General features: G+C 41.5%; 166 protein-coding genes, 3 tRNA genes and 1 riboswitch (1 of these 170 only partly in view). Of the genes, 83 read left to right on the forward strand and 86 right to left on the reverse strand.

All coding sequences use genetic code 11. The features are described 5' to 3' along the window. On the reverse strand, window positions 1-1,928 hold the 5' portion of the coding sequence (pheT, locus tag K7A41_RS08690) for a phenylalanine--tRNA ligase subunit beta (RefSeq protein WP_265713408.1). 469 nt of this gene lie to the left of the window's left edge; only the first 1,928 of its 2,397 coding nucleotides appear in the window; it begins with the start codon at window positions 1,926-1,928; its stop codon lies off the left edge, out of view. A 311-nt stretch (window positions 1,929-2,239) separates the two neighbouring features. Between pheT and purL the strand changes: the two genes are divergently transcribed. Next, window positions 2,240-5,914: a phosphoribosylformylglycinamidine synthase gene (gene purL / locus K7A41_RS08695; protein ID WP_265713409.1), complete on the forward strand. Its 3,675-nt coding sequence runs from the start codon at window positions 2,240-2,242 to the stop codon at window positions 5,912-5,914. A 129-nt stretch (window positions 5,915-6,043) separates the two neighbouring features. Here purL and K7A41_RS08700 read toward each other — a convergent pair whose 3' ends face one another. Continuing rightward, window positions 6,044-6,490 (reverse strand): DoxX family protein, encoded by a 447-nt coding sequence (locus K7A41_RS08700; protein WP_265713411.1) that lies wholly within the window; start codon window positions 6,488-6,490, stop codon window positions 6,044-6,046. 127 nt (window positions 6,491-6,617) lie between these two features. Then, on the reverse strand, window positions 6,618-7,535 hold the full coding sequence (locus K7A41_RS08705; protein ID WP_265713412.1) for an AEC family transporter: 918 nt from the start codon (window positions 7,533-7,535) through the stop codon (window positions 6,618-6,620). Between the two features lie 104 nt (window positions 7,536-7,639). On the opposite strand from K7A41_RS08705, the gene K7A41_RS08710 reads away from it, so the two are divergent. Then, window positions 7,640-8,458, forward strand: coding sequence for an AraC family transcriptional regulator (locus tag K7A41_RS08710; RefSeq protein WP_265713413.1), 819 nt, complete (start codon window positions 7,640-7,642; stop codon window positions 8,456-8,458). A gap of 62 nt (window positions 8,459-8,520) precedes the next feature. Here the strand turns inward: K7A41_RS08710 and K7A41_RS08715 are convergent, their stop codons facing one another. From K7A41_RS08715 to K7A41_RS08770, 12 genes are all read right to left on the reverse strand, one after another. Further along, complete coding sequence (locus tag K7A41_RS08715) at window positions 8,521-10,854, reverse strand: mechanosensitive ion channel family protein (protein ID WP_265713414.1); 2,334 nt, start codon at window positions 10,852-10,854, stop codon at window positions 8,521-8,523. A gap of 99 nt (window positions 10,855-10,953) precedes the next feature. After that, window positions 10,954-12,357 carry a radical SAM protein gene (locus K7A41_RS08720; protein ID WP_028068893.1) on the reverse strand — a complete coding sequence of 468 codons (1,404 nt, stop codon included), beginning with the start codon at window positions 12,355-12,357 and terminating at the stop codon, window positions 10,954-10,956. 13 nt (window positions 12,358-12,370) lie between these two features. After that, a complete protein-coding gene (locus K7A41_RS08725) occupies window positions 12,371-12,607 on the reverse strand; it encodes a hypothetical protein (protein ID WP_028068894.1) in 237 nt (78 codons plus the stop codon). 2 nt (window positions 12,608-12,609) lie between these two features. Then, window positions 12,610-13,371 (reverse strand): prolipoprotein diacylglyceryl transferase, encoded by a 762-nt coding sequence (locus tag K7A41_RS08730; RefSeq protein WP_037532452.1) that lies wholly within the window; start codon window positions 13,369-13,371, stop codon window positions 12,610-12,612. A gap of 103 nt (window positions 13,372-13,474) precedes the next feature. Continuing rightward, the gene (gene lysA, locus K7A41_RS08735) at window positions 13,475-14,635 is read right to left on the reverse strand and encodes a diaminopimelate decarboxylase (RefSeq protein ID WP_265713415.1); all 1,161 of its coding nucleotides are present in this window, start codon (window positions 14,633-14,635) and stop codon (window positions 13,475-13,477) included. Window positions 14,636-14,649: 14 nt separating this feature from the next. Continuing rightward, window positions 14,650-15,963, reverse strand: coding sequence for an aspartate kinase (locus tag K7A41_RS08740; protein ID WP_265713417.1), 1,314 nt, complete (start codon window positions 15,961-15,963; stop codon window positions 14,650-14,652). A 123-nt stretch (window positions 15,964-16,086) separates the two neighbouring features. Further along, entirely contained in the window at window positions 16,087-17,034 is a 948-nt protein-coding gene (locus tag K7A41_RS08745; RefSeq protein ID WP_028068898.1) for a D-2-hydroxyacid dehydrogenase, read from the reverse strand. 17 nt (window positions 17,035-17,051) lie between these two features. Then, complete coding sequence (gene serC, locus K7A41_RS08750; RefSeq protein ID WP_028068899.1) at window positions 17,052-18,119, reverse strand: 3-phosphoserine/phosphohydroxythreonine transaminase; 1,068 nt, start codon at window positions 18,117-18,119, stop codon at window positions 17,052-17,054. Window positions 18,120-18,306: 187 nt separating this feature from the next. After that, window positions 18,307-18,564 (reverse strand): hypothetical protein, encoded by a 258-nt coding sequence (locus K7A41_RS08755; RefSeq protein WP_028068900.1) that lies wholly within the window; start codon window positions 18,562-18,564, stop codon window positions 18,307-18,309. A 54-nt stretch (window positions 18,565-18,618) separates the two neighbouring features. Then, window positions 18,619-19,881 (reverse strand): NADP-dependent isocitrate dehydrogenase, encoded by a 1,263-nt coding sequence (gene icd, locus K7A41_RS08760; protein WP_265713418.1) that lies wholly within the window; start codon window positions 19,879-19,881, stop codon window positions 18,619-18,621. Window positions 19,882-19,907: 26 nt separating this feature from the next. After that, window positions 19,908-22,031, reverse strand: a complete 2,124-nt coding sequence (locus K7A41_RS08765) for a cation:proton antiporter (protein ID WP_265713419.1) — start codon at window positions 22,029-22,031, stop codon at window positions 19,908-19,910. Between the two features lie 113 nt (window positions 22,032-22,144). Then, a complete protein-coding gene (locus tag K7A41_RS08770) occupies window positions 22,145-23,362 on the reverse strand; it encodes an ABC transporter permease (RefSeq protein ID WP_265713420.1) in 1,218 nt (405 codons plus the stop codon). 144 nt (window positions 23,363-23,506) lie between these two features. Here K7A41_RS08770 and fmt point away from each other — a divergent pair, with 144 nt between their 5' ends. After that, window positions 23,507-24,424, forward strand: coding sequence for a methionyl-tRNA formyltransferase (fmt, locus tag K7A41_RS08775; RefSeq protein ID WP_265713421.1), 918 nt, complete (start codon window positions 23,507-23,509; stop codon window positions 24,422-24,424). On the opposite strand, the gene K7A41_RS08780 is transcribed toward fmt, so the two are convergent. Then, the gene (locus K7A41_RS08780; protein ID WP_028068905.1) at window positions 24,421-24,639 is read right to left on the reverse strand and encodes a helix-turn-helix domain-containing protein; all 219 of its coding nucleotides are present in this window, start codon (window positions 24,637-24,639) and stop codon (window positions 24,421-24,423) included. The genes fmt and K7A41_RS08780 overlap by 4 nt on opposite strands. A gap of 388 nt (window positions 24,640-25,027) precedes the next feature. Between K7A41_RS08780 and K7A41_RS08785 the strand changes: the two genes are divergently transcribed. After that, window positions 25,028-25,888: a sigma-70 family RNA polymerase sigma factor gene (locus tag K7A41_RS08785; protein ID WP_028068906.1), complete on the forward strand. Its 861-nt coding sequence runs from the start codon at window positions 25,028-25,030 to the stop codon at window positions 25,886-25,888. A 115-nt stretch (window positions 25,889-26,003) separates the two neighbouring features. Here K7A41_RS08785 and K7A41_RS08790 read toward each other — a convergent pair whose 3' ends face one another. Beyond that, window positions 26,004-28,859, reverse strand: coding sequence for a M16 family metallopeptidase (locus tag K7A41_RS08790; protein WP_265713422.1), 2,856 nt, complete (start codon window positions 28,857-28,859; stop codon window positions 26,004-26,006). A gap of 102 nt (window positions 28,860-28,961) precedes the next feature. Here K7A41_RS08790 and xerD point away from each other — a divergent pair, with 102 nt between their 5' ends. Together xerD and K7A41_RS08800 are read left to right on the forward strand one after the other, a co-directional pair. Further along, window positions 28,962-29,864, forward strand: a complete 903-nt coding sequence (gene xerD / locus K7A41_RS08795) for a site-specific tyrosine recombinase XerD (protein ID WP_265713423.1) — start codon at window positions 28,962-28,964, stop codon at window positions 29,862-29,864. 176 nt (window positions 29,865-30,040) lie between these two features. Then, a tRNA-Arg gene (locus K7A41_RS08800) sits at window positions 30,041-30,112 on the forward strand. Between the two features lie 36 nt (window positions 30,113-30,148). Here K7A41_RS08800 and K7A41_RS08805 read toward each other — a convergent pair. From K7A41_RS08805 to K7A41_RS08815, 3 genes are all read right to left on the reverse strand, one after another. Further along, window positions 30,149-31,231 carry an acyl-CoA dehydrogenase gene (locus K7A41_RS08805; protein WP_265713424.1) on the reverse strand — a complete coding sequence of 361 codons (1,083 nt, stop codon included), beginning with the start codon at window positions 31,229-31,231 and terminating at the stop codon, window positions 30,149-30,151. Next, window positions 31,221-31,838 (reverse strand): nicotinamide riboside transporter PnuC, encoded by a 618-nt coding sequence (pnuC, locus tag K7A41_RS08810; RefSeq protein WP_265713425.1) that lies wholly within the window; start codon window positions 31,836-31,838, stop codon window positions 31,221-31,223. The genes K7A41_RS08805 and pnuC overlap by 11 nt, the downstream gene beginning before the upstream one ends. Before the next feature lie 56 nt (window positions 31,839-31,894). After that, a riboswitch (TPP riboswitch) is annotated at window positions 31,895-32,037 on the reverse strand. 16 nt (window positions 32,038-32,053) lie between these two features. Continuing rightward, window positions 32,054-33,553 carry a malate:quinone oxidoreductase gene (locus K7A41_RS08815; RefSeq protein ID WP_265713426.1) on the reverse strand — a complete coding sequence of 500 codons (1,500 nt, stop codon included), beginning with the start codon at window positions 33,551-33,553 and terminating at the stop codon, window positions 32,054-32,056. 328 nt (window positions 33,554-33,881) lie between these two features. On the opposite strand from K7A41_RS08815, the gene fabG reads away from it, so the two are divergent. Continuing rightward, window positions 33,882-34,625, forward strand: a complete 744-nt coding sequence (fabG, locus tag K7A41_RS08820; RefSeq protein WP_265713427.1) for a 3-oxoacyl-[acyl-carrier-protein] reductase — start codon at window positions 33,882-33,884, stop codon at window positions 34,623-34,625. A gap of 150 nt (window positions 34,626-34,775) precedes the next feature. Further along, on the forward strand, window positions 34,776-35,756 hold the full coding sequence (locus K7A41_RS08825) for an acyl transferase (protein WP_265713428.1): 981 nt from the start codon (window positions 34,776-34,778) through the stop codon (window positions 35,754-35,756). A gap of 112 nt (window positions 35,757-35,868) precedes the next feature. On the opposite strand, the gene K7A41_RS08830 is transcribed toward K7A41_RS08825, so the two are convergent. Next, a complete protein-coding gene (locus K7A41_RS08830; protein ID WP_265713429.1) occupies window positions 35,869-36,738 on the reverse strand; it encodes a neutral zinc metallopeptidase in 870 nt (289 codons plus the stop codon). Between the two features lie 164 nt (window positions 36,739-36,902). Here K7A41_RS08830 and K7A41_RS08835 point away from each other — a divergent pair, with 164 nt between their 5' ends. After that, the gene (locus K7A41_RS08835; RefSeq protein ID WP_265713430.1) at window positions 36,903-37,484 is read left to right on the forward strand and encodes a PhnA domain-containing protein; all 582 of its coding nucleotides are present in this window, start codon (window positions 36,903-36,905) and stop codon (window positions 37,482-37,484) included. Window positions 37,485-37,556: 72 nt separating this feature from the next. Here K7A41_RS08835 and K7A41_RS08840 read toward each other — a convergent pair whose 3' ends face one another. Further along, window positions 37,557-38,483, reverse strand: coding sequence for a polysaccharide deacetylase family protein (locus K7A41_RS08840; protein ID WP_265713431.1), 927 nt, complete (start codon window positions 38,481-38,483; stop codon window positions 37,557-37,559). A gap of 337 nt (window positions 38,484-38,820) precedes the next feature. Continuing rightward, on the reverse strand, window positions 38,821-39,327 hold the full coding sequence (locus K7A41_RS08845; RefSeq protein ID WP_081817801.1) for a hypothetical protein: 507 nt from the start codon (window positions 39,325-39,327) through the stop codon (window positions 38,821-38,823). 205 nt (window positions 39,328-39,532) lie between these two features. On the opposite strand from K7A41_RS08845, the gene K7A41_RS08850 reads away from it, so the two are divergent. Beyond that, the gene (locus tag K7A41_RS08850) at window positions 39,533-40,102 is read left to right on the forward strand and encodes an NADPH-dependent FMN reductase (protein ID WP_265713432.1); all 570 of its coding nucleotides are present in this window, start codon (window positions 39,533-39,535) and stop codon (window positions 40,100-40,102) included. Between the two features lie 48 nt (window positions 40,103-40,150). On the opposite strand, the gene K7A41_RS08855 is transcribed toward K7A41_RS08850, so the two are convergent. Further along, window positions 40,151-41,011 (reverse strand): aminotransferase class IV, encoded by an 861-nt coding sequence (locus tag K7A41_RS08855; RefSeq protein WP_265713433.1) that lies wholly within the window; start codon window positions 41,009-41,011, stop codon window positions 40,151-40,153. 19 nt (window positions 41,012-41,030) lie between these two features. Next, window positions 41,031-42,077 carry an RluA family pseudouridine synthase gene (locus tag K7A41_RS08860; RefSeq protein ID WP_028068920.1) on the reverse strand — a complete coding sequence of 349 codons (1,047 nt, stop codon included), beginning with the start codon at window positions 42,075-42,077 and terminating at the stop codon, window positions 41,031-41,033. Between the two features lie 56 nt (window positions 42,078-42,133). Between K7A41_RS08860 and K7A41_RS08865 the strand changes: the two genes are divergently transcribed. From K7A41_RS08865 to K7A41_RS08895, 7 genes are all read left to right on the forward strand, one after another. Then, window positions 42,134-43,027, forward strand: coding sequence for a 1-aminocyclopropane-1-carboxylate deaminase/D-cysteine desulfhydrase (locus tag K7A41_RS08865; RefSeq protein WP_265713434.1), 894 nt, complete (start codon window positions 42,134-42,136; stop codon window positions 43,025-43,027). Window positions 43,028-43,137: 110 nt separating this feature from the next. Beyond that, window positions 43,138-43,701 (forward strand): NADPH-dependent FMN reductase, encoded by a 564-nt coding sequence (locus tag K7A41_RS08870; protein WP_265713435.1) that lies wholly within the window; start codon window positions 43,138-43,140, stop codon window positions 43,699-43,701. A gap of 78 nt (window positions 43,702-43,779) precedes the next feature. Continuing rightward, on the forward strand, window positions 43,780-44,358 hold the full coding sequence (locus K7A41_RS08875) for a DJ-1/PfpI family protein (RefSeq protein WP_028068923.1): 579 nt from the start codon (window positions 43,780-43,782) through the stop codon (window positions 44,356-44,358). A gap of 10 nt (window positions 44,359-44,368) precedes the next feature. Then, window positions 44,369-44,746, forward strand: coding sequence for a hypothetical protein (locus K7A41_RS08880; protein ID WP_265713436.1), 378 nt, complete (start codon window positions 44,369-44,371; stop codon window positions 44,744-44,746). Window positions 44,747-44,905: 159 nt separating this feature from the next. Then, entirely contained in the window at window positions 44,906-46,975 is a 2,070-nt protein-coding gene (gene ppk1 / locus K7A41_RS08885) for a polyphosphate kinase 1 (RefSeq protein WP_265713437.1), read from the forward strand. Window positions 46,976-47,061: 86 nt separating this feature from the next. Next, window positions 47,062-47,742, forward strand: coding sequence for a M15 family metallopeptidase (locus tag K7A41_RS08890; protein ID WP_265713438.1), 681 nt, complete (start codon window positions 47,062-47,064; stop codon window positions 47,740-47,742). A 2-nt stretch (window positions 47,743-47,744) separates the two neighbouring features. After that, a complete protein-coding gene (locus K7A41_RS08895) occupies window positions 47,745-48,614 on the forward strand; it encodes a helix-turn-helix domain-containing protein (RefSeq protein ID WP_265713439.1) in 870 nt (289 codons plus the stop codon). Here K7A41_RS08895 and K7A41_RS08900 read toward each other — a convergent pair. The 6 genes from K7A41_RS08900 to K7A41_RS08925 all read right to left on the reverse strand — a co-directional run bounded on the left by K7A41_RS08900 (window position 48,611) and on the right by K7A41_RS08925 (window position 54,461). Further along, a complete protein-coding gene (locus K7A41_RS08900; RefSeq protein WP_265713440.1) occupies window positions 48,611-49,318 on the reverse strand; it encodes an HAD family hydrolase in 708 nt (235 codons plus the stop codon). The genes K7A41_RS08895 and K7A41_RS08900 overlap by 4 nt on opposite strands. A gap of 2 nt (window positions 49,319-49,320) precedes the next feature. Beyond that, window positions 49,321-50,310: a lysylphosphatidylglycerol synthase transmembrane domain-containing protein gene (locus K7A41_RS08905; protein ID WP_028068928.1), complete on the reverse strand. Its 990-nt coding sequence runs from the start codon at window positions 50,308-50,310 to the stop codon at window positions 49,321-49,323. Next, window positions 50,300-51,253 carry a CDP-alcohol phosphatidyltransferase family protein gene (locus K7A41_RS08910; RefSeq protein WP_037532456.1) on the reverse strand — a complete coding sequence of 318 codons (954 nt, stop codon included), beginning with the start codon at window positions 51,251-51,253 and terminating at the stop codon, window positions 50,300-50,302. Before K7A41_RS08910 ends, K7A41_RS08905 begins: the two co-directional genes overlap by 11 nt. Beyond that, window positions 51,234-52,118, reverse strand: coding sequence for a hypothetical protein (locus tag K7A41_RS08915; protein ID WP_232048719.1), 885 nt, complete (start codon window positions 52,116-52,118; stop codon window positions 51,234-51,236). Before K7A41_RS08915 ends, K7A41_RS08910 begins: the two co-directional genes overlap by 20 nt. A gap of 13 nt (window positions 52,119-52,131) precedes the next feature. After that, entirely contained in the window at window positions 52,132-52,872 is a 741-nt protein-coding gene (locus tag K7A41_RS08920) for a nucleotidyltransferase family protein (protein ID WP_265713442.1), read from the reverse strand. A gap of 260 nt (window positions 52,873-53,132) precedes the next feature. After that, window positions 53,133-54,461 carry an inositol-3-phosphate synthase gene (locus K7A41_RS08925; protein ID WP_265713443.1) on the reverse strand — a complete coding sequence of 443 codons (1,329 nt, stop codon included), beginning with the start codon at window positions 54,459-54,461 and terminating at the stop codon, window positions 53,133-53,135. A gap of 545 nt (window positions 54,462-55,006) precedes the next feature. Here K7A41_RS08925 and K7A41_RS08930 point away from each other — a divergent pair. Then, window positions 55,007-56,866, forward strand: a complete 1,860-nt coding sequence (locus K7A41_RS08930; RefSeq protein ID WP_265713444.1) for a CocE/NonD family hydrolase — start codon at window positions 55,007-55,009, stop codon at window positions 56,864-56,866. Window positions 56,867-56,946: 80 nt separating this feature from the next. On the opposite strand, the gene K7A41_RS08935 is transcribed toward K7A41_RS08930, so the two are convergent. After that, a complete protein-coding gene (locus K7A41_RS08935) occupies window positions 56,947-58,149 on the reverse strand; it encodes a CynX/NimT family MFS transporter (protein ID WP_265713445.1) in 1,203 nt (400 codons plus the stop codon). Window positions 58,150-58,268: 119 nt separating this feature from the next. Here K7A41_RS08935 and K7A41_RS08940 point away from each other — a divergent pair, with 119 nt between their 5' ends. From K7A41_RS08940 to K7A41_RS08950, 3 genes are all read left to right on the forward strand, one after another. Next, complete coding sequence (locus K7A41_RS08940) at window positions 58,269-59,048, forward strand: helix-turn-helix domain-containing protein (protein WP_028068935.1); 780 nt, start codon at window positions 58,269-58,271, stop codon at window positions 59,046-59,048. Window positions 59,049-59,434: 386 nt separating this feature from the next. Next, the gene (locus K7A41_RS08945; RefSeq protein ID WP_265713446.1) at window positions 59,435-60,742 is read left to right on the forward strand and encodes an NYN domain-containing protein; all 1,308 of its coding nucleotides are present in this window, start codon (window positions 59,435-59,437) and stop codon (window positions 60,740-60,742) included. Window positions 60,743-61,741: 999 nt separating this feature from the next. Beyond that, window positions 61,742-62,272 (forward strand): YfiT family bacillithiol transferase, encoded by a 531-nt coding sequence (locus K7A41_RS08950; RefSeq protein WP_265713447.1) that lies wholly within the window; start codon window positions 61,742-61,744, stop codon window positions 62,270-62,272. Window positions 62,273-62,579: 307 nt separating this feature from the next. Here the strand turns inward: K7A41_RS08950 and K7A41_RS08955 are convergent, their stop codons facing one another. The 4 genes from K7A41_RS08955 to K7A41_RS08970 form a co-directional block, all read right to left on the reverse strand. Further along, entirely contained in the window at window positions 62,580-65,060 is a 2,481-nt protein-coding gene (locus K7A41_RS08955; protein WP_265713448.1) for an SEL1-like repeat protein, read from the reverse strand. Window positions 65,061-65,342: 282 nt separating this feature from the next. Further along, window positions 65,343-66,257: a hypothetical protein gene (locus K7A41_RS08960; RefSeq protein WP_265713449.1), complete on the reverse strand. Its 915-nt coding sequence runs from the start codon at window positions 66,255-66,257 to the stop codon at window positions 65,343-65,345. Window positions 66,258-66,400: 143 nt separating this feature from the next. Beyond that, window positions 66,401-67,183: an NAD(+) synthase gene (nadE, locus tag K7A41_RS08965; protein WP_037532467.1), complete on the reverse strand. Its 783-nt coding sequence runs from the start codon at window positions 67,181-67,183 to the stop codon at window positions 66,401-66,403. A 496-nt stretch (window positions 67,184-67,679) separates the two neighbouring features. Next, entirely contained in the window at window positions 67,680-68,888 is a 1,209-nt protein-coding gene (locus tag K7A41_RS08970) for a M20 metallopeptidase family protein (protein WP_265713450.1), read from the reverse strand. Window positions 68,889-69,120: 232 nt separating this feature from the next. Between K7A41_RS08970 and K7A41_RS08975 the strand changes: the two genes are divergently transcribed. The 6 genes from K7A41_RS08975 to bglX all read left to right on the forward strand — a co-directional run bounded on the left by K7A41_RS08975 (window position 69,121) and on the right by bglX (window position 82,445). Then, window positions 69,121-70,320, forward strand: a complete 1,200-nt coding sequence (locus tag K7A41_RS08975; RefSeq protein WP_265713451.1) for an MFS transporter — start codon at window positions 69,121-69,123, stop codon at window positions 70,318-70,320. Window positions 70,321-70,835: 515 nt separating this feature from the next. After that, the gene (locus tag K7A41_RS08980) at window positions 70,836-73,721 is read left to right on the forward strand and encodes a triple tyrosine motif-containing protein (protein WP_265713452.1); all 2,886 of its coding nucleotides are present in this window, start codon (window positions 70,836-70,838) and stop codon (window positions 73,719-73,721) included. A gap of 265 nt (window positions 73,722-73,986) precedes the next feature. Continuing rightward, window positions 73,987-77,094: a SusC/RagA family TonB-linked outer membrane protein gene (locus K7A41_RS08985; protein WP_265713453.1), complete on the forward strand. Its 3,108-nt coding sequence runs from the start codon at window positions 73,987-73,989 to the stop codon at window positions 77,092-77,094. Window positions 77,095-77,113: 19 nt separating this feature from the next. Then, the gene (locus K7A41_RS08990; RefSeq protein ID WP_265713454.1) at window positions 77,114-78,544 is read left to right on the forward strand and encodes a RagB/SusD family nutrient uptake outer membrane protein; all 1,431 of its coding nucleotides are present in this window, start codon (window positions 77,114-77,116) and stop codon (window positions 78,542-78,544) included. Between the two features lie 77 nt (window positions 78,545-78,621). Then, window positions 78,622-80,010, forward strand: a complete 1,389-nt coding sequence (locus K7A41_RS08995) for a glucoamylase family protein (protein ID WP_265713455.1) — start codon at window positions 78,622-78,624, stop codon at window positions 80,008-80,010. Between the two features lie 158 nt (window positions 80,011-80,168). Beyond that, entirely contained in the window at window positions 80,169-82,445 is a 2,277-nt protein-coding gene (gene bglX, locus K7A41_RS09000; protein ID WP_265713456.1) for a beta-glucosidase BglX, read from the forward strand. 59 nt (window positions 82,446-82,504) lie between these two features. Here bglX and K7A41_RS09005 read toward each other — a convergent pair whose 3' ends face one another. Continuing rightward, the gene (locus K7A41_RS09005; RefSeq protein ID WP_265713457.1) at window positions 82,505-83,866 is read right to left on the reverse strand and encodes a sulfatase-like hydrolase/transferase; all 1,362 of its coding nucleotides are present in this window, start codon (window positions 83,864-83,866) and stop codon (window positions 82,505-82,507) included. Between the two features lie 439 nt (window positions 83,867-84,305). Here K7A41_RS09005 and K7A41_RS09010 point away from each other — a divergent pair, with 439 nt between their 5' ends. Then, entirely contained in the window at window positions 84,306-85,643 is a 1,338-nt protein-coding gene (locus K7A41_RS09010; protein ID WP_265713458.1) for a cytochrome ubiquinol oxidase subunit I, read from the forward strand. Between the two features lie 5 nt (window positions 85,644-85,648). After that, complete coding sequence (cydB, locus tag K7A41_RS09015) at window positions 85,649-86,725, forward strand: cytochrome d ubiquinol oxidase subunit II (protein WP_265713460.1); 1,077 nt, start codon at window positions 85,649-85,651, stop codon at window positions 86,723-86,725. Between the two features lie 13 nt (window positions 86,726-86,738). Here the strand turns inward: cydB and K7A41_RS09020 are convergent, their stop codons facing one another. The 4 genes from K7A41_RS09020 to K7A41_RS09035 all read right to left on the reverse strand — a co-directional run bounded on the left by K7A41_RS09020 (window position 86,739) and on the right by K7A41_RS09035 (window position 90,833). Then, window positions 86,739-87,362 (reverse strand): response regulator transcription factor, encoded by a 624-nt coding sequence (locus tag K7A41_RS09020; protein WP_265713461.1) that lies wholly within the window; start codon window positions 87,360-87,362, stop codon window positions 86,739-86,741. Window positions 87,363-87,374: 12 nt separating this feature from the next. Continuing rightward, window positions 87,375-89,342, reverse strand: a complete 1,968-nt coding sequence (locus K7A41_RS09025) for a sensor histidine kinase (RefSeq protein ID WP_265713462.1) — start codon at window positions 89,340-89,342, stop codon at window positions 87,375-87,377. A gap of 236 nt (window positions 89,343-89,578) precedes the next feature. Next, window positions 89,579-90,142, reverse strand: coding sequence for an NADPH-dependent FMN reductase (locus K7A41_RS09030; RefSeq protein ID WP_265713463.1), 564 nt, complete (start codon window positions 90,140-90,142; stop codon window positions 89,579-89,581). Between the two features lie 64 nt (window positions 90,143-90,206). Further along, the gene (locus K7A41_RS09035; RefSeq protein ID WP_265713464.1) at window positions 90,207-90,833 is read right to left on the reverse strand and encodes a superoxide dismutase; all 627 of its coding nucleotides are present in this window, start codon (window positions 90,831-90,833) and stop codon (window positions 90,207-90,209) included. Between the two features lie 229 nt (window positions 90,834-91,062). Between K7A41_RS09035 and K7A41_RS09040 the strand changes: the two genes are divergently transcribed. Beyond that, entirely contained in the window at window positions 91,063-91,647 is a 585-nt protein-coding gene (locus tag K7A41_RS09040; protein WP_265713465.1) for a helix-turn-helix transcriptional regulator, read from the forward strand. A 320-nt stretch (window positions 91,648-91,967) separates the two neighbouring features. Here the strand turns inward: K7A41_RS09040 and K7A41_RS09045 are convergent, their stop codons facing one another. From K7A41_RS09045 to K7A41_RS09055, 3 genes are all read right to left on the reverse strand, one after another. Continuing rightward, entirely contained in the window at window positions 91,968-93,470 is a 1,503-nt protein-coding gene (locus tag K7A41_RS09045) for a SusD/RagB family nutrient-binding outer membrane lipoprotein (RefSeq protein WP_265713466.1), read from the reverse strand. 21 nt (window positions 93,471-93,491) lie between these two features. Continuing rightward, window positions 93,492-96,830, reverse strand: coding sequence for a SusC/RagA family TonB-linked outer membrane protein (locus tag K7A41_RS09050; RefSeq protein WP_265713467.1), 3,339 nt, complete (start codon window positions 96,828-96,830; stop codon window positions 93,492-93,494). Between the two features lie 133 nt (window positions 96,831-96,963). Further along, window positions 96,964-97,848, reverse strand: coding sequence for an AraC family transcriptional regulator (locus K7A41_RS09055; RefSeq protein WP_265713468.1), 885 nt, complete (start codon window positions 97,846-97,848; stop codon window positions 96,964-96,966). A gap of 492 nt (window positions 97,849-98,340) precedes the next feature. On the opposite strand from K7A41_RS09055, the gene K7A41_RS09060 reads away from it, so the two are divergent. From K7A41_RS09060 to K7A41_RS09070, 3 genes are read left to right on the forward strand one after another with little or no spacing between them, the layout of a single operon-like run. After that, window positions 98,341-99,732 carry an aminopeptidase P family protein gene (locus K7A41_RS09060; protein ID WP_265713469.1) on the forward strand — a complete coding sequence of 464 codons (1,392 nt, stop codon included), beginning with the start codon at window positions 98,341-98,343 and terminating at the stop codon, window positions 99,730-99,732. A gap of 30 nt (window positions 99,733-99,762) precedes the next feature. Beyond that, window positions 99,763-101,937 carry a S9 family peptidase gene (locus K7A41_RS09065; RefSeq protein ID WP_265713470.1) on the forward strand — a complete coding sequence of 725 codons (2,175 nt, stop codon included), beginning with the start codon at window positions 99,763-99,765 and terminating at the stop codon, window positions 101,935-101,937. A 22-nt stretch (window positions 101,938-101,959) separates the two neighbouring features. Next, window positions 101,960-103,630: a M1 family metallopeptidase gene (locus K7A41_RS09070; protein ID WP_265713471.1), complete on the forward strand. Its 1,671-nt coding sequence runs from the start codon at window positions 101,960-101,962 to the stop codon at window positions 103,628-103,630. A 103-nt stretch (window positions 103,631-103,733) separates the two neighbouring features. Here the strand turns inward: K7A41_RS09070 and K7A41_RS09075 are convergent, their stop codons facing one another. The 7 genes from K7A41_RS09075 to K7A41_RS09105 form a co-directional block, all read right to left on the reverse strand. Beyond that, a complete protein-coding gene (locus K7A41_RS09075; protein WP_265713472.1) occupies window positions 103,734-106,829 on the reverse strand; it encodes an efflux RND transporter permease subunit in 3,096 nt (1,031 codons plus the stop codon). 1 nt (window position 106,830) lies between these two features. Next, complete coding sequence (locus tag K7A41_RS09080) at window positions 106,831-107,841, reverse strand: efflux RND transporter periplasmic adaptor subunit (protein ID WP_265713473.1); 1,011 nt, start codon at window positions 107,839-107,841, stop codon at window positions 106,831-106,833. A gap of 89 nt (window positions 107,842-107,930) precedes the next feature. Then, window positions 107,931-109,205: a TolC family protein gene (locus K7A41_RS09085; RefSeq protein WP_265713474.1), complete on the reverse strand. Its 1,275-nt coding sequence runs from the start codon at window positions 109,203-109,205 to the stop codon at window positions 107,931-107,933. 90 nt (window positions 109,206-109,295) lie between these two features. Further along, window positions 109,296-110,642 carry a sensor histidine kinase gene (locus tag K7A41_RS09090; RefSeq protein WP_265713475.1) on the reverse strand — a complete coding sequence of 449 codons (1,347 nt, stop codon included), beginning with the start codon at window positions 110,640-110,642 and terminating at the stop codon, window positions 109,296-109,298. A gap of 2 nt (window positions 110,643-110,644) precedes the next feature. Continuing rightward, on the reverse strand, window positions 110,645-111,325 hold the full coding sequence (locus K7A41_RS09095) for a response regulator transcription factor (protein WP_265713476.1): 681 nt from the start codon (window positions 111,323-111,325) through the stop codon (window positions 110,645-110,647). A gap of 825 nt (window positions 111,326-112,150) precedes the next feature. Further along, window positions 112,151-113,566, reverse strand: a complete 1,416-nt coding sequence (locus K7A41_RS09100; RefSeq protein WP_265713477.1) for a Gfo/Idh/MocA family oxidoreductase — start codon at window positions 113,564-113,566, stop codon at window positions 112,151-112,153. 5 nt (window positions 113,567-113,571) lie between these two features. Continuing rightward, window positions 113,572-114,969: a 3-keto-disaccharide hydrolase gene (locus K7A41_RS09105; protein ID WP_265713478.1), complete on the reverse strand. Its 1,398-nt coding sequence runs from the start codon at window positions 114,967-114,969 to the stop codon at window positions 113,572-113,574. A 729-nt stretch (window positions 114,970-115,698) separates the two neighbouring features. On the opposite strand from K7A41_RS09105, the gene K7A41_RS09110 reads away from it, so the two are divergent. Beyond that, window positions 115,699-116,184: a hypothetical protein gene (locus tag K7A41_RS09110; RefSeq protein WP_265713479.1), complete on the forward strand. Its 486-nt coding sequence runs from the start codon at window positions 115,699-115,701 to the stop codon at window positions 116,182-116,184. Between the two features lie 40 nt (window positions 116,185-116,224). Here the strand turns inward: K7A41_RS09110 and K7A41_RS09115 are convergent, their stop codons facing one another. The 5 genes from K7A41_RS09115 to K7A41_RS09135 all read right to left on the reverse strand — a co-directional run bounded on the left by K7A41_RS09115 (window position 116,225) and on the right by K7A41_RS09135 (window position 120,217). Further along, complete coding sequence (locus K7A41_RS09115) at window positions 116,225-116,707, reverse strand: Crp/Fnr family transcriptional regulator (RefSeq protein WP_265713480.1); 483 nt, start codon at window positions 116,705-116,707, stop codon at window positions 116,225-116,227. 408 nt (window positions 116,708-117,115) lie between these two features. Next, on the reverse strand, window positions 117,116-118,225 hold the full coding sequence (locus tag K7A41_RS09120; protein WP_265713481.1) for an AAA family ATPase: 1,110 nt from the start codon (window positions 118,223-118,225) through the stop codon (window positions 117,116-117,118). Continuing rightward, the gene (locus tag K7A41_RS09125) at window positions 118,203-118,790 is read right to left on the reverse strand and encodes an RNA ligase family protein (protein ID WP_265713482.1); all 588 of its coding nucleotides are present in this window, start codon (window positions 118,788-118,790) and stop codon (window positions 118,203-118,205) included. The genes K7A41_RS09120 and K7A41_RS09125 overlap by 23 nt, the downstream gene beginning before the upstream one ends. Further along, entirely contained in the window at window positions 118,765-118,923 is a 159-nt protein-coding gene (locus K7A41_RS09130) for a hypothetical protein (protein WP_265713483.1), read from the reverse strand. The genes K7A41_RS09125 and K7A41_RS09130 overlap by 26 nt, the downstream gene beginning before the upstream one ends. 262 nt (window positions 118,924-119,185) lie before the next feature. Further along, complete coding sequence (locus K7A41_RS09135) at window positions 119,186-120,217, reverse strand: hypothetical protein (protein ID WP_265713484.1); 1,032 nt, start codon at window positions 120,215-120,217, stop codon at window positions 119,186-119,188. 447 nt (window positions 120,218-120,664) lie between these two features. Here K7A41_RS09135 and K7A41_RS09140 point away from each other — a divergent pair, with 447 nt between their 5' ends. The 9 genes from K7A41_RS09140 (at window position 120,665) to K7A41_RS09180 (ending at window position 126,941) form a co-directional block, all read left to right on the forward strand. After that, window positions 120,665-121,063, forward strand: coding sequence for a hypothetical protein (locus K7A41_RS09140; RefSeq protein WP_028069076.1), 399 nt, complete (start codon window positions 120,665-120,667; stop codon window positions 121,061-121,063). A 137-nt stretch (window positions 121,064-121,200) separates the two neighbouring features. Then, window positions 121,201-121,809, forward strand: coding sequence for a hypothetical protein (locus tag K7A41_RS09145; RefSeq protein WP_265713485.1), 609 nt, complete (start codon window positions 121,201-121,203; stop codon window positions 121,807-121,809). Between the two features lie 299 nt (window positions 121,810-122,108). Next, window positions 122,109-122,645 carry a GNAT family N-acetyltransferase gene (locus K7A41_RS09150; RefSeq protein WP_265713486.1) on the forward strand — a complete coding sequence of 179 codons (537 nt, stop codon included), beginning with the start codon at window positions 122,109-122,111 and terminating at the stop codon, window positions 122,643-122,645. Window positions 122,646-122,695: 50 nt separating this feature from the next. Further along, window positions 122,696-123,232 (forward strand): NADPH-dependent FMN reductase, encoded by a 537-nt coding sequence (locus K7A41_RS09155; protein WP_265713487.1) that lies wholly within the window; start codon window positions 122,696-122,698, stop codon window positions 123,230-123,232. A 366-nt stretch (window positions 123,233-123,598) separates the two neighbouring features. Next, on the forward strand, window positions 123,599-124,714 hold the full coding sequence (locus K7A41_RS09160) for an SMP-30/gluconolactonase/LRE family protein (RefSeq protein ID WP_265713488.1): 1,116 nt from the start codon (window positions 123,599-123,601) through the stop codon (window positions 124,712-124,714). 10 nt (window positions 124,715-124,724) lie between these two features. Beyond that, window positions 124,725-125,732 (forward strand): alpha/beta fold hydrolase, encoded by a 1,008-nt coding sequence (locus K7A41_RS09165; RefSeq protein WP_265713490.1) that lies wholly within the window; start codon window positions 124,725-124,727, stop codon window positions 125,730-125,732. A 200-nt stretch (window positions 125,733-125,932) separates the two neighbouring features. Further along, a complete protein-coding gene (locus K7A41_RS09170; RefSeq protein ID WP_028069082.1) occupies window positions 125,933-126,247 on the forward strand; it encodes a hypothetical protein in 315 nt (104 codons plus the stop codon). Between the two features lie 6 nt (window positions 126,248-126,253). Then, the gene (locus K7A41_RS09175) at window positions 126,254-126,589 is read left to right on the forward strand and encodes a hypothetical protein (protein WP_265713491.1); all 336 of its coding nucleotides are present in this window, start codon (window positions 126,254-126,256) and stop codon (window positions 126,587-126,589) included. 10 nt (window positions 126,590-126,599) lie between these two features. Continuing rightward, complete coding sequence (locus K7A41_RS09180) at window positions 126,600-126,941, forward strand: hypothetical protein (protein ID WP_265713492.1); 342 nt, start codon at window positions 126,600-126,602, stop codon at window positions 126,939-126,941. Here K7A41_RS09180 and K7A41_RS09185 read toward each other — a convergent pair. Further along, window positions 126,923-127,672: a DUF72 domain-containing protein gene (locus K7A41_RS09185; protein ID WP_265713493.1), complete on the reverse strand. Its 750-nt coding sequence runs from the start codon at window positions 127,670-127,672 to the stop codon at window positions 126,923-126,925. The genes K7A41_RS09180 and K7A41_RS09185 overlap by 19 nt on opposite strands. 128 nt (window positions 127,673-127,800) lie before the next feature. Between K7A41_RS09185 and K7A41_RS09190 the strand changes: the two genes are divergently transcribed. Continuing rightward, window positions 127,801-128,910, forward strand: a complete 1,110-nt coding sequence (locus K7A41_RS09190) for a glutaminyl-peptide cyclotransferase (RefSeq protein WP_265713494.1) — start codon at window positions 127,801-127,803, stop codon at window positions 128,908-128,910. Between the two features lie 100 nt (window positions 128,911-129,010). After that, window positions 129,011-129,559: a GNAT family N-acetyltransferase gene (locus tag K7A41_RS09195; RefSeq protein ID WP_265713495.1), complete on the forward strand. Its 549-nt coding sequence runs from the start codon at window positions 129,011-129,013 to the stop codon at window positions 129,557-129,559. 72 nt (window positions 129,560-129,631) lie between these two features. On the opposite strand, the gene K7A41_RS09200 is transcribed toward K7A41_RS09195, so the two are convergent. From K7A41_RS09200 to K7A41_RS09210, 3 genes are all read right to left on the reverse strand, one after another. Beyond that, a complete protein-coding gene (locus tag K7A41_RS09200) occupies window positions 129,632-131,878 on the reverse strand; it encodes a GH92 family glycosyl hydrolase (protein ID WP_265713496.1) in 2,247 nt (748 codons plus the stop codon). A gap of 24 nt (window positions 131,879-131,902) precedes the next feature. Beyond that, entirely contained in the window at window positions 131,903-134,161 is a 2,259-nt protein-coding gene (locus K7A41_RS09205; protein ID WP_265713497.1) for a GH92 family glycosyl hydrolase, read from the reverse strand. A gap of 416 nt (window positions 134,162-134,577) precedes the next feature. Continuing rightward, window positions 134,578-137,706, reverse strand: coding sequence for a GH92 family glycosyl hydrolase (locus tag K7A41_RS09210; protein ID WP_265713498.1), 3,129 nt, complete (start codon window positions 137,704-137,706; stop codon window positions 134,578-134,580). A 947-nt stretch (window positions 137,707-138,653) separates the two neighbouring features. Between K7A41_RS09210 and K7A41_RS09215 the strand changes: the two genes are divergently transcribed. Continuing rightward, on the forward strand, window positions 138,654-139,415 hold the full coding sequence (locus tag K7A41_RS09215) for a response regulator transcription factor (protein ID WP_265713499.1): 762 nt from the start codon (window positions 138,654-138,656) through the stop codon (window positions 139,413-139,415). A gap of 10 nt (window positions 139,416-139,425) precedes the next feature. Here K7A41_RS09215 and K7A41_RS09220 read toward each other — a convergent pair whose 3' ends face one another. Together K7A41_RS09220 and K7A41_RS09225 are read right to left on the reverse strand one after the other, a co-directional pair. Beyond that, window positions 139,426-140,112 (reverse strand): hypothetical protein, encoded by a 687-nt coding sequence (locus tag K7A41_RS09220; protein ID WP_265713500.1) that lies wholly within the window; start codon window positions 140,110-140,112, stop codon window positions 139,426-139,428. A gap of 104 nt (window positions 140,113-140,216) precedes the next feature. Next, a complete protein-coding gene (locus K7A41_RS09225; protein WP_265713501.1) occupies window positions 140,217-140,966 on the reverse strand; it encodes a HesA/MoeB/ThiF family protein in 750 nt (249 codons plus the stop codon). A gap of 191 nt (window positions 140,967-141,157) precedes the next feature. Between K7A41_RS09225 and K7A41_RS09230 the strand changes: the two genes are divergently transcribed. From K7A41_RS09230 to K7A41_RS09240, 3 genes are all read left to right on the forward strand, one after another. Then, window positions 141,158-141,508: a DUF2200 domain-containing protein gene (locus tag K7A41_RS09230; RefSeq protein ID WP_265713502.1), complete on the forward strand. Its 351-nt coding sequence runs from the start codon at window positions 141,158-141,160 to the stop codon at window positions 141,506-141,508. 156 nt (window positions 141,509-141,664) lie between these two features. Beyond that, the gene (locus tag K7A41_RS09235; RefSeq protein WP_265713503.1) at window positions 141,665-142,531 is read left to right on the forward strand and encodes a helix-turn-helix domain-containing protein; all 867 of its coding nucleotides are present in this window, start codon (window positions 141,665-141,667) and stop codon (window positions 142,529-142,531) included. A 177-nt stretch (window positions 142,532-142,708) separates the two neighbouring features. After that, on the forward strand, window positions 142,709-144,238 hold the full coding sequence (locus K7A41_RS09240; protein WP_265713504.1) for an acyl-CoA dehydrogenase family protein: 1,530 nt from the start codon (window positions 142,709-142,711) through the stop codon (window positions 144,236-144,238). A 441-nt stretch (window positions 144,239-144,679) separates the two neighbouring features. Here the strand turns inward: K7A41_RS09240 and K7A41_RS09245 are convergent, their stop codons facing one another. After that, window positions 144,680-146,590, reverse strand: a complete 1,911-nt coding sequence (locus K7A41_RS09245; RefSeq protein WP_265713505.1) for an AAA domain-containing protein — start codon at window positions 146,588-146,590, stop codon at window positions 144,680-144,682. Between the two features lie 193 nt (window positions 146,591-146,783). Here K7A41_RS09245 and K7A41_RS09250 point away from each other — a divergent pair, with 193 nt between their 5' ends. The 3 genes from K7A41_RS09250 (at window position 146,784) to K7A41_RS09260 (ending at window position 148,089) form a co-directional block, all read left to right on the forward strand. Next, entirely contained in the window at window positions 146,784-147,146 is a 363-nt protein-coding gene (locus K7A41_RS09250) for a cupin domain-containing protein (protein ID WP_037532524.1), read from the forward strand. A gap of 48 nt (window positions 147,147-147,194) precedes the next feature. Continuing rightward, on the forward strand, window positions 147,195-147,938 hold the full coding sequence (bla, locus tag K7A41_RS09255; protein WP_265713506.1) for a BlaB/IND/MUS family subclass B1 metallo-beta-lactamase: 744 nt from the start codon (window positions 147,195-147,197) through the stop codon (window positions 147,936-147,938). A gap of 77 nt (window positions 147,939-148,015) precedes the next feature. Continuing rightward, window positions 148,016-148,089, forward strand: a tRNA-Ala gene (locus K7A41_RS09260). 82 nt (window positions 148,090-148,171) lie between these two features. Here the strand turns inward: K7A41_RS09260 and K7A41_RS09265 are convergent. After that, on the reverse strand, window positions 148,172-148,600 hold the full coding sequence (locus K7A41_RS09265) for a nuclear transport factor 2 family protein (RefSeq protein ID WP_265713507.1): 429 nt from the start codon (window positions 148,598-148,600) through the stop codon (window positions 148,172-148,174). Between the two features lie 289 nt (window positions 148,601-148,889). Between K7A41_RS09265 and K7A41_RS09270 the strand changes: the two genes are divergently transcribed. After that, window positions 148,890-150,146, forward strand: coding sequence for a BamA/TamA family outer membrane protein (locus K7A41_RS09270; protein WP_265713508.1), 1,257 nt, complete (start codon window positions 148,890-148,892; stop codon window positions 150,144-150,146). A gap of 3 nt (window positions 150,147-150,149) precedes the next feature. On the opposite strand, the gene K7A41_RS09275 is transcribed toward K7A41_RS09270, so the two are convergent. Continuing rightward, entirely contained in the window at window positions 150,150-151,274 is a 1,125-nt protein-coding gene (locus K7A41_RS09275) for a lipid II:glycine glycyltransferase FemX (protein ID WP_265713509.1), read from the reverse strand. A gap of 256 nt (window positions 151,275-151,530) precedes the next feature. Here K7A41_RS09275 and K7A41_RS09280 point away from each other — a divergent pair, with 256 nt between their 5' ends. After that, window positions 151,531-153,186 (forward strand): DNA polymerase/3'-5' exonuclease PolX, encoded by a 1,656-nt coding sequence (locus tag K7A41_RS09280; RefSeq protein WP_265713510.1) that lies wholly within the window; start codon window positions 151,531-151,533, stop codon window positions 153,184-153,186. A gap of 4 nt (window positions 153,187-153,190) precedes the next feature. Further along, on the forward strand, window positions 153,191-153,679 hold the full coding sequence (gene ybaK / locus K7A41_RS09285; protein ID WP_265713511.1) for a Cys-tRNA(Pro) deacylase: 489 nt from the start codon (window positions 153,191-153,193) through the stop codon (window positions 153,677-153,679). On the opposite strand, the gene K7A41_RS09290 is transcribed toward ybaK, so the two are convergent. From K7A41_RS09290 to K7A41_RS09325, 8 genes are all read right to left on the reverse strand, one after another. After that, window positions 153,676-154,443: a methyltransferase domain-containing protein gene (locus tag K7A41_RS09290; RefSeq protein WP_265713512.1), complete on the reverse strand. Its 768-nt coding sequence runs from the start codon at window positions 154,441-154,443 to the stop codon at window positions 153,676-153,678. The genes ybaK and K7A41_RS09290 overlap by 4 nt on opposite strands. A 34-nt stretch (window positions 154,444-154,477) precedes the next feature. After that, window positions 154,478-155,461, reverse strand: a complete 984-nt coding sequence (locus K7A41_RS09295) for a lipoate--protein ligase (protein ID WP_265713513.1) — start codon at window positions 155,459-155,461, stop codon at window positions 154,478-154,480. A 114-nt stretch (window positions 155,462-155,575) separates the two neighbouring features. Further along, window positions 155,576-156,577 carry a glutathione synthase gene (locus K7A41_RS09300; protein WP_265713514.1) on the reverse strand — a complete coding sequence of 334 codons (1,002 nt, stop codon included), beginning with the start codon at window positions 156,575-156,577 and terminating at the stop codon, window positions 155,576-155,578. A 10-nt stretch (window positions 156,578-156,587) separates the two neighbouring features. After that, window positions 156,588-158,420, reverse strand: coding sequence for a flavohemoglobin expression-modulating QEGLA motif protein (locus K7A41_RS09305; RefSeq protein ID WP_265713515.1), 1,833 nt, complete (start codon window positions 158,418-158,420; stop codon window positions 156,588-156,590). Then, on the reverse strand, window positions 158,410-159,189 hold the full coding sequence (locus K7A41_RS09310; RefSeq protein ID WP_265713516.1) for an N-formylglutamate amidohydrolase: 780 nt from the start codon (window positions 159,187-159,189) through the stop codon (window positions 158,410-158,412). Before K7A41_RS09310 ends, K7A41_RS09305 begins: the two co-directional genes overlap by 11 nt. A 744-nt stretch (window positions 159,190-159,933) precedes the next feature. Continuing rightward, window positions 159,934-161,160, reverse strand: a complete 1,227-nt coding sequence (locus K7A41_RS09315) for a Glu/Leu/Phe/Val dehydrogenase dimerization domain-containing protein (protein ID WP_265713517.1) — start codon at window positions 161,158-161,160, stop codon at window positions 159,934-159,936. A 12-nt stretch (window positions 161,161-161,172) separates the two neighbouring features. Then, a complete protein-coding gene (gene hppD, locus K7A41_RS09320) occupies window positions 161,173-162,300 on the reverse strand; it encodes a 4-hydroxyphenylpyruvate dioxygenase (RefSeq protein ID WP_028069109.1) in 1,128 nt (375 codons plus the stop codon). Between the two features lie 31 nt (window positions 162,301-162,331). Further along, complete coding sequence (locus K7A41_RS09325) at window positions 162,332-163,489, reverse strand: homogentisate 1,2-dioxygenase (protein WP_265713518.1); 1,158 nt, start codon at window positions 163,487-163,489, stop codon at window positions 162,332-162,334. Between the two features lie 309 nt (window positions 163,490-163,798). On the opposite strand from K7A41_RS09325, the gene K7A41_RS09330 reads away from it, so the two are divergent. Together K7A41_RS09330 and K7A41_RS09335 are read left to right on the forward strand one after the other, a co-directional pair. After that, window positions 163,799-164,773: a fumarylacetoacetate hydrolase family protein gene (locus tag K7A41_RS09330; RefSeq protein ID WP_265713519.1), complete on the forward strand. Its 975-nt coding sequence runs from the start codon at window positions 163,799-163,801 to the stop codon at window positions 164,771-164,773. Between the two features lie 10 nt (window positions 164,774-164,783). Beyond that, window positions 164,784-165,686, forward strand: coding sequence for a flavin reductase family protein (locus K7A41_RS09335; RefSeq protein WP_265713520.1), 903 nt, complete (start codon window positions 164,784-164,786; stop codon window positions 165,684-165,686). 24 nt (window positions 165,687-165,710) lie between these two features. Here the strand turns inward: K7A41_RS09335 and K7A41_RS09340 are convergent, their stop codons facing one another. The 5 genes from K7A41_RS09340 to K7A41_RS09360 all read right to left on the reverse strand — a co-directional run bounded on the left by K7A41_RS09340 (window position 165,711) and on the right by K7A41_RS09360 (window position 171,020). Further along, window positions 165,711-167,468 (reverse strand): aromatic amino acid hydroxylase, encoded by a 1,758-nt coding sequence (locus K7A41_RS09340; RefSeq protein WP_265713521.1) that lies wholly within the window; start codon window positions 167,466-167,468, stop codon window positions 165,711-165,713. Window positions 167,469-167,598: 130 nt separating this feature from the next. Beyond that, a complete protein-coding gene (gene tyrS, locus K7A41_RS09345; protein WP_265713522.1) occupies window positions 167,599-168,801 on the reverse strand; it encodes a tyrosine--tRNA ligase in 1,203 nt (400 codons plus the stop codon). 250 nt (window positions 168,802-169,051) lie between these two features. Next, on the reverse strand, window positions 169,052-169,900 hold the full coding sequence (locus K7A41_RS09350) for a hypothetical protein (protein ID WP_028069115.1): 849 nt from the start codon (window positions 169,898-169,900) through the stop codon (window positions 169,052-169,054). A 179-nt stretch (window positions 169,901-170,079) separates the two neighbouring features. After that, window positions 170,080-170,499 (reverse strand): SH3 domain-containing protein, encoded by a 420-nt coding sequence (locus K7A41_RS09355; RefSeq protein ID WP_028069116.1) that lies wholly within the window; start codon window positions 170,497-170,499, stop codon window positions 170,080-170,082. Window positions 170,500-170,516: 17 nt separating this feature from the next. Continuing rightward, entirely contained in the window at window positions 170,517-171,020 is a 504-nt protein-coding gene (locus tag K7A41_RS09360) for a BON domain-containing protein (RefSeq protein WP_028069117.1), read from the reverse strand. 234 nt (window positions 171,021-171,254) lie between these two features. Between K7A41_RS09360 and K7A41_RS09365 the strand changes: the two genes are divergently transcribed. After that, the gene (locus tag K7A41_RS09365; protein ID WP_265713523.1) at window positions 171,255-172,358 is read left to right on the forward strand and encodes a DUF695 domain-containing protein; all 1,104 of its coding nucleotides are present in this window, start codon (window positions 171,255-171,257) and stop codon (window positions 172,356-172,358) included. Here the strand turns inward: K7A41_RS09365 and K7A41_RS09370 are convergent, their stop codons facing one another. Further along, complete coding sequence (locus tag K7A41_RS09370) at window positions 172,359-173,858, reverse strand: hypothetical protein (RefSeq protein ID WP_265713524.1); 1,500 nt, start codon at window positions 173,856-173,858, stop codon at window positions 172,359-172,361. It abuts the gene before it with no gap. Between the two features lie 134 nt (window positions 173,859-173,992). Here K7A41_RS09370 and yiaA point away from each other — a divergent pair, with 134 nt between their 5' ends. Further along, entirely contained in the window at window positions 173,993-174,460 is a 468-nt protein-coding gene (yiaA, locus tag K7A41_RS09375) for an inner membrane protein YiaA (protein WP_028069120.1), read from the forward strand. 57 nt (window positions 174,461-174,517) lie between these two features. Here the strand turns inward: yiaA and K7A41_RS09380 are convergent, their stop codons facing one another. Then, the gene (locus K7A41_RS09380; RefSeq protein WP_028069121.1) at window positions 174,518-175,849 is read right to left on the reverse strand and encodes a sigma-54-dependent transcriptional regulator; all 1,332 of its coding nucleotides are present in this window, start codon (window positions 175,847-175,849) and stop codon (window positions 174,518-174,520) included. Window positions 175,850-176,103: 254 nt separating this feature from the next. Between K7A41_RS09380 and K7A41_RS09385 the strand changes: the two genes are divergently transcribed. The 3 genes from K7A41_RS09385 to K7A41_RS09395 all read left to right on the forward strand — a co-directional run bounded on the left by K7A41_RS09385 (window position 176,104) and on the right by K7A41_RS09395 (window position 180,363). Continuing rightward, window positions 176,104-177,690 (forward strand): ABC-F family ATP-binding cassette domain-containing protein, encoded by a 1,587-nt coding sequence (locus K7A41_RS09385; protein WP_265713525.1) that lies wholly within the window; start codon window positions 176,104-176,106, stop codon window positions 177,688-177,690. A gap of 300 nt (window positions 177,691-177,990) precedes the next feature. Further along, window positions 177,991-179,727, forward strand: coding sequence for a GMC family oxidoreductase (locus tag K7A41_RS09390; RefSeq protein WP_265713526.1), 1,737 nt, complete (start codon window positions 177,991-177,993; stop codon window positions 179,725-179,727). Between the two features lie 3 nt (window positions 179,728-179,730). Then, complete coding sequence (locus K7A41_RS09395) at window positions 179,731-180,363, forward strand: gluconate 2-dehydrogenase subunit 3 family protein (RefSeq protein ID WP_265713527.1); 633 nt, start codon at window positions 179,731-179,733, stop codon at window positions 180,361-180,363. Between the two features lie 75 nt (window positions 180,364-180,438). On the opposite strand, the gene K7A41_RS09400 is transcribed toward K7A41_RS09395, so the two are convergent. Together K7A41_RS09400 and K7A41_RS09405 are read right to left on the reverse strand one after the other, a co-directional pair. Further along, window positions 180,439-181,335 (reverse strand): OmpA/MotB family protein, encoded by an 897-nt coding sequence (locus K7A41_RS09400; protein WP_028069125.1) that lies wholly within the window; start codon window positions 181,333-181,335, stop codon window positions 180,439-180,441. A gap of 99 nt (window positions 181,336-181,434) precedes the next feature. Continuing rightward, entirely contained in the window at window positions 181,435-181,959 is a 525-nt protein-coding gene (locus tag K7A41_RS09405) for a hypothetical protein (protein WP_265713528.1), read from the reverse strand. Window positions 181,960-182,397: 438 nt separating this feature from the next. Here K7A41_RS09405 and K7A41_RS09410 point away from each other — a divergent pair, with 438 nt between their 5' ends. The 3 genes from K7A41_RS09410 (at window position 182,398) to K7A41_RS09420 (ending at window position 186,705) form a co-directional block, all read left to right on the forward strand. After that, window positions 182,398-182,772, forward strand: coding sequence for a hypothetical protein (locus K7A41_RS09410; RefSeq protein ID WP_028069126.1), 375 nt, complete (start codon window positions 182,398-182,400; stop codon window positions 182,770-182,772). Window positions 182,773-182,839: 67 nt separating this feature from the next. Beyond that, window positions 182,840-184,807 (forward strand): DUF3857 domain-containing protein, encoded by a 1,968-nt coding sequence (locus K7A41_RS09415; RefSeq protein ID WP_265713529.1) that lies wholly within the window; start codon window positions 182,840-182,842, stop codon window positions 184,805-184,807. Beyond that, window positions 184,804-186,705, forward strand: coding sequence for a DUF3857 domain-containing transglutaminase family protein (locus K7A41_RS09420; protein ID WP_265713531.1), 1,902 nt, complete (start codon window positions 184,804-184,806; stop codon window positions 186,703-186,705). The genes K7A41_RS09415 and K7A41_RS09420 overlap by 4 nt, the downstream gene beginning before the upstream one ends. Window positions 186,706-187,377: 672 nt before the next feature. On the opposite strand, the gene K7A41_RS09425 is transcribed toward K7A41_RS09420, so the two are convergent. The 3 genes from K7A41_RS09425 to K7A41_RS09435 all read right to left on the reverse strand — a co-directional run bounded on the left by K7A41_RS09425 (window position 187,378) and on the right by K7A41_RS09435 (window position 189,270). Continuing rightward, a complete protein-coding gene (locus K7A41_RS09425) occupies window positions 187,378-187,860 on the reverse strand; it encodes a hypothetical protein (protein WP_265713533.1) in 483 nt (160 codons plus the stop codon). A gap of 2 nt (window positions 187,861-187,862) precedes the next feature. Continuing rightward, window positions 187,863-188,393 carry a hypothetical protein gene (locus K7A41_RS09430; protein ID WP_265713534.1) on the reverse strand — a complete coding sequence of 177 codons (531 nt, stop codon included), beginning with the start codon at window positions 188,391-188,393 and terminating at the stop codon, window positions 187,863-187,865. A 205-nt stretch (window positions 188,394-188,598) separates the two neighbouring features. Continuing rightward, window positions 188,599-189,270, reverse strand: a complete 672-nt coding sequence (locus K7A41_RS09435) for a S24 family peptidase (RefSeq protein ID WP_265713535.1) — start codon at window positions 189,268-189,270, stop codon at window positions 188,599-188,601. A 117-nt stretch (window positions 189,271-189,387) separates the two neighbouring features. Between K7A41_RS09435 and K7A41_RS09440 the strand changes: the two genes are divergently transcribed. From K7A41_RS09440 to K7A41_RS09500, 14 genes are all read left to right on the forward strand, one after another. Then, window positions 189,388-189,660: a hypothetical protein gene (locus K7A41_RS09440; protein ID WP_265713536.1), complete on the forward strand. Its 273-nt coding sequence runs from the start codon at window positions 189,388-189,390 to the stop codon at window positions 189,658-189,660. Further along, window positions 189,660-190,436: a phage antirepressor KilAC domain-containing protein gene (locus K7A41_RS09445; RefSeq protein ID WP_265713537.1), complete on the forward strand. Its 777-nt coding sequence runs from the start codon at window positions 189,660-189,662 to the stop codon at window positions 190,434-190,436. Before K7A41_RS09440 ends, K7A41_RS09445 begins: the two co-directional genes overlap by 1 nt. Window positions 190,437-190,721: 285 nt before the next feature. Further along, entirely contained in the window at window positions 190,722-191,141 is a 420-nt protein-coding gene (locus K7A41_RS09450; RefSeq protein ID WP_265713539.1) for a hypothetical protein, read from the forward strand. 328 nt (window positions 191,142-191,469) lie between these two features. Beyond that, window positions 191,470-191,570: transfer RNA gene (locus K7A41_RS09455), tRNA-OTHER, on the forward strand. An 89-nt stretch (window positions 191,571-191,659) separates the two neighbouring features. Continuing rightward, on the forward strand, window positions 191,660-191,923 hold the full coding sequence (locus K7A41_RS09460; RefSeq protein ID WP_265713540.1) for a hypothetical protein: 264 nt from the start codon (window positions 191,660-191,662) through the stop codon (window positions 191,921-191,923). Between the two features lie 180 nt (window positions 191,924-192,103). Continuing rightward, window positions 192,104-192,724, forward strand: a complete 621-nt coding sequence (locus K7A41_RS09465; RefSeq protein WP_265713541.1) for an ERF family protein — start codon at window positions 192,104-192,106, stop codon at window positions 192,722-192,724. Window positions 192,725-192,730: 6 nt separating this feature from the next. Next, entirely contained in the window at window positions 192,731-193,198 is a 468-nt protein-coding gene (locus K7A41_RS09470) for a hypothetical protein (protein ID WP_265713542.1), read from the forward strand. Continuing rightward, window positions 193,198-193,458 (forward strand): hypothetical protein, encoded by a 261-nt coding sequence (locus K7A41_RS09475; RefSeq protein WP_265713544.1) that lies wholly within the window; start codon window positions 193,198-193,200, stop codon window positions 193,456-193,458. The genes K7A41_RS09470 and K7A41_RS09475 overlap by 1 nt, the downstream gene beginning before the upstream one ends. Window positions 193,459-193,666: 208 nt before the next feature. Then, the gene (locus K7A41_RS09480; RefSeq protein WP_265713545.1) at window positions 193,667-193,915 is read left to right on the forward strand and encodes a hypothetical protein; all 249 of its coding nucleotides are present in this window, start codon (window positions 193,667-193,669) and stop codon (window positions 193,913-193,915) included. Between the two features lie 3 nt (window positions 193,916-193,918). After that, the gene (locus K7A41_RS09485; RefSeq protein WP_265713546.1) at window positions 193,919-194,845 is read left to right on the forward strand and encodes a DUF6291 domain-containing protein; all 927 of its coding nucleotides are present in this window, start codon (window positions 193,919-193,921) and stop codon (window positions 194,843-194,845) included. Continuing rightward, window positions 194,826-195,467 carry a hypothetical protein gene (locus tag K7A41_RS09490; protein WP_265713547.1) on the forward strand — a complete coding sequence of 214 codons (642 nt, stop codon included), beginning with the start codon at window positions 194,826-194,828 and terminating at the stop codon, window positions 195,465-195,467. Before K7A41_RS09485 ends, K7A41_RS09490 begins: the two co-directional genes overlap by 20 nt. A gap of 5 nt (window positions 195,468-195,472) precedes the next feature. Then, a complete protein-coding gene (locus K7A41_RS09495) occupies window positions 195,473-195,916 on the forward strand; it encodes a hypothetical protein (RefSeq protein WP_265713548.1) in 444 nt (147 codons plus the stop codon). Continuing rightward, entirely contained in the window at window positions 195,901-196,254 is a 354-nt protein-coding gene (locus K7A41_RS23750; RefSeq protein ID WP_416221948.1) for a RusA family crossover junction endodeoxyribonuclease, read from the forward strand. The genes K7A41_RS09495 and K7A41_RS23750 overlap by 16 nt, the downstream gene beginning before the upstream one ends. After that, window positions 196,251-196,529: a DUF4884 domain-containing protein gene (locus tag K7A41_RS09500; RefSeq protein WP_265713549.1), complete on the forward strand. Its 279-nt coding sequence runs from the start codon at window positions 196,251-196,253 to the stop codon at window positions 196,527-196,529. The genes K7A41_RS23750 and K7A41_RS09500 overlap by 4 nt, the downstream gene beginning before the upstream one ends. 373 nt (window positions 196,530-196,902) lie before the next feature. Here K7A41_RS09500 and K7A41_RS09505 read toward each other — a convergent pair whose 3' ends face one another. Then, the gene (locus K7A41_RS09505) at window positions 196,903-197,094 is read right to left on the reverse strand and encodes a hypothetical protein (RefSeq protein WP_265713550.1); all 192 of its coding nucleotides are present in this window, start codon (window positions 197,092-197,094) and stop codon (window positions 196,903-196,905) included. Between K7A41_RS09505 and K7A41_RS09510 the strand changes: the two genes are divergently transcribed. From K7A41_RS09510 to K7A41_RS09525, 4 genes are read left to right on the forward strand one after another with little or no spacing between them, the layout of a single operon-like run. Further along, entirely contained in the window at window positions 197,093-197,491 is a 399-nt protein-coding gene (locus tag K7A41_RS09510; RefSeq protein ID WP_265713551.1) for an IS630 transposase-related protein, read from the forward strand. The two genes, K7A41_RS09505 and K7A41_RS09510, sit on opposite strands and share 2 nt — an antisense overlap. A gap of 19 nt (window positions 197,492-197,510) precedes the next feature. Beyond that, window positions 197,511-197,885, forward strand: coding sequence for a hypothetical protein (locus tag K7A41_RS09515; protein ID WP_265713552.1), 375 nt, complete (start codon window positions 197,511-197,513; stop codon window positions 197,883-197,885). A 2-nt stretch (window positions 197,886-197,887) separates the two neighbouring features. Next, window positions 197,888-198,274, forward strand: a complete 387-nt coding sequence (locus K7A41_RS09520; protein WP_265713553.1) for a hypothetical protein — start codon at window positions 197,888-197,890, stop codon at window positions 198,272-198,274. Window positions 198,275-198,294: 20 nt separating this feature from the next. Next, window positions 198,295-198,660 carry a hypothetical protein gene (locus K7A41_RS09525; protein ID WP_265713555.1) on the forward strand — a complete coding sequence of 122 codons (366 nt, stop codon included), beginning with the start codon at window positions 198,295-198,297 and terminating at the stop codon, window positions 198,658-198,660. Window positions 198,661-198,790 lie beyond the last annotated feature (130 nt).

Consider the following 198,790-nt stretch of genomic DNA (forward strand, 5'->3'; position numbering starts at 1 on the left):
CTCGGTGCATCCTGTATTTGAATTCCGTCAATTTTCAGGCGTTTGACAATCGTGTCAACGGCCGCCTTCAGGTTGTAGAAACTAACATGGCCTTTTTTACTGTTCCACTGCTCTGCTTCTTGGCGGCCTGTCAGCGCAAAAGCGAGGTGTTGAGTTTCTTTGTATCCCTCTCCATCCTGCACGTAAGTCTTGCCGAATTCAAAAAATTTAAGATCAAAATTTCGTCTTTTCTGGTTGTATTCAATAGCGTTTAGCATCGAAAATAACATATTTTGACGCATTGTATCTAGATCTGAACTCAGTGGGTTAAACAATTTTACAGCTGTATCGCTATCGTCGGCATAATCGAGTTTGGTCAATGAGTTGGACAATATCTCACGGAATCCATTCGCGATCAATAAATCCGCCAATTGGTTAAGAACGACTTCTTTTTCCGGCTTTTCAACAGTATTTAACGAGGCTTTGATCTGAGATTTTAGCTCGATATTGTTATAACCATAGATCCGTAACACTTCTTCTACCACGTCTACTTCCCGAGTGACGTCCACACGATACGCTGGTACCAGGACATCCAGTCCCTCGGCACTCTCTGCAGCAATTTCAATGCCCAGCGCAAGGATAATGGATTTAATCTCTTCATTTGGGATAGCCTGTCCGATTAAACGAACAACATTGGAGTAGCTCACATGGAAGGCATATGGTTTGATCTCCACAGGATATACATCTTTCAGTGTTGATGATATTGTACCGCCCGCAACCTCCTGAATCAACAATGCCGCCCGTTTCAACGCTTCGACAGTAATCGTTGGATCAGTTCCGCGTTCGAAACGGAAGGAAGCATCTGTTTTTAGGGTATGTCTTTTGGAAGTCTTCCGCACAGAAACCGCATTAAAGTAAGCGGACTCCAAGAATACGTTGGTTGTCTCATCAGAAACCCCTGAGTGTGCTCCCCCAAAAACTCCTGCAATACACATTGGCTTTTCAGCATCTGCAATCACCAGATCTTCTGCCGACAGGGTGCGCTCGACGCCATCCAAGGTAACAAACTTCTCACCTGCCACTGCCGAACGGACAAGAACCTGATTGCCAGCAATCTGATCGGCATCGAAGGCATGCAACGGCTGTCCTAAGTCGTGTAAGATATAATTCGTGATATCGACTACGTTATTGATCGGACGTACACCGATGACATTCAATTTTTCCTTTAGCCAGTCTGGCGATTCAGCGACTTTGACGCCCGAAATATTGATGCCACTATAGCGTGGGCAAGCTTCCGTATTTTCTACAACAACGGCCGTCCCGGTCGCCTCACCCGCACGGAAGGCGGATACATCAGCCTTTCGTATTTTTGTACGGAAATAGGCTGCAATGTCTCTCGCAACCCCTAAATGTGAAGCAGCATCGGCGCGGTTAGGAGTTAGCCCAATTTCATACCTATAGTCGTCCTGAATATTGAAGTGGTCCTTAACCAAGGTGCCTACCTCAACATCAGCAGGCAACTCAACGATGCCCGCATGCGATGTACCCAATCCGATCTCATCTTCACCGCATAGCATTCCTTCAGACACTTTGCCCCTGATTTTGGATTTTGTAATTTTAAAGGGTTCGCCTGCTGTCGGATGACAAGTGGTGCCCACCGTGGCCACAATAACCTTTAGTCCCGTACGGCAATTGGGTGCGCCACAAACGATATGCAATAACTCTGGCTTACCTACATCTACCGTAGTCACTTTAAGTTTATCAGCATTGGGATGCTGCTCGCAGGTTTTCACCTCCCCAACAACCAAACCATCCAATCCTCCTGGAATACTCTGCACGACATCCAGTGCCTCTACCTCCAATCCTGTATTTGTCAAGATCAAAGACAGTTCCTCTGAAGTCGAATCTATATCTACGTGTTGTTTTAGCCAATTATATGAAATATTCATCTCGAATTTGATTTGATGCACAAACTTAGATAAATTTGAGTTCATATACAATGGCAATTTAGCGATCAGCTTGCAGCATATTGAATTCCAATTACTAAGCAGCGGCCTACTATTTACCGTCGCGACGTTCCAAAAACCACCTCATTTCACCCGCGTTCGGCCCCACATCCATCACGGATCTGAAGCAGGCTCCCCGCGTTTCCCACAGGCTTGCTGCACTCGGATTTTTTCACCAAAATTCAATCATTTCCATAAAAATAATACGTAACTTTGTGCTTTAATTTGAAGAACGTTCAAAACCAACATTTATAATGATTCATTTCTTTGAGAACCCATCGAACACTGTATATGGTGTTCAAAGCGTAAACTCTTTATCACAAGAAGACATTACTAAACTCAACTGGCTGTTCGGCAATGCCAAAAAACTTGACGACCAAACCCTTAACCATTACTTTGTAGGCCCCCGTGCGGCAATGATCACTCCTTGGAGTACCAATGCGGTGGAGATCACGCAGAACATGGGTATTGAAGGCATTATCCGGATTGAAGAATTTCATCCGGTACCTGCAGATTTCAACGATTTCGATCCAATGATTTCGCAAAAGTTCAACATGTTGACGCAAGACATATATACCGTCAACATTACTCCTGAGCCTATCCTCGAAATTGAAGATATCGATGCCTACAATAAGGCTGAGGGGCTGGCATTAAATCCGGAAGAAGTGGAGTATCTCAACAAGCTGTCTGCGAAGTTGGGCCGCCATTTGACGGACTCGGAAGTCTTTGCTTTTTCTCAAGCGAACTCTGAACACTGTAGACATAAAATCTTCAACGGAACTTTCATTATTGATGGTGAGGAACAGCCTACGTCTTTATTCAAATTAATCAAAAAAACTTCCGAAACCAATCCGAACGAGATTGTTTCAGCTTATAAAGATAACGTGGCTTTTATTAAAGGTCCACGTGTGACACAATTTGCGCCTAAATCGGCTGACAGACCAGATTTTTACGAGGAAAAATTATTCGATTCAGTCCTGTCGGTCAAGGCCGAAACACACAATTTTCCAACGACAGTAGAACCATTTTCGGGTGCGGCTACTGGGTCGGGCGGTGAAATCCGCGATCGTATGGCCGGTGGTCAGGGAGCCATCCCGTTAGCCGGGACGGCGGTATATATGACGGCCTACTCACGGTTGCTACAGGACCGTCCTTGGGAAAAAGCAATGGCCGAACGACAATGGCTTTACCAGACACCGGTAGACATCTTAATCAAAGCTTCCAATGGAGCGTCGGACTTCGGCAATAAATTCGGACAGCCCCTGATTGCTGGATCCGTACTGACATTTGAACATGAGGAGGATGGTCGCAAGTTGGGGTATGACAAAGTGATTATGCAGGCTGGCGGTGTCGGTTACGGGAAATTGGACCAAGCAAAAAAACATACACCGAAAGCGGGCGATAAGATCGTCGTTCTGGGCGGCGAAAATTATCGCATCGGCATGGGTGGTGCTGCAGTTTCTTCGGCCGACACTGGTGCTTTCGGATCGGGGATCGAATTGAATGCCATCCAGCGCTCTAATCCGGAGATGCAAAAACGTGCCGCGAACGCCGTACGTGGTCTGGTAGAATCTGATCATAACCCTATTGTCTCTATTCATGACCACGGTGCCGGAGGGCATCTAAACTGTCTGTCCGAGCTTGTCGAAGAGACGGGCGGCCTGATTGATTTGGATGCGCTTCCAGTAGGCGACCCTACCCTATCCGCAAAAGAAATTATAGGCAATGAATCGCAGGAACGTATGGGATTGGTGATTGCAGAAAACGACATCGAAACGTTAAAACGTGTGGCGGACCGAGAGCGTGCCCCCATGTACACTGTGGGTGATGTTACCGGCGACCACCGATTTACATTTCAATCAAAAAGCAGTGGCCAAAAACCGATGGATTATGATTTGGCCGATTTCTTCGGGTCGTCACCAAAAACATTTATGCGTGACAGTACGATTGTCCGTCATTATGCTGCAATCGCGTATGATGTAAACAATATTCCGAATTATCTCCAACAAGTCTTGCAATTGGAGGCAGTCGCTTCCAAAGACTGGTTAACAAATAAAGTTGACCGCTGTGTTGGTGGTCGTGTTGCCAAACAGCAATGTACAGGCCCATTGCAACTACCATTAAATAACGTGGGCGTCATGGCACTGGATTATAAAGGTAAGGAAGGGATTGCGACAACCATCGGACATTCACCTGTGGCAGCGCTAATTGACCCTGCGTCGGCAAGTAAAACAGCTATTGCTGAATCGCTGTCCAATATCGTCTTTGCGCCAATCAAAAATGGCCTGGCAGGTGTTTCCCTATCTGCCAACTGGATGTGGGCTGCCAATAATGAAGGTGAAGACGCACGTCTTTACCAAGCTGTAAAAGCCTGTTCGGATTTTGCTATCGCGTTGGGAATCAATATTCCTACTGGAAAGGATTCACTGTCTATGAAACAAAAGTATCCAAATGGCGAAAATGTCATCGCTCCGGGTACTTTAATCATATCCGCTGCAGGCAATTGTACAGACATCACAAAAGTTGTCGAACCGGTCTTGAACAAGCAGGCAGGTTCCATTTACTATATCAATTTATCGAAAGATAAATTCAAGCTCGGCGGCTCGTCTTTCGCGCAGATCGTCAATAAACTTGGAACGGAAGTTCCCAATATCCAGGATGCCGATTATTTCAAAACCGCGTTTAATACCGTACAACGACTAATTCAAGAAGGACAGATTGAGGCCGGGCACGACGTGGGGTCTGGCGGTCTAATCACCACTTTGCTGGAAATGACGTTTGCAGATATTAACCTGGCGGCCAATTATGATCTTTCGGCACTAAATGAAGTGGATACAGTAAAAGCTTTCTTTAATGAAAACATCGCACTTGTGCTTCAGGCCAAAGAGGACATTGTCTTCGAAGCTATCGTAAGAGAGGCAGGTGTAGACGCCGTGAAAATCGGGCAAGCTGTAGAAGGAAATGTTGTGACCGTAAAGAATCAGCAAGATTCGTTTAGCTTCGACGTAGCTGCCACGCGAGATGTATGGTCAATGACTTCATTCCTGCTGGATTCGAAACAATCCAAAAATGGCACAGCGCAGCAGCGCTTCGACAACTACAAACATCAGCCATTGAACTTTACCTTTCCAAGCCAATTTGACGGCAAAAAGCCGGTGATTGATGGCAACAAGCCTCGTCCTAAGGCGGCGATCTTACGTGAGAAGGGTTCTAATTCTGAACGTGAAATGGCCAACGCTATGTTCTTAGCGGGTTTCGATGTGAAAGATGTGCATATGACTGATCTGATATCGGGCCGGGAGACTCTTGAAGATATACAATTTATTGGTGCCGTCGGTGGTTTTTCCAATTCAGATGTACTGGGTTCCGCCAAAGGATGGGCAGGAGCTTTCCTATACAATGAAAAAGCGAAGAAAGCACTGAACGATTTCTTTACCCGCCCGGACACCCTGTCCGTGGGTATCTGTAACGGTTGTCAGTTATTCATGGAGCTGGAATTGATCAATCCAGAACATGAAGTACATGGCAAGATGTTGCACAATACCTCCGCAAAACACGAGTCTAACTTTGTTTCTGTAAAAATTAAAGAAAACAATTCCGTCATGCTTTCCACACTGGCAGGTAGCACATTAGGCGTTTGGATTTCACATGGCGAAGGAAAATTCCAGCTTCCATATCCGGAGGAACAGTATAACATCGTTGCCAAATATGCTTACGCTGACTATCCGCACAACCCAAATGGTTCGGATTATAATACGGCAATGATCTGCGACAAAACGGGCCGACACCTGGCGACTATGCCGCATATCGAGCGCTCTGTTTTCCAATGGAACTGGGCCAACTATCCTAAAGGCCGTCAGGATGAAGTATCCCCTTGGCTTGAAGCCTTTGTAAACGCACGGAAATGGATAGAGAATCAAAACAATTAATAAAAACTTCATACATAGAGAGGGGGCATCTTTTTGGATGCTCCCTATTTTTATGCTTGTGTGTTAGCCTAATATCTCGTGTTAAATGTATGCCAAGATTGTCGGCTACATATTTACAAGCTCATTGATTTAGATATTCCTCTTATATCCAGGTTTATTCATCATCTGATCAAGTGAATACTTACCGGATCCCATCACCATGAAAAAGATCAGTAAACAGAGGACGACTATGGAAAGCCACAATTCAGAGTTCAGGTAACTAAATCCATTGGTGATATTAACAAAGAAAACCGCACCTATCAGCACGGGGAATAAGAGCAGTGATGCCAGGCGTGTCTGAAAGCCGAGGATAAGGAATAGTCCGCCGACAAGATGCGTGAAGACAACATAATGAACAGCTCCCCATATGGACAAATGGAAACTACTTTGTTCGATCATATGCTGTACCACAATCCGATCATTGACGAAAGTTATGCCTTTGGCAAAAATCACGATTCCAAGCGCAATTCTGAGGTAGTCGATCCATTGCGGATGATGGACATTACCCCAGTGTTCAATTCTGTGTATCAGGTTCATAATATACCTCCTTTATAGATGGTTATAGTCCTATAACAGATGAAAAGTAAAAAAGTTGTTTGCGGATATATTTTTAACAATCGTGGCACAAACTGGGGTTTTCTTTGTCTAAGATACGGATTATGGGTCAGGCGGCAATGAAAAGTCGGATTAGGGTATCCCAGGCAGCTGTCGTCAACAAGCCAAGAACGATACTGAAACCGATGACCAAATTGACCAGTTTGGTATTTAGATGATACTGCTCGGCAATAATGCCGGAAGTGACCAACGTGGGCATTGCAGCTTCGAAAATACTGATGCGCGCTACTGGCCCAGACACGCCAAACAACAATGCGGAAAGCAATACGAGTAAGGGTGCCAGCAGCAATTTATAGATCATGGCGGCACTTATCTGCGACAGCTGTTGTTTCCAGCCGTCAAATTTTAGCTGGAGTCCTATTGAAAAAAGCGCCAGCGGTCCCACAGTCGCGACCAGCTTATCGAAAAAAGGCTCGGCGACGGACAGATCAGTAATTCGGGTCAAGGCAAGCGCAGCGATGCATCCGATCAGTGGCGGAAAGCTAATGAGTTTCCTAAACATAAACTTTGCTTCAATACGCTGTCCGTCGCGCAGATTGGCCCGCAAAGCGTTGACAATGCCTGCTGTCGACAGTAGGATGAATGTCGTCTGGTCACAGATGATCGCAATAGGCAACTGCGTTTCACCAAAATAAGCCATGATCAACGGAAAGCCGATAAAAGAAGTATTACTATAACCTGCTGCCAATTCGAGACTGCTTCTGGATCGCTGTTTATAAGCTTTACGTCGACAATAGTATTCTATAAACAGCCAGCTTCCCGCCCAAACCAGTACGGCAGAAAACACTGGAAAGAACAACTGGGGCGACCAAATAATTTTAGGAATATATTTAAACGATACCGCTGGCAGTGCGAAATAGAGTATCCACGTATTAATTCCTTTGTGGGCTTCATTATGTATTAAGTTAGCACGCCGCAACAGCATGCCTGTAGCAATACAAAAGGCAATCATGATAAAATTAACCATCTTTTTATTCGATTTTTACAACACAAAAGTGCGATAGTTGAGAAGGTTAAAACATGTATAAATACATTATTTTTATGTATATTTAATGATATAATAAATGTTCAATGCAAAAAAAGCAATTTGCGCCATTATTGATTAACGAGTTTGTCGAAGACAGTTTTCACCTGCCTTTACATGGGCAGAATTACTATGAGTTTGTCTATATCCGGCGCGGCGAGGGTCTTCATGTGATCAATAAGTTTGAGCTAGAATATGAACAGGGCGACCTATTTCTGGTAAGCCCCTCCGATAAGCATTATTTCAAAATCGTGGAGAAGACACATTTTCTGTTTATACTTTTTACCGATACGTATTTCCTTCAAAACCGCCGCAGCCAGAAGCTATATGCCTGGATTATGGAACTCATGAACGATCGCGGCCTACGCGAACATAAACTACGAATGGACGCCCACGACCGCCTCACCTATTCTTTTGTGATGGAAGCTATCCGGCTTTATTGCGCGACGGCAGTGAACCTCAACTCGCAGTGGTTGTTTGATCAGCTCGTTGCTGCCTTTAGTCTTTATAAAGAGTTCTCTGAAGTACAGCGTCTTCCACTGCAACAGTCATCTGTTGACCGGTCTATCTCCACATATATTCATCAGCATATCTTCACGCCTCAGCATTTACAGATAAAAACCATCGCGCAAAAGTTTAACATTTCCCCCAGTTATTTCGGTGTCTACTTCAAGAAAAATTTCGGAATGAGTTTACGGTCCTACATCAATGCCTATCGGCTTGAATTGATAGAGAGCCGGTTGAAATCCCCAACCTATACACTCAAACAGATTGCTGCAGAATTAGGGTTTGTGGACGAAAGCCATCTGTCCCACTTCTATAAACGAGCGAAAGGGCTCAGCCCAAAAGCTTACCGTAAGGGATGAAATCGAAGGCATGTATACGAATATAGCCAACGGTATTCAACTGCCTGACCGAACTGGTTTCCCTAGCTACTTTTTGGGGGAAGGACACTGTAAAATTTCAGCCCAGCTTCTTCGAACTGCTTATACAAGATAATGAGTAGGTCGTTTTTGAAAGCCGACACATTTGCTGCAAAATTCACCCAGCACGACACGCTCAGATAGATCATATCTTCGCTGATATCCTGTACACTAATCCCGCTTTCGCGGTCGTTCACAAAGTGTGGGCTCGCCGCCATGGCATCTCGGATCCATTGTTTGGCTTCTTCAAGATCTGCCTTTCGGTCAATATGGAGGACGAAACTTGTCTTACTGTATTCCTGGGACAAGGTCCAGTTGACCACCCTTCCGGACAGCAGATCGCCATTGGGAATGATTACATCTGCGCCATCTCCCGTCTTTAACACACTCGCACGAATACCTATTTCTTTGACGCGTCCTTTTTTATCAGCGAGCTCGATCTGATCGCCTACCCGAAAAGGCTTATCGAAAACCAGGATAATGCCGGATACAAAATTATTGATGATGTTCTGCATTCCGAGACCTATACCGACACTTAGTGCTCCAATAACAACCGTCAATTTATCCAGGCTCATTCCCAGAGCGGAGACAGCCATGAAAAAACCGATCAGAATAATCGCCAGACGGAACAAAGGGAACAAGGTCATCTTCTGATCGTAGACCTGATTGATCTGGCCGTCTTCTCCCCCCAGGACAATGAGGCTGATATTTTTCTGAAACCAGTTTGCCACCAATAGCAGCAGTATGGCAACCACAAGATTGCCCAACGTGAAAGATATACTTCCAATGGATCGGACCTTACCGAAGAATGTTTCGCTCAGATTCCATAATTGCTCGATAAACTGCAAATTATTAGCCAATACAATAATAGCGAGCAATATACAGATGACCCGAAGTATTTTTGCGACGATTGCCAGCGTACGCTGTTCATTAAAACGTCTCCAAAAACCGGCGACTAAGCGATCTTTTCGGAATTGGTTGCGAACATCAGTTTTGATCATATCAGAAAAATACTGCAGAGTGAAGGACTGGACCAGCCCAACGGCGCAGGCAATGCTAAAGCTGCGGGAATGATCCACATGGCCGATGATATTCAATGTGATCGCTGTAATATTTAAAATTGCAAATAACACGTAGACAAAGCTACTGACATAACCCGGACTTTGCGGATTCTGTATCCGTCTTTTCGTATAGCTGACCAGTCCTAAGGCGACCAAATTAAATGCAATGCATATGATGCGCAGCAGCAGGTCATCGCTGACAATCATATTAGCAAAGACATCCAACAGATAAAAGACGATCAGAATCAGTGCGATCTTGCGCTGTTGTCCCGTCATTTTATGCCGCAGCAAAAACATAAAAATCAACATGATCAGCAGCTGTGAGGCCTGGAGTATAAAAGTTGGTGTAAAGAAATTGACGAATGGCAGCAATGTCAGAAGAAAGATGACGGTCTTTCCGACAATCGTATCAATGGCAATTTTGTTTTGAGCATCATGCTGTCTAAGGACATATGCAACACGAGCTATCCAGTAACAGTATGCCATGCCCAGCACAATGAGTAAAATACGGCTCGCCCAATCTGTTCGGTTGACATATTTATCTATGGATTTATTGTTGCTGTAATTGCTGCGGATATTGTTCAAAATTACTTCTTTTGAAATACTGGTAGAGTTGGCCTTCCAAAGCGAACTCTTGCTCCTTAGAGAGTCTCTATTGCTGCTGTTGCTCTTTGTCGTATGTAACTGATCAAGACGAGTGAGATGATGCTGGTTTGTGCTAATAAGCTGATCGATACTACGGCCAATCAATTCGAGCGAGTCCATCTTTGCCGTTAGCTTCAGTTCTGCGTTGTTCAGGTATTGATATGCTCTACCATGATTTCCGGCATTGATATCAAAACGGCTGACCACATCCCCGATCTGCTGTCTGGTTGTATGGAGGCTGTTCACATAATTACCAATACTACCTTTCATCGACCTGAGCTGTCTGATTTCTTCACTGATCATACGCTTCACTGTGGAGATAGAATCTTCGGCTGTACGACTATTTATCGCCGCATACGCGTTTGACTTTTCGTTCAGCTGGGCAACTACCTCGGCTAGGGACGAAATCCGGATATTGGAAAGAAAGGCTATATTTATCTTTCTCAGCTCACTTCGAAGCGAATCATTTCCGGCGCGCACAGAATCTACACCCAGCTTGCGGCTGACATTGGCCTGCACCCTGTCGTTGACCACGCCTCTTTTCAGCAAGACTGAGTCTTGTCCAAGCACATTCAGGTGCAATATTGCTAGCGCCATCACGGCAATCAAATATTTTATGACCGGCAGTTTCATACTTGCTCTTGTAAAATTTATAAACGATATACCGCGACAAGCTATTTCCCTCCCGTACCCAGCGAGGTATCCGCCACCGCAAAAATAAGAGATCTCTAATTAAAATCTTACTGCATCCGACAATTTCAGTTTCTCCAGATGCTGCACTTTATCATCCCGATAAAATAAATTCATAGTCTCAAAGGGAATCAATTTTAAATCTTTGTTAACAATATGCACACAAGATTTTTTCACCGCACGGACATCAAAATCATGCGCGTCCATAAAATTCATTATGATAATCCGAAAAAGGTTGTCGTAATCCAGATCCGGTGCACAGACGTCAGGAAGGCAACATAATAATTGATTTACTTTTGGTTTTACTTTATCCACAGAAATACCGGTACTAAAAATATCGAGCAATTGCATCTGAACACCTTTATCCTGTTCGTAAACGATTGTATTGCGCGACTGGTTATTTAGTAATACCGCCGGATCAATATGCCGTGTTAGCGGGATCTTCTGCCCACCGAGCTTGAGCACATAGCCCATGGCCAATGCATCTGGATTGCAAGGTACGGGTATAATATCGTTCGGATGCAGCAATGGATACTGCCTGAGGATCTGCTGCCGTACTTCAGTCAGCGTCATTTTATGATGTTGGGCATCAGCATCATTCCGACCAGCAATTTCTACAGGCTGAAATGTCACACCGCGTACACATTGCTGATTTAATGCAAACTCAAGTATTGCGCCAATTTCATCGTCATTGGTCCCTTTTTCCAGAACAACGACCAATGTCGTACTCAAGTTGAGCGCATTTAATTTTTCGATCGCCGTTTTCCGAATTGCTGTCAGATCCTTACCCCTGAACTTCTCAAGCACCGTTGGGCGGAAGGAATCAAACTGCAAATAGATTTCGAATTCTGGAGCGTAGGTAGCAAGCTGCTCAGCAAAGCCAGGATCATTGGCAATACGTATACCATTGGTATTGAGCATAAGGTGTTTAATAGGCTTTGTCTTTGCTATATCCAGAATCTTGAAAAACTCAGGATGAATTGTCGGTTCGCCACCACTGATCTGTACTACGTCAGGCTCTCCCTCACTTTCGACCACCTTGTCAAACATCTGTTCAATTTCAGCTAGAGAACGGTGTCTTCCATAATGCGGCGAAGACATGGCGTAGCAAGTGGGGCAGGTTAGATTACAGCGGTCAGTGACTTCGATAATGGACAGGCAGCTATGCTGTTCGTGGTCGATACAGAGACCACAATCATATGGACAACCATAATGCACCTCCTTCTCAAATTTTAATGGCGTTTCGGAGGCTTTATTATAATTCCGGATATTTTTGTAGTAGTCCACATCAGTGGCAATCAGGGTTTTAAAAAAGCCGTGATCCGGACAGCGTTTAGTCATAAAAACCCGATCCTCTTCAATAATAATTTTTGCTCCGATACGGCAGAGGCAGGTCGGGCAGAGACTGATGGTATAATCGTAGTAGGTATAATTTCTAACCGGCATATATAATCTTCATTTAATTCAATGCAATTCCACAGACCACGCCGCCGGCAATCATTGCCGAGATTCCGCCCAATAGCACTTTAAGCCAAGGATTAATATTAAATTTCACGCTTTTTTTACCCGATTTTATAATGGAGCCTATGATAATCACCAACAAGGCTATTCCAATGGTGATCGCTCCTACAACAAGTAAAAATAAACCCAGCATCGCCGTGTTTTCCGAACCGAATGATCCTTCCAATAGATACATCGCTACCCCCTTTTTTGTACGTTTATCGTGTTTAGTAAATAAATATAATAAATCATCACGATAAGACAGGTGATCTGTATGGTGCTACAATGAAAAAAAATAACATCACGTGGTTTGATAAAATCCAATAAAAAGCGAAAACTAAAGTAACTGACCATGAAAAGCTGAAAGAGCACACCGCTCTGATATCGGTATTTTCGCGTAAATGTCTGAAGAGCAACAAACAGCATGATCAGAAAAGCAATTTCGTACAACGCTACCGGATGTCGCTTATAATCATCCCCCAGATACATCCCCAGCGGACAGTCCGTCGGCAGGCCATAAGTCTGTTCAAAAACACCTGTATAGAAACAGCCGATCCGTCCGATGGCGATCGCAGCGATCAAGGGAAATACCATTCTGTCACCGGTACTTTCCTTCTTTCCAATGATTTTCTTCATCAATTCAACCGCGATGAGTCCGCCAGCCAGCCCACCGACAATCGTATTATTGAACCAAATATATCGCCAGATATTTGAAGCTGCCAACAATTCAGCTGGACGCTCCAGAGAGCCGACCAAATGAGAGCCGACCAGCGCGCCCAAAGCCGCTGCTATCAGGATCAGCAGCGAATGGGTATGTCCTAAGCTTTCTTTATCGTTCCATTTCAAAAACTGGTAATAGCGCATACCGACAAACATCCCCAGCCCTTCCATAAATGGGTGCAAAAGGAACGTCTTACCGAATAAATCGATGGTCGCCGGAAATTCAATCGCTGTAAACATAGACAAGTATACAAAAGACATGTCAGAATTACATACTCAAAATTTAAAGGCCGATTCATCGATGAATCGGCCTTTAAATTTTGGAATAGTATTGGAATATCACTTATAACTGATCGCTATAAACAAATCTGATTTCTTCCCTCAAATTATAACGGGAGGCCATTACCTCTCCATAAGCTCCAGCGGAACGGATGGCAATAAGATCACCACGTCCAGAATCGGGCAGCGGGACTTCTTTACCAAAGCAGTCTGAAGACTCACAGATGGGCCCGACGACATCATAATTCAGGGATTCCTCGGTCTCAACAGCACTGAGATTGTCGATCTTGTGATAAGCCTGATATAGGGCCGGTCGCATAAGCTCAGTCATCCCCGCATCCAGAACGAGGAAATTCTTTTTTACACCATTTTTAACATAAAGTACCCGGCTTATCAAGCTGCCACATTGTGCAACCAGAGCTCTGCCTAATTCAAAATGGACTTCCTGATATGGTTTTCTCTCCAGGAAACGGTCAAAGATATCGAAATAAGCTTCAAAATCCGGAATAGAATTACCGTCAGGATTTTTATAGTCGATTCCCAATCCGCCGCCTACGTTCAGTACACGGATCTGTGTTCCACGCTCCTCGAACCAGCTTTTCCATTCGTTGACTTTTACGCATAGGCTTTTAAACACAGTCATATCGGTAATCTGCGATCCTACATGGAAATGCAGCCCCACCAGTTCGATAAATTCACACTTTTTTAGTACCGAAGCACATTTTTCAAGATCGGCATTTGGCACCCCAAATTTATTTTCATCAAGACCAGTCGTAATATAATGATGCGTGTGCGCATCCACATTGGGATTGATACGCAAAGCTACATTGGCTTTCACACCTTGTTTTGATGCCAGCTCGTTAATGACTTCGAGTTCTTGGATAGATTCGACGTTGAAGGCAAAAATCTGTTGTGTAAGGGCATAGTTGATTTCCTTGTCTGACTTTCCAACCCCAGCAAAAGTGATATTCTGAGGAGTAAATCCACATTCTATTGCCTTCCTTACCTCATTTCCGCTGACGCAGTCAGCGCCAAATCCGATCTCCTGTATGCGTTTCAGCAACACATCATTGAAATTAGCCTTAAGTGCATAATGAACGTGGAATCCCCTTTTCTGCGATGCTTCATGCGCTGCCTCCAAGGTCCGTGCCAGCACATCCATATCGTAGTAGTAAAATGGTGTCTCTCTGTCAGCAAATTTTGTTGCAATATCTGTATTAATCATATAAACGTGCTTTCTTAAAATAAACGATTGTGCAATGAACGTAAAGCCTCTGTTTTATGATCGGAGTTCAGCAAAATGGAAACGTTGAAATCAGATCCACCATAGGAAATCATACGCACAGGGAGGTGTTTTACTGCATCGAGCACACGTGCAGCATAGCCGTGGCTGTTGAGTCCAAAATCACCGACCACACAGACAATTGTCTGCTCACCATCAACCGTAACCGTCCCAAAATCTTCGACCTCTTTAATAATATCTGTCAAATTAGTGGTATCATCGATGGTAAGAGACACCGCAACCTCCGAGGTTGTAATCATATCAATCGGTGTTTTATACCGTTCAAATATTTCAAACACACGACGCAGGAAACCATAAGCCAACAACATACGTGAAGAATGGATATGAATCGCGGTGATGCCATCTTTAGCGGCAATTGCCCGGATACAGCCCTTTTTAGCACCGTCTTTACTAATCAATGTACCTTTTGCATTAGGTTCCATCGTATTAAGCAGACGTACTGGAACGTTGTACTTCTGCGCAGGGAATACAGACTGCGGGTGAAGTATCTTCGCGCCGAAATAAGCTAGTTCTGCGGCTTCATCGAAGCTGAGGTGCGCTATTGGAGTCGTACCTTTCACGACACGCGGGTCATTGTTGTGCATACCGTCGATATCTGTCCAGATCTGGACCTCATCAGCACGGATGGCCGCCCCGATCAGCGAAGCTGTATAATCAGATCCACCCCGACGAAGGTTATCGATTTCGCCGAATGAGTTTCTACAAATATAACCCTGTGTGATGAACAGGCTGTTGTCGGGATATTGAGCCAGAATATGTCCCAATTTCTCACCGATATATTCTACCATTGGTTCATTGTCCTCATCAATTTTCATGAAGTCCAGCGCCGGTAACAGTACAGAGGATACTCCTATTTCGTTGAGATAGAAATGCCATAATGTGGTAGACAGGAGTTCGCCCTGTGCCAGGATGATTTTCTCCTCAACCGGTGTAAACAACTCGTTGGCTAGACTGGAGATTAAATTAAAATGGTAGTCTATTAGCTCTTTACCATTTTTATAGCCTGCTTCAGTATTAAAAAGTTCCTTAATAAGGTCTTCGTACTTATCCTTATGCTGCTTGATCAAATCCTTAGCTTCGTCCTTCTTACCTGCTGAATAAGCTTGACCAATTTCTACTAAAGCATTTGTCGTTCCAGCAACTGCGGACAACACGACAATCTGACGCTCGGAAGGGTTTACGATATCCAACAACCCTTTGATACGTGCTGCACTTCCTACTGAAGTACCACCAAATTTTAAAACTTTCATACTAAAGTTACAATTATTAAATTTCTGTGCGCCAATATAGGCAATTCATGATTTTTTATTAAAAAAAAAGCGGCACAAAATCATGAAAGTTTTGTGCCGCATATCTTTATCTATGCGGAAGAATTACTTCTTCAAATTTTCGATCAACAAACCGGCTAACTCTTCGCCGATTCTTTCCTGCGCTTCGTTAGTAGCTGCCCCAATGTGCGGTGTTAACGAGATCTTTGGATGTTTCAATATTTCCTCACGTGGTGTCGGTTCGTTATCGAAAACATCAAGGCCTGCAAACGCAACTTTGCCTGCGTCAAGCGCCTTCAGCAATTCCAATTCATCAATTACACCGCCCCGTGAAGCATTCACTAGTCCCACACCATCCTTCAACAATGGAAATTCCGCAGCACCAATCGCTGGAGCATCTAAAAACGGTACATGCAAAGAAATGAAATCAGCTACTTGCAGCAGCTCACTTTTTTCAACCTGTCTGATCGGTACGTCTACCTTTATACCTCCAGAGAGTTCGATGGTCAATGTTTTAGGACCTTCAAATAGGTCTGTGTACACAACATCCATACCTAGCCCAAGTGCAATTTTAGCAACCTCGCGGCCAATACGTCCAAATCCAACAATACCTATTGTTTTGCCACGCAATTCAGTACCAGCGCCATAAGCTTTTTTCAAAGCGCCAAACTTTGTATTGCCTTCAACAGGCATTTTGCGATTCGAATCGTATAAAAATCGTACACCATTCAATAAATGTGCAAATACTAATTCTGCAACAGACAAGGAGGAGGCTGCCGGCGTATTGACGACAGCTATCCCCTTGGAACGGGCATATTCTACGTCAATATTATCCATGCCGACTCCACCACGGCCGATTACTTTCAGATTAGGACACGCATCAATTAACGGTTGGCGTACTTTGGTTGCGCTGCGCACAGTGATAGCATCATAGGCAGGCAGCTTCACCGCTAATTCTTCTTGTGGGATGTGATTTGTATCTACACTATGACCGGCCTCTTCCAACATTTTCTTTCCTAGTGGATCAATGCCGTCATTCGCTAATATTTTCATTACGATAAATCTATTTGTTATTGATGTGTGTCTTCAAACTCCTTCATGGCATCGATCAGTGCATTTACGCTACTCAGCGGCAATGCATTGTAAATCGAAGCTCTAAAACCACCTACTGAACGGTGTCCCTTAATGCCGATAAGATTACGCTCTTTAGCCAAAGCCAGAAATTCAGCTTCCAGTTCTGGAGAATCCATGACAAAGGTTACATTCATGCGCGAGCGATCCTCGATGGCAGCCGTACCCTTGAAGAAAGGATTGCGATCAATTTCATCGTACAGTGCACGAGCTTTGATGATATTTTCCTGCTCCAATACAGCTACACCGCCTTTTGCTTTAAGCCAACGTAAGTTTAGCATAGAAACAAAAATTGAATATACAGGAGGTGTATTATACATGGAGCCACCATTGATATGCAACTGATAATCAAGCATAGAAGGTAGTACACGGCCGGACTTACCCAAAATATCGTCTTTTACAATGACCAAAGTCACGCCAGCAGGACCCATGTTTTTTTGCGCACCTGCATAGATCAGGTCGTAATCGGCCACATTGATCTCGCGCGAAAAGATATCAGAAGACATATCAACGACTACGGGTAGATCTGTCGCGGGTCTTTCGAACACTTCCGTGCCATAAATTGTATTATTCGCCGTATAGTGAAAATAGGCGGCATCCTTCGGAATAGAATAACCTTTTGGAATGTAAGCGTAGTTTTTATCAATGGAAGATGCTACAACATCTACAGTACCAAATTTTTTCGCTTCTTTTAAAGCTTTGGTAGCCCATACACCTGTATCTAGATAGGCAGCCTTGCCACCTTCAGGCAACAAGTTTAAAGGCGCCATAGCGAATTGTAGGCTCGCTCCCCCCTGCAGGAAAAGGATCGAATACCCTTGCGGTACAGCCAATAATTCACGTACTAGCTGCGTCGCTTCGTCTATCACTGCTTCAAACTCTTTGGAACGGTGAGAAATCTCTAAAATTGATAAACCAGTGTTGTTAAAATCAATTACAGCTTCTGAGGCTTGTTGAAATACTTCCTTTGGCAGAATACATGGACCTGCTCCAAAATTATGTTTCATTGATGTTATAGTTTGTTTGATTACTTATTTAAAACCCTAGTTAAGCAATCCGTTGTTTTAAAAGTCAAAGGTAAAATAAAATTATATATTTTTCAACTAATCTGTTTTTTTATTGAAAATTTACAAAATTCTAAATCATTTCAATAAAAAGATTGCACAAACAGTATTATATATGCGGTAAACATGCTTAGAGCAACAGCACTTTCCAGGCCTTATCTATCTGATTATCTTGCAAATATTCTTTCGCTTTCAACTGAAGGTGAATATTACGCGTAGAGAGGTCGCCGATAAAGGCATTTAATAATTCGTAAATTTCAGGCAGCGCGGAGAAGTCATCAACTTCCTGTGGTGAAGGCAGGCACTCAATGTGGCTTAGTTTGATTTTATCATGCTCATCAAAAACAACAGATTCTTTAACGAATGGGGGCAGCTGATCGTAGTTCATAAAAAAGCAGAAATTTTTTCAAATTTCTGCTTAATATTCCAAAAAATGAAATGCTTATATTTTTTCGATAATCCGATCCGCAAATTCGCTGGTTTTGACCAGAGTCGCGTCCTGCATGAGATTATAAAAATCAACTGTTACGGTTTTGGCCAAAATGGTTTCGCCTAATGCCTTTACAATGGTCTGTGCAACTTCTGTCCAGCCAAGGTATTCAAACATCATGACACCACTGAGAATAACGGACGAAGGATTCATAGTGTTGGTGTTGGCAAATCGGGGCGCAGTGCCATGGGTTGCTTCGAACACGGCATGTCCAGTTTTGAAATTAATATTGGCCCCCGGTGCGATGCCGATTCCGCCAACCATAGCAGCCAAGGCATCAGAAATATAGTCCCCATTGAGATTGAGCGTAGCGACCACTGAAAAATCCCGCGGATTGAGCAAGATCTGCTGCAAAAAATTATCCGCGATGATATCCTTGATCAGTATCTTACCGGAAGCTAAGGCTTCGTTTTGCTGTTGATTGGCTGCCTCGTCGCCCTTGTCTGCTTTCGTACGCTCCCATTGGCCCCAAGTGTAGGTCTGATCGGCGAACTCCGACTCCGCAACCTCATACGCCCATATTTTGAATGCACCCTCTGTATATTTCATGATATTACCTTTATGGACAATTGTCACCGATGGTAATTTATGATGTACAGCATGTTCGATTGCCGCTCGAACCAACCGTTTGGATCCCTCCTCTGATACCAATTTGACGCCTACGCCGGTGGTCGTCGAAAAGTTATAGGCAATATTCAATTCGTCATGCAAAAAGTCCTGCAGTTTATTTGACTCAGGACTCCCCGCCTGAAACTCTATCCCAGCGTAAATATCCTCTGTATTTTCACGGAAAATAACCATATCCACATATTCAGGATGTCTAACCGGCGAGGGTACCCCCTCAAACCATTTTGTGGGACGCTGGCACACATACAAATCCAGATCCTTGCGCAATGCAACATTCAGCGAGCGAATACCACCGCCGACAGGTGTTGTCAAAGGACCTTTGATCCCCACCAGATATTCTCTTAAAATATCCAATGTTGCCTGAGGCAGCCACTCCCCCGTTTCATTAAACGCCTTCTCTCCGGCCAGTACTTCTTTCCATGAGACTCTTCGTTGGCCCTGATAGGCTTTCTCTACTGCCTTATCAAAAACACGGACAGCGGCATGCCATAAGTCGGGGCCTATACCATCACCGATAATAAAAGGAATTGTTGGAAAATCCGGAACATGTAAAGTTCCCGTGGCGGACATTGTGATCTTATTTGACATAATCAGCGATTTTAGCGGACAGCAGACTATCCTTTATTAAACATATTTCCTATCTCTTTACTAATCTTCCGGAAGATCGGAGCAGCCTCCACATCCTCATATTCGTCAATATGGGCATTCTCTACCCTACTAGGAAACACCAAAACAAGGTTTTCGTTTGCATAAATACGGTCCAATTTTTTAGCAACACCATCCAGGGAATCCCGGTAAGATACATCGCCGTTCCGTGCCGAAACAAATACAAACATGGCGTCTTCTTGTTTAAAGGCCTTTAGTCCCTGCAGATTATCCCAGTCGTCATAGGGTTTGAACGTGACAGGAACTGAGTTTTTCGTTTCGGTAAGATGCGCATCGATTGCAGTAGCTGAACGTTCATTGACCACAAAAGCAATCGAAACAGATAGTTCCTGCGCCAATTTAATTATTTTTTCAAGCCAATATTCGAAGCCAAACTCGGCCTCACACATGGGCGGCGCAAATACTATAATTGATTTATTTGAAATAAAAGGCTTTTTAAAATGACAAAACATCACATTTGCCGAGGTTCGGTTTAGGATACTCTCAGTTTTCTCGCCGACAAATTTGTCCATAAAATTAGCTGCGCTGGGCCAGCCCAGCACAATACAGTTAGCAGATATTTCCTTAGCCGAACGGGCCACGCCACTGGCGATATTGAGATCGATCGTTGCACTGATATTCACATTCGTTTCGCTACCGGAAGCATAGCGCACCATACTATCCAAATTTTTCCTGGCCTTTGACATATTCAATCGTGCCTGTTCATTATCTTTTACAACAGACACAATATTTACAGGATAGGTGCATTTTTTACTTTTAATATAGGTCGAGAAATCCAGAATAGGTTCCATGTTGTCCATATTCGCTATGGATATTAAGATATTTTCATCCTTTTCCTTCACAACATCGGTATGTTCTTCATCCTGCTCTCCGTCCATCACCACTTTTTTGGATGCATTTCCCGTCACGATCGTCGCCACGATACAGGTCACCAGAATAAGCAAAATCGTCCCATTTAAGACATTTTCGTCGATAATCCCATTTTTGTGTCCGACCATAATCACGGCTAAGGTGGCTGCAGCATGTGCACTGCTGAGGCCAAAGATAAGATTTCGCTGTCCACGGCTATAACGGAACACCTTCTGTGTAAGCCAAGCAGCAACGTACTTGCCGACAATAGCGACAATGGTTAAGGTGCCCGCTATAATCAACGCCTGGGGACCTTTGAGGATCACGCTGACATCCACAATCATCCCCACTGAAATCAAGAAAAAGGGAATAAAAATCGCGTTGCCGATAAATTCGATCCGATTCATCAGTGCAGACGAATGGGGGATTAGTTTATTTAAGGCCAGCCCCGCCACAAAAGCGCCGATGATAGGTTCCAATCCAGCGATCTCGGCCAAAAAAGCAGCAAAGAAGACAACCGAAAGAACAAAAATATAATTCGATGTCTTCTCGCTCCCCAACCGTTCGAAAAACCACTTCGCAATCCGCGGGATTATACCGAACATGATAAAGAGAAAGATGGCGAAAGAGATCGCAAGGGTAATCCAGAATTCGTTACCAATGTTGCCCTGGGACACGCCTGTGATGACCGCTAATATGATCAGGACAGCTGTATCGGTCAATATAGTACCCCCAATAGTAATCGCCACAGCTTCCATTTTGGAGATCCCATAATTATTAACGATCGGATACGAGACCAGGGTGTGGGTCGCAAACATACTCGAAATCAACAAGCTAGGAAGCTCGCTATAGCCCAACAGCCAGTGACAGACGGGATAACCAATACTGATCGGGACGATAAAGGTCAAAAAACCAAACAATAAACTTTTATTTTTGGTTTTTTTAAATTCGTTCATATCCAGTTCCAAACCAGCGATAAACATAATGTAGAGCAAACCTATCGTTGAGAATAGCGTAATCGCCGAATTCTTTTCCAGCCAGTTCAATCCGTGCGGGCCGATAATGACGCCGGAAATAATCAGTCCGATAATCCCAGGCACTTTAATCGGCCTTAAGATAATCGGCGAAAGAAGAATGATAAAAAGTACCAATGAAAAGATAAGTACAGGATTTTGTAACGGCGCTTCAAAAGCGTGGGAAATATGCTCAAAAGTCTTATTCATATGTGCTCGTATGCTATCGGTAAAATTTTCTATTCGTCTTCCTTCGCAGCTGAAAAATAGTTAACAGCATTAAAAATACAATTTTTCCGGAAAAATCAGACGTAAAAGAAGGCTTACTTAAAAGAAATTGCTTTAATCGGACTAATCTTGGTGATCAACATGGACGGAATAAACAGCGATATCATCCCGATAAGTACGACAGAAAGGTTCACCAGAATGACGTCTGACCAGTACAGCTTGACTGCAACGTAAGCGATATAGTAGGTCTGCTGATCAAGTTTAAAAAAATGCGTATAGTCTTGAAAAAAATAAAAGCCCAGGCCAATTAGATTGCCAATAACCAGACCAAGTCCAATTAGGTATAACGCGCTATACATAAATACCTGCCTGATGCCGGCATTATGATACCCCAATGCCTTAAGTATGCCGATCATGGAAGTTCGTTCGAGGATGGTAATCAGCAATGCCGAGATCATATTGATAATAGCGACGACTGTCATAAGAATAAAAATGATCTTCGTGTTCATATCGAGAAGATCCAGCCACTGAAAAATATCAGGCACCTGGTCCTTGATATTGATAGCCTGCATATCAATCGGCAGCATATCCTCGATCTGAGCTGTCGTCCGTTCAAGTTGATTAAAATCGTTGATACGGATTTCATATCCGCCGACTTCGTTATCCTCTAAATTGCTCAATTTGCGGATAATATCCAGTGAACCGATAACGTACACTTTATCAAGTTCTTCAGATCCGGTGTTAAATATCCCTTTGATCACAAACTTCCGTTTGCGAATCGGTTCCTGTACGAAATACATAATAAAATCATCTCCAACTTTTAGCATGAGACGGTCAGCCAAATATTTAGACACGAGGATCTGATTACCCACATTGTCAGCTTTAAAATCCATTGTACTACCATCAACAAGCATATTTTTAATGTGTTGTTGATCGTACAGCGAATCAATTCCTTTCAAAATAACCCCTTCCACCTCATCATTAACGTTGATAATGCCGGCCTTTGTCGCAAAAGAATTGATGGAATACACTTGTGGAATACCCAAAATAGCTTTATTGAGCTGAGGGGTCAGTGATATCGGCGAATTTTCATAAGATTTATTAAGATCGTAACGTAACACCAGCACATCGGCAAAAAAATCACGTTGCTTGCTAATAATCTCTCCTTTAAAGCCACGCAAAACTGCAATGGAAATTACAATAGCCGCAATAGCTAGCGCAATTGCCCCTATGGTTACGCGGACGATTAATTTGGAAAACGTACGTTTGCCAGAAAATGCTATTCTATGTGCTAAAAAATAAGGAAAATTCAAGCTTTCAATATATTTATGTAACTTCGCAAAGTTATAAAAATTTGTTATTTACAGAACTGAAATGACAAATAATTAGCAGCCAGTAAGCTTATAGTCTGCGATGCCGCTGTTGTCATTTCGGGGAAATATAAAATCATTCATCGTATGCGTATCATTTTCATGGGAACTCCCGATTTTGCTGTAGCTTCGCTCGAAGCGCTTATTCAATCTGGTGAGCAAGTAGTTGCTGTCGTCACGGTACCTGACAAACCCGCAGGGCGCGGACAGAAAATCCATGAGTCACCGGTCAAATTGTACGCTTTACAACATCGTATCCCCGTCCTTCAGCCTGTAAAACTGCGGAACGAAGCTTTTCTAACCCAATTGCGGAGCTTTGAAGCAGACCTACAGATAGTCGTTGCCTTTCGAATGCTTCCCGAGGTGGTCTGGAATATGCCGAAATTCGGTACCGTCAACGTACACGCCTCGCTACTACCCCAATACAGAGGAGCTGCTCCGATCAACCATGCGATTATGAACGGTGAGAAAGAATCAGGTGTGACTACCTTTTTGCTACAACATGAAATTGATACCGGCAACGTGCTATTATCAAAAAAAGTGGCCATCCAACAGACCGATACAGCGGGCGACCTGCACGATAAATTGATGGTTGCGGGCGCCGAGACATTGCTCGAAACCATCCGACAACTGAAAGCAGGCACCCTACTGCCAAGGAGACAGGATGAAATGGCCTCGCCGTCACCGCTGAAACATGCTCCAAAAATCTTTAAAGAAGACTGTAAAATAAACTGGAACCAACCAACCAATGTGGTCTATAATTTTATTCGAGGGCTAAGTCCCTATCCTGCCGCTTTTACTTTGCTGAATGATAAGGTATTAAAAATCTACACAACAGAAAAAGAACACATCGTAACAGCTGATGCCCCGGGAACCATTCACACAGATAAAAAAAGTTATCTAAAGTTTGCTACACAAGACGGTTACATCCTAGTGTCGGAACTCCAGCTTGAGGGCAAAAAGAAAATGAATATAACAGATTTTTTAAAGGGGTATAGATTCTAATCCAATTTATCCTCATCATCATACTGCAATAAATCCCCCGGCTGACAATCAAGCGCTTTACAAATCGCCGCCAGTGTATCCAGACGCAATGCCTTTGCTTTTTGATTTTTGATGATGGAAAGATTAGAAAGCGTGATACCTACGCTGTCACTTAATTGGTTAAGTGATACTTTTTTCTCCTTCATGATTTTATCCAGATGAATTATGATTGGCATAGTGTTTTTTTTATTCTTTTACTTTATTCTTGTCACTAAATAAAACAAAAAGATATATGTTTTGTTTTATCATAAAATTATCATTTTAAAATAAATTAGAGGAATGCGGTTTACGTAACATATTTGATATTATGGAATAAAATATTGAGAGCATAAAAAAAATAAAACTTGGTAGCTCTTTAAATATCAAACAGTTGAATATTTACAGCGTCGGATAACGTCGAAAAACGAGATTAAATGGAATAGTTTTTGATAGTATATAAATGGGATACACAAAACCCTAACTCGTTAGATATGAGCGAGTATATAATTCATTTTCCATTAAAAATTCATTTTTTTTTCGTATTTTCGCAAACATTTCTTAGAGAGGAGATATTAATATAAATTAATGAGACAGCTCAAAATTACACAATCTATCACCAATCGTGAGTCGCAGTCTTTGGACAAATACTTACACGAAATTGGTAAAGTAGACTTAATTACAGCAGAAGAAGAAGTAGAATTAGCACAGCGCATCCGCGAAGGTGATCAAGTTGCCTTGGAAAAATTGACTAAAACCAACCTTCGTTTCGTAGTATCAGTAGCAAAACAATATCAAAATCAAGGTTTGACCTTAGGTGATTTAATCAACGAAGGTAACCTGGGCTTAATCAAAGCAGCTAAACGTTTTGACGAAACAAAAGGGTTTAAGTTCATTTCTTATGCCGTTTGGTGGATTCGCCAATCTATTCTTCAGGCAATTGCTGAACAATCACGTATCGTACGTCTGCCTTTGAACCAAGTAGGTTCTTTAAGCAAAATCAGTAAAGCTTTCTCAAAACTAGAACAAGAATACGAACGGGAACCGTCTCCGGAAGAATTGGCAGATATCTTGGAAACTACTGTAGATAAGGTTTCGGACACGTTAAGCAATTCAGGACGTCACGTATCGATGGACGCTCCATTTGTCCAGGGCGAAGAGAACACTCTCCTGGATGTTTTGGAAAACCACGACCCCGATACGGATAGCTCCCTAATTGATGAATCTCTATCAGAGGAAATAAAACGATCATTGGCAACATTGACAGAAAGGGAGCGTGAAATTATCGTTCTTTTCTTTGGCTTAGGTTCTAACCATCAATTATCGTTGGAAGAAATCGGTGAGAAGTTCAATTTGACCCGGGAGCGTGTTCGTCAAATTAAAGACAAAGCTTTACAACGCTTAAGACACACCTCGAGAAGCAAAATCTTAAAATCTTACTTAGGTTAAAAGAAATATTTATTGAAATTTTTGGCAATCCCAATCAGAAATGATTGGGATTTTTTTTTTAAGAAAGACGGCCAGCTATCGCTGGCCGCCTTTTAGCCCAGTAAATCCCAGGCTCTTACTTAGCGTCAGGCAACAAGATAAATTCGAACAGCCGGTCTTTTTTTAGGTATTTTACAGCCAAGTCCTGCACAGACTTCGGCGTCACCTTATTGAGGTTTTCTAGCCGTCTTGTATATCTGTTGAGATCCAAATCATTTTGATAGGAACTCGAAATATAGTTTAACCAGTAACTATTCTCACGTAAGTTCAACTCATTCTGCCGTTTTTGTTCGGCAACAAATTTCTCAATATCCGCTTGATCCGGCCCGTGATCCTGGATTTTCCTGACCTCATCCAAAGCGGAAGCGATCAAAGCATCATTTTTGTCGACCGCCGATCCGAAGCCTATGGAGAACGCATAGCGCGGCTTCGGTAGCTTCGCGAAGCTAGCACGCGCTCCTACCCCATACACCCCGCTTTCTTTTTCCCGAAGCCGTTCCAGCAATTTAATGGTCAATATGCTTTCTAAGGCTTCCATGTTCACATTTTCACCCTCATTATAGCTGTAATCACCATAATAAGCAAGCTGCGTACTCGCTTTTTCTTCTTTGCCTTTATGGACAACTACACGCTCCCCTTTCGTCGGCTCAAGAATGTTTAAATCTTTGTAATTTTCTGCCCGTTTTGTCGCCGGTAAAGAAGCTAGATAAGTTTCAATGAACGGCATTATTTGAGCTTCATCAAACGACCCCACAATCGTAAATACAAAATCTGAAGCATCTGCAAAACGCTCCTTATAAATTGCAAGGGCGCGATCACGGTCAATTTTAGCGATTGTTTCCACAGTAGGATTTTGTCTGCGTACATTGTTGCCGTAAAGTACCGATTTCACTTTATCTGAAAATACATTATTCGGATTGCTGAGCCTATTCTCCAATGCACCTTTCGTTCTGGTCATTGTACTTTGAAAAATATCCTGATCCAATCTCGGTTCTGTGAAATAACCATAAATCAATTCAAAGGCACTTTTCAGACCCTCCTTGTCCGTGCTTCCCGAGATGCCTTCATACCGTTCAGAAATATAGGGTGAGATAGAGATATCTTTTCCTGCCAGATATTTGCTCAGTTCCACGTTGCTCATCTGGCCGACGCCGCTAGCATCAACCAAGGAGGAGGCATTTGACGCAGAAAAATAATCTGCATCAGGATATAAAGACGTTCCCCCAGGGCTATATGCCATGATTTGTATCTCATCATTCTTAAAATCTGTCGGTTTTAAGATCACTTTCACCCCATTGCTCAAGGTCAGCTCTTTGGCATGCACTGCGTCAATCTCTTTTGCAGCCATCAGTCTTCCCCTAACAGGCTCCTTCGAAAGCAACGGAAGTTTTGAGACCTTATCTTCATAAGCTGAAACAACGCCTTCTTCAACTGATTTTACCCATGCTAATACAGTCTGTTCATTCGGCAAACTTGCTTTATCTTTTTCAGGCCCCATAATCAAGATATCCCGGTTTAGATCGGTATAATACTTCTTGAACAAGGCATTCACTTCCTCCAATTTCAATGTGGGTAACAGTTGCTTTGTCAGACGGTAGGCATCTTCGTTACTCAATGCCGGTTGATCATCAATAAAATAATTCAGATAGCGGTTTACATAACTGTCAGACTTTTGTTTGTCGCGTTCGATATAAGCCATCTCATTAGACTTTTTCATGTCCGCTAATGCTCTTTCCAACTCTGTCTGTGTAAAGCCATACTTCTGAATACGTTCGAATTCGGTCAACATAGCTTTGAAGCCTGACTCCAGTTCTCCCGGTTTGGGAACTACCAGGAGAGAGAAGGTATTCAGATTGGCCAAGAAATCGCCAATACTACCACCAGCCTGCATAAAAGGAGGGTTGGGCTGTTGCATCAGCTCCGAAAATCGGCCAGCGACGAGTTGGTTAAAAACGTTTTTAAGCAGCTCATTCCGGTAATCACTTACCGTGGTGACTTTCTCTTTTTCATTTTTGATCAGGATCTGCGCTATGGTATACGGCAGCTCGGGATCTGAAATCGCTAAAAACTGGTTTTTGTTTAAAAGGTCTACCCGATGTGCTTTGCGTGGCAACACCTTTTTGGGCATCGTCATATCCGAAAATAAGGTTTTCACCTTTTGCTCCATTTCTTGGGGATCAATATCCCCCACAACAATCAGTGCCTGTAGATCAGGACGGTACCAATCCTGATGAAACTTTCTGATTTCAGTATGCGGAAATGTTTTTAAAATCTCCTCGGTACCTATCGGCAAACGTCGAGCATACAGCGATCCATTAAGCAAGATCGGAAAATATTGATCTTGAAGGCGCTGCTGTACGCCTCTGCCGCCACGCTTCTCTTCCAGAATGACGCCACGTTCCTTATCGATCTCTTCACCGTCGAGCAAGGCATCCTGTGCCCAGTCACGCATGACCTGAAGACCGTTTTTAAGGAGCTCGGGATCATCTGAGGGAATCGGAAGCTGATAGACAGTCTGGTCAAAGCCGGTGTAGGCATTCAGGTCAGAACCAAAACGCACCCCTGCTTTCTGAAGATAATTAACGAGCTCATTTTTCGGAAAATGCTTTAGTCCGTTGAAATTCATATGTTCTAAAAAATGCGCAAGCCCCAACTGTTTTTCGTTCTCCAGAATAGAACCGGCTTTCATGGCCAGATACATCGTGACGCGGCCTTTTGGTTCAGCATTTTTGCGGATAAAGTATGTAAATCCATTTTTCAATTTACCGGTAACAACTTCGTTGTCAAAGGGCAGCTTCTGGTTTAAAGCCAAACTGTCCTGAGCCAAGATAGCCCGGGCACGGGCGGTCAACGTTGTAGGCATTTTTGCTTCTACGGTATACAACGTAGCAGGCAATAAAAATACTAATGCAAGTGGTTTAATGAATTTCATACAAATGAAGTCTCTATTTTTTGATCAGTCAATTATTTTTTCAAGCTAAAAATATACAATAATCTTCGAAAAGAAGGACAGTTAATTGTAATTTTGTTGCAAATGGAAGTCGACAATTGGAATGTTATTAAAAAAGAATTCGAGCAATTTTTGAAGTTCGAACGAGGTCTGAGCATCAACTCAATAGATGCCTACCTAAATGACGTTTCCAAATTTCAGATCTACTGTGAGGGTAACCACCTTCCTCTTCATCAAGTTGTGCGTAAGGATATTCAAGACTTTCTACATTGGTTACAGGAATTCAACATTTCGCCTTATACACAGTCACGATTGATATCAGGATTAAAAACATTTTTCAGCTTTCTCATCATTGAACACAATCTGGAAAACAATCCGACAGAGCTCGTGCAAGCCCCCCGGTTATCCAGAAAACTACCCAGCGTACTTAGCATTCATGAAATAGATCAGCTGATTGCGGCGATAGATTTATCCACAGTTGAAGGAGAGCGCAATCGGACAATCCTTGAAGTCTTGTATGGTTGCGGACTTCGGGTATCCGAATTGATCAATCTTAAAATATCGAACCTTTTTCTCGATGTCGAATTTGTTAAGGTAGAAGGGAAGGGCAGCAAAGAACGCCTCATCCCGATCGGACAGCAAGCCATCAAACATTTGAAACTTTACCTAGACACGATCAGGCCGCATATCACCATCAAAAGTGGCAACGAAGATATCGTTTTCCTCAATAGAAGAGGTTCGGCCCTGTCAAGAGTCATGATCTTTTTGATCATTAAAGATCTCGCGCAGAAAATAGGACTACAAAAAACAATTAGCCCACATACCTTTCGGCACAGCTTTGCCTCTCATTTGGTAGAAGGCGGAGCTGACCTACGCGCTGTACAGGACATGTTAGGACACGAGAGTATCACGACTACCGAAATATACACCCATATTGATCGGGACTACCTGCATTCGGTCATTACACAGTATCATCCGAGGTCTTAGTCCTGCACAAAACTCAGGAACAAGCGATTAGCTTAATTGTCGGTAACAATATAGACACATCATTTCAAAACGGCGAAATGGAACATAAAAACCCGGCTGCCGATTCCGCTAAAAAAGATAAAATTTATGCCAAAGATTATTTGTAAGATGTAGAAAATAGTATATCTTTGCGACACGTCCCCGTAGTTCAATGGATAGAATTTCAGATTCCGGTTCTGACGATATGAGTTCGAATCTCGTCGGGGACACTTGTCAAAAAAAGACGATCTAATGATCGTCTTTTTTTATGACAGATTTCTCTGCAACAATCTGTGTTGGGATGCCGTAAAAATGTTCCGAAATACAATATTAATTTCGCTGTCGGTAGCTGCTCCTGCAATTCCGCTGTGCGGATATAACTTAATGACATTGGCTAACATAGTATCCACAAAGTTTCTGCTTTCATCGGCTATGCGGTCATACCACGGGCTATTATCCTTTCCGTTGACCAGATTTTCCCAAGAATCAGCTGCTAAGTCAAGTAGGCTGATTTTTCTTTGACTGTAATCCTGTTGTATTCGGTCCAATACGCGAAAAGCCGCTTTGCTTTCAGGACTTTGCCATTTCCCTTCGTTTGATCTTAAGACAAATAATTTATCCATGAGGTCAAGAAACCTACGATACATGCCCATAAAGTTAGCCAGCAAGGTTAATTCAGCAAATGGTATAAAAGGATACTGATAGAGCAGATCGACATGTGTACTTTTTGAGCCATCTATCTGAAAAGAATGATTTTCGGGGACCAACACATCATCTAGCGAAAAAGAATGGGATGCCGTCGCCTCCAGTCCAAATGTATCCCAGTCATAATGGACGAGAACATGATCCCTCGACACAAAGAAAGATTGGGAAATCGGGTTTCCCGCGTTGTCTAGCAGGGGCTTTCCCTGATCGTAAACAAAGGCATTTAAAGTAAAATGAGTCAGGTGTGGTGCGCCAGTGGCATACTTCCAATGTCCTTTTAGCCGATATGCAGATCCTTCCCGAGAAGCAATCCCTGCGATCTGTCCACTTCCTCCCAAGCAGACCTTGTCAGATACAAAAAGATCGGTGGCTACAGCAGGATCAATATATCCGACAAATAGATTTGCGCCCGCACACAAGGTCACCGTCCAAGCCAGTCCTCCATCCCAATATGCCAATTCCTCCAATAACGAAAGCCCTTGGCTTAAGTGAAGCCCCAGCCCGCCCAAGGATGTGGGCACCCACATCTTAAACCATCTGTTACGGTAGATCAAGGCTAGTTGTTCGTCAGATAAAGTCTTTTGCAGAATAGCCTTTCGCTGACAATCCATTAAGCAAGCGATATCTTCAGGGCTAAGTTGCATATATTTTTTCGTCATTTAGTATCTTCCTCCAATTAAAATAACCACCAAAAGCCATTACAAACAAAAACAGCGTTAGCCCCGCATAAAGGAACAATCCTTTATGCAACAATAGGGGAATCGCTACAAGGTTGCTCAGATTCAATAAAAGCCAATTTTCCAGTTTACGCTTCGCCAGTAGCCACATGCCTGCCCAAGCTGTGCAGGACACAATTGAATCCCACAAGGGCACATCGGAGTCTGTCAGATGCACGAGTCCAAAGTAAAACGCCAGAAACCCGCCGATGCAGATAAATCCGACGATCCACCAGTCGCTTTTCGCACACCGGCTTATTGGTACGACTGTTGCACTGCCATATCTCCAATAAAACCACCCATAAATGCTCATGATCAGATAATAAAGATGGAGTAATATTTCAGCGTATAGCTTTGCATGAAATAAAACATAAACAGAAATTATGATTCCGATTAGGCCAAAAATATAGTGGATGGATTTATTCAATCGGGAAAACCAGACCTGTAAAATACCGAAGATCACGGCTAACCATTCTGCGGCTGTAGCCTGTTGTATTTGCTCAGTAAAGGATTCGAAAAAGGAATACTCGGTCATTAAAAAGTGTTTATCTTCTAAATTACTCTAATAAAACACTTAGGAGAGAAAACCAGCTGTTTTCTTGAAATTAGATCCCTACGCCAGCATTATCTGGATCAGGTATATAAAAGCGATTATACAGGGACTACAATCGCTTTTATTGGGTATAATCTCAGCCCAAAATGATTCATCATTTTAAGCACCCCATAAGTATATCTGTTAAAGCGAATTAATTAAGCAATATCAATTAATTTCAAGGCTTTATGTGTACGAATTCGGGTTTCCCGACAAAGTTCAGCGTCGTCGTTTAAAGATTTCCCATGTGAAGGAATCATTTCGCGCAGTTTTTTACGATACTCATCGGATTTTGCCCGGTCTGGAAAACACTTCTTCAACAGGCTGATCATGATAGCTACCGAAGTAGAGGCGCCCGGAGAAGCTCCTAATAATGCCGCGATAGAACCATCTGCACTCGATACCACTTCAGTACCAAATTCCAGAATGCCCCCTTTCTTCTTATCTTTTTTAATTACCTGAACGCGTTGTCCGGCTTTCTCAATGACCCAATCCTCCAATTTGGCGGTAGGCATAAATTGTTTGAGAGATTCCAGTTTATCTTTGGGTGATTTCATCACCTCCGTAATCAAATATTTGGTCAAAGGCAAATTATCGAGTCCTGCAGATAACATTGGCCGTATATTGGAAAGTTTAATGGATGCCGGCAAATCAAAATAAGATCCCTGTTTTAAAAATTTGGTTGAAAAACCAGCATAAGGGCCAAAGAGTAAGGCTTGTTTGCCGTCAATATAGCGGGTATCCAAATGTGGTACTGACATTGGCGGCGCGCCTACCGATGCTTTACCGTATACTTTAGCGTGGTGCGCATTAATAATCTCCTGGTTGGTGCATCGCAACCACTGACCACCAACTGGGAATCCGCCATAACCTTTCGCTTCGGGGATGCCAGATTTTTCGAGCAGCAACAAAGAATGTCCACCGGCACCGATAAACACAAACTTCGCTTTTATCTCCCTCTTCACACCTGTTTTTAGATCCTTCACCTCGACTTCCCAGCGGCCGTCGTCCTCGCGTTCGATATCCACCACCTCATGACTCAAAGAAATCGAGATATTATCTTTTTTTGCAAGGTTGGCAATCAGATCACGCGTGAGCGAACCAAAATTTACGTCCGTTCCTAAATCCATTCGGGTAGCAGCCATCTTTTCATCCGCTGATCTTCCCTCCATCATCAAAGGAATCCATGATTTCAGGGTCTCAGGATCCTCGGTATATTCCATTCCTTTAAATAAATTTTGGGTCGTCAGCGTTTCCCATCTTGTTTTCAGAAACTTGACATCTTTTTCACCAAATACAGCACTCATATGGGGAATGCTCCGGATAAAATTTTCAGGCTGGGGAATGATGCCTTTATCAACCAAGTATGACCAAAACTGTTTCGATACTTCAAATTGTTCGGCAATTTTTACTGCTTTATCAATCTTTACTGAACCATCTTTTTGCTCTGGAGTGTAATTCAATTCGCAGAGGGCGGAGTGACCCGTGCCAGCATTATTCCAAGCGTCAGAACTCTCAGCAGCCACAACATCCAAACGCTCAAGAATTTCAATATTAACGTCTGGGCTTAATTCATTGATCAAAGTACCTAAAGTGGCACTCATGATACCGGCGCCGATGAGAACAACGTCAACTTCTTTATTTGATTTTTTGCTCATGTTTTTGTGATTGATGCAAATTTAATATAGTTTTTGGTAAACGCCCAAGCCTTTTGTCAAAAAACTGTACTTTTTAGAAGCACTTATTCAAAAATACCACTGATTTATTAAAATTATCCTAAGCTAGGCTCAAAGCCTTTGCATTTAATTCTCAAAATAAAGTTCTACGCCGCATGTGCAGCGATAAGGATTGTATGTATCGACATTCCAGACATCAAAGATGAGGACCATGTGCTTGCTTTTTAAATGGTTATTTATCGAAAGATTTTGTGTTATAATATAGTTTTAACATTTTTGCAGAATCGACAAACAACACTATACTCAATATATGAAATTACTTGAAGGAAAAATTGCTTTGGTTACTGGTGCATCAAAAGGAATCGGACGGAAAATTGCTGAGGTGTTTGCGCAACATGGAGCGAATGTTGCTTTCACTTACCTTTCATCCGTAGAGAAAGGACAAGCCTTAGAGACGGAGCTTCAGGCCTATGGCACAAAAGTAGTCGGCTACCGCTCCGATGCTTCTAAATTCGAAGAAGCCGAACAGTTAATCAATGCGATTGTCACTGATTTCGGAAGTCTGGATATCGTTGTCAACAACGCCGGAATCACCAAAGACGGTCTACTCATGCGTATGACCGAAGAGAATTGGGATGACGTTTTAAATGTAAACTTAAAATCTATATTTAATGTTACGAAAGCAGCTTCAAAAATCATGATGAAGAAACGTAGCGGTTCGTTTATCAATATGTCTTCCGTCGTCGGTGTACAGGGAAATGCTGGACAAGCAAACTATGCCGCTTCGAAAGCGGGAATTATTGGGTTTACGAAATCCGTGGCAAAAGAACTGGGTTCACGTAACATTCGTGCAAACGTTGTAGCGCCTGGGTTTATCCGTACTGAAATGACCGACATCCTCGATCCCAAGGTGATCGCTAACTGGGAAGCAGGCATTCCTCTAAAACGTGCCGGCAGTCCCGAAGATGTAGCCAATGCCTGTCTATATCTCGCTTCAGATTTAGCGGCTTACGTAACCGGGCAGGTGCTTCCTGTCGATGGCGGTATGCTATAACAGACATTATATGGCGTCAGGGAGCCTGGCGCCATTTTTATCTATTGAAGAAGCCGGTCTGCAACAACTAGCTCCATAAGATTTTCCTTTTCAACCATATCATCATATCTCTAAATTTTAGCTAATTTTGTGCATCAAAAAACATATGCTATGGGAAACTGGACGAATTTTTTCGGCATTCAAACAGAAGATGACTTCAATCGACATTGTTTAGAAACTTACGAATTCCAGTTGCAGCATTGTCAGGTGTATAGGAATTATGTTGCGTTACTTCGTAAGGAAACGAATAAGCCTCAGCACTATGCAGAAATCCCATTCATGCCGATTGAGTTTTTCAAAACCCAACAGGTCCTCGCTACAGGTATGCAGCCACAGGTGGTATTTAGCAGTTCGGGCACTACAGGAATGGTGACTTCTAAGCATTTCGTTGCAGATGTAAAGCTGTATGAGCATACATTTAGAACAATTTTTGAAGATTTTTACGGGCCGCTAACGGATATAGCTGTCTTGGCGCTTCTGCCCTCCTACCTTGAAAGGAGCGGTTCGTCGCTTATTTATATGGTTGATGATTTGATGAAACAAAGCCGGCAGCCTGAAAGCAACTATTTTCTCTATAATCATCAGGAACTTTACAACACCCTCTTACAACTTAAAAATAAAGGTACCAAAACGATTCTTTTTGGAGTGACTTATGCATTGCTAGATTTTATCGAAAGGTACACCCTCCATTTTCCAGAACTTATTATCATGGAAACCGGTGGTATGAAAGGCAAACGAAAAGAGATGATCAAGCAGGAAATTCACCATCTTCTCGGCGAAGCTTTTGGAGTCAGGGGAATTCATTCGGAATACGGGATGACGGAATTGCTTTCCCAGGGCTACTCCTACGGTAATGGCATTTTCCATCTGCCGAAATGGATGAAAATCCTCATCCGGGACACGAACGACCCTCTGAGCCTACTCGCTTCGGACAAGACAGGTGGAATCAATGTAATTGATCTAGCCAATCGCTTCTCTTGTTCATTCATCGCAACACAAGATTTAGGGAAAAAGTATCCAGACGGTTCATTTGAAATATTAGGACGCTTTGACCAAAGTGATATCCGCGGCTGCAACCTACTCGTCCAATAAGCATCCTATCGATTAGATATTTCGCCGATAGATGGAAGGTTTCAAAACCTTGGATACCTTCCATCTATTGACATTACATTGAATAACTAAAGGACTTTCCTGCGGAATTCAGCTAACGTAAACTTGAGTCTTCAAATGTATTCCCCGCACGCATATCGCCTGAATCATAACCTTTTTTGAACCATTCGCGACGCTGTGCAGAGGTGCCGTGTGTGAACGATTCAGGAACGGCATACCCCTGTGCTTCAGTCTGTAACTTATCATCACCAACAGCTTCGGCTGCTTTCATGCCATCCATAATATCATTGTAGTCTATTTTAATATCCGTAACTTCGTTTAGATAGTGCGCCCATACTCCGGCATAAAAGTCAGCCTGAAGCTCGGTCATGACCGATATTTTATTATTTTCACGCTCGCTTAATTTACCCCGTGCCTGATTGGTCTTGGGTAGCAGCCCGACCAGCTGCTGTATATGATGTCCAACTTCGTGAGCAATTACATAGGCCATTGCAAATTCACCTTTCGCGCCGAACTTCTCGGATAGCTCACGGCTAAAACTGAGGTCAAGATAGATTTTTTGATCTCCAGGGCAATAAAATGGCCCATAAGAAGCTTGTCCCATACCGCAGCCATCGGTTTGGGTACCTCCATCGTAAAAAACCAAGGTCGTTGGCGTATAGTTCGTCTGCATTTGTTCTTTAAAGAGTTTGCCCCAGACGTCCTCAGTACTTTGAAGTACAGTCAGTGAAAATTCGGTGAGTCTTTTTTCTTCGGGATTCAGTTCTCGCGGCTGCCCAGATTGCTCGGTCTGAGGCCCCATATTTTGGGCCTGTTGCAACAATTGCATCGGATCGCCGCCCATCAGAAAACCAATTACAAGCACAATAATTCCACCGATTCCGCCTAGTGCAATTTTTCCACCACCGGACATCCCTCTCCGGTCTTCAAAATTGCCACTTTGTCTACCTCCTTGCCATTTCATGTGATTTGTTAATTAAAGTCAATAATTTTTTCTCTGAATCGAGTACAAATTCGATACCAATATCTTTGCTGGACAGAAATTTGTTTTTTGTCGTCGATTATAACTCAAACGGGGCCAGCTTATATGATTTATTTATTATTTTTGCGGCCTTATAAAAATAAGATATGAAACTTGATGAACAACTATGGGCGAGAGCGGGCGGAAAATGTGAACTGACAGGTGCCGCTACTGAGCTCACGAGCTATACCCTACCTCCAGAGACTCCATCTCAACTGGACAATACGCTGCTGATTTCTGAGCGGCTCGCCAACCAACTCAAAAAAACAGAACAGCTAACCCCAGAAGACTGGAAATTTTTGCCCAATGTGATGTGGTCAGAGCATCCAGCTATACAAATTGTATCCTGGCGTATGTTGAACCGCCTGAAAAACGAAGGCTGGGCATCAGAAGCACTGGATATCCTATATCTTGATGATGAGACCTTAGCTGAAGCTAAAAAAACCGGAGATCACGAAAATGAAGGTTATGTTTCTTTTCATGAGGATAGCATTGGTCAGCGCCTTTTTGAAGGTGACACGGTGGTGCTGACTAAGACCCTTGATGTAAAAGGTTCTTCTCTAAAAGCTAGCTTAGGGACAGTAGTGAAGAATATACGCCTAGTCGCCGATAATATCGAGCAGATCGAAGGAAAAATTGAAGGTCAAACTATTGTTATATTGACCAAATATCTGCGCAAACAGAATTAGTATTTTTTAGCATATATTCATGTACGGGGCTGCACGAATATATGTAAATATTGAGGGATATCGCTGACCGAGTTATTGGGGATAATTACGCATAAATTCAAAGCGGTAATTAGGGTGCTGTTTAAGACTATCGATTAAATCGCACAACAATTTTTGGCCTTTTTTTGTCTGATACATGTTATCATGTGTCAGGAGCACTACATTATTCTTCGTATAGGAAGTTCCCTTGCGGAGCAGGTTTTTCATTCGTGTATAGAGCTGGCTAACGGACAGGTCCGGTTTGCCTGTGACACCGTTAATCTTCCATTCGCAGTCCCAGCCCATAATTTTATAACCATTTTGGTGCAAAAGTTCAGCGGTGGACGCGCCGCTCTTCAAATCGATCTTTTTTCGGCTTCCCACATACCATATATTTCTTCCTGGCAGCCTAACGATTTTATGTGCTAGACCCAGCGACTGTTCTGCCAGCTCAAAATCTTCATAAGCAGCCTGTGCGTCAGAATAAAAGGAACTATACTTATTATGGGCATGCCAATAACTGTGGTTATAACAGTCTACCAATGGATTATTTTTGTAACGCTCCGTATAACCATGTAATTTTTTGCTCATCTTATCATGTTCCCCAATCAGAAATGCGTTTATTTTCACGCCTTTGGCAGTGGCTATGGAATCTAGATACTGACTCCCATTTAAAGGGCCATCGTCAAAGGTCAAGTAAATATATCGTGGAGATACAGAATCCGTCAGCAAAACGGTCGTATCCTTGGTTCCCTTATAGGAAATAGCAGCCTCCATTTTAAGAATTGAATCCTTGTGTAGGGAGTCGGTTCTACGTATTGAATCCTGCACAAGAATCAGGCTATCTCTTCGCTGCTCTACCGAATCATGTAAAAGCTTTTGTACTCTATTATCCGTGGTATTTTGATTACAGGCACATATCCCAAATCCAACGGCTCCTAAACCCATGATCACAACAATTGCTTTTCCTATCTTATTCATTATAAAAATTAACCAAAACATTACAATTCAACATCAAATGCAAATCAACCTCCTTCATGGCCAATTATTGCTGTCGACACCGCAAAATTAAGATAATTTTCATCAATCATCACTTTAAATTCTTTAATTTATCCGTTACATTTATTTTCCACATTTACTAGCACATGAAAAGTCTATGATAAATTAAGCTCTTCCTTTATTGCGCATAAGTCAACTTAAATTTAAATCCATGTTACCTTTCTTGTGCATAAAAAATGCCCCAGAAAGTGTATAACTTTCTGGGGCACCAAAGAATAGATTCCTTTATGTATACGAAAAAATCGTATAAGATCAACTACTAATCCCAATGTCTTCCATGATGATCATGGCCACGTCCATGTCCTCTTCCTTTATCGTGATGTCTTCTGCTTTCCTGCCACGAAGCGTCACGGCGTCCCCGACGATCGTTTGCAAAAGAATAGCCACTGTGGTGGTGTCTATCCCGGATTGCGACCTGTCTACCACGCACATGAGCATACCTGCTTCTGTAGCGGTCATGATGATGCCAAGGGGTACGATCATTGATCACTACTTTATGAACCCGGTAGAAATCATAATGCCGATATCTTCTCGGTAAACGTGTTCTTCTGACCCACCCCCCATTATCATAATAAACATAGCATCTTGCCGGAACATCGTAGTACATGTTGTATTCCGGAATATAATAGTAGCGAACGTAATCGTATCCAACAGGCCCCCAGCTTGGCTGACTGCCTATATTCACGCTAATACTGACCTGTGCCTCAGCTGTACCTGCCGTAAAAAGACCAGCGATGACCATAGCTGTACAAAACAATTTTTTCATAAGTAGCTCCTCCCTTAGTAATGTAATTTCTTCTTTACATTACGACATCAAACTGTATGCAAAAGATTAATGATCAAATGTTAATTTTTGTTAACATTTCCTTAATCTACTCGGCATAAACATGTTAATTCCAAGTTTACAGTAATATCGGGGAAACTTTTTGTGGGATCAAATTGTTCAGCTTCTAAACTATATCGTATATACAATGGCAAATTACAACATAGGAATACTGGTTGGAAGCTTAAGAAAAGACTCCTATAACAAAAGAATCGCACATTTTATACTCGAGCAGCAATCGAATAATTTTCGCTACAGTATCATCGAGATCGGAGATCTACCTTTGTATAATCAGGACTACGACGACCATGGAACTGTTCCTGAAAGTTATATCCGGTTTCGGCAGGAGATTACGCCTATGGATGGTATTCTTTTTATTACACCAGAGTACAATCGCGCCGTCCCCGCGGTACTCAAAAACGCTATAGATGTTGGTTCCAGACCTTACGGAAGAAACAAGTGGGACGGCAAACCCGCAGCGATCATTTCGTCTTCAATAGGAGCATATGGCGGTTTCGGTGCGAATCATCAGCTTAGGCAATCGTTGGTATTTGTCAATCTCCACCCTTTGCAGCAGCCGGAGGCTTATCTCGGGAATATAGAAGAATGTGTAGGTGTAGACGGCAAAATTGGTTTACAGAAAACAAAGGATTTTCTGCTCAGTTTTAAAAATGCCTTTGAACAATGGGTGGATCGCATACAACAAACCAAAGGCTGAGCCTAATAACAGCCTCTGATTTGCTTCTTATCTGATATTCAACAAAAATCAATCCTCACTTGAATCATAATTCCATGTCAGTAATTTGTCCTGTAAAATTCTGGATATCCTGTTGAAGTAGCGCTTTTGCTTGTACCCCATTACCCATTGTACGCCCTGTACTGCATTTGTGCAGAAAATTTCATCTGCCCTTTTCATGATCTCAGGACTTATTTGGGCTTCGATCACTTCAATTCCCTCAGCCTTTGCCATATCCATCACAACACGACGCATTACCCCCTCGATACAGCCTTCAGACAGTGCAGGAGTATAGAGAACCTTTTCGTAATACACAAAAATATTTGACGTCAGGGATTCACAGAGAAAACCTTCCTGATTTAGAATCAATACATCGTCAAAAGCCATTTTTTTCTTATAAATACCCGCTAGTACATAGATCTGCGCATTAAGAGATTTTATCTTGGAAAGATCACTATACGGTTTTTTGAATTCATTGTATAAGCCGACTATCAAGCCCACCTTTTTATCCCTAAGATTAGGTTCTAATCTTTGTACCTGCAAAACATATCCTGGCTTATTTGTGGTCGGACTATATAATCCCCCTCCCGCACGGAACACAATCAACCTGATGCGTACTTGTTGCCCCAGCATATTATTCTTCCGAATAAGCTCTTCCGCTTTCGAACGGATAAAAAATTCATCGAACAGATTGGCATCGTCCAAATGAATTAACTCCATTCCCTGCTGTAGCCGTTCGACATGAAAATTCAGAAAACGGATATCGCCATCTTTGTACAGCATGGTTTCAAACAATCCATCGCCGTAACGAAAACCTCTATTTTCTATACTAAATATTTCCTGTTCTTCCGGCACAATATTGCCGTTAAAATTGATATAGTTTGTCGGCATCTTAACTTATTTTTCTAATTTAATCCTTCTCTATAGCCATCGAATTAGCGGCATAACCGCGCCATTTTTCTAAAGCTAAACGAAAATCTTCGGGATATGGTACTTCAAAATACATATTTTCTTTTGAAGTCGGATGAACGAACCCCAGGACTTGTGCATGGAGGGCCTGACGCGGCAGTAGGGCAAAACAATTGTCGACAAATTGTTTATATTTTGAAAACACAGTCCCCTTCAGTATTTTATCACCCCCGTACATTGCATCATTAAAAAGAGGATGTCCGATGGACTGCATGTGGGTGCGAATCTGGTGTGTACGGCCGGTTTCCAATTGGCACTCAATCAATGTCACATAACCCAGCCTTTCGAGTATCCTGTAATGTGTGACCGACCATCGCCCCTTATCTTCACTATCGTACATCGCCATAATTCGTCTGTCCTTTAAATGGCGGCCAATATAACCGGTAATTGTGCCATCTTCTTTTAGATCGCCCCAGACCAGTGCGATATATTTACGAGTGATGCTATGATCAAAAAATTGCTTGGCTAAAAAAGCCATGGATTTTTCGTTCTTCGCGATTACAAGAAGCCCTGAAGTATCTTTATCTATCCGATGAACCAAACCCGGGCGGTCAGAATTTCCCGGTAACTGAGGTAGCTGCTGTATATGATAAGTCAGCGCATTGACCAATGTACCTGTATAGTTATTATACCCCGGATGTACAACCATTCCGGCCTCTTTGTTGACAATTAAAACGTCGTCATCTTCATATTTAATATCAAGTGGAATATTTTCGGGATAAACTTCATTATCGCGCGGTGGATCCGGCAACACCAAAGTAATCAGGTCACCGGGTCTGACTTTGTAACTGGCTTTGATTTCTTTGCTGTTCACCATGACAGAACCCGCCTCGATAGCATGCTGAATTTTGCTACGTGTAGCATTCTCCACCCTGTTCATCAAATACTTATCAATACGGAGCAGCGCCTGTCCCTTGTCTACCTCAATGCGTAGATGCTCAAATAACTCCTGTTCTTCTTGATCATGCGATCCTATTTGTCCTGTCATCCTGCAAAAATAAACCAAATGAAACAATTTCGTTAAATTTGTTTTCATTTAATGTTATGCTGTCATTCAACATCCATAGTCCAGAGACCGAAATCTCATTGCCCGCATGGGAAAGAAAGCACATTCGGGTAACGTTGAAACGGGATGACCTGATTCATCCATTTATTTCGGGCAACAAATGGCGGAAATTAAAATATAATCTACAGGAGGCACAACAGCTTCATAAAAGTCATATTGTCACCTTCGGTGGTGCATGGAGCAATCACCTTCTCGCAACGGCCTGTGCTGGTGCCACCTTCAAATTTAAGACGACTGCTTTTGTACGTGGCGACGAACAAGTTAGTAACCCTGTATTAACGATGTGTCAGCTATTTGGCATGAAGCTTATTTACGTAGATCGCGATGCCTATAAAGACAAAGAAAAGCTCTATCAAGACCACTTTGGCGCTGATGTAACTAGCTTTTGTATTCATGAAGGTGGGTACGGTCTTCTGGGAGCAAAAGGCTGTGCTGAACTCCTGGATGAACTCCAGCAGGACTACCAGCATATCTTTGTTGCCTGCGGTACTGGCACCACCCTGGCAGGTATCGCAAAGGCTGCCGACAAAAAGGATCTCTTTGCCAAGGTGCACGGTGTACCGGTGTTAAAAAATGGCAGTTTTATTCAGAAGGAGGTTAGCGATCTTTATGCAGATCTTCCGGATCCCACATTACATCTGGATTATCATTGTGGCGGTTATGCAAAAACCACGCCCGATCTCCTGAAGTTTATACAGCAATTTATCGCCACAACAGGTATCATGATCGAACCGACATATACGGGTAAGCTTCTTTACGCGGTCGATGACCTTATCAAACACGATTATTTTACGCCAGCGGATCATCTGCTTGTGATCCATACCGGCGGCCTCACTGGACTGCTGGGTATGCACGAGCGTTTCGTTTTTTAATTGACCTAGATCAAGAAATATCGCTGATGGCCCCCTCAAGACATTATATTGACATTTTTTTAACGATTGTATTGTAAGTTTGACCTGTTTAAAAAAAAGCCGTTTAAAATATGAAAATATTAGCATTTGCAGGAACAAGCAATAAAAATTCGATCAATAAAACATTCGTGACAAGCACCGCCAAGTATTACAAAGAAGCGGACGACAGTATAGAACTTCTGGATCTGAACCATTATGAAATGCCGATCTATTCATACGATAAGGAAGTAGAACAGGGCATTCCACAGCTCGCCCACGACTTTGCCGCAAAGATGGACGCCGCTGATTTTCTTATCATTTCGCTGGCTGAGCACAATGGCTCCTATACTACAGCGTATAAAAATATTGTGGATTGGGTGTCGCGTATTCCGAACCGCAAGTTATTCAATGGCAAACCGGTGTTTTTGCTAGCGACCTCACCAGGTCCTATGGGCGGGGCTACTGTTCTCAATGCGGCGGTAAACCGCATTTCCTGGGATGGGGCTGAGATTCTCGAATCTTTTTCTTTACCCGAGTTCCATAAAAACTTTGAGGAGGGAAAGGGAATCATCAATCCGGCCCTACGCAGTCAGCTTGAGGCTAAGGTGCGCAAAACGAAACGTATTCTGGCTGAAAAATTGACCGTTCAAGGTTAACAAAAGATTGACAAAAAGCCGTTGCGAAAACCTCTTTTAATACGTAAATTGAATGCCTATTAAAAGAGGTTTTTTGATATGGCAAAAAAAGTATTATTACTTGTTGGAGACTTTGTAGAGGACTACGAAGCAATGGTTCCCTTCCAAGCGATGGGATCGATAGGAATAACCGTTGACACGGTGGCGCCGGACCGGAAAAAGGGTGATGTGGTACCCACTGCAGTACACGATTTTACCGGTGACCAGACCTATAAAGAATTAAGAGGCCACAATTTCGCGATCAATAAAGATTTTGATCAGGTCAATCCCGAGGAATATGACGGTCTCTACATAGCAGGTGGCCGATCGGCAGAGTACATCCGCCTCAATTCACGTGTACTGGAAATCACCAGGCATTTCTTTGAGAAAAACAAACCGGTGGCAGCAATATGTCATGGCATTCAAGTGCTGACTGCAGCCAAAGTTTTAGCTGGCCGCACGTTGACAGCTTATGTTGCTGTTGGTCCTGACATTGAGCTGGCAGGGGGCACATGGAAAAATATCCCGGCAGATCAGGCCATCGTGGATGACAACCTCGTTACCTCCCCTGCCTGGCCAGGCCATCAGGCCATTTTGAAAGAATTTTATAAATTGTTAAACATAAACATTACATTTTAAGCGTATTTTAATGAAGAAAAATAAAAAAGTATGGGTGTTGATCATACCGGTTTTAGTGTTGTTAGGTTTTATTTTGAAAGATAGTTTCAGCCAGAAGAGTATAGAAGATCTTCCGGGCGGCTTTAAGGAAGTGGCTTTCGTGAGAAATGAACAAAACAAAGGCGGTATCATACGTATATACGCCGTTACTGTGGGAGATGTGCTGAATGCTGATTATACTGGCTGCCTTGATCTTATGCCAATTAATGATTATGGTAGTGTCACGACAGTCTACTTTTTTGACCGCAGTGCTCCTTACCCCACTACGCTGACGATCGATCCACCATATTTTGATACGACAAAATACAAAGCCATCCAAATTTCGAAAAAGTACGGAAAGAAAAAATAAAAAGCTTGCGCGCTGGTACCTCAGAAAGCTGTCTTTTCTGGGGTATTTTTTTGCAAAATAGGTGAAGAAAACATAACTTAATAATTCTTTAACACGAAAAAATTCATTTATCACCTGTATAGCTCTAGTTTTGCTTCTAAAATTTATTTATATTTAGCTATGGCGAAAAAATTTATTCCTAGAGATGTGAGCTGGCTGAGCTTTAACGGCAGGGTACTACAGGAAGCAGCGGATGAAACTGTACCTTTGCCATTAAGAATCAAATTTTTAGGTATATTTTCCAATAACCTGGATGAATTTTTTCGTGTCCGGGTCGCAGGGCTCAAAAGAGCTATTGACCTTAAAGACAAAATCGCGAATCAAGCATTTTACGAAGACCCACAACTGATTCTGGAAGAGCTCAATATCCGTGTCATCAAGCAGCAAAAGAAATTTGATAGTACCTGGAACCGTGTTCAGAAGGATATGGCCAAACAGAACGTCTTTATTAAAACGAGCGAGGAGCTTAGTCCCGAACAGCAACAGTTTGTCAGCGAATTTTATCAGGACGAAGTAGAATCCAATGTCATTCCACTGCTTTTAGACGATATTCGGCCAATGCCCTACATCCGCGACAAAAGTCTGTACTTAGGCATAGCTATGGGAAAAAGCGAATGGAAATATGAGACACGATTTGCGGTAATCGAAATTCCTACAAGTCAGAATGGGCGTTTTCTGCAGTTGCCTGCACCAAAAGATGAAAAACACATCATCCTTTTAGAGGATGTCATTAAGTTTAATCTGCCCTTGATTTTTTCCTATTTTGGTTTTGACGTCTTCCATGCGCATGTATTTAAGGTGACAAAAGATGCTGAATTTGACATTGATAATGACATCAACACCTCACTGGTAGAAAAAATAAGTAAGGGTGTTAAAAACAGACGTAAAGGCAAACCTACAAGATTCGTATTTGACCAAGAAATGGATCCAAAATTGGTTGAATTTCTGATCAAAAAGCTTAATCTTTCCAAAAAAGACAGCATCATACCGGGACAAAAAATCCATAATTTCAAGCATTTCATGGATTTTCCAAATGTGTTTAAATCATATCATCAACCGGAGGAACGCACATCTTTTCCACATCCTTACTTCCAAAATTACGAAAGGGTAACCGATACGGTGTTAAAGAAAGATGTACTTCTATCATTTCCATATCACGAATTTAGGCCGATCATTGATTTGTTGCGCGAAGCAGCGATGGATCCTGATGTCAAAACAATACAGATTACAGCCTATAGACTGGCTTCAAACTCCAAAGTTGCGAATGCACTGATCAATGCTGCACGAAATGGCAAGGAAGTCACCGTGATGCTCGAATTACGTGCCCGTTTTGACGAGGAAAACAATTTGGACTGGAAGGAGAAACTCGAATTAGAAGGCATTAGGGTACTTACTGGCATTCCCAATAAAAAAGTGCATGCCAAATTATGTGTTATCAAAAAACGGAGCGGAACGAAAACCATTCAGTATGGTTTTGTGAGCACCGGAAACATTAATGAGAAAACAGCTAAATTGTATGGCGATTATTGTCTGTTAACCAGTAATCGGGACGTCATTGCAGATATTAATAAAGTATTCAATTATCTGAAACGCCCCAAATCAAATCCAGCAGACATCATCAAAAATTGCAAGAGTTTGTTGATCTGCCCGATTGACATGCGACGGGAATTACTTCATTTTATCGATCAGGAAATCACCGAGGCCAAAGCAGGCCGTAAAGCTCATCTTATTGTTAAAGTAAATTCAATGAGTGACAAGGAAATGATCAAAAAACTCTATGAAGCCGCCACTGCCGGCGTAAAAATCGACCTTATTGTGCGAGGAATTTATTGCGCGACCAACCAAAAGACATTTAAATCTCCAATGAACGCCATTTCGATTGTAGATGAATATCTTGAACACGCACGGGTCATGTATTTCTACAGTGCCGGCAAAGAACACTTTTATATCTCATCCGCGGATTGGATGACACGAAATCTTGACCATCGCATAGAGGCAGCCGTCAAAATCACCAGTAAAAAGATCAAAGAAGAATTAAAAGATATGCTACATATTCAGCTTAATGATAATGTCAAAGCGCGTATATTAAATAATTCATTGAGTAACCACTACGTTGAGAATAAAAAAGTGCCATGCCGCTCGCAGATTGATATATACAATTATCTGAAAAAGAAACTAAACGATCATTGAGGCTGTCCTCGCGGTCACGTACTATTGAAGAACGAGTCTTTCATTTTTTTTATTTTATTTATGCCACAAATCGTATCTTCAACCCTATGAAATTCAATTTGTGTCTATCGGTTTGTATCGGTCTTTTTTTATCGGCAGCGAAGGCGCAGCAGCCGTCGATGCCAGCAAATTTCGTTTACGTCAGCGACATCATCCCCAAAATCAGTCTGGATTTGCGTTATTGTGGCACACATAACTTTACAGGAAACCGTATACGAGGTTACGAAAAGCCCGTTGCGATATTGACCAGAAGAGCAGCCCAGGCACTGCAGTTGGTCGAAAAGCACCTGAATAGTAAAGGAATGGGCCTAAAAATCTTTGATGCATACCGCCCCCAACGTGCTGTTGATCATTTTAAGGCTTGGTCGCTCGTGCCTGGAGATACAATCGCAAAAAAGAAGTTCTACCCTTCTTTGGACAAAAGAAATCTGTTCAAACTCGGGTATATAGCCAATAAATCGGGCCATAGTAGAGGAAGTACGGTGGATCTGACGGTAATTGACCTGAAAGACGGCGAAGAAATTGATATGGGTGGTCCTTTTGATTACTTCGGTGCGCTCTCCCACCATAATTTCCCCAATCTCACAGCAAAACAAAAAGAGAATCGAAAAATGCTTCGGGAAATCATGGCCAAATATGGTTTTAAAGCTTACGATAAAGAGTGGTGGCATTATACATTGATAGATGAACCTTACCGCAAAACATATTTTGATTTTATCGTTAAATAAACATGTTTTCTAAAGCAGCCAGCGATAAAGATTTTTTTGTGTTTCATATCAAAGGAAACAAATCCAAACCTATATTGGATCCTCAGCAGCAATGTGAACTGAGAAATAAAAACCTATATTCTTTTTGTCTGATCAAAAAGGGTGAAACATCCTTTATCATCAATGACGAACGTATACAAGTAGGACAAAATCATCTGTTGCTGACAACACCTACATCTAATGTGAATGCTTCATCGGTAGCCAAATCTTGGGACTGCGAGGTTTATCTAATTTTCTTCACTACGGATTTTGTTTTCAAACTGGATTTTCAACCGGATTTTTTTGACGTCACCAAAAGTTCACTGGCCATGAACAGGAATCATATCTTGAAATTGTCTGCACAGGACGCCGGCAGTTTATGTCATTTATTCCGGCAGCTTATGCACTATGACCTACAGGAGCGTAATTTTCTGTTTAAGGATCAGATCATTAAATCCCTTTCTCAGGTATTATTTTGCGAAATAGCTCGGTTAGCCAATCAAACAACAAACATCCCCCCTGCCATACCGTCCCGAAAGAGAGATGTTTTGGCCAGCTTCTACCTTTTGTTAAAAAAATCGTTTAAGGCGGAACATCGCGTAAGCTACTATGCTTCCGCATTAGGCATTACCCCAAAGCATTTATCGGTAATTACAAAAGAATTAACGGGCAAATCTGCCATTGAGCTGATCCATCAGCTTTTGGTCGAAGAAGCCAAACACTTACTTAACCAAGGTATGCCGATTGGAGAAATTGCCCAAAAGCTGCATTTTTCCGATCAGTCCTTCTTCGGCAAATTCTTTAAACGACATGTAGGCATCACACCTAAAGAATTCGTGAAGAGAGTTGGTTAAACAAAGTCCATTAAATCAAAAATTGAAGTAAACTGCCTGTCGGCAGCCTCCGTATCCTGCAGTTTATCCTCGCCCCAGGTCTGACCTTTTAACCACAGTGTCTGGCAGCCAACAGCTTTCGCCGGAGCCATATCTTTATTATAGGAATCTCCGACTACCAAAATATCTCCAGCGGGTAATCCTATCTCTCCGACTCCCAGCGCGTATATCGCGGAATCAGGTTTACGTACACCCACCACAGCAGATTCTACGACAGATTTGAAATAGGATAAAATTCCGAAATCAGCCAATACTGTTCTCAAATTACCATAAAAATTGGAGACCATCACCATGGGATATTTATCTGCTAGCGTTGCTAACAGGGTTTTGACTTGTTCAACAGTATTTTTCGCCAAACTGTATCCGTCAAATGCAATTTTGTAGGCCAGCTCGATATCGAGTTCGTAACCCGCAGCAATTAAATATTCAAACTGAACCTTTAGTTTAGCCTCAAGTACCTGCAAAAAATTAAATTCCGGCTTGATAATAGGATGTATGGCCATCTGCCGTTCAGCATATGCATATGCCTCTTGAAAAGCACTTAGGTTCACAGGTACTTGGTATTTTTCATATCCAGACCATAGGACCGCTCCCCAATGGCCGCCATTGGTATCCAATGTTCCACCGTAATCGAAAATAATACCTTTAATTATAAATTTTTCCATTGTTATTTCTTTTTTACTATACTCATCCAGCCCAGCCCAATCATAATCCATACGATCTCCCGGATTCTGGTGACAATCCCCATAAAAATTCCAACCGAGGCCGGCAAGCCAATACTCATGACAGCCATTGCCAGTCCACCTTCTCGAGTTCCGAGCTGCATGGGGAAGAAAAATACCAGATTAGCAAATAGCGAAGACCCAGAGCTGATAATCATGGCGTCAACAAAATCGATATCGATAGCTAGGGCAAGGCCGATAAAATAAATTTCGAAACACCCCACCACCCTAGCAAAAAATTCCCAAAAAAGAGCAACATAAAAGCGATCTCGCCGGTTTTGAAATAAATTCCTAACCTGTTGATCAACATCATTCAAGGTTTCAAATTTTGCCTGAAGAACTGTATTAATTTTTTTTCCCACCACAGGTAAACGCGATAGCGTAGTCAATAGGGAAACAGTAATCCCTTTTTTATAGAACCTGGTAAATAACCAGGTACAGACAATGGCCATGATGACGATAACCGCACAAGCCAGATTGACCAACGTGCTCGCCGGTACGAACCACAAAATGAGAAAGACTGAGGCGACCCAAAACAAAATATGCGAAAGAATATGCATGACACCATATAGCAGCACCGAGGAACCCGCTTTGGAACCGCCAACATAATTTTTCAGTTCCATAATCCGATAAGGCTCCCCTCCCAACGCGACAAATGGCGTAATATAGTTGATGGCGTAGCCCGATACGGTCAACTGCAGCACTTTCCAAAAAGGTACATCTGTCTGACGAAGCAAAGGCTCTTGGATAATGGCTTTAAAGGCCAGTGCATTCATCCAATAGAGGATAGCCCAACTGCCCAATACCGGCAAAAACCACCAACCAATTTTTTCAAGATTGGTCCAGATCTCCTGTATGCCCATGGCATGTATCATATAGGCCAAGGTACCTATACCGATCAGCATGAAGAGCACTTTATAAACTTTACTGCCCATACGATGGATCATTTGTTAATTTATCGACAAAATAGCCGCTTACTTTTTCCTGCCTGTTGCACATGTAAATTAATATAGGGTTTAACACAAACATGTCGAAGAAAAAATAAATCCACGGCTGACCGATAAACAGCCAAACGAACAAAAAGATAACCCGTGTGTTGAACTGTACAATATTTGTGTACTTCATTAATGGTTTATTTTTCATCCTAAAGTCGACCATTAACTGCGTGGGTAAATTTTCTTTATATCTTGATTTAACAATATGTAGCAATTTCTGTAGCTTAGGAGATAACTTTTCCTGATTTCTGGTGTATCCCATATAACCGTTCAGCACAAACTTGCTAAAAAAGTTTTTACGCCACGAGAGCGCATCGTAATCAGCTTTCAGATCCCGTGTATTATCCAGTTCACTACCGGCCTTACCTTTGATAAAAAATAAGTGCACATTGCGATAGTAATCAGCCATAGCAGACTGAATCATATGAGAGACGCCTGCCAGGACACAAAACACCCAGAGCCATTGCGACCAGCCTTCATTTATACTACGCAGACAAATAGCAATATGGATGGAGGCAAACCAAAAATCGCCGGCGAAACCATCCAAAATTCGGCCGAAACGACTTTTGTTGTCCGTCATCCGGGCCAACTGTCCATCTGCACTGTCCAAAGAATTAGCAAAGACCAATAGCAACATACCGATCACATTGATCCATAAATCGTTATAATAAAATAAGATACCAGCGGCAACGCCAAAAAAGATGCTTATTATAGTTACCGCATTAGGTGTTATTCCGATTTTTGCACACAGCTGTGCTATGCGAAATCCGATGGGTCTATAAAACCAGATATCTATTTTCTCTTCTGTATCGTTGGATTTTAAAGATTGTTCGAATGCACTTAAATTTTCTTCGTCTATTACCTTAACTTGTTCTCTCTGCATTGTGATTCTTTTCAGTAAATTTATGGTAAACCATTTGAGCAATGGCTTCAGCCGCTTCTGTACGGCAGGGCGCAAAACTGGGCCAGTCATTTAAATCAATAATATGGAAGTCACCATTTGAATCGATAATAACGTCGCCGCCATAGATGTGGACATCCAATAGTTCTGCTGCCGAATTAGCAGCCTGTTTCAGTTTGACTAAGTCAAATGGGAAATGGACCACCTCGTCATTGATCTGTTGATAGAGATCATACTTGTGGTGATTATGTTCATAGGGATAAAAATAAAAAAAGAAGTCTGTATCCCTTACGGCATAGAACTTCAGTAAATCACCGCTCAGGTGCTCAGAAATGACAGCTTCTTTGATTCCTCGGAGAGCGTATTCATTCAAAATATGCTGGGCCTCTCTCAAACTGCCCGCAAATGTCACGTCCTCTTTATGGATCGCATGGAAGTCACCACGTTTGATCCAGACCCCTTTTCCTTTGAGTTTTTCAAAAATTGACTGTATATCCGCCACGGTAGAGATCACGATGCTCTTCGGATAGGGAATTCCTCCTTCCAACAGCTTAAGCGTCATATTCTTTCGAAAACAGTTTTCAATTCCAAATCCCGAATTCAGCACGTGAGCACCACTACTCTGAAGTATCTGTAATTTTTTCACTAATGTTTTGGTCCTGCCCATCGTCAGGATATTTTCCTGCTTTACGGTTGTGGCAGCCAAAAACTCATCCTCGTTACAAATTTCAACTGATGCTCCTTTTTCAGTCAACTTCAAAATAACCTCATTGAATATTGCTGCATCGTTTCCGACGTGATTGGGCGAGAATCGGCTTTTACGGGTTACACCTAAAATAGAAATCATTGCGCTCATTGTACTAACTAACTTCCTCACTTAAAAATTGTTCGGCAACAATACGATCTTTTAGGTGATCAATATCTACCACTTTTTCAAAGACAAACGCTTCGACACGCAAATCTTTTTTCAACAATGCTCGCTGAAAATTACGCATTCTGGAATTGCCTGTTTCGACCGATTCTAAGGCACAGTTCATTGCGGCTTTACGAAAACAATAGATACCACCTGAAACAAACTTAGATGCGGGTGTGGACTGATCGACAAAGGCCTCCACCTTTAAATCTTGATCCGTATTTACATAAAGCGGACTCTCATCGTCCACAAATGGGGTTACCGCCATAAAAGCGTCTACGTCAGCTTTGCTCCTAAAAGCCGTTAAATATTCATGAAATTCATGAGGTTTAAAAACGGTATCTGTCGTTGTCAGACAGCAGGACTCCCAGTCCGGATTGTTCTTCACCAATAAAGCAAAACTGTGCAATGAACTAGGCGTATCTTCTTCGATAAGCAGAATGGGGAGTTCAAATGCTGTATTTTGTAGAAATAGTTTTAATTCTGGCGATTGCGTATTTATGATCACATGAACCTTCTTCGCTCCTTCCTGCGCAAACAGACGAATCAATCGTTCAATCAATGGAACCCCATGTAAAGGCAGCATGGGTTTTGGCAAATTAAAGCCCTCCTTTCGCAATCGAGATCCTTCTCCCGCTGCAATGATAGCAAATTCCATTCCTTCTAATTGCAAAATAAAATCATTCATTACAAAAATAAACCCTTTGTTACGGCCCCAGTACATTCGTACCAAGGTCTACAGAGGGAATCTTAATTCCTGGCGGCCACAATCAGGTAACGACCAGAAATCATTTTGAGTTCTACCGTTCGAGTAAGTAAATTTTACCTACTGATAGCAATTGACCGTTTAAAAAGCCGAATGCGAGATGCAAACTCAAAAATCAATTATCTGAAGAAAAAGGGGAAAAATCACATCCAGCAATTATTCCCCTTTATACTAAATGCACTTTATTGGATACTATCTACCAACTCTTGGTAATAATCCAACCCTAGGTGCGTAATCAAATCTTCGCCCATAATGTGGCGTAAGGTATTTTGTAACTTCATCAACTGTTTAAAGATGTCGTGTTCAGGAGGTAACCCAGGCGCTGTCTGAGGTGATTTTAAATAAAATGACAGCCATTCTTGGATACCAGACATACCAGCACGTTGCGCTAGGTCAATGAATAAAGCCAAATCCAAAGCGACGGGAGCGGCTAAAATAGAGTCACGGCACAAGAAGTTGATCTTGATTTGCATTTTGTATCCCAACCAGCCGAAAATATCGATATTATCCCACGATTCCTTATTATCACCGTGCGGAGGATAATAATTTATGCGCACTTTGTGGTAAAGGTCCCCGTATAATTCTGGATTCTTTTTCGCATCGAGAATTTCTTCCAAAACGGATAATTTTGAAACTTCTTTTGTTTTGAAATTTTCTGGATCGTCCAATACCAATCCATCACGGTTACCCAAAATATTCGTGGAGAACCACCCCTCAACGCCAAGCGCTCTGGCCTGAAGACCTGGTGCCACGATGGTCTTCATCAATGTCTGACCGGTTTTAAAATCCTTCCCAGCAATCGCTACACCAGTCTCTTGTGCCAATTCAACAATAGCAGGCACATCGCAGGTTAAGTTCGGCGCACCATTTACATAAGGAGCCCCTTCCTTCAAGGCCGCATAACAATAGATCATGCTAGGAGGTATGCGTTGATCGTCATTATCGATCGCCGCCTCCAGCTTCGCCAAAGTAGAAAACGCATCATTTGTTTCGATATAGCGCTCTGTAGAACCACACCAGACCAAGACAACACGATCCAAGCCATTTTTTTCTTTAAACTCGCGAATATCACGCTGTACCGCTTCGGCCAGCTCACGACGAGTTTTCTCGGATTTCACGTGTGTCCCATCGAGATTTTTCACAAAATTACGATCAAATACGGCTTTCATTGGTTGAATCGATTCCAATTCAGCTTTTACGGCATCCAATTGACTCTGTTCCAATACCTGTGCCTTCGATGCAGCTTCGTATACATTATCTTCGTACACGTCCCATCCACCGAATACGATGTCTTCCAACTTTGCTAAAGGGACAAAATCCTTAATCAATGGATTTCTGTTCTCAGTGCGTTTGCCCAGACGGATTCTGCTCAATTGCGAAACAGATCCAATTGGCTTTGAAAAACCTTTGTTTATCGATGCCACCCCAGCGATTAAAGTTGTAGCCACAGCCCCTAATCCCGGAATAAGAATGCCCAATTTACCCTTGGCATCTTTCACTTGTTGTCCCATATTAATTCTATATACTTAATTTGTTATTTAATTGATGTTTTATGATAAAATAATTCTTAAAATTAGCTTAAAAAAACATATTTCATATTCTTCACCACGGAATTTATAAATTCGTGACAAACACAGTTTCTGCTTACGTTCAAAAATGCCAAATATGCTGAATAGTCAAAGCTATCTGCCGCATCAGCATATACTTTCACGTTCCATTTGACTGAGATATAATGCTTTCAGCTCCATGAAGCAAAAATAAATATTATCATAACTAATTTTATTCAATATATTAACATTAAAAAATTAATCCAAATACAATTCAAAAAAAGTTGTTCTTTCCAAAAAATTGGTCGATTTTTCTTTTTACATACCACATAAATATGACAATAAAATTGGAAAATGTTTGCCGGAGCGCTACCTTTAGACTGAAATCTACACCGAGGCAAAACGATTATCTATGGATGTGAACCTGTTTTGATTTAAATACAATCAGGTTATCAAAGAAAATAATGGCGTTGCCCCTGTAAACGAATATGAACAAATACCATTAAACAATGAAAGCAACCATTTCTATAGTAACCTTGGCAATTTTAGGTAGCACGCAGCTATCCGCACAGTCCGCTGCGGATTCGGCCTATGTGAGGGATTATTACGAAAAGACTGAAATAGAAATCCCGATGAGAGATGGCAAGAAATTATTCACGGCCATTTACAGTCCAAAAGACAAATCAAAAAAATATCCGGTTCTATTAAACCGGACACCTTACACTGTAGGGCCTTATGGACAAAACGCATACAAGAAAAGCTTGGGAAACTTCCCTTCCATGATGCGTGACGGTTATATTTTTGTTTATCAGGACGTGCGCGGCAAATGGATGAGTGAAGGAGATTTTGAGGACGTCCGACCGACGAGTTTGAGTAAAGACAAAAAAGCAATTGATGAAAGTACAGACACCTATGACGTACTCGAATGGCTACAGAAAAACTTGAAAAACTACAATGGAAAAGCTGGGCTTTACGGCATTTCCTATCCCGGCTTTTATTCTACTGTGGGTTTAGTCAAAACGCATCCTAGCCTTAAAGCAGTTTCGCCACAAGCTCCTGTGACCGACTGGTATATTGGCGACGACTTTCATCACAACGGGGTACTATTTTTACAAGATGCCTTCACGTTTATGTCTACATTTGGCGTACCTCGACCCAAGCCCATTACACCTGACCAGTTTAAGAACAACATTCAGATTAAAGAAGCGGACAAATATAACTTTTTTCTCCAGGCGGGGACGGCCAGAGAGCTCAAAGAAAAATATTTCGGAGACTCCGTACGCTTCTGGAACAACCTTTTTAATCATCCTCATTATGATGAATTCTGGAAATCCCGTGTAATAACCAATTATATTGGCGATGTCAAACCAGCGGTCATGGTAGTCGGCGGTTTTTTCGATGCCGAAGATGCCTATGGAACCTTTAAGACCTACCAGTCCATAGAAGAAAAAAGTAAAGCCAACAACTCGATTTTAGTCGCGGGTCCCTGGTATCACGGGGGCTGGGTACGTGCCGAAGGTGATTATCTGGGCGACATCCACTTTGAAAAAAAAACAAGCATCACCTATCAGGAGAAATTTGAGCAACCTTTCTTCAGATACCACCTAAAAGGGGAAGGCGACTTTGATGCTGCTGAAGCAAACATCTTTGTTTCGGGAAGCAATGAGTGGAAACAATTTGAGCAATGGCCCCCAAAAAATATAGAGACCAAAAAGCTTTACTTTCAGCCGCAGGGCAAATTGGGTTATGAAAAGGTGCAGCGTACGGATTCGTGGGACGAATATGTGACCGATCCCGACAAGCCAGTACCGCATCAAGGTGGACTTATCGAGAACCGCACACGCGAGTATATGGTCGATGACCAACGCTTTGCCGCTAGCAGGCCTGATGTCATGGTTTATCAAACGGAACCGCTAGCGGAAGATATTACTATAGTAGGACCTATCCGGAATTTCCTGAGGGTATCTTCAACAGGTACCGATGCTGACTATGTGGTTAAATTAATCGACGTATATCCTATTGACGCGCCAAGTTATCAAGGAAAAACCATGGCTGGCTATCAGATGCTGGTTCGCGGAGAGATCATGGCCGGAAAATATAGGAATGGTTTCGAAAAAGCAGAAGCCCTGACACCGGGAATGGTCGAAAAAGTGAACTTTGTGATGCCTGATATCGCTCACACATTTAAAAAAGGGCATCGCATTATGATTCAGGTACAAAATTCCTGGTTTCCATTAGCTGAACGAAACCCGCAAGTTTTTATGGAGCCTTATACAGCTACCAAAGCTGATTTTCGTAAAGCTACACAACGGATCTTTCATGATGTCAACAATCCGACTTATATTGAGTTCGATATCCTAAAAAATTAATGGGTCTATACCTTCGGATCGCTTTCAACAATAGATCAAGCTCATTATTCTTTCTAATAATGAGCTTGATGATTCGAACATTAATGCTCTTCCACATATTTGTTATCACCTGCTTTTAAACCGGCAAACAAAAGCACAACAGTACCAGCTGCGAGGAAAAAAAATGAGTATCTCCAGGATGGATCCACTTCATGTAATTTTCCGAAAATCGGTGGCCCGAAAGCAGCAATTAAATAACCTATGGACTGTGCCATGCCTGAAATTTTGATTGCATTGCCCGCAGTTTTGGCCCGTAATGTAAAAAATAGAATAGATAAACTAAATGATAAACCGTTGGAAAACCCTAAAAGTATAGCCGCAAAATAAATTCCTTCAAGTTTATAGAAACAGAATAACAGTATACTTCCGAGCATTCCGATAGCGACAACTGCAGCCAGTAAGCGCTGTTTTCTCATACGGTAGGCCATGACAGGGCCGACAAACATACTAGGAATCATCGCAATCTGAATTAAAAACAGCAGCCAACCTGTATCTTTTGACGCCATTCCGTAGTCGATAAGGACCTGAGGAAGCCATGAAATTAAGCTGTAATACACCAGTGATTGGACCCCCATAAAAAGACTAATATACCAAGCGAGCCTTGATCTAAAAATATGTCCGACACCTTTTTGTGTCTTTTGGGATGAAACTTTGATAGCCTGCCGTGTGTGTCGCCAATCAAATAAAATGGCAATAATGGACAATAATACCAGAATCCCCCAAATACCCAGCGATCCCTGCCAACCTAAAGCTGTCCATTCGCCGAGGCGTACGCTGAAACCAGAAGCGAATGCAGCAGTCAAGTTCATCGCTACTGCGAACAGCCCAGTCATCAATCCAATATGATCTGGAAAACTCCTCTTGATATATCCAGGTGCCACTACATTCCCAACGCAAATTCCTAACCCGATCATTACTGAGCCGGCAAATAAGCCCAATAAGCTTCCCGTAACGCGGATGAACAGACCTGCGCCAAGAACGATAAGGCCCGTCAGCAGAAAATGATGCATACCTTGTGTATGTGAATATCTGCTCACGTAAACAGAACAGCTGGCGAACATAAAAAGCGGGATAGCCGTCAATAAACTGCTTTGAAAAGCACTTAGATGAAGGTCCAAACTGATCTCTTCGAGAACTGGACCCACGGCAGTAATAGGCGAACGCAGATTGGTGGAAACCAGGATAACGACGAGCACCGGCAACCAGCTCCAGGCCACAACAGCTGTTTTTTGATTTTCTTTCATTGTCATTAAGTTTTACGGCTCAGAGCCATCTGAAGATTGTAAATAGATGCATTATCATTTCTTGCAAAGATATACCGAGGTATTTAATTAAATTTGTCATTAATTTAACGCAAAACGACATGAGCTGTTCCGAACATATAGCAATTATAGAAGGCATAAAAAAATCCAGTTTTGTCTGGTTTGAGGAAAACTGGATTCACGATGACCAGCCGCATACACATCGCAAAGCCCAACTTATCTACGTAGAGCAGGGCTTTCAATACTTAACTGTAGAAGGAAAAATGTATCTATTACCACAGAATCACGTGGCTTGGGTCCCCGCGAACGCATTACATAAAACCGACACGCAGTCGGAGCGCATCAAGCTGATGATTCTTTTTTTCGACATGGAAGCAGAAGATATTTTTTTCAAAAACGTTCAGATCTTCGCTGCGCCGAGGGTATTAAAAGAGATGATTCTGTATGCTGAAAAATGGTCGAAACTCACAGAGGAGAACGAGCACGAAAATGTTTTTCTGCGTGCCCTATTGAACGAACTCCCCTATTTTGGAGCTAAAGTGGTACATTTGGGCATCACACTCCCCAAAGAAAACAGACTGCAGCCTGTCTTAAACCACTTACATGATCACTATATGCAGTCAATCAAAATGGATGAAATTGCATTGTTATCTCATTTATCACTTCGCACCATTGAGAGGCTGTTTAAAAAGGAGACCGGCATGACCTTGGCAAAATATCAGCAATTACTGCGGATTGTTAAAAGTCTTGAACTTTTAAGTACGAAAGATCTGACTATATCACAAATCGCCTATAAGGTGGGTTACCAGAGCTTGCAGGCTTTCACAAATAGCTTCTACGCGGTGATGGGTTATCGCCCCTCGGCATTTGTCGAAAATTAGACGGACCAGTTCATTGTAGTCATAAATCTACATAGATGGAATTATCTCAAAAAAAAATATTAAATAGTTGCAAAAGTGTAAAATACACACTATCTTTGTTCTATCATAATTTAGGTTTATAATTGGTTATTTAAGGTTTTCATTCTCCCCGTTTGAAAACCTTTTTTTATGCTTATGCAATCAAAATTCACCGATGTTGTTCCACATGAGGGTCGGATTTTTTCAGTTTTACTCATAATAACAGGAATGCCATTTTTAGTTTGAGTAAATAAAATGACCGAAAAGTCATTATTATCCTCAACAATAACGTATTTTAGCCATAAGTTCGAATAAGCTACTTATTTGGAGACTAAACAGTAAAATACATTGAAAAAATAATTAAGTATATGGCAGAACATGGGGACTTACAAATTGCAATATTAATCGATGCAGACAATATGTCTTATCGGAAGATAGAAGAGATTTTGAATGAAGTGAAGAGGTATGGAATACCGACCATTAAGCGAATCTATGGAGACTGGACGAATCCCTATGTCGAGAAATGGAAAGATAAGCTCCTTACCCACGCCATTACGCCTATACAACAGTATAGTTATACGCAGGGTAAAAATTCTACAGATGCTGCTTTAATTATCGATGCTATGGATATTCTACACTCTGACCGAGTTGATGGCTTCTGCATTGTTTCCAGCGACAGTGACTTTACACGTTTAGCAACCCGTCTCAGGGAGTCCGGCAAATTGGTCATCGGTATCGGCGAGAAAAAAACGCCAAAACCGTTTATCGCCTCCTGCGACAAATTCATTTATGTTGAGATTTTCGAAAAGAATCCAAAAAAAGAATCCAATGCAAAGAAAAAGCAGCAGAACCCACCCAAGCCGATAGATCACCCAGCCAGTATAGCTGTGCTCGATGAAGAAACACTCGAATTGCTAAAAGACACTGTTGACGATACGGCGGATGAAAACGGATGGGCATTTCTGGGTGAAATCGGTAGCCTTTTTAACAAAAGGAAGCCGGATTTTGATGCCCGGAATTATGGCTACGACAAGATGTCTCATCTTTTTAAAGCCTATAAAGAAGACTTTGAAATAGAAGAACGAAATACGGACAAGTCCAGAATCAAGCATTACTATATCCGTAATATCATCAAGCGCCCATTGGCTGCAACGCAGACTTCAGTAGCGGCAGAGGAACGAAAAGAACCTATGCAAACAGCTCCTGTTTCTAGTATAACAAAAGGAGAAGTCAAACCCTCAGGTCAAAATGCACGCAAAAAAGGCCGTCAGGAAAAAAAACGTCAAGACACAGCTTCGGAAAATACAATACCTGAAGTAACGGTGGAGCAGCAGCCAGTAGAAGCTCAACAAGAACAGGCTGTCACCGCGTCCGATGCCCCATATCGCATGCTTTTCCCTGCTAAGGGAAATAAAATCACAGCAGACGATGTTAAGAAGTCTCAGATCCGAATTACGAAAGACTTTAAGCCTTTATTTCCCACCAAATCACAAAAATTGAGAATCGCGATTGACACGAAGGAATACGAATGTAACTTCAATTACCGTGGCCGAGGATTCCATGTACTTAAATTAGGAAAGGAAGCCGCGACACAGCTGGGTTTGGCCGAAGGAATTCAACTAGAAATCACCAAGCTCAATGACCATAGCTTTAGCTTCCGGAGCTCCACTATTTAAGAAAAAAATTACATGCGCTGATAGCATAGACGTGATCAGCGCATAAAATAAAATTCACTGAAAACAACGAGTATTAACTGAACATTTTCTCATTATATTTGGATTTAAGACGACTGTAAGTGATGAATATGTTTAAATGTTGTATTTCAGCATCCATAGTACTCGCTGTCTTATTGTGCGGCTGTGATCCAATACGTACGGTGCAAATCCGGCCACAAAAAGAAGATAGGCGCATCTTGGTTTATTTAAAATCAACAGATGTCACACATGTGGGGATCTCCTCTCCAGAAAATCCGATCGACATATCGTTAAGAAGCAGCCCTGAATTTAGGCAACATTACTCTATTGGAAAATGGGATTCCCAGTCTATTCACGATTTATTGGTCAATCAAATTGATTCCATAGTGATTTTCAATGGCACACAAAAAAAATCCTATAGGACAGCGACTTCGCTTCAGAAGTTTCTGGAATCAAAACGTCAAACATTTTCAAAACATGTTATATTACTAAAATAAACAGATAATCACCTCGGAGATGATGAGGTAGCCATTTGTTTCACTATCGGCTACCTGCAACTTCTATTGTAAATGATAACTTTCGTCAATCGGAACAACTTTTCTATTTACTTTACAAAGTCACGAGCTTGTTCGTTAATCTGTGTTTTTAGCAGTTCTTCGTCAGCGCGCTTTGGGTTTCGAGGTAGCACCTCATAGGTGTTACTTGCAGTTTTCATCCATTCGACGAAGAGGTTCCATCCAGACTCCTCTGCATTAATCTATTCGTTTAAACTCTTCATCCCTATCCTCAATGTTCAAAATAGGCTACCGCGTTTGAGCCCTGTAGCGTACAACGAATAGCACTGACAAAAGCCGAAATTACCATAATTCTCCCTTTCATCCAAGCAGTCCAGAACAGCGCCCAAAATCATTAAAACTCATGATCTTTAGAATTTACATATAGAGATGAGGAACCTTACATCATTTTTCACTAATTTTAGCTATGCAACATGAATTAGAAAAACTAAGATATCCCATTGGCCGTTTTGCCGTACCTGACTATATCGATACCCAATTGCTGCAGGATTGGATAAAAACGATTGCCAATTTTCCAACGCGCATTAAAACCGAAGTCAGTGGGCTCACGGACACCGACTTAGAGAAACGTTATAGACCGGATGGCTGGACAATCAAACAAGTGGTACACCATTGTGCTGACAGCCATATGAATAGCTTTATCCGCTTTAAGCTGGCGCTGACGGAAGATAATCCTACGATAAAATTATATGAAGAGCAACACTGGGCAGAACTTGCGGATGCAAAAAATGTCTCGATTGATAGTTCTGTTAAATTGCTTGAAGGTTTGCATGAGCGTTGGGAAACGCTTTTGACCAATTTAAGCAACGAACAGCTTGAGAGGACCTTCATTCATCCGGCAACCAAGAGACTGATCTCATTGAAAGTCAACATAGGACTATACGCATGGCATTGCAACCATCATCTGATGCATATCGTGAACGCTAAAAATCGTTAATAGTTTTTACCATAGCGATGTATGAAGTGTTATCGCTATCGAATCGCAATAACACTTCTGTGCTTTATCACAGGTCTAGAGACAGTAACCAGATCACCACAATTAGCCCCCCAAACGTGAGGCCAATCACACCAGATACCAAAAACATACGTAGATAATAGGCCAGGCTGTTCGTTTTTTTCTGGACAATATGAACTATTCCTAAAACGAGGCTATAGAATACTCCAGTGCTCCCGAAGAGCAACAGAGCAAGATCTATCAGCAAAGATGTAAAATCTAGATTCGCAGAAGATAGCATACCGAACCGTTATTTTTCCACATCTACATTATTCTCTGCTGCAAAATTGAGCCAAAAAGCATATTTCTCACTATTAGCGAAGCTGCTGCCCGTTTGATAGTAGTACAATAGACGATTTACTGCATATGCATACACTGCATCATTGTTTGCCTGTTCATAATACTTTAATGCCTTGGAAATGCTTTGCTTTACGCCCAATCCTTCTTCATACAGAATACCATAGTAAATCGCTGCGTACTGTCCCGCTTCATCTTTTTTTAGACAGCGTATCAAATTAGAATAATCCTGTTGCTGGTAGTAAATTTCAGCCATCTGTGCATAGTTGGCAATTCCGCCCTTCTCTGCCTGTTTAAAATAGGAAAGAGCACGTGCATAATCTTGTTCGACATGCTCATCGTCGAAATACAGATTGCCCAGATTGCTCATGGCTTGAGGTTCACCCAATTCCGCTGCTCTCGAATAGGCTTTTATTGCTTGTTCAATATTCAGCTCCACGCCAAAACCTGTCGCATGGAGGAAGCCCCAATTGGTCCATGCTTTTGCGTGATCCTGTTTCATCGCCTGTTCATAAAACTGCCGTCCCCTGGCGATATCCAGAGTCTCTTCATAATCGGCATCCGTATAAATATTTCCCAACACATACTGACAGTCTGCACTTCCCCTGGAGGCACCAATGGTCAACAGCCGAATGGCGTCTTTTATATTTTGTGTATCATAAAACCGCTGGCCTTGCTCATAGAGCGTTTCATTATCGAAATAACTTTCATATCCAACACCTTTTTGTTTTGTCCATCGCTGATAAAAAGCAATAAAATAACTTTGGTCATGTCCTTGAAGACTGTACCGTTCCTCGTATAAACGCCCAAATGCCGTTTCGGGAATCTCGACAGGATGGCGTGCTGGGTTGAGATAAAACAATTGTGTTCCTTTGAATAACAGCAATAGCGCAGCCTCATTATCCTCCACTTTAGGGTAATAAAAAGGAGCACAAATATAATCATACAACTCACCACGCACATTTACTTTGGTGTCATAATAAAACATGCCATCGGCCTGCTGAATACGCATAAACTCCAAAAAACAATGTTCAATCTTCTCATAATTGGGATCAGGGCTGAGAAGCCAATGATCGTGATAGGCGTCATATATCCCCTGGCCCATCGGCGAGACAATAATGAAAATGTCTTTTCGATATTGTTGTATACTATCAATCAAAACTTTATTAATCTGCAGATCCCGCAGTCGATAATCATGGTGTTTCAGAGACAAGACAAACCAACCTTTTTCCTTAAGATAAGCCACACTACGATAATCGTCCAGTGTAACAATACGGTCAATATCATTGTCGAGAATAGCCCCGTCCGGTTTAATAATAGCGATCTTCTTCTGCAATTTATTAGGTTTAATCCAGAAATAACCGTTAAATAGAGGCAATAGGCTATCTTCCAAAAATTCACCTAGATACTTCCCATCCATACGGAAGTACTTTCGCTTCATGCTGCCTTTTTGACGACAATAAAAAAGCTTATGATAATCATAATTAAAAGGCGAAGTCGCAGGCTCACCAACCACCAATGTGCCTTCAGCAGAAAAAAGAAAATTCTGTTCTCCCCGCATTGCATTCAAATACCCGTATGTCAACCAGCTCAATTCGTCATATGCTGCAGGTATACACAGCCGATTACCTTCCACATGTAACAATCCCCATTTGCCCATCACTTCTACTTCGCCGTAATTTATTCCATTGATATACCGTGCATCAAAAGCTTCTACATACTGACAAGGAACCAATTCTACTCCAAGATCATTGATGTATCCAAATAGCTGATCCTGTTGGACGACAGCCACACCAGCTTCATTAAACTCAAATATTTCCTCGTAGACGGCAGGAAGCAATAACTCGCCGTTGGCATCTTTTAGTCCGTATTTTCCATTTTCTTCGAATACTTCAGGACCTCTACCTACGAGAACATCTTCTTCCCATAAGCCAAGTCCGTAATTGATCCAATCCGTCTGAAGCATCTCGAGAAAACTCGCATATCCTGAATTTTGCAATATTGGTAGCAAAGGATCTAAAGACCGCTGTTCTACTGCCTGCGCATATAAAAGTCCATTCGCCTTTATCTCTTCCGCCCAAGCGTGCGCCTGCAGAGTATGCTTCTCCTCGTTCATATTGAAAACGTCCCCCCCATCGATACAAAAGGTATCAAAAGGTAAATTTTCCAAAAAAGCAAACATCCTGTCTACCGGTTCGTAGTACTGTTTTTTATAATGAAGCTGATACTGGTCAGCCAACAGGACAAAAAAGTACCGAAGACGTGTAATACCATCTTGCTTATCTGCATACAGCTGGGTTCCTTTAGACCGAATATTCGACGTAAACAAAGGAAGCGTCAGCGCAGGAATTTCATATTTCCATTCGGCCAGATATGATGAAAATCTTTCGTTCGTCTTAAAATCTACATTATAAATATAAATACGGTGTGCCATAGTGTTGTATTGCGAATTCCTATCAAGTTTTATGGAAATTTCAGCAAGGTAAAAATACGGTTAATATAAAAAAACAGATTCACTGAAAACAGGGATTTTTCTATTGGAATGCAAGCATCTGCACCATTCGCTGCACATTTTTTCCGATATAAATCGGATCTGCGGCAGGATATGAAATTGTTTTTCGGAGTTCTTTTAGATCTATAGTACCGTCCGCTAAAGAACCGTTTTACTTGATAAATCTCGCATAGCTATATTTCTTTCGCAGCAATCGCCATAACACTATAAAATTACCTCGGTCGAATTTTTGATCTGTATTCCATATTTTTCTTTCATTGATTCAAAGGCCTGTTGCGTCACAGACTCAAACCCTGAGATCGGCGACATACAATCGGTCAACAAGGTTATTCGAGATGTAATGGCTTTATCTTCTTTAAAATATTCCAATATTTGAGCAGCAGATGCGAGCACGCAATGGCTTGATGCCTGCCCTGCAATATAAATGGCATCGTATGCTTGTATGGCATCGAGCACGGCATGGTTAATAAATCCATTAGCGTCATATTCTGCTTTAATAATTCCATACATCTCGGTATATGGATTCTGCCCTTTGTAGACGAGCAGCGGTTTGGCCTTACGCACAGCACTATGAAAATAAAGCATATTGGTAAACTGGGTTTCCAGTTGAGCTCCGAAGCTACCCTCCAAGCAATGGTACGGCCAGATGCACAGCTCATTTTTACCTTCAGCAGCCAAATTTTTCAGGTAGTTTTTGGACTGCTCTAAGCTATCCGCATAAGTGACGGTCCAGATTCCCTCCACAACATCCTCGTAGCGTATGATCGTAAAAGGCTGGGGATGGTTACCCGCTTTGTCCACCCACCAGCCGGCATGGAAAATCTGTAGGAGTGAATGTGAGTCAAGGCTACACATGATCTGGGTCAGAGAAGCCATATTTTTGTACATCCAGCGTGTGAGGCGCTGCACATCACTTTTGGAGCCGGTGACGGGAAGGCTGCCGATCGATTCCATAAAATCGTTCTGTACATCAATTGCCAAAAGCAGGTTCCGCTTTTTGTCCAATGCTGCTGATGGGAGATTTTCTTGTTCCGCTAATGCCAATATGTCCTGAATATCGCCTCTTTTTTCAGAGGCGATCTCATTTACATCGACAATCCGTTCATATGTTGTTTTCATTTGTCAATAAATTAGTATCACTTCCACGATATCTATCCATCTTTTGTCCAGCCGGTCATTTTCCATGCTGCTTTCTCCTATGCATGCCGATAAGCATGCGGCTAAAACTTAAAACCGGCCAGACCTACTTGCCTGGCAGGTATTTAGCCTTTGAAGACTGGGATAGCCGCAAACTTATGTGCAGACTGTTCCTGGCGTTTGCGGATAAGTTCATCAACCGCTAGATCGCCGGATGTTCCCGTTAAAATAAAAGCATCAATCTGCGCATAAGTCATGCCAAGTTCATCTTCATCTGTCTGACCTTCCCATAGCCCTGCTGAAGGACGCTTCTGCTGAATGGATTCCGGAATACCGAGAAATTTAGCCAAAGTATATACTTCTTGTTTGGTGACGAGTGCCAATGGATTGAGGTCATAGGCACCATCTCCCCATTTTGTGAAATACCCTACGGTAGCCTCAGCCATATTGCCAGTGCCGATGACAAAGCGGCTACCCAGTTGCGCAAATTCATATAGGTACGTCATACGGACACGGGGGCGAATATTAGCTAAACTCAATACACGATGAGGCGTACTCGAAGCTACAATATAAGTCTCATTGCGGATTACCAGGGCATCAACAGCCGACTGGATATCAAAGATATGGTAAGGAAAATTAAACTTATCGATCAGTTCCATGGCATGTGCATGGCTCTTGCTATTGTGCATATCGCTTCCATAAGGCATCATAATCAAATGGATATCCACTTTCGCCATGAGGCAGAGACAAGCAACCACGCTGCAGTCGATGCCGCCGCTCATGCCAAGTACCACTCCACGACGACCAGCGGCAGTCACCTGTTCCGCAATCCAGGTTGCCATTTGCCGTGCATATTGCTCAACATTTTCATCGGTGATGAAAAAAGATTTCCTTAGGTTATTTTCCATATATGCTCTGATTGTTTCCGTTTTAATCTGTTTCTTATCTCCTCAAAACTTTCTATGCTGACAAACATTCCATCTACGTAATTTATCTGCAACAAATTTCGGTCCGTTAATTGAGCGGCCCCGGTCGGATTGACATCATCTATAAGCTGAAGGTCCATCTTTTTAAAGACCACTGCAACCATTCCCTTCTGCGATTCTTTAAATTGCCCGCATCCATAGCTAGTTCTTTCCGTATGGCTTTAAACTGGCCATTGATAATTTCCGTTATTCCTTTTAGGCTAAAACCAAAAGTGTCTCTCGTAACATGCTGATACGTACGCGAACCAAGTTCGAGAACAACAATTGTCGATGCCGCCCCTTATCCATCAATCTTTAGTCAACACTAGCAAAAGAAAAGCGTGTCAAAAACTGAGTAACAGAGGATTGGCTCTCCTCTATCTGCCGTGTAGAGCATGGGTATACACTGTATCGGCCCATAGTCAATTTACCACTGCGCCTAACTAATAGGCTCGCTCAACAAATTAATTACGCTATTCACTAAGGCGGCAATACCCATTTCAAAAGCTTTTTCATCGAGATTGAACTGCGGATTATGAAGTCCATACTGAGTAGTGTTATCGTCATTAGCTGTGCCCACCAACATAAACAAGGCTGGATACCGATACCCGTAATAGGCAAAATCCTCTGCTGCCATCCAGATATCCAGATCATGTACAGCTGCACTTCCCATGCTTTCCTGTATCCTATTTTTGACCTGCTGGGTCAGCTCGGGGTCATTATATAAAGCCGGATAACCATGGCGTACCTCTACATCTACGGTGGCACCTAATGCGGTAGGCAATGTCCGGGCAATCTCTGCAATGGTTTCTAGAGCCTCTTTACGCCAGGTCTCATCCATGGTCCGAAACGTACCCGCCAGGCTGACTTGTTCGGGAATAACATTTGCAGCGCCGTCACCGATAAAACGGCCAAATGTCAATACCGAAGGTGTATCCGGATTGGCTTTCCGGCTGACAACCTGCTGTAAGGTTGTCAGCAGCTGAGCAGCGATCATAACAGGGTCCACGGCAAGGTGCGGTTCGGCCGCATGGCCACCACTTCCCTTGATCGTTATATAGAACTCGTCGCTAGACGCCATAAAGCGTCCAGCACGCAGACCTATTTTTCCTAAAGGAACACGCGGACTGACATGAATTCCTAAAACAGCCTTGATCTTTCTACCAAAAGATTCCAATATACCAGATTCTAGAATCTGGATCGCGCCCCCCGGAATTTTTTCCTCAGCCGGCTGAAATAACAGCACAATTTTTCCTGAAAATTCCGTGATATATTTCTTTAGGACAAACGCAACACCCAATAAGTTTGCCGTATGGAAATCATGCCCGCACGCGTGCATTACCCCTTCATGGACGGATTTATAATCAACTTCATTCTGTTCGTGAATAGCTAATGCATCCATATCGGCCCGCAACACCACGATCTCCTCAGTCAGCGTTTGCTCGCCTTCAATCAGAGCGACAATACCAGTACCTGCAACTACTTTAAAAGGTATGCCAAGTTCCGCCAGTTGTTTTTGAACATAGGCACTTGTTTTATATTCCTGAAAAGATAGTTCCGGGTAACGATGGAGGTGACGGCGAATTTCCACAATCTTTGGGAAAAGCTGTTTGATTTCAGCACTTAAATTAGTCAGTAAACGGTTCATCAGGTCATTATTAGTGTTAAAACAAGTTATACCACGATACTTTCGCACGAATCGTTCATCAAGTTAAGTTAAAAATGACGAACATAAAAATACTTCTCGTTTGAACAATCTAAATAGGTGAAGTAACCTATTCAATTACCCTACCATCTTGTTTGATTTTAACAATAATTTGTTTGAATTGTATATTCTTTGTTTCCCATATTGAGATTATTTTTGTCGACAAATTATCAACATGGAAAACGACATGAACCAGGAAAAATCTTTCATCCCGACCATATTGGCTTTTGCATTAGTTCCCATCACCGGACTAGCGACAGACATCTATTTACCATCTATGCCACAGATGGCTCAGGAACTCGGACTCAATGAAAGTAAGATCCAGCTGACACTATCTTTATTTTTGATCAGTTATGGAGTAGCTCAATTCTTCACTGGTGCTTTGGTCGATGCTTGGGGTCGATACCGGATCAACCTGATATCGCTTTTCCTTTTTATCTTGAGTTTCTGGATCACAGCCACGACAAACGATATCTGGGTAATTTATCTGATGCGGATTCTGCAGGGAATCTTGTCCGCATTTGTTGTCATTGCCAAGCGTGCCTATTTCGTCGATGTATATGAAGGCGATCAACGAAAACATTATCTCAGTATCATGACGATCGTATGGTCCATTGGTCCGATCGTCGCTCCATTTATCGGCGGCTATCTGCAGACGCAATTTGGCTGGCGTTCCAATTTCTTAGTATTGGCGGTGTACAGTGCCGTACTTTTTGTGCTGGAACTGATTTTTTCAGGTGAGACTATCAAACAGAAAAAGCCACTCCATCTCAGTTATCTTATCAGCGAATTTAAATTGATGCTGCAAAGCAATGATTTCACACTTGGCGTTTTGATGTGTGGCATTTCCTATGGTCTTGTGATGTTCTATAATCTAAGCGGCCCTTTCTTCATTGAGCACCAACTGGGCTACAGCGCCATTACGACCGGATACACATCCCTGATAATGGGCTTAGCTTGGATGTGTGGCGGTTTCATTGGGAAAGCATTGATCAAAAGAGCCCTAATTCCAAAGCTACGCATTGCCAATATGATACAAATCAGCCTCGTACTGCTTATGGTACTCGTATCACCCTATATGGAAAATCTCTTTTCCCTCACATTTTTTGCGTTTTTGGTGCATTGTACAGCTGGTTTTATCTTCAATAATTATTTTAGTTATTGCCTGGGACGGTTCCCTTTATCAGCAGGTATCGCCGGTGGACTGGTCGGGGGCATAACCTATCTCGTAACCTCCTCGCTCAGTTATACAACAGTCAGTTTAATTGGCCCCACTTCCCAACTTCAGATTGGACTAGGGTATGCCTTGTTCGCCGTATTGGGATTGATTACACTGTCTCTCATCAACAAACTGGCGAAAACAGACAGGCTGTAACTTTTCATGTCTGCAAAAAGAACTGTAGAATTTTAGCTACAGCATGAAATATGTTTAACGATTGATTATCTTACATTCTTGAAAATAGCTATATTTGCATCATCATAATTTAGGTTTATAATTGGTTATTTAAGGTTTTCATTCTCCCCGTTTGAAAACCTTTTTTTATGATCTCTCCCTCGGCCTTCCGTCTTTATTTATGGGCTTCTTCTGAAAAGTTTTGATTTCATAATTTCACTTGTTTTTAGAGTTTTCTGGTTTATAATTTTCGCATTCTGCTTGAAGCAAAATATTAGGATCCTATCCGATCTTAGCAAATCAGTCAAGTCATAGTCGTGTTATCCTCTGTCGTGCGAGTCCAAGGCCGGTAAGAAAGGAGCGGCGAAAACGGTCTCAACAAATAGTGAAAAAATAGCCCCTGGAAGGGTATAGACAAGGGTTATTACGTTTTAAATTATTGGGTTTGGGATAAAATCGATATATTGCTTTCCAGATCAAGTAAAAGGGGAGATTCGATGATATCAAAAAAATATAGCCCATCCTATATCTTTTGGTTATGTGCTTTTATCATATTTAGCCCTAACGCGGGCAGAGGTCAGTCCATCATACCTACCGGGACGCCTTTTGTAAAACAATATAAGAAAAGTGAATATAAAGCGGGCAACCAGAATTGGGCATTGGCTGTGGACCAGGAAGGAAGGATTTATAGTGCCAACACCGAAGGATTACTACGTTTTGACGGTCAATACTGGCGCCTGCATCCACTGCCCAATCATTCCACCGTACGCAGTGTTGCGGTCGGTAAAGAGGGGAATATCTACACCGGCGGGCGCGGAGAATTTGGTTATTGGACGACCAAAGGGTTTGGCGATATGACTTATAATAGCCTGTCTAAATTGGTCAAAGACAAAATTTATTTTCCGAAAGAAGAAATCTGGAAAATTATCGTGGACGACAAGCGCGTATTTTTCCACACCTTTTCCAAATGTTATATTTGGGAAAACAACAGTATTCGGTCCCTCACAGCTGAGGGGGAACCCTTTTTATTTCCACATAAGGTCGGTAAGCAGCTATTTTTTGAACAGCTGCCTAGCGGGCTACATGAATTTAAAGAAGGCAAATTAATTCCTGTAAAGGGAAAAGGAATACTAAAGGACAAAAATGTATTGGCCATATTGCCTTTTGACAAAACTTACTCTCTGGTCGCTACTTCCCTGAGTGGGCTTTACCTGATGGATATGCTGGGCAATATTGCACCATGGTCAGTTCCCGCAAACGCCCTCCTCAGCCAATCTCAGATCAATAACGGGATTTATTTATATGACGGGCAGTATGCATTCGGTACGATTCAGAATGGTGTGATTATCATCAATAAAAAAGGAGAAGTCGTCCAGCATATTAATAAAAATAACGGACTCCAAAATAATACGGTGTTAAGCATCACCAAAGATAAGCAGCAGAACATCTGGGTCGGTCTGGATAATGGCATTGACCGTATTGAAGTCAATTCGTCCCTATCCTTCTACACCGATTTTGCTGGTAAAATCGGGACCGTATACACATCGGTAATCTACAGAGGCAGCATTTATCTGGGAACAAATAAAGGTTTGTTTGTCAGTAAATGGAATGGATTAAATAATTACAATTCACTGAATTTTACACAGGTTCCAAATTCTAAAGGCCAGGTATGGACATTAGCAATATTTGGCGAAGAGCTCATCTGCGGTCACAATGACGGTACGTTTAAGTTATCCAATGGAAGACTGGAAAAAATATCACAGATTACCGGTGGGTGGGTTTTCAAACCCATATTCGGCACAAAGAATATTCTTCAGGGCAATTATACGGGTTTATCTAAATTTACTTTTGACGGAATACAGCTTAAATTTGTAAAACAATTCGCTTCACTCAAAGAACCCATCCGGTTTCTGAACCAAAAAGATAACTATTCTTTTTGGATCGGTGATTGGGGACAAGTTCAACTGCTCAATTTTGATGCGGGATACGAGCTGGCTCAAATTCAATTTTCATCGACCCAGGATAGCCTCACTAAAAGAAGGCAGTTCAGGGGGATATATACCTTGGAGAATAATGTTGTATTTGCGACGGATAGTGGGTTTATGGAGTTCGACAACATTGTCAAACGTTTTAAGTATGCCAATGAATTAAATAAAGCTTTGGGCAGTTATAAAAACGCAAACAAGATTATTCCGATCAGTACCAACAGCTACTGGTTTATCCAAAAAACTAAAATAGCCAAAGTAGATTTCGATAGCAAAGGCAAACTTAAAATAGATTCCAATCTGCTCAGTCCGCTACAGGACCGTATGATGAGCAATTATGAAAATATCCTTCCGATCGAAAATCAGTACTATCTCATCGGCCTTGACGATGGTTTTGCCATATACCGTCATACTGGCCAAAACGCCAGCCGGATATTACCTGCTCCGCAAGTAGCACAGTTGACGAATCTAGCCACAGGAACCTTGATTATTCCCAACGCCGAATTTAAACTATCCCCCTCTGAAAATAACCTCAGGATCACTTTTTCCAGCCCGTATTATTCGTCCTCCCCTGTGCAGTACCAATACTACTTAGAAGGCTATTCAGACAAATGGTCCGAATGGAGTGAGACAGCATACCAGGATTTCACCAACCTCCCGTATGGTGACTTCCAGATCAAAATAAGAGCTAGGACCAATTCGGGATTAGTATCCGAAACACAAATGCTTTCTTTTACTATCGAACACCCCTGGTACCTGTCGTGGTGGGCAAAAGCGATCTATACCCTTTCAATGATCGGAATCATTTACCTAATTTATCAGTTCAATCTACAACGGGAACGAAAAAGGCAATTTCAGGTGAGGCGGAAATGGCTGGAGGAAAAGAAAATCGCACTTGAAAGGGAAGCAGAGCAAAAAGAAAAAGAATGGATCAAGCTTAAAAATCAACAGCTCGAAGATCAGCTCAATCTAAAGAGTAAAGAGCTCGCCAATGCTGCTCTGAATATTGTTTATAAAAACGAAATGTTAAACAATCTGCATAACCAGCTGAAACAACTAAAAGATGCCGAAGGCAATAAACTGAGTTCGGACGAATTAAAAAAGATTAATAAGCTAATCGAAGATGCACACAACGATGATCGAGACTGGCATATTTTTGAAAAGAGCTTTAATGAATCACATGAAAATTTTTTCAAGAAATTGAAACAGGAATTTCCAGATCTCGTACCCAATGATCTAAAACTATGCGCCTATTTAAGGCTCAATATGTCCAGTAAAGAAATCGCCTCGCTTCTGAACATCAGTACCAGAGGTGTTGAAATTCGACGGTATCGATTACGCAAAAAACTGGGGCTTCCAACCGACAAAAACCTATCCGAATTCCTAATGGAACGTTAATTTTTTGCTACAATCACTACATCATTACCACACAAGGGTATTAGTGTAACATTAACACTAATACCCTTATTTTTTTTACAAAAAAAACAACATAAACATTTAATAACAAACAAATTACAAGCAAAAAAATTATCAACTGAGAAACCGCATATTTTGTGTAGTAGTGATGTGCAAATGTTAAATTTTGGCAAATTTATACTACATCAACATATTTGCTGAGGGAATAACCAATGAATTTTTTAAACAAACACCAAAACTTTACGATATGAGGAATCTATCCGCATTATTTTTGACATCCATGGTCGTTTCAGTTGCCTATGGGCAAACTTCCATCCAGGGAGTAGTCAAAGATGGCGCCAGCATGATATCCATGCCCGGCGTCACTGTCAGTATCAAAGGAAAGGCGGTATCTACAAAAACCGATGCAACGGGGAAATTTCAGATCAGCGCTGCTCCGACTGATTCGTTAGTATTCAACTTTCTGGGCTATCGGACACAGACGGTCTACATCGGAAACCAGACGGAGCTTAGCGTCTTTTTAGAGAACGAAAATAAGGCGCTTGAAGAAGTTGTTGTCATCGGTTACGGTACACAAAAGAAGGCTGATCTAACAGGTTCTATTAGCTCGTTAAAATCATCCGATATTACCAAACAACCGGCGATGTCGGCCATGCAGTCCATTCAAGGCAAGGCAGCCGGCTTAAATATCGTTGCCAATGAAGCGCCAGGCTCATCACCGAATGTTATTATCAGGGGCTTAGGAACGGCTTTGGGTGGAAGGAATCCATTGTATATCGTTGACGGAATTGCACAAACAGATATCAACAATATCAACCCTTCCGACATCGAATCCATGGACGTCTTGAAAGATGCTTCTTCTGCATCTATTTATGGGCTCCGGGCAGCAAATGGTGTTATAATTGTTACCACAAAAAAAGGAAAAACGGGCACGGTCAACATCAATTATGAGAGTTATGCAGGGTTAAAAACCATTTTAAATAAAGTAAAAATGGCTAATGCATCTCAATTTGCACAGTATGCAAATGAATATTGGACTTCTACTGGAGATAAATTTCGGTTGGCGGCAAACCAGACCTACGATACGGACTGGTATGACGAATTATTAAAGACCGGATCAGTTTTTAACAATTCCGTAAATATTTCTGGTGGGACTGAAAAGATTGACTATTTTGTATCCGCAAATAATTACACTGAAAATGGTATATTAGACGGTTCCAAATACGTTCGAAATACGGTGCGGAATAATAACGTATACAAATTCCTAAATAACAGGCTTAAATTTAGCCAAAACCTTAATCTCACCTTAACCAGGTCTACACCAAAGCCATATAGCGCATTTAACACAGCATATCGACAAGCGCCAATTATGCCTATACGTTACGAAAATGGCAGATATGCAACGGGATACTATAACCAAAATACCGGGCTCGGTGGAATAACTGGTGAACCAGGGGACGTTATTGCGAAACTTAATGATGAAGGAAATCCTCTTTATGAAGTCCTCCGCCAAAACGAAAAAATAAACACCCTTCGTCTACAAGGTAGTTTTGAAGGAGAGTTTAAAATTACTGATTATTTAAAAGTCAACTCACGTATTGGCGGGAATAAATTCTATTCAAAACAACGGATTTTTACCAACATAAAAGATCGTTGGCTAAATGCAAATCCTCAGAAAACAGAGACAGACTTTACAGCAAATAAAGCCGCATCCCCTGGAGACATCCAGTTTGCTAATAATAGTTTAAATTATGTTGATTTGGAGCAATTCCGTTGGTCATGGGAGAATTTCTTGACGTTCACCAAAAACTTTGAGAAACATCACGTCGAAGCTGTTGTAGGAATGTCTCGTGAAAAATATGATATTAATAGCATGACCAGTATGACTGGCTATGACGTTCCCGAAAAGGAGCAATATTGGAATATTAATCTTGCCAATAATACTCAAGGAGCTGACTACGATCGAATTGCATTACAAACTCACTACACCCCCCGAGCACTTGCTTCTTATTTTGGAAGAGTCCAATACAATTATGATAGCAAATACTATTTAACAGCGACATTACGTCGTGATGGCTCAAGCGTATTTCGCAATACTGGAAAATACTGGGGTACCTTTCCATCTGTAGGGCTCGGCTGGACCGTCACTAATGAAAGTTTCATGCAGGACGCTAGTTGGATTAATTTATTGAAAGTTCGTGGTAATTGGGGGAAACTAGGGAATCAAGATATTCCATTAAATGTCTCCACAATCCTACAAAGCCCCGAAAGTTCCAATTACAATTATGTTTTTGGACCGGAACAGACAATGGTTTTCGGAAGTGCATACGGAACACCGGCAAAAAATCTAAGCTGGGAGGTAACAGAAGAAACTGGAGCTGGTATCGATTTTGCATTTTTGAACAACAACCTCTCAGGTTCCGTAGACTATTACCGCAAGATGAATACAAATGCGATTTTGTTAGTCACACCTACTTATACCTCTCCATATGAAGACAAATTTTATGATCACGGAGCAAAAATATTAAATGAAGGGCTGGAAATTGCTCTGAACTGGAATAAATCCATTTCTCCCGATTTCAATTATACTGTGGGATTAAATTATTCATATAACAAAAATACAGTTAAGGAAGTGAAGGCTGCTTATGATGGAGACCAAGGCGGCAGTCTAAACAACGGAGAATTAACAAAGCAATTGCGTGTTGGGCAACCTATTTATGGTTGGTGGATGTATGAGACAAACGGGGTATTTCAAGATGCTGAAGATGTCAAAAACTATCCATCGAATGGACCCGCCAAACCCGGATATTTGAAGTTTAAAGACCAAAATAGCGATGGCATTATAGACACGCGTGACCGCGTCTTTTTTGGTTCATTTTTACCGACTTCAACCTACGGAATTAATATAGGGATTAACTATAAAGCGATTGACTTTAATTTATCGGGATATGGTGTTTCGGGCAATAAGGTGTACAATGGATTAAGGAGTGCACGTATGAATGCCGGACAAAATGTTGATTTAGAAACTTTTGAAAACCGTTGGACGCCTGAAAATCATACAAATGCTCATCCTGGGGCAGATAGATCTTATCTTCCATCAAACTATTACTTAGAATCTGGAAGTTATTTTCGTATAAACAATCTGACTCTGGGCTACACCTTCAACAATTTATACAGTTCAAAATCTAAATTACGTCTTTATGTGACCGCTCAAAACCCATTTATGTTTACGAAATATAGCGGCTTTTCTCCTGAATTAGCTGGTGATGGAAGTCCTAATCTAACATCTGGAATTGAGCTCTCTGCTTATCCTACGACACGTAATTTCCTTTTCGGACTTAATATGCAATTTTAATCTCTAAACGTTGACCAAAATGAAATTCAATAAACTACATATAGCCATCTTTGTAAGTATGGGATTGGCGTTTCAGTCTTGTAAAGACAATAGCTTTCTGGATGTTCCATCTAAGGAACGCGTAGAAGCAGAAGATAGTGAAACCGTAAATACTCCAGAACAATTTGTTAATGGTGTATATGGGATGTTTACCGATTGGGATTATGCCTTCTCTTTTTTAGGAATAACAGAAATGATATCCGATAATGCGGATAAGGGGAGCTCTGCCACAGATGCCGGAGGAGATAAACTATTGTTAGATAATCTTACATATACTTCAACTGCCGGATCATTCCAGTCAATGTGGACTCGGTGGTATAAATCTATTGGCAGAGCTAGTCAAGCTATTGATTATACCGAAAAATTTGGATTAACAGACGAGGCATATAAAAACAGACTAATCGGTGAAGCACGTTTCCTTCGTGCACTAAATTATTTTTACCTAGTACGTGGATGGGGAGACGTTCCCATTCAAGAGCGTGACCTAATTCAGAGAGAATCTGCGTCTGAAGTCTATGCTTATATAGAAGCTGATCTGCAGTTTGCTATTGACAACTTGCCTGAAAAATCTGCTTATGCTGCAAAAGATTTAGGACGAGCAACTAAAGGTGCCGCTCAAGGACTATTATCAAAGGTGTATCTTTATCAAGGCAAGTGGCAACAAGCTGCGGACATGGCAAAAGCAGTTATTAACTCTGGACAGTACAGTTTAGAACCAGATTACGCTAAAATTTGGCGGCTAGAGGGCGAGAATGGACCGGAGTCACTGTTTGAATGGCAAGCACGGGGGACATCAATTGCCCATGGTATTCAACAATATAGCCAAGTACAAGCGCCGCGTGGTGGCGCCGTAAACTTGGGATGGGGATTTAATATTCCCAGCCAAAATTTATTGGATGCATTCAATGCAGAAAAAGATAATATCCGCCGTGATGCGACGATCATATTCCGAGGCGAGACGCTTTACGATGGCCGCTTAATTGATAATGGGGTTGAAAATCCAATGTATAACGAAAAAGCGTATTCGTCCGCAAATGGTGGTGCCGCCGACGGGGATAAAAATGTGCGCTATCTACGTTTAGGTGAAATTTACCTCATCCTTGCAGAAGCTGCAAACGAGGTGGGTAACAGCAATGAAGCTTTGGAAGCATTGAATACAATTCGCACACGCGTAAAACTGCCCAAAATCACAACGACAGATCAAACCCAACTCCGCCAGTTAATCTGGAAAGAACGCAGGCTTGAACTAGCATTTGAACATGACCGTTGGTTTGACCTTGTGCGGACAAAACAGGCTAAAACTGCTATGACTGCCAATGGGAGGACATTTCAGGACAAAATGTACTTATTCCCTATCCCAGAAAATCAACGTATTCAAACGCCAGAGATGCCGCAAAATCCAGGCTGGTAAGATGCACAAACACGTATTTGTTCAAACGGCGAAGATGCCGTTTGAACATTTTTTTAAGATTTTAAACAAGAATATCCATGAGAAAACGAACAACATATTCTGCGCTAACCGGTATTGCCTTGGCCCTTCTTTTCAGTGGTTCATGCCAAAACTCATCTAATAAGGACCAGGACAATATCTCTAAAACTGATTCGGCCGGCTGGGAACACAACCTCAATGAAGACTCCTTACTGACAAATATTCAGCAGCAGACCTTCCAATATTTTTGGGAGGGCGCCGAACCCACGTCGGGACTTGCCCGTGAACGCATCCACATGGACGGTGTGTATCCGGAGAATGACCGCAATGTCATCACAATCGGTGGTAGCGGATTCGGGCTTATGGGGATGATTGTCGCTATGGAGCGCAAGTTTATTACTCAAGAGCAAGGCGTGAAAAAGCTCAACCATATCATGGATTATTTGAGCAAAATAGAAAGATTCCACGGCGCATGGGCACACTGGTACGATGGGGAGCTAGGAACAGCTAAGCCTTTCAGTGAAAAGGATAATGGTGGTGATATTGTGGAAACAGCATTTCTAGCTCAAGGATTAATAGCGGTCCGTGAATATTTAAAAGACAAAGATAATGAGGCTAAGTCGGTGGCACAAAAAGCAGATAAACTTTGGAAGGAAATTGAATGGAACCATTATACAAATGGAAAAAACGTGCTCTATTGGCATTGGAGCCCAAAATTTGACTTTCAGCAAAATCATCCTATTCAAGGATATGACGAATGTCTGATCACTTATATCTTGGCAGCGTCCTCCCCCTCCCACCCCGTTTCCCCCAGTGTATATCATGAAGGCTGGGCTAGATCGGGAGCGATTAAAAGCGCTGCAAAAAAATACGATATCCCGCTGGTCTTAAAACATAATGCCAAGGATGGCGAAGTTGGACCGCTGTTCTGGGAACACTATTCTTATCTTGGATTGAGCCCCAAAGGCTTAAAGGACCAATATGCAGATTATTGGGAGGCTACGAGCAATCATGTGAAAATTAATTTGGCGTATGCAGCCAAAAACCCAAAAAATTACAAAGGCTATGGCGTCGACAAAGGTTGGGGCTGGACTGCCAGTTATTCCATTAAAGGCTACGATGCACATCATCCCGATAATGACCCGGGGGTCATTTCACCCACAGCGGCGTTATCATCCATGCCCTATACACCACATGAAAGCATGCAGTTTGCGCAGTATCTCAATGCGCAGCTCGGCAGTAAAGTGTGGGGTAAATATGGCTATTATGATGCTTATAGTGAAACTGCAAACTGGTTCCCGCAACGCTATCTCGCCATCGATCAAGGCCCCATTATTGTTATGATCGAAAATTATAGAACAGGAAAAATCTGGGATCTTTTTATGCAAGCTCCCGAAATTCAACAAGGGCTAAAAAAACTTGGCTTTACAAGTCCTTATCTAAAGTAGTGGCTATATGGGATCATTTTCAATCCGTCACACGTTGAAAATGGTTCCAGCCACAAAAGATAATAGCCGGCAATAGATCCAGCTATCACGCTCATTTCTCATAAGTACAACATGGACGTAACATTACGTTGCGAACAAGCATAAATAAAAGTTAATTCATGAAAAAAGTTGTAGGAACATTCCTTCTGGCCCTTATTTCCTGGCATACTGGGGTAGCGCAGTCTGATCAGAAAATGAATACGTTCATTGATCAGCTCATGGCCAAAATGACGGTCGAAGAAAAGATCGGCCAGCTCAATCTCGTAACCGGTGGAGAAGCGACAACCGGTACAACAGTTTCGACGGATGTAGAATCCAAGATCCGCAATGGACAGATCGGCGGTATATTTAGCATGAGCACGCCATCTAAAATCCGCAAAACACAGGAAATAGCAATCAAACAGTCTAGACTTAAAATTCCAATTATCTTCGGCATGGATGTCATTCATGGTTATCGTACTGTTTTTCCAATACCATTGGGCTTAGCAGCAACCTGGGATATGGGATTAATTCAGCAATCCGCTCGTATTGCCGCCGAAGAAGCTACTGCAGATGGCATCAATTGGGCTTTTTCTCCCATGGTTGATATTTCTCGTGACCCCAGATGGGGACGGATTTCCGAAGGCGCAGGCGAGGATACTTACCTGACTTCTAAAGTAGCTGAAGCTATCGTATATGGCTTTCAAGGAGATAATCTGGCCGCCCACAACACCATGATGGCCTGTGTCAAGCACTTCGCTCTATACGGCGCCGCCGAAGGAGGTCGCGATTACAACAGCACCGACATGAGCCTTCACCGCATGTACAATGAATATTTGCCACCATACAAAGCTGCAATCGATGCAGGTGCAGGAAGCATCATGACCTCCTTTAACGATATCAACGGCGTACCGGCCTCAGCCAACAAATGGTTGTTAACCGATCTGTTGCGCGATCAATGGGGCTTCAAGGGCCTAGTAGTGACAGATTATACTGCAGTAAATGAATTAACAGCGCATGGGCTGGGCGATCTGCAGCACGTCTCTTCACTGAGCCTAAACGCAGGTGTCGACATGGACATGGTGGGCGAAGGCTTTCTGACAACCCTAAAAAAATCATTGGATGAAGGAAAAGTAAATCTGGAAGCTATTAACCGCGCATGTCGCTATGTTCTGGAAGCTAAATACAAATTGGGACTTTTTGAAGATCCCTATCGTTATTGCAACGAACAACGCGCTGAATCAATCATTGGATCCGCAGCTAATCATGCCAAAGCGAGAGAGGTTGCAGCCAAATCATTTGTGCTGCTGAAAAATGAAAATCAGCTGCTACCATTAAAAAAATCTGGCACTGTGGCGGTAATCGGCCCATTGGCAAACTCAGGACCAAACATGCCCGGAACTTGGAGCGTGAGTGCGGAGCTCGATAAGACATCCTCATTGGTAGATGGAATGAAAGCCGTATTAGGCAATAAGGTCAACATGATCACCCACCTTGGAAGCAATCTTCTCGAAGATTCAACTTATCAAAAACACGCGACCATGTTCGGTCGTACAATACCTAGGGATCTCCGAAAAGAAGAAGAAATTATTGCCGAAGCTGTGAAAGTCGCTCAACAGGCGGACGTTGTGGTGGCCGCCCTCGGCGAATCGTCAGAAATGTCAGGTGAGAGCTCAAGCCGCTCCGAGCTGGATATCCCTAAAAATCAGCAAAACCTTCTTAAAGCATTATTGGCAACAGGGAAACCAGTCGTGCTAGTCTTGTTTACCGGCAGACCGCTTACGCTCACTTGGGAAGACGCGCATGTGCCTGCTATACTAAATGTCTGGTTTGGTGGCACTGAAACAGGCAAGGCGGTAGCAGACGTTTTATTTGGAGATGTGGTCCCTTCCGGAAAAATTACAGCAACGTTCCCTCGTAATGTCGGCCAAGTTCCAATTTACTATGCACACAAAAACACAGGTAGGCCATATGGTAATTCGGGCGACTTCGAAAAGTTTAAATCCAATTACCTGGATGTGAGCAACGACCCGCTCTACCCATTTGGCTATGGGCTCAGCTATACGACATTTTCTTATGGCGATATCCATCTGGACAACGATATACTTGAAAATAACGGTTCTATTCATGCAAGTATTGATATTACAAATACGGGTAATTATGACGCCGAGGAAACAGTTCAGCTTTATATTCAGGACCTAGTTGGATCTGTAACACGCCCCGTCAAAGAATTAAAGGGTTTCCAAAAAATATTCTTGAAAAAAGGGGAGCGAAAGACAATAAAATTTGAAATCAAAGTGGACGATTTGAAATTCTTCGACAGCGCGCTCAACTATGTCGCAGAACCGGGGGACTTCAACGTGTATATTGGCCCCAACAGTCGGGATGTCAAAGTAAAAGAATTCAAATTGCTTTAATTTTAAATCGGTATTTAGCAAAAAAAGGGCGTCTATTTTTAGGCGCCTTTTTTTGGGAATCAATTCATGTTCCCATCAAAGCGCTCAAATAACAAGCGAAGCTCCGTTGCTTTTTCCGGATAGTCTTTTAAAATATTAGATCTTTCACTAGGATCCCAAGCTATGTTATATAATTCTTCAACGGCATCGTATGGTTTTCCAGATATCGAATTAATCCCTGCTGGTATCCTACGATACTTCCAGTCGCCTGACCTGACTGCCTCAACCTGTCCATAATTCACTAAAAATATAGGTCTATGAGCACTCCTTAAATCTTCCGATCGACCATTCAGCAAAGAATCGATAGCCTGACCGTCTAGCGCTTTCTTGGGAAGAGGCGCACCAGCCCATTTTACAACGGTTGGCAAAACATCCAGATTACTGATTGCTTGACGTATGACTTTACCTTCTTGTGCATACCCCTTGCCGTAGACAATGAAAGGCACGCGAACTCCGCCCTCTGTCGTTTCGGCTTTGGATCCTCTAAATACACCGGCCGTACCGACATGCCAATTTTTGGTTGCCTGATCGTCCGCCATGCGTGCCGGGTAAGATATCCATGGACCATTGTCGCTCGAAAAAATCAAGATCGTATTGTCTGCTAGCCCCTTTCTCTCAACAGCCCGCCAAAGTTCCTCAAAATTGTGGTCCAATTCACGCATTACTGCGCCAAGAGCCCCAGCATTTTGCTGATCTCGATATGGGTTGTTTTTAGTAGCGAATGCTAAAGGAAGATGTGGAAAATTGTGCGCATAATATAAAAAAAATGGTTGCTCTCTGGTCTGTTCTTCTATAAATTTTAGGCTTTCCTGATGATATAAAGCACTCAAATCCGAGTCGTCAGGAGCAATGACTTCTGGCTTCCTATTTCTAAAAATCTTGATAACCGAATCAGTCTTTACATATGGAGCACGATAGTCATGACTGTAAAGCATGCCATAAAAAGAATCGAATCCCTGCTGGTTGGGATGATGGTAAGACTGCTTGTCACCTAGATGCCACTTACCAATTAAAGCGGTTCTATATCCGACTTTTTTTAACAATTCTGCGATCGTTTCTTCATCGTCCGGCAAACCCAGATCTGATCCCGGCCCGATTGGAGCCGGTAAATTATACCTTGAAGCGTATCTTCCTGTAAGTAAAGAAGCTCTTGAAGGCGTACAGGAAGGTGTAGAAACCATAAAGTTTGTTGCCCGCACTCCTCGACTGGCTATCGAGTCCAAAAAAGGAGTCGAGATATTCGGACTACCGTAACAACCAATGTCGCTGTATCCTAAATCATCGGTAAGGATTAAGATTATATTTGGCTTGTTGTGCTGTCCGTTGACAAATGTTATAGCTAGCAATAGGACTAATAAACTCAGAAATTTTGTATACAGCATAATAATAAATGAATTAATTAGAATCCTCGGACAAGATAACAAATTTTACCAATTTGAATGCTGCTTTAAACCGCAATTTCCGACATGTGTCAACGCTTTTTTTTATGCAACCGACATTGGGGAAGCGAGCGCTTCCCCTGTTGTCGATTTGAGAAAAGATAAGGGAAATCGGACTAAAAATATAAAACTTATTTCATATAATCTACTAAATCTATAGATATTATTTAAATAATCAAAACTAATCTTATTCACGAATCATCGTAGTACAGATCTGACATTCATTATTGTACTGTTCGGGACTAAGCAAATAGTCAGAGCTGATCCAAAATCGCTCCGGCGATGGGACGACAACCTTGTCTCCTACAAAAAATAAAGCTCGACTGTCGAATACACGAAGAAAATCGTTATATTTAGTTGTCATTTAACCAAAATCGAATCCATGGAAGACATGATTCTTTATAATCGGCTCCAGTTTGCCTTTACGATCACATTCCACTATCTGTTCCCTCAATTGACCATGGGATTATCGTTAATGATCGTATATTTTAAATGGAAATTTTTGCGCACCCAACGGCAAGAATATAACAATGCGTCCAAATTCTGGATGAAAATCTTCGCACTGAATTTTACCATGGGTGTCGTAACAGGTATACCGATGGAATTTCAATTCGGTACTAACTGGGCAAAATTCTCCGAGCTCACAGGCGGGATCATTGGTCAGACATTGGCAATGGAAGGCATGTTTTCCTTCTTCCTGGAATCTTCCTTTTTGGGGATGTTTCTTTTCGGAGAAAAGCTGCTAGGACATAAACTGCATTTCTTGTCCGGTCTCATGGTATTCTTCGGTTCTTGGGCCAGCGGGTTCCTGATCATCGCTACACATTCTTGGATGCAGCATCCTGTCGGTTATGAAATTCTTGAAAACGGCAAGTTTGTACTCAACAATTTCAGCGCTCTTTTTAACAATCCTTGGCTGTGGCCATCTTATCTCCATAATCAGGCAGCATCTTTGGTCACGAGTTCCTTTTTCGTTGCTTCTATAGGCGCATTTTACCTACTCAGTAATCAGCATAGCTCAGCTGGTAAGATTTTCGTGAAAAGCGGCGTCGTATTTGGCGCCATCTCATCCATATTGCTGGCTTTTCCGACAGGCGATCTCGCGGCTAAAAATGTCGTTAGATATCAGCCAGCCGCTTTTGCTGGAATGGAAGGCATTTTCCACACAGAGAAAGGCGGGTCCGAAATTATCCTTATCGGTCAGCCTGATATGGAAAACAAAAAGCTGGACAACAAAATAGCGGTACCCAATGTACTGAGTTTTCTGACCTATCAACGCTGGGATGCTGAAATTAAAGGCTTAGATGATTTTGAAGAATCAACGCATCCGACAAATGTTCCGGGGTTGTATTATAGCTATCATATTATGGTTGGTCTCGGAACCATATTCATTGCTATCATGGCGCTGGGGCTGCTTTTACTTTGGCGAAATAGACTATATCAGACCAAATGGCTTCTCTGGATTATCATGTTTATGATCCCGTTTCCCTATATCGCCAATACTGCCGGGTGGTACACCGCTGAGCTCGGACGGCAGCCTTGGCTGGTCTATAATCTGATGCGCATGGTGGACGGCGTATCCCCGACAGTGTCTTCAGGGAATACATTATTTACATTGCTAGGATTTGTAGGATTGTATATGCTCCTGGGGCTGCTATTTCTGATATTGGTTTTGAAAATTATTAAAAAGGGTCCCGAACCTTTAATCGCTTTAAACTAATCGCTATGGAAATATTCTGGTTTATCGTGTTGACTTTTATGCTGGGTATCTACATTGTCCTCGATGGTTATGACTTTGGGGCGGGAATAGTCCATTTATGCTTTGCCAGGACCGAGCAAGAGAAAAGAGCCGTCACAAATGCCATTGGACCTTTTTGGGATGCCAATGAAGTTTGGCTTATAGCTGCCGGTGGCGTCTTGTTTTTTGCTTTTCCAACCCTTTATGCTTCATCCTTTAGTGGGTTCTATCTGCCTTTAATGCTGGTTCTATGGCTCCTGATCTTTAGAGCTGTGAGTCTGGAACTAAGAGGCCAGGTCCATCACCGGTTATGGGAAGCGTTATGGGACAGGGCGTTTGGTCTGGCAAGCTTTCTACTGGCCTTATTTTTTGGGGCTGCTTTGGGCAATGTTGTCCGTGGTGTCAACCTAGGCATGGTTGAAAATGGGGTGTCTACCCAAGAACCACACTATTTTTTTCTTGCACTTTGGAATCCTACATTCGACCCGTTGGCTGAGCACCAGGGAATTATTGACTGGTTTACCATCATATTAGGACTAGTCGCTGTAGTGACATTAACCATACACGGTGCAGGGTGGGTGATTTTAAAGACCTCGAGCAGCTTAAACCTACGTCTAAAAAATATTATATTCAAACTCAACTTTGTATTACTTATTCTGGTTATCCTCTCAGCTTATGTCTGGCATTACGTAAAACCTATTTCTCTGCACAATTTGCAAAATCATTATTGGCTTTGGATTTTTCCTACCATAGCGACGACTGGCCTGGTCGGGCAATTTTGGATCCGGAGTTTCAAAAAAGACGGCATTGGTTTTCTGTTTTCATCCCTATTTATCCTAGGCAGTTTCGCCACTACGGTAGCTTCCATGTTCCCAACGATGCTTCCATCGACCAATACGCTCAATCCATCTTTGACCATCCACAATGCGGCTGCACATGAATACGGTTTATCCGTCGGACTCGGATGGTTTATTTTTGCTGCCGTATTGGTGGTTGCCTATTTTATCGTCCAATTCCGGGTGTTTAAAGGCAAGTTGGACGATGTTGGCTATGGAGAACATTAGCTTACTGCAGCATTTACAATCCTAGCAAATGATGTTTCATCGCAAGCTGAACCAATTCAATCATATTTTTTACTTTAAATTTTGTGAGCAGATTGCGACGATGAGTTTCTATCGTCACCGGACTCAGAAATAGCCGTTCGGCGATCTGATTACTCGTCAAGCCATCTGCTATCAACTGCAAAATTTCCTTTTCGCGGGATGTCAGCCTTGGTAATGCTCGTAAGGTTTCTTCCGCCCCTGAGTAGAGCTCCCTCGCGCGGTCGCTGAATGCTTCCTGCCCCGCCAGCCCAAACCGTATACAGCGCAGAAATTCTTCATTGGAAGCGTCCTTTAGAATATAACCGTCCCCACCATTTTTTATAAACTGGTAGATTAGGTTACGGTCCGCAACATTGCTTAATGCAAGCACCGGAATCGTAGGACGGAGCTGCTTTAAACGCACACACACGTCAAGACCGCTTTTGTCCATCAGCTGCATATCCAACAGAACCAGATCAACCGTATTAATCGCCAAAAATGTATGGAGAGTCGCCTCCTGCAAAAAGGGGTACACGGTATAACCACCCTCTTGGCTGAGAAATGCAACGACCCCTTCCAATAATAAAGGATGGTCGTCCAATATCGCTATAGCATTCATAACTTGGTCGTCTTATACGGTGATTTGCATTTCAATTTGTGTGCCTACTCCAACTTCACTTTGTATAGCCATCGTCCCATTGATCCAGTGAATTCGATTTATCATATTATTCAGACCTATTCCATGAAATTGTTCCGAAGTATCAAAACCTTTACCGTTGTCTTCTATTAATACACATAACTTCTCTCCCACCTTGCTGACCTGTACAATAATCAGATCAGCTTCCGCATACTTTAACGCATTCGAAATAGCTTCCTGGACGACACGGTATATCACTAAGCCTTTTTTAAAATCCAAGTGGACTTCTGTTTCATAATTTTCAAATTGGATCGTCACCTTATCATTTTTCATGACTAAGCACAACTGTTCCAACGAGGCTATTAATCCAAAACGTTGTAACGACTCGGGCATCAGATTATGCGATATTCTTCGTACTTCCCCCAAGATTTCATTCAATTTATTTGGAAGGACATCCTGTAAGACATTTGCTTCGGGATTGCTTCCGGCAATCCTAAACTTCAAACCTGTCAGCATACCTCCGATACTATCATGCAGATCTTGTGCAATGCGCTGCCTCTCCTGCTCTTCTGCCCGGAGCATAGATTCTGAGATTTCCAGCTGCTTTTCTTTGGCTAATTTTTCCAGTACAATCTGATGATTGTTTTGGATCTGCTTATTAAGCTTCCGTTCTTTCTTGTAAAAGAACAAGGTAAACAACGCAGCAACAAGCAACAAAACAGCTATGCCTAAAAAAAGGAAAAGCTTAAACTGGCTACGGCTCTTCTCTGCACGTAAATTTAAGATCAGCTTCTCTTTTTCTACGGTTTTATATCTAGCCTCCATCTCATTCATTTTTTCTAAAAGCTGCACCTTTTGTATGCTGTCAGATAGCTTATTAGCGATATTAGCCATTTTTAATGCGTCCTGATAGTTGCCCATTAATTCGTTGACATTTGTCAATTGCGTATAGACGATTTTGCTGTTATACAGATCTCTGGTCAACAATCCGTTTCTCACAATTTCTTCCAGCTGTTGTTTCGCCTGAACATATTTTCTCTGCATTAAATACACGTTAAATTTTCTAAACAGCATCATCTGAAACAACTTCCAATTATTCATTCTCCTTGACCAGCCAAGCCCTATATCCAGCATTTTCAACGCCTTATCTGTCTGCTGCTTCGTCGTAAAATAGAGTGCTTCGTTATAGTAATAATTAGGTAGCTGAGAAGAGTTTAGATGCTCTCCCATAAGTATCTTAACCTTATCCAGCAATTGGCGCGCGTCACTGGATTTGACCTGATAGCAATAATTACTGACCGCATTTAAATAAGCCGTCAACAAAGCGGCACTCTTTGGCTGTTGCTCCAGCTGTTGGATAGCTTTCTTGTGATATTCTTCGGCTTTATCCAACTGGTTGGAAGACATAAAAGCCACACCGATCATCGAATTTATGGTCCCCTCCATCACTGGATCATGCGCTTTGGCATACGGCATACATTTTCCGTTGAGTATATCCAAAAGGTCCGCAAATCCTTTTTTTGGAAACCGGACCAATCCCAGATTATACCAGGCTTTAGCTAAAAGCTGTTGCTGAAACGGGTGATTAGCTTCATCGAGCAGATCAACACACTTTTGGGCTGCTATCCCAGCACGGGTTGCGTCTAAAAACTGTCCATAATAAAAACTCTTGTAAAGCGAGCCCATTGCCTGAAGCGTACGAGAAGACTTAGCCAACCTCTCTCCGAGGCGCATATTTTCCCAGAATTTAAGCGTATCTCGAAATCTGTAATAATCTGCCAGATAGAAATACTGCATTGCCCGCACACTATCATCTGAACTCGACTTCAATAGCGCTTCTGCATCAGACCGGTATTTGTTCTCGTCCAGTGGCAAAAAACTCTGTGCACTTGAGAAATGACATGTCAAGTAACAGATAAACATCACGACCGTCCTACAAAGATAAATTAAACGAACCTTCATGCATCCTATAACATATAAGCGTAAGGCAAAGTCATATTATATCGGCACTTATAACTATCAAAAAGCATTGCACCCTATGATTTGCTCTAGCTGCCAAAGATACGTTAAACTTTCGAATCTCTTTACCGTTCTTTTTTCTGAGACTTCCCCAGACAATCTTCTGGGGAAGTCTTCCCGATGTCTTGTCAAGACCCTATTCGACGATTAAGGATATACAAATGGAGGGCAGCGTACAATTATGTTTTGATTGACCAATGCATGTTATTGGTCGCAATATTGACTAATACGTCAAACTTGCACGCGTAGCTAGAGGAAATTACTCTTGGAGAAGCACTTTCAAATAGCATAGACTTTACAATAGGAACGCTAAAAGGCAACGACCAGGCTCTTAGCGATTTAGCTATAGCATCCATAGTATTGATCCCCTGCAAAGCATGCGCTCCGTCAGCCCAACATATCATCCCGACCCGTTTGTCAGTAAGATAGGCAGGCTTATTCTTCGCACTTACTTCAAGCCAGTCCAGACAGTTTTTCATGACTCCAGGGATGCTTCCATGATACAAAGGAGCCAGCCAAAAATGCACATCAGCTTCCAGAAAAAGATTGTTCATGATCTTGACACTATTCGGAATTCGATGGAGACTCATATCAAACAGCGGAATGCCAGCATCCGCCAGATTAAAAATAGTATACTGGATATCACTCCGCTGCAATTGTCCGGCGATGTATTCCGATATTACACCTGACGTAGACTCTTGTCTTCTTTCCAAGGCACCATTAAATATCAATGCTTTCATCATTAATCTATTTGTTTAAAAATTATTTTGGACATACCGACCTATTCAAATATCACCTATTGTGTGGCTAAGAAAGCTGCACAATAACAGTTTCATAATTCCTCTCAACTACAGACCAATCCAGAACCGACCAAAATCCGTCCAGATAATCGGCTCTTCTATTCTGATATTTTAGATAATAGGCATGTTCCCAGACATCAATACCCAAGATGGGATATCCCCTATTTACGATCTGTGTATCCATCAAAGGATTATCCTGGTTTGCAGTAGCAGCGATATTTAGTCCCCCATTGTACTTCACGTAAAGCCACGCCCAGCCAGAGCCAAACTGCGTAAGCCCAGCCTCTTTCAACTTCGTTTTGAGCTCGTCCAAAGAACCGAAAGCTGTATTAATTTCGTCTGCAAGCCTGCCTGACGGTTTCTTTTTGGCATTCGGCGACAGTGTTTGCCAAAATAACGTGTGATTATAATGACCTCCAGCATTATTGCGGACGGTGTGTCCATATTTACTCACGGCTTTTAAAATATCAACCAATTCCGCTTCTTCCGCTTCAGTTCCCAGGATAGCCTTGTTCAAATTATCAACATAAGCTAGGTGATGCCGCTGATGGTGGATATGCATGGTGTGCTGATCAAAATAAGGTTCAAGCGCTGCATAGTCATAGGGTAATTCAGGTAATTGAAATTTGTTCATGTTACTTAGTTTTATGTTAGGCCAAAACTAAGTAATCGCCATCAATAAAACAACTAAAAAGTTGTTTTATTGATGGCGATTAAATCCTATATAGTTAATCGTATCAAGCAAAATAGAGCTAAAAACAAAACAAATAAAAAATATTATATTTGCCGGATATAAATTAAACAACTTTTTTATTTGTAAAATGCAAAAAACGCCGACAGATCGGATATTACTATTATTGAAAATGCGTACACAAGCAACTGCAGCCGTGGTTGCAACTGAATTGGGTATCACAAAAGAAGGAGCCCGCAAACATTTGCTGAATCTTGCCGAACAAGGACTCATTACAGCCGATACAAAAAGTGAGGGCAGAGGTCGGCCATCAACCTACTATACGCTTACATCCCGCGGGACGGCAAAGTTTCCAGATAGCCATGCCGATATCACAGTCCAGTTGCTGCAGTCGGTCAAACAGTTGCTTGGTGAAAATGCACTGGACCTATTAATCAGTGACCGGGAGGCAAAAGTTTACCGGAAATATGCAGATGCATTGTCAAGTACCCAATCAATTGAAGAAAAATTAAACATCATTGCCAAAAAACGGACTGAAGAAGGATACATGGCTTCTTGGCAAAAGACGGCTGATGCTTACCTTTTTGTAGAGAATCACTGCCCCATATGTGCAGCCGCAACAGAATGTCAGGGATTTTGCCGATCTGAGTTAAACAATTTCCAACAGTTGATAGGACCTAAGTACAGTATCAAAAGAGTTGATTACATCATCGAAAATGGAACCCGTTGTTCATATCTTATTCAAAAAAAAGATTGATTGCTTATTTTTTAAGAAATACACTTGACAAAGTGTAAAAACAACACTATCTTTGTTCTATCATAATTTAGGTTTATAATTGGTTATTTAAGGTTTTCATTCTCCCCGTTTGAAAACCTTTTTTATTTCTCTTGCGCCCGGATTAATAGTAAAGGGTATGAATCTACGGTTTAACACACACATCTCGCTGGGATCTGTTCTGTCCTTATAACTGGCGGCTTATGAAAGTGATGGTGCTAACTAAAACTAAGGTAATCAGAGTCTAAAAACAAAAAGCGGGAAAACCGAAGTTATCCCGCAACATAAATAAACATATGAAACTAGTACTTTCCTGTTCGTTTATCCCACCACATCTGTTGGCCCCAGACATAATCTTTAACTTTAGCAGCTGCGGCCTCCACATTTTTGGTGTTATTGACGTATTCACTATTTGGATATGGTGCACGCCAAGGTTGATCATTATGATCATTGCCATAGATCGAGTTGAGAGATGGATAATTTGTTGTGGGAACTCCCGTTCTCCTATACAAACTCCAAGCTTCGTAATTTTCCTTGAATAAGGCTATCCACATATCCCACCAGATCCTTTCCTTGGTATTATTCCACTTACCAGCTCCTGCTAGATAAGTACTGATATCAGTCTGCGAAACATTATTCTCCATCATTGATAGACCAACTGCTTTTTCATAGGCATCCTTAGCTGTTATTCCCACATTATAACCTAACATTGCTGCTTCAGCTAAGTTATAATAGGTTTCACAAGATTTAAAAAATGGAACTGCTCCTGCAGGGTCGTTCATATATTTTTCGCCGATCCAGGAAACCGACCTCAAAACAGGAGGTCCTGATTTCGCTCCATTTGGATATCCTCTATAAGTGTCATCATTTGTTTTCTGAGCAATAGCCTCAATCCTTGGATCGTGATTAGCGACCATATGATTAATAAAAATATCAGATAACCCCCAATTATCAATCCTCTTACCATAGATACCAGCGTTATACCAAGGCTCTAAATAAGGCAGCGCCCCTGGAAATTTTATAGAACAATTTTCCTCATTTTTTTCAATCAATGGATATTTCGAAGGATTTCCTGTAATTTCCTCAATTGTAGACTTTGCTAAATTTGATGCGACTCCCGAAATACGGATTGCCATTCTTAACCTTAATGAGTTACAAAATTTTTGCCACAAAAGCATTTGATCTTTTATCGACTTGCCTTCTCTCCAATAGATGATGTCAAAATTACCTAAGTTGTCTTCTCCAATGCCAGCAGCCATTTCGTCAGCGATACTCTTTAAATCAGCCATAATCGCGGGATAAATATCCTCTTGCTTATCATATTTGGCTAATAATATACTTCCGTTTTCTGGCTTACCTTTAAGTGCTTCAGAATAAGGAATGTCTCGCCAGCCCTCGGTCAATAAAAACCACATGTAATTTTGCCAAATCCTGCTTACGGTCCTAATATTCTTATATCCCTCTGCCTTTTCTTGTGTTTTGGCTAAAATGTCATTAATTTGCGCATTATTATAATAACAATTATACCACCGATTGCCATAAGTATTATTAGTAGGCGTTAAACCACTCAGGTTATCCATATACTGAATTTTGACTATGTATCCAGCGAAGGTGCCGTAGCCATCGACATCCCCTCCAAACGACTCGGCTGTATTACGTAATATATTTATCAACATGTTGACAGGAGGAACATCAGGTAAGGCGTCCGGGTCAGTATTGATGTCTTCAAATTTTTTAGTACAACCCGACAAAATCAATAGAGCTATGACCGTAGGCATACTTAATTTTATCAATAAACTTTTCATATTTTTATCCTCTAAATTCCGTTAAAATGAAAATCCTAATTTAAGTCCGATACTTCTAGATGATGGCACTGTTGCCTGTTCGAAACCTACTCCACGACTATCGCTGGAAACACCACTTGTTTCTGGATCGAGACGCATCGTATTAGATTTGTGAACCCAAAGCAACGCTAAATTAGATCCAATCAACGATACGTTGGCACGTTTAATTCCTTTTATTCGGCTATAAATGTGAGAGGGTATTGTGTATGTCAAATAAGCTTCACGTAGCTTGAGGAATGAACCGTCGAATACATAACTTTCTGAAACCCCTCCCGATTCGAACCAATCTTGAGCATTTGTTTCTATGGTATTAGTTACCCATCCGCCGTTACCGTCAGACATTACAAACCTTTCATTCGTCATGACATCTTTACCAGCGACGATCGCTCTTTCACGTATTCCGTTTGCAGCTGTAATTTCCGCAACACCTGTTGTGTAAGCATGGCTCATGGTCTGTGACCAAATATCACCACCTTTACGGAAGTCTAACATAAATCCAAAACTAAAGTCTCTAAATCTAAAGTCATTTCGCATACTAGCGAGATAGTCTGGTGTTACATTACCGATGATTTGTCCTGCTTTAGACAGAACCAACCCCTGATCGGTCACCTTAATCGCGCCTTTCATTGGTCCATCTTGTACCCTATCATAGCCTGTACCTTTTAAAGCGCCCCATGCTTCTCCCACAGTTGCAGTATTCGCTATCCCCCAAGTCCATCCCACCTGATAAGAATTTAAGTTTAACTCTGGATATAATTCCAAAATTTTGTTTCTATCTCTAGAAAAGTTGATTGTCGTCGTCCAATTTAAACCGCTTTCTCTCTTCAATATATCCCCCCTTAATTGTAACTCGATACCTTTACTTTCAATATTTCCCGCATTTAAAACCATGCTACTGAACCCGACAACATTGGAGGTTGTGACAGGTAGAATTTGTTTTTTCGCATTTTTATGATAGTAGGTAAAGTCAGCATGAATTCGATCTTTTAAAATACCAACTTCCGTACCAACTTCCCAGGTATAGATCGCCTCAGGCTCCAGGTTGTCTATTGCAAAAGTCATACTCTTATACATTTGTGCTAACCCATTAAAGGCATTAGCTTGAGCATAATAGTAATTGCCATTGCGATATGGTGATGTAGCGTTTCCTACCTTAGCAACATTTAACCTTAACTTCCAAAACGACAATACATCATTTCTTAAATTGGCAAATGAAGTCGTAGGGATCCAACTCACACTTGCAGAAGGATAAAAGAAAGATTTTGTCAGTGTTGATGACCAATCGTTGCGCGCTGTTACATCTATGTACAATTGATCTCGCCAACCAAGCGAAGCCTGGCCATAAACTGAATTAGAGCGGTTATGAGCATGGTCCATATTCGTCACCGCATCACCAATTTTGTTTGTTATTGTATATATGCCTGGAACAGTCAGCCCACTAGCACCTAAACTATTGGATTCAAATTGGTTATCTCTATAATTTAAACCTAATAAAGCTAGGACATCAAAGTCACCATATTTTTTATTAAAGTTTGCCAGAAAATCCGCATTGAATTCAGAATTGCTGCTTTTAATCTCATTAAAACTACCTAGGGGGTGATCGTAGTTATAATAATTACGTTCAAAAATATTCGTATGATAATAATCCAACCCGATACGGCCCTCAAATTTCAAAAACTCGTAAGGCTGATAATATAACGAAGATTTACCAAAAACGCGGTTTGTCTTCAAAGAGTTCAAGGACGTGTGCATCGAATAATAGGGGTTCATATGGTAATTGGAATTCCAATTATAGAATGTATAATTTCCTTGTGCATCTCGCTGATCCCAATTTTTCTTTAAATCCTCCATATCTACTTGGCGACCAAACCAGATCAAACCGTTCATGGGATTGGCGCCATCATATCCTTGCATAATCAAGTTTCCGCTTTCCGTACGTGTAAAACTCGACATGATATCATAAGAAAATTTGTCATTAATTTGGTAGGTATTATTTAATTGAGCAGAGTACTTTTTCTGATCGGTATTTGGAACAGTTCCTTTTTGATCGCGGAAAGATAAAGATGCACGAGTTGAAGAGCGGTCATTCTTTGCCAGTAAAGAAAGATTGTGATTTTGTGAGTATCCTAATTGAAAAAAATCTCTTACATTATTAGGATGCGAGACCCAAGGCGTAGCTTGTCGTACTCCATTTACAACCGGACTATTAAATTGAGGTAACTGCAAACCTATATCCAATCGCGGTCCCCATGATTCGTCGAAACCATCATTCACACCACCTCCAGCACCGTCTACGTAGAAAAATGAACTATCCTGTGCATATTGTTGATAAGAAATACCCTTACCTTTGGCTAACAACCCATAGCTGTACTCATCCCCTCGCGATCCTTGCCCATATAAGTTCTGATATTTAGGAATCGTAGCAGCTTGATCCACAGTAAAATGACCATCATAAGACAAGACAACGCCTTCTTTTGCTCTTTTTCCGGATTTTGTAGTGATCATAAGAACTCCCCTACCTGCGCGCATACCGTACAACGCTGCAGAGCCACCCTTGAGAAGAGTTATGGTTTCGATATCTTCAGGATTAATGTCATTTAATCCTGACCCATAGTCTACACCGCTATAGGTATTGTCTCCAGTACGTTGAGTCGTATTTGACATCGGTACCCCATCAATTACAATTAAAGGCTGCTGATCAGAAAGTAATGATGTGTTGCCGCGCACGGAAATTCTTGCGGATGCACCCACAGCTCCTCCAAACTGGTTAACCTGAACACCTGCAACCTTTCCGGTTAGAGAACTGGTAAGATTTAGCTGTCCTGCATCTGTCAATTCCTTCGCCTTCACTTCCTGAACGGCTGATCCCATTGATTTTTTTGAGCGCGTTATGCCCATAGCCGTTACAACCACCTCCTCTAAACTCTGCTGATCCGATTGCAAAGTAATCTGTAACGTTGTTTGATTAGTCAGATTTATTTGCTTGCGATCATACCCTACAGCGGATAGGCTCAATGGGCCAGATTGATTATAATTTATCGTAAATTCCCCGTTTGGCCCAGTTTGTGTACCAGTACCATCTTTCAGCGTGATAGTGACTCCAGGGATGGGCTTTCCGTCTTGGTCCACCACCTTCCCCTTCAAAACTGTTTGCGCATATACTGCCGAGCTTACTAAGACAGTAGCGGCTAGCATAGCAATGCTTTTTCTGTTCATAAGTTTAGTTTCAGATGTGTTAGTTTTATTAGTGCTTTTTCTTACAACTAAGTTATAAAATACAATTGCTCCGCTGATAACCGTATCTTGACCAGTATTGCCCAATTATTAACATCAAATGTTAAATATTAAGGAGGCATAATACCTATTCTAAACCTGTTGAGGCAATATCCTCTCATAAACTGAAGACAGCGTTGACTTCAAAAGAACGAGTCATAAAAAAAACAAATATAGCTAGCTAAATAAACGAATTTAGTGTTTGCTTATACTGCTGTACATATTCTTTAGGATTACATCCCATGATTTGCTTAAACACTCTATTAAAGTTGGTAATGCTATTAAACCCGCAGTTATACGCAATGAAAGACACGCTATCCAATCGGTCTTCATTAAGTTGATTACATACCTCTTTAACTCTTATTCTGTTGAGATATGTGACAAAAGTAACGCCACAATGTTTCTTAAAATATCGACAGAATGCCTGCGGGGTTAGATTTGCATAATCCGCTGCGTCTTCCAAACTCAGTTCGTCTCTAAAATGTTCTTTAATATAATTACAGATTTGTTTGATGCGATTTGAGCTATGCACAGCATCGAATGCCACTTCAACCCGCTCTGTACAAAGAGCTTCTGTCTCTCGTGAAATATTAGCTAAGGCTCGCAACAGGTAGAAAAAATGCATCAACATGTCCATTTGATCAGCAGCTTTTAACTGACTAACCCGCTCTGATATTTGAGAAAAATATTTTTCGGGTACCTTAAACCCCCTGGAATTATTGTAAATAAACTGGTTTAACAATTCAAACTCATCTAGGCAAAATAAAGATTTTAATTTGCCGTTGGGATCAAAAAAAATAGAAACGGATCGCGATTCATTTGAAAAGCCATCTAGTGAAGCCGATTTAAAAACATGAGGCTGATTAGCCCCCAAAAAGAATATATCATTTTCTTTAAAGGGATGTAGGGAGTCCTCGACAATCAAAACTCCCCGTCCTTTTTTAATCCACATTAGCTGCGCCTCTTGATGTCGGTGGAAGTAAGGATAAAATGTTTCTAAAACGTCCTCTTGAATGGTCAAACTTTGTCCTCTTGTCGTGGGTACATTAAATTGAAGCGTTTTCATAGGTGTCTGAAGTTTTTACGTTTACAAATGTTTAGTGTTTAGTTAACATAAATATAATAACTCCAAATGAACAATCATTCCTTAGTATAATTGGGAAAAATACTATACCAAAATATGTTTATGATCCGACAATATTTAATAAAAAGAGCGATAGATTAGAAAAACAGGTGTATAAAATATGAATGCTTACAAAACTTGGTTAAAATACAATTAGACTTTGATAAATTGTGCTAATTAAAATTCGTCAGAAAGGTTGACCTTTATTTGCATCGTTATATTTATCTTTTATGCGCTATGCCCAATGAACCATCAATTTGTAACAAGCCTCTAGTTATTAAACACAATTATCTATGGCCTTTTAAGGAATAGTCATTCTGGCAGATAAATTTTACGATATTGGCATATAAATTTGCTTAATGCATAGGCTCAATGACCTTGTAAAAATAAATCTCATGGAGCTGCCAACAAAAAGTGTTTTAATTCCTCTAAATTATGTTTGAGAAATATATATATATGACCCGGCGCACTCAATTGATGTCGAAAATGATGACCGGACGTATTCTGTTACTGGGTAATATCGAAAACCCAATCAACTTTGAACACAATACTTATCCTTTTCGCCAGGACAGTAGCTTTTTATATTATATCGGGATAAAGAGCCCTAAACTGGCTGCTGTACTAGATCCCGAAAGTGGCGAAACAATCTTATTTGGCGACGAAATGTCAATTGATGAAATCGTCTGGATGGGGCGGCAGGAAACGTTGGCTGAAAAAGCCAGCCGAGCAGGGATAGATAAAATACTTCCTTTTGATCAGCTCTTCAAGTATCTGCCTAACTTGGGCACACGATGTACCATCCATTATCTCCCCCCCTATCAGCCCCATAACAAATTGCTGCTCGAACAATTGTTAAACTGTTCGGTGAACAAGCTGCATCCATCCGTTTCACTGATTCAAGCGGTAGCTGCACAGCGCAACATTAAGTCTGCCGAAGAAATTGCCGAAATAGAGAAAGCTGTTGATGTCGCTGTGGATATGCATCGGCTTGCCATCCGCATGGCGGTCCCTGGCTGTTTTGAGTATCAGATCGCCAATGCCATGCAACACTTTGCTCAAGACCAGGGACTGTGTTTCTCGTACCCGCCGATTGTGACAAAAAGAGGCGAGATCTTACACAACCACATGCAATTTCATCAGCTTCATGATGGCGATATCCTTCTTAACGATTCAGGCGTTGAAACACCGTTGGGTTATGCTTCCGATTTAACCAGGTCTTTTCCAGTAAGCAAGCGCTTCACTTCATTGCAAGAAGACATGTATCATATTGTACTACATGCTTTTAAAACAGCAGAACAGTTATTAACACCCGAAGTTCGTTTCAAAGATATCCACCTAAGAGCTTGTGAAGCATTGGTCGAGGGATTGAAACAAGTGGGGTTTATGAAAGGCAACGTCCAGGACGCTGTGGCCAGCCATGCTCATGCCCTATTCTTTCAATGTGGGCTGGGGCATCTTCTCGGTCTGGATGTTCATGACATGGAAGATCTAGGCGAACAATATGTGGGCTATACGGCTTCTGAACCGAAGGATACAAACACTTTTGGAATTAAATCCCTGCGACTTGGTAAGAAATTAGAAATAGGTAATGTGCTCACCGTCGAGCCAGGAATTTATCTTATCCCAGAACTCACCCAACTCTGGGAGCAGCAGAACTTACATCGAGATTTTATCAATTATGATTTTCTAAAAAAACACCTTGGATTCGGTGGCATCCGGATCGAGGATAATTATGTCATCGAAAAAGATGGTGCTAGACGTCTCGGCAAATATCTGGAACGGGAACTTCAGGAAATCTATCAGCTTAAGGACCAATATTTAGATTAGATATATGAACGCATGTAACGATTTGAAAAAATGAAAAGAAATAGAGCTTTTATCGTATTCTTATTGTCAGTAATCCTGTATTTTCCACATCCGGCCAATGCTCAAAGACTCTGGGCCGAATATGGGGATCATTACTATGAATTTTCCGAAAAGGGAATAGAGACTGTAGACCCACGAAATAGGACAAGAGCGATTTTTTTACCCCAACAATCGCTGATCCCTCAAGGAACAAATAAACCGATAGAGGTCGAAAACTTTACCATTTCCAAGAATAAGGAATTTATATTAATCTACACCAATAGCAAAAGAGTCTGGCGCGAAAACACGCGCGGAGACTATTGGATCTACAGCCAACGTTCAAAACAGTTAAGACAGCTGGGACAGCAGTTTCCCGCCTCCCAGCTGATGTTCGCCAAGTTTAGCCCGCGAAATGATAAGGTGGCCTATGTAAACAAAGCGGATCATAACATCTACATCGAAGATCTGACAACTGGAAAGATTACAGCGGTCACCACAGATGGTACTGACCGAATAATTAACGGCACATTCGACTGGGTATATGAAGAGGAATTTGGATGCAAAGATGGTTTCAGATGGTCTCCCGACGGTCTCTCAATTGCCTATTGGAAGCTCGATGCCCGCCATATCCGCAACTTTTTAATGATTAATAACACAGATAGCCTTTACTCCTATACTATTCCGGTAGAATATCCGAAGGTCGGACAATCTCCAAGTTCATGCTCTATCTGGATATACGAATTAACCAACAGTCGAAATAACCAGGTCCTTATTCCAGGCACTCCAGACCAAAATTATGTTCCACGAATGGAGTGGTGTATGGATAGCAAACAGCTCATCCTACAACAGCTCAACAGGAAACAAAACGAAAGTAAGATCTATACGGCTTCTGTCACAACATATGAAGCTCAGCTCATATATCAGGAAAAAAGCGATTCTTGGATTGATATTAAATCCAGATGGAATAATAATGATCCTGCTGGCTGGGACTGGATTCAGAATGGAAAAGCATTTATCTGGGTATCTGAGAAAGATGGCTGGCGAAAAATATATCAGATTGACCTGAAAGGTAAGGAGAAACTGATCACCCAAGCCGATTACGACGTGATCAACCTTGACTTTCTTGATCCAAAGGGAGAAACGATTTATTTCACAGCTTCGCCAACAAATGCAACTCAGAAATACCTATATAGTGTACCTACGAAAGGAGGAATCCCAAAGAGACTAACGCCGATGTCCTATGAGGGAACTTGCGATTATGATATTTCAGCGGATGGCAGCATTGCACTTTTTAGATTCAGCAATCGTGCTGAACTCAAATATGATGCCGTAGTTGCCCTACCTAGCCATCAGGTGTTGATGGACTTTGAACTAAAACGCCAAAAGAAAACAAGCGAAGGTATAGCAGAGTTCTTTAAAATAAAAACCGCAGACAGTGTGGAACTGGATGGCTGGATGGTTAAACCACTCAACTTTGATCCCAGCAAAAAATATCCAGTAGTATTTATGGTCTATGGTGAGCCGGCGTCGCAAACGGTGCTAGACAATTTCAGCGCGGGCTACAACAGTTTGTATAAAGGAAATATGGCCCAGGACGGTTACCTCTATATTTCGCTCGACAACCGCGGTACGCCTTCCCCTAAGGGCAGTTCATGGCGCAAAAGTATCTATAGAAAAATCGGACTGCTCAATATACGTGACCAAGCGCTGTCGGCACAGGAAATACTGAAATGGCCCTTTGTGGACAGCTCGCGCGTAGCCGTATGGGGCTGGAGCGGAGGTGGTTCCAGTACGCTCAATCTACTGGGACAATATCCACAGATCTATAAAACAGGCATAGCCATTGCAGCGGTCGCGAATCAGCTGCTTTACGACAACGTCTATCAGGAACGTTATATGGGATTACCCCAGGAAAACAAGGAAGACTTCGAAAATGGCTCGCCTTTAAAACACGTTAAAAATATCAGAGGAAATCTCCTCTATATCCATGGGACCGGCGACGACAACGTACATTACCAAAATGCAGAAGTCCTGATCAATGAGCTTATTAGAAACAATGTGCAGTTTCAGCTGATGTCTTACCCTAACCGGAGCCATTCCATTAGCGAAGGCGAAGGTACACATGAACATTTAAGAACATTATTTACGAACTATCTAAGATTGCATTGTCCTCCGGGCGGCAGGTAGACCTTCTAAACAATATTGACAAATGAAACGATTATTATATGTATTGGCAATCATCGGTATATTAACTGCAGACTTCCGGACGTCTTTAGCACAGCTAATGGAAGCAAAAAGTGAATTCACAAGAGAGGACTCATTGCGGGGAAATCTTACCCCCTTGCGGACTTGTTATGATATTCAATACTATCACCTGGATGTTAAAGTTGACATCGACAATAAATTTATATCCGGTTCAAACCTCTTCCGATTTAAGGCCACATCAGATTTCAAACGTCTTCAATTCGACCTGTTTGCAAACCTTAAAATCAACAAGATCGTATATAAAGGCGCAGAGCTTCCATTTACCAGGGAATATAACGCTGTATTTGTAGTCTTCCCTACCTCAATAAATCGGGGAACAGAGGATGAATTTACTGTATATTATGAAGGTCACCCTACAGAAGCAGCGAGGGCACCCTGGGACGGCGGTTTTGACTGGAAGAAAGACAGCAACGGAAAACCTTGGGTAGCCACAGCATGCCAGGGAATGGGAGCCAGTGTGTGGTGGCCAAACAAGGACCATCAATATGATGAAGTTGATAGCATGTTGATTTCTGTGGCTGTTCCAAACGAGGTGATGAATGTGTCCAATGGGCGCCTCGTAGACAGGGAAAAATTGCCGGGCGGCTATACGAAATACTATTGGAAAGTCACTAATCCGATCAATAACTACAACGTTGCCATTAATATTGGTGATTATATCCATTTCAAAGAAAAATATAAAGGTGAAAAAGGTCTCTTAGATGTGGATTATTACATCTTGCGGGAGAATGACATCCCTGAAAAAAAAGCTCATCTTCAAAAAAACGCGAGACAGACCCTGGAGGCTTTTGAGCACTGGTTTGGCCCATATCCTTTTTATGAAGACGGCTATAAACTTGTCGAAACACACCATACAGGTATGGAACATCAGAGTGCCGTGGCCTACGGCAATCATTATCAAAATGGATATCGGGGCAGGGATGATTCAGGAACGGGCTGGGGGCAAAAATGGGACTTCATTGTCGTCCATGAGTCTGGCCATGAATGGTTTGGTAATAATATCACTTCCGCCGATCTAGGTGACATGTGGATTCATGAGAGTTTTACCAACTACTCTGAAGCATTATTCATTGACTATTTCTATGGAAAGGAAGCCAGCCAGGCCTATGTACACGGCATCCGACGAGGTATCCGAAACAATGCACCCATTCAGGGCCCTTATCACGTCAATAAAGAAGGCTCAGGTGATATGTATCCCAAAGGAGGTGTCATGCTGAACATGGTGCGTACCATCATCGACGACGACAAGCAATGGCGTTCCATCCTCCGGGGCCTCAATAAGAGATTCTACCACCAACAGGTTGATTACAAAGATATCACCACCTACATCAATCAGACATCGGGAATCGACCTATCCAAAGTATTTGAACAGTATGTAAAACATGCCTCCATTCCTACCCTTGAAATCCAGCAAGATACCAAGGGTAAAATCCTGGGCAGGTGGATAAGTGATGTCACTGGATTTCAAATGCCTATTCACATCGGAATCAGGGGACAGCAAAGGCAACTGATACAGCTGGATCAACAGTTTCGGGAAATTAAGATTCCGGGACTCAGCAAAGAAAATATTGATGTCGACACATTCAATTATTACGTCGGCCTGCTGATAGAATAGCAAATCGATAAGTGCTGTCATCAGCGCATAACGTATCATAAATAAAGGCTGCACTGTATTTTACAGGCAGCCTTCGTAGTATATAATAATTAAAATGGGTACGTTAATCTTCTCTTCCTTTTTTATAAGCGAAATAGAAAGCAATGGGTAAAATGGAAAAAGAAAGAATCATACAGATAATCAGTCCGCCAACAATCATGATAGCCAACGGCTTCTGGATTTCCGAACCCATCCCGTTTGATAGTGCTGCAGGAAGCAATCCCATCGCACCCATCAGCGCAATCATCAAAATAGGCCTGATCCGGCTTTTTACAGCCTCATAAATCGCCGCCTTCAGCCCCATTTTGTTTAATAAATTCTCCTTCATAATTCCAATCAGTACAATACCATCTATTGTTGCTACACCAAAAAGGATAATGAACCCAATACCTGCAGATATTCCGAATGTCGTACCTGTGACCCACAAAGAAACAAAACCACCGATAAATGCGAAAGCAAGAGTTAATGAGGAAATCAGCGTATCTTTCAAATTCCCAAAGTTGGCGTATAACAGCATCAAAATTAGAATCAGGGATATGGGAACAACCCTGATCAGCTGTTTTGTTGCTCTCTCCTTGCTCTCAAACTCACCGGCCCAAACCACCTTATAAGATTTCGGTAACTTAATATCGCGCTCAACCTGCTCCTTTGCATCAGCAATTGTGCTACCCAAGTCTCGTCCCTCGATATTAAAACCTACCCCAATATAACGCGAGTTCCCCTCTCGATAAATAAACGCCGGCCCGGTGTGATAATCAATGGTAGCGATCTCCCGTAATGGGACCTTCTGCTCATTCATCGTCGGGATAATGATGTTACCAATTTTCTCAGGACTGTCGCGATAGGACTTCTGAAAGCGTAGACGTACATCAAATATGCGTTCATTTTCATAAAAATGCGTCACTGACTGCCCTCCTATGGTCATTTCAATAACCGATTGTACATCTTTCGTCGAAACCCCATATTTAGCCATCTTCGAGTCGTGTAACTGAATACGGAGCTCGGGCAGACCTATGTTTTTGAACACATTAACATCGGTAATACCATCTACGCGTTTGAGCGACTCAGCAAACTTATTGGCTTTGTTCTCCAGATCCTGCAAATCCTCACCAAAAATTTTGATGACCAATGGGCTTTTCACCCCGGCCACATATTCTTCCACATTGTCTTGAATGGGCTGACTAAAGCCAAAATTAATACCCGGAAAAGTCTGCAAGCTATTACGCATCTGACTGATCAGTGTTTCTTTAGTGATCTTTCGCTTCCACTCCCCCTCGGGCTTGAGTTCAATATTAAATTCTATATTAAAAAAGCCCGTTGGGTCCGTACCGTCATTGGGTCTCCCTGTTTGCGTCATGATAAAATCTATTTCATCGAACTGCCCCAATAACTTGGTTTTCATACTTTTGGTAAGCTTGACAGATTCTTCCAGATTGACGCTATTCGGTAGGGTTGCACGCACATAGATAGCCCCTTCATTCAGTTTTGGAAGAAATTCTGAGCCATAATGGCTAAATCGTATGGCGCAGATTACCAAAACCAAGGCGAAAATAGACAAAGTCCATTTTGGATGATCAAAAGTCTTTCTGAATCCCTTAAAAATAATATGGCGGCTATATTTCGTGATTTTGTTTTCTTCTTCTTTAATATTCCCTTTTAAGAGGTACTTGCACATGGCTGGCACGTATGTCAAACTCAATACCAAAGATCCCAGCAGAGCATATCCAAGCGTAAAGGCCAAAGGGGAGAACATTTTACCTTCAACTTTCTGAAAGGAAAAAATTGGCGTAAGGGCGACAATCAAAATTAACAGCGCAAAGAAAATATATCCGGCTACCGACCCTGCACTTCTTTTGATAATTCCAAGCTTCGCAATTTTATTAAAACGGGCGGTTCCGAGTCGATGGGCTTCTTTTTCCAGCGAAACAAAAACTGTTTCTACAATAACGAGCGTCCCCTCCAGCAATAAGCCAAAATCCAGCGCCCCCATAGAAATCAGATTCGCTGGAAGCCCCTGTATTTTCAACAAAATGATTGCAAATAGGAATGCGAGGGGAATTACAGATGCCACTATAAAGGTGGTTTTCCAGTTGTTCAAAAAAATAAACACGATGATAGAAACCAGTATTACCCCTTCAATCAAGTTCTTTGATACCGTATGGACCGTATTGTTTACCAACTTGGTCCTGTCGATCACCGGTTCGATCTTGACATTCTCTGGTAGGATCCGCTGATTGAGCTCTTGAATTTTATCTTTGAGACGAGCGACCACTTCGGAAGGATTCTCGCCACGGAGCATGATCACGATCCCTTGAACAAGATCGTCGTCCGCATTGAGCCCCACCTGTCCAAGCCGGGGCTTTGCTCCCAACTCAATCTCTGCAACATGTTTAACCAGAATAGGCGTATTCCCCACCACCTTGATTAGAATATTACCGATATCTTCAATTTTGTCCAATAAACCTACTCCACGCACGACATAGGCCTGATTTCCTTTCTGTATGACATCACCCCCTACATTTATATTCGAACGGGAAACTGCTTCATAGACGTCCAAAGGTGAAAGATTGTAATTGGCCAGTTCGGTGGGATTTATTTTTATTTCATAAATCTTTTCTTCGCCGCCGAAGCTCACGATATCTGCCACACCGGGTACACCGACAAGCTCCCGCTCGATCACCCAGTCCTGAATAGCAGATACTTCCTTGATCGGAAGATCACTCTTCACGACATAACGGAAGATCTCGCCGGTAGCGCCAGAAGGAGGCTCGATCGAACTCTCGGTTCCTTCGGGCAATTCAATTGAACGCATTTTGTTACCCGCATATTGCTGGGCATAAAAATCTGTCACCGTTTCTTCAAACTGAACTGTCACCACCGATAGGCCAAACAATGAAATAGAACGCACCTCGGTTTTTCTGGGTATTGTGTTCATCTCCTTAGTCACCGGCAACGTCACAAATTTTTCAATTTCTTCCGCGCTACGTCCCGGCCATTGAGTGATGATCCGAACACGCGTATTTGTGACGTCCGGAAAAGCTTCAATCGCCGTGTGCAAATAGGCATATATACCGCCGAATAAAAGCACAAGTGTAAAAAAAAGGACGACCAACGAATGTTTCAATGAAAATGAAACAATATTTTGTACAACTTTCTTCATGCTATCTACTCATCAATTCATCAAACACAATCAGTTCATTTTCAGTAAGCACACAGTCTCCTTCCTGCAGTCCATCCTCCACAAACGCATAGCTCTCATTTTCAGAAACAATAACGACCGGTTTGACCGACATCTCGCAATCGCCTCTGTATGTCACCACATAATTTTGGTTATTATACAAGATGATAGCATCCTTCGGAATAGCTAATAACAACCGCCCGCTGCTCGCCGAAGCTTTTTCAACAAGAACATCCACGCTCATCCCCGGCTTCAGCCTTAAATCTTTGTTCGTCATTTTTACCCTCGCTTTAACAACACGTTCATCTGGATCAAAAAAATTGGCGATCTGATCAATATACCCTTCAAAGTATTCGCCTTTATAGGCTAAAGTGGTCACCTTGACCCGAGCCCCGCTTTTGACAAATGGTAAGTTATTAGCGTAGATGTTAACTGCAACCCATACTTCATTCAGATTGCTGACGGACAGTAGATCGACATTGTCATCCACTGTCATACCCGGACTAACTTTCTTATCGACTATATATCCCGATTTCGGAGCCCTGATATAAAAAGTTCCGTTTTCCGAGGATCCGTTGAGCAATTGCATATTTGACTTCACATGCTGGATACCTATATTCGCAGCTTTCAATTCGTTTTCCATTTCATCAACCTCGCGCTGGGAGGCCATGCCATCTTTGAGCATGCTCCGCAAGGTATTCAGCTTACTAACTAGCAGCCGCCTGCTGTTTTCCAATTCGCGTAGATCCTTAGCAAGGTCATTAACGGAAGTACCTTTTAGGGTAATCAATACCTGTCCCTTCGTGACAAAGTCCCCCATCTTCACCGCCACAGATTGCACAATCCCTTGAACCGGTGTCTTTAGTACAGCGAGCTCATCTTGGTCGTATTGTATCGCCCCATTTAAAGCGATCTCTTCGGAGACAGCTCTTTTTCGAATCGAATCGATTTTAATGTGCTGCTTGAAATCGTCGTTCAGACAAAATCTTTTCATCTGTCTGTCAGACTTCTCGTTTTCCTGTTCGGATTGACAAGCCACTAGTAAACCTACAAAAAAGACGAAGTATAGTGCTCGGTAACGCTTCATTCTAATATATCCTTTCCAATTAAATAAATGAGTTCTTCTTTATACTGAAGATATCTCGCACAACGTTCCAGAATTGCCTCTTTGTTTTCCATATAATTGTTGATGAAATCCATAAATTCGACGATGGTAAGTCTCCTTTGCTGAAAGTTGCGCACGTAGCGCTCAAGAGCAGTATCCAACCTTTGGGCAAAGGTGCTATCGGTGGATTTTAGGCTTGTCTCAAGAGCACCAAGACGCACTGTTAAAAAATCTATTTCCCGTTCGATGTCAAGACGGAACTGCTCGGCTTCGACTTTTTTCTTTTCAATTTCCAGCTGGGCGATTTTGATATTGCCCTGATTACGGTTAAACAGCGGAAGGTCCATGCTTACACCGAATCCTACAAAATCGCGCATGATATTTCCGCCACGGTCGTAATTCATGGATACTTGTAGATTGGGGACCCGTTCCGCCCGCTCTATTTCGAACTGCGCTTTTCCCTTTGCTAGCTCATTGCGAACGATTTTGTAGTCGCTCCTATTCTCGAGTGCTATCAGCTTCCATTGGCCTGGTTTAGCTTGGACAAAATCCGGCAAACTCAATGTGTCGGTGATGCAAAGCATCTTAGCCTGATCACCGATGTATTGTGCAACTGCGTTTATTTTCTCTATCTTTTCTTGATGGATTTCAGCGAGCTTATTCTTAAAGGCCGTCGCCTCACTTTGGATACGCAGGTAAACCATTTCACTCACGTTTCCCTCCTTCCATTGGTGCTGATAAGACGCACTGATCCGTTCAAATATCTCCATCTGACCATTGTATAACCGCTCTTTCGCCTGCAACACCTGCAAATCCAGCATCTGGTTTCGGAGATCATAACGAAGGTTCCGGAGCAACTCTTCAAATTGAAGCTTGCTGTCTTCTTTTTCCAGGAGCTGCAATTGGACTCTTTTCTTTCGTTTCCCGGCTGTTTCGATCGTCTGTTCCAGCTCCAGTGCGACTTGCTGATATTTGCCATAATTTCCTATAAGCGGCGAAAAAGATTCACTGGATGGATTTTTCCAAAGGTTAACCTCCGAAATGGAGAGGGTTGGGTTAGGCCATAGCTTTGCCTGCAATATAGCAGCTTCTGCTTGTTTAAGATGAAAGCGCTTGGCCAGCAATGTCAAGTTGTGCTCGAGAAACAGCTGCTCCACCTGCGACTTCGTCAGGCAATCTGTCCCTTGTGGCTGGGCGGATAGATAACTATTGAATCCAAGAAAAAAAAATAATGCAATCTGTATTTTTCTCACGTTGTTCTGATTTTGCACAAAACTAAACGACCAAAATTACAGACGACTTTAAGATAAATTAAAGTTTGATTAGAAAAGGTTAGAAAACGATTAGAGTTTTGGAAAAAAAAGTGAAACGGTAGTTCCGGAATCATCCGAATCAATCTCAAATTCTACTCCCTGGTCTTTAAAAACGATTTGCGCAAAGGATAATCCGATACCACTGCCCTTGATCTCACCTACGTTGGAGGCACGGTAGAAAGTTTGTTTTATCGCTTCCAGTTCGGCAGGCGGAATACCGATACCATGATCAATAATCTGCAATGAAAGCCGATCCGACAATGTCTTTAACCGCACGAGCACTTCTTTACCATTTCCGTACTTCAGCGCATTTTCGATCAGATTAGAAAGTGATAAAGCGATGAGCATTTTGTTCCCACGACAGTTAAAATACATTGGATCACTTACCTGCACATCTATCATTATCGGAATTTTAAATGTCTGTTTAAACTTGGGTACGAGATCCCACACAATCTCATCAATTCGAAATACCTCTTGTGACCGCCCCACTGTCCGATCTTCCGTTAAGAGTAAAAAATTGCTGATCAAGTTATTCAAAAAATTGACATGTTCGGTGATGGTGTTTACCAGCTCCTCGTATTCTTCCGGACTTCTGGCCTTGCCCCCAAACACTTCCATTGATCCCAAAATACCCGCTAACGGCGTGCGGAATTCATGCGAAACATAACTCACAAAGTTCCTGCGGATGATCATGTTCTCACTGATTCTTCGTAGGAGCGCATTATAACTTTCTACGAGATCCTGCAGTTCATCTTTACTCTTAACAACAGTAAGCGGTTGTTGTATAGTATTAAGGTCCTTGTTTCGAATTTCGTGAATAACATTGCGGATCGGCAAGTAAGCATATTTTCCGAGCCAGATTGAAAATAATATTATACTGATCCATGCCACAAAGAAGACTACTGTGAGTGTGATGAGCAAACGGTTTAATTGGTGATTGAAATCGGTTTTTGGCTCCTTAACAAAGACAAAAAAATCGCCCTGATTGTCGGGATAATACAGTCCAAAATAAAAGTTATCGTCTGTTTTAAAATAAATGGTCTTTTCCCGTTTTAGTCGTGCGAGCAGATCCAGCCCAATTTCGTTGTCTTGACGAAGACCACCGTAGCTTATCTTACCTTCAGCATTAAAAACCGCTACCATCGCCCGTTTGACAAGGCTTTCGTATTGTTTTTTGGACTCCTGATGTTTTAAGGGACTTTGCTCATCCGCCTCCAGATAATAAATACCCGCAATTTTTGCGTTTTTTTCAAGCGAATTTATAAGGTATCGTTCCGACGAATTGTAAAATAACCAGTAAATGACTATCGCTGCCAGTCCAAATATAATAGCAATCGCCAGGGATGAGAAAAAAGCCAGTCTGGTCTTCAGATTCATAATTAATCCGTTTTAAGCATGTACCCCACACCTTTGACTGTCTTGATCAATGAAGCCTCGCCATCAGGGTCGATCTTGCCTCTAAGATAGGATACATATACATCAACTACGTTAGTATTATTGTCGAAATCAATTCCCCAGACAGCCTGAAGTATGGCTGTACGCGAAAGCGTTTTATCACGGTTTTCAATTAAAAATTTAAACAGCTTAAATTCTTTGGGAGACAAGTCAACAAGTTTGCCATTCCTGTATACCTCATATTTCTCAAGATCTATTTTAAGATTACGAATTTCAATCAAATTCTGTTTGGTCATGCTCTTATAACCATCTCTCCGGACTAGGGCCCGAATACGGCTAACCAGTTCTTTGAAAGCAAAAGGTTTGACTAAATAGTCGTCTGCTCCGCTCTCCAGCGCCTCCACCTTGTCCTCGACTTCACTGAGCGCGCTTAAAATCAAAATCGGAATCCGATTTTTTCGGTAACGTATCATTTTGGTAAACTGAATCCCGTCAATACCCGGCAACATGACATCAAGCACGATTATATCCACCGACTCGGCACTAATCCATTCTCTGGCAGCTTCTGCAGATTCCACTAAGATCACCTGATACCCTATTTCCTCGAGGCCCTTCACAACAAAGCTGCTGATACGACGATCGTCTTCCACTAAAAGTATCTGCATAGACAAACTCTTTATACAAAAAAAGAAATTATTAATTGCTGTATCTCATGATGAGATCTTACAAGTATACGAAATTACCGATAAAGTCCACCAGTCTTAAACTGGAAGATAGATAACCGAACAAACCTAATGGCACCTCAACTATTTTTTCATTAGATTTTAAAAAAAATTTGCAAGTGTATAAAATACACTGTACATTTGTACCATCATAATTTAGGTTTATAATTGGTTATTTAAGGTTTTCATTCTCCCCGTTTGAAAACCTTTTTTTATTTTATATCGAGCATATCTAGCTGTCAGCACGTATGTAAAGTTATCAACGACAAAATCGTTGTAACAGATCTACAGTAATTGTTGTAAAAAGTTCGAATTAAGATTCCTACTATCCGATTGGTTGACGCATTTCCCTCAATTAGATGATAAACAGGTCGTAGATAATTGTAATTGGTATCGCCTTTCTGTCACATGTAATTAGGAAAGAATTGCCGCTTATTTGTCGTTTGACTTCGTCAAGGTACGTGTATAATGTCACATAAAGCACACATATGCTTGTTGCATTAATTGCTTTATCCACAGAAAATCGAGGCATCAAAAAAAAATAAAAATAAAGTTGTATAGTGTAATAAATACACTTACCTTTGTGGTATCATAATTTAGGTTTATAATTGGTTATTGAAGGTTTTCATTCTCCCCGTTTGAAAACCTTTTTTTTTGTCAGAGCCAAACCTTCATCGTTCGTAAATACGCAGAATATATAGCAGTAAAACATAAAGTGCCGGCTGCTTTCAGCCGACACTTCACCTTTATAACGTTGTCGTTTCCGAATTACATTTTGTAGTACTGTTCCCATCCTGTGGCCGGCGGTGGACCTGCCAACAATGCATTAGCAAATTTATCATTGCTGATTTCTTTCTTGACAGGATCAAAAACAAGCTTCGAGTTCAGTCGCTGTGCGATAACTCCCAGGCAAAATACTTGGCTCAATGGACCGGCTATTTCAAAAGCAGACCTGGCCCTCTCCTCTCCCTTGCACGCTTTTAAGAAGTTAGCAAAATGATTTGAAGGGGATTTTTGCACATCGGGTAGGCGCGCTTCCATTTCTTTAGCTTTTGCCTCGGGAATAATCTGTAATATACTTGCGTGAGACCCGCCCTTGAATGTCAAGTCTTTTCCATAGATGATCTTACCGGGATTTAATTTTGCTGGCTCAAGTTTCCCGGTACTCGGTGCCGGAATATTGGGATCAAGCCCCGAAATGCCATAACCCTCTGGTATAGGCGGCAGGTTATCCAGGCCATCATACCAGTTGATATCCACAGCAGGCATTTTTTTCCGCTTGGGAAAGTGGAATTTCAAGGTGGAAGACATGGGGAAGAAGTAGGAATTGTGGCCATCCAGCTTCACTGCGGTAATTTCTGTCGGCAATCCAAGGTCTAGGAATTCGTGTGCTGTATCTAAAATGTGCGCACCCCAGTCTCCGAGGGCGCCCATTCCAAAGTCATACCAGCAGCGCCATTGCCCGTTTACAAAATCCTTGTTATAATTATGCCCTAATGTCTGCATCTGCCAAAGCTCCCAGTCCAATGTTTCTGGCACTGTCTCTGCGGCCGGAAATCCTTTTATATTGACATTCCAGCCATGCCATCGACGAGGCATGTTCATATGGGCATCGATACGTGTTACGTCCTTGATGATACCTGCTTCTTTCCAAGCCTTGAATTGAAAATAGTTTGCCTCGGAGTGCCCTTGATTTCCCATCTGCGTGGCAAGTTTAGGATTTCTACGTGCCTTATCAGTCATAAGTTCGACTTCTAGGAAGGTCCGGGCCATCGGTTTCTCTACATAAACATGCTTTCCAAGATCCAAGGCGAGCATAGTTATGGCAAAATGGGAAAAATCAGGCGTACCAATACTAACAGCGTCAATCTGATTACCGACTTTATCAAACATCACTCTAAAATCGCTAAACCTAGGTGCGTCGGGGAACATCGCGAGGATCTCCTCTGTGTGTTTAGCCCCCAGATCCACATCGCAAAGCGCAACAATATTACAGAGCCCTGTTTTATATAACTCTTTTATGATCTCCCCGGCACGGTTTCCCAACCCCACACAGGCAAGGTTGACTCGTTCATTGGGTTTTGCAAGACTCACATTACCCAACACACTATTTGAAAGCATGACTGCGCCAGCTGCCATGACAGATTGTTTCACAAAGCTTCTGCGTGATAAATAATGGTTCATATCGTCTATTGTTGGTTTGGCTTATTAATTTTTATACTACGAAACGAAACACGGTCTCCATGATCCTGCAAAAGGATAAATCCTTCCTTGGCTTCACCAAAATTTTCCCAGTCTTTATATTTGCTGATAGCTACCAGATCCCTGAATTGTTTCGAACCTCTCTCATAGGTCAGCATTTTGATTCCGTTTAGGTAATGCTCCACTTTATTGTCAGCAGTTACGACTATACGTCCGCGATTCCATTCACCGATTGGCCTGCGGGCTCGTGCATCGCGATTGGAGGTAATCAGATCATACAGCGAGGCTAAAGTACGGTTTCCATCTCTGCCCAATTTCGCGTCGGGATGAAGCGCATCATCCAATACCTGATACTCCAGGCCGATAGCTGACCCTTTGGATTTCTCCTTTAGCGTCACAAAATATTTCACCCCGCTATTGGCGCCGGCGCTGAGCTTAAATTCAAAAGAAAGATCGAAAACAGTATATTTATCCCTTGTGACGATATCGCCGCCATTCGTCGATTCGCCCCCATCCGATTTCAGGACTGTTAGCTGACCATCTTTAACTTCCCAACCACGATCAGGGAATTTATCTCCATGAATACTTCGCCAACCGTTACTTGTCTTGCCGTCAAATAATAACTTCATACCTTTTTTCTTTTCGGCATCCACAATTTCATTCGGTTTTAAATTCACGATATAAATATCGTTTGGAAAGCCTTTAGATCTAAGGTTGCTAGTCTTAATCTTGACATTTTTGAAATACACCTTTTTTCCATCAAGCTCTGCTGGAATACTATGCACCTGCAAACCGATAAAACCGGCTCGGTCAATGGTATCCACAACATAAGATACAGGAATATCGTTGATCCACGTGCGCAGTTCATCCCCAATCGCTTCAATGCGTACATGATTATATTCCTCTGGCTTGTAGGCTTTCTTGGCGTTTTCGTTAAGATCCAAAGGATACAGCCAGCCTCGGCGCGCTTCATCATATATACCTCCCGTCCAAGCACGGGCAGACGGATCTATCTCAACTTGACGGCCATATACGCGACCTCGGCCTTCATTTGCTTTTGCATCCAAATGGCTCCGTGTCTGTATCCCCGAGTTTGTTTGACTACCCTCAAGCTTAACATCGAGTTCCAATATAAAGTCGCCGTATTCTTTTTCGGTAATTAAAAATGAATTTGGTGTACCTTTTGTCATGCGCCCCACGATTGCATCACCTTCTACGGTATAAGGGGCTTTTCCGCCCACAGCTTTCCAACCATTTAACGTTTTTCCGTCAAAAAGATTCGTCCATCCTGATTCTGTGTCGTCATGGGACTGCGCATACGATAATGGAATATTGCTCAGTGCCGCTACCATCAGAACAGTCTTGATTAATGTATTTCTTCTCATTGTAATAATTATTTCTGGAGCATCTTGCCCGGTTTATTTATTAAATATTGGTTGTTTAATGATCAGGATACATCCCCACATTGGCTTATCAGCCGTCACAGCTGTATACCTAAATTTCTGTTATCAATATGAGAAAATTCCCGCATGAATAACGATTGGTTATTATCCTTGTTTTGCAAAACAATATATTAATTAATAAAAGCTAAATGAACCAAATTACGTGATTTATTTACGAAAACGTTTGAAACAATTGGACACTCAACGCTAGAAATATAGTTTCAAGCTTTGCAAGACAATCAACGGATAAACTGGTACAATGAATATAAACATGAGCATAACGAAAAAGAAACTATTATCATGAGACGGATTATGCAGCTCGCCTTTTTCATGGGTTAAGTCCTGATTATGAGTATACACGCAACCGCTTTTGCTATAAGCCGCTGCCAAAAGCAGCCAATGTGTACCTTATTGCAAGAACCATATCAACACCATTTTTTGTATCGCGAAAAATAAAATCAAAACAATCAGTAAAAAATTTGGAGAATACAAAAATTATACACAACTTTAAAGCACAAGAAGGATCCCAAACTAGGCGACAAAGGAGATAAAGGAAATTTTTTTATTTTAAAACAACGGTTTCATTTCAGATTACCCTGTAGATCGAAATCAATGCCAGTTTTTTTTTGCAGAAAAAACTTCACTTAACATATAAACAGTAGCATTTTAAATATGACAACCGATCCTATCAAGGTGTACGCAGTAGTGTCTAAAGAAGTTAAAGAAGATCCAGATATATTCACTAATCTGGAAGGCATTTTTTCAACTTATGAAAAAGCTCAGGAATATATCGATCATTTTTTTGGTGACGCCAAATATGGCTATCGTACTATAATTACCACTATTCTAGATCCTTTTCAGGAAGAGATCAAAAATAATGAATCATATTACAGTATCTCTTCACAATTGATTAATAACAAATTAGAAATTGAAATCTGCAGAACTTCCTTTGCTGTTATTCTGTGCGAATTAGGACAATTAAGGGTAGAGGAAGCAACCGACGAAAAACCTCTGGAGATAAACCTACATTGTTTTGCTATGTCCGAGGAAAAAGCGATAGAGAAATTCCATCAGTTGGTTGATGACTATGCAGCGAACAACAATTTGTATTTTCAAATCAATCCATACCGTATCGTTAGTTCTGATCAGTGTTATTAATACCCTTAACGTATATCCGATTGAGGTAAATCCATCCCAATCAGGAATTCAACCTCCTTCTAATTTCACTTAGATATTCAGGCGTAAAGCCTAAAAAAGAGGCAATAAGATATTGAGGAACACGTTGAACAAACTCGGGGTACTTCCGTAAAAAATCACGGTAAAATTCCTCCTTTGACAGCGAAAAGAAATATTTGACACGCATCTGAGCAGCCGCATAAGCCCGTTGGTACACAAACCGGAAATAACGCTCCATAACCGGAAAAGCTGCAAGCAATTTTTCCTGATTGTCAAGACTGATATACAATATATCTGATTTCTCGACCGCCTGGATATAGAAAGTGCTTGCCAATTTATACTCATACGCAATATTGTCCGTAATCCACCAGTTCTCTATGGCAAATTCAGTCGTTTGCTCTACACCTTTTTCGTTTACAAAAAATTTGCGCAATATACCTTTTGTGACAAAGTAATGATATCTGCATATTTCCCCCTCTACCAACAGGTTTTCTTTTTTTGCCACTAACTTGCTTTGAAAAAATGTTAATATATCTTCAAAAGCATTATTATCTATTTGAATAAACTTTGTTAAATGTGCCCTAAATGCTTCGGCTCCGGCTGTCCTGTTTTGATCCATGATTCTTTGATGTAAGTTAACACAAAAGTTTGTCTCAGCAAAATACACACTGAATAAACAAGCATGATAACGAATCTTGACAGCTTGCACGAGCCCTGATCCAACGGGATGTCTACAAAAAATCAGCTCACCACTTGACAGGTAAGCTGATTCGCCTTTAACAGTTTAACAGAATTATTAGAAACTAATACTGTAAGTATAACGATGATATTCCTGTTTTCTGTATAACCTCATTTACTTTTTGACTTCATTTGCCTGATCTCCGATCCACAGGCTCCGTTAAGGTATTGCCAGTTAATCGACAACATATAAGACCTCATGTGCTTCTGTCAGCAACGGCACTTCCAAGTTATGCAACATCTTGTCCAACACCACCTCGGAAAGAGGATACGCACATTGGTTATTCTGGTTTCGCCACTGATCATAGGGTCTTTCGATATAGACCAGCTTTATATACGCCTGATAACTGACAAAAAGATCGATTAGCTGTTTACGCATCATAGATGTGATATTTGTCGCGTTCCACACGAAATTCTGCCCGCGGCGCAGATAACCCTTCGCTTGCTCTTTCGCCTGTTGGACAACCCATCCATTTCTTCTTCTATCAGTCGGATCTATACGGTGTTTGCGACGGATATCGTCAAGACTGATAATGGGCACATCTTCAGGAAGGGTACTGATATAATGATCTTTACCCATCCCCGGCAAGCCTGATAACACGATTACTGTGGATTTAAAGCGATCAAAAGGTACATAATCCACGTAACCTTCTTGCCTATTGAAATAAGTAAACCGTGCATTCGAGCTTGTAAAAACACGCGGTGAATGCCAACACGCCAGCTCCTTGGCATATAACTCAAACAGTTCAAGAGCATCGAGCAATCCACGCTGATCCTGACAAATCCGGCCCTTTACGTCTGCTTCCGCCAGCAGTTTTAGCTCAGCCATATCGAGCCGCAAGGAAGCTTGCAGTGCTCTCTTCAAGGGATCCACCTTGTCCATCAACCATAGAGGGAGCCCATGATAATACACCAGCGCCACAATTTCCTCCCGCAAAACGAAAGGCGTCTCGACGTCCCGGAATAAAATTTCCCGTGCTGTCTGCGCTCCCTTTCGCGCATGACCGGGCGAACTAATCCGTCCTTGACCGTCGATTAATGTTGTTGACCGTTTCTCGACGTCATGTAAAAGTGCAGCAGCCCATAAAACTTCCTGCCGTTGAATGCTCATCCTTTGATAGGTCTTTGAGTGCTGCAATTGCTCCAAAACCATTTGGGTGTGAATTGCGACATTGCCTTCAGCATGATGTACCGGATCTTGAGCGACATACTGCATATCGCGTATCCATGAAAACTGATCATGTAGACTCTGCCAATTTTTATTATCTGTTATTTTCCAGTCCATTTTTTGAATTCCTTTCCCAGATGAGCTTTGTTCTTTTCCATGACTTTGTCCAATGCTCATCTGTCTGCACATGACCTTGTCGAACGTACTTAAATATGTTATGATTAAATTCCGAAACAGAATAAGCGTTTGTATTTCGACAAACAAGTCCTTCGCACGTACAGCCTTCCCCCGTCCCCGGATCAATAGATCCAAATACGGACCCCTGTGCTGCAAAAGTTTCAATAATATCCTGTAGCCGTATGGGCGTCAAGTCTTGCACGATATCCACTCGTAATACGGGGACAGTTGGCAGATCAAATAAAGCAGCATAAAATTGAACTTCATCCCAAGAAAGCCACATGTCTTTAATGCGCGCAGCAAATACGTAATAGTAATGTTCTAATTTGACATATTCAATGGAGTGGACGGCATAAAGATTTTCTCCGAAAAACTCCAGGTCGCCCAGATCATTTTTTAATCTTCCCCAGTGTTCCCGTAATGCCGCCGTCCACGGGGTGACTGTCGGAGCTGCATGCGAACGTGCAAATACCCCTCTTTTAGATAGACAGTTGTTTTTCCCCATCCAGTTTCTCTGTATAGAGCAAACCCGGGAAGGATTGGATATCTGTCCAATATTCATGATTGAAACGATCGTCACTGCTTGTTCCAGGAGAAAAAGGAAAATGGTAGGTACGACCATATTTAGTTGATTCCATCTTTTGATAAATAAAATAATAATACAACGATATGAGTATGGAGTATAAGCTCTCTTAACCATTTTGGATTTCTCCATATGGTTGCTTCACCTCTAACATATTTAAGTTGTATTACATGACTTTTTTTTCTAAAAATGTCCAACAAAAATGATCATCGGCAGCAAAAGTAGTGATTTCGTACGAAAATTAAAATTGTCCGCGGCATGATACGCTTCGTTGCATCCGTAAAACTCTCAGCGACTCGCCTGACATGGACAGTCATTTAAATACGGATCAAGGCATCCCAACCACCGCGGGAATACGTGGGATGACCATTCAAAAATTGTTTCACATTTTGCCCTCTGAGCCCTCTACCCGTGCGCAATATAGTATTGAGTTCATTCTGCCTAATATTCTGCAACAACATTTTTTCTACGAAGGTCTGGAACTTTAAATCGTCCGCGACCCGCTTGATTGGATATCGTACAAAAATCATGTTAACAGCATAATTTTTTGATATTTTAACAACCCAGTTGTCCATACCGATCTTCCTGAGCTGTTCAAAGATAGTTGGGCAATCAAGCATGGTCCCATTTCGTAAAATAATACATTTAGTTTCGGCCGTCACGTAAACGGCTACGATATCAATAAAGCGCAGAGCGCTCAAGTTGACTTGTTGCTCGAATACGCCTTGTTTCGCCAATAGATCGGCCAATAAATAAATATCAACATTTGTTATGTCCAAACCGTATGTCCTATCTTCCTTTTTCGGCGGCCTGCCTTTTAACATCACAATGGGTGCTGTGTAAGTCAGTTTTTCCACCGAAGGCCTGACTCTACCCTGGACTTTGCGTTTTGCCACAATAGGCTGAGGAGCCGGAAGTTCCTTTTCAAACTCCATACTACGGATGACCTGCATAAAGGGCCGATCGTAAATCACAGCCAGATTTTGGCGCTGACCAACCGAATGATATAGCAACGACCAGTTTTCCTGCATATAAACCATCAGGCTATAGGATACAAAAATAGTTGCATAACGGATCCCATAAGTTTGCATGTGGGATTCAAAAAGGATTGAGCGCTCTACAGAAGACTGGCTATAGACAAAAATGACAGCAACGTACAAGAGTAAAAATGGAAAAACGGACACAAGTAGAAGGGAAAAGAAAGCGATAAAATGCAAAATGATATCCAATCCTGGTATATGTTTTACGCCGCCCCCCAATCGCTGCCGCATATAGGATACGCTCCAATAAGTCGGCAAATTGAGTACCAGGGATACTATCGTAGCCCCAATCCAAAACACAAATACCATAATAACTACTAAGACCCAATATTTTAACTGAACTGTGCGTTCCAAAAAACCTTGTATCGATATTGTTTTTAAGTTAAAGACAATAGATAGCATCAGCGAACAAAAAAAGTAAACGATAGATTTCATAGTGTTCCTCCAAAATGCGTGGCTAGGATAATAATAGTTATTTAAAATAAACCTACACTAAGATAACCATTTCTATCAAAATTTTAAAATAACAGATTATTTTTATAAAAAAATTATACCTAAATTAATAAAAAAATCCAACGCGCTTCTTACCCAGCAAATAAGACAAGCGGATTTATCACCTTAGATAATATCTTGATTATAAAATAGCAGCCAATTGCCAACAACCTGCATGGGACTGCCGTGTTATCAGATTTTTTGGTCAAAAAACAATGAAATTTGATGAAATATTTACATTTTGTCTTACAATAAATTTAAATAATGAAACAGCAATTTAACAACAGTGGAGTGGCTAAAGTACAATCTCGAATCTTAGCACTACCAGAAACATTACTAAAAAATGAAACCAGCGCCATCCGCCAAGATTTTTTGGCTTGGATGGAAACTAACTTTGCACTGACAACGAGTCAAAAGTTCCAGCTCATGACGATGCCCGATGAGCTACAGACAAATTTGGGCCTAGCTATCGCTAATTGTTACGAAATGGGACAGGCTGTACAATTTTTTAAAGAAACCCGTTCGGACCACGACCAACCGGATCTGAAAGATATTATGATCCATGGGGCTGAAACGATGGCCGAAATCGACAGCATCAGCATGCAAAAAACAGCATTTGTCGGGCAGCTTGCTATCAATATACGTTACAAAGTGAGGATGTGACCAATTGTGTCGCCTTCGATGTAAACAAAAGATTATACAGTCAATTAACCATGTCGTTTATCGTCACTACAGAAAGTAAACGGCATGGTAAATTTCTACACACTGACCTTTTCATTTCCTTCGACGCAATAATCAGCATGAGAACAGCATACAATAAGATAAGGAAGCACCTAAGTTCGTTATTTGTCAGGTTCAGCCACATTCAGAAGCAATTTCAGCATCAAGTAAAAGTAGAAGAACTTTCGCTAAGACAATATGATCCATGCGTGAAAAACATCGCGGATACACTCACACGATGGTCATCCGCAAACGCGAAGAGAGAGACGGTAGCACAACCAGTTATTAATTTGCAGCCGATCACTGCGAACGGACGAATTCCATTAATCAGTAAATCGCATTATTCGATCTGTATCTGGCATCCCTATGTCTGGCTTACAGAAACGTACAGCATATGGGTACAGAACAACCCTCGTCTCCTTCTGGTCTCTCATGAAGATGTCTGTACCGCCGCGAGGTGTTCGGAGATCCTTCTATTTAGTTGTGGCAGCAACTCCGCTATCAACTCTCTGTTAGAACAGATCGATATTAGCAACAAATTTGTCATCATTCTCTCCACTAACAGCGAAAAGGATATCCGTCTGCATATACGATCCCGGATCGACCACTATCAAAATGCGTATCTGATTGGATCACAACATCAATTTGATCTATTCATAACACAAATACTCTCACAAGCGATACATTGAAATTATCTCAAAAAATATGTAATCATATTACCAAGTCGGCAATCAGACCCTAAAATATGCCGACAAAATGGTGGGAGGGTAATTGTTTAGCCGGAATCAGCTAACTTAAAACAAGATGTCTTGAAAAATAACTCCAATTTCTTATCTTCGTGATTCAATATTAAACTTTACAGTGAGGCCGTTTTTTCCACGTGCGACATGGTTGATTCCGGAAAAACTGTCGCGATCATGCAACGATGCAAATGACCGTCAATCAATGATTTCACGCTGACTTTTTTCACGATTTATAAAGTATAAAAATGGGAAATTTTCCGAAGCTCGAGACACACCGACTCATCCTCAACGCCATAACTACCGCGGATATTCCTCAGATTGTAACTTATCTTCAAGACAAGGTATTTTCCGACTTTACCTCGAATATTCCCCACCCGTACCGTAAAGAAGATGCAGAGTTTTGGCTCAAAATGTCTGATGAGGCCTTCAAAAGCCATAAAGCTTTTAACTTCGCTATTCGGGATAAAAGCGGAAAACTGCTGGGGGCTATTGGACTACAGGATGAGGGCTCTGATAAAGCGGAGTTGGGTTACTGGATAGCTATACCCTATTGGAATAAAGGCTACGTGACAGAAGCCGCTAAGAAGATTATTGAATATGGTTTTAAAGAACTGAAGTTCAACAAAATATTTGCTACTTTTTTTCCGCACAATGTCGCATCGGGAAAAGTGATGAACAAAATCGGCATGAAGCCCGAAGCGATCCTAAAACAGCATTTAAAGAAGGACGGAAAATATTATGATATTCCAATGTACTCGATTTTTAGAAACGATGTAAAATAAAATTGATTAAAAATTACCTATTTTTAATAAACAAAGAAGCACGACATACCATGAAAATATTCGCATTCGCAGGAAGCAATTCTTCCACCTCTATTAATAAACAGCTGGTTAAGTTCGTTCTCAAAAGCTTTGAACAACAGCATGATATTGACCTCATCGACTTAAACGATTACGATATGCCGGTATTTTCTGTCGACAGAGAAAAAAAAGGTTATCCCGACGCAGCTTACCGTTTTTTAGAACATATTGCCGCCTGTGACGTCATCGTATGCTCTTTAGCAGAGAACAACCGTTCTTACAGTGTGGCATTTAAAAATATCTTTGATTGGGCATCGAGAATAAATGTAAAAGTATTTCAGGACAAGCCTATGTTGTTGATGACGACTTCTCCCGGTGGCTATGGAGGGGGCAATGTGATGGCAGAAGCGCAGAAATTCTTTCCTCAATTTGGCGCGATAATCAAAGACTCCTTCTCATTACCTAAATTTTACGATAACTTTGATTTGAACAATGGCACGATAACTGACCCTATACTTCTAGAACAGCTGAATGAGAAAATAGAGCATTTTAAGAAAACCCTGGTCTAGATATAAGCATATTGGTCCAACAATAGATGCAGCCATCCAAAATATACCCCAGCCGCTGCCGATTCCAAATTTTTGCGCTGGGCAGTGAATCAGATTTTAGCCTGGGTCAACAAAGAGGTTCCCACCAATATAGCACACATTCAAGGAGAAAAAGATAGTATCCTACCCATCAAGCACTTATGTACTACGTTGTCGCTAAAGGAGCGGAGCATTTTATGACTGTAACTTGTTCGAAGGATGTTGAACATGTTATAAAGAGAAGTTTACAATACAACAAAGTAAGCTTAGAACGGTATAGCTAATTTCGTATAATTCGGTAAAACAATAGGCTTAAAAAAGAGGTTATATTTTAAACATACTGGAATAATGATTAGAAAAACTCTATTTATTTTACCGTTGATCCATACCTTTTGTATTAACATCCGGGCGCAAGAAAAGCTTCCATTGGATCCTAACCTGGAAATTGCAGCTTCTTTTGATCCCTACCGCCCTATTGGAGTCAGTGTAAGTTCAAACAACAGATTATTTGTTTCATTTCCAAAGCAAAAAGAGGATTACCAATACGGCCTGACGGAAATTATAAATGGTAAATGCGTCCCCTATCCCAACGAAGACTGGAACAAACAGGGTAATGAAAAGTCTCATTTTGTCAACGTTCAGGATATATTTGTCGACGCGCAGGACTATTTGTGGGTACTGGACTCTAAACCATCTTCTTCTGGTTCCATCTTTGGCGGTTCAGGTAAGATTGACGAGGGACAATTCAAATTGTTAAAAATTAATACACGTACGGATCAAGTCGAGCGCATTTACACCTTCGACGATATTGACAAAGAAAAATCAGGGCTAAATGACGTCCGCATCGATATTCCGAAAAACCTAGCTTATCTTTCGGATCCCGGACAGGCGGCAATCATTATTCTTGACCTCCGGACAGGAAAAACTAGAAAAGCGCTGGAAGACACATCCTTCACACTTGCCGATCCCGGACTTGTGCTCAGTTATTCTGGTACAGCTATGCGTAATACAGCCGGCAAACCGTTTCTTTCCAATGTCAACGGAATTGCCTTAACGCACGACTTTAATTACCTCTATTTCAAACCCATAAACAAGGAATATTTATACCGCATAGCAACCAGGCATCTAGCGGACTCATCCTTATCTTCGACAGTGTTGCAAAAAAAGGTGGAAAATATGGGAAAGGTTGGAGTCACCCACGGTTTACTTGCGGATAGCCAAGGTAACATTTATCTCACAACTTCAATGGACTACAGTATCAAGTACCTGTCTTCCGATGGAGAGATCCATACACTCACACAAGACCCAAGATTGCTATGGCCGGATTCTTTAGGGATCGGAGGCGATGGTTATCTTTATTTCTCGTGTGCACAGCTTTCCAGAGACCCGCAGTGGAATAATGGGATCAGCAAAGTTGAACTGCCATACAGGATTTTTAAAGTAAAACTACCACAGCGAAAATAAAAAAGTAATAATGAGACTATTTGTAAAGACGCTTTCTGCGATGTTACTTGCGTTGACTTACTTCACAGGCCATGCGCAAACCGGCCGTCCCGTCCTTGATATTATGCTCAGCAATTATCAATATCCTTATACCGTACATTTTCTCGAGCTGAAGAGCCAGGGCGAAAACTTAAAAATGGCTTATATGGATGTCAAACCTCTGCAGCCGAACGGGCAAACCGTTATGCTTCTCCACGGTAAAAACTTTAATGGTGCCTATTGGAAGACCACCATCCAGGCACTGAACGGGGCAGGCTACCGGGTTATCATTCCAGATCAGATTGGATTCGGTAAGTCTTCCAAACCGACAGCCTATCAATACAGTTTTCAGCAATTGGCTGCAAATACAAAGCTGCTACTGGATAAGTTGAATCTCAACAAAATTAGCTTGCTCGGCCATTCAATGGGCGGTATGCTCGCTACGCGATTAGCACTGACATATCCCGAAACTGTCGAAAGACTTATCTTGGAAAATCCTATCGGTCTGGAAGATTGGAAAGTTGTGGCACCCTATACCACCATTGACCAAAATTTTCAAACCGAATTAAATGCCAGTTACGATGCCGCAAAAAGTTATCAAAAAGGATTCTATTACGACAACAAATGGAAGCCCGAATATGATGAATGGGTATATTTGCTTACCGGATGGACCAAAGCCAAAGACTACCCTACCGTTGCACTGGTGAATGCCAAGACTTCGGACATGATATTTACACAGCCCGTAATGTATGAATTTCAGCATATCAAAGTCCCAACTTTGCTAATTATAGGTACCCGGGATCGGACAGCCATTGGCAAAGCTAACGTAAAGGATCCAAAAATAGCAGCAGCCATGGGGCAATACCAGAATTTAGGAAAAGAAACTCAGCAAAAAATAAAAGGCTCAAAACTCGTGGAACTTGAAGACGTAGGACATTTACCCCATATTGAAGCTTTTGGTCAGTTTATTCAGCCACTGCTCTCTTTTTTGAAGGATTAGCCCACATTTCTCAGCTAAAACCTGCGAACTATTGTTTCGTAACACCTGATCTTGTATTACGAATTAATTTAGCTATCTGTCTACCACGCAAACAGGACACTTACATAGCTTTCGATATTTTTGTTAAAAAAAATAGCACAAAAATCTCCATAAACTAATATTTTTAGTATATTTGACTATCAATTTTAGACAGTATCTTTATGGAACAAGCGAAAGTATACGACAATAGAGATCTCCATGTAGGTGATATTGTTCGTTTTCATACACCTTACCCTGACGAGGATCCCCATACAATTTTTATTGTACTCTGGTCGTTCTACGATCCTGATGGAAAGTCATCACGTGCTGAAGTCGTGAAGTTTGACCCTACGTTGAAGCAATACCCGATTATTCAAAAATGGTTTATTCGGGATTTGGAAAGAGTTCCAGAAATCAGTCCAGAATTACTTAAACAGATCGAGTTATTCATGAAAAGCAAGCTGGGTAATACCATTATTAGTAAGTTGGCTTTTTAAAGAGATATGATGAAAGGGACGATAGAAAACAGATTCAAGACCAGCCGTACACTTGGCGGGATTCCAATGCGGTCAGACTGGCGTGAACAGCTCAAAAACAGCGAATTAACGGGTTTAATGCAACGGCTTGAAAGCATGCCGCGGGAGACACTCGTTGAGTGGCTACAATGGCATAAACCGAAAGGAAACTATACGGACCGAAAATGTCTTGATAATGGTGCACCCCTCCTTTCCAAAACAAAAGCTGTTGAATATACTTACAAAGAAATATTATACATTCATTTGAGGAAACAGCATAACGATTTCCCTGCTGCAACGGGACAGTTAATATTCAAAAATTAATAATTTCATTATGGAAATGTTTATCAAACAAATCATTGGTCATCAATTGCCCGAAATAGCTGCCATGGAAACGCGGCAAAAAGATTGGCGCTATCAGCTTCTAAACCTTAAAGACCAGGCGCTATTCGAGCGACTCTCCCTAATGAAGCGCTATGAGTTGCTTGAATGGTTGCAGTGGCATGATTGTCACGGGTGTTATGCAGATCGCGATCGTATCAGAAAAGGCATACCTTTATTTACCAAACTTCAAGCACTGACAAGTGTTTACCACCACATCATGCGTGATCACGAAACTTGGGACGGGTATATGGGCAACAAATATATTCGCAACAGCTATTCTCTCATGATATAACCTTCCAATGTACGAAGATTGGCAATCGCCGCACCGATCGTGTTATTGAAATAGGTATAAACTGTTTTTCCTTCAGCAAGACAATCATTAATATAGCTGCTGTACTCATAGAGTAATGTATCTTCATAGCTTTCGCGATAGTCTCCGTTGGGCCCATGAAAACGTATGTACACAATACCTGTACCATTGCGGGAAATGCTCAGGCCTTTACCATCTTTATCATGCAGTACGCGATGTACATTATAGGACTGCAACAGTTCTTCCGTTTCTTCACGGTACCAAGAATCGTCCCTGAATTCTACACACACTTGCCAGCCTACACTCCTTTCATCAGACGCGATCACGCCCAAAAGCCGGTCCAAGTTGGTAATTGACGGAAACTTGGCCGACGGTGGTAATTGTACCAGCAGGCATCCTTTTTTATTTGCTGCACCCTGGATTACCCCTAAGAATTTACGCACATCGTCAGTATCAAACATCAAGTCTTTTTGATGTGTAATTCCCTTCCATAATTTAAAGGTAAAACGAAAATCAGGACCTGTCTCGTCACTCCAGCGCTCAACAGTCTCCAATCTGGGCATCTTATAAAATGAGCTGTTCACTTCCAGAGAATTAAACAATAAACTGTAGACCGATAATCTGCTCTTATCCTGCAGTTCTTTTGGATAAAAGTTCTTGTTTTTGTAGGGCAAGAGAATACCGCTCGTCCCCGAAAAATAATTTCCCTTCATACATATATAACAATAATAAATACCATAAGGGTTCAGGTCTTTAGCTAAAATGCTTATATTTAAAAATGATGATCGATGACTTATAATGAAAGTACCAACCTACGTATAGCAAATATTTTTTACATTTTATGAAAAAGACACTAACTCTGCTTACACCGATGTGGGCATTTTTTTTAATCGGATGCGGAGGAAACAACAAACATTCTGCACCCTCCTCAATCGATAACCAACCCCAACATGCGCCTGTCATTAGTTTGGAAGGCATTAAACAAAAGTACACTCAGGGGGAAGAAATCGACTTTAAAATTGCGGAGTCCAATCGGTTACAAATAGATTCTGTGCAATATTATATAAATGATCATCTTATTGCAACTGTAAAAGATAGTAGGCCCGTCCGATACACGTTGGGCAGAGAAAAGTTTGGCAAACAGATACTTAAAGTTAGCGTATTTAACAAGGGGGCGTCGATTGAGAACGCGATAAATATAGACTATCTGCCTTCAACACCGCCGAGAATAATGCGTTACAAGATTATCAACACATACCCACATGATATCACAGCGTTCACGCAGGGACTGGAATTTTATGGAGATCAACTCATGGAAAGTACGGGAAACGGTATCGGTGCCAGCGGACATAAACGCAAATCCAGTATCCGAATGGTAAATCCTAAAACAGGAATACCGACCAAAAAAGTAGAGCTACCAGATTCAATTTTCGGTGAAGGAGCAACGATATTAAACCGGAAACTATACCAGCTGACGTACAAGAACAATCTAGCCTTTGTCTATGACATCAACACATTCAATAAAGTAAAAACACTGCCCTATTTTCAACAGATAGAAGGCTGGGGCCTTACTTGTGACGGCCAAAAACTCTACATGTCAGACGGATCCGAGCACATTTACCTGATCAATCCTGAGGATTTTTCCAAGATTGACTATATACGTGTCGCTACCGACGAGAAAATCGTTGACCATATCAATGAGATGGAATGGGTGCACGGAAAAATTTATGCCAACTTTTTTATGGAGAATATCATTGGTATTATTGACCCCAAAACTGGGGCAATTGAAGCTTTAGCTGATCTTTCTGAATTACGCGAACAGGTCACCCAACATATAGATCTGGACGTGCTGAATGGAATAGCTTATAACAAAAAGTCAAAAACTTTCTTTATTACCGGAAAGAATTGGGACAAAATTTTCGAAATCAGCTTGTTTGATGAGTTACCGTAGTCAGGTTAGAGGCACCAAAATACAACGTATCAAGTATCGGCATTTGCTCTTTTATCGAGACTAGCGAAGTTTAAGAAGAATGAACAATTAGATCATATTTATGGAAAATACAGATTTAAGCAATATCGTGATTGAAGAATGGAGTGAACCAGATGGAAAGACAATCTCCGAACTGGCCTCATTAACAATGGATGTCGTCCGCGGAGGCGCTTCAGTAGGGTTTATGGGCGACTTAAGTCATGAGGAAGCGAGCAACTTCTGGCAACAGGTTCTGGTTAAGGCTACCGCAGGAAAAATTGTGTTGCTCATTGCAAAAAACACCTCGTCCAATCAGATCGTGGGCACGGTACAGCTACAGGTAGATCTCCCCAGAAATCAACCTCATCGCGCCGATGTTGCGAAGATGCTGGTACATTCATCTTTTAGGCGCCGGGGCCTGGCGGAAAGCTTACTTAACCGTATCGAACAGCTAGCAAAAACGCTCGGAAAGTCATTATTGGTACTCGACACAGTAAGTTACAGTCCCGCACATGCGCTATACTTAAAATGTGGATGGAAGGTCGTTGGGGAAATTCCCAACTATGCACTCCTTCCGGATGGTACGCCTTGTGGCACAACCTATTTCTATAAATCCCTGATAGCTGATTAAATGCTAAAATACAGAGCCTCCATAGCGCGATTGCGCTGCGGAGGCTCCATAATAAAGACTACTTGTATTAATTTATCGAGTTTTATACCATACCGGACCGGGCTTATTGCTCATCTCAAATACGAGGTTTGCGCCCGACATGATTTGTTCATGTGTAATATAACTTGTTTCAAGTGGTTTTCCATTTATCGTGACTGACCTTATATAGATATTTGATTTATTCACCCTGTTAGCTTTGACCGTAAATTTTTTACCATTGGCCAGCTTAAGTTCGCTATATGGAAATATAGGAGTGCCGATTTCGTATCTGCCACTCACAGGATCAACCGGATAAAAACCAAGTGCACTAAAGACATACCACGCTGACATTTGACCACAGTCATCATTTCCACTCAGACCAGAAGGATTATTCAGATACAACGTTTCCATGACCTGCGCAGCATAGTGTTGCGTTTTCCAAGGTTCCTCAACGGCATTGAAAAGGTACAAGGCATGATGACTCGGCTCATTTCCATGCGCATATTGCCCTATCATCCCGGTACTAAAGATCGGGAGTTTGCTGCTGTCCACGGGATGCATGGTGAACATACTGTCTAGCTTCTGAGCAAATCGGGATTTCCCACCTACGAGATCCATTAATCCCCGAATATCGTGCTGAACCGACCAAAAATACTGCCAGGCATTGCTTTCACAGATATGTGTACTATATTCTTCAGGGTCAAAAGGCGCAACAAACTTGCCACTGCTGTGACGGGGCTGCATAAAAGAACTAGCCGGATTATAGACATTTCTATAATATTTTGCCCTCGCAGAAAATGTTGCAGCAATAGCTTTATTACCCAGCCTATCCGCCATAACAGCGATACAATGATCGTCAAAAGCGTATTCCAGTGTTCGGGACAGTGACCAGTTATCGCTATTATATGTATCTTGAACATCATAAGGAACATAACCTAATTTTTTATAAAGGCCTATTCCTCGATAGTGATCGATATTTGCTGTGGCCACACAGGCAGCCAACGCCTTGTTAGCATCGAAGTCGCCAATCCCTTTTAAGTACGCATCCACAATAACTGGGATAGCATGATTACCGATCATCATATCTGTTTCGCTTCCATAGATATTCCAAACGGGTAGCCGGCCATTTTGTTCATAGAACGCAATAAAGGATTTGACCATATCATTGACACGGTCTGGATCAGTATACGTAAATAAGGGATGTGAAGCCCGGTATGTGTCCCATAACGAAAACGTACTGTAATTGGTCCACCCCTCAGCTCGATGAATTTTCCGGTCCGCACCGAAGTAAGCACCATCGACGTCTCCAAATATTGTAGGAGCTAACTTCGAATGATATAATGCTGAATAAAATTTAACTTTGGCATCTTTATCCGCTGTCCGGATGGCAATTTTTCCCAGCTCTTCGTTCCATCTATTTTCCGTTTGCTTTAGATAATAGTCAAAGTCGTCTTTCGGGACTTCCGCTTTTAAGTTTTTGGACGCCCCTGCCATGCTTACTCCTGAAAGGGCTGTACTGAGTGTTACTTGTTCACCGGCAACTGTCTTGAAGTCAAAACGCGCCTTGTATGCGGTACCGATACGCTCTGTGGTCTTTTTTACAGTATCCATAACCGACAAGATGGCCGAGCTGTCGATATGCACGGCGCGAAAGGGCTTTGAAAACCGCGTTTCAAAATAGACACGCTGTCCCCTAGCCCAACCCTCAGAATAACGATAACCACGAATTGTCACTGAATCGACCACCTCAATATAGGAGTCTGTCGTAACATCCCAGTTCATCGCTTTTTTCAGGTCCAGAAATACTGCGGCGTCTGCTTCTGGAAAAGTATACCGCTGAATGCCACAGCGAGGGGTTGCTGTCAGTTCTACATGAATGTCATAGTCGGTCAGCTTGACCCGATAGTATCCTGCATGGGCCTGTTCGTTTTGATGCGAAAACTTAGCATGAATACCTAGAGGAGCTTCAGCTTCGTGATAAGGTAATGTTACCGGCATAAAAGAAATGTCATATAAGTCGCCGGCTCCTGTACCGCTCAAGTGTGTATGACTAAATCCGGCGATCGTGCTATCTGGATAGAAATAACCTGAGATACGGTCCCAGCCCGGTAACCCATTGTCTGGACTTAATTGTACCATACCAAAGGGCGCCTGTGCCCCAGGGTATGTATTTCCAGTAAAGTCAGTGCCGATAAATGGATTGACAATCTGTGCATATCTATCAACACCCCTATCCTTTAGCGAAGCACAACCCACCAAAGCCAGCAGCCCCGCACCCATCAGGTATTTTATATTTTTCATTTAATTAATGGTTTACTCTAATTTTTAATGAACATTTCTCTCTCCAGTAACAATGGTAATTTCCTTACTATTTACCAGTACATCGTGGCTGATCTTAACACCATTCAGGGACTTCCCATCGACTAGAATCCGCTTGATATAATCTCCTGTGTCTTCTTTTTTACGTCTGATGACTACTTTATCCCCATTAGGATAGAACTGTTTATCCAGCTGTATGGTAACCTTATCAAATACAGGTGTAACCACAGTATAGTCGGGTCTACCGGGACAGAAAGGATAAATTCCCATCATATTCATTAATGCCCAAGTCGACATCGTTCCTGTGTCATCATTCCCCGGAATACCACCCGGGCTATTCGTGAAGTGCTGGTCAAGTATCTGTTTCACCAACTTCTGTGTGCGCCACTCTTCCCCTTTTATTTCCGAAAATACGTGTGGATAGAGCATATCCGGCTCGTTTGTTACGTCAAAGAAGCCTTTATCGAAGGTAGCCTGCAGTTTATCAACAAATTTTTTCTTTCCGCCCATTAATTTGACGAGCCCAGGAATATCAAAAGGAATCGCAAAACTATAATTCCATGCATTGCCTTCGTGAAAACCGTGATTGGGTTCGAAATTAGCTCCCATCAGTGGGTCAAAGGGAAATAAAAACGATCCATTTGCAACGATAGGACGGAATGTACCATATTCTGCAGAATAATAATGCCTGTATCCCTGTGCCCGCTTACCAAAGAGCTGAGCATCTTTATTTTTCCCCAATGATTTAGCCAGCTGCGCCAGATTCCAATCCGCAACATAGTATTCAATAGCATGAGATACGGAATTGTCAAACGAATCACGTAGTGGCACATAACCGTACTTTACATAATCAGCGTTGTCCGGACGAATTCTGTTGCTCGAATCCGTAGTCGTAGCTGACTTCAAAAACGCTTCATAAGCTGTGTGGATATCAAAATCCCGAATACCTTTCATCCAGGCATCCACGATCACCGGAACCGCGGGATCTCCGTCCATCGTATAGCTTTCCCGGCTGTACAGCTCCCATTTCGGCATCCAGCCATTTTCCTTATAAATATCAATCATGGAACGTATCATGCCCGTTTGCTTCTCCGGATACACGAGCGACATGAGTGGCTGTACATTTCTATACGTATCCCATAATGAGAATACTGTATATCGATTGCGCCCAGTGACGAGTGTCTTTCTACTCTCCATGGCAGGATATTCGCCATTGACATCCTGTAATATGTTCGGATGGATCATCGCGTGATAAAGAGCAGTGTAAAAGACAGTTTTCTGATCGTCGGTACCTCCTTCTACTAAAATTCTCGAAAGCTCTTCATCCCATAAGGATGATGCCCGGTACCTCGTTTTTTCAAAGTCAAACACCGCTTGCTCCGCTTCTAGATTTTTGCGCGCATTTTCAACACTTACAAAGGAAACTGCAAGCTGCACTTCCACAGTCTCGTTTTCCTGAAGATCAAAGCTCAAAAAAGCTCCCAGGTCATCGCCCGATAATTGGTCTGAATACTCCGTAAAGATTTTGTATTTGCCCGCATCTTTGTTCCAGTCATTCTCCCATTTCTGCCCCGCGCGCTGATACTTCCAGTAACCTTTCCTTGAAGGTTTCTTGTTGACACGCATCACAAAAAAGATCGGATAGACCGCTTGATTGTTGGTATAACAGAACGAACCTAGCAGCTTGGACCCTTCAAGCTCGGTATCGCTGACATACCGGACTGAAGCACCTGTCTCATTTGTAAGTCCTTCCCCTAGATTGAGTAGGATATTGGCCTGTCCTTTCGGAAATGTGAATTTTGACACCCCCACCCGAGTTGTCGAAGTCACTTCTGTTTTGATACCATATTTTTTTAATACATTACTATAATAGCCCGGATGAGCTACTTCTTGAGCGTATGTACTTCCATATTCGCGATAATCAACTTCCAATCTTCCGGATGTCGGCATCAACAGCAAGCTTCCCATATCCGGACAGCCTACGCCACTCAGATTTACATGGGAAAAGCCGGTAAAATAGCTATTACTATGCTCATATGGTGTGGACCACCATCGTGCATCTTTGTCAATAGCATTGATTGATGACCCCATGACATTAAAAGGCGATACGTTCATCAGTCCATGAGGCACTTGAGCTCCCGGATTCGTCGTGCCATAATTGGTTGTTCCAATAAAAGGATTGACATAATCTGTCGGAAGTTTTTGGGCAGATACATTATCCCAAATAAATAATCCCAGAAGGATATAGCGAAAAAACTTAATCATATCATCTTGATAAGCGCCTTACTAATCGTATTCTTCATCAGCGGACAGCGCATGTTAGTGTGGTCACAATACTACTGATAATACCAAAAATATACAACTATCAGCAGGAGTAATATCGATCATTTTACAATGTTAATAGGTTTTAGCAACACAATGGTAGCTATCAAAATGAAACTTGCAGAAGCCGGGACCGAATATGATGGCCGTCAGACAAAAAAAACTCCTGAAGCGGGGAACTTCAGGAGTTTTTCAACTAACCAATTATTAACCTATTTATGAAACTATATTTATAACTCCTTTTGCAGCGATTTGTTATCAGCAATAGCTGTGTTTAACCAAACTTTAACATATTAATTTTAGTTGTAATAGGAGTGCTATCATCGGCTGTTGTTCTGTTTTCTTTTATTTGCAACTCGTTAGCGCAAAAGCCCCCACTGCATATTTGGTTTTTCACCCATTTCCAGGATGAGCTCTCCACCTTTTAGGAGCTCCGAAGCCTCAAAGTAAAATGTATCCAGTGGTCTTCCATTTAAACTGGCACGTTGTACGTACATATTTTTTTTGCTTGCATTTTTTGCTTTTATCGTAAATTGCGCCCCCCGTCCATATTTCTGTCCTAATTTGATTTTTATCTCCTCAAACAATGGGCTTCCGATTTCGTAAATAGGATTCATCCGTGTGCCACCATCAAGCTGAAACAGTCCAATGGCATTCATGATATACCATGCGCTCATTTGCCCCTGATCTTCGTCACCCAGATATGCATTTGAAATTCCCTGACCATAGTATCGCTCTGAAATGGAGCGGCTCCAACGCTGCGTTAACCAAGGCTTATTTAACCAATTAAAGATATAAGCAAAATGCATGGATTGCTGGTTTCCCTGAACGACAGGATAATCCCAGTACTGATCATTGGGCCCATTATACCGCCATTTTTCACTCTCTTGAAATCCCCATTCCAAACGTTTTAGAACGACCTCTTCACCAATTATTTTGGCCAGCTCCCGAATATCCTGAGGCACAAAAAAGGTCAGCTGCCAAGCATTCCCCTCTACATAATGATGGTTTGCGCCAGACTTAAACGGATCAAAATCTTTAAACCATTCCCCCTTAGCGTCTTTCATCCTCGCATATCCGCTTTCACTGTCTATCGCGTTCTTCCACCAGTTACCTCTTTCATTGAAATACTTATAATCCTCATTTTTTCCTAGAGATTTTGCAAATTGCCCCACAGTCCAATCATCAAAACTGTATTCCATCGAATTGGAGAATCTTCCTAGATCGTAAGGAACATATTTATATTTTAAATATACATCCAGATCGCGATTTCCAGCGAAGCCGCCCTCAAATTTCAGGGGACTTGTCGTCTGCATTTTCTTTACGGCTTCAAATGCCTTTGTGACATCGTAATCCCGGATCCCCATCTGGTAGGCGCCTACAATCAGCGGTATCTCATGCTCAGCGACCATTACAGGAATATATTCCATGCCCGCGGGTCCTTTTGCCAGCCAACCGTTAGCCTGATACATCGCCAGCTGAGAACGTACCCACCTGCTTGACCATTCTGGTGTCACTAAGTTCCAGAATTGGTTTAAATTCCAGAATGTGTTCCAGAAGGCGTCACAGCCCAAGGCCAGGTCATCCGACCGTGTTAATGTTCTGACGACTTCATCGGAAGATCGCCACTGCCCATTGACATCGCTAAAGGTATTTCGGCTGGCCAACGTACGATACATATTCGTATAGAACTTTTCTTTCTCCAGATAATCTGTACTTTTTATCTCGAGTCGGCCTAACAGTTCGTTCCAAACCTGACGCTGGTTATCTACCACTCGTTCAAACGACCAACCAAACGGATCCGAAAGCTCGGTTTTCAGATTTTCTTCAGCATTGGCAATGCTTACATAAGATATGCCTGTCCGGAGCTGCAAAGTTTTATCTTTTCTGACATCAAACTCTACATACATTCCCGCAAAATTAGCACTATCTGCCGCCAAGTCGGATCCGTACCTTATTTTATCATTATGCCAAGTTCCATAGTTGACTATCGGCTTATCAAACTCCATAACAAAATAGATAGCATAATCTTGCTTTGCATCAGTGGACCACACATTTTCAGACAGCTGCTTACTGTGACCGACAATCTTATAATCGGATACCTTTCTCAGTGACAGATCCTTTAGCTTATAGTCATATTCCCCGTTGACCTTAAGATCGACCATAACGCGCCCCGTATCCGACTGCCGATACGTATACCTCTGGAAGCTAGATCGTGTGCCAGCCGTCAGTTCGGCATCAATATCGTAATCAAGCAGATGAACCTCATAATATCCAATAGGCGCTTTTTCGCTTGTCTTATCGATGGCAGAACGATAGCCGCCCGTTGCACTGTACTGATCGCCAACACGGGTTTTTAATGGTCCTGCGGTCGGGAAAGTACCCAAGCCTGCCATCGTCCATTCATGTATATGACTAAAGGTACCGATCGATTCGATTGACGGTTCATAGCCCGCCTGCCAGCCTATATTCTGATTATCTGGACTGATTTTCACCATTCCAAATGGCATCCACGGCCCAGGGGCCAGCATCCACCTCGAATGCGCCGAACCTATCATAGTATTTACATAATCCGCCACTCCCCCTAATCGCTTTGGGCTCCGGACCAAGGAACCCGCATCTATCAGCTGTTCGTTAACATATATCTGATATTCACTGTCCACCTCTTTCGGTGTATAAGGCATGGGTATTTCAAGCCGTGACAAGCCTTTTTCAAGTGTTTTTTCATAGATTTTCTTTCCATCCAGTAATACCCTTACACGCTGATCGTCTTTCAATTTCAGCAGATCGACCAGCATATATTGAGTGCGCGTCTCTCCATCAAACAGTTCAAAGTCCAGCTGCTTTACATCTTTTACTATTGAAGTGAAATCGGTTAGCAGTCTAACCCCATTAGGCCCTGATAGCCTAAAAGAATCAAATTGCACCCAACCTCCTTTTATTACAGTGAGCGTAATTTGATTAAATCCTCCAGAAATCAGGTTCGCCGGTATGGGAATCCGAACAGTGGCTCCGCCAGAACCTGAGCCTACCGGATCAACCGGAGCACTTTCATCTGCTAGCTCATAGTTATAAGGCCTGCCGTTAACCATAATCTGCAAGGTGGCCCTATTTTTAGGATCACTATGGACCAATTTGACTTCAAAAAACCACGGACCATTCGATATATGACTGTTCAGCACATAATATAAATTTAGAAAGTGTGTCCTCAGCCCCGAAGTCCCACCAGTCCCTCCCCATCCATTAGCGGGTCCAGGTAGTACGTAAGGAAGATCGCGCGATGCTGAAGATTGTCCTATAATAAAATTATTATCTTCGTAACCGAAGTCATGCTGCAGGAACTTGTTATAATCAGCCGGGGCTAAAGCAAATTCTTTGCTCGACCCGTCTGGATCGCCTATTTGCCAAATATTTTTTTCCTGGCCGTAAACAGGTTGTCCTAAGATATACAATAAGCTAGTAAGAACGACAAAAAATTTTATTTTCATAATGTCTGATTTTAACCCTATATATTTCTGAATGTACCTAGAAACACGTTTAAATCTGCTATTTTTCATCATCCCCAATTTTATATGCAAAGTGAAACCAAAGCGATTAGATTCATTTCTGCTGCAATAGATCCTATCGCGTTCGAAATCGAATAACTTTGTCACCTATTCTCAAACAGCAAAAACAATATATCAAGATGCGTCAAACCTAAATTGTACATACATACAAAGCACAATAAAACCAACAAAACTCACAAAAAAAAGCAATTAAAAAAGATTTGTATTACAATAGTAATATAAAAATCAATAAATAACAAATAAAATGTATATACATAATAAACAAGGTTATCCAAGCTGTTGAGCTGTTAGGTTTTTTTCTACATGTCGAGCGAAAGGAATAAACGTCAAAAGTTATCTTTCACGGGATTTAAGCCTTAGTCCTTTACATCGCACATGTCAAATGTGTTGACCCTTGAGTACGTTTATGAAAAAGGCTTCTTTAGCGAAAAGATGTATCGCTTAAACTGCGACAGGTGAATTAGCAAGATTGTATTTCATTGAGTCTACCTCTCATGGCTCAATTTACTAAAATGTAAAAAAATAGGAGAAAAGATACCCCTACCCATTGGTTATTTTAAATCCAATAGATTATCTTTAATATAAATTTAATAGCTTTGACAACATAAAGATAGAAAGTAATAGATGTCATTGTGCTTGAAAAAGCGTATTCTACACATTTGTGTAGTGTGCTACTGTTCTGCGCAATAGACATTTAGTGTACCATAGAACATCAACACCGATAAGAGTTTTACCTCCAAAATCAGTTGAATAAAAAAGTCATTTTTTTGTATCAGCCGGCATGGGTAGTTAATTTGATAACTTGCACACTAAATATTTACAATCTTTCGGAGGTCCGGAGCGATATTAGAGGATCATTGCAAAATGCTATGAAAATAAAAATAGAAGATTTTTTTAAGCCGATACGTGTTAAAGACAACTTTAGCAAAGATGACTACGAAATAGTGGAAGCCTTTATCAATTTTGCAAAATCTCTAAGCAAATTAACTTATCAGAGCATCTACCTCATTGATTATTCAAAAAAGAGCTTTTTATTCGTTTCTGACAACCCCATTTTCCTCTGTGGAAGTACCCCAGCGGAAGTTATGAAGGAGGGCTATCGCCACTACGTAAATAATGTGCCGGAAAACGATTTGCGCTTGTTGAAGAAAATTAACGATGTCGGCTTTGATTTCTATGGCAAACTTAACGCTGACGACCGCTTAAAGTACTCGATATCTTACGACTTCCATCTGGAACAGCCCGGCAGCAAACCTCTCCTCATCAATCATAAACTGAAACCTTTACTTCTAGACGACAGCTCTAATCCCTGGATCGCTGTCTGCCTGGTTTCTATATCCTCACATCCCACGTCAGGCAATATCAGATTTAAATCGGATGAGGACGGAAGGCAGTTTGAATACGATCTGAAAAATGATGTATGGGTTGAAACCCCACGTATTAAACTGAAACCACGGGAAAAAGACATTCTGCTATTTTCTGCACAAGGGCTCACGATGGACCAAATCGCCGATAGGCTCTATGTTTCTATTGATACTGTCAAATTCCATAAAAAACAGATCTTTTCGAAGTTAAAAGTAAAAAGTATCACTGAAGCAACAGCTTTAGCCATCGAACTATCACTTTTCTAATCGATGCCGGCTATCTATTTTTTGAACAGAGTATCCCATCTGCCATATTTATAAATTTGTGAATATCGACTTCATTTGCATCGCTCCATTGCGACAATCTGTTTTTCTGTATGAAAATCTCCAACCATTCTGACCGGATATAAATAGGCAAGGTTTCAGAATAAAGGTAGATAATAGGATCACCGAGCTGGTAAGATTCTATCTCAAGTTTTCGTAAAGTATTTACTACTTTTCGATCACATTCGGCGATTATCAATCCAGCCTCCAAACTGTAGGGAACGTAAAAGGCATCAAAAAGCATCTTTTTGAGAATATTAATCCGATTTCCCGCAATTCTGCCGGAAATCACAAACCGGCCGATGTGCCAAAAATTTTCAATATCGGGCAACAACAGGTCTTCGGTCTTTATGGCAAATAACTTTTGGATGGGTAACTTCGTTTCCCTATCCCAATAAGTGATCCTGATCGAAGCATGAATTCCATTGTCCGTCTTACTACGCAAGACATAATACACTGATCGGTCGAAAAACACCAGATCTTCGCCGATCAACGATGCATAATCCATCTGATAATCCTGTTCAGAATATGCCGAAAGTTTATAGTGCTCCTGAGTGGCTCTTAAGTAAAAATCAATAAGGTCGGGCAGTTCATCTTTACGAAGTTTCGTAAAATAATAATTCTCTGGTGTCCAGTTCATGGGATTAACGTTGAGTATGCTTAACAACAATAATTTTACTAGTTTAGACCTCCTCCATTAATGGTATACAAAAATAGTATATTATCACATTATTTTTAACCATTCTAATCAAACATACTTAAATAATAGGACTCTGGAAAAGTTTTTATACGTTTGCCTGTGGCGATATTGAATACTACATGACAAACCATTCCGGATAGTAAATATAATCCCAAGGCCAGTTGGGGCGGTGGAGAGTCCATCGCTATCTTACCGTATTCGCTTAGGAACTCTTCCAGCCATTCAGTATTAATCCCCTGGTCCTTTAGATTGTCCACAATAAATTTTCCCACATTCATTTCAAAGATCTGATGCGCCTTATCCAATGACCTCAAATTACGGCTTTCGGGTGTTATTACCGTTAGAAATCCTGCCCATCCTAAATTATAGGGATGCACAACCGGGATGTTTTTATGTGCCATATGTTCATCAAATAAAAAAGGAATATCCGATGAAAAGTCCAGTGCATTGATGGCCACCTTGTGTCCAATATTAAGACTATATAGGTTACTGCAGTCTATAAAGTCGGTATAAGCAGTTATTTTTGCATCCGGATTTATCGATGTCAGACGTTGCTTTAACGCGATTGCTTTCTTAATTCCGATATCTTCATGTCTATAATTTTGTCTGTTTAGGTTTGTCAGTTCCACGACGTCTCCGTCTATAATGGTTAGGTCCTCAAATCCCATACGTAAAAGACACTCTGCTATATAGCTACCTATACCGCAGCCGCCAATAAGTATCGGGAAATCCTTAATACGTCGCTGCTCCTCCTCATTTACATGGATTTGATTACGAATGTATCTTAAGTTCATAGTTGTGCTTGTTTTAAAGAACAGATAAAGATACACTATAAATCAATAAATTTATAAACCACGACAGCGGCTTTCCGATACACTCAATTGCTATGGAGACGTGAGCAAGCATTAGGGAACGATTAGTCACGACATTAGGAAATTTTGAGCTAAAAAGCTAACTTTATCTGACAGTTTCATACCATATAGAAATGGATAATACTAGAGTATACCGCATGTCGTTCGCAGGGGTGTATCCCCACTATATTCAGAAGGCAACAAAAAAGGGACGCACCAAAGGAGAAGTGGATGAGATTATATTTTGGCTGACAGGTTACGATAGCAATGCCCTTCAACAAGTGATAACGGACAAAATCGATTTTGAACACTTTTTCAATCAGGCGCCCAGACTAAATCCCAATGCTTCCAAAATTACTGGTGTAATCTGTGGATATCGCATCGAAGATATTGAAGACCCATTAATGCAAAAAATTCGTTATTTGGACAAACTAGTGGATGAATTGGCCAAAGGTAAGCCAATGGACAAAATCTTAAGAAAATAAAAATAGGACTATCCTCCTAACTGCAGGGTATTTCAGGTCTATTTTATTTTGTTTTACCTTTGAAAGATGGTCAGACAAAGCGGGTATAGTCTAAGGGCAAAAGATATTCATCGACTGTTTAAACTTACATAACTTTGCAAGAAGCAACTGACAACAATGGACAAGCAGGTAAACGCAGGTGAGTTTGTGGATCGGTTTATGACGGGAAGTCTCGAACATCTACGGTATCAGCAATCACCGATCAAAATTTTTCAGCTCAGCGAAATCGCTCCTTACATCAAATTTCCCACTCCACCTATTTTCTTGGGTTACAATCTCCTTGTGCATATCACGGAAGGCTATTTTAAACACAAAATCGGAGCAAAAGAATATGTGGTACAAGCCCCAGCCGTCCTTATTAGCAACTATGGAAATATATCGACCATCAAATCTGTCGATAAATCAGCGGCAGGCCACTGCGTATTAATCAATGATAACGCCATGACTTCCATATTTAGAGAGCAGGAAATTTTGAATGTCTTCAATATTTCTCCGCTGCTTAATTTAACCAGCCAGGAGAGCTCTGAACTACATGAGCTGTTCAACATGCTGTATAATGAATTACTGTCTGAATCACCCTATAAGGAGCTTTATGAAAGCCTACTTAAATCATTGCTCCTAAAAATCATCAAGCTGTCGTCCTCGTACCAGGCGCTCAATAGACGTCAGGAAATTGCCATGATGTTCAAGCAACTTGTGCACAAAAACTTCAAAAAACACAAAGATATTTCCTTTTACGCGGACAAATTAGCTGTATCGACCAATTATCTCAATAGATGCGTATTTTCTGTATTCAAAAAATCATCCAAAGAGCTAATTCTCGAAGTACTCATTATGCACAGTCAACTCCTTCTTTTTGAATCCACTAAAAGTGTTTCGGACATCTGTTACGAACTTGAATTTTCTGATCCGTCCTATTTCTCCCGGCTATTTAAAAAAATTGTTGGTGTTTCACCAAGTGTTTATCGGAGTAAATCGTCCTAAAAAGTAACATGCACGATTTGTCCTAGTTTTTATACAAAAGTTGACGAACTGCTTAGCATCACATGGATTATTTTTGTATAGCGATTGAGATGTAGTTTATTCAAACTATCGTGTATAGCTATAACGCACACATCTGCGATTGCAAAAAAATGTTTCATCATTTAATCCCTATCTAAGATGTCCAACGTATTAGAACACACAAACAAAAAGCAGGATTTCGATTTATTTATCGAGAATTTCAAGAAAAAGCTATCCCATCTGTTCCATGTAGAATACGATTATAACAAACTGAGTTTAACGAGGGGCTTACCACCGCAGTTCCTGAGCGAAATCATGACAATGAACCCTCTATCCGTTGCCATACCGCAACATCACGGTGGTAGAGGTTTACACGTTAAGGAATGTTTAGGTGTACTAGCGGCTGCCTCTTATGAATCTCTTTCTCTATCATTAATCTTCGGAATTAATATCGCGCTGTTTCTGGAGCCTTTCGCCAAATACGGCAACCCCATGCTTCAGGAGAAGATCTTCGAACGCTTTTTGACAAACAAGGCCATGGGTGGCCTGATGATCACAGAACAGGCTTACGGTAGTGACGCGCTCAATATGCGTACATCATATCATCAAGAAAGCAATAAATATATCCTTCAGGGAGAAAAACATTGGCAGGGCTTAACTGGTGCTGCAGACTTTTGGCTTGTCACAGCGCGAAAGAAAAATGAGAACGGTGAACTTGTGCGTGATATTGACTTCTTCGTAACCGACAACGCCATTCAGGAACAAAAGATTGAGGTACTGAAAAAATACAATAGCCTCGGTCTATATGCCATTCCTTACGGAATCAACAAAATAGATATTGAGGTACCTGAAGATCATCGCCTAACACCGGAAAGCACGGGAATCAAACTAATGCTCGACACCCTGCATAGGAGTAGGCTTCAGTTTCCGGGAATGGGAATGGGTTTTATTAAACGCATGCTGGACGAAGCGATGAAACATTGTGCCGCCCGGCGTGTAGGTGGTATTCCCTTGAGCGAGATAGACTCCGTCAAGTTTCAGCTATCTCGGTTACAAGCAGCTTTTACCATCTGTTCGGCGATGTGCGCCCACAGCAGCTCGATAAGCTCTATTCATAACGATCTCTCTGCTCACAGCATGGACGCTAACAGTGTTAAAGCTCTGGTCACCGACTTAATGCATGAAGCCGCACAGATCTGCGTACAATTATCCGGGGCAAACGGTTATCGGTTAGATCATGTTGCAGGCCGTGGGCTGGTCGACAGCAGGCCTTTCCAGATCTTCGAAGGATCCAACGAAATGCTATATGCTCAAGTAGCCGAAGCTATCGCTAAATTAATGCGGAAAAACAAAGAAAACAACTTGCTGTCATTCCTGAAAAGAAATTCCGCTACAGAGCTTGCAGCACCTTTCTTCCCTACTTTACTGGACTTTAATTTTCCCTTACAGCCTAAGCAACGTGACCTGGTCACACTTGGCAAAATCATAGCCCGTGTCATCTGTTTCCAATATGTATTGCAAATCAACAATGCCGGATTTAATGATACAATGACCGAAATCACCCGTCAGCATATGAGCATGGACCTATCCATGCTCGTGGGACAGTTGTCGAGCAATCACCATGCTGATCCACTAAACGACTATTACGATAACAGCGATTGGATGAAATTTGTATCTTCTGCCACTTAAAATATAGAAAAGAGACAGCAAATGGAGCCGTATCAAAATAGTTATTTTGATACGGCTCCATTTTTTACGTTATCGTCATGATCTTTATTGCGCATTTCCTTAAATATCTTGCCCTTCTTCTGGACAGATTATGGACAAGTCAAGGCCAATTCCGGCCTCCCCCCGACTTGTAAGAAACGTGCACGCACAGTGAAAGCAGCTTAAAAGGTACACTCGACGTGGACTCACTGTGGACTCACTCCCCTTACAGTCCGAATTTGGTAATAGCTTGGTACGGACTTTGTCCCTACCAAATCTTTCCAATTGTCAAGCCGCAGTCAAAGGTCCTCGAGAGGCTAGCGCCTATGGTAACATTTGTGTGGAAAGAAAAATGATCATACCGAGCCGACTAAACTTAAGTGTTATGCCTAGACCGGCCATGCATAAATCAATGACAGCCTCTTATAAATTCGCTATATCCCACTCCCAAACGCTATGATAGTGCCCAATGCGCTCGGCATAGCCGATAAATTCTTTATAAAAAGGATGTGTCCCGATTGTTGCACTGTCGCCAATAACAACCAGTTTCTTTTTCGCGCGCGTCATCGCCACATTCATTCGCCGTACATCGGATAAAAATCCGATCTGCTGTGAAAAATTGCTTCGCGTCAAGCTGATGTATATGATATCCTTTTCCTGTCCCTGGAAACTATCGATTGTCTGTACCTGTAGAATAGCTGCATAAGGAACCAGCTCTTCGTCCTGTTCGAAGATTTCTATCAGCTGCGCAACCTGCTGCCGGTACGGAGCAATAATGCCAATACTGGGCCATCCGCCGACATCATCCCCGTTGGCCCAATGTCGTATTGCCGACTTTAAATGTGCCTTAAGAAAGCGGGCTTCGCCGATATTACTAATTGCACCGTCAGTTTCTGTTTCTTCATAGCCCGCACCCGCTGTATCAATAAATAAAATAGGCTCTATATCCTGCGGTAAAGTGCGGCCCGCTACCGCATCGTCCGCCTTTAGTAGTCCACCATACAATGCCGCGGATGGGTATTGCATAATCTGCTCGTTCATCCGGTATTGTACATCCAATAAGCAGATTGCCTGCGGATATAGTTTGATAAGCTTTTCAAATAAGGTGTTATGAAGCTTGCTCGCCGTAGGTGTGTTTGACTTCACAGTTGGCGGCAGCTGACAGTGATCTCCTGCGAGGACAAGCTTCGCTGTTTTTAAGATGGGGATCCAACAGGCAGGCTCCAGAGCTTGTGCAGCCTCATCTATGACAACTGTATCATATTGACGGTCACGAATCACGTCCTGATTAGCCCCTATTAGTGTTGCTGTAATTACTTGGGAACTGTCGAGAATATCTTCCACAATAAAATCCTGTATACGGTCGATGTCTTTTTGAATCCGATGTGCTTCACCATACAGCGCTTTGCGCTGTTCGCGCTCCGCTTTTCCAAAATGACGTTTATACTTTTGAGCCATGTCTGTATATACTCGGACCTGCTTTCGCAACGTCCTTATCTCTGTATTTGCACGGTGTTGGTCAATTTTCCCGTCCAACGTCAGCTTCTGCAAATGCTCGGAAACTTTAATCGGGTTACCAATTCGAGTCACTCTTACACCTGCCTTGTCCAGTCGTTCAGTCAATAAATCCACAGCTGTATTGCTGGGTGCGACAACCAATACTTGTCTGTTGTTTTGCAATAAGGCCACCACAGCTTTGACCAAGGTGGTTGTTTTACCCGTTCCGGGCGGCCCATGCAAAAGAGCGATATCCGTTGTATCCAGAATGTGCTGAACAGCTCTATTTTGGCTGGCGTTCAGCGATGGACAGTGATAAAACTCCTGTATATTGGTGTTCGAAAGTTGTTCGGCACCAATAAGCTTTCTAATGAATATTCCCTCATCCGACAGGATGGCCATTTCCTTCGCTTTTTGTAAAGTAGAAAACATCTGCCGGTAGGAATGCTCATCAAATAAAAGATCCACTCCGAGTTTACCCCGTCGCGTCCAGTCGGGCAGTTCGTCCAAACGAAATGATATTCGCATCTGATCTTTACCCACCCAATTTATGACACCGTCTATCCGATCTGTTTCCGGAGCATGGTTTGAAAATAATGAAACAGGCATTGCAAAACGAAATTTATGTTCGAATTCCAAAAAATTCGCCCGACTTATACTTACGGTTAAATAGTCACCCCTACCCAGCTCGCTGTCTGTTATACGAATAGGAAACCAAGTGACCCCAAGCATTCTTCTTTCATTTAGATTATTCTGCAATAGTAATGTTTCGTGCTGAATTTTATCGTATTGCTGTTCTTCCTCTAGCAGGTTAATAAGATCATCGAAATAGTCCATGTCAAGGTGTTGAGTTTATCAGGGAACAAAGTAAGTGTTTTTTCCAATATTTCATTTATAGCGCCAATTATCCTCGCGATATTTTTAGCTTTACATTTGTTTTGCAAATGGGCAAAACGGCAGTAAAGTTTCGTTCTAGCATAGAATTTCATATTTATTTATTATCATTGGTACAGTTTTAACATCTATTACTATGAAAGAAAAAAACAGCGAAATATTCTTACCTGATAGCGAGCTCCAATGGGAGGATCTGGGTGACGGTGTCCGACGTAAAATATTGGTATATAATGAACAACTCATGGTCATGAAGGTACAGTTCAAAAAAGGAGCCATCGGTGCACTACATCAGCACCCACATACACAAATATCCTACGTAAATACTGGAAAATTCAACTATCATATCAACGGTATCGACCGCATTTTAACCGCCGGCGACTCCTGTATTGTGTACCCGGGGTACATCCATGGCTGCGAGTGCCTTGAAGAAGGCGAATTGATCGATTCTTTCACACCTTATCGCGAAGATTTCGTGGAAACTGCATCATCCAAAACTTAAGTGGACTACTGAGCACAATATTCAAGTCGGACCAGCGTTTATTTAATTATGTCAAAAAATATATTCAAGTTGCTCAGAGTGAAGATGTATTTGTTACTTGTTAATTTATGCGTCCTATCCTCTTTACAGGCTCAAGAAAAGCCATTATCGATTGAAAAAATCAATTCCCAGCTTTACCTCTTTACGACCTACAACACTTTTGAAGGAACCCGATACGCCGCTAACGCAGTCTATTTAATCACAAAAAAAGGCGTAGTCGTTTTTGACACCCCTTGGGATTCCACCCAATATCAGCCACTGTTGGACAGCATTCAACATAAACATCAACTACCAGTTATCGCAGTTTATGCCACACACTGGCATGAGGACCGCGCGGGTGGATTTGCCTATTATAACAAAATAGGAATTCCTACTTATGCAACCCAAAAAACCAATGCCCTACTGAAAGCAAACAATAAAGCGCAAGCGACACAACTCGCGGAAATCAATAAAACCTATAAAATAGGCGGCCAATCGTTTGTTCTCAATTTCTTTGGTCCTGGACATTCCCTCGACAACGTGGTAGTTTGGTTTCCAGACTATCAAATTCTCGACGGCGGCTGCTTTATCAAAAGTAGCGATGCCCAAAATCTAGGTTTTGTAGGCGATGGGGATGTCAAAGCCTGGAAGCCCTCATTGGCCAGATTATTAAGCAAATATCCGCAAATAAATAGGGTTATTCCGGGGCATGATGAGTGGCAAGACCAAGGACAGATCAAGCGAACTGAAGAGCTGCTTAACGAGAAGCAATAAAAACTGTAGTCAAAAAAACAAAAAAACCGATTTGGTTTTTACAAAAAAGTATTATCTTAGCGGCAGAAATACAGAAAGGGGCATTAGCTCATTTGGCTAGAGCGCTTCGCTGGCAGCGAAGAGGTGGTCAGTTCGAATCTGATATGCTCCACAATAAAAAGGTTACCTTGTTCGGGTAACCTTTTTTGCTGATAAACTTTTTGCTCTTATCGTATTGGTGTACTACCGCACTATTATCGGTATGAGTTAACGGACTTGGAAACTTTCCAAGTACCATTCTCTTTGACAAGTGTAATCAGATCGGTTTTTGAAAATCCGTCAAACTGCATAGTTATTTTTGCAATGGCATAATCTGGCAGCTCTTCAACAATCTGGGTCGTGGTTTTACAGTTCATTTTTATTCCCTTTTGTTTTTTCAGAAACTCGATCATTTGCGAACGGCTGTGACTTAGGTCTTGTTTACCGCATATTTTCTGATTGAAATCCGATGTAAACAATTTATCCAGATACATTACCTGTCCTTCCGTCATTGCTCCTACATATTCTTCCACCGCCAGATCCGCTGTGACAAGATTACGCTCCTCTGGTTTAACCGAAGCCATGGAGCATGTTGTGATGGCTATCATTGCAGCCGCTACAAATGTTTTTACTAAGTTTTTCATTTCTTTTCTGTTTTATAATGTATTAGTATATTTTTCTTATTTTATTGTCGTACAGGATCCTTTATTGTTGCACGTTTTTCTTATTTATTTTCTGATTCAAATTTAAGACAACTAAGATGTGTATTTCATTACTTTTAGATTAACATTGCATTAAAGTCGGTAAATGTTGCTTTTTTATAGGCGAATAGATTACCGAAGGTCGGCACCATAGCCAAAAGACGACAAGACAAATAAAATATTCTTTACAATATTGTAATTTTGTCTAATTCCTCTTAGATTGCGTGCTTTCATGGCACACGACTATAGACGACACCTTTTTTTCTGCAAGATTGCCACCATTGTGGCTGTATCAATGGTATTGCATGTTGATGCGTACGCCCAGCGTCCTGTCAATGAAATAGAAACTACCAAACACGTTGCCGATACCAGTAAACAGCGAGATCTCATAGACATTGGAAAAGAGATTCTGAAGATCAAACCGCCCAAGTCCGTGGACAGCACAGGAAAAAAGGTCTATTTTTCTTTTTTGCCGTTTTCAACCAATGTTCCGGGCGGCGGCCATGCTTTGATCACAAGCACAACAGCAGGATTCTATCTGGGTGACCGTAAAAACACCTATATGTCGAAACTGACGTTCACGCCATATACAAATTTTGCAAAGCGGTTTGGCTTGCCAATCCGTTCATACGTCTGGTTGAAAGAAAATACATGGGTGATAGATGGTGATATCCGGCTCCTGAAATATCCCCATGAAACCTGGGGTATAGGTAAAGAACATGCGGGAGACCAGAAGATCAATTTAGATTACACCTACTTCAGACTTTATCAGCATGCGTTAAAACGTATTCATGGCGGATTGTTTATGGGGATTGGGTATGATCTGGATTATAGAATGAATATTAGGTCAACGGGCGATATTCTACTGCAAGATTATACCGCTTATCCTTATGGCACAGAACAAAAGGACCATACCATCTCCTCAGGTGTCAGTCTAAACTTCATTTATGATACCCGCGCCAACTCAATCAACACGTGGTCTGGCAATTATGCTAACCTCCAATTTCGGATAAACCCCACATTTTTGGGCAGTGACCAAAACTGGAAATCGCTATTTCTTGAAGTCCGCAGATATCACCGGCTGACAAGGGATCCCAATCGACAGAACATGATTGCTGTACGCAGTTTTTTTTGGACCGTATTTAATAGCAAAGCGCCCTATCTCGATTTGCCAAACTTGGGTTGGGACCCTTACAACAGCTCCGGAAGAGGATTTCCCGTAAGTCGATTCCGCGGCAAATCCCTCTATTATCTGGAAACGGAATATCGGCGAGACATTACCAAAAATGGCCTATTGGGCTTTGTGACATTTCTGAACTTTACAACAGTCAATGGTCCGAAAAATAGTATGTTTGCAGACTGGAACATCGGTACCGGTGCCGGTGCCAGGATCAAATTCAATAAAAACTCAGGCACCAACATCGGAATTGATTACGGTATCAGTACGAATCACCGTGGTGTAAGGTTAACCTTGGGTGAGGTATTTTAAATATTAACTCAAGTGATAGCTTTGATTTTTAAACTCCATGGAGGTGTAATATCTGTACCTATCGCTATCCAAAGGATAGTCCCAACAGCCCATGCGATGGTAAATATCTCCTCCAAAACCTGTTTTGAACCGATAAAGACCATATAAAGGATGAGATGGGTCAGCTTGTGGCGACACACCAAAGAAGTCATATTCTGTACAGCCTTTCTCCTTTGCCATCTGCATAGCACGCCACTGCAAGGCATAAGTTGCCATATAATTCCGATGTTCGGAAGCCGAAGCCCCATAAAGATATGTTCCCCGGTTGGCTGTGATCACTAAAAACATCGCCGCGAGTGGCTGAGCATCCACTTCCGCGACCAGCAAATGCACCTCAGCTGGCGACAGCGTATCATTAGCTCTTGCCGACAGCACAATCTTAAAATAACTGATATCATGCAGAAAAAAGTTGTTTCGAAGCGCAGTCTGTCGGTACAAATCGTACCAGATGGCTAAGCTCTCCAGCCCTAAGGAACGTACTTTTACCCCCTTTCGGTCCGCCAGATGAATGTTATACCGTGTCTTCGGTTTCATATTGGCCAACAATAGATCTTCTGATGTACGCAGATTCATAAAAATGGTATTGGACGGCAGTATATCTGTATTGGCTTTATGAAAATTCCAGTTTTCTGTGTTAAAGTTAAAACGCATTTCCTGAATACGTTTCTCTGGTACGCCAAGCCAGTTGCCGTGCAAATCATAACAATCTTCATCTTTGGCCCAATGCGACTCCCACGAAAGATCGTAACGTATCATAATGCAATTGGGCGGTAAGTATGAACGCAGGCTCTCTGAAAGCTGTTCTAAAAAATAACCCTGGTTTTCCTCCGAAGGCTCTACTTCCGGTCCGTATGGAACATAAGCGATGCTTTGATCGCGTTCTATTCCCTGTATAATAATTAATAAATCACCAACAAAGTAGGCCTCATCGTCAACTCTAACATATAAATCTGAGTATTTCGCTTTAAAATTAAAGGCCATGGATTCTATCCCCTGCATTTTCTTTACAGTCGACCAGTAAGCTGTCTGCTGAATAATACCGGTCTTATATAGACCGCTCACTTCTTTATCATTTATGTCTGCTATCATTGAATTCTATTTTTGGAAGATCCTTCATCACAAAGGACAAAACAGCTGGATTTCCCAACCCAAAAACGGCAAACTTAGCCAAAATGTCCCGCTATGGGACTATTTATTTGTCACGTTGTTGTTAATTTAAGTAAAAACAGTACAATTTTAGCAAAAACCAGCTTTTTCACATTATTTAACGGCTTTATCTGTTCCCGCCAATTGGTATTTTGTGCCAAAATTTAGGATATTTGTAGCCTAACAATTCACAACGACGATGGACAATAAAGCGATCTCCAAAATATTTAAACTGTGCAGCCAGCTGATGGAACTTCAGAACGAGAATCCATTCCGTACAAAAGCAATGGCAAGCGCGTCTTTTAAGCTGGACAAATTACCCGTACGGATCGTTGAGGCATCGCTCGAAGAATTGAGTGCATATCCCGGTATTGGAAAAAGTACTGCAGAAAAAGCGAAAGAAGTTGCGGCGACCGGAACGTTTAAGGAACTTCAGGATTTGTTGCAACAAACGCCAGCAGGTGTTGTCGATATGCTGCAAATAAAAGGATTAGGACCGAAGAAAATTCAGATTATCTGGAAAAATCTAGGCATCGAAAGCGTAGGAGAATTACTTTACGCCTGTAACGAAAATCGCCTGATTGAAGAAAAAGGGTTTGGACTGAAAACGCAGGAGGAAATAAAAAAATCCATAGAATTCTCTATCTCAAACCAGGGATGGTTTTTGTACGCCAAAGTGCTATCTCAGGCAAATATATTCTTTAATATGTTAAAAACACATTTTCCTTCTTCCCTGCTATCGTTTACCGGTGATTTCAGGAGAAAATGTGAAGTATTGAGTACTGTTGACGTACTAATTTCCGAGAATATTGAAACGGTGGAAAAATTTCTCAGCAGCTACACCTTAGTAGAGAAAACAGAAAATTCATTGGAGGTAACCGATGAACTGGGTTTTACATTCAAAGTCTTCAGTAGCAATATCAATGATTTTTATCGCGATCTTATACTAAGTACCGGCTCCACGGCTCATCTGGAACAATTGTTCCAAATTCTGCCTGATCTACCCTCGCTTTCAAGCGAAGAAGCTATCTATAGAAACCTGGGTCTCGACTACATTGAGCCAGAACTACGGGAGGGTCTGGATGAAACACGACAGGCGCAGGACCATACCCTGCCTCAGCTCATTCAGTTCAAAGATCTTAAAGGAACCTTACATAATCATTCCACATACAGTGACGGCGTCCATAGTCTCGAACAAATGGCACTATATTGCAAAAACCAATTAGGCCTTGAATACCTAGGGATATGTGACCACTCCCGAACTGCGGTTTATGCTAATGGCCTTTCTATCGAACGGCTTCAACAACAATGGGACGAAATAGCACTGTTAAATCAGCAACTCGCCCCGTTTAAAATTTTCAGAGGCATAGAATCTGATATTTTGAGCGACGGATCACTAGATTATCCGGATGAAATTCTCGCAAAATTTGATTTTGTCGTGGCTTCTGTACACTCCAATCTAAAGATGGATAAAGAAAAGGCAACAGCCCGACTGATTAAGGCAATCGAAAACCCGTATACCACGATATTAGGGCATCCCACAGGCCGGCTTTTGCTGAGTCGATCCGGGTATCCTTTGGATTATGAAAAGATCATCGATGCTTGCGCCGCAAATAAGGTTGTCATTGAGATAAATGCCAATCCCCTAAGGCTCGACTTAGATTGGAGATGGCATCGTTACGCAGTTGAGAAAGGTGTTATTTTATCTATAAATCCAGATGCCCACCGTACCGAAGGCCTGCTGGATATGCAGTATGGCATTCTGGTTGCGCAAAAAGGAGGGCTCGAAGCAAAAAACTGCCTGAATACATATTCGCAAAGTGAAATTACAGCTTATTTTAATAGTCTAAAATAATCGTATGCTACATAAAACGAATGCTGTACGCCTTTTGGACAGGGCCAAAGTCGCCTATGAATTAAAAGAGTACGAGGTGGACGAACAAGATGTCAGCGCTGGGCATGTCGCGCTTTCCATGGGGCTATCGCCGGAAGTGCTCTATAAAACCTTGGTATTAAAGGGCAATAAAGACCCTTACCTTGTCGCGATAGTACCGGGAAACGCACAGCTGGACTTAAAAAAAATCGCAAAAGCTTCAGGAAATAAAAATTGTGAAATGCTCCCGCTGAAAGATCTTGTAACCGTCACTGGATATGTCCGGGGCGGCTGTTCCCCTATCGGCATGAAAAAATTATTTCCCACATTTATCGAAGAAACTGCTCAGCTGGAAGAGCGGATTTCGGTCAGCGCGGGCAAACGCGGTCTTCAGATGTTGCTGGATCCTGACGATCTTGCCGGGTTAACCCAAGCGGTCTGGTCCGATCTCATCAGCACCAATGCGGGGACCTAAGCCCGACGGCCGTAAAGCAAGAGTCGCTTAAACGGGTATATTGCCGGAAATTCGGGAAAATGTGCTCTGATAAGTGACCTAAACGCATGAATGAATAATTGATGTCTTTCCTTCTCCAAATGCTCCATATAAGGAATCAACGCCGAACCGGCGATGAATTCATAAAGCATTTTTTCCGAATCAGCCACTATCGGATAAACGCGGATGGAGAGGTCGAGCTGGACCAGCCCCTCTTTATACAATAGTTCTGCATAATCATCGAGACTTAACACGGGCGACACCCTATTCCAACCCTTCAAGTAAGAACAAAAAGGTTCTTCCGCCGCCATTTCTATCAGTATTTTATTAAGCACATTTTCTGGCTGTAAAGGCATTTGAATAGCCAATTGGCCTCCCCGAGTCAACTTCGAAATCAGTTTAGGAAAAAGTATACGATGATCGTCCAGCCATTGTAAGGCCGCGTTGCTAAAAATCAGATCCCATGTCTCTGCTGTGCCGAGAAAATCTTCAACACTGCTATTGCTAAACTGTAAACGTCCATGAGCAAGCTGATCACTATTCGATAGCATCTCTGCGGAGGCATCCAGACCAAGAAATGTGGCTTGCGGAAACCGTTCGCTGAGGATCGCGGTTTGCTCACCAGTGCCACATCCTAGGTCTACCGCTTTCATCCTTGGTTCTGACACAATTAATGCAGACAGATCCTGAAATGGCTTGAAGCGAATATCTTTGAATTGATTGTATAACTTTGGATTCCAGGGCATAGCTTATAATTCTGTGTTTAATAGTTTGCAACATTTATTTAAACAGTTCCAGGACTTCGCTGACGTCAACTTTACCAAAATAGCCCGTCAGATCCACTGTATCTAGTACCGTTTCTATCTCTGCCAGCTGGTGGCGCTTACCGAGCAAAAGCTGTTCCAGCTCAAGAATGGGTTTGGATGCAAAAAAATCACCAAAAATTTTAGCTTGCTCGATATAGCCTTTGTGAACATCGAGGTGCAGCTCGATAAAACCTGCCGGAATTTTAATCGCTTTCTTAAAATTGTAGTTCGGAGAAAAACCAAAATTCCAATCCCAGGTCTCATATTTGTCCCTAACCAGTTCCTCAATATCACGGATATCGTCTGGAGTCAAACGGACCATTTCAGCATTTGTATTTTCTTGCTTCATCTCTGCGATCAATAAGTCCTTGAATTTTATGGTCGTAAAATCGTCAGGTAGATAACCGATTAAATTGGTGACACGAGCACGGTTTGATTTTACGGCCTTATCTACAAATTTAAGCGGATTTGTGATCAGCGCTTCCCCCAAAACCTCCATCTGTGAATCAATTAAAATCGTACCATGCTGGATCATTTTACCATTTTTTACGAGCTTCGCATTGCCGCTAAACTTCTTGCCGTCAACCAATAGATCATTCCTGCCCTGAAGCTTTGCCGGAATACCCAGTTTATTCAAGATAGTGACAATGGGCTGGGTGAATGTCGAAAAGTCCATAAAATCGAGATTGCCCAATAGCGTATGGAATGAAAAATTGAGATTGCCCATATCATGGTACACGGCCCCACCTCCCGACATGCGCCGCACCACTTTAATATCGTGCTGCCTGACATAATCAAGATTTATTTCAGCCAGCGTATTCTGGAACTTGCCGATAATGATCGAAGGCTCATTGACGTACAGCAGAAAGATGCTTTCACCTGGATACTTGCTCAGCAGATATTCTTCGGAAGCAATATTAAAATAGGGGTTATTCGAGGGTGAATCTATAAAGAGCATCGTATTTTATATTTTTTCAAAAATAAGAAGAAAACAAGAGGCTCACTTCATCTCAAACTCATAATTTGCCACAGAGTCTGGCTAAAAAGCGGGAGCATTCCGGGCAAACAGTTATTACGCTTTTTGCAAACTTATTTTTGCTTCAAGTTGTTTGATGATAAAGGTAGAAAAGTCCTCTTTGACGATCTCTTCGGTCTGGCACAATGCTCCCGGACTAAAAACGTTGATTTCCATAATACGGTCGCCAACGATATCCAGACCGACAAAATACATTCCATCCTGAATAAGTTTATCCTTGATTTTGTCCACCATTAGCAACAATTCGGGCGTAATCTGCGCTGCCTGGGTCTTAGCGCCCTGATGTACATTGCTCCGAATCTCATTCCCCTGTTGTACACGATGAACTGCCGCAAATTTGCCATTGATTAATATCGGCTCGCCATTTAATAAAAAGAATCGGATATCGCCCTGAGCAGCTTCAGGAAGATATTCTTGTCCAATCACATATCCATCGCGCGCAATAGCCTCCACCGTCTGTTTGAGGTTCTGCTGATTCTCCTTATTGATCAGAAAAACGTTTTTACCACCAGAGCCTTTTAAAGGTTTTAAAATGATCAGTTTATTCTGTTTCTCAAAAAAATCGACCACATCGGCATAGTTTCTGGTCACAATCGTTTTTGGTCGGATCGTCTCGTCAAAACCCTCAAGATATAATTTGTTACTTGCCCGACTCAAACTATCTGGATCATTGATTACCTGAACACCTTTTTCCTTTAATAAAGATGCGAACTGCAAAGCAGATGAAGCCGCCCAAGGACGGTTAACCATATCCAATACAGGGTCGAACCTCAGCCAGACGACATCCATGATCTCCAATTCCATCTTTATCTTTTTGCAGTTACGCAGCGCCTCCATCAACGCTTTGGCCGACGTGATGTGCTGCTCGGGCAATACGGCACGGACATGTGCCGCGATGTGGGCTGATTCATAATAAAAATCTGCTAAGCCAATGTAATAAATTTCATGTCCCAGCTGATGCGCTTTTAAAGCAAGAAGGGTGGTCGTGAAACGCTCGGTTTCTTTGTGGGTTTGATTAATAACGAATGCAATCTTCATAGAGTTCCACTTATTGTATCATTTGAAATATTCCTTTATTTTCCTTTAACGTCGACAAGACGTCCGTATAGGGGGATGTCAGGTATCTCGGAGTCAGTACCGGTTCCTTGAGCATTCCTTTAAGCATTAATTCCTCAACAATGGGAATATAGTCTTCCCGAATCTTGCCCATGGTCAATAAGGTAAGATCACGGCCAGTTTTGATATAATTGATCAATTCGATCAAGCCACTTAAGTACAATGCATCCTTGGTAAGCCCACCGCTTCTATAAACACGCATGGTCATCTGAAAGGCGGTCTCGGGAATAAACCGATGCTTGTCTACCAACAGGAAGAATGTATCCAAGAACGTATTTCCTTGCTGCATGTGGTGTACGGCTACCACACGTCCCGCAAGTATGCGCAACCTGTTGTTGGTTAATCCGCCCACCAAATATTCAGCAAGTACAGCCAGTCCTTCCTGAAGTTTTTCGTAACCGGGGACGCCTAGCCTAAAAAGACTAAACGGTTGCTGTTTGCCATTGTAATAGGTCACGATATGGGTACCCACTTCATGCTGAATCAATGCTTTTACCCTACTGCGTGGTAAGCTATACTGCTTACTGATATTCAGCACGCCTTGGTTTACCATAACCCCGTAGATATCATCCCGAAGCCTGACGGTTGTCCCAAAGTTGGGCTCCTGCATTTTGAGATAATTCAGTTCTTCCTGTGCGAGCTTTGCAAACTCATCAGCGTACACCACATCCTCCTCTCGGCCCCTATTCTCTGCATCTGTCGCTGTAATGGTCAAAATAGCTTGTGCTTTCTCCAGAAGTTTTTCGTTTACCGTACCAAAAACTTGCATACTGCCCAGCAAAAAGCCTTCTTTCCCACGCTCACTGAGCATGCTCATCATTTGATCCAATTCCTTCCGTTTGTCCCGAAATAAATACGCAATCGAAGGATCGTACAGATCTTCAATATGTAGGTTATATAGATTGCGCTTGATAATATCGGGGTCAATGGGCATTGGACGATAACGGAAAACCGGAACTTTACGATAACTCCCTTTTTTGAACTGTAGCCAGGCATCATAGGAATTGGTGGGCGTAATCAACAGAAGAAAATCAAATCTCTGGCTTTCACGAGCCAATTTTTGATCAATCTCCCATGCCAATGGAAGCATCTTTTTAGGATGGCTTATTTTAAACGATGTAGGCTTCGAAACTGTATGTATCCGGATAAATTCAAAAAAAGTCTTGGACAGACTCCTGGATATAGCTTCCCGGAAATGACGGAGATCTATAGGCAATATCTGCTGATTGGAACCGAGTAGGTATTTGGGTTTGATCTCCAAACCCATATACAAGATATTGCTATTTAAATTGTCAAGCTGCACACTTGCCGGAGAAAGACTCTGCGTAGCGCTGGATTTTGAATCGGTTATAATCTCCACTTTTGCAATAGACTCCTCCGAAGTCAATTGTTTGCCCAGATACTGTGCGATTGCCTGTACATTTTTTCGGGCAATATGAATTTGAATATCCTCTTCCTGCCCTGGACTTGCTGTCCAGGCCTCAATAATCAGACAGGCACCAAACTCTTCAACAAGCTGATTAAGTATAGGACCGATCCAGTCCGAGACATTTAATTCTGGATCTTTAACACGAAAATAAGCAGGTTCGGATTTCACTAGTTCGGCCAGCATCGGGTCAGGGCTGAAAAACTGTCTATATAAAAATATATAGGGAACGACCTGGTTAAACACCAACTTATTTTTGGGAGGTATCTGAACATGAAAAACCTCTTTGCTCTTAATTTTCTTTAAAACAGCCGCCAGCTGCCGCTCCTTATTTTTCATATGCAAAATAAGATTCTAGCGTTTCCATAGTTTGCATCAATAACTGCTTGTATTCCTGAAGCTTCTGTGGAAAAACCTGCCCTGTCCATTCATTCATGAAATCTTTACGAAATTCTATAGAAAAGATGCACCCCTTATCACCAAACTTCGAATTTAGATACGCTGACAGAAAGCCACCTTTAAATTTGACATTTTCACGCACATCATATGTCTGTCCATCTTTACCTTTTTTGAGGATATCCAGTAAAGAGTTTGTCAATGCACGCCACTTATCCCGATTATGGGCGGTCCCAATATTGATCTGTGGATTACTGCTCCTGTCAAGTGTCGCTGTAGGACCATCGCGCAAAGCATTATAACTATGGATATCAAATATGACAAAATAACCGAAACGGCTGATCGTTTCCGAAATTTGCAACTCTATTTCCTTATAGAGATCATCATAGATATCATAGATCTGTTTTTTTATATGCGAGGGCAATTCATTGTGCCAGACCTTGATCCCCCAAGATTGTTCGGGACGCAGATAGAGTGCCTCTCCTTTATTCCGATTGAGATCGATCTGAAACCTGGAAGTGCCACAAACAAAGCGGTTACATGGCAGTTCTGCCAAAATTGCCGTATACGGATCTTCCTCACGCAGCCGATCTTGAGGAGAGATAGCCATATAAGGTGCTAATGCTGGATCAACATGATGTCCGTCATGCACGGCAAACGCCCAGAAAGGACTCTCCTGATTGTCAATTTGATAAAGATATGTTAATGGCATGTATTCTATTTAAAACAGTGTACTGATCTCTTTTGACTCCATTCAATAAACATTTGGACACCACAAAAAGTTTGGAAATAATCTGCGGTCCAAATTGCTATAAATAGATAGAACAACAGGTTAAAAGCGTTAAAAACCGTTAAACTGGAAAAGAATTCGTGGTATTGGCATCCAAATTGAAAGTTACTTACCAGTTTCATAAGTTTAGGTTAAAAATTAGTTAGTGATAAAAAAGCTGTTAGTATACCCCACTAGCGGCTTTTTTTATTTTCTAAAAGGAAAACATGCCAATTGATGTGCAGTTAATCGAAAATCAATATAGAAATACAAAAAAATGTTAAAAAGTATAAAAAATAGAAATTGGTGAAACATTTTGACTTCTTACTACGTTATACTAGTACTTTTCATAAATTTAGGTTAATAATTGGTTAGGATAACTCCTGAAGTTCCCCGCTTCAGGAGTTTCTGTTTCAAGCAATTACAACACGGCTATCACTATAAATAGCACCCCGTAGAGGAGAATCTGTTTGAATTAAGATGTCGTATTTAACCGCCGAACGTTGACCATCTACCACAGTATTTTATATTAACAATAAAATGACAATTAATTCATTCTAAGAAAAAGAACTGGCATAGCAATTGTATTATTTTAGTCATTCATAAATTTAGGTTAATAATTGGTTAGTTAAAACACTTGAAGTTCCCCGCTTCAAGTGTTTTTCGTTTATAAACATCGTTACATCATTAAAGGAGTTGCTTCAACGCTATTTCATAAGCTCTGGATGATAACCCTATGCGTTCTGCCGAAGCGTCTCTTATTTTCTTCAACGCTTCAAAAATAGTCCTTGAAACGTCTGAAAAGATAGCGTCGTCACTCATTTCAATATTCCTTTGCATTAAATAGGCAAACACTCGTGCCATACCACAATTGGCTATAAAATCAGGTATTACTGCGACATGCTGGTCGGCAAATTCCATAACTGGGCCGTAAAATATTTCCTGATCAGCAAAAGGAACATTTGCGCCACACGCGATCAGCTCGAGTCCATTTTCCATCAGTTGCTGTATCTGATCTTTTGACACCAGGCGCGACGCTGCTGCCGGCACAAAGATTTCGGCCTGCAATGTCCAGATCTCACTTTGTATTTGCTCAAAAGGAATCAGGTTATCCGTATACAATTGGTTTCCCCGTCTATCCAAAAATAACTGGTTAATAACAGCTTCACTAAAGCCGTCCGCATTGATCACTCCACCGGCACGGTCAAGGATACCGACGATCCTGACCCCAAGTTTACAAAGATAGAAGGCCGCCGCTGCGGCAACATTCCCCCAACCTTGGATAACCGCCCGCTTACCACGACAGCTATTTCCAAAAAGCTCGTAATAATGACGAATGGATTCAGAGACACCATAACCGGTAATCATATCTGCAACTTTATATTTGCGTCTGAGGTCCGGACTATAAGAATTGTCCTCCAGTACCTTCGAAACTCCGTACCGCAACTGACCGATTTGGTGGATGCGATTGCTCTCATTAACTTTGAAATGGCCGTTTAATATGCCTTCTTGCGGATGCCACAAACCGTACTCCTCAGTTAGCGGTATGACGTCATGGATCTCATCTATATTCAGATCTCCGCCAGTACCATAGTAGTTCTTCAACAAAGGGGTGACTACTTTAAACCAGCGATCTAAAACCTCATTCTTACGCGGATCCAGTGGATCAAAGTCTATTCCCGACTTGGCACCGCCTATAGCGGGACCCGAAACCGTAAACTTTACTTCCATAGTTTTGGCCAAAGACTCCACTTCATGCCGGTCCAAGCCTGCGCGCATCCGCGTACCACCACCGGCCGCACCACCACGCAATGAATTGATAACAACCCATCCTCGGGCTTCTGTTTCACTGTCTTTCCACTCAAATACGATTTCCGGACTCTTGTGCTCAAATGCACCTAACAATTCTCTCATTGCCATCACTTTTTATAGGTTCCCCCTCCGTTCCTGCTCCCGTTCTATGGCTTCGAACAATGCCTTAAAATTGCCGGCCCCAAAACTTTGTGCACCTTTTCGCTGAATAATTTCGTAGAATAAAGTGGGTCGGTCTTCCACTGGCTTAGTAAATATCTGTAATAGATAGCCCTCTTCGTCTCTATCGACCAAAATACCCAGCTCCTGGATCACGCGGATTTCCTCATCTATATCACCCACCCTATCCGGCAGCATATCATAATAGGCTTCTGGCGGAGCGGCAAGAAATTCAACACCACGGGCTTTAAGTTCCTTTACAGTGCGTACAATGTCTTTCGTTGCCAAAGCGGCATGTTGTACACCCTCACCTTCATAAAATTCGAGATATTCTTCTATCTGGGACTTCTTTTTTCCTTCAGCGGGTTCATTGATCGGAAATTTGACATAGCCATTTCCATTGCTCATGACTTTGCTCATTAAAGCCGAGTACTCCGTATTGATCTGCTTATCGTCGAAGGAAAGTATATTTACAAATCCCATGACGTCCTGATACCACTGGACAGCCTCGTTCATCCTGTTCCAACCCACGTTACCTACACAATGATCCACATAAAGCAAGCCCGTTTCTGCCGGATTGTAATTGCTTTCCCATTTTTCATATCCCGGCATAAAGGCACCTGTATAATTCCTCCGCTCCACAAATAAGTGCACAGTTTCACCATAGGTGTAAATTCCGGCGGTCCAGACCTCACCGTGTTCGTCCTGAAGTAACTGGGGTTCCTGATAGACTTTCGCGCCCCTTTTGGTAGTCTCTTCAAATGATTTCCGGGCATCATCCACCCACAATGCCAAAATTTTCACCCCGTCGCCATGCTTCTTTACATGTGCTGCGATGGGATGATCTGATTTTAACGCAGTGGTAAGAACCAAACGTATCTTATTTTGTCTTAAAACATAGGATGCACGATCCCTGACCCCAGTCTCGGGTCCAGCATAGGCCTCCGACTGAAATCCAAAGGCTGTCTTGTAATAATGTGCGGCCTGCTTGGCATTACCGACATAAAATTCAATATAATCCGTTCCGTTGATAGGTAGAAAGTCCTGCGCTTGGGCAATCTTTTCCGCAAATGTATTCGCCATAATTTTTATAAGGTTATTCTTTGTGTTTCAACTAACTCATCCAGGATCTAAAATAATCCGGATCTTCGATCTTGAGCGCTTCTTCAGTCAGCATCAAGGGACGAAAAGGATCGATCATCACAGCAAGCTCCTCGGTTTTGGTCTGTCCAATGCTCTTCTCTACTGTACCGGGATGCGGCCCATGCGGGATGCCACCGGGGTGCAAAGTGATCTGTCCTTTCTCTACCGATTTGCGGCTCATAAAGTCGCCGTCGACATAATACAATACCTCGTCCGAGTCCACATTACTGTGGTTATAGGGTGCTGGAATAGCATGCGGATGGTAGTCATACAGACGTGGACAAAAACTACACAGCACAAAAGTATCTGTCTCAAAGGTCTGATGGACAGGTGGTGGCTGATGTAGCTTACCCGTAATGGGCATAAAATCATGAATAGAAAATGCCCATGGAAAATGATATCCATCCCATCCGATGAAATCAAAAGGATGGCTCCCGTAGATATAAGGATAAATTAAGCCCTGCTTTTTTATCCTCACCTCGTAATCACCTAATTGGTCAAAAGTTTCCAGATCCTGTGGCGTTCGGATGTTCCGTTCAGAAAAAGGCGCATGCTCCATTAACTGGCCAAACTCATTCCGGTACCGTTTGGGAGTACGAACCGGAGAAAATGATTCAACAAGAAATAAACGATTATCCTCCTGATCAAATTCCATCTGATAGATGGTACCCCTAGGGATCACCAAATAATCGCCATACTTGAACGGAATAGCCCCATAACCTGTCTTCAACCTGCCTGTTCCCTGATGTATAAATATAACTTCATCAGCCTGGCTGTTCTTATAAAAGTAATCCTGCATGGAGCAGCGTGGAGCAGCCAGCGAAATATGCAGGTCTTGGTTGACCAAAACAGCTATTCGGCTTTCGAGATAATCATCTTTAGCCTCCACTTCGAACCCTTTTAAACTAGTATGCCTGAGATGCTTCTCTCTGGCAATTTTCGGAGTGACATCGTAAGGGGCATGAATCTGTTTCACCAGCGTAGGCGGGTGGCAGTGATATACTAGGGAGTAAAGATTTGAAAAGCCATGGGTGGAAACAAGCTCCTCCGCATAAAGCGTATTGTCGGGCTTTCTGAAAACAGTATGTCGCTGTGTTGGAATCTGCCCCTGTCTAACATAAAATGGCATAATTCTACGATTTAAAAGGTTATTAAAATAAAATCAATATCTGAGCCGCCAATAGGATCATTGGCAAAAAGTTCGAAGAGATTAGTATTGGGCAAAAACGATCTCGGCAATAATTGCTCTGTTAAAAGCAATATAAGCTATAGCTGGAGCAAAGTAAAAAAAGCCGCGGGCGATCATTTCTAAAGTTTATAATGTAATAATAAAGGTAAGCATAATTTTCTATTTTCAAGGGAAGAAATATTTTTTTCAAAACTTATCCAATATATTTGTGTCACATGTAAACATTGAATAACCAATACATATTCCAATATGAAAATCGTTACCTGCACAAAAAACGGTCAACACGAACTGGCCATCTTGATCGATGATCGGATATATCTCTGCCGGGACATAGATCCCAGGCTCCCAGGCGATATGGCCGGTTTTCTGACCGGGGGTGATGAAACGATGGACCGCTTACGAGACTATCATAATGCTCTGGCTGACGGCAGTATGACCAGCATATATCATCCCTTGCAGGATATCCAGCTTGCCGCCCCCGTCCCCAGACCCTCCTCCCTACGCGATGCTTACGCTTTCCGACAACATGTGGCCACCTCCAGACGAAACCGTGGACTGGACATGATCTCCGAATTTGATAATTTTCCTGTTTTCTACTTTTCCAACCATCAGGCTATACAAGGCCCCGGCCCAATACGATGCATGCCATTACATCTTGAACAGCTTGATTTTGAACTCGAGGTGGCCATCGTCATCAATAAAACTGGCATCAATATTCCGGCTTCACAGGCCGATGATTACATCGCCGGTTACATGATCATGAACGATTTCAGTGCTCGAAAACTGCAAATGGAGGAGATGAAACTAAGTTTAGGTCCGGCCAAAGGAAAGGATTTTGCTACAGCGATAGGCCCATGGCTAGTGACTAAGGACGAATTGGCCCCTTATAAAATCAAACCTTCCGAAAATCATATTGGTGACAAATATGATCTTGATATGTCTTGTTGGGTCAATGGTCAAAGGGTATCCTCTGGTAATCTTTCGACAATGCATTGGACATTTGCCGAAATCATTGAACGAGTTTCCTATGGTGTACAACTTGTGCCGGGGGATATCATCGGTTCAGGAACCGTGGGCACAGGCTGCTTTCTCGAACTCAACGGCACGGCACGGATAGAAAACGCTACTCACCGCGACCAATGGCTTCAGCCAGGAGACCAAGTCGAACTGCAAGTAACAGGTTTGGGTACACTTTACAATTCCATCGAATTATACCACGCATAAAAAAAAGAAAATGAACTCCTCACTTTTTGAAACTGTCACATTTGAAGCTTCCGCAGACCAGGCGATTGTCGATAATTTAATCAAATACGCCGTTGCCCCCCGGCCAATCTGCTTTGCAAGTACTATAGACAGCTCGGGGCATGTTAATCTGAGCCCTTTCAGCTACTTTAACCTCATGTCTCATCAGCCTCCTATATGTGTGTTCTCTCCTTTGCGTCGCATGCGGGACGGAAGCACCAAACATACATTGGACAATCTCAAAGAAGTCAACGAAGTCGTCATCAATATCGTAAATTATGCTATGGTACAGCAACAATCGTTGGCAAGCACAGAGTACGCCAAGGAAGTCGACGAGTTTGACAAATCAGGATTGACGCCCATCCCTTCCCTCTACATACGTCCACCGCGGGTCGCAGAGTCCCCCGTTCAGCTGGAATGCAACGTCAGAGAAATTATTGCCTTAAGCGATAAGCCGGGAGCAGGAAATCTTGTGATCGCAGAAGTAATCTATATGCACGTGCACAAAACTTTATTGCAGCATGACAACACGATCAAACAAGAACAGTTGGATTTGGTCGCCCGTCTCGGTGGAGACTGGTACTCCCGGGTGAGCAGCGAAAATCTCTTTATTGTTCCCAAACCGCTCCGTAGCCTCGGTATAGGTGTAGATCAATTACCTGAAAGCATCCGGTTGTCAACGGTGCTCACAGGCAATCATTTGGGTATGCTGGCGAATGTAGAATCTCTACCCAGATTAGATCACATACAGCTAGAAGATAAATATCTTCGGTATCTCCAGCTCAACTTTCAGCAAGATGCTGTGCGCATGAAACAAAAAGTACACGAATACGCTGCTCAACTATTGGATAAAGGTCAACTGGAAAAAGCATGGCAGGTATTGTTGAGCATTTAAACGAATTTATATGCTCGACAATACCTACTGATTATTTAACGCTTCGTCTTTCGCTATGCGTATCCCGTCTTCTATCAGCTTTGTCAGATCGGGCTTTATCGAAATGAAATAACGTAGTCTGTCTTCAGCAAGATTTGCAAGATCTAGTTCCTGATGTGCCCATGCAATTTCATACAGTTCCACCAAAGCCAGCCAGGTATCGGTAGCTTCCGCTGGGAGCTGTTCGAAAAGTGTCATCCAGACTCCCCGGTCAAAAGTACCGATGCGAAATGCCCTAATAGCATCATACAAAGCAATCAATCCACGGTAGGCTTTCGGAACTTGAGGCATGGTTGCAGCAGAAGGTGCATCCTCTGAAATACACTCATATGCGTCCTTATCAGCGGCTCCAGCGAAAACGGAAATGATTGTCGCCCCCACTGCCATATCGTAAGTCCCCCATTCGGGTTTGAAATAGATTTCTTTTCGTCCATTTCGGGACACGGTACAGTCTTTGAATGACATCATTACAATTTTTTCTTCCCGGCGCAAAACATGCAACAGTATCCCGTTTACAACAATCCCCGAAGTAAACTGCAACACACATCGCTGTCGCTCAACAATACCGTAAACGCGCAGATCCCCATCCGAGAAATCCTCCAGATTCTTACCGCTTTCTTTCAGCGTCCCGACCGGTGAACCAAATCCATCTATATGATAATTGATGCCATGGCCGTCCAGTTGCTTGCCTGCGTATGCCAGCGCCGTAGGACCTGCTGTCCGTATATAGGAAATCGACGCGTCTGCATTGGCAGACTGAAAAACCCCTGACACCTGTAGGCCCGAGCTATATTCTGCTGTACATACGGCCCCACAGTCGATCGCTTTCTCCAAACTCGGTTTACCGCCGACCCGAAAGGCCATCGTATCCGCGAACTGGTCCAATACGTTAACCAAATGCTCGAAATCTGGTGTAACAAACAGTTGTGGCTGCGGCTGAGTAATATCATAAGGGTAAGCGACCGCAGCTAGATCGTAAGGTAATTTCGGGATGGATTTTTGCATACAACTTGCGCTCTCGCCAATGGAAGACAGCAATCCTGCACCATAAATTTTTGGATCTTCAAGGCTACCGATCAGGCCATACTCAACAGTCCACCAATGTAACCTGCTTAGCAAGGCCATTTCTGAGGCCTCTCCCATATTATCCTGAACCATTTTAAGCCGCGCCTCGGCGTCTGCCAATTCATCTTCCGTTGTACCAGCCTGCTCCTTTAAGATCGATAGATGACGAATGGCCTCATACAGTTCGAGATCCTTACGGGAAGAAAGCGCTTTTGTCCCGATTTCGCCAAAATACTGTAAGTAGGCCGCATAATCAGGTTCTCCGATGATAGGTGCGTGTCCAGAAGATTCATGAATGATATCGGGAGCCGGAGTATATTCAATATGTTCCAGCTGTCGTATGTCCGCTGCAATAACCAATACCCGATGTGCCTGAAACTCCATGAAAGCAGCAGGTGGTATAAAACCGTCTACCGTTACCGCCCCCCATCCAATCCGTTTGAGACTATCATTCATCTCTTGAAGATCCGGAATATGCTCTATTGACAGCCCCGCTTTCTTTAACCCGGGTATATAAGGATAATAGGCCACATCTTTCAAGAAAGCGTAGTTCTGCCGCATCACATAGCGCCATAAGGCCTGATCTAGCGCAGTATATCGTTCGTATTGTTGAGGCACGACATAGCGTTTTAAGTGTTTTGGCAACTGCGCCAGCACAGCATTGTTATATGTTTCCATTTATAATCGGTTTGAAATAAGCGTGAGCCTGTATATGAAGGTAGTAAATATTTATGACTTCCAAAAGTATAATGGTTTATTATTATTCAGTTTATCAAAATACATTTAATGTATACACTTAAAAATCTTACTAAACAAACCTAAAAAAACTTCTTTTACCAAATTTAATTCTAAAGCCATCATTTAACGAGACAGGCATATCAGGCGCTGTACATTTATTTGAATCAATCTGTACGCCACCCTCACATATCAGGCGGCGTATAGCTGACTTGCTTAGGTCCTGCTTCAGCCAATGGCAAACATCTATTAACTTGGGGGTTTCACCGACCGCAGCCCGAATAGCCGACAGGGAACGCTCTTCAAAATTTTTGTCGTTAAATGATTTTTGCTGAAAGCGCTGTTCGAAAAATTCCATGGCCTCAGCAGCTTGCTGCGGATTATGGTATTGACACACTAAATTATGAGCTATGATTTTTTTGATCTTCATGGGATTGTCGCCCGATTCCAGCCTGAACTTCAATTCCGCTTTCTGTGTCTGATCAAAGTCTGTCGTCAGATCGATATATTCGTGGATTAAGCTATCCGGAATCGACATTGTCTTACCAAACATATCATCGGGTTTGTCCAGTAAACCGATGGTGTTATGCAGAGACTTACTCATTTTTTCTTTTCCGTCCAGACCTTTAAGTAGTGGCATACATAACACCACTTGCGGGTCCATATCGAAAGACTCCTGAAGCTGTCGCCCCATTGTACAGTTAAATAACTGGTCGGTCCCTCCCATCTCGATATCGCTTTTGACATGCACCGAATCAAATCCCTGCAGGATCGGATAGACTAATTCATGCATAGCAATGGGTTGATTGTCATTAAAACGCCTGTGAAAATCGTGACGCTGCATAAGCTGCGCTACGGTGACTTTCGACATCAGCTGGATTACTTTAGTAAAACACAGCTTATCCAGCCAATCTTCATTAAAAACAACACGCGTCTTCGACACATCGATAATTTTGGACAACTGAGCGATGTAAGTGGCAGCGTTGTGCGCAATTTCCTCGCGATTTAAGGGTTTGCGGGCTTTGTTTTTTCCTGTGGGGTCACCGATACGCGCTGTAAAGCTACCGACAAGCACGACCACCTGATGCCCGAGTACCTGAAACTGTCTTAACTTCTTCAGGACAACCGCATGCCCTAAATGTAGATCCGGCGCGGTAGGATCAAACCCAAGCTTAATGACAAGGGGCTTGCCGGTCTTGCTGGACCGTTGCAACTTAGCTTCTAGACCACCTTCAGGTAAAATGATTTCAATGTTTTCTTTTAAATCTGTGTTCATAGTACGATAAAAAACAAAAAAGCCCGAACTGAATGTCCGGGCTTAGCTATATACATTAATTAAATTTCTGATTTTTTTAATAGGCATAACGCTCCCGAACGATTATCGGGAGATAATAATTAAAGAAAAATGGCAAACGCAATATATTGTTCATTGTTTTCATTGCAGTAGCAAAATTAGCTATTATTTTTCACATACAAAAACGGATCGCAAGCACGCGCTGATTTTTATGGGTATTCGCTATTTGCAGTTATGCACCGTTGCTTTTTTTGGTCTGCTGTTCCAACAATATACCTTCTGCGTTATAAACATACTTTTCATGAGACTGTTTTCCTTTTTTGTGAACAATTCGTTTTACGAGCAACTGGTCTTTAAAATACTCGTGACAGATTGAATTATTCATTTTATAGATCCGTTCGCTTAAATTATTCTGATGATATAGATCGGTATAGTAAACGTCGTTTTTTCTATAATAATGTTTTACTAACCTTCCTTCCCTATCAAAAGATTTAGAAGCGGACACCTGGCCGCTTCCATCGAGTTTCGCCCTGAACAGCAACCGGTTGTCAAGACTGTAATCAGATCGGGTATGGTCAAAGTCATTCTCAATGGTATAATAGCTATCATAAAAAGTTTTCAGAACTGTCTTCTTCGCCTGAGGATAATAAAACACACGTTTTTCCTGGCTTATTCGACCATTTTTATAGTCCCGCCGCAGGCTTGAAGTATCCGTAAAAACATATTGAAAATGCAGCAGTTCTCCAGTTTTTACGATCATTTGCTCCAGTATCCCATGCCTTGTCCGCACAATGCCATGCTGATCACCTTTCTCAATCTTAAAGCTTCCTTCGATCAACCCTTCTTTACCTACATGCACAAAAGCATTAGCCGCACCCATAAACTGATTGTGCTGTACGATATAGTTCCCCTGCTTCAATTTAACTGCTCGTCCACTTTCGATTATTCTGACCGTATCTTTTGGGGATTCAGATAAATGCAGGCGATATTTGCTTTTATCCAGTCGGACATACTCCTGCGCAAAAGTAAGCTGGCCTGCGCATACGCAAAAAATAAATATGAGATATCTCCATTTCACCATATTGTAATAAAATTGTTGCAAATAATACAATACAATTATTGCACCAAACTCGGGACACCGTCTATTACCGGCTTTAAAGAACTACACATCGCCTTCGACTTGCATACAAGCAATAAAAAAAGGGATAAATATTGATCAAATACTTATCCCTTTTCTGCCATGCAGCAGTAATTGGAAAGCTAGACAGATTCTAGATATTGCGCATAACAGTAACCTTCTTCATTATCCTTGGTTCTCACCAGCCACCATTGGTCATTGGCTTTGCTGATCAATGTAATGATTTCACCTTTGGCTGCTTTTCCCACGATAGGCTGATCCGTGCCAGGTCCTTTTCGGATATTTAGATTGCTATTTTCCGTAATAACCTTAACCTGACTCCCGGGCACTTCGGTGGCAACATCGACATTCAGGACCACATCACCCGATTGAAAGTTCGGATCTATATGACCATAAATTTCCCAGAGCTTGTTTTTTACATCAGCAGTCGGAGCTGTACCTCTGATCTGTAGTACACCGTCCATCTCAGCATAATTGAGATCGTTAACACCTGAAGACTGTGCGGTGTCCAAAAGGACTTTATATTTTTCTTGCAATGACATAATGTTCAATGTTTTAATTATTTGACAACAATACCACTCAAATCAACTTTTTTGGGATTCAGATTGTCTAAACCTTGTTTCAGTGTAACCACTTTTGCCTGTTCCAATGTCCCGGTTACGGTAATGATACCATTTTTGACGCTCGCCTGAACAGACGGAAAATCTTTCATAAAGGTATTAACGGCCGCTCCCAGGACAGCATCGTCGTTGGAAGTTTGGATAGGTGCCGGTGTTGCCGAAACGGGAGCGCTAACAATAATATTATTTTGAATGGACTTCACATCCTTATCTCCCGCAGTCTTCGCGATGGATTCTATTTGCTGCTTCTCCTCCTCAGAAGCTGCCGTACCACTTAGGATTACTTTTCCTTTTTCGACCTCAACATCAACCGTGTTACGGCCGGTTAACGCGTTCTCTATCTTTTCTTCTAGTTTATCATCAGACAGACCTGATTTACAAGCAGAAAAAGAAAGTGTCGCAGACGCTGCCAAAAGACAAAATGTTAATTTACAAAATTTCATATGTACACAATTGTTTTAAGAGCTTACGGAATATAAAGACGAACAACATCCACATTCCTATGCCCGATAGTAATTAATTATTTCCAACAATAACTTTAACAAACAGCCACAACAATTGTTTGCCAGATAATATTTAATCAGGAATTCACTTGGCGAATCATAATTATATCGTTAAATTTAAAGCAGGCGGTTAGATTCAGGTACTACTGAACGCTCGATTGAACTACGACAACTATGCGCTTTTTGAGTAATATTTTTGGCAGAAAACACAACAAAAAAGATAATATACACGAGTTTTGGACATGGTTCTTAAAAAATGAACAGGCATTTTTTCATAGTGTCAAAAATAACGACCAAATTGACCAAAATTTTTTCAGTAAGCTCAGCCCTAAAGTAGACGCCTTGCGGAAAGATCTCTACTTTCTGACCGGCATGTATAATGAACACGTCGCAGAGCTGGTCATTACGCCTGATGGGGTTGTCAAAAACATCGCCTTTGTCGAAAATCTAATCGAATCTGCCCCAGCACTTCCAAATTGGAAATTTACAGCACTGAAACCTGCTATCGACGATATCGAAAAACTCAAGATTACGATGTACGGATTTTCGTTTGACATCAATGACATGTTCTTCTACCCGATACTTCATACCTATCGGCCAGATGAAGTGGATATTGTCATCGTCCATCCTGATTACTCAGAAAATGAAAAAGCAAACATTACACACGGAGTAGAAATATTCTTGGACAACTATATCGGAGAACTGAACTCAATCATTTCCATAGACAGTTTGAGTGTTACATCCAAGGACATGGCCACGGGGGAGATGATTCCGCTGACCAAGCTAAAGGACTATTTAATCTGGCGGGAAAAGGAATTTATCGAGAAATATACACACCTAAAACACGATACCGACCTTGATTCATACACCGCCTTCGAAGGTACTATGCAAAATGGCAGCCCTATTTTGGCAGTAATCAATACTGCCTTACTGAACTGGGACGGCAAAGCATCACATCCATGGATCGCTATATTGCGTATTGATTATGATGGCACGACTAGCCATGGAATGCCTGATCAGCAGACTTACGGTTTAATGGATAAATTTGAAGAAGACTTAATGCTTAGCTTTCCTCCCGATATCGGAAGCCTCAACATCGGGCGTGAGACAGCAGACAATATTCGGGAAGTTTACATTGCATGTACAGAATTCAGAAAGACATCCCACATCATTGATCAGCTTATCATTGTCTATCAGGACCAGCTGCAGATAGATTATTCAATCTATAAGGACAAGTACTGGAGATCCTTTAATAGATTTTGTAAACAAGTTGATTAATCATTGTTGCTTTCGTTCCTCTACTAAAGCCAATAACGCTTGATAAGGCGTTTCGGAGGTAATACGAGATCGCATCCAGGCAATAAAGCTCAAGACAAACAAATCTTGATTCTCGACAGCAGACGCCATCTGTTTGACCTCGTCGACGAATACGGCGCACTTTATCACTGCCGGATCCTGAAGATAACTTTCAACCAACTTTAAAAAACGGATCACACGCCCCTCCTTCACCATTTCCAGGTATTTTTTATATCGTCGTTTAAAGCTCCTGACCCGAGATGCTGCCACGTCTATATTCCCGTTTTGTATGTGGAGCAATATCTCCAATAAATTTTTGCGTATAGTCCACAACATACCCATTTTCTTCTCATACCAAGAGTCTGTCCGCATCATTTTCCTGAGCTCTGCTAACGCATCCTGATCCTGGAACTGTGTCAAGAACATGACCAAACAGAGCTGTAAATCCGCGAGTTCTGCCTCGTTTGTCTGTCCCCCAATTTGCTGTATACCCGACCGCAAGAATGTCAGACCTTTGTCTCCCGCCCCTAAATAATGATAATTCAGCGCCATTAGCAGGTAATAGCGGCTGCGAAACTGCTTGCCATAAGCAATCCCTGTCGACATGCCTTCCTCCAGCTCTTGCAAATACTCCAAGCTATGACCAAACAAACCGTTACGAAAATTAAAATTGGCGAGAAAATAAAGGATATGCAAATAGTAGAACATATGATGCACTGAATTCGCGCGCTGCTGCGCAACAAATTCATCACTTATTTTCAAAAAGGATTTCACAAGCGCATAATTCTGGTGTATTGTTGCATACTCGTTGGCAATGTATAATATTTGATAAAGTGACTTAAAAGACAATAGTTCGCTTAATGAAATCGCATACTTGCGTAGAGCACCGGAGACAAGATTATTTAAGTCAACAATTTTGGCTTTCAGGTGGATATCCTGCAGCTCCGACCTCAAAAACGCATACGCAATCTCAAATTTAGCTTCCTGCTGCATTTTATTTTGATTGCACATCAAACGCTCAATCAGTATTTCTAAATTGGCCTTTGGATCCAGATACGCATATTGCAATCTCGTTTGCAGAATTTCATTGAGCAGACTGAACTGCTCAAGCAACCGCGCTTTTTGCTCAGCACGATGAAGACATTTAAATCCGGCTTTCGGCAAATGGTTTTCCAGTAGAAAACGGCCAACAACCAGTAGACGTAGAGCTTCATGTGCTTCGCTGTTATCCCGCTCAAACACCTTATTAGAAAGAAAAAAAAGCAGACTATCATGTAGCCTTTTCCGTAGTGCATGGTATGCATCTCTATTTTTTGACGTTCCATAAAGTTTTTTTAGCTTATTTATATCATCAGTTTTTATAAAATCAAGCAACTGAAGATTCTTCACATCAGTCCGTTTATTTTTCCTTTTCAAAAACGTCTTAAAATCCTTAATATCATCGCCATTGAAAAGATCGATCAAGTCCGAAATAGAATCCATAATATACAAGATTAGTGAAAATATAAGATAAAACAACAAAATATGTCATCAGTATTATCAAGAAATTCATTTTCACGGATCAGCCAAGCTATAGATATTTGATCCAACAAATAACAACAATAAAAATTTACATTATGGAACCGCTAAAAAACACGATCGAAGAAAAAAATTTGAAAACTGATTCAAACGCAAGAAATCCATTAAAACCTACAGGAGCTTTTATCGGTGCTTCGTGGACGGCACTGCTTGTCGGAACGATAGGCTACTGCATCGGGCTCTGGAATGCAAGTATGACACTCAACGAGAAGGGGTATTATTTCACCGTTTTGCTATTTGCCCTGTTTGCGGTCATTTCTGTCCAAAAAAGCGTCAGAGACAAAGCCGAAGGCCTCGTCGTCACAGAACTTTATTATGGCTTGAGCTGGTTCGCAACGATTGCCGCTGTCGTCCTACTTATTATCGGTTTATGGAACGCAGATTTGTTGCTGAGTGAGAAGGGCTTTTATGCCATGTCTTTTTCCTTAAGCATATTTTCAGCGATTGCTGTTCAGAAAAATACCCGCGATGCTAAACTCATAGACGAAAACGAAATCAAACTTTAGCGGTTTGCCCATCCTGCAGCCTCTGCTTTAGACATGCTGCAGGATCTCGGCAAAGAGCTAGCTCAATTTATATTCTTCTATTTTGCGATATAAAGTGGCGACACCAATTTCGAGTAAACGCGCAGCCTCTGCCTTATTCCCACTGGTATGGTGCAAAACACGTTGGATATGTTGTTTCTCCATATTTGCCATGGCAAAGCTAGAAGCAATTAATGGGTCAGGATGAGCAGCTGAAAACGGAAGACTATCAACATCCAACAATCCGCCCTCACTCAATATAACGCTACGCTCGATGACATTTTTCAATTCACGAATATTGCCACGCCAGGTATTCCGTTCGAGAGCAGTAATAAATTCATCCGTCATACGCAGTGGCTTCAGATTAGATTTCGCTGCGAAGAAATCGGCATAATATTGCGCCAGCAGACGGATATCCTCTACCCTTTCCCGCAAAGGTGGCAGGGGGATAGTGAACACAGAAAGCCGATAGAACAAATCGCTTCTAAAATGTCCCGTTTCAATTTCCATTTGCAGGTCTCTGTTGGTTGCCGCAAGGATACGCACGTCGACTTTTGTGGGTTTTGCGTCCCCGACTTTCAAAAACTCCCCTGTTTCTAAGACACGAAGTATTTTGGCCTGTAGTTCGAGCGCCATTTCTCCGATTTCATCTAAAAAAATCGTTCCACGGTGGGCCTCCTCAAAAAGTCCGCGCTGATCTTTCGTGGCACCTGTAAAGGCTCCTGCCCGGTGACCAAACAGTTCATTTTCCAAAAGGTCTTTCGTAAATGCAGCACAGTTAATTGCAACAAAATTACCGTCTTTTCGCGCACTGGCAAGATGTATCGCCTGAGCAAACACTTCTTTACCCGTTCCCGTCTCTCCTGTCAACAATACGGTGGTATTTGTTCTCGAAACTTTTTCTGCCAGATTGATCGCCACCTTAATGGCAGAAGAATGGCCAATAATTTTATCAAAGGACAATTTATCCCCGAGCTGCTTCTCCAATTGTTTGACCCGTCGTGCCAATGCGACTTTCTCGCATGCTTTATATAGTAAAGGAATTATCCGATTGTTGTCATCGCCCTTGGTAATATATTCAAATGCCCCATTCTTGATTGCCTGCACGCCATCGGGAATATTGCCATATGCTGTCAACAGGATAATTTCAACGACCGGAAATCGATCCTTAATTACTCTCGCAGTTTCCACACCATTACCATCAGGTAATTTAACATCACATAATACCACGTCCACATCAGCAACATCGAGTTTCTTTAATCCAGATTTTATGTCGGAAGCCTCTATAACTTCAAATCCCTCTAAACGGATAATCTTGGCAAGCAACTGACGCAGCTTCTCTTCATCATCTATAAGGAGTATTTTATTCACAGCTCTTTTTCTTTCAAAAGTACGATTTATGTGAAGCAAATCAGCAACAATTCTCTGTAAAGAAGTGAAGAGAAGCACCCAAAATTTTATTTTTCACCTAGAATTTCTTTCCGGTGAAAAATAAAATTGTATATTTGCAGCACCACATCATTATTGAAATTTATGTAAGATTAAAAATTCTTTAGCAAAGTACAGATACCGGCGGTGAACAAACACCATCTAACGGTTATGTTTAATCTTTAAAGAATTTTAACATGATTTCATTACACCAGATATCCTACATACATCCTAATAGAGATTTATTGTTTGAAAATATAAATCTGACCGTAAATGCCCACGAAAAAGTAGCCTTGATCGGCAACAACGGTGTTGGCAAGTCAACCTTACTGCGCCTTATTACTGGCAGCCTATTGCCTGCGGAAGGCAATGTACAAGTACATACAGCTCCATATTATGTCCCACAGATAACGGGGCAGCTTAATGAATTTACGGTGGCTCAGGCATTGGGCATTGAGCAAAAGTTAACGGCGTTCTACGCGATCCTCAAAGGGGATGCTTCTGAACACAATTTTAATCTGTTGCAAGACGACTGGACCTTGGAGGACCGCTGCAAAGAGGCATTTGACTATTGGAAAATACCAGAAGTTCTGCTGACAAAAAAAATGGATGATCTTAGTGGCGGACAGAAAGCAAAGGTGATGCTTGCGGGTATTCAGGTCCACCAAAGTGAGCTTATCCTTTTGGACGAACCTAGCAACCACCTCGATCTGGAGAGCAAAAATCTGCTTTACGAATGGATAGTATCGTCAAAAAATACCATTGTTGCCGTCAGTCACGACCGGACACTTCTCGACCTTCTCGAGGATACTTTAGAAATGACTCCGGGGGGAATTAAGCGGTACGGTGGAAACTATACATTCTACGAAGCACAAAAAAACATCGAACGAAACGCGATGCAACAGGACATTCACCATCAGGAGAAAGCCATGAGGGCAGCAAAAGAGAAGGAAAGAGAAGCGCTCGAACGGCAGAACAGATTAAACAACAGAGGCCACAAAAAACAGGAGAAAGCAGGCGTGGCTAGAATAATGATGAATACCTTGCGGAATAATGCTGAAAAAAGCACCGCTAAGATCAAAAACGTTCATCAGGATAAAATTGAGGGCTTCAGGGCAAATCTGCAAGAACTTAGAAACGCACAAGCTGCTTTTGATGAAATCAAAATTGATCTTGAAAACGGTAGCTTGCCGTTTGGCAAGAACATCATCAAAGCCGAAGACATCAATTACAGTTACGGTGTCCGAAATCTCTGGGAAGAAAATGTTCAACTACAGATAGTCAGCGGGGACCGCATCGCACTCACAGGTAAGAATGGCTCCGGCAAAACCACGTTAGTCAAATTGCTGCTCGGACAATTGACGCCTTCCACTGGCCGTATTGTACGGCAGCACTTCACCTACAGCTATCTGGATCAGGATTATTCAATCGTCGACTCCACGTTGACCGTGTATGAACAGGCCCAACGTTATAACAGCGCTGCCTTAGCCGAACATGAAATCAAAATTAGACTCAATCGTTTTCTGTTCGGAAAAGAGGATTGGGATAAGGCCTGTGGACTCTTGAGCGGCGGTGAAAAGATGCGGCTGATCATCTGTTGCCTGACCATACAGCAACAAGCTCCGGAACTGATCATTTTGGATGAGCCCACCAACAATCTCGATATTCAGAACATCCGCGTATTGACACGCGCCATCAGACAGTATAAAGGTACGGTTCTGGTCATATCCCACGATGAGGTTTTCGTCAAGGATATTGGAATAGGACGATCCATCGGTTTATAATCTGTATTGATGTTGACAGCCTGTATTCTCCCATTCGGGGAATACGGGCTGTCTTTTTTAGAGCTTATCGGAGGCCAATATGAGGGAAACCGCGCCATGCCTTTGTAACAATCTCATATTCGTTATTTAAAAACCTGCTAAAACGATAAATTAAATTAGAGAAATCTAAGATTTTATCAATATATTCACCTTGATTTTAAATACGGAACAATAACCATCGATTAATTGAACCTCCCCATAGATATGTATGCTCCAAGGAAAATCTATCTCGCAGGCTTCAATTAATTACTTAATTTAATTATGTCTAATTATCAAATTAAAGAGAGTCCTGAATTATTTGACGCAATCGTAGTCGGTTCAGGCGCAGGAGGAGGCATGGCCGGCTATATTCTGGCGCATGCTGGTCTTAAAGTACTGATGCTGGAAGCCGGCCCATTTTACGATCCGGCGAAAGATTCACTGCAATTGCGCTGGCCCTGGGAATCTCCAAGGAGAGGCGCGGGTACAACAAGGCCTTTTGGCGATTTCGACGCTGCATTTGGCGGATGGCAGCTGGAGGGTGAGCCTTATAGCAAAGTCGACGGAACAGAGTTTGAATGGTTTAGAGCCCGAATGCTCGGAGGCAGAACCAACCACTGGGGCAGGATTTCGTTACGCATGGGCCCCGATGACTTCAAACCCAAAGATGGTGTCACGGATGAATGGCCGATCACATACGAAGAAGTCAAACCATATTACGACCGCGTCGATCGTATGATCGGTATTTATGGCACGGTAGAAGGGATTCACAATGAGCCTGACGGCATTTTCATGAAACCGCCGAAGCCCCGTCTTAACGAACTATATATTGCCAGAGGAGCCAAAAAAGCAGGTGTACCTGTGATTCCGGGTCGTGGCGCTGTGCTTACCGAAGTATCAAAGGACATCAAAGATAGAGGTACTTGCTTCTATTGTGGTCAATGCGGCCGCGCCTGCAAAGTCTATGGTGATTTTTCATCTTCATCCTGTCTTGTTATCCCGGCGATGAAAACCGGCAACCTAAAGGTTATCGACAACGCTATGGTCAGGGAGGTGTTGACGAATGATGAAGGGCTGGCCGTCGGCGTCTCTTATGTAGACACCAAAGACCTCCAGGAGTATACGGTAAAAGGAAAAACAGTCATTCTGGGGGCCAGTGCCTGCGAGAGCGCGCGGATTATGTTAAACTCCAAATCTAAAGCCCATCCGGGGGGTGTCGGCAATAGCAGTGGTTTGGTGGGTAGATACCTTCATGATTCTACTGGAGCAAGTCTTTCGGGCTTTTTACCACAGCTTCTTGACCGCAAAAGGTATAATGAAGATGGCGTGGGAAGTGTCCATATCTATTCGCCGTGGTGGGGAGATCATTCCAAATTAAGCTTCCCGAGAGGCTACCACATTGAATACGGCGGTGGTTTGCATATGCCATCCTACGGATTCCTCAACTGGGTACCTCAGGTAAACAGCATAAGTAAGGGGGCGGATGGCAAAACAAAACCCAAAGGCGGATATGGAACCGCTCTAAAAGAGGATTTTCGTAGTTTTTATGGTGCTAACGTAGGTATGGCCGGACGCGGCACCGCCCTGGCCCGGAAGGATAACTATTGCGAAATCGATCCCAACAAAGTTGATAAGTTTGGTATTCCGGTATTGCGTTTCCACTACAAATGGGCCAATGAAGAAATCGCACAGGCAAAGCATATGCAAGAAACATTCCAGTCGATCATGCACGAAATGGGCGCTGTCATCACATCCAAAATTCCGGGTGCTGATACATTATACGGATTGGAAGCTCCCGGAAAGATCATTCACGAAGGTGGCACCACCAGAATGGGCAACGATCCGAAGACCTCGGTATTAAACAAATGGGGACAAGCGCATGACTGTAAAAACTTATACGTTGTCGACGCCGGGCCATTTGTGCAACAGGGCGATAAAAACCTGACCTGGACTATACTCGCACTGTCTATGCGAACCGCAGAATATATATTACAAGAAAAGAAAAAATTAAACGGCTAAAAGATGAATAGAAGACAATCATTAAAAGCATTGGGATTTATTGCTGCTGGGTCTAGTCTTTTAACCGCAGCTTGTAATTCTAAAGAAACAAAGGAAACGATAGCGTCAAATGGCGAAAGATTACCGGGTATTCAGGATTTCGAATATGAACGTACTGCTCAGCTTCAGGCCGAAAAATTCTTTGACGATCATGAAATGGCCACAATTACCGTTCTGGCGGATATCATCATTCCCAAAGACAGCAAATCCGGCAGCGCCTCTGAAGCAGGTGTTCCTGAGTTCATCGAGTTTATCGTTAAAGATTTACCGGACAACAAGATCCCTATGCGCGGCGGCCTACGCTGGCTGGACCTACAGTGCAAGCGACGCTATGGCAATGTATTTATAAAATGTGATACCAAAGATCAACTTGCTCTCGTTGACGAAATCGCTTATCCCGAACTGGCCAAACCGGAAATGCAACAAGGGGCAGCTTTCTTTTCCCTTATGCGAAATCTTACTTCCTCCGGATTCTATACCAGTGAGATGGGCGTAAAAGATATCGGATATGCAGGTAATAAACCTGGTGTGTGGAATGGCGTACCGGACGATGTGCTCAGGGAGCACGGCTTTGACCCCAGCAAATTTTTTGGGTAATAAAAAATCCTTTCCAAAGTTGGAAAGGATTTTTTATTGGAAAATGTAGATGACCTTCCTATGGTATTATACTTTCTATTGTTCTTGAGTAACCTCAGTGGGCTCCGGTGCCTTATCTATTAATTCCATAAATTGATCCAGTTTAGGCGTGATAATGATCTGCGTTCTTCTGTTCCGCTGTTTTCCCAGAGCCGTATTATTATCTGCTATCGGGTTGTATTCTCCTCTACCACCGGCAGTCAGGCGCTTCGGATCAACTCCATACTTGTTTTGTAATGCCTGGACAACAGACGAAGCTCTCAAAGTACTCAAATCCCAGTTGTTGCGAATATTTGGTTTTGAAATAGGATCCGTATCCGTATTACCCTCGATTAGCACCTCATAATCTTTATAATCCTGAATAATTTTGGCTATTTTACTTAAGGTTAGATCAGCTCTCTCACTGATTTCATAGCTACCGGATTTATACAGCATGTTATCCGCAAGCGAAATATAAACAACACCTTTTAGTACTTTGACATCGACCTCCTGCAATTCCTCGCGGCTGAGTGATCTAGTCAGGTTGTTCGTCAACACCAGATTTAAAGAGTCTGATTTATTTTTAGCCTCGACCAGATGTTTAATGTAACGGTTAGATGCATTGATTTCATCAACTAGCTTTGAAATATTGATGTTGCCCTGAGAGTTTTGGCTGATGCTATTGTCTAATGATTTTTGCAACGCCGCATAAGCTGATCTAAGATCTGCATTGTTCTGCCTTTCGGAAGCAAGCTGGTCTTCCAGACTCTTGATACGTGTCCGTCCTTCTGTCAACTGCAGCTGACTGTCCTGATATTTTCTGGAGAGATCACCATGCGCTGTTTTCAAATTATTATAGTCCGTTTGTAACCCTGTATATCGTTTTTTGCTGACACATCCAGTGAAAAGTAAACTTGCGGTCAGCACAGATATCGGAAAGATGATATTTTTCATGATATTCTATTTTGTAGATGTTGAATTCAATTGTACAACAAGATAAGCAATATCTTCGCCAAAACCGTGATTTTTGGCTGAATTAACAACCTTTAACGCCTATCGTGCCAGCTCCTTCAGCTCAGATGCTGAAAAAACCTGCGCGCCCTTTAAATAGTGGTTAGCCCCTTTTAAATAATTGTAGATGATAGACTTTGCCTCTTCACTGGACAGTTTATGGAGATTTTTAATCAAAAAATTTTTATCTTCAAGAATGTTGTCTTTGTACCCCAAAAACGAGGGCGCATGCACCTGTACACTCCACCGGATGAAGCGTGCTTCTATATGTTCTGGGTTTTCTTCAATTAGTTCTTCCAGATGCCTTTTTCCTTCCTTAAACTGGCTTATTTTCTTAAACGGATTGCCCATATGTTTAGCTAGGAGTATCTCATAAGCTGCACAGTAAACTTTCTCCGTCACCGACTTTGCTCCCGCTCGTAATTGCTCTAAATTAAGCTCACAGATGTCCTCATTTTTTACCGCCTCAGCATATTCCCTTCGAATCTTGTCAACATTCAGCTGTTGCCCCAGCCCTATCTTTGTCACCGCGAGCAGAACTACGGCCAATAGTAATCGTGTCATCATAATTATTAATCAGGCTGTTTCAAAAAGTACGTTTTCCAATTCAAATTACTAAAAATATTGAATCCAAACATTAAATTTCAATTACCATACCATAAAGCACCGCACGACTGTCATCAAATGGCTACAGGCATCTTTTTACTTACGAATATCTTTTTCGGAAAACATATTTTGAAGCATTTTTGAGGCATGAAATTTATACTAACAACATCCCCGGTTTGGTTAAAAGTTTGTTTATCGGTTCTATTTGGTATTTTATTAGGATGCTTGCTGGGCGAAATCGTATTCAGCCTTCTCCAGGCTTAGGAGGTCAATTTAACGTAAAGCAGAAAACGTATTCGCATGAATCCAAGTGTATGATCCAAGAAGTTACAGCATTCTTTCCTTGAATAAAATTATTTTTAGTATATTGGTTTTACCAATATAAATTTAAAGCAAGCTATGGAAACAAAAGCAGAGTATCAGATTTGGGACACTATTGTGAATAGTGCAAAAACTAAATTCGATTATAAGCATATTCGTGCTATGTTTAAAAAGGAAGATGACGAAATAACCGATAAATTTCTATTCCATATTATTGCAGGATTTGCCTGCGGTGAAGACCACCAGACAATCTCCACCAATTTGTTTAATGAACTGCAAAGTATCAATTTCGAGTGCAATGAACAGCAGATCGATAAGTTTATTTCGGACAAGCATGTCAAATTCAGCCCCGAAATCTATGCAACTTACCTAGCCTTCTCGATGCTCGAGGATGGAGAAGATGTCGATAATATTACAGAGGTGATTAGTAATTTATTGGAAATAGATAAATAATATTTCACCGGAAATTCGTTTAATTTTGGCTAAAGACCTATATTCGTAAACAAATTACGCCTAAGTCATGCGCCATTTTTTAACGCTATTTTTAATATTTTGCCTTTCCCTAGGTGGTTTCGGACAGAATTTTGATTTCGGTAGAGTCTCAGTTACTGATTTTTCTCCTACCTTGTTAGATAGTAATGCTAACGCAGTTGTCTTAAAGGAATTTGGACAAAGCGCCGTCTTCGTTGATGACTACGACCATCGGGTAAAGCTGATGCACGAATATCACGTACTTATTCGTATTAACAATAAAGAAGGATTTAGAAAAGCGAACTTCGAAATTCCTTCTTATAAACGTGGAAGCTATATCCGTGACCATCTTGATGAGCTAAAAGCCGCTACCTACAATCTGGAAGAAGGAAAAGTTTTTGTTACAACACTGGATAACAAAAAAGTCTATAAAGAGAATTATTCCACGTATCTGGAACTGAATAAGTTTACACTTCCCAATATCAAAGAGGGAAGCATCATCGAAGTTTCTTATCGAACGCTTGAGCAGGATCTATTTAACTTTAAAACATGGAACTTTCAGGATGATATCCCCAAACTTCAGAGCCAATATATTGCCATTATACCAGCGTCTTTTAGTTACAATGTCGTCTTACGTGGCCCTTACAAATTGGCTGACCAAAAGGGTGAAGCTTTACGGGAACACATTTTTTTGGATGGTGTTAGAATGGACTGCTCAAAAATCACGTATTCGATGAATAATATCCCTGCGTTTGTGGAAGAAGACTATATGACATCTCCAAAAAATTTCAAATCAGCTATATATTATGAACTCGAATCAATATTTTATCCAAGTACGGGATCAAAAAAAACATTCAGCAAAACCTGGAAAGATGTTGATCTCGAGCTAATGAATGACAAGTCATTCGGAGGGCAGCTGAAGAAAACCAATGTATTCGAAAAGAGCCTATCCATGATCATTTCTTCCAGTGATGCGAAACTTGAAAAAGCGAAAAAAATATATAATTATATCAAAAAGCAAATTAAATGGAATAACTACCTTGGGAAATACGCAGAGAATGGTATTGAGAAGGCGCTCGAGAAACGCACAGGTAATATCGGTGATATTAATCTCGCCCTAGTTACGGCACTCCAGGCTGCGGAGCTCGATGCCTACCCTATTATTTTATCCACTAGGCGTAATGGCAATCCGAATTCCCTCTTCCCCGTTCTGTCAGATTTTGACTATGTAATCGCTTGTGTAGATATTGATGGCATAAAGTATAAACTGGATGCCTCCATTCCGTCACTGCCTTTCGGGTCGCTCCCACTACATTGTCTCAATGAACGCGGTAGAATTATTTATTCCCGAAAGAGTTCAGACTGGTTTCCCTTATCGTCTGATGAAGTATCTGAACAGGTATATGCGTTCAGCGGCGTACTAAATGACCAAAACCAGATCAAAGGCAAACTTATCATCAGTAGTATGGGCAATAAAGCGCTTTTAAAACGTCAACAGATAGCCAAATTCAACACCCTGGAAGAGTACTGGGAAAAAATGGATGAGGACATGCCGAACGTCAGCTTCACCCACGCAAAGGTCGAACACCTGGACGATGTGGATCAAATGTTGAATGAAGAATTTGAGATTACCATGGATCTTTCCAATCAAAATACCGGCAATAGCCTATTTCTTGCTCCAAACATTATCGACCGAATATCATATAACCCATTTAAAATACTGGACCGTACTTATCCTGTAGATATGGGATTCAAATCCAGAACACAGTATAATATACAGCTGGAACTACCCCAGCACTATCAGCTGGCGGACAAACCCCAGAATGTATCACTAGCACTGCTTGAATCAGCGGCGAGATATAAGTATATCAGCCAATTGAATGGTAAAAACCTGGAAATTGTAAGCATGCTTGCATTCAATAAACCAGTATTTTCGGTAGACGAGTACTTCTCTTTAAAAGAACTATATTCCCGCATTATACAGCAACAAAAAATAGATTTTAGATTAGCCAAATGAAAACCGCATTTTTCAGTTTAGTATACTTCCTTATACCGATTGTGACAACTGGCCAGGAAGATTATGACATTGCCAAAATACCTGCTGTCCTAAAAAGCCGTGCTGTCGCCACAGTGCGCAATGACAAAACTGTTGTAGAAGTCAAATCTCGGGAACAAGTGATCGAAACGGTCACACGTGCCGTTACTGTCTACAACCAAAATGGAGATTACTATGCAGCAATACCGCTACACTATAATAAATCAAGTGAGATAAAAAGCGTAAAGGGTGCTATCTATAACGATATGGGCATCTTGCAAAAAAAGATATCTAGCAAGGACTTTAAAGATCACAGCGCTGTAGATAATAGTACGATGTTTGCTGATTCAAGAATAAAACTCTATATCCCAGATCATCATAGCTATCCCTATACCATAGAATATCAGTACGAAGTACGGCATAAACAAAATCTCGTTCTCCCTTCCTGGAGCCCCGAAATCGCCAACAACGTATCTGTTGAAAAAAGCAGCTTTCAATTCATCGCACCGCTCGCGGATGAATTCCGGATCGAATCGAGAAACTATAAAGGGCATATTAACGAAGAAAAGACCGATAAAACAATCAGCAAAAAATGGCTAGTAGAGCAGATTCCCGCAAAAAAGGAAGAATCGTATAGCCCCAACCCTGATTTAAAAAGAGCAAATGTACTGATCGTCCCCAAGAGTTTTATTTATTACGGCAAGGAAGGCAATTTCACAAACTGGAAAGAATACGGCGACTGGATATCATCCAAATTATTGAGTAAAAAACACGACCTTACGGAGTCCTCTAGGCAGAAATTTATCTCCCTCACGAAAAACGCTTCGTCAGATAAAGAAAAAGCGAGAATCTTATACGATTATTTACAGAAGAATACACGGTATATTAGTATCCAGATTGGAATCGGCGGACTTGAACCTTTTCCTGCTTCCGAAGTCGATCGCCTAGGATATGGCGATTGTAAAGCCTTGGTAAACTATATGCAGAGTATGTTGGCAGCAGTAAACATTCCATCCTATTATTGTATGGTTGAAGCGGGTAAGCACAAGGAGAACTTTCATAAAACATTTGCGAACGTTCAGGACGGCAACCACGCAATTCTCTGCATACCTTTTAAGAATGATACCACTTGGTTAGAGTGTACGAGTCAGAACCTTCCCTTTGGCTTCTTAAGCACCTTTACGGACGACAGAGATGTGATCGCCTGTACCGAAAACGGTGGCCTGCTTTTGCATACCCCCAAATACAGCAATGCCGACAATTTACAGCTCCGTTACGCTGACTTGACGCTCCTTGAGGACGGTAGCTTAAAAGGCACTTTAAAAACAAAGTTTTACGGCGCGCAGTATGAAAATCATATGAGCATACTTCTGGCAAGCAATAACGAAAAAACGAAATTGCTCGCCCAATATTACAACATTGATAATATAAATTTCGATCAGGTAAACTACGTCGAACATAAGGACATCAATCCCTTCATCGAAGAAAACCTCACGCTATTTATTAAGAACTATGCTGTAAAAAATGGTCATAAACTGCTGATTCAGCCCAATATATTCAATATGCAGTCCAATATCTCGGAAAACAAAAACCGAACGGAGGAAATCCTTATCGAACGTGGCTTTGTTGACGTCGACAGTATCTGCATAACATTGCCTGACAATATCGCAAAAACAATAAATCCAGAACGAAAGCTTATCGAAAAACCTTTTGGAAAATATGAATTTAGATCGGAGATCACCGGAAACAAATTGGTTACTTATAGAAAGTTCGAGCTGTTCGAGGGAAGTTATTCTGCTGATCAGTACGAAGACTTTTTCCAGTTCCATAAGGACGTAAGCAGCTCAGATAGGGGGCGATATAACCTCACAACGTTATAATCCAATAAATATTTACGTGAAAATGAAAGTCTCCGATCGATCAAATACAGCAATAATTGTATATTAGCCAGATGACAGAATACGCAGCGATTTTTGACATGGATCGCTGCATACTCCGTATTAACTTCATTTTCAATTAATTACTGATATCAAAAAATACATTCATAAAGCTAAAACAAAACATTTTTTTGCCAACCATCGATTCGTAACATGGATGGTGTATAATGATAGACCGATCCATATGTGCTTTATCTTCTCCTTGGGGCCCTTCGTGTATGCGGTCTAACATATGTACCATCTTTTCTATAATATCCTTTTACATGTACAGTACCCCCGCTTGGAGTATAAGTACTGGAAGGGATATAGCTATTTGAGGTAGTGTTGTTAGTGGTTGGCTTCTTATACCTATATGACGGACGTATTACCTTGTACCTAGGATTATATGCCCATCCATATCTTTTACCATATCTAACCCTTGTATACCCCTTTCTAACTTTACTCGGCTCCATATAGATTGGAGAACCCGAAGGCACTGTTATTAAAGACCCCTTTAGGCTGTCAGGTTCTTGATACACCAAAATATCGCCGTCAGCATACACCTCAAAAAAATTATAAGTAGTGCATGAGGTAATGAATACCCATATAAATATAAAAGACGCTATACCTTTCATGCTATCTATTGCTAGATATAGTTGCTGGGAGGAATATAAGTCCTATTTTAAAACCATTGAAATTATCTGCACCTACAGATATCTTAAGATTAGGAATTACATTGTAAGCCACCCAACCTCCGGCTAGAAATGAGTTTTCCTTTTTGGTAGCACCGGTGGTATTGTTAAAATCATCCTCAGTTTTTAATCCGGCATTCGCTCCAAATGACAAATTAGATAACCTGTATCCTCCTTTAACATAATAACCCCTTACTCTCTCATCACCAAGTTTTTTGCTTAAAGGAAAAGAAGCTCCAATCCCAGTTACTATACCTTTGACATAGGATTCGTTTTTCAGAAATGACAATTCATATTCAGGAGATATCGACTTCTTAGAATCACTATCGAAGCCAATATGAACACCAATACCATGGTTTAAATATGTTTGCGCCTTTGATATGAAAGCTGTTAGCACCAAAAAGGAAATTATTACAAATCTTTTCATTATTACTTATTTTGCTCTATTGATAAAGTTACTCTATTCCCGAAATTCTGAGACAAGAAAAAAGTAAGGTTAGTATCTAACCAAAAATAAACATTTTCTTTGGCATCTCCCTCGAAAAGCATATCAATCTTAATATCTCCTTTTGAGTACACTTTTGGCGGTATAACTCCTGGTATTCCAACATAGAATTTTGGATCTCCAAGTTCATCGCTCAGTTCAGCGTTGATTTTACTCAATCTATTATTCGCAATTTGCCCATTTTGGTTATACGAAATGTTTTTAAACTCTTTTACCTTGTTATCTTTGAAAATATAAACTACTTCTGAAGGATAATCATAAATTTTAACATTTGCATAGGTTAGGGAATTTGTAAACGAATCATACCTATATTTTTTATAGCCGTTTTTAGACATTAACTGAATTATTTGTTTTTTACTCATCCCGAACATTCTCGACGCTATCTCTTTAGCACTATTTTGAGCTAAGCTAATGTTAATTATAGCTGTCAATAATATGGAAATAATTACTCTCATAATTGCTGATTCTTGTTTCCATTTGATTTTACATCCTTTAACTCGTTAAATATTGCAGTTAATCCTTTAATTATAACATCTTGCTTATTTGATTGTTCCCTAATTTGCTTATTGATTGAATTAACATTAATACAGAGAATAAAGAAACATATCAATACCAAAATAGACCCTATTACCGCTACAAATTCTATCATAATTTAAGTTATTAGTTTTTTATAACCATTTCGCGCTGATATACTCTCTTAACATCTTTCAAGTGAATTGGTTTTACTGGATTAAAATCTTCGTTTTGAGACCTCAATTGTATGTACTCATCCTCTATCTTTACAAACTCCTTGATTATGATACCATCGATTGTTTGGAATACATAAACACGGCCCTTTACCATATGATTAATGTTTTCTATAGGAGTGCCTACGAAGTATTCTCCAGGCATATACTCCGTAACCATACTTAAGCCGTCTATCTCAAATGCAAAGCATTCCTGAGAAATAAAAGGGAAGTACATTTTCTCTATGTTGTGATCCATATAAACACTGTCGCCATATCCTTCCAAAAATCCCCCTTGGGCTTTTATTGGAACAAGCCACATATTAGGCTTCCCGTCTCCTAGGAACCTCGCAGGTTTAGCATTAGACTTACTTAAGTCATCACCCCATATTTCTTTTTCATCAACTTTAAGGGATGTTGTTATATTACTGACTGTTTCTCGCTCTAATGATTTTGATTTATAATACCTGTTTAATTGTACTGAACTTACTCCGATAATGTTAGCAATTTCTTCATTAGTAGGTTTTGAAGAAAATCCATAATCCTTAAAGTTGGTCTTAAGTTTATAAATGAAAGCTCGAAATTTTTCTCCCTGATAATCAGACATATAACTATTTTATAACTATAAAAGTAACTATTAAGTTTGCTTTTATAACTATTACCGTTATATTTGTATAAGCAAACATTAATACTATGCGTTTTTGACAGAGCAAATATAGTAATAATGTTAACATTGTTAATATTAAAAGGTAAAATTATGACTATTGATGACATTCCCGTGACAGATATTCCATTAAATTGGAGGGACCTAAAAAAGAAGGGTAGATCAGGCCGATTATTATCCACCTTGAGAAACTTACCGGTAGGAAAGGCAATTGAAGTATCTTCTTACGGAACAGTTAAAGTATATGTCTCTAAACTTAACAAAGAGTTTGTGGATCGCGAATATAACCATTTCCGGAACAACGGATCTTACTTCATCGGGAGGACTGCGTAATGAACCAACTAACCAAATTATTCTCATATGAAGGTAACCAGGTTACTTTCAAAAATGATCAAGGAGTTGCATATGTGAATGCCACACAGATGGCTAAACATTTCGGCAAAAGGCCAATTGATTGGTTAAAGTATGACAATTCAAAGCAGTACTTAGATGAATTGTCCAAAGTGAGAAATATCACTTTGACTGATTTAGTTGTAGTTACTAAGGGTGGATCAAATCCCGGCACTTGGATGCACGAAGATGTAGCCTTAGAGTTCAGCCGCTGGCTATCCCCTGCTTTTTCTATTTGGTGCAACGACCGTATAAAGGAACTACTATCAGTAGGAATGACGGCTACTCCGGCGGCTATGGAAGATATGTTAGCTAACCCTGATCTTATCATCCAAATGGCGACTCAATTGAAAGATCTTCGTTTGCAAAATGCACAAAAAGATCACCAATTAGCTACTGCAAAACAGTATTTCGATCGCGTTCGTCCAAAAGAACTTTACTATGATGATGTCTTATCGTCCAGTTCATTGATAACTACTAACCAAATAGCTCAGGAATTAGGAGTTTCAGCTAAACGCCTTAACCAGTGGCTTAAAGATCGCAAAGTTATCTACAAACAGGGGGATAAATGGCTTTTAACCTCTAACCATCGCGGTAAAGGATATGAAGACACATTTACTTTCAAATATTTTAACTCCAAACAGGAGCCTATGACACGCATAGAAATGCGATGGACAGAGAAAGGGCGTGAGTTTATACACAGCCTATTTAAAAACTAAATATTAAGGCAATATGAAAAAAGCGTATATGTCTGTTTTCTTCACATTTATATTATGCGGAGTAATTATTTATCTGATTTTCTCTTGGTCTATTGGAACTTTGAATATATGCACATGGGATAGAGACTACGTTGAATTGTTATTGATTTTCGAAATTATATCTGTATACATCAACACCATTAACGCTTCTCTTTTTTTGTTATCAGAGAAATTAAAATTAGAAGATAACGACCAAAAATAAAAATAATTCCAAACATAATATTGAACATTAAGAAGCAAATAAAGATGAATATAGGATCGTTTACATCGGTGAAAAATTTGGCTTTTGATAAAAAGAATTCCCTAAGCTCAAATGTGTTTATTGCTAGCAAGAAGCTCACAAATGATAATGAATGTGATATTGATGACATAGGTATCACAAAAGATACACCATCAACAGTTAAGCCCCTTTTATTTAAATTATTTGGCATTCCTATTAGTGTACAAAATACGGATATAGTAAAACTCATAATGCCTACACTTAATAACATTATAATCAGCACACCAAAGTTTGTGTTAGTTAAAAAGTCTTTATTACCTAAATACATTAGAATAAAAACTGGGCCAAGCATTGATAACAATGCGATACATACGGATGTAAAATGTGAAATCTTAAAATTCTTAAATGCTTCTAGGTCTAAAATCTGCATGGCGTTAATGATTTAGGCAAATCTAATAAGAAAAATCAAATAAACAATACCACCTGAAAAACAGCGAATTAAACAATCTACGATAGGTTGTCAGGCGTGAGCTATGCCTTTTAAGATAGTTCTGAATAAGGGGAAGATAAAGGCTAAGCGGTTCGATTCCGCACTCCCCTACTAAGCCGAAAGGCAAAAGAGTTCTTTGACATATTGTTTTCCTTGACAGAAGCGGATGAATGGTAACAACACGCGTGGAGTCTAAACTAACACCGATTTGAGGAAGTCGGGAGCTTGAAATACAGCGAGCTAATAAACCTGAATAGTCAGTTAGGTTAGTCAATCAAAAATATGGTGAGGTGGCGGAATGGTATACGCAGCCTAAAATTAGCATAAAATTGAAGATATAGTCCAGGTATCAAATGCGATGCAGGTTCGACTCCTGCCCTCACCACAGCGAAAATGCCCAACCTTTTGCCGGTAGTCTGCAGGCTAAATAGAACACATCTGAAAACCGGCTTTTTTACTCAAATACAAATTAATATGGAAGATCATTTAATAGAAGAAATAGCCAATCGATCTGCCTTGAAATTGATCGAATGGGAAAATGACCTGAACAAACGAAAGTTCAAAGAGAAGATCCAGGTAACGCGGTCGGACATTATTAAAGCCTTCGACCTAGCAACATACAACAACCTGATTAGCCATAAGGGCCTAAAACCTGTGCGACAGGACGGCAGAACTTCTAAGATATATTATGATGCCGCCAAGGTATTACAGTTAACCCAGTTAAGTCACCATAAATAAACTAAGATATGAAATCCTTAAAAAGACTATTTAAGCGGCTAAGACACCGCTACAATTCATTGAGCGTTTCGGATCAGCGCCAATTCAAAAGAGATATAGCAGAGTGTGTAGGATGTGTAATTATGTTCATCCTGATGCTTAGTATGCTATGTATTTGCAACTATTTAGAGAAATAATGATATGGGTATTTATAACAAGCTATTCGAGATACAGAAATCTACCCGGGGCCTAAAAAAGGATAAGAAAGGAAACAATTACGAATACGTATCCGGCACCAAAATCCTTACTCACATTCGGGCCAAAATGGACGAACTGGGCGTAATACTAAAGCAGGAGGTGCTCAGTATTGAAAACCAAAGGATGGACTATAAGACCGGCGTTAATACCCAGTTTGAAAAGCCAAAATCTGAAATCCTTTCAAAGGTCGAAATGAGGTTTACGTGGGTCGATGTTGAAACCGGAGAACAAGATCAAAACCTATTCGGCGCCAACGGTCAAAATGACTGGGATAAAGGAGTAGGAAGCGCGCTAACTTACGCGGAAAGATACTTCCTTCTAAAATATTTCCACATCCCTACAGATGAAGATGACATAGACGCTTTGCCGCCTAAAGACTCCCCTACAGATGAAGATGACAAGTCTAAATTGAAGCCATTAAGCGACAAGGCATTTAATGCCGCCTTGGCAAGGATCAATAAAGGCGAAAAACTTGTAGAAAACATCAAAAAGGAATTTAGTACTACTGCCGATCAATTAACGGTATTAGTTTCGGCAGAAAATAATTACAAACCTAAAACATAACGAATCATGCAAAACGAATTTCAAATAGAGGTGTCAACAGATGTATTGTTGAACCTTAATAAGTCCTATATCGCCAGCCTTGTAGATCAAGCTAGACTAAACCTATACGATGGTCAAATAGATGCTCTTAAGTTGCTGGTAACGGCAAAAAAAGGCCAAGAGTTATTCACTCAGCTTGAAAAAACTGTGCGTCCATACGCAGAAGCTGAGACACGAATTGGTAAAGGTGAAGTATACAAAAAGTTTGGATGTGACATTACTGAGCGGATGACAGGAGTATCTTACGATTTTACAAATTGTGATGATTCTGAATGGAACTCCCTAACAGAGCAGATTAACACTCTAACAGAGAAACGTAAAGAGCGGGAAAAGTTCCTAAAGACTATCACCAAACCAATATTTGATGAAAATGGAGTACAAATAAACCCTCCTATTCACAAAGGTAAATTAGGCTTAGCAGTAACAATAAAATAATGGCAAGCTGGAAGATGCACAAGTATTACCGAGGGGTTGTGATACCTCAGCTTAAGGACAGGCTAAATCAATTGAAAGTCTGTCCTTTTTTATTGGATGAAAAAGACACCCATATTCTTGTAAAAGGCATCACCAAAACACCATCAACTGCGAAATTAACTAACAAAGATTTTTTGCTATTCCTTGAAAAAGTATGGTGCTGGGGCGCTCACCTTGGCATTTACATCACAGGGCCAAATGAAGATGAAATATGGACTTAAAAATGGAAATAGGATCTTCCTACGATATAGTAAAGGTCCTTACAGGAATAACCAAAGATTTAACTCCAGGTAAGCAGTACATAGCTGATCAGTCTATTTCTGCAACAGATCTATCTATAATTTACCATGATGATGCTAATGACTGGAATACTGCTCGAGAGTTCAACTTAAAGAGAATAGGCAAACTAACATTAAAAAAATTAAAATCATGTCAAAGATACTCGCAGAGTTCTTAAATAACGAACTCGACCAAAAGACGCCGTATAAAATTACGGCACCTAAACACAGCCTTGTACCCCTCCGATTCGACAAGGTACAGGAAGCCATCACCGTGTTTACTGAAATTACAGAAAAGGGTAAAGCTGCTATCCTTACCTACAATAATTTCAAAACTAAGACCTGTAAAATATTGATGGCAGGCCCTGACACAATTTACAGTTTATCAAAGGAGGAATAAAGTATGGCGGATGACAAAAAATCGTTTGTTGCGTACGCCGACTGGCAGGGACAATTCAATCTTTTGTCTAATGAGGAAGCAGGAATTTTGATCAAACATATCTTAGCATATGTCAATGACGAAAACCCAAAACTACCTGATGATAACAGGATTTTGAACATCGCTTTCGAGCCTATAAAGTCCCAGCTTAAGAGAGATCTTAAAAAGTACGAGATAAAAAAGACAGGAAAAAGTAATAGCGGTATTATCGGAAACCTGAAACGGTGGCACCTCGATCTATATGAATTGTTCATAAAGAACGAAATTTCGTTAGAACAAGCTCAAAAAATCGCTTCCAGTCGCAAGGAATCGCTGTGCGATAATACCGATCGCACCTTGTCGCAAGACATCGCGAAAATCGCTGTTACTGTTACTGATAATGATACTGTAAATGTAAATGATACTGTTACTGTAACTGTTAATGATATTTATTTAGGCGCTGACGCTGAAAAAAAATCAGATAACACATTACCTGAATTTGAATCTTTAAACAGCAAAAAAGAAAAAGAAAAAAGTTCCGCGAAAAAAGAAAAAGATTTTGGTAAGAATGATTTTAGACAAGTCTTACTTGATAGAGGTGCCGCCCCTCAGCATGTTGAAGATTGGTTTAAGGTGAGGGTTTCTAAAAAAGCTCAATTCACACAAACAGCACTAACAAGATTTATCAACGAATGCGACAACAACAATTATCCGGTAGCATTAGCTGTTCAGGCTTGCGCTGAATACAGTTGGCAAGGTTTCGAGTATCAGTGGATTTTAAACAAACAAAAATATGCAACAGGACAAAACACAACTACCGCAAGCCAATCAAGGCAAGAACGGATTGATAGCGTCGAAAGACTGGGCGACCTGGCTAGGGAAATTGTCAACAATGCAGTTAACAACGGTTAGGCAGGCAATACAATCCGACCTACCAACAATCGGCAACTTACTTGTGATTGATCCCACAGTTTTGAAGGCAACAATATCTTTAGAGATAGAAAGTCTTACCAAATTTTTGAATGTCGGCAAGGTTATGGATGCTTCACAAGCCGCATCAACAATTGAATTAATTATAGCCTGTTATCCTGACCTCAATCTAGCTGATATTAAACTTTTCTTTTTAAACATGAAAAGGGGCGCTTACGGAAAAACTTATGACCGCATTGATGGTAATGTACTACTGGAGAATTTGGAAGCCTATAATCAAGCTAAAATAGCCGAACTGGAAAACATTCATATTGAAAGGAAACACCAGGGGTCAGGACAATTCCACCCTAAAGTCATTGAAGTTATGAACGCGGCTATTGATGATTATCGGAAACGAAAAGCGGAGGAACAGAAAAACAAACCTATTGAGAAGCGACAAAAGACTTATGAGGAGTTATTGGCCAATAGATGGATGAAACAGTTTGACAATCTACATTCAAAATTTGGTCTTCAACGAGTTGGCGGAAGGTTCATAAAAATAGGTGATACAATCATGGACTTCGGACAGTTCATGAACAAAAAATTTGAAAACGCTACAAAGTAAAAATAATGGAAAGAAACCTAGAAAACGTGCACGTAGTAATCTACAGCAAAAAGATGCTTAAAGAAGCAATAAAGCGTCTCAACAACCACGGTCAAAATATTGAAGCTGATATCATGTGTGATTATGAGTTCCACGGTAACGACTTGCTAATCTACCACGAAGGGATGTTTAAGGTTATACAGTGCCTTCCTACACATCCTAATCACGAAGTAACTTTAAATGATCTATGTGAAATGATAATTGATCATGAGGATGAAAAACTTAAAATTGACGATTGGGTATTTGTTCAGTTAAAAGGCAATGAGCATTTGGGATTCTCGGTTCAGAAACTAATTTTTGAACATAGCGTTAAGTACCACAATAGCCCAAATTGCCCACATTCAGCAATAAAAATTGACCAAGAAACTGCAGAGCGATTGAGAAAGGAACTGTTATGTGGCAAACAATAATTGGAAACGCACCCAGTAAATCAAACTGCTACAAAATCATAACTCTATCCGGTCACGGATCACTAGCCAAAACACCTTCACTTAAAAAATACGAAAACGACTTCTTTATCCAGTGTAACCATTATCGAAACAAAATGATAAGTGGTTACTTCGAGCTTTACATAAAGGTTTTTTATCCGTCCCAGCGATCGGATCTTGACAACAGCTTAAAGATAGTACTTGATTGCTTGCAGAAGGTTAAGGCGATAAAAAACGACAACAAGTGTGTCAAGATAGTAGCAGAAAAATACCTCGACAAATCAAATCCAAGAATCGAATTTAAAATAGAATCAATATGAAAATTATTTCAAAAATATTATTGGCGATTGCGATTGTCGCCTTATTATCATTAGTATTCTCCTGCGGTAAAGATGCTATTAAATCGGAACAAACCAACAACAGGGATATTGAACTTGAACTCCTTTTTGAAAAGGATGGATGTAAGGTTTATCGTTTTTATGATGGTATGTACTATGTCTATTGGAGTAATTGTAGCGGTAGAACTGAATACAATTACAGAGTAAAAAGCGGCAATACAACTGTAACAAGGAAACAACAAACTATCTGTAACTAATAAAATGTAATCACATGTTTTTAATAAAATTAATTGTAGCAATTATTTGTTGTTTTTTAGGCTTCCTAATTGCATATGGCATAGGAAATCTTTTCGGATTTGATTGGAAGTGGGTATTTGTCGCTTTTGGGCAAATAACCTTTGTAATAAGATTCCTTAACTCAGATGATTAAACGCAAAACATCAACATGCGTATCCTGTGGTAATACCCGACAGATATACGCTAAAAAGATGTGTTGTTGGTGCTACGAAAAGCAAAGAAAGAAAACACCCCTACCCCCTCCCAAAAAGCAAATACGAAAATTTTCAAAAAAGAGTCTGGACCAGCTTAAGCGATACCGCGTACTACGTGATAAGTATCTCGAAGAAAATCCTATTTGCCAATATCCAGGATGCAGAAGTAGAGAGGTAACCCTCCACCACAAACGCGGTAGACAAGGCGCTTACTTAACTGATAAGCGCTTTTTTTCTGCCCTTTGCTGGCCACATCATCAATACGTAGAGACCCATCCGGAAGAAGCTCGGAAGCTGGGCCTATCCTATTCACGACTAAAAAACGAATCATGAAAGAAATTGATCAAAAAGTAATTGACCTTAGGACACAAGGTAAATCAATGATAGAAATATCGAAAATTTTAGGTGTACCTCGAAACAACGTATACCACTACTACAACAGAGGATTAGGTAGAGTCCCCTTACCAATCAAAAAAAAATCAAATACATCTATAGTTAATACTACTCATTTGATGTCAGACAGGAAAATGTATCCATCCTATTTCATTCACATAACCAGTAAGACCATAAATATTCACTCTAGGGCTATTCTGAATGAAGGAGATGTTGTTGTTTTTAGGAATCGAAAATTGAGATTAAAAGAAAGGCTTCCAATGAATCGTAATACCATTAAAAGCAACTATTACGAAGGATGCGGCTACTATGAGTTTACCTACACCACCATTTAACCCTTTAAAAGAAAAGAAGATGGAAAATCAATTTGTTCCTTACGAGTTGGCGGTTAAACTCAAAGAAATGGGGTTTAATGAGTCTTGTTTTGCATATTGGCGAAAACCTGATAATATTCAATTAATAGGGGTAGAATACTTATTAGCAAACCAAATAATGTCTAGGCCTTCATACATTAAAGCCCCTCTTTGGCAGCAGGCTTTTGATTGGTTTAGAAAGAAAGGATATGATTCGCATATAGCTAAAACGGTTGCATTACTTATAAGTTGTGCGGGTCATAAACCATATTACTACAGCGTATGCGAATCAGGAAAAGAATTTGATACTTACGAAGAAGCTCGACAAGCTTGCCTTGAAAAATTAATTGAATTATCAACCAACAACAACCTATAGCCATGAAAAGCAAGCAAGAAGTAATACAGGAAGCTTATGGCGAGCACTGGCCCAAAGTTGAAAAGGATATTATCCAAGAGTGCTATATCTGTCTTATCAACGAGCGCAGCACTTTAGTACCCTGGAATGGTATTCTGATGATTTCCCATAAAACGGATAATCATTTGTATATGCCTGCATCATTAAAAGGCATCGAAACCAACAACGGATGGACTCGTATAGAGGGTGAAGCGGATTTGCCGAAAGTGGATGGAGATTATTTCGTAGTGTGGAAAGTTGGCGACGATGTTCAAGTATCGGCTGTTTCATATGATGTTGATCAACCTGAGTATTGGCACGGTGTCACCCACTATCAGGCAGTAATAAAACCACTTCCCCCTATTTATTAACCCTTATAAATCTTAAAACAATGATTTTTTACAACTATAGCTTTTACGATGATTTAAATGACATCATCGAGCAAATAACCCCCGAAGCAATCAAGAACGGTTTAGATGAAAATGGAAAGTACTTGATCGAAATTGAACATTGCGATCTTGAACCAGTCGTGGATTATGAAAAGAAAATCGAAGAGATACTGACCAATGCGCTTGAAGAAAGAGACACCGAAGATGGTGACGCTGTTAGCGATACGATAGATTTAATCAGAAAACACACTGACTTTAAAGCTATCGAAAAAGGTATGCGGCAACTATGGTTTCCCAATGGAAAACGCGAGACTGTAGATTTAGTAATTGAATTGATAATCTATTTAGAGGAAAACTGCGATGAATAACGAAATACAACAGCGAGCAAAAGAACTTTTGGAACAAGGCGCTGAAAGAAATAAAAAGCGATTGGCCGAAATCAATCGTCAAGAAGAAAATCAGCTTCGTGACCAATTTGCAGGGATGACAATACAAACT

The sequence above is a fragment of the Sphingobacterium sp. InxBP1 genome, assembly GCF_026191775.1.
GTDB classification, from domain to species: Bacteria; Bacteroidota; Bacteroidia; order Sphingobacteriales; family Sphingobacteriaceae; genus Sphingobacterium; species Sphingobacterium thalpophilum.

What these genes read in the sequence shown, in the direction of transcription:
- purL (WP_265713409.1), top strand. Translation starts at nt 2,240, where the DNA reads ATGATTCATTTCTTTGAGAACCCATCGAACACTGTATATGGTGTTCAA.
- K7A41_RS08700 (WP_265713411.1), bottom strand. Translation starts at nt 6,490, where the DNA reads ATGAACCTGATACACAGAATTGAACACTGGGGTAATGTCCATCATCCG.
- K7A41_RS08705 (WP_265713412.1), bottom strand. Translation starts at nt 7,535, where the DNA reads ATGGTTAATTTTATCATGATTGCCTTTTGTATTGCTACAGGCATGCTG.
- K7A41_RS08710 (WP_265713413.1), top strand. Translation starts at nt 7,640, where the DNA reads ATGCAAAAAAAGCAATTTGCGCCATTATTGATTAACGAGTTTGTCGAA.
- K7A41_RS08715 (WP_265713414.1), bottom strand. Translation starts at nt 10,854, where the DNA reads ATGAAACTGCCGGTCATAAAATATTTGATTGCCGTGATGGCGCTAGCA.
- K7A41_RS08720 (WP_028068893.1), bottom strand. Translation starts at nt 12,357, where the DNA reads ATGCCGGTTAGAAATTATACCTACTACGATTATACCATCAGTCTCTGC.
- K7A41_RS08725 (WP_028068894.1), bottom strand. Translation starts at nt 12,607, where the DNA reads ATGTATCTATTGGAAGGATCATTCGGTTCGGAAAACACGGCGATGCTG.
- K7A41_RS08730 (WP_037532452.1), bottom strand. Translation starts at nt 13,371, where the DNA reads ATGTTTACAGCGATTGAATTTCCGGCGACCATCGATTTATTCGGTAAG.
- lysA (WP_265713415.1), bottom strand. Translation starts at nt 14,635, where the DNA reads ATGATTAATACAGATATTGCAACAAAATTTGCTGACAGAGAGACACCA.
- K7A41_RS08740 (WP_265713417.1), bottom strand. Translation starts at nt 15,963, where the DNA reads ATGAAAGTTTTAAAATTTGGTGGTACTTCAGTAGGAAGTGCAGCACGT.
- K7A41_RS08745 (WP_028068898.1), bottom strand. Translation starts at nt 17,034, where the DNA reads ATGAAAATATTAGCGAATGACGGCATTGATCCACTAGGAAAGAAAATG.
- serC (WP_028068899.1), bottom strand. Translation starts at nt 18,119, where the DNA reads ATGAAACATAATTTTGGAGCAGGTCCATGTATTCTGCCAAAGGAAGTA.
- K7A41_RS08755 (WP_028068900.1), bottom strand. Translation starts at nt 18,564, where the DNA reads ATGAACTACGATCAGCTGCCCCCATTCGTTAAAGAATCTGTTGTTTTT.
- icd (WP_265713418.1), bottom strand. Translation starts at nt 19,881, where the DNA reads ATGTCAAATAAGATCACAATGTCCGCCACGGGAACTTTACATGTTCCG.
- K7A41_RS08765 (WP_265713419.1), bottom strand. Translation starts at nt 22,031, where the DNA reads ATGAATAAGACTTTTGAGCATATTTCCCACGCTTTTGAAGCGCCGTTA.
- fmt (WP_265713421.1), top strand. Translation starts at nt 23,507, where the DNA reads ATGCGTATCATTTTCATGGGAACTCCCGATTTTGCTGTAGCTTCGCTC.
- K7A41_RS08780 (WP_028068905.1), bottom strand. Translation starts at nt 24,639, where the DNA reads ATGCCAATCATAATTCATCTGGATAAAATCATGAAGGAGAAAAAAGTA.
- K7A41_RS08785 (WP_028068906.1), top strand. Translation starts at nt 25,028, where the DNA reads ATGAGACAGCTCAAAATTACACAATCTATCACCAATCGTGAGTCGCAG.
- K7A41_RS08790 (WP_265713422.1), bottom strand. Translation starts at nt 28,859, where the DNA reads ATGAAATTCATTAAACCACTTGCATTAGTATTTTTATTGCCTGCTACG.
- xerD (WP_265713423.1), top strand. Translation starts at nt 28,962, where the DNA reads ATGGAAGTCGACAATTGGAATGTTATTAAAAAAGAATTCGAGCAATTT.
- K7A41_RS08805 (WP_265713424.1), bottom strand. Translation starts at nt 31,231, where the DNA reads ATGCAACTTAGCCCTGAAGATATCGCTTGCTTAATGGATTGTCAGCGA.
- pnuC (WP_265713425.1), bottom strand. Translation starts at nt 31,838, where the DNA reads ATGACCGAGTATTCCTTTTTCGAATCCTTTACTGAGCAAATACAACAG.
- K7A41_RS08815 (WP_265713426.1), bottom strand. Translation starts at nt 33,553, where the DNA reads ATGAGCAAAAAATCAAATAAAGAAGTTGACGTTGTTCTCATCGGCGCC.
- fabG (WP_265713427.1), top strand. Translation starts at nt 33,882, where the DNA reads ATGAAATTACTTGAAGGAAAAATTGCTTTGGTTACTGGTGCATCAAAA.
- K7A41_RS08825 (WP_265713428.1), top strand. Translation starts at nt 34,776, where the DNA reads ATGGGAAACTGGACGAATTTTTTCGGCATTCAAACAGAAGATGACTTC.
- K7A41_RS08830 (WP_265713429.1), bottom strand. Translation starts at nt 36,738, where the DNA reads ATGAAATGGCAAGGAGGTAGACAAAGTGGCAATTTTGAAGACCGGAGA.
- K7A41_RS08835 (WP_265713430.1), top strand. Translation starts at nt 36,903, where the DNA reads ATGAAACTTGATGAACAACTATGGGCGAGAGCGGGCGGAAAATGTGAA.
- K7A41_RS08840 (WP_265713431.1), bottom strand. Translation starts at nt 38,483, where the DNA reads ATGAATAAGATAGGAAAAGCAATTGTTGTGATCATGGGTTTAGGAGCC.
- K7A41_RS08845 (WP_081817801.1), bottom strand. Translation starts at nt 39,327, where the DNA reads ATGAAAAAATTGTTTTGTACAGCTATGGTCATCGCTGGTCTTTTTACG.
- K7A41_RS08850 (WP_265713432.1), top strand. Translation starts at nt 39,533, where the DNA reads ATGGCAAATTACAACATAGGAATACTGGTTGGAAGCTTAAGAAAAGAC.
- K7A41_RS08855 (WP_265713433.1), bottom strand. Translation starts at nt 41,011, where the DNA reads ATGCCGACAAACTATATCAATTTTAACGGCAATATTGTGCCGGAAGAA.
- K7A41_RS08860 (WP_028068920.1), bottom strand. Translation starts at nt 42,077, where the DNA reads ATGACAGGACAAATAGGATCGCATGATCAAGAAGAACAGGAGTTATTT.
- K7A41_RS08865 (WP_265713434.1), top strand. Translation starts at nt 42,134, where the DNA reads ATGCTGTCATTCAACATCCATAGTCCAGAGACCGAAATCTCATTGCCC.
- K7A41_RS08870 (WP_265713435.1), top strand. Translation starts at nt 43,138, where the DNA reads ATGAAAATATTAGCATTTGCAGGAACAAGCAATAAAAATTCGATCAAT.
- K7A41_RS08875 (WP_028068923.1), top strand. Translation starts at nt 43,780, where the DNA reads ATGGCAAAAAAAGTATTATTACTTGTTGGAGACTTTGTAGAGGACTAC.
- K7A41_RS08880 (WP_265713436.1), top strand. Translation starts at nt 44,369, where the DNA reads ATGAAGAAAAATAAAAAAGTATGGGTGTTGATCATACCGGTTTTAGTG.
- ppk1 (WP_265713437.1), top strand. Translation starts at nt 44,906, where the DNA reads ATGGCGAAAAAATTTATTCCTAGAGATGTGAGCTGGCTGAGCTTTAAC.
- K7A41_RS08890 (WP_265713438.1), top strand. Translation starts at nt 47,062, where the DNA reads ATGAAATTCAATTTGTGTCTATCGGTTTGTATCGGTCTTTTTTTATCG.
- K7A41_RS08895 (WP_265713439.1), top strand. Translation starts at nt 47,745, where the DNA reads ATGTTTTCTAAAGCAGCCAGCGATAAAGATTTTTTTGTGTTTCATATC.
- K7A41_RS08900 (WP_265713440.1), bottom strand. Translation starts at nt 49,318, where the DNA reads ATGGAAAAATTTATAATTAAAGGTATTATTTTCGATTACGGTGGAACA.
- K7A41_RS08905 (WP_028068928.1), bottom strand. Translation starts at nt 50,310, where the DNA reads ATGGGCAGTAAAGTTTATAAAGTGCTCTTCATGCTGATCGGTATAGGT.
- K7A41_RS08910 (WP_037532456.1), bottom strand. Translation starts at nt 51,253, where the DNA reads ATGCAGAGAGAACAAGTTAAGGTAATAGACGAAGAAAATTTAAGTGCA.
- K7A41_RS08915 (WP_232048719.1), bottom strand. Translation starts at nt 52,118, where the DNA reads ATGATTTCTATTTTAGGTGTAACCCGTAAAAGCCGATTCTCGCCCAAT.
- K7A41_RS08920 (WP_265713442.1), bottom strand. Translation starts at nt 52,872, where the DNA reads ATGAATGATTTTATTTTGCAATTAGAAGGAATGGAATTTGCTATCATT.
- K7A41_RS08925 (WP_265713443.1), bottom strand. Translation starts at nt 54,461, where the DNA reads ATGGGACAACAAGTGAAAGATGCCAAGGGTAAATTGGGCATTCTTATT.
- K7A41_RS08930 (WP_265713444.1), top strand. Translation starts at nt 55,007, where the DNA reads ATGAAAGCAACCATTTCTATAGTAACCTTGGCAATTTTAGGTAGCACG.
- K7A41_RS08935 (WP_265713445.1), bottom strand. Translation starts at nt 58,149, where the DNA reads ATGAAAGAAAATCAAAAAACAGCTGTTGTGGCCTGGAGCTGGTTGCCG.
- K7A41_RS08940 (WP_028068935.1), top strand. Translation starts at nt 58,269, where the DNA reads ATGAGCTGTTCCGAACATATAGCAATTATAGAAGGCATAAAAAAATCC.
- K7A41_RS08945 (WP_265713446.1), top strand. Translation starts at nt 59,435, where the DNA reads ATGGCAGAACATGGGGACTTACAAATTGCAATATTAATCGATGCAGAC.
- K7A41_RS08950 (WP_265713447.1), top strand. Translation starts at nt 61,742, where the DNA reads ATGCAACATGAATTAGAAAAACTAAGATATCCCATTGGCCGTTTTGCC.
- K7A41_RS08955 (WP_265713448.1), bottom strand. Translation starts at nt 65,060, where the DNA reads ATGGCACACCGTATTTATATTTATAATGTAGATTTTAAGACGAACGAA.
- K7A41_RS08960 (WP_265713449.1), bottom strand. Translation starts at nt 66,257, where the DNA reads ATGAAAACAACATATGAACGGATTGTCGATGTAAATGAGATCGCCTCT.
- nadE (WP_037532467.1), bottom strand. Translation starts at nt 67,183, where the DNA reads ATGGAAAATAACCTAAGGAAATCTTTTTTCATCACCGATGAAAATGTT.
- K7A41_RS08970 (WP_265713450.1), bottom strand. Translation starts at nt 68,888, where the DNA reads ATGAACCGTTTACTGACTAATTTAAGTGCTGAAATCAAACAGCTTTTC.
- K7A41_RS08975 (WP_265713451.1), top strand. Translation starts at nt 69,121, where the DNA reads ATGGAAAACGACATGAACCAGGAAAAATCTTTCATCCCGACCATATTG.
- K7A41_RS08980 (WP_265713452.1), top strand. Translation starts at nt 70,836, where the DNA reads ATGATATCAAAAAAATATAGCCCATCCTATATCTTTTGGTTATGTGCT.
- K7A41_RS08985 (WP_265713453.1), top strand. Translation starts at nt 73,987, where the DNA reads ATGAGGAATCTATCCGCATTATTTTTGACATCCATGGTCGTTTCAGTT.
- K7A41_RS08990 (WP_265713454.1), top strand. Translation starts at nt 77,114, where the DNA reads ATGAAATTCAATAAACTACATATAGCCATCTTTGTAAGTATGGGATTG.
- K7A41_RS08995 (WP_265713455.1), top strand. Translation starts at nt 78,622, where the DNA reads ATGAGAAAACGAACAACATATTCTGCGCTAACCGGTATTGCCTTGGCC.
- bglX (WP_265713456.1), top strand. Translation starts at nt 80,169, where the DNA reads ATGAAAAAAGTTGTAGGAACATTCCTTCTGGCCCTTATTTCCTGGCAT.
- K7A41_RS09005 (WP_265713457.1), bottom strand. Translation starts at nt 83,866, where the DNA reads ATGCTGTATACAAAATTTCTGAGTTTATTAGTCCTATTGCTAGCTATA.
- K7A41_RS09010 (WP_265713458.1), top strand. Translation starts at nt 84,306, where the DNA reads ATGGAAGACATGATTCTTTATAATCGGCTCCAGTTTGCCTTTACGATC.
- cydB (WP_265713460.1), top strand. Translation starts at nt 85,649, where the DNA reads ATGGAAATATTCTGGTTTATCGTGTTGACTTTTATGCTGGGTATCTAC.
- K7A41_RS09020 (WP_265713461.1), bottom strand. Translation starts at nt 87,362, where the DNA reads ATGAATGCTATAGCGATATTGGACGACCATCCTTTATTATTGGAAGGG.
- K7A41_RS09025 (WP_265713462.1), bottom strand. Translation starts at nt 89,342, where the DNA reads ATGAAGGTTCGTTTAATTTATCTTTGTAGGACGGTCGTGATGTTTATC.
- K7A41_RS09030 (WP_265713463.1), bottom strand. Translation starts at nt 90,142, where the DNA reads ATGATGAAAGCATTGATATTTAATGGTGCCTTGGAAAGAAGACAAGAG.
- K7A41_RS09035 (WP_265713464.1), bottom strand. Translation starts at nt 90,833, where the DNA reads ATGAACAAATTTCAATTACCTGAATTACCCTATGACTATGCAGCGCTT.
- K7A41_RS09040 (WP_265713465.1), top strand. Translation starts at nt 91,063, where the DNA reads ATGCGTACACAAGCAACTGCAGCCGTGGTTGCAACTGAATTGGGTATC.
- K7A41_RS09045 (WP_265713466.1), bottom strand. Translation starts at nt 93,470, where the DNA reads ATGAAAAGTTTATTGATAAAATTAAGTATGCCTACGGTCATAGCTCTA.
- K7A41_RS09055 (WP_265713468.1), bottom strand. Translation starts at nt 97,848, where the DNA reads ATGAAAACGCTTCAATTTAATGTACCCACGACAAGAGGACAAAGTTTG.
- K7A41_RS09060 (WP_265713469.1), top strand. Translation starts at nt 98,341, where the DNA reads ATGTTTGAGAAATATATATATATGACCCGGCGCACTCAATTGATGTCG.
- K7A41_RS09065 (WP_265713470.1), top strand. Translation starts at nt 99,763, where the DNA reads ATGAAAAGAAATAGAGCTTTTATCGTATTCTTATTGTCAGTAATCCTG.
- K7A41_RS09070 (WP_265713471.1), top strand. Translation starts at nt 101,960, where the DNA reads ATGAAACGATTATTATATGTATTGGCAATCATCGGTATATTAACTGCA.
- K7A41_RS09075 (WP_265713472.1), bottom strand. Translation starts at nt 106,829, where the DNA reads ATGAAGAAAGTTGTACAAAATATTGTTTCATTTTCATTGAAACATTCG.
- K7A41_RS09080 (WP_265713473.1), bottom strand. Translation starts at nt 107,841, where the DNA reads ATGAAAAGATTTTGTCTGAACGACGATTTCAAGCAGCACATTAAAATC.
- K7A41_RS09090 (WP_265713475.1), bottom strand. Translation starts at nt 110,642, where the DNA reads ATGAATCTGAAGACCAGACTGGCTTTTTTCTCATCCCTGGCGATTGCT.
- K7A41_RS09095 (WP_265713476.1), bottom strand. Translation starts at nt 111,325, where the DNA reads ATGCAGATACTTTTAGTGGAAGACGATCGTCGTATCAGCAGCTTTGTT.
- K7A41_RS09100 (WP_265713477.1), bottom strand. Translation starts at nt 113,566, where the DNA reads ATGAACCATTATTTATCACGCAGAAGCTTTGTGAAACAATCTGTCATG.
- K7A41_RS09105 (WP_265713478.1), bottom strand. Translation starts at nt 114,969, where the DNA reads ATGAGAAGAAATACATTAATCAAGACTGTTCTGATGGTAGCGGCACTG.
- K7A41_RS09110 (WP_265713479.1), top strand. Translation starts at nt 115,699, where the DNA reads ATGACAACCGATCCTATCAAGGTGTACGCAGTAGTGTCTAAAGAAGTT.
- K7A41_RS09120 (WP_265713481.1), bottom strand. Translation starts at nt 118,225, where the DNA reads ATGGACTGGAAAATAACAGATAATAAAAATTGGCAGAGTCTACATGAT.
- K7A41_RS09125 (WP_265713482.1), bottom strand. Translation starts at nt 118,790, where the DNA reads ATGGGGAAAAACAACTGTCTATCTAAAAGAGGGGTATTTGCACGTTCG.
- K7A41_RS09130 (WP_265713483.1), bottom strand. Translation starts at nt 118,923, where the DNA reads ATGGAATCAACTAAATATGGTCGTACCTACCATTTTCCTTTTTCTCCT.
- K7A41_RS09135 (WP_265713484.1), bottom strand. Translation starts at nt 120,217, where the DNA reads ATGGTATTTGTGTTTTGGATTGGGGCTACGATAGTATCCCTGGTACTC.
- K7A41_RS09140 (WP_028069076.1), top strand. Translation starts at nt 120,665, where the DNA reads ATGAAACAGCAATTTAACAACAGTGGAGTGGCTAAAGTACAATCTCGA.
- K7A41_RS09145 (WP_265713485.1), top strand. Translation starts at nt 121,201, where the DNA reads ATGAGAACAGCATACAATAAGATAAGGAAGCACCTAAGTTCGTTATTT.
- K7A41_RS09150 (WP_265713486.1), top strand. Translation starts at nt 122,109, where the DNA reads ATGGGAAATTTTCCGAAGCTCGAGACACACCGACTCATCCTCAACGCC.
- K7A41_RS09155 (WP_265713487.1), top strand. Translation starts at nt 122,696, where the DNA reads ATGAAAATATTCGCATTCGCAGGAAGCAATTCTTCCACCTCTATTAAT.
- K7A41_RS09160 (WP_265713488.1), top strand. Translation starts at nt 123,599, where the DNA reads ATGATTAGAAAAACTCTATTTATTTTACCGTTGATCCATACCTTTTGT.
- K7A41_RS09165 (WP_265713490.1), top strand. Translation starts at nt 124,725, where the DNA reads ATGAGACTATTTGTAAAGACGCTTTCTGCGATGTTACTTGCGTTGACT.
- K7A41_RS09170 (WP_028069082.1), top strand. Translation starts at nt 125,933, where the DNA reads ATGGAACAAGCGAAAGTATACGACAATAGAGATCTCCATGTAGGTGAT.
- K7A41_RS09175 (WP_265713491.1), top strand. Translation starts at nt 126,254, where the DNA reads ATGATGAAAGGGACGATAGAAAACAGATTCAAGACCAGCCGTACACTT.
- K7A41_RS09180 (WP_265713492.1), top strand. Translation starts at nt 126,600, where the DNA reads ATGGAAATGTTTATCAAACAAATCATTGGTCATCAATTGCCCGAAATA.
- K7A41_RS09185 (WP_265713493.1), bottom strand. Translation starts at nt 127,672, where the DNA reads ATGAAGGGAAATTATTTTTCGGGGACGAGCGGTATTCTCTTGCCCTAC.
- K7A41_RS09190 (WP_265713494.1), top strand. Translation starts at nt 127,801, where the DNA reads ATGAAAAAGACACTAACTCTGCTTACACCGATGTGGGCATTTTTTTTA.
- K7A41_RS09195 (WP_265713495.1), top strand. Translation starts at nt 129,011, where the DNA reads ATGGAAAATACAGATTTAAGCAATATCGTGATTGAAGAATGGAGTGAA.
- K7A41_RS09200 (WP_265713496.1), bottom strand. Translation starts at nt 131,878, where the DNA reads ATGAAAAATATAAAATACCTGATGGGTGCGGGGCTGCTGGCTTTGGTG.
- K7A41_RS09205 (WP_265713497.1), bottom strand. Translation starts at nt 134,161, where the DNA reads ATGATTAAGTTTTTTCGCTATATCCTTCTGGGATTATTTATTTGGGAT.
- K7A41_RS09210 (WP_265713498.1), bottom strand. Translation starts at nt 137,706, where the DNA reads ATGAAAATAAAATTTTTTGTCGTTCTTACTAGCTTATTGTATATCTTA.
- K7A41_RS09215 (WP_265713499.1), top strand. Translation starts at nt 138,654, where the DNA reads ATGAAAATAAAAATAGAAGATTTTTTTAAGCCGATACGTGTTAAAGAC.
- K7A41_RS09220 (WP_265713500.1), bottom strand. Translation starts at nt 140,112, where the DNA reads ATGAACTGGACACCAGAGAATTATTATTTTACGAAACTTCGTAAAGAT.
- K7A41_RS09225 (WP_265713501.1), bottom strand. Translation starts at nt 140,966, where the DNA reads ATGAACTTAAGATACATTCGTAATCAAATCCATGTAAATGAGGAGGAG.
- K7A41_RS09230 (WP_265713502.1), top strand. Translation starts at nt 141,158, where the DNA reads ATGGATAATACTAGAGTATACCGCATGTCGTTCGCAGGGGTGTATCCC.
- K7A41_RS09235 (WP_265713503.1), top strand. Translation starts at nt 141,665, where the DNA reads ATGGACAAGCAGGTAAACGCAGGTGAGTTTGTGGATCGGTTTATGACG.
- K7A41_RS09240 (WP_265713504.1), top strand. Translation starts at nt 142,709, where the DNA reads ATGTCCAACGTATTAGAACACACAAACAAAAAGCAGGATTTCGATTTA.
- K7A41_RS09245 (WP_265713505.1), bottom strand. Translation starts at nt 146,590, where the DNA reads ATGGACTATTTCGATGATCTTATTAACCTGCTAGAGGAAGAACAGCAA.
- K7A41_RS09250 (WP_037532524.1), top strand. Translation starts at nt 146,784, where the DNA reads ATGAAAGAAAAAAACAGCGAAATATTCTTACCTGATAGCGAGCTCCAA.
- bla (WP_265713506.1), top strand. Translation starts at nt 147,195, where the DNA reads ATGTCAAAAAATATATTCAAGTTGCTCAGAGTGAAGATGTATTTGTTA.
- K7A41_RS09265 (WP_265713507.1), bottom strand. Translation starts at nt 148,600, where the DNA reads ATGAAAAACTTAGTAAAAACATTTGTAGCGGCTGCAATGATAGCCATC.
- K7A41_RS09270 (WP_265713508.1), top strand. Translation starts at nt 148,890, where the DNA reads ATGGCACACGACTATAGACGACACCTTTTTTTCTGCAAGATTGCCACC.
- K7A41_RS09275 (WP_265713509.1), bottom strand. Translation starts at nt 151,274, where the DNA reads ATGATAGCAGACATAAATGATAAAGAAGTGAGCGGTCTATATAAGACC.
- K7A41_RS09280 (WP_265713510.1), top strand. Translation starts at nt 151,531, where the DNA reads ATGGACAATAAAGCGATCTCCAAAATATTTAAACTGTGCAGCCAGCTG.
- ybaK (WP_265713511.1), top strand. Translation starts at nt 153,191, where the DNA reads ATGCTACATAAAACGAATGCTGTACGCCTTTTGGACAGGGCCAAAGTC.
- K7A41_RS09290 (WP_265713512.1), bottom strand. Translation starts at nt 154,443, where the DNA reads ATGCCCTGGAATCCAAAGTTATACAATCAATTCAAAGATATTCGCTTC.
- K7A41_RS09295 (WP_265713513.1), bottom strand. Translation starts at nt 155,461, where the DNA reads ATGCTCTTTATAGATTCACCCTCGAATAACCCCTATTTTAATATTGCT.
- K7A41_RS09300 (WP_265713514.1), bottom strand. Translation starts at nt 156,577, where the DNA reads ATGAAGATTGCATTCGTTATTAATCAAACCCACAAAGAAACCGAGCGT.
- K7A41_RS09305 (WP_265713515.1), bottom strand. Translation starts at nt 158,420, where the DNA reads ATGAAAAATAAGGAGCGGCAGCTGGCGGCTGTTTTAAAGAAAATTAAG.
- K7A41_RS09310 (WP_265713516.1), bottom strand. Translation starts at nt 159,189, where the DNA reads ATGCCATTAACATATCTTTATCAAATTGACAATCAGGAGAGTCCTTTC.
- K7A41_RS09315 (WP_265713517.1), bottom strand. Translation starts at nt 161,160, where the DNA reads ATGAGAGAATTGTTAGGTGCATTTGAGCACAAGAGTCCGGAAATCGTA.
- hppD (WP_028069109.1), bottom strand. Translation starts at nt 162,300, where the DNA reads ATGGCGAATACATTTGCGGAAAAGATTGCCCAAGCGCAGGACTTTCTA.
- K7A41_RS09325 (WP_265713518.1), bottom strand. Translation starts at nt 163,489, where the DNA reads ATGCCATTTTATGTTAGACAGGGGCAGATTCCAACACAGCGACATACT.
- K7A41_RS09330 (WP_265713519.1), top strand. Translation starts at nt 163,799, where the DNA reads ATGAAAATCGTTACCTGCACAAAAAACGGTCAACACGAACTGGCCATC.
- K7A41_RS09335 (WP_265713520.1), top strand. Translation starts at nt 164,784, where the DNA reads ATGAACTCCTCACTTTTTGAAACTGTCACATTTGAAGCTTCCGCAGAC.
- K7A41_RS09340 (WP_265713521.1), bottom strand. Translation starts at nt 167,468, where the DNA reads ATGGAAACATATAACAATGCTGTGCTGGCGCAGTTGCCAAAACACTTA.
- tyrS (WP_265713522.1), bottom strand. Translation starts at nt 168,801, where the DNA reads ATGAACACAGATTTAAAAGAAAACATTGAAATCATTTTACCTGAAGGT.
- K7A41_RS09350 (WP_028069115.1), bottom strand. Translation starts at nt 169,900, where the DNA reads ATGGTGAAATGGAGATATCTCATATTTATTTTTTGCGTATGCGCAGGC.
- K7A41_RS09355 (WP_028069116.1), bottom strand. Translation starts at nt 170,499, where the DNA reads ATGTCATTGCAAGAAAAATATAAAGTCCTTTTGGACACCGCACAGTCT.
- K7A41_RS09360 (WP_028069117.1), bottom strand. Translation starts at nt 171,020, where the DNA reads ATGAAATTTTGTAAATTAACATTTTGTCTTTTGGCAGCGTCTGCGACA.
- K7A41_RS09365 (WP_265713523.1), top strand. Translation starts at nt 171,255, where the DNA reads ATGCGCTTTTTGAGTAATATTTTTGGCAGAAAACACAACAAAAAAGAT.
- K7A41_RS09370 (WP_265713524.1), bottom strand. Translation starts at nt 173,858, where the DNA reads ATGGATTCTATTTCGGACTTGATCGATCTTTTCAATGGCGATGATATT.
- yiaA (WP_028069120.1), top strand. Translation starts at nt 173,993, where the DNA reads ATGGAACCGCTAAAAAACACGATCGAAGAAAAAAATTTGAAAACTGAT.
- K7A41_RS09385 (WP_265713525.1), top strand. Translation starts at nt 176,104, where the DNA reads ATGATTTCATTACACCAGATATCCTACATACATCCTAATAGAGATTTA.
- K7A41_RS09390 (WP_265713526.1), top strand. Translation starts at nt 177,991, where the DNA reads ATGTCTAATTATCAAATTAAAGAGAGTCCTGAATTATTTGACGCAATC.
- K7A41_RS09395 (WP_265713527.1), top strand. Translation starts at nt 179,731, where the DNA reads ATGAATAGAAGACAATCATTAAAAGCATTGGGATTTATTGCTGCTGGG.
- K7A41_RS09400 (WP_028069125.1), bottom strand. Translation starts at nt 181,335, where the DNA reads ATGAAAAATATCATCTTTCCGATATCTGTGCTGACCGCAAGTTTACTT.
- K7A41_RS09405 (WP_265713528.1), bottom strand. Translation starts at nt 181,959, where the DNA reads ATGATGACACGATTACTATTGGCCGTAGTTCTGCTCGCGGTGACAAAG.
- K7A41_RS09410 (WP_028069126.1), top strand. Translation starts at nt 182,398, where the DNA reads ATGGAAACAAAAGCAGAGTATCAGATTTGGGACACTATTGTGAATAGT.
- K7A41_RS09415 (WP_265713529.1), top strand. Translation starts at nt 182,840, where the DNA reads ATGCGCCATTTTTTAACGCTATTTTTAATATTTTGCCTTTCCCTAGGT.
- K7A41_RS09420 (WP_265713531.1), top strand. Translation starts at nt 184,804, where the DNA reads ATGAAAACCGCATTTTTCAGTTTAGTATACTTCCTTATACCGATTGTG.
- K7A41_RS09425 (WP_265713533.1), bottom strand. Translation starts at nt 187,860, where the DNA reads ATGAAAAGATTTGTAATAATTTCCTTTTTGGTGCTAACAGCTTTCATA.
- K7A41_RS09430 (WP_265713534.1), bottom strand. Translation starts at nt 188,393, where the DNA reads ATGAGAGTAATTATTTCCATATTATTGACAGCTATAATTAACATTAGC.
- K7A41_RS09435 (WP_265713535.1), bottom strand. Translation starts at nt 189,270, where the DNA reads ATGTCTGATTATCAGGGAGAAAAATTTCGAGCTTTCATTTATAAACTT.
- K7A41_RS09440 (WP_265713536.1), top strand. Translation starts at nt 189,388, where the DNA reads ATGTTAACATTGTTAATATTAAAAGGTAAAATTATGACTATTGATGAC.
- K7A41_RS09445 (WP_265713537.1), top strand. Translation starts at nt 189,660, where the DNA reads ATGAACCAACTAACCAAATTATTCTCATATGAAGGTAACCAGGTTACT.
- K7A41_RS09450 (WP_265713539.1), top strand. Translation starts at nt 190,722, where the DNA reads ATGAATATAGGATCGTTTACATCGGTGAAAAATTTGGCTTTTGATAAA.
- K7A41_RS09460 (WP_265713540.1), top strand. Translation starts at nt 191,660, where the DNA reads ATGGAAGATCATTTAATAGAAGAAATAGCCAATCGATCTGCCTTGAAA.
- K7A41_RS09465 (WP_265713541.1), top strand. Translation starts at nt 192,104, where the DNA reads ATGGGTATTTATAACAAGCTATTCGAGATACAGAAATCTACCCGGGGC.
- K7A41_RS09470 (WP_265713542.1), top strand. Translation starts at nt 192,731, where the DNA reads ATGCAAAACGAATTTCAAATAGAGGTGTCAACAGATGTATTGTTGAAC.
- K7A41_RS09475 (WP_265713544.1), top strand. Translation starts at nt 193,198, where the DNA reads ATGGCAAGCTGGAAGATGCACAAGTATTACCGAGGGGTTGTGATACCT.
- K7A41_RS09480 (WP_265713545.1), top strand. Translation starts at nt 193,667, where the DNA reads ATGTCAAAGATACTCGCAGAGTTCTTAAATAACGAACTCGACCAAAAG.
- K7A41_RS09485 (WP_265713546.1), top strand. Translation starts at nt 193,919, where the DNA reads ATGGCGGATGACAAAAAATCGTTTGTTGCGTACGCCGACTGGCAGGGA.
- K7A41_RS09490 (WP_265713547.1), top strand. Translation starts at nt 194,826, where the DNA reads ATGCAGTTAACAACGGTTAGGCAGGCAATACAATCCGACCTACCAACA.
- K7A41_RS09495 (WP_265713548.1), top strand. Translation starts at nt 195,473, where the DNA reads ATGGAAAGAAACCTAGAAAACGTGCACGTAGTAATCTACAGCAAAAAG.
- K7A41_RS23750 (WP_416221948.1), top strand. Translation starts at nt 195,901, where the DNA reads ATGTGGCAAACAATAATTGGAAACGCACCCAGTAAATCAAACTGCTAC.
- K7A41_RS09500 (WP_265713549.1), top strand. Translation starts at nt 196,251, where the DNA reads ATGAAAATTATTTCAAAAATATTATTGGCGATTGCGATTGTCGCCTTA.
- K7A41_RS09510 (WP_265713551.1), top strand. Translation starts at nt 197,093, where the DNA reads ATGAAAGAAATTGATCAAAAAGTAATTGACCTTAGGACACAAGGTAAA.
- K7A41_RS09505 (WP_265713550.1), bottom strand. Translation starts at nt 197,094, where the DNA reads ATGATTCGTTTTTTAGTCGTGAATAGGATAGGCCCAGCTTCCGAGCTT.
- K7A41_RS09515 (WP_265713552.1), top strand. Translation starts at nt 197,511, where the DNA reads ATGGAAAATCAATTTGTTCCTTACGAGTTGGCGGTTAAACTCAAAGAA.
- K7A41_RS09520 (WP_265713553.1), top strand. Translation starts at nt 197,888, where the DNA reads ATGAAAAGCAAGCAAGAAGTAATACAGGAAGCTTATGGCGAGCACTGG.
- K7A41_RS09525 (WP_265713555.1), top strand. Translation starts at nt 198,295, where the DNA reads ATGATTTTTTACAACTATAGCTTTTACGATGATTTAAATGACATCATC.